Source organism: Bradyrhizobium sp. LHD-71 (assembly GCF_031157255.1).
Classification (GTDB): Bacteria; Pseudomonadota; Alphaproteobacteria; order Rhizobiales; family Xanthobacteraceae; genus P52-10.
On sequence record NZ_JAVIFX010000001.1, the window covers coordinates 1 to 226956 of the forward strand.

The following is a 226956-nucleotide window of genomic DNA, read 5'->3' on the forward strand; positions in this document are numbered from 1 at the left end:
CCGCACTCATAGGCCGACAGCTTTTCCGGATCGGGGTTGCTGTAGGCGAGCATGAACGGCGCGATCAGCAGCGCGAGGCCGATCACGCTGGCAATGCCGACGAACACCACAAGCGGCAGATAACTCTGCAATAAACTGCCCATCAAACGTCCCTGTTGTTTCGGCAGCGTGTGCGCAGATTCGCGACACATTTGGAATGATTTTAAGGCTTTAGCGCAGTGCAAAACGAGGCGCAAGACAACCAAACTTGACGTGTCCCCTGCATATTTGCCGGGGCATTCGTGAAGCCTTGCGCAGTCGTTGGACGAGCGCCGTGGACAAGCGAAAGAATGGGTGTCGACGGAGCCGCCGATGACGATTCGCGATAAGCGGAACGATACTTAAAATTGGCGCGAGAGACGGGGCTCGAACCCGCGACCTCCGGCGTGACAGGCCGGCGCTCTAACCAACTGAGCTACTCCCGCGCAGGCCGCTTTGCTTCAAAACTGCCGCGTGTTGGCTGGGGACTTAAAGGTGCGCCCCATCTTAGTCAAGGTTGTTGCGAATCCCCCTTTCGCAATAGGCGTTTTTTCGGCGCTGATGCAAAAAATGCCCTGTTTACAGGCCAAACAGCATAGGCAAGGCGCTGGCGAATCAAATAAGCCCTGATTCTACGTGTGTTATGGCACGAACAATTTTTTGGGCGACGTGGATTTCCGGCCCGCGCTCGCGCCAACTCCAGACCCCGGTGTTCGTCAGGCCGGTCAAAAAGCTCCGCATTGAAGACGCTAGGAACCGACATTTCCAGAGGAGGACCCATATGGCGAAGAAGGCATCATCCACACCGAATACCGTTACCTTGAAGCATCTCGCGGCCGCCCTGTCCGAGGATCACGAGATGTCCAAGAAGCAGACCGAAGCTCTGCTCGGCGATCTCGTCACCAAGGTGACGAAGCACCTGAAGAAGGGCGACCGCATCCGTTTGGTCGGTCTTGGCATCCTGCAGGTCCGCAAGCGCGCCGCGCGCATGGGCCGCAACCCGGCGACCGGTGAGCAGATCCACATCAAGGCGTCCAAGAAGGTGGCCTTCCGCGCCGCAAAAGAGCTCAAGGAAGCCGTTTAAGCTCGCAACGCACAAGGCGCTGATCGCGCCCGGGTCCGCGATGATTCGGATCGGCTGTCGGGTCTGCATACCCGATACGCGATCGAGATCTGTGACCTGTTGTTTTCCTGTGCCTTTTGATCATCCCGGCCCCCAAGCATTTGGGGTTCCAGGATGATTTGCTTTTTGCGAGGATGTCGCGCGGCAATCGCCCGCCGTCGCAAATGAGGTCGTCTTCCGTGACATCCCTCCCCATCAAGCACACTGTCCTCGAGCGTTTCCTGCGCTATGTCGTGATCGATACCCAGTCCGACCCGGCATCGCCGTCCTGTCCGTCCACTGCAAAGCAGAAGGACCTCGGGCGACTGCTGGCGAAGGAACTGAAGGAGATGGGTCTTGACGACGCCCATCTCGACGAAAGCGGCTATGTCTACGCGACGATCCCCTCGACCACCGCAAAGCAGGTGCCGGTAATCTGCTTCTGCGCCCACATGGACACATCGCCGGATTGCACCGGCAAGGATGTAAAACCTCAGATCGTGAAGGCTTATCAAGGCGGCGACATCGTTCTGCCGTCGGATAAAAGTCAGGTCATCCGCGTCAGCGAGCACCCGGCGCTCCGCGATCAGATCGGCAACGATATCGTCACCACAGACGGCACCACCCTGCTCGGCGCCGATAACAAAGCCGGCGTCGCCGAGATCATGGATGCCGCCAAGTTCCTGGTCGACAACCCGCAAGTGAAGCACGGCACCATCAAGATCCTGTTCACGCCCGACGAGGAGATCGGCCGCGGCGTCGATAGGGCGGACCTGCGGAAACTCGGCGCCGATTTCGGCTACACGATCGACGGCGAGACCGCCGGCCACCTCGAGGACGAAACTTTTTCGGCCGACGGCGCCACGATCGAGATCGAAGGCGTCAGCACGCATCCGGGCTTCGCCAAGGGCAAGATGGAGCATGCCATCAAGATCGCCGCGCGCATCGTCGACGCCCTGCCGAAAGAGACCTGCTCGCCCGAGACCACCGAGGGCCGCGAGGGCTTTCTGCATCCGACCGGCATCTCCGGAACGCTGGAAAGCGCGACGCTCAACCTGATCGTGCGTGATTTCACCGAGCAGGGCCTGAAACAGAAGGCGGCCCTGCTTCAGGACATCATCGGCACGGTGATGAAGGACTTTCCGCGCTCGCGCTGCAAGCTCACCATCAAGGAACAGTACCGCAACATGAAGGGGGTGGTGGATCGGCATCCCGAGATCGTCGAGAACGCGCTCGAGGCGATCCGCCGCGCGGGACTGACGCCCGTGCGCTCGTCGATCCGCGGCGGGACTGACGGCTCGCGGCTCTCGTTTATGGGCCTGCCCTGCCCCAATATCTTCGCCGGCGAGCATGCGTTCCACTCGCGGCTCGAATGGGTCAGCGTGCAGGACATGCAGGCTGCCGTCCGCACGATCGTGCACCTGGCGATGATCTTCGAGGAACAGGCTTGAGGCGGGATCGGCAATCTGCGCCCGCAGGAAAGACCCATCTTCACCCTTCGGGCTAGGCCGGAGATGCTTCGCAATGACGGCTTGCCGAGCCATAGCTCGCGGCCGCGAAAGCCGCCTTCGCCCTCCGGGCTTCGGCGCGGCAGCCTTCTCTCGCTTCGCGAGCAAAGGCTGGTGGGCGGTGACGGGATCGAACCGCCGACATCTTCGGTGTAAACGAAGCGCTCTGCCAGCTGAGCTAACCGCCCGATGCGGCTTGTTTAGCGCCGGCCTGCGTGTGGATGCAAGCTGTCACCTCTCCGCAAAGAAACGGCGCCCGAAGGCGCCGTTTCGTGTCTGGTCGAGCTGACGGACGTCAGTGCGCCGTCAACCCGGCATCGTCGCCGGTTTCCGCTTTCGGCGGGATGGCCTTGTCCTCTTCCCACTCGATCGGCACCGGCTTGCGCACCAATGCGCGGGCGATCACCTCGTCCATCCGCGAGACCGGCACGATCTCGAGACCGCCCTTGATCGCGTCGGAGATCTCGGTGAGGTCCTTGGCGTTATCTTCCGGGATCAGCACCGTCTTAATGCCACCGCGCGCGGCGGCGAGCAGTTTCTCCTTCAGACCGCCGATCGGCAGCACTCGTCCGCGCAGCGTGATCTCGCCCGTCATGGCGATGTCATGCCGGACCGGAATGCCGGTCAGCACCGAGACGATGGCAGTCGCCATCGCCACGCCGGCCGACGGACCGTCCTTCGGCGTCGCGCCTTCCGGCACGTGCACGTGGATGTCACGCCGATCGAACAGCGGCGGCTCAAGGCCGAAGGTGACGGCGCGGCTGCGGACGTAGGACGCCGCGGCCGAGATCGACTCCTTCATGACGTCGCGCAGGTTGCCAGTGACCGTCATGCGGCCCTTGCCTGGCATCATCACGCCTTCAATCGTCAGCAGCTCACCGCCGACGTCGGTCCACGCAAGACCCGTCACCACGCCGACCTGATCGTCGTTCTCGATCTCGCCGAAGCGGTACTTCGGAACGCCGAGGAACTCTTCGAGGTTCTTCTCGGTGATCTTGACCGACTTCTTCTTCGAGATCATCAGATCCTTGACCGCCTTACGGGCCAACGTAGAGAGCTCGCGTTCGAGGTTACGAACGCCCGCTTCGCGGGTGTAGCGGCGGATCATCAGAAGCAGCGCGTCGTCGTCGATCGACCACTCCTTGGAGTCGAGGCCGTGCTTCGACAGCGCGTTCGGGATCAGGTGCTTGCGCGCGATCTCGACCTTCTCGTTCTCCGTGTAGCCGGCGATGCGGATGATCTCCATGCGATCCATCAACGGCCCGGGAATATTCAGCGTATTCGCGGTTGTGATGAACATGACATTGGAGAGATCGTAGTCGACCTCGAGGTAGTGATCGTTGAACGTCGAGTTCTGCTCGGGATCGAGCACCTCAAGCAGGGCCGACGACGGGTCACCGCGGAAATCGGCGCCCATCTTGTCGATTTCGTCCAGCAGGAACAGCGGGTTGGCGGTCTTCGCCTTGCGCATCGACTGGATGATCTTACCGGGCATCGAACCGATATAGGTCCGGCGGTGGCCGCGGATCTCCGCCTCGTCGCGAACGCCGCCGAGCGAGACGCGCACGAACTCGCGGCCGGTCGCCTTCGCGATCGACTTGCCGAGCGACGTCTTGCCGACGCCGGGAGGTCCGACGAGGCACAGGATCGGTCCGGTCAGCTTGTTGGCGCGGGACTGCACGGCGAGATACTCGACGATGCGGTCCTTGACCTTCTCAAGCCCGTAGTGATCGTTGTCGAGCACTTCCTGCGCGGCATTGAGGTCCTTCTTGACCTTGGACTTCTTGCCCCACGGGATCGACAGCAGCCAGTCGAGGTAGTTGCGCACGACCGTTGCTTCCGCCGACATCGGCGACATCTGGCGCAGCTTCTTCAGCTCATGCTGCGCTTTTTCGCGCGCTTCCTTCGACAGCTTGGTCTTCGCGATCTTCTCTTCCAGGTCGGAAAGCTCGTCGCGACCTTCGTCGTCGCCGAGTTCCTTCTGGATCGCCTTCATCTGCTCATTCAGGTAGTACTCGCGCTGGGTCTTCTCCATCTGGCGCTTGACCCGCGAGCGGATGCGCTTCTCGACCTGCAGGACCGAGATTTCGCTTTCCATCAGTCCCAGCACCTTCTCCATGCGCTGGGTGACTGAGAGCGTTTCAAGAATGCCCTGACGGTCCGGAATCTTGACCGCAAGATGCGAGGCGACGGTGTCGGCGAGCTTCGGAAAATCCTTGATTTGCTGAACGACGCCGACGACTTCCGCCGAAATCTTCTTGTTCAGTTTTACATAGTTTTCGAACTCGGAGACGACCGAGCGGGCGAGCGCCTCCGCCTCGATGCTGTCGGTGTCGGTGTCCGCAAGGGGCGTCGCGGTCGCTTCATAGAACTCGCTGCGGTCCGCATATTTGCCGACCTTGGCGCGCGACAGGCCCTCGACCAGCACCTTCACGGTGTTGTCGGGAAGCTTCAGCAGCTGCAGTACGCTCGCAAGCGTGCCGAGCTCGTAGATGGAATCAGGGCTCGGATCATCGTCAGACGCATTCTTCTGCGTCGCGAGCATGATCAGCCCGTCGTTCTTCATCACCTCCTCGAGAGCCTTGATGGACTTCTCTCGGCCGACGAAGAGCGGCACGATCATGTGCGGGAAAACGACGATGTCGCGGAGCGGAAGAACCGGGTAGGTGTTGCTTTCGCCGTAAACGATGGATGGCCGGGTCTTGGAGGCTGTCATGGCCTTCAACTTCCTTTTTCTGCGCCCCCTTGCTTCGCAGCCCGCCCGAACGGCGCAACCGCCACAAGGTGCAATTTGACCGGCGACTTGCCGTCTTCGGCAGCGCAACCAAGCAGCGATCGCGCGCATCAACCGGGTCTTAAATCAGCGAATCCAAAGCACTTTTTGGATCACCGAGCGTATTAGGTGGCTATCGACGGACCCTGAGTCAAGTGAAGGAGCGCTGTGCACCTTCGCATAGACCGTTGATCTGATGACAGCTGTACGCAACCGGCAAACGGCAGACTCCGCGCGGCAGGTTCCGCCGCGCGGGACGTTTGAATCAGGCGCTGGCGCTGGTCTCGATCGCGCGATCGGAGCGATCGGCGTAAATATAGAGCGGACGCGCAGTTCCTTCGACGACTTCGCGAGAAATCACGACCTCTTCGACGCCCTCAAGGCTTGGAAGATCGAACATCGTCTCGAGCAGGATCGCCTCAAGGATCGAACGCAGGCCGCGTGCGCCGGTCTTGCGCTCGATCGCCTTGCGCGCCACCGCGCCCAACGCCTCGTCGGCAAAGGTGAGCTCGATGTTCTCCATCTCGAACAGCCGCTGATACTGCTTCACCAGAGCGTTCTTCGGCTCGGTGAGGATCTTCTTCAGCGAAGCCTCGTCGAGGTCTTCCAGGGTCGCGACCACCGGCAGGCGGCCGACGAATTCCGGGATGAGGCCGTACTTCAAGAGATCTTCCGGTTCCACCTCGCGGAAAATTTCACCGGTACGGCGGTCTTCGGGTGCCATCACCGAGGCTGCGAAGCCGATCGAGGTGGAACGGCCGCGCGCAGAGATGATCTTCTCCAGGCCCGCGAACGCGCCACCGCAGATGAACAGGATGTTGGTGGTATCGACTTGCAGGAATTCCTGCTGCGGATGCTTCCGGCCACCCTGCGGCGGAACGGAGGCGACCGTGCCTTCCATGATCTTCAAGAGCGCCTGCTGCACGCCCTCACCCGACACGTCGCGAGTGATCGACGGGTTGTCGGACTTGCGCGAAATCTTGTCGATCTCGTCGATGTAGACGATACCGCGCTGCGCACGCTCGACATTGTAGTCGGCGGACTGCAGGAGCTTCAGGATGATGTTCTCGACGTCCTCGCCGACGTAGCCGGCCTCCGTCAGCGTTGTCGCGTCAGCCATCGTGAACGGCACGTCGAGGATGCGCGCCAACGTCTGCGCCAGCAGCGTCTTACCCGAGCCGGTCGGACCGATCAGCAGGATGTTCGACTTCGCGAGCTCGACATCGTTGTGCTTGGTCTGGTGGTTCAGTCGCTTGTAGTGGTTGTGCACCGCGACCGAGAGCACCTTCTTGGCGTGGTTCTGCCCGATGACGTAGTCGTCGAGCACCTTGCAGATTTCCTTCGGCGTCGGGATGCCGTCGCGCGACTTGACCAGCGAGGATTTGTTCTCCTCGCGGATGATGTCCATGCAGAGTTCGACGCACTCGTCGCAGATGAAAACCGTCGGGCCCGCGATCAGCTTGCGGACCTCGTGCTGGCTCTTGCCGCAGAACGAGCAATAGAGCGTGTTCTTTGAATCGCTCGAACCAACTTTGCTCATTCTCTTCTCCGTCCGCCGCTCAACTACACAACTCGATCAATCTCAGCCCGCCGCCTGGCGCCCCTATGTAGGGGCAAATCTCGTACCAAAAAGGCCTGCCGATTCAGAGGCTCCTACGAATCGTCGATATTACATCAGCCTCACCAAACGCCGTCTATCCTAGCCAACCATGCTAGGGCCGCGATAATCAAGATTTAGCTAATGACTCGGCCCGCCTCAGAAAGGTTCATGCCGCTTTTACCGGCTTTTCAGGCTTGGCCAAGACCGAATTTGGGCGACCCGTGACGACAAAACCACGCTTCGGAACCGGTTCCCAAAAACGAGAGCAATTTCAGCAACCTTGGCCGTTTGAACGCCCAGCCCCGCTTCCGGAAATCGGGTCGCCGCTTCGACGACGCAGCGTGCAAAACTTCCGGCCATCGGAGAAAAACGACGTCACCGCCGAGGCTCTCGACGGTGACCGATCGCTTACGCGGCGTCAACAGTCTGCGGTTTCAGGCCGCTTTTGCAGTCGTTGGCTCGTCCGGACGCCTGTCGATCACCTTGTCGACCAGACCGAACTCCTTGGCCATTTCCGCCGTCAGGAATTTGTCGCGCTCGAGCGCGTCCTCGATCGCCTTGTAAGGCTGGCCGGTGTGCTTCACGTAGATTTCATTCAGCCGCTTCTTCAGGTTCAGGATTTCCTGGGCGTGCAGCATGATGTCGGTCGCCTGCCCCTGAAAGCCGCCGGACGGCTGATGCACCATGATGCGAGCGTTCGGCAGCGAAAAGCGCATATCCTTCTCGCCGGCGGCAAGCAGCAGCGAGCCCATGGACGCGGCCTGGCCGGTACACAGCGTCGACACCGGCGGGCGGATGAACTGCATGGTGTCGTAGATCGCAAGCCCCGATGTCACCACGCCGCCTGGCGAGTTGATGTACATCGAGATTTCCTTCTTCGGATTTTCCGCCTCGAGGAACAGAAGCTGCGCGACGACGAGCGTTGCCATGCCGTCTTCCACCGGACCGGTGATGAAGATGATGCGCTCCTTCAAGAGGCGGGAGAAAATGTCGTAGGCGCGTTCACCCCGGTTGGTCTGCTCGACGACCATGGGAACAAGGTTCATGTAGGTTTCGACCGGATCGCGCATGGCTCACCCTAGTGTTGCGAAGAGCGGAGCCGAACGGCGAAAGCGGCCGGACGCGCTTCGTGATGCAGGAGGCTTCAAGATATGGGCCGGGCGGCCCAAGGCAAGATTATTCAAAGAAGGGAATCTGATTCGGGCGGCCGCGGCAAAGCGTCCGTACCGTCCGAATCGAGCATACGAGTCACAGGGTTAACGGGCTCTGTTCAACCCGCTTCAGGAACTTCAGGCGGCCGGCGCCTGATCGTCCTTGAACAGCTCCTCGCGCGTCACCTTTTTCTCGTCCACCTTGGCGAGCTCGAGCACGAAATCCACTACCTTGTCCTCGAAGATCGGCGCGCGAAGCTGCGCCAACATCTGCGGATTGTTACGGTAGTAGTCCCAGACCTGCTTTTCCTGACCGGGGAACTGACGCGCCCGCTCGACCAGCGCACGGCTCACCTCGTCGTCCGTCACCGTAATGTTGTTCTTCTCGCCGATCTCCGACAGCACGAGGCCGAGCCGCACGCGCCTGTCGGCGATCTTGCGATAGTCCTCCTGAGCCTTTTCTTCGGTCGTGTCCTCGTCCGCGAAGGTACGGTTGACGGATTCCATCTCCTTCTTGATGGATTCCCACATCATGCCGAACTCCTGCTCGACCAGCGTCTGCGGCGGATCGAACTTGTGGGCCTCGTCGAGCTTGTCGAGTAGCTGCCGTTTGACGCGCTGACGGGTCGCACCGTCGAACTCCTGCTTGATCCGTTCGCGCGCGGCCTCTTTCAGCTTGTCGAGTGATTCAAGGCCAAGTTTCTTGGCGAATTCGTCGTCAGGCGTAATCTGTTGCGGGGTCTCGATCAGACTTGCAGTGGTGACGAACTCCGCATCCTTGCCCGCAAGTTTGTCGTTGCCGTAGTTCGTGGGGAACGTGACCTTCAGCGTACGCTCTTCGCCCTTGGCAATGCCGATGAGCTGCTCCTCGAATCCCGGAATGAACGTGTTCGAGCCGATCTGCACCGGGATGTTCTCGCTGGTGCCACCGTCGAACGGTTCACCGTCGATGGTGCCTTTGAACGAGATGGTGACACGGTCACCGGCCTCGGCCTTGGCGCCCTCGCCCTTGTCGGCAAAAGGACGGTTCTGTTCGGCGATCCTGCCGACCGCTTCATCAACGTCGACGTCCGAGACGTCGACCACTGGCTTGTCGATGGTGAACGACTTGAAGTCGGCGAGCGGGATCGGCGGGATGACCTCAATGGCGACAGTATAGTTCAGGTCCGACTTGCCTTCGAGCAGATTGTTGATCTCGTCCTGGTCGGTCGGCAGCGTCACCTTCGGCTCGGTCGCGAGCTTGAAGCCGCGCTCAGTGAAGATCTTGGCGTTGGTATCCCGCACGAGCTGGTCGATGGTCTCGGCCATGACCGATTTGCCGTAGATCTTCTTCAGATGTCCGGCCGGCACCTTGCCGGGGCGGAATCCGTTCATCCGCACCTTGTCCTTCATTTCGGCGAGCCGCTCGTCGACCTTCGCATCGAGGTCGGTGACCGGGACGCTGACCTGAAACTCGTGTTTAAGGCCTTCGGAGAGCGTTTCGTTGACTTGCATCGCCTCAATCTTCTTCTCAAGACGGCCCAGCCAAGGGCCTGATAATTCTTCGTAAACCACCGACCGCCGTTCCGGAGACCTGATCCTTCTTAATCGTTCCAGGGCGCAAGGACTGGTGCGGGCGGAGGGACTCGAACCCCCACAGCTTTCGCCACTGGAACCTAAACCCAGCGCGTCTACCAATTCCGCCACGCCCGCGAAGAGGAAAGAGGTGTTCGGGTCCGGCGGCTCAGCCGCGGGCGGCGGCTTATAACATGTCAAACTTGGCCCGCAGCAAAAAAATAACCCTCGATCGGCGGTCCGCAAGCCGCTCGCTGGACAACAGCACGCGAACGTGGTCCGCATATCTATGACTGTACGAGAACGGCCCTTTCGGCCTTCGCGGCGCGCAGTGCTCGCAGGGCTCGGCGCTGTGGTTTTGTCGCCGAACATGCCTGTGAAGGCGCAGACCACGCGGGCGCGGCGCTCGCTGCGGCTGCAGGAGGCGACGCTGCGCCTTCGCCCGGGTCAGCCGGAAACGATGGTCTGGCGTTTCACGCCCGAGATGGATGCGAACAACTGGGTCTTCCGGCGCGGCGAGACGTTGGAACTGGACCTGACCAACGCCACCGGCTCCCTGATCAACCTGAACTGGTACGGCCAGGATAATTCAGCTGGCGCGGTTCCCCTGCTCGCGCAGGCTGGAATCGCCGCCGGACAGACCGCGACCCGGGCGGTAGCGCTGCAGAAGGCAGGCACCCGGTTCTTCGAGGCACGGATCGGCAGCGAGGGTGCGACACGCCCGTTGCCATGCGGTGCCTTCGTCGTGAGGGAGACGACACCACCGGAGGTCGACCGCGATGAGCTCCTGCTGATCGAAGACTGGCGGCTCACCCCGGACGGAACGGCGATTGCTCCAGGCGAAAGCGGAACCGATACCTCGACGGTCTACACGATCAACGGCCAGCTTGACTGGATCATCGCCGCACGCACCAACCAGCGACTGCGGCTACGCTTCGTCAATGGCTGCCAGCGCGCAGTGATCGCCTTCAGGATTGCCGACCATGATGTGCGGGTGATGGCGATCGACGGTGTGCCGACGGAGCCGTTCCCCGCGCGGGACGGTCGGCTGATCCTGGCACCCGGCACGCGCGTCGATGTCATGTTCGATGCGACGCGGCCGCCGGCATCGCGCTCGCAGATCCTGCTGCATGACGGCACTGCGCCGCGACCGATCGCAACCCTGAGCTATTCGGCCGATGCACCCGTGCGCGACACCCCGCTGCCGCCTGCACCGGCCCTTCCCGACTCCGGCTTGCCGGCACGGATTCCGCTTCAGGGCGCCCAGCGCGTCGAGCTCGCGATCGGCGTTCCCGCACCGGAGGCGGACTGGGTAGCCGCCGACCGGATATCGACCCATCTCGCGCCGGCCTTCCGCGTCAAGCGCGGCCGTTCCGTCGTGCTGGCCATCAGCAACCGCGCGGCGACGCCAGTGACATTCCACATCCACGGCCATCACTTCCGTCTGCTCGACCGCCTCGACGACGGCTGGAAGCCGTTCTGGCTCGACACCTTGTTGTTCGACGCCGGGCAAACCCAGCGCATCGCCTTTCTTGCGGAGCACCCCGGCAGCTGGCTGATGGAAGCAATGGGAATCGAGTGGACCGCGCCGCGACTGCTGCGCTGGTTCGCAGTGGAGTGACACCTCAGGACCCGCTGAGCTTTTCCATCAACTTCATGGGAAGTGGAAAGACGATCGTCGAGGCGCGCTCGCCGGCGATGTTCTGCAACGCAGTGAAGTAGCGCAGCTGCATGGCTTCCGGTTGGGCGGCGAGAATTTGGCCGGCCTGAGCGAGTTTCTCGGCGGCTTGAAACTCGCCTTCCGCGTCGATCACGCGGGCGCGGCGGTTGCGCTCGGCTTCCGCTTGGCGAGCGATCGCCCTGACCATGTTTTCGTTCAGATCCACATGCTTGAGTTCGACGATCGATACCTTGATGCCCCAAGCGTCGGTCTGCTCATCGAGAATCTGGCGGATGTCCGAATTGAGTTTCTCGCGCTCGGCAAGCATCTGATCGAGATCATGCTGGCCGAGCACCGAGCGCAGCGTCGTTTGCGCGAGCTGGCTGGTCGCTTCGTTGAAATGTTCGACCTGGATGACCGCCTTCTCGGGGTCAAGGACGCGATAATACACGACAGCGTTGACTCGCACCGAAACGTTGTCGCGCGAGATGACATCCTGCGGCGGCACGTCGAAGACGCGCGTACGCAAATCGATCCGCACCATCTGCTGGATGATAGGCACGATGATGACGAGGCCAGGCCCCTTCACCCTCCACAACCGCCCGAGCAGGAACACGACGCCGCGCTCGTACTCGCGCAGAATGCGGATCGAATAGGCGAGCAGCGCGAGGAGGAGCAGGAGCGGAACGATCAATCCGGTCCAGTTTAGAATGTCGAACGCCATGGCAACCCTCCTGCTTTCAATTCTCGACGATCAGCGTGAGACCGTCCCGTCCGGTGACGCGGACCCGACCCGTCGGCTTCATGGCGCGGGAAGAGCGCGCCGACCACACCTCTCCGAAGAGGCGAACGTGGCCGCAGGTTCCGTCCCAATCGACGACAGTGGCGTCGGCGCCGACGAGCTGCTCGGCGCCGGTGGCGGCCGGCCGTCGACGCGCTTTCAGAGCGGCAGCGGCAATGCCGAAGATCAACAATACTGAAACGACCGCCGTGCCGATAATCAGCGGCAGCGACACGGCAATGTCGACGTCGCTTCCGGCATTTTCGAACAGAAAGTACGCGCCTGCGATGAACGCGGCGAGGCCACCGATGCCGAGCACACCGACGCCCGGTGTGAAGGCTTCGCCGACCATAAGGGCGAGGCCGAGCACGAGCAGCCCGAGCGCGCCGTAATTCACCGGCAGCGCCGTGAGCCCGACCAATGCCAGGATCAGGCTGATACCGCCGATCACCCCTGGGACCCACGTTCCCGGATGCCAGAACTCCAGGATCAGTCCGTAGAAGCCGATCATCAGCAGGATGAATGCAATGTTCGGATCGGAGATCACCGACAGGAGCCGTGTCCGAACGTCTGGCGCGATGAGTTCAGCGTGAGAGTTCCTGGTCGCAAGTACGATCTCGGCACCGGCGACGCTCACACGGCGCCCGTCGAGTTGAGCCAGCAGATCGTCAACCGTGGTGGCAACGATTTCGATCACGCCTTCTTTCTGCGCTTCAGTGGCCGTCAATGTCTCTGCGTCGCGCGTGGCCCTGTCCGCCCACTCGGCGTTCCGTCCGCGCAACTGCGCCAGGCTCCGCAACAACGCGACGGAATCGTTCAGCGCCTTCTGCTCGGCTGTCGTCCGCGGCTTTGTCGGCGATGCATTCCGCTCCTCCTTGGCGGGATCGGTCTGCCGCGGCTCCGGCAGAGCGGGCACGCCGCCGATCTGCACCGGAGTCGCCGCGCCGATGTTCGTCCCTGGGGCCATCGCGGCAATGTGCGAGGCATAGACCAGGAACGTGCCGGCAGACGCCGCGCGGGCGCCGCTCGGCGCGACATAGACCACCACCGGCACCGGCGATGCGACGATGCGCTGGATCAGATCGCGCGTGGACGTGACGAGCCCACCCGGCGTGTCCAACCGCACAATCAGCACGGCGGCCTTTTGATCCTGTGCCTGGTCGATCGCGCGAGACAGCTGCCGCGTGGTCGCAACGCCGATGACACCGGATATTTCGGTCAGCAGCACGCGATTGGGCGCCTGCGCCGGCGCCGCCGACGGAAGGGCGAACGCAACGACCACGGCGAGCACCAGCGCGGCGCTTGCAAAGCAACGCGCGAGAGCCGTCCTTCGGCGAACCCACGGATAGATCATTGATCCTCACGCAGCTTCAGGAAACGCCGAGACGCGGGATGTCAGCGGACATCCCGGGCATCATGCTCGAATATAGTTGCGCGAAGCCTCAGGCGCCACGGAAGCTGAACCGTGGAGTTACGGCGCGTCAGTAACTTACGCCAAACTCGTCATAGAGCCTGCGGAAGACGGCCGGCAGCACCTCCGGCAGATCCTCCGCGATCAGACCCGGCCCGGCCTCGGCACCGGCTTCACCATGCATCCACACGCCGACGCAGGCGGCTTCGAACGCGGTCACGCCTTGGGCGAGCATCGCGCAGATCATGCCGGCGAGGACATCGCCGGAGCCGGCCGTGGCCAGCCACGGCGGCGCGTTGGCGGAGATCGCAGCCCTTCCATCAGGCGATGCGACGACGGTGTCGGCGCCTTTCAGCACGACCGTCGTGCCGGAGGTGCCAGCTGCCGCTCGCGCGCGCTCGAGCTTCGAAGTCGCAGGATCGAGGCTGCCGAACAGTCGGCGGAATTCGCCGTCGTGCGGCGTCAGCACGACGCGCGCCTTGCTCGCGGCGATCGCGTCAAACAGGCGGGACGGCTCGTCGGCGAAGCTCGTGATTGCATCCGCATCCAGGACGACGCCCCGTCCGGCGCCGACCGCGGTGAGCGCCAGATCGCGCGTGCGGCTCCCGACGCCGCAGCCAGGGCCAATCACCAGCGCGTTGAAGCGCTCGTCCTGCAGCAGCTCGCCGAACTCCATCACGCTGTCGACGGGCCGCACCATGACCGCGGTCATCGCCTGCGCATTGATCGCGAGTGCCTCGCGCGGCGTGGCCAACGTCACAAGACCTGCACCGGCCCTGAGCGCGCCGCGCGCCGACAGCCGCGCTGCGCCCGTCGTCACCGCGCCACCGGAGACGATCAGCGCGTGACCGCGCGAATATTTGTGGCCATCGAGTTGCGGCAGCGGAAACGTGACCTGCCAAAGCGTCGGCATGTTCTCGAAGGTTGCGCAGCCGATTTTTTCCAGCACCGCGTCCGCTATGCCGATGTCGACCACGCGCACGCGGCCGCAATGCAGCCGGCCGGGCAGCAGCAGGTGTCCCGGCTTCTTCCGGAAGAAGGTCACGGTCTCGGTGGCATTGACCGCGATGCCCATCGCCTGCCCCGTCGAACCATTGATGCCACTCGGCAGATCGACGCTGAGCAGTGGCGCGCCGCTTCGGTTCATCGCCTCGATCATGTCGCGCGGCTCACCCTTCACCGGACGATCGAGGCCTGCACCGAACAGCGCATCGACGATCAACGCCGCGTTGCCGAGCGCTCCTGGATCCCAGGGCAGCACCCCGCCCTGCCAATCCTTCGCCGCAAACGCCGCATCTCCCTTCAGCGTCTCGCGCCGGCAGAGCAGCATCACCGACACGTCGTGGCCCATCTTGGCGAGCTCCGATGCCGCAACGAACCCGTCACCGCCGTTGTTGCCGCGACCGGCGACGACCAGAATAGGGCCGTCGCCCGCTAGATCTGCCGCCGCCTCCGCGACAGCAAGGCCGGCGCGCTGCATCAGCGCGTAACCGCTCGTGCCCGCCGCGATGGACAATTGGTCGGCGCGCATCATTTCAGCATTGGTGAGCAGTTCAGTGGCCACATGCTGCTCCAGGTCTGCACGCTCGCAACGCAGTGCGCCTCCAGATAAGGCACCGCGCGCGAGCTGGGCGGGCATTCATGGCTGAATATGCGCAGAAAATGTGCATAATGCCTATTCTTGCAGCAGAATGTCGGCCACGACCGTCTTTCCGAGCCGTCCGGAACGCTGGTAATGACCTGATAACACGCCGCTTTCGCCCTGCGAAGCCAACTGGCACGGAGCCTGCTTTAAGCTGGGCGCAATTGGCTTCGAACCAATGGAAGTGCCGGGAGACGTTCAGTGAAAAAGATCGAGGCCATCATCAAGCCATTCAAGCTCGACGAGGTGAAGGAAGCGCTTCAGGAAGTCGGGCTGCAGGGCATCACGGTCACCGAGGCGAAAGGCTTCGGGCGGCAGAAGGGCCATGCGGAACTCTATCGTGGCGCCGAGTACATCGTCGATTTCCTGCCGAAGGTTAAAATCGAGATTGTGATCGCCGATGATCTGGTCGAAAAGGCCATCGAAGCGATCCGGCGCGCGGCCCAGACCGGGCGGATCGGCGACGGCAAGATTTTCGTATCCAACATCGAAGAAGCCATTCGCATCCGAACGGGCGAATCCGGGCTGGATGCAATTTGACTTTTCAATCAAGAAGTCCTGAAGACACCACCATCGGCCGCGCGACGCTGCCAAAACGCGAAGACCTGTCAAACTAAGGGGTATCCATGACGACCGCTAAAGACGTCCTGAAGAAGATCAAGGACAACGACGTGAAGTACGTCGACTTCCGCTTCACCGACCCGCGCGGCAAGTGGCAGCACGTGACGTTCGACGTGTCGATGATCGAAGAGGACACCTTCGCCGAAGGCATCATGTTCGACGGCTCGTCCATCGCCGGCTGGAAGGCGATCAACGAATCCGACATGTGCCTGATGCCCGACCCGGTGACTGCCACGATCGACCCGTTCTTTGCCGAGACGACGCTCGTGCTGACCTGCGACGTGCTCGAGCCGACCACCGGCGAGCCCTACAACCGCGATCCGCGCGGTATCGCCAAGAAGGCCGAGGCGATGGTGAAGTCGATGGGCGTGGGCGACAGCGTGTTCGTCGGTCCCGAGGCCGAATTCTTCGTGTTCGACGACGTGCGCTACTCGGCAACGCCGTACAACACCGGCTTCAAGCTCGACCAGGTCGAGTTGCCGATCAACTCCGATACCGACTATGAGGGTGGCAACCTCGGCCACCGCATCCGCACCAAGGCCGGCTACTTCCCGGTCCCGCCGCAGGACTCGGTGCAGGACATGCGCTCGGAGATGCTCGGCGCGATGGCCAAGATGGGCGTCAAGGTCGAGAAGCATCACCACGAAGTGGCGTCCGCCCAGCACGAGCTCGGCATGAAGTTCGACACGCTGACGCTGATGGCCGACCAGATGCAGATCTACAAGTACTGCATTCACCAGGTCGCACACATCTACGGCAAGACGGCCACCTTCATGCCGAAGCCGGTCTACGGCGACAATGGCTCGGGCATGCACGTGCACCAGTCGATCTGGAAGGAAGGCAAGCCGGTGTTCGCCGGCAACAAGTACGCCGACCTGTCGGAGATGTGCCTGAACTACATCGGCGGCATCATCAAGCACGCCAAGGCCATTAACGCCTTCACCAACCCATCGACCAACTCCTACAAGCGCCTGGTCCCGGGTTATGAAGCGCCGGTGCTACTCGCCTACTCGGCGCGCAACCGCTCCGCCTCGTGCCGCATTCCCTACACCACCTCGCCGAAGGCCAAGCGCGTGGAAGTCCGCTTCCCCGACCCGATGGCCAATCCGTATCTCGGCTTCGCGGCGATGCTGATGGCCGGCCTCGACGGCATCAAGAACAAGATCGATCCGGGTCCGGCCATGGACAAGGATCTGTACGATCTGCCGAAGGAAGAGCTGAAGTCTATCCCGACGGTTTGCGGCAGCCTGCGTGAGGCGCTGGAAAACCTCGACAAGGATCGCGCCTTCCTGAAGAATGGCGGCGTATTCGACGACGACTTCATCGACAGCTACATCGAGCTGAAGATGACCGAAGTCGAGCGATTCGAAATGACGCCGCATCCGGTCGAGTTCGAGATGTACTACTCGCAGTAATCACTGCTTTGGGGGCGACCCGCGCGTTGGCCGCGCTGGGTCGGCAAGCAAAAGGCGCTCCGCAAGGGGCGCCTTTTGTCTTTGGTGGCTGCCTTTCGCCCTGCAGGCTGCGGCGAGACAAGCCAATCTGTTCTCCGTCGTAGCCGGGCTGGAGTTCATGGCCGTTCCACGAACGGCGCCGCGTGATTCACCTATGGCGCGGCATCATAACGGCCACCGTATCCCGATAGCCGAGCATGAAGAGCTGCACCGCAATTTCTGAAAAATTGAACTCCTATGAAGATCCTACGGGTGACGCCGCGGAGGCTTGAACCACCGCCATTGCGAGCGTAGCGAAGCAATCCAGCGCCGAACCTGCCATAACTGCCGCGCTGGATTGCTTCGGGCTGCGCCCTCGCAATGACGAATGGTCGGCCAGGGTATCGTTTCGCTCCTCCCGGGCTACAGGTCTTCGCTCCTCACTACTCACCCCTTGATCCACATCGCACATTCGGCAACAACTGACCTCTCATATTCGAGGACAATGCGTGACCAACTCGCTTGAAACGCAGGTAAATCCCGATCGCTCGCTTGCCGCATCGATCGCGCTCGGCGGCTGCGCGATCGCCGGCTTCGTGGCGCTGCTTGCGATTGCGTGGCACGCGGCCGGGACCATCCTCCTGCTGTTCTCCGGCGTGCTGTTCGGCATCTTTCTTGTCGCGCTCACGAACCTGCTCGACCGCCTCATCGGCGGCTCGCATGTGCTGCGGCTGGTGATCGTCTGTTTGTTTCTGACCGGCCTGTTCACTACTGTGATCGCGCTCGGCGGCGCGACCATCGCCCAGCAGGCGACCGCGCTGTCGGCCACCATCCGCTCCCAGGTCGGCAACGTCAGGACGTTTCTGGAAGAGCGTGGGGTCAATACGAACTTCTTGACGCTCGACACACCAACTGCATCTGCTCCCGCGGAGGGACAGCAACGACCGGCACCGCCGAGCCGACCGGACTTTCCGAGCGCGAGCACCATCGCATCCGGCACGAGCGCCATCGTCGCCCAGACCTGGAAGGTACTCTCCGGCCTGATCGAGACGGTCGGCAACATCTTCATCATCATTCTCTTGGGCCTGCTGATCGCCGCCCAACCGAGCCTTTATCGCAACGGCGCGCTGCGCTTCGTGCCCCAACGCTACAAGCAGGACGCCGCGGCACTTGCGGACGACATCGGCGAAACGCTGCGGCGCTGGCTGATGGGCCAGCTCATGACGATGACGTCGATCTTCATCATCACCTGGATCGGCCTGGCCCTGATCGGAATTCCGGGCTCGCTGGTGCTCGGCTTCATCGCCGGCTTCCTGTCGTTCATTCCGAACGTCGGCGCCGTGCTGGCCGGCGTCCTCATCGTGCTTGCGAGCCTGGGTTCGGGCCTCGCGGCCGTGGTCTTCTCCTTTGGCCTTTATCTCCTGGTGCAATTTCTCGAAGGCAACATCCTGACACCGCTGATCCAGCGCCACGCGATCAATATTCCTCCAGCCACGCTGTTCGCCGCGCAGATTTTCTTAGGCTTCCTGTTCGGCCTGTGGGGGCTGGCACTGGCGCTGCCCATGATCGCCATCACTAACGTTGTGCTGAAGCATCGTTTCCCCGACGACAGCGCTGGTGCGGTTCCAGGGTAGTGCTTCGCACGCGTGGGCGTCACACGCGCTTCAAACGCGTGTGATGGGTTAGAACCATTCAAGACTTCCTAGCCCAACGCGTGGTAGCAGCGGCACATGTCAAACGATCGAGACGTCACGAACTCAGAAAACCACACCCGCTCGCAGCTTGCCGAAAGCTCGCAGGATGTCGGCGTCAATCGAAGCGCCAACGCGACCATCGGCGACATCATCGCGGCCCGCTTTTCACGGCGAGATTTCGCCAAGGGAGCGCTGGGCGTCGCAGCGATTGCCGCCACCACCGGTTCGCTGGCGTTCGACACCGCCAACGCGCAGGCAGGCGCGCCTGCGGCCGCCTCACGGTTTGGCTTCAACGAGGTTGAAGCCAAGGTCGAGCCGAACCACGCAGTCGCAGACGGCCACGACGCCGACATTCTGATCCGCTGGGGCGATCCGGTGCTGCCCGGCGCGCCCGCATTCGATCCGCACGCGCAGACGTCAGAGTCGCAATCCAAGCAGTTCGGCTACAATAACGACTTTCTCGGCTACTTTCCGATGCCTGGTGCCGCGAACCCTTCGGCGCATGGCCTGCTCGTGGCGAACCATGAGTACACCAACGAGGAGCTGATGTTTCCCGGCGTCGGCCGCCAGGACGTACGTAGCGTCGCCTTCGCCAAGATGACGCCCGAGTTGGCGGCGGTCGAGATGGCCGCGCATGGCGGCAGCGTGATCGAGATCCGCCGCGAGGGCGGCAAGTGGTCGGTCGTGCCGAACTCGAAATATGCGCGCCGCATCGATGCCACGACTCCGATGGAGATCACCGGACCTGCCGCCGGCCATCCCCGCCTCAAGACGAAGGACGATCCAACCGGCAAGCGCGTGCTCGGCATGGTGAACAACTGCGCGGGCGGCGTGACACCATGGGGCACATGGCTCACCTGCGAAGAGAACACGAATTTCTACTTCTTCGGCGCGCTGGACGAACAGCATGCGGAGGCCAAGAACCACAAGCGCTACGGCATCCCCGGCAACGTTCAGGCCTGGGGCAAATACCACGATCGCTTCGCGCTCGCCAAGGAGCCGACTGAGCCCAATCGTTTCGGCTGGATTGTCGAAATCGATCCGTTCGACCCATCCTCAACGCCGAAGAAACGCACCGCGCTCGGCCGCCTGAAGCACGAGGGCGCGGCGGGCACCATCAACAAGGATGGACGCTATATCGTCTATACTGGTGACGACGAGCGCTTCGACTACGTCTACCGCTTCGTCACCAACGCGCGCGTCGACCGCGACAATCCGAAGGCCAATGCCGACATTCTCGACAACGGCACGCTGTCGGTCGCACGCTACAATGCCGACGGCACGCTGACCTGGTTGCCGATCGTCTTCGGCGAAGGCCCCCTCTCCCCGGACAACGGCTTTCACAATCAGGCGGACGTTCTGATCGAGACGCGACGCGCGGCCGATCTGCTTGGCGCCACGAAGATGGACCGGCCGGAGGATATCGAAACCAGTCCCGTGACGAACAAAGTCTATGTCGCACTGACCAACAACAACCGCCGGAAGGCGGAGCAGATCGACGCGGCCAATCCGCGCACCGACAATCGCTTCGGCCACATCATCGAGATGGTTCCTCCGGACGGCGATCATGCCGCCCAGACGTATCGTTGGGAAATTCTGGTTCGCTGCGGTGATCCGGCCATCGCCGATGTCGGCGCGACGTTCTCGTCGGAAACCACGCGCAACGGCTGGTTCGGCATGCCCGACAATCTGGCCATCGACCATCAAGGGCGGCTTTGGGTCGCGACCGACGGCAACTCCGGCGCAAGCACGGGCCGCGCGGACGGCGTCTGGGGCGTGGAGACTGAAGGCGCCGCACGCGGGACCTCGCGTCACTTCTATCGCGCGCCGGCCGGCGCTGAACTCTGCGGCCCATGCTTCACGCCGGACGGCGAGACGCTGTTCGTATCCATTCAGCACCCGGGCGAAGCCGACGACGACAACGGGCCTGCGGCAACGTTCGAAAACCCGTCAACCCGCTGGCCGGATTTCAAGCCGGACATGCCCCCACGCCCCTCGATCGTGGCGATCACCCGCAAGAGCGGCGGCAAGATCGGCGTGTGATACCGCGCACAGCGGCAATCTACCGTCATTGCGATCCGGCTTCGCCCTTCGGGCTACGCCGGGGCAAGGCAAAGCGACTTGTCCGTCGTAATTGGAACACGTCCGAGGTTGCGGCAACTGCTGGGTTGGATTGCTTCGTCGCCCTAGGCGACGACGGCGACGCCGTTCTTCGAGCGGCTATGCCTCGCAATGACGATGGGGTTGGCGGTTCACCAACTGGAGACCCGATCTAGACCGTTGCCAGCAGAACAACGCAGGCGATTGCCAGAACGCAGCCCCAGAACGTGATGACCGGCCAATCGTTCGGCTTGCGATAGCGGCCCTCTGCGCGCCGCTCGTCGATCAGCGCCGCCTCGTATTCGGCGGAAGTCGAAAACATGCAGGCAAAGCCGTTGCGCGCGGAAGCGGCGATCTCCTCGAGCGAGCTCGAAGGCACTTGCTGGCTGTTGCTGCGAGTGGGCGACATCGATGATGCTATAGAAGTGCAGTGGTAAATGGAGCGTTTAGTGGCGGCGCTGCGGCCGTCGAATCCAGAACATCGCTGCTGTTGCCGGTCGAGTCCGGCTTAACTGGTCAGACGCCGAGGCTCTCGAAGTGGTGCACCACCGTCGGCTGCTTCGCCGGCTGTTGCACGGCGCGCAGTCGTTGCTGATCGAGCGAGAGCGGCTCCTCGGTTGCGATCTCGACGCGGTTCCGTCCGCCGCGCTTGGCACGATAGAGCGCGGTGTCGGCTGCCGCCAGGAGCGCGCTGAATCCGGTGCCGGGCGGTCCGCCCGCAACACCAATGCTGACGCTGGTGGCAAGCGGCGTCTCATCAACCTGCACGCCGGCGTTCGCGAACACCGCGCGCACCCGCTCCGCCGCGGTCGCCGCGTCCTCGACCGAGCATGGCAGCATCGCGGCGAACTCCTCGCCACCGACACGTCCGACGATGTCGGTGATGCGAAGCGTGTGCACGAGCACATTCGCAAACAGTTTCAGGATTTCATCGCCCGCCGGATGGCCAAACCGATCGTTGACCGCCTTGAAATGGTCGATGTCGAAGATCAGCACCGTCACCGGGCGGCCTGCCGCCTCCTCGCGCTCGATCATCCGGCTTGTCAGCTCGGCAAAACCACGACGATTGAAGAGGCCGGTCAGCGGGTCGATGGACGCTGCGGTCTTATGCGCCTTCACTGCGCGCTCGGACACCAGCATGAAGATGATAAAGACCGTGCCGACGGCATAGAGCACAATCTCGATCGCGAACGCCGCAACCCAGCCGCTGCGCACGTCAAGCACGCCACCGCTGCGCAGGACGTCGCCGAGCAGGATCGGCAGCATCAGAACGCCGCCGTGCATCGCCGGGATCGCCACCGCCGGCCAGCGCGACTTGAGGGTCTTTCGCCGTTCCGACCACAGCTCGTTGGCCGTGATCGCCGCGTAACCTGCGACAATCGCCGTGCCGATGATCACACGCAAGCTCGACGGGCCCGGCAGGCCAAAGCCGACGCCGGCCCAGACCGCCGCGCCGGCGAGAATTCCGGGCCATGAGGTGGCGCGGCCGTGAAAAACCCGCGCCGCATTCCAGACGAGGCCACAAGCAACAAAGCCCACCATCGTCAACACAACTTCCGCTGCCGGAGGAATCAGGGTGCCGGCGAGCGCCGTGACCGCGACGGTGACGCCGCCGAGAATATAGGCTGCACTCCACCAGCCGAGCGCGGGGATCCGCTCCTGCCGCCAGAAGAACAGGAGCAAGCCGCCGAGCATCACTGCGACCAGCGAGGCCACAAGATATAGAGTCGAAATATCAAGCGACATGAAACCCCGTGACTGTGCCCTAAAGCGATCAGCTAACGCCGGATCGTTTCTCCTCCTCAGCCGGCGCTCAGGCTAGGGCGACTGTCTTGGCAAAGGGTTGGGACTGTCACAAAACTTTTCCGGAAAAATTCGCAGCAATTTGTGCAGGAGACAAAGAGAAAGGGCGCCGCAAGGCGCCCTTTCGAGAGATTGCAACGCGGTGAACCGCGGGCCGTTAGCGCTTCGAGAACTGGAACGAGCGGCGGGCCTTTGCGCGGCCGTACTTCTTGCGCTCGACCACACGCGAGTCACGCGTGAGGAAGCCGCCCTTCTTCAGGATGCCGCGCAGCTCCGGCTCGAAATTGGTCAGCGCCTTTGACAGGCCGTGACGCACGGCGCCCGCCTGACCGGAGAGGCCGCCGCCGGAAACCGTGCAGATCACGTCGTACTGGCCCTGACGGTTCGATGACACCAGCGGCTGCTGGATCATCATGCGCAGCACCGGACGCGCGAAGTAGACCTCGAAGGCGCGGGTGTTGACCGTGATCTTGCCTGACCCCGGCTTGACCCAGACGCGGGCGACCGCGTCCTTGCGCTTGCCGGTGGCGTATGCACGACCATGCTTGTCGATCTTCTTGACATAGCGCGGCGCCTCAGCAGCGGCCGGCTTGAGCTGCGACAGTTGATCGAGCGATTGGATGCTTTCGGCCATCAGGCGGCCCTCATGTTCTTGCGGTTCATGGACGCGACATCGACGACCTGGGGCTGCTGCGCCTCATGCGGATGTTCGGCACCGGGATAGACGCGGAGGTTGCCAAGCTGACGGCGGCCGAGCGGCCCACGCGGCAGCATGCGCTCCACGGCCTTCTCGACCACGCGCTCCGGAAAACGGCCTTCGAGGATCGACTTGGCCGTCCGTTCCTTGATGCCGCCAATGAAGCCGGTATGATTGTAGTACACTTTGCGCTCGCGCTTGCGCCCGGTGAGCACAACCTTCGCCGCGTTGATGATGATGACATTGTCGCCGCAGTCGACGTGAGGCGTGTAGGTCGGCAGATGCTTGCCGCGAAGGCGCATCGCCACCAGCGTCGCGAGCCGGCCGACAACCAATCCCTTGGCGTCGATCAGCACCCACTTTTTTTCGACCTCGGCTGGCTTTGCCGAAAACGTCTGCATGATGGGGTTCCGTGGATAAAGAAAAAGGGCGCAGGTCGCGCCCGATGCCGCCGGTACTTAAAGAACGGGGAGTCCGCGGTCAATCCCTTCGTGAATAAAATAATCCAATATAATCAGCGACTTGCAATTATGGTGTAATAATACCTTAGCTAATCTCGTTTTGGTGGAATGGAATAGGTGGACGTGACATGCGCTACCGGTTCGGACCCCGCCGCCGAGTACAGCGTGACCTCGCCTACCGCCAGCCGCTTGCCGAGCTTCATGAGGCGGGCTTCTGCGATCAAATCGTGACCAGCGGGAGCCTTGCTGAGGAAATTGATGTTGAGATTGGTGGTGACGGCCAGGCCGACCGGCCCGATCGCCGACAGCAGCACGACATACATGGCGAAATCCGCGAGTGCCATCAGTGTCGGCCCGGAGACGGTGCCGCCCGGCCGCAACATGCTCTCATCGTAAGTTTCGCGGAGCCGACACGTCCTGCCGTCGGCCCGCTCGATGGCGATCGACGTGTCGCGAAACATCTGCGGCATCTCGCTGTGCAGGAACGTCTCAAGCTCCTTCACCGTCATTAGCGCCATATCGACCTTCCTGACCCCTGCCCGACCGCCGACTGATGCTCGGCGGGGCCATGGAAATCAGACCGGATCGCTTGGCGCAACGTGCTGAACGGCGACGCAAGGCCTAGTGCGGTGCTTCTGACGTTCCGATCAGCCTTGTTGCGATCTCAATCATCGGAACGTCAGAAACAAAAACCGCACTACAGGACACCAGCCCGCCGCCGTCAGCGGATCTTCGCGAAATCGCCGTGCCGCCCGAGTCCGTCCCTGAAGCGGCTGGCACCGGCAACGCCGTCAGCGATCAGCGCCTCGCGGCCGTTGTACCATTCCTGAATAAGCGCCTCGCGAACAGTCAGACCGTGACTCTTGATGGCCGAACGTCGGTCAGCACGGACACACACTTGCGGAAAGCGTGCGATCTCATGCGCCAGCTCTTCAGCCTTGGCACGTGCGCCGCCCTTCGGTGTCACGTACTCGCACAAGCCGATCGCAAGACACTCCTCGGCCGGGACCTTGCGTCCCGTGAGAATGATCTCCAATGCGCGGCCCTGTCCGACGATACGCGGCAACCGCACGGTACCGCCGTCAATCAATGGCACGCCCCATCGGCGACAATAGACGCCGAAATAAGACTCCGCCGCCATCACCCTGAAATCGCACCACAAGCCAAGCTCCATGCCGCCCGCAACTGCAGGTCCTTCAATGGCGCCGATGACAGGCTTGTCCAGTTCAAGTCGGGACGGTCCCAAAGGCCCGCGAGGAATCTCTCCGCCATTGCCGCGCGGACGCGCCGTGGAGATGTCGAGCTCGCCGAGCGGATAAGCGGCGTCGAGCGAACTGACGTATTTGAGATCCCACCCCGAACAGAATGCGCCGCCTGCGCCATAGAACACCGCAACGGCGGCATCTTTGTCGGCATCAAATTCGAGAAAAGCGGCGGTCAACTCGTCGGCGCTCTTCGGATCCATGGCGTTTCGCGCTTCAGGCCGATCGTGAATGATCGTCCAGACCGTTCCATCCCGTTCGATCCTGACTGTCATGGGGATCTCCTTATAACGATCGTTAATTCTAACATCGTTAGAATTCTAACGGTGTTAGGTCCTGCGTCAAGCGTGTGATATCCGATCCCGATGTCGAACGAACGAAAGGCCGGCCGGCGGAGAGCCGTCAGCGAGCTGAAACGCGAACTGATCGTGGATGCGGCACGGAAGGTCTTCGAGGCCGAAGGCCTGGACGGCGCATCCCTGCGCTCGATCGCAGCCGCTGCCGGCTATACGCCAGCCGCGCTCTACTTTCACTTCGACTCCAAGGAAGCCATCTATGCGGAGCTGCTGCTCACCTCGCTTGCAAGTCTTGGCCAGACCGTCAGCCGGGCCATCCTGCGGACGAAGCAGCCAGCCGACCGGCTTCGCGCCGCGGCGATGGCGTTTTTTCGCTTCTATGCGGAGAATCCGAGAGATCTCGACCTCGGCTTCTATCTTTTTCGCGGCGGAATGAAACCGCACGGCCTCGGCAAGAAGCGCGATGATGTGCTGAACGCGGCGCTGATTGCGGCGTTGTCTCCGATCGCCGAAGCTGCGCAGGTGCTGGGGGCGACGCGGGAACAGGCAAGGCTCCTGATGGCAGATGTCTTCGCCCATGCGGCCGGGCTATTGTTGCTGGCGCACACCGGCCGCATTCGCCTGTTTGGGGCGTCGGCGCAGAATTTGATGGAACGCTTCGTCGAGCATGCGATCGCAACATTGACTGCGAAGAAACCAGCATGACGGTGCCGAGGCGATGTTTTGCGGTTCGCATGGGCGACCACAATCGCATACACTGGGGCAACCAGAGACGGTCAGTGAGATGAACGTTCAACAGCAAAGTACCTCCAACGCCCTGGCTGCGCCGTTGCTGCGCGAGGCGCGCGACGCCGTCGAAATCCTGACGCTCAATCGCCCGGCGGCGCGCAACGCGCTGTCGGAGGAGATGATTGCGGCGCTGCATGCGGCGATCGACGCAGTCAGCCGTGAGGATGCCGTTCGCGGGATCGTCATCGCAGCGAACGGTCCGGCGTTCTGCGCCGGGCATGATCTGAAGGAGCTGACAGCGCGGCGCGGCGATGCCGACGGCGGCCGCGGCTATTTCGCCCACATCATGGGTTCGTGCAGCGCGATGATGCAGGCGATCGTGCACTGTCCCAAACCGGTCATCGCTGCGGTGAATGGCATGGCGACCGCCGCCGGGTGTCAGCTCGTGGCGACCTGCGATCTTGCGGTGGCCTCCGACACGGCAAGGTTCGCCACGCCCGGCGTCGACATCGGTCTGTTTTGTTCGACGCCAATGGTGGCGTTGACGCGCAATGTACCGCGCAAGCAGGCGATGGAGATCCTGTTGACCGGCGAACCGATCCCTGCCGAACGGGCACGCGAGATCGGCCTGGTCAATCGCGTCGTTGCCGAGGGCACCGAGCGGGCGAAAGCAATCGCGCTCGCCGAGCTGATTGCGAGCAAGTCGATGCATACGGTCAAGATCGGCAAGACCGCATTCTACAGACAGGCCGAGATGAGCCTTGCCGACGCATACCGCTTTGCCAGCGAAGTGATGACGGAAAACATGATGGCGCGTGACGCGGCCGAAGGCATTGCGGCGGCAATCGAGAAGCGCAAGCCGCGCTGGGAAGACAAGTAGCGGACGCGATGAACCACGACGCATACGAAGACGGCTACATCCGCACGATCCTGCGCAGCGTGCGCAGCATCGCCATCGTCGGCGCCTCCCCGAACACGGTACGGCCGAGCTATTTCGTGTTCAAGTACATGCTCGAGCGCGGCTACGACGTGATCCCGGTCAACCCGGGACAGGCCGGCAAGCAGATGCTTGGCAAGACGTTCGCAGCCTCACTGCGCGAAATCGGCCGGCCCATCGACATGGTCGATATCTTTCGGGCCTCGGAGCATGTCATGCCGGTGGTCGACGAGGCGCTGTCGCTCGCGCCCCTGCCCCGCGTGATCTGGATGCAGCTCGGCGTCCGCAACGACGCAGCCGCAGCAAAAATCGAGGCCGCCGGCATCAAGGTGGTGATGAATCGCTGCCCGAAGATCGAATACGGGCGCCTGTCTTCGGAGATTTCCTGGATGGGCGTGAATTCGCGCACGCTGAGCTCCAAGCGGGCTCCCATGCCGACCAATGGCGTGCAGCGGCTGTCGCTCGATCGCGAATCGTTCGGCACGGATGCGGCAAATCGCGGGATGCGCGAGCCGCCAAAAAGCTAAACGTATCCGCCGGAGGCCTTTGACATGCCGATCAAAGACCTTGCAATCGCCGCAGCAACTTGCGTCCTGATACTCGGCATTGCGTTGGTCTCGAATGCCCTGCTCGACCGGTACCAAACCGGCGAGGCAACGGTCGCAACGGCGCCTGAAGGCAGCGCCTGCGTCGATGCCAAGGGACACTGGGTCAACTGGCCCTGGGCGAACGTTCCCATGCTGTCGCCGCGTTGTCCTGACACTCCGGCCGGCCCGCCCGACAAGAAATAGCGCGCGAGACAGCGCAAAGCGCTGACATTCGGGAAAAATCGTCCTTGCATTGCGCTCCCGCGCAGAAGGTCATTGCGATCTGCATAATCCGGCGTTCGCCGCCTTGACGCAGACACCTCGCCGAGCATGATCGGTTCAGACAGAACACCAGGCACCTTCTCAAGGACCGAGCATGATCGACCGCATTCCCGGCTTCTCCACTCTCGCCATCCACGCAGGGGCCCAGCCCGATCCGACCACGGGCGCGCGGGCGACGCCGATCTATCAGACGACGTCCTTCGTCTTCAACGACGCCGAGCACGCCGCCTCGCTGTTCGGCCTGCAGGCATTCGGCAACATCTATAGCCGCATCGGCAATCCGACCAACGCGGTTCTGGAAGAGCGCGTCGCGGCTCTTGAGGGCGGTACCGCCGCGCTCGCCGTCGCCTCGGGCCATGCGGCACAGGTGGTCGTGTTCCAGGCGCTGCTGCAGCCGGGCGACGAGTTCATCGCCGCGCGCAAGCTCTACGGCGGCTCGATCAACCAGTTCAACCACGCGTTCAAGAGTTTCGGCTGGAACGTCGTCTGGGCCGACGGCGACGACATCGGCAGCTTCGAACGCGCCGTCTCGCCAAGAACCAAGGCCATCTTCATCGAGTCGATTGCCAACCCCGGCGGCACCGTGACCGACATCGAAGCCGTCGCCACTGTTGCGCGCAAGGCTGGGGTGCCGCTGATCGTCGACAACACGCTGGCCTCACCCTATCTCTGCAAGCCGATCGATCACGGCGCGGACATCGTCGTGCATTCCTTGACGAAATTTCTCGGCGGCCACGGCAATTCGATCGGCGGCATTATCGTCGATGCGGGCACCTTCGACTGGTCGCGCGACAACAAGTACCCGATGCTGAGCGAGCCGCGGCCGGAATATCACGGCATCAGGCTGCAGGAGACATTCGGCAATTTCGCCTTCGCGATCGCTTGCCGCGTGCTCGGCCTGCGCGACCTCGGCCCGGCGCTGTCGCCGTTCAACGCCTTCCTGATCCTCACCGGCATCGAGACGCTGGCACTTCGCGTGCAGAAGCACAGCGACAATGCCAAGGCCGTCGCCGAATGGCTGTCCAAGCATCCCTCGGTTGCCTGGGTCAGCTACGCCGGTCTGCAAGGCGACAAGTATCACAATCTTGCCCGCAAATATTGTCCGAAGGGCGCGGGCGCAGTGTTCACCTTCGGCCTGAAGGGTGGCTTCGAGGCCGGCAAGAAACTCGTCTCAGGCGTTCAGCTGTTCTCGCATCTTGCCAATGTCGGCGATACACGCTCACTCATCATTCATCCCGCATCGACCACCCACAGCCAGCTCGATGATGCGCAGAAGGTGGCGGCCGGCGCAGCGCCGGACGTGGTGCGCATATCGGTCGGCATCGAGGACAAGGAAGACATCATCGCCGATCTCGATCAGGCGCTGAAAGCTTAAGGAGACCTCAGCCCTTCTTGAACGTCTTGGCGACGTAATCGCGAATGTGCCGGATCGTATCCGGCGAGGTCCAGATCTCTTCGACGCGCTTGTCGACACGCACGGCATGCTGAGCCATCCGGTCAGCCACGGGCTGGCGAAGCTGCTCCTTGGTCGTGGCGAAAGCCGCCGGCGACAGATTTGCCAGCCCCTTGGCGGCCGCGAGGGAACGATTCATGAGCTCGGCGGGTTCGACGACCTCATCGACGAGCCCGCGCTGGCGGGCGTCGTCGCTCAGCCAGGTCGCGCCGGTCAACATGATGTCCGGCAGGTATTGTCGGTTCGCCGCAAAGCGCATCACCTCGAAGGCCAGTGCCGGAAACGGCACGCCGACGAGCAGTTCGGTCACGCCGATGCGGCCCTGACCGCGCGCTGCGATCCGGACATCGGCGCAACAGGCCAGCACGCACCCTCCGGCGATGGCGTGGCCGTTGACGGCGGCGATCAGCGGTTTTGGAAGGTTGAAGGCGGCATCGAACATCCGGTGCAGCGCCGGCAGGAACCGCCGCACATACGCTTCGCCGTCCGCCGAGACTCGCAAGAGATCGACGCCCGCTGAAAAGATATTGCCGGTCCCGACGATGATCGCGGCGCGAGCTTCGCTGTTGCGCAACTCGCCGAAGGCGCCGGCGAGCGCGTCACAGAATTCAACGTCGAGGGTGTTGGCCTTCCCATGCGCCATCCGCAGGATGGCAATGTCGTCCTGGCGGCTGAGATCGATCATCGCGATCCTCCAGAAACCATCGCCAGTGGGGCTGCAGCAGCCGCGTCGGAATAGCGGCGCCGGTTGACGCGTTCCGCCTGCAGCAGCACGAGCGTCAAGACGAGCACCGCGCCGGCCTGATGGGTGAGCGCAAGATCAATCGGCACGCTGTTCAGCAGCGTCAGCACGCCGAGCACAGCCTGCAAACCTGTCGCGAGCACGATCAGCAGTGCACCGCGGACGACGACGGCGTCCGCACGAACATAGAGCGCGTGCCCAAGGTGCAGCAGCGTCTGCGCCAGCAGCAGGTATGCGAGCATCCGGTGCGTGAACTGCACCGTGAGCATGTTGTCGAAGAAATTGCGCCACCACGGCTGCTCGAAGAAAAGCCGCCCGGCGGACGGGATGAAGACGCCGTCGATGTCCGGCCAGGTGTTGAAGATGCGCCCCGCGCGCAAGCCGGCAACCAGCGCGCCGAAGTAGAGCTGAAGAAACACGACGCCAGCCATCACGTTGACCGTCCATCGCAAGGTTGCGGAAGCCGGCGCGCGCTCCTCGCGCTCCGGTGTCATGCGCATCAGTGTCCAGACGATCAGCGCGTAGATCGACAGCGCCAGCATCAAGTGCACGGCGAGACGATATTGCGAAACTTCCGTGCGCCCCGACAGCCCGGACGCAACCATCCACCAGCCGACCGCGCCCTGCAGCGCGCCGAGCCCAAAGATCAGCCACAACCGCCGCTTCAGCCTGTCCGGCAAACCGCCGCGCCACAGAAAAACGAGAAACGGCAGCAGAAACACGACGCCGATCGCGCGGCCAAGAAAGCGGTGGCTCCATTCCCACCAGAAGATGGTCTTGAACTCGTCAAGGCTCATCCCGCGGTTGACCTGCTGGTACTGCGGGATCCTCTTATAAGCCTCGAACGCGTCGGTCCAAGCTTCTGCAGACAAGGGCGGAATCGTGCCGGTCACCGGCTTCCACTCGACGATCGAAAGGCCCGACTCGGTCAAGCGAGTCGCGCCGCCAACGAGGATCATCAGCACGATCATCGCTGCGACGACGACAAGCCAGGCGCGCACGCCAGTAAGGTGTGCTGCGCCGGATTGAGAAGTATTTCCAGGGGCCTGCGGCATTTTCTTGGAACGCAAGATGACTTGAACGAACGCTCGTCGCCCTTATAGTGCGCGCGCCGACCGGCGCAAGTTGCAATCCCGCGACCTTACTCGAATTCAGCCCATGACCATCCGCCAGCGAAAATTGATCGGCGCCGTCCTGCTGCTCCTGCTGGTGATCGTCTGGTCGCTCGCCGGTGTCGCGGTTGCACAGGCTCCCGTTCTCAAGGAAAACCGCCTCTGGCAGTTCGCGTTCTACATCGTCGCCGGACTTGGTTGGGTGCTGCCTGCCATGCCGCTGATCAAGTGGATGTCGAAGGGTCAGGAGTGACGACGGGCGGAAAAAGCGCCGCCTGCTTACCTAGTCCCTGTTCCCTGCCGGCTGTCCTCTTCCCGCCACCGTAATTCCGCTCAGGATCACACGCATCGTCCGCAGCGAGCGTCGACGCCCGTCCCAGGTCATGCGCGGCATCGACATGACGCCGGTCTGCCCGTTTGCAACAATTACCCCGGGTTCGGCAGTGACCGCACTGGCGAAATCAAGCTGTGTCGCGATCAGCACGTGACGGCGGCCGAACGCACGACTGTCGCCGAACGGATAGGCAACGTGCGGCGCGCTCCGACCGATCGCCGCCTCCACCACGGCGCGTCCCAACTTAAGCTCGCGTTCGGCTGCATCATTCAACGTACGCGAGAGCAGCGGATAATTCAGCGTCGCGCTGCCGATGGTCACGCGTGGATCCGATGACAACGCACTGAGTTCGGGCCACGTCATGACCGCGTCCCGCGAGACCGCCTTCAGATCGACACCGTATCGCGCGCACAGGTCACGGATGGCGATCGAACGCTCGGCCGCCGGCAGCGAGCGCAGCCAGTTATGCAGAACGCCGTAAACCTCGCGCTTCTCACGCCGCCTGCTGCAATCGAAACGCCGCTCGACACCATCGATCACGAGACCGATGCGATCGTGCTGCGCGATCACCTGCTCGAGCGCGAGCCACCAGAGTTCGCCAAGGCCGTCCGGAAAGCTTGCCGGGACATAGAGCGTGAACGGGACCTGATGTCGCGCCAGCACCGGATAAGCGTGGTCGAGGAAATCGCGGTAGCCGCCGTCGAACGTCAGGCACACGAAGCGGCGGCGATGGGTCGCAGGATGCCGCAGCCGTTCGATCACGTCGTCGATCGAAACGACGTCGAACTTCCAACGCTTCAGCGCGAGCAGCGTGCGATCCAGAAATTCGGGCGTGACCTCGTGCGCCCGTAGCGGCTGGAACCCGCCCGACACGCGCGGCCTGACGCGCTCGAAACGCAGAACCACCCCGAGCCCGCCGGTGCGTCGCGCGAGAATTCTTGCAATGCCCGTGAAATAGCCGAGCTCAAGCCCGAGTCGCGCCAGCGCGCGTTTTAAAGTCGACACGTGTCCTTGTTCCAGTAGCCGCTCGGGAAGAGCCCAAAAGCGCTGATCATTCCTTACCCTTTATTGACACTTGTTTGCCATCGTCGGTCCACTGGGCGTTGCGAATTTTCGTAATAATTCAAAAGTATAGCAGTTACGATGACGATGGCCGCTGTGATCGCAAACGACGCCACGCGAACCGTTGCGAGATCGGCCAGGACGTCGGTCGCAAGCATCCAGATCTTCAGTTCCTTCTCTGCCGTCGAGCAGGTGTGGCGTGCGCTCGAGGCGCCGGGGGAAATCGCAACGCCGTACCAACACTTCGATCTCCTCTGCGCCTGGCAAGGCAACGTTGGCGCGCGGCTTCGCGCAGCGCCGGCGCCGGTCATCGCCTACGACAGCGAGAAGCGGCCTGTGATGGTGCTGCCGATGATCATCGGATCACAGGGGCCGTTCCGGATCGCCCGCGCGCCCGGCGGTAAACACACCAACTTCAACATGGCGCTCTGGCGCCGTGACTTCGCCACGTCGGCGACGCTGGAAGACGCCCGGAAGATCGTTTCGCTGATCGGCGAAGCCGATCCCACGCTGGACGTGCTCGCATTGAGCCAACAGCCGCTGGAATGGAACGGCACGCAAAACCCGTTGGCGTTGTTGCCGCATCAACCATCCGTCAACGAGTGTCCGCTCCTGACCATCGATCCGAAGGCCCCGGCCGGCTCGTATATGGGCGGCTCGTTCCGCCGCAAACTCAACGGCAAGGAGCGCAAGCTGCAGGCCCTGCCCGGCTACCGCTACATCATCGCCCGCAACGCGACGGACGCGACGCGACTGCTCGACGCCTTCTTCGCCATCAAGCCGTTGCACATGGCCGCGCAGAAGATTCCCAACGTCTTTGCCGAGCCTAGCACCGAGCAGTTCATCCGTCAGGCCTGCATCGACGGCCTCGAAGAGGGCAAACCGGCGATCGAACTGCACGGGCTTGAATGCGATGCGGAAGTCATCGCAATCTTCGCCGGCGTCGGCGACGGCCAGCGCTTTTCGACGATGTTCAACACCTACACCATGTCAGAAGCCGCGCGGAACAGCCCAGGGCTGGTGCTGATCCGCAATATGATCGATCATTACACGCGGGACGGCTACACGTCGTTCGACTTCGGCGTCGGCACCGACGAATACAAGCTGCAATATTGCAAGGACGAGCGCCAGCCGCTGATCGACAGCTTTGTTGCCCTCAGCGCGAAAGGCCGTATCGCCGCACCTCTGCTCTCGCTGAAGAGCAGCATCAAGCGCGCCGTCAAGCACTCGCCCCGGGCGATGAAGCTGTTCTATCCGATCCGCCACCGGTTCGGTTGAGCCGTCAGCATTTGGCGTTTTGCCGTCGAGACGATGCCGTTCGTCCGAACGGAGTTACGCCGCGGCCCGACCACCCGGCTGGCCGAGCATCGACGGATCGACCGGTCCATCCAGCATGGTCACACCGCGGAAGCCTGCGCCCAGAAGTTCGTTGCGGACCACCTCGCGCATCCGCGTGTCTAACTCGGTCGCGATCAGCACGGCGTGGGCGTTGGGAGCTACGAGCTGTTCGGGAATGTCGTCGAGCGACCCCGCATCGAGAATGACATGGTCGTAGACACGCATCAGCGCGTCGACCGTCATCGCCAGCCGCGGCGACTGCAGCATTCCCGTGTCCACGCGGCCGGTGCCCGCTCCAACGATCTGCACACGTGACATCCGATCCTTGCCGATCAGTTCTCCGAACGACGCCGTCCCTTGCACAAGGTCGCTCAGTCCGGGAACTGACGGATCGGCCATGACCGCCTTGATCGTCGCGGACACCATCGACAGGTCGACCAGCACGACGCTCGCGTCGCGAACCAGAAGGCGCGCCAGGGCCAGCGCCGTGAGCGACGTCCCGGCCGAGGGCTCGACGCCAATCACCGTGATCTTGCGCGCGCCGGCGCCGAGCGCGCGCAGCTCGGCCGCCACCCGCTCCAGTTCGCTGATCGGCGCTGAGAACTCCGGAGGCTCCTCGCGCCCCGGCGGAGGCGCCGTCGCGGCCGCGGCCGCGGCCGGGAGCCGTGCGCCAGCATCAGAGCGAGGCGCCGTCATCTTCAACAGCTCTGCGGTGACGATGGAGCCCGCTGACAACATCAGCGTCGCCAGCGTTGCGATCAGCACGATCGGCAATTTCTTCGGGAAGGCAGGAACGTTGGAGACGATCGCATGCGAGATGATGCGCGCTCCCGACGGTGTGGTATCGAGATTTTCGCGGGTGGTGGCCTCACGGAATCGTGCGAGGTAGGATTCCAACAGCTCGCGCTGCGCCCTCGCCTCACGCTCCAGCGCGCGCAGTTGCACATCCTGGGCGTTGGTGGACGTGGCCTGCTTCTTGAGCTGATCGAGGCTCGCGCTCATGCTCTCGGCGCGCGCGCCGGCGATCCGTGCGTCGTTCTCGAGGCTGCGGGAAACCCTGGCGGCTTCGTCGCGAAGCTGCCGGTCGAGTTCGGAGATCTGCGCACGCAGCTCCCTGATGCGCGGATGGTTACCGAGCAACGTGGCAGACTGCTCCGCGAGCAGCCCCTGCAAGGTGGCGCGCTGCTCACTCAGGCGCCGCACCATCTCGGAATTCAGCACCTCCGATGCCTCGATGGGCCTGCCAGACTGCAGCATGCCGCGGATCAGCCGCGCCTTCGATTCGGCGTCCGCCTTTTGCGCCCTGGCGTTGCTGAGCTGGGTGTTGAGTTCGGCCATCTGCTGGTTGGACAGCGTCGTGTTGTTGTTGCCGACGAACAGGTTCGCCCTGCTGCGGAAGTTCTCGACCCGCGCTTCGGCGTCGGTAACCTTCTTCCGCAGATCCTCGATTTCACCCTCAAGCCATTGTCCGGCCGAGCGCGCCTGATTCTGCCGCGCAGCCTGTTGCATCGCCAGATACCCCTCGGCGATGGAGTTGGCGACCCGCGCCGCGAGCTCAGGGTCGCTCGACTGGAATTCGATGGCGATCACCCGCGACTTCTCGACGGCGTACGCGGTCAACCGGTCGTAATAGGCCTCCAGCACCCGTTCTTCGGGGCTGAGCTTGAGCGGATCCCGGACAATGCCAAGCTGCGCCAGCATCGCGCGAAGCGGCGACACGCGGCCCTGCTTGACAGAATCGAACTCGGGACGGTCGCCGAGCTTATTCTTGCGGATGATCTGGAGCGCCAGGTCGCGCGACAGGATGATCTGCACCTGGCTGGTGATCGCTTCGGCATCGAGCTCGCCCCGCTCCTCGGCACGCTCTGCATTCGGCCGCAGGAACACGTTCTCGCCGCCATCGATGAGGATGCGCGCTTCCGATTTGTAGCGCGGCGTCATGGTGTTGACGGCGGCGAACGACAAGGCAGCGACGATCGCCGTAGGCACGATGATCCATGCCTTCTTGCGCATGAGCGCGTTCCAGACCTGCCGAAGGTCGAGATCGCCCATCGCGCCTGCAGGCACAGCTATGGATGCTGGCGCCTGTTTCGTGGGGAGTGCAGCGGCAGCTGGAGCAGGAGGCTCTCTCGCTTCCTCGGCCCGCCAGAACTTCCAACGCATCGCACGCTCCTACAGGACGCAACGGTGACTTGATCTGATGCCGCCGGGTTTGAAGTCCTTTGGGGTGCGGGGCACTCGGAGGGATTACAAACGATTATGGTTGCCGCCACGTTAATTTCCGGCAAGGTGCCGGGGCTGGAAATCAAAAACCGCAATACGCCATCGTCGTTTGTTAACCACGCAAGCCGTTAAGCCCGTATGAATTTTTCGATTGCATCTTGCCCTGCGCGTCGGCCGCAGGGGTGCCGGCGATACAGGTGGTCTCGAGGATGGCATTGATACCTCCCGATCCGTTGCGGATCCTGCACGCCGTGCGCGCGCCCGTCGGCGGTATCTTTCGCCACATCCTCGACCTCGCTCAGGGACAGATCGAGCGTGGCCATCAGGTCGGTATTCTGGCGGACAGCCTCACTGGCGGCGAGCGCGCCAAAGCCGCGCTTGCGGACATGGAGCCACGCCTCGCGCTGGGTGTGCACCGCATCGCCATTCGACGCGAGCCGCATCCGGCCGACCTGATGCTCGTTTCGCAGTTCAACTCGCTGATCCGCCGCGCAAAGCCGCATGTCCTGCACGGCCACGGCGCAAAGGCAGGCGCTTTCATCCGCACCAAAGGCCGCGCGGAGAACCTGATCAGGGTGTACACTCCGCATGGCGGCTCGCTGCACTACGGGACAGATACGCTCAAGGGCAGGATTTACGCCGGCCTCGAACTCGCGCTGATGAACCGCACCGACCTGTTCCTGTTCGAGAGCCAATTCGCCCGCAACACCTATGAGCGCCTCGTCGGCACGCCAAAGGGCCTGGTGCGCTGCGTCTTCAACGGCGTGACCGCGAAGGAATTCGACCCGCTCGTCGTTGCAGACGACGCGACCGATGTCGCCTATGTCGGCGAGTTCCGTCACATCAAGGGCGCCGACATCCTGATCGAGGCCGTGGCGAGGCTGCGCGCCGCGGGACGACCCGTGACACTGACGCTCGGCGGCGATGGCGAAGAAACCGCGAGCCTGCGCGCGCTCTGCGCGAAGCTCAATCTCGACGCCGCCGCGCGCTTTATCGGCCATGTGCCGGCGCGGTTTGGCTTCAGCAAGGGGCGGCTGCTGGTCGTGCCATCGCGCGGCGACTCCATGCCCTATGTCGTGATCGAAGCGGCCGCAGCCGGCGTGCCGATGATCGCGTCGAATGTCGGCGGCATTCCGGAAATCTTTGGCCCGTTCACTGACGGCCTTGTCAGGCCGGGTGATCCGGATGCGCTGGCCGCGGCCATCGCTTCCTCGCTCGACAACCCTGATAAGGCGCACGATCGCGCGAAGCTGCTGCGGGAACGCGTCTTTTCGCACTTTTCGCAACGAGCCATGGTCGATGGTGTGCTGGCAAGCTACCGCGAGGCGTTCGCCGACCATTAATCTTTCTTTACCCTGCTAACCAAATCTTCCGAATTGTCCGCTAACGCCCTACAGGGCACATCCGGCCACAGCTGGTTTCGGCCGGCCGGACCGAGGTCGGACACGCCGTCATGGAAACTATCGATACTCGCACCATGCTTGATTCCGCGGCGAGCGCGGCGTCCACTCATTCGTCATCCGGCCCGCGCCTCGAGCGCCGACGACGCCTCACGCCGATGGCGCTCGCCGTCGTCAACGAGAAGGTCGGCGCCGCCTATTCGCCGATCGTCATCACCGGCCTGGTGCGCCTCGCCGACTTTCTGCTGATCAGCCTGACCGGCATCGCGCTTTATTTGAGTTATGTTGTTCCGATAGACGGCTTCGGCTGGTCCTACATCGCCGCGATCGTCGCCATCGCGCTGACCGCCGTCGCCTGCTTCCAAGCCGCCGACATCTACGACGTGCAAGCCTTCCGTGGCCAGCTGCGCCAGATGAGGCGAATGATCTCGTCCTGGGCGGTGGTGTTCCTCCTGTTCATCGGTGTTTCGTTCTTCGCCAAGTTCGGCAGCGCCGTGTCGCGACTCTGGCTCTCCGGGTTTTTCTTCATCGGCCTCGGGCTGCTGATCGGCAGCCGCCTGATCCTGCGCGCCCTGGTGCGCCGCTGGGCGCGCGAAGGCCGTCTTGACCGCCGCACCGTGATTGTCGGCGCCGACGACAACGGCGAGAAGCTGATTGAAGCGCTGAACGCCGAGGTGGAGGACTCCGACATTCGCATTCTCGGTGTGTTCGACGACCGCAACGACGATCGCGCGATGGACACCTGCGCAGGCAGCCCGAAGCTTGGCAAGGTCGATGACGTCGTCGAGTTCGCGCGCCGGACCCGCGTCGATCTCGTCCTGTTCGCGCTGCCGATCTCGGCCGAGGCTCGTATCCTGGAGATGTTGAAGAAACTCTGGGTGCTGCCGGTCGATATCCGCTTGTCCGCACATACCAACAAGCTGCGCTTCCGTCCCCGCTCCTACTCCTACCTCGGCAAGGTGCCGACGCTGGATGTCTTCGAGCAGCCGATCAACGACTGGGACCTGGTGATGAAGGCGCTGTTCGACCGGATCGTCGGCGGCATCGCCCTACTGGCGTTGTCGCCGCTGCTGGCATTGGTCGCGCTCGCCATCAAGCTCGACAGCAGCGGACCTGTCTTCTTCAAGCAGAAGCGCTTCGGCTTCAACAACGAGCGGATCGACGTGTTCAAGTTCCGCTCATTGTATCACAACATGGCGGACCCGACCGCTTCGAAGGTTGTGACCAAGAACGATCCCCGCGTCACCCGCATCGGCCGCTTCATCCGCAAGACCTCGATCGATGAGCTGCCGCAGCTGTTCAACGTCGTGTTCAAGGGCAACCTGTCTCTTGTCGGCCCGCGCCCGCATGCGATCCAGCAGAAGCTCGAGAACAAGCTTCTCGAGGAGGCGGTTGACGGTTACTTCGCCCGTCACCGCGTCAAGCCCGGCATCACCGGCTGGGCGCAGATCAACGGCTGGCGCGGCGAGGTCGACAGCACCGAGAAGATCCAGCGGCGTGTCGAGTTCGACCTCTACTACATCGAAAACTGGTCGGTGCTGTTCGATGCCTACATTCTTCTGAAGACACCGTTTGCGCTTCTGAAGGCCGAGAACGCGTATTAGAGCCGGCACGTTCGCAATGAATGCTGCCGTGATTGCCCTTGCCGTCAACGCGCTACCGGCGCAGCATTTGCCACGACGGCCGACGGAATTGCTTCGCCCATTTTGGCTAGCGAAACGATGCCATTCTCCGAACGGGGAGTGGCCGAACAAGCGGCGCCGTCTTTCAGACAGCAATCGTTCGCAAATAACAGGTCGCCGTGCCGTCGTTGAACTGTGATCTAACATTTCCGCAAGGTTTGATTTTGTTCGCTTGAGCCGAAGCCAATGCGCCTTACGTTCTTGTTACAGAATGAAAGGAAGCCCCCATGCTGATCGGCGTTCCAAAGGAGATCAAGAACAACGAATATCGCGTCGGGCTCACGCCTTCCTCCGTCGCAGAACTGATCCACAATGGCCACGCCGTGCTGGTACAGACATCCGCTGGCCTCGGCTCCGGTCTTGCTGATGAGGAGTATGTTGCCGCTGGTGCAACGATCGCCGGTACTGCGAGCGAAATCTTCGAGCGCGCCGAAATGATCGTGAAGGTGAAGGAACCGCTCGCGCCCGAGCGCAAGATGTTGCGGCCCGGACAGATCCTCTTCACCTATCTTCATCTCGCGCCAGATCTCGCGCAAACCAAAGACCTCATTGCCTCGCATGCGACCTGCATTGCCTACGAGACTGTAACCTCACCGTACGGTGGCTTGCCGCTGCTGACGCCAATGTCGGAGGTCGCAGGACGGCTTGCGCCTCAAGCCGGTGCGCATTGCCTGGAAAAGGGCGCCGGCGGCCGCGGTGTGCTGCTCGGCGGCGTACCAGGCGTGCCCGCCGGTGAAGTCATCATCCTTGGCGGTGGCGTGTCGGGCACCCAAGCCGCGATCATCGCGCTCGGCATGGGCGCGAATGTCACCGTCGTCGATCGCAATCCGGAAGCACTGCGGCGCCTTGCCTTGCAGTTCGGTACCGGCGTGCGCACGATCTTCTCCACCCGCTCTGCAGTCGCCGAGATCGTTAAACGCGCGGACCTGCTGATCGGCGCGGTGCTGGTGCCAGGCGCCGCTGCACCGAAGCTCGTGACCCGCGCGATGGTGGCGACGATGAAGCCGGGCGCGGTGATCGTGGATATCGCGATCGACCAGGGCGGCTGCTGCGAGACCTCGCGGCCGACCACGCACTCCGATCCGACCTACGTGGTCGACGGCATCGTGCACTATTGCGTCACGAACATGCCAGGTGCGGTTGCACGCACATCCACGTTCGCGCTGAACAATGCGACGCTGCCATTCGTCCTCGCGCTCGCCGACAAGGGCCTGCGCGCTGCAGTGGCAGCGGACAGTCACCTGCGCGCCGGGCTCAATGTCTATGCCGGCCACGTGACCTGCAAGCCGGTCGCCGAAGCGCATGGCCTGGAGTGGGTGTCGGCCGAGACGGCGCTGAACATGCCGCCGGCGGTGAACTGAGGTCAATCGGGCCAACGCCGCGACGTTAGACAGAGTAGAGCACCTTCCGTTTGGACAGTCATATCGGCGACGCCTACGCAGGGGTGACAGCGCGTTTCGCGCTCAATAGATTGCGTGCGCAACAACAAGGAGAAACAGGCGCATGAATCGCCGAGAACTGTTCATTGCGCTGTCCGGCGCGATGCTGACCCCGCAAGTCGCTTTCGCCGACGCGTACCCCACCCGACCCATCAAGATCATCGTGCCGTTCGGCCCTGGCGGCTCCGGCGACATCTCCGCGCGACTGATCGGCAGGCAAATCGAGGAGAAGACCGGACAGGCGGTTGTCGTCGATAATCGTGCCGGCGCCAACGGCATCGTCGGCACCATGGGCGCAAAGACCTCGCCGGCCGACGGCTACACGGTGCTGTTGATCACCACGTCGACGCACGCGGCAAACACAAGCCTGGTCAAGAACCTGCCTTACGATCCCGCCAAGGACTTCGAGGTGGTCGGCTTCTTCCGCTCCAGCGGCACCTACCTGCTCGTGCGGCCCGATGCGCCCTGGAAGAACCTGCAGGCGTTCATCGACGCCGCGAAGAAAGAACCCGGCAAGCTGACCTTCGGCTATTTCAACGCGTCCTCACGCACGCCGCCGGAATACCTAAGCCGCCTTGCCAAAATCGAGTTGCAGGCAATTCCCTACCGCGCCATCGCCAACGCAGTCGCCGATCTGATGAGCGGTCAGATCCATTGCCTGTTCATCGATACTACCGCATCGGCGCAGTATATTCAGAACAGCCAGCTTCGCCCGATCGCGATCACGCGGCCGACGCGGTCGAAGCAGGCGCCGGATGTGCCGACCGTGGCCGAGACCTTTCCGGGATTTTCGCTGACCGGCTTCCTCGGAATGGCCGTGCCGAACGGTACACCGCGCGACGTCGCAGAAAAACTCAACGCCCTCATCAATCACGCGCTGAGCATTCCGGAAGTCCAGCATCGCATGGATGAGTTCGGGCTATCGTACGATCAGATGACGATTGCACAGGCCACCGAAGAGGTGCGGGCCGAGCGCGAGCGCTGGGTCGAATACACCCGCGTTGCGGGCATTCAGGCCGAATAGCATACCAAGGCGCTTAAGACATTGCGGCCGGCGACGTGCGCGTGCCGGCCGCACCGAACTACCGCGCCGGACTTTCTGCATAGAACGCGCGGCACACTGGCGTCACGGTTTAGGCAACCCGCAAGATTTCTCATTAATTCGACACCACTGATTCAGCTTTCCTTGATGCACCATCAGTGCCAAGCGGATGATGTGGGGCCGATTCGTAGACCTCATCTCGCGACTAAGCTAACGTCGCGCCGCCAACAGGCTGAGTTCTGGGGAAGACATGTCGACTTGGCGACGGACCGTCGGGCTTACGATTGTTCTGTTGTGTATCCTCGCCGCGCCGCCTGGCGCGGTCTCCTTCCTTGAGAGTGCCGTCGTCGACGAGGCGAGACTCGCCGGACGCACCGCGGCCTCGTTTCCCATGGCCGACGAGAACTACTTCAAGGACATGGATTCCGGCATCGAGCTGACGCTCGACGAGATCAAGGGCCGCAACATGTGGCTGGTCTGGAGCGGCGGCAACGACCGCTTCTGGGACAGCTTTACTGTGCCGACGCTCGGCGCCTTCGACTTGCTGAAGATCGTATCGTCGCATCCGCGACAGGATTTCGGCCGCGACAATCGCTGGGCGAAGCTCGGCCTCGTCAACGAGCCCTGCTTCGAAAAGGCCGCCGCGCCCGATCCAAAACGGTTTGGCCTCTGGCTCGACATACGCGATCCGTCCTGTCAGCCCGATCCGTTCGACAACCCGACGAAGTATCCGGGCGTGGCCGTCGGCGCCCGCGGCAAGAATCTTCCGGTCGGCTCGTTCTACGGCGAGCCGACCGGCATTGTCGGGCTCCGCCTGTTTCCCAATCCCGCCTTCGACGAAGCGGCCGCACGACAATGGGATCCGGAGCGCTACTACAACGACCGCACGTACTACGAGAACAAGAACCTGGTCCGGCCCTATCGCGTCGGCATGGCCTGTGGTTTCTGCCATGTGGGACCAGGTCCAACCCGGCCGCCGCGCAACGCGGAGCATCCGGCGTGGTCAGATCTCAGCTCCACGGTCGGCGCCCAGTTCATGCGCGTGAGCCGCCTGTTTCTGCCCAACCTCGATTCGAAGAGCTTCCTGGTTCAGTTGCTGCAGAGCTACCGCCCCGGCGCACTGGACACCTCACTGATCTCGAGCGACAGCATCAACAATCCGCGGACCATGAATGCGCTCTATCATTTTGGTGCGCGCATGGCGGTGGCGCCACGGCTCGGCAGGGAAACGCTTGACGGCGACCAGCGCGACAACAAGCAGTTCAACGACTTCGTAGCGAGCGGTCCTTTGACTGAATTCTTCAAGGCGCCCGACACCGTGTTCACACCGCACATCCTCAAGGATGGCGCCGACTCGGTCGGCCCGCTTGGCGCGCTCAATCGTGTCTATCTGAATATCGGTCTCTTCAGTGAGGAATGGCTGCGGCACTTTAATCCATTGATCGGCGGCACGCCGATCACGCCGATCCGGATCGCGACGGCGAGGCAGAATTCGAGCTACTGGGAGGCGACCGAAACAAACACGCCGTACTTCGCGCACTTCCTGCTCAAGGCCGGCCAACCCGATCTATTGAAAGACGCGCCCGGCGGCGCGCAAATCGTCGCGGCCGAAGCCGCAGCCGCCCAGCGCGGCCGGACCGTCTTCGCGACCGCCTGCGCGCGCTGCCACTCCAGCAAGGGACCATCGCCGCCACCAGGTTTCAACGCCGGCCTCACCTGCAACGGCAAAGATCATCGCGCGTGTTTCAAGAATTACTGGGCCTGGACCAAGACCGACGACTACAAGCGGCAGATGGCCGAGATCGTGCAGCGTGCCGATTTTACCGACGGCAATTATCTGTCGTCGGATGCCCGCATTCCGGTGACGTTGCTCCGGACGAACGCCTGCAGCCCGCTCGCCGCTAACGCCCTAGCGGGCAACATCTGGGACAACTTCTCATCGCAATCCTACAAGAGCCTGCCGTCGGTCGGTGCCATCACTGTCCGCGATCCGTTCACCGGCGAGCGCAAGCGGTTTGACATGCCGGCCGGAGGGCGCGGCTACACGCGGGCGCCATCGCTCGTCAGCCTGTGGTCGACCGCGCCATTCCTACTCAACAATGCGCTCGGACCACTGAACGGCGATCCGTCCGTGGAAGCGCGGCTGAAGGCTTATGACGCGGCGATGGAGCAATTACTCTGGCCGGAAAAGCGGGACAAGGACGCACTGCTTGGCAACAAGGGCGTCGGCCTGATCGACCGCACGAGCGAACCCACGCTGATCACAATCCCGTCGAGCCATATTCCGGGACCATTCGCCGGCTGGCACGAATGGGCGTATCAGTGGGCGCATCGATGGCTCCCCTGGCTGGTTTCGAGCGGCGGCGACATTACGATCGGCCCGATTCCGAAGAACCTGCCGGTCAATCTCCTCGCCAACATCCGTCTGTTGCCGGAGAACATCGTCGGATTGCCGGATCACATCGCGCGCGTGATAGCGCTTCGCCCGGACCTCGAGCGCGGCATCGATCTTCGGCGGGAAAATGCAACCGACGAAGAGCTGTTCCAGCACTATACCCAGCTCGCGCCGCGGCTGCTCGCGCTCAGCGCCTGCCAGGACTTCGAGGTCAATCGCGGTCACTACTTCGGGACGGCTCAATTCAACGAGACCGAAGGTCTCACCGATGACGAGAAAGCCTTCGGCCCGGAGGCGCCATTGAGCGACGATGACAAGCGCGCGTTGATCGCCTTTCTGAAGACCCTGTGAGACAGCCCTTGCCGCTAGGGCATTTTCCGGAAAAGTGGACACCGGTTTTCCGCAGAAAATGCGACCAATCAAACGAATCTAGAGCGCTTTCCGATTCAAACTAATCGGAAAGCGCTCTAGGCGTTGGCACCGTGGATCGCATCGATCACCGCGGCTGTGACCTCTGCCGTGCGTGCCTTGCCGCCAAGATCGGGCGTGTGGAATCGGGCATCGCTCGTCACCCGCTCGATTGCGTTCATGAGGCGCCCAGCAGCGCTCACCTCCCCGAGGTGCTCGAGCATCATCACCGCCGACCAGAACGTTCCGATTGGATTGGCGATGCCCTTGCCCATGATGTCGAATGCGGAGCCGTGGATCGGCTCGAACATCGACGGGTAAACCTTTTCCGGATTGAGGTTGGCGGTCGGAGCGATACCGAGCGATCCTGCAAGCGCGGCCGCGAGGTCGGAAAGAATGTCTGCGTGCAGGTTCGTGGCGACGACCGTGTCGATCGTCTCAGGGCGCATGACCATCCGCATTGTCATGGCATCGACCAGCATCTTGTCCCAGTTGACGTCCTTGAACTCTGCGGAGATTTCAGTCGCGATCTCGTCCCACATGACCATCGCGTGGCGCTGTGCATTGGATTTCGTCACCACGGTCAGCAGCTTGCGGGGCCTTGACTGTGCGAGGTGGAAGGCAAAACGCATGATCCGCTCGACGCCGGCGCGGGTGAAGACCGATACATCCGTCGCCGCCTCGAGCGGGGATCCTTGATGCACGCGCCCGCCGACGCCGGCATACTCTCCTTCCGAGTTCTCACGAACGATGACCCAATCGAGCTCCTTTGCCTCGACTTTCCGCAACGGACTGGTGATGCCCGGCAGGACTCGGGTCGGACGCACGTTGGCGTATTGGTCAAACGGCTGGCAGATCGCCAGCCGCAATCCCCACAGGGTGATGTGATCGGGCACGTCAGGCGCGCCGGCCGAACCGAACAGAATAGCGTCGTGATGGCGGATCTGATCGCGGCCGTCGGCCGGCATCATGCGACCATGTTTCTTGTAGTACGCCGAACCCCAGTCGAAGTGATCGACCTTGAACGCAAATGCGCCTTCTCTCTTCGCCAGGGCCTGCAGGGCTTCGACGCCCGCCGCAATCACCTCGGTGCCGATCCCATCCCCTGGAATGGCCGCGATCTTGTAAGTCTTCATGCTCTGACAATGTCCTGAACAGTCATCATTCGCCCTTTGCACCCGCCGCCTTGATGACCGCGCCCCATCGCGGCACTTCCGCTGCAAGATGCTCCTTGAGCGCGGCCGGAGTGGCCAATTGCGCCGGAACGGGCTCCGTTCCAAGGCTCGCAAAACGCTCGACGACTTTGGGATCCTTGAGAGCAACTTGTAACGCGTTGACCAGCTTGTCGGTCACGTCCTTCGGCAAACCTTTCGGAGCCCACAAGGCATGCCAGGCCGAGACTTCGAACCCCTTCATCGGCCCGGAATCGAGCGGCGGAAGATCTGGCAATGACGAAACTTTGGCCTTCGTCGTAACGGCATAGCCTCTGATCTTGCCTTCCTTGATCTGATTGGTCGTGTTGGTGGTCTGGTCGCACATGATGTCGAACTGATTGCCCAGCAGGTCGTTCATCGCCGGCCCGGTGCCACGGTAGCCGACGCCGCGCGGTTGCACGTCGAGCTCCTTCGACAACATGAGCATGCAAAGGAAGGAGGCCGAGCCCACTCCGGCGTGGCCATAGGTAACCTTGTCGTTCTCCCGACGCATCCAGGTCAGCAACTCGCTCACATTCTGCGCAGGAACGCCGGTTCTTGAAACGAGCGCCATCGGCACGTCGGTGATACGGCCGAGATGATCGAAGTCGTTGATCACGTCATACTTCAGTGCGGGATAGAGCGACGGCGCGGTGGCATGCGCAATGTGCCAGACCGCGATCGTGTATCCGTCGGGTGCGGCGGCAGCAACGCGTGCCATGCCGATCGTTCCGCCTGCCCCACCCGCATTTTCGACGACGACCGTCTGACCGAGCGTCCGGCTCATGGATTCGGCCACCAGCCGAGCGACCGTGTCGGTCGGGCCACCGGCTGCGGCCGGCACCATCAACGCAATCGAACGTGTCGGGTAGTTGCTCTGGGCTGCCGCGAACTGCGGAAACAGGGTCATGGCGGCTAAGCCGCCGAAAACAAGCACGCGACGGTCGAGCCGCATAGCGCTCCTCCATACAGGTCGTTGGCGCGTCGTCGCGCGCAGACGAGGATAGGCCGGTTTGCAGGCGCTGCAATGGAGTGAAGTCACGGGCTGAAAAGCACCCGGCTTCGCATCTGATGCCCTCCTTTACCGTATTGAGCACGTCACTACCGATCCCGGCCCGTTCGTGCGGCTGACCCAACCCATCGTTCTTGATTTGTTCATAAGTCACTGAGACAAAGGATGGTTCTGAGGAGTGATTCGTGCTTGCGACAGTGGCCGCAGACTATCTTGACGCGCTCAATCCGGCGCAGCGCCGAGCCGTGGAGCATGGCGTCACCGCGGGTGGCCATATCGGACCACCTCTCCTCGTCATCGCCGGGGCAGGCTCCGGCAAGACCAACACCCTCGCCCACCGTGTCGCGCACCTGATCGTCTGCAACGCCGATCCACGCCGCATCCTCTTGATGACCTTTTCGCGCCGCGCAGCCGCGGAGATGGCCAAGCGCGTGGAACGGATCGCTCGCAAAATCCTGGGCGACAAGGCCGGCGTAATGGCCGACGCGCTCACCTGGGCCGGAACATTCCACGGCATCGGGGCGCGGCTGTTGCGCGACTATGCCGACCAGATCGGCGTCGACCCCGCCTTCACGATCCATGACCGCGAAGACTCCGCCGACCTGATGAATCTCGTCCGCCACGAGCTCGGCTTCTCCAAGACCGAGAGCCGCTTCCCAACCAAAGGCGCCTGCCTTGCGATCTACTCGCGCTGCGTTAACGCGGAGAGCGATATCGCGCAGGTCATCGGCCAGTTCTTTCCCTGGTGCTCGGGATGGGCAGGCGAGTTGAAGCAGCTGTTCGCCGCCTATGTCGAAGCGAAGCAGAAACAGAACGTCCTCGACTACGATGACCTCCTGCTTTACTGGGCTCAGATGATGTCGGATGCGGATCTTGCCGCCGACGTCAGCGGACGGTTCGATCATGTGCTGGTGGATGAGTACCAAGACACCAACCGGCTACAGTCCTCGATCCTGCTGGCGCTAAAGCCTGGCGGACGCGGGCTCACAGTCGTCGGCGACGACGCGCAGTCGATCTATTCGTTTCGGGCGGCAACCGTGCGCAACATTTTGGATTTTCCGGATCAGTTCACGCCGCGCGCGGAAATCATCACGCTCGACCGCAACTATCGCTCGACCGAACCAATTCTGTCCGCCGCCAATGGTGTGATCGGCCTCGCCAAAGAGCGCTTCACCAAGAACCTGTGGACGGAGCGGTCATCATCGGCAAAGCCGCGGCTGGTGGCGGTCCGCGATGAAGCCGACCAGGCGCGCTACATTGTGGAGCACGTGCTCGAAAATCGCGAAGAAGGTTCGCTGCTGAAGCAGCAGGCCGTGCTGTTTCGCACCTCGTCGCACAGCGGACCGCTGGAGGTCGAGCTGACACGGCGCAACATCCCGTTCGTGAAGTTCGGCGGGTTGAAGTTCCTCGACGCCGCGCACATCAAGGATGTGCTGGCGCTGTTGCGCTTCGTCGAGAACCCGCGCGACCGGGTCGCGGGATTCCGCATTCTTCACCTGTTGCCCGGGATCGGTCCTGCGTCCGCGCAACGCATTCTCGAGCGCATGGCAGAAGCGGCCGACCCGATCGCGGCGCTCGTCGCCCTGCCCTCGCCGCCACGCACCGGCGAGGACTGGAAGGCCTTCGTGCAGGCCGTCGGCAACCTGCGATATTCCGAATGGCCGGCCGACATGGAACGGGCGCGGCTTTGGTACGAACCGCACCTCGATCGTATTCACGTGGACGCAGAGACACGGCGCGCCGACATCATTCAACTCGAGCAGATCGCAAGCGGCTATGCCTCGCGCGAGCGCTTTCTGACCGAGCTCACGCTTGATCCGCCCGATGCGACCAGCGACCAGGCCGGCGTGCCGCTCCTCGACGAGGACTATCTGATCCTCTCGACGATTCATTCGGCGAAGGGCCAGGAATGGAAGTCCGTCTATCTGTTGAATGTCGTTGACGGCTGCATGCCGTCCGATCTCGGCGCCGGCACAACCGCCGAGCTCGAAGAGGAGCGTCGCTTGCTCTATGTGGCGATGACGCGCGCAAAGGACGATTTGCACCTTGTGGTGCCGCAGCGTTTTTTCACGCACGGCCAGCAAGCGCAGGGCGATCGCCATGTCTACGCGTCGCGGACACGTTTTATTCCAGAGCGCTTGCTTGCGCTTTTCGAGAGAGCCCACTGGCCGACATTTGCGCCAGCCTCGGCACGCCCCAGCTCGCAAGGTCCGCGCATCGACATCGGCGCGCGAATGCGCGGCATGTGGCGATGAGATTGGCGCTGGCCGTCCGCACTTAATCGCCTTCAGGCTAACGATGCGGCCGCGGCTGCTCGATTCCAGCGATGCGGCCGATCCGCTCCGTGAGGAAGTCGATCAGCAGGCGGACGCGAGCGATATCCGCGCGCTCGGGGACGAGCAGCATGCTCAATGGCACGGGAGTCAACGTGTAGTCCGGCAGGATCTCCTCCAGCCTGCCCGCAACCAACAGGTCATCGACGAGCCATTGATGAGCGGGGGCGATCCCACGCCCAGCGACAAGAGCTTCGCGCGCGGCAAGACCGTGGTCGACGCGAAAACGCCCTCCGAAGGGCACCGCGTAGTTTTCACCGCCTGGCCCGTGCAATGCGAGCGTGTCGCTTCCCGCCACGTTCGACATCCGAATACCCTCGTGAGCTGACAGATCCTGCGGCACAATGGGCCTGCCGTGCGCGGCCAGATAGCCCGGCGCGGCCACGAGCAGCCGCCGGGACTGACCAAGGCCCCGCAGCCTCATGGAGCTGTCAGCGAGCGGGCCCAGCCGAAGCGCTATGTCGACGCCCTCTCGCACCAGATCAACGCGCTCATCGGTGAGGCTGAGGTCGACCGCGATATCTGGATGGCGGTCCTGAAAGGCGAAGATGAGCCGGCTGACATGCAACACGCCGAATGCCGCCGTGCAGGATATCCGGACCGTGCCTGCCTGCGCGCCGCGCGTGCCTCGCGCCTCATCTCCGGCCTGGTCAACGAGGCGCAGAACCTGGACGCTCCTTGCGTAATAGCGGCTGCCTTCATCAGTGAGCGTGACACGCCGGGTAGTCCGGCTCAGCAGCGGCACACCGACGGCCTCTTCGAGCTCGCGCAGATGTCGGGTGATCGTCGACTGTCCGACACCAAGTTCCCGTGCAACGGCCGACAGGCTGCCGCGCTCGGCGACGCGCACGAACGACCGCATGCGCTCGAGCGTGATGTTCGATCTATCCATTATTCGGCACAATATTATGCATATCGACATATAGTGGATTCTTGGGGGATGGCCTACCTGCAGGGTCGATTATCCCCCACTGGATGACCCGCCCTATGAAAGTCCTGCTTGTTTTTGCTCATCCCGAACCGCGCTCGCTCAATGCCGCGCTGCGTGACGTCGCCATCAAGGAGCTCGAGGCCCAGGGCCACGACGTGCGTCTGACGGATCTTTACGCCGAGGGCTGGAAATCCGAGGTCGATCGTGCCGACTTTCCATCATTGGACCGGGGCGCTCGATTGAGGCCGGCGGCCGCCTCCAGCGAGGCTTTCACTGCCAACGCACTAACTGAAGACATCAAAGCCGAGCACAGGAAACTGTTATGGGCCGATGTCCTGATCCTGCAGTTTCCCCTCTGGTGGTACACGATGCCCGCGATCTCAAGGGCTGGGTCGATCGGGTCTATGCCTACGGCTTTGCTTATGGCGTGGGCGAGCACAGTGACGCGCACTGGGGTGACCGGTTTGGCGAAGGGACCCTCGCGGGCAAGCGCGCGATGCTGCTCGTGACCACCGGAGGTTGGGAGCAGCACTATTCCGCGCGCGGGATCAACGGACCGATCGACGACCTGCTGTTCCCGATCAATCACGGGATCCTCTATTATCCAGGTTACGATGTGCTTCCGCCGTTCGTGGCCTACCGCGTCGATCGTCTTGATCAAGCCGGCTTCGAGATCGTGGCCGAGCGCCTGCGCGGGAGAATGCGAACGCTCGCGACCACGGCGCCCATTCCCTATCGGCCCCAGAATGGCGGGGACTATCAGATTCCGAGCCTTCAGCTTCGTCCAGAGCTGGGTGAGGCGGGTGCGTCCGGTTTCGCACTTCATCTGAACTCTGCAGGTCTGGCCGACTAGTGCACGAGGCCCCACGCGTCGGAGCGAAGGACAACCTGGACTTTTCCTTTCGGCGATCATTTTGGGAAGCGGCCAGCAGGCTCAGAGCCACCGCCATGTTTACGCCGCGCGCAGGCGGTTTATTCGGGTGCCTTTGCTGTCGCTTTTCGAGCGAGCCAACTGGCCGACATTCGCGCCAGCCGCCGCGACCAGGTCCCGGGCCTGTGCATTGATCTCGGCGCGAATGCGCGGCATTGGCGGTGAGATGTGGCGCCTCAGCAAAGGGAGCCCTGGTGCGGTGCTGACCTTGAAAGGCGCGATCTGGACATGAGCTATCCGCTGAAATCCGAGACCCCTTTGGCCGCCACGTTCACGTTGACGATCGACGGCAAGCCGATTGTCATTAACACGGTCGGCTCGGCGCTTCGCTTCCTGACGGAAAATCGATGTGTCGACTGGATGGAGTATGACGGCCCCTACAACACCGCGCGAGATGCGCTTGAGCGCGCTTCGCACAACGCGATGATGACGCGTGCAGCCACCGATGCGCTTCGCATCCTGCTGCAGCAGTCGAAGCTGCTCTAGTGTCGTGGATCAGAAATTCGCGCCATCGTTGCCGCGAGTCCATCGAGTTTCCGATCCATAAACGCCACTAGAATCATAAACTTGCTAGTGTCCTGATCGAATCCGAAGTTCGCTCTCAGCTCGCTGCAAAGTACAGCGAACTTCGGATTCGGGACACTAGCTGCGAAGGCGGCGATTTGTGCTGCGCATCACAGAGCGCACCGACTGGCTACCTAGGCTTGCTCTCGAAGCCTCGGGAGATTAGCCATGCCGAATACTGGAACGGGATTCTGGGTCGTTGTGGCGCTGATTGCGGCCTTGACCATCGCAACCATCATCGAGCTCGTCCTCAGGATGATTTTGTCTGCTCCGCGGCCAAGGGTTGCAAAGTGAACCTTAAGCGGACTTCGACAGTTCTGCGTCGCTCACAACCAACGCATCGTCCGCAACTCTTCTGCTCCGGCAATAGCAACGCGCCTGGCATCCTCCCCTTGTCGTTGGTTGTCGTTGAATGGCTCCGCAACGTGGCACCCTGATTTGCGGCTTTGACGGCGATCAGGCCCCATTCGAATCGTCTTGACCTCGAACCCCTGATGGATCGATCCTGACAAAAAGAAGATCGTTTCCGACGAGACAAAAAGGGGGACGTGCCGGGATGGATCATCAGGGATGAGCAATCCGCTCTGCCCGGGCACGGCAGAGAAAGTCTGTGTGCTCCGGCCACTCACTCTCACCGATTTCGCCCTCTCGCCCGAGGAGCCCAGCGCAGCCCGGCGTCTCGAAGAGCGCGGAGCACGGCGCTCTCCCTTGCGCCCCTGACCATCAATCCTGGACCGGCGGAAACCAAAGATGCGCATCTGGCACCAGAGCTTCACCGTTCTCGACAACGTCCCGGCCTACAAGGCCCTCGTGCGAGCGCACATTGATCGCATCAAGCGCCCCGACACCGAAGTCGACATGCACGGCCTGCTGCCGCAGACCTTTCCGTCGAACTATCCCGGCACCGATCTCGGCTACGCCTTTCTCCTCCACATGCACAGCACACAATGGGCGGCCGCCGCGCTCACCGCCGCCGACCGCGGCTACGATGCGTTCGCCATGTGTACCATGCTCGATCCGCTGCACCGCCACCTGAAGACGATCGTCGACATCCCGGTGGTGGCCGCCGCCGAAACCGCCTTCCATGTGGCGTGCATGCACGGCCAGCGCTTCGGCATGCTGCTGTTCATGGAGCGCGTGGTCGCGCGCTATCATGACCAGATTCGCGAATGCGGCCTTTCCGACCGCTGCGCCGGCATTCGTGAGACCGGGCTGAAGTTCGACGACATCGTCGATGGCTTCAGCGCCCCGGGCAAGGTGCTCGACCGCTTCAGCGAGGCCGCACGCGGCCTGATCGCGGCAGGCGCGGACGTTCTCATTCCCGGCGAGGTGCCGCTGAACGTTCTCCTCGCGACCCACGGCGTCGATCAGATCGACGGCGTGCCGGTCATCGATTCCCTCGCCCTCACCATCAAGATGACCGAAACCATGGTCGATCTGCGCCGTCTCACGGGTCTGCGCCACAGCCGGCACGGATTCCACAATGCCGCGCCTGCGGCCGACCGCACGCGCGCCGTGATGCAGTTCTACTGTCCGGACCTCGTCTTCGCAGACGTGGACCGGCAGGACGCCTGACACCATCATCGGTCGCCGGCGATCGGCAACGAATAGAAGCGGGAGGATTGACATGGACGAACACACGCCATCGCGCAGGAGCCTTCTGCGCGCTCTCGGATGGCTGGCTATGGCGGGCGCTCTTCCGGCCAGCCTCGCATCGACTGCATCGCCCGCGGTCGCTCAGGGCTATCCCAATAAGCCCGTCCTGCTTGTCGTCCCCTTCGCGACCGGCGGCGGCTCCGACATCGTTGCGCGTCTGATCGCCGAGCCGCTGACGAAGGCACTCGGCCAGCCCGTCGTCATCGAGAACAAGCCGGGCGCAGGTGCGACGGTGGGCGCGACCGCCGTCGCCAAGGCGCCGCCCGACGGCTACACGCTCCTCTACACCACGCCGGGGGTACAGATCACCAATCCCTACCTGATGCCCTCGCTTCCCTACGATGCCGACAAGGACCTGGTGCCGGTCGCGCTGATCGCCCTGGCCATCAACGTGCTGGTTGTGAATCCGGCCCTGCCGGTGAAGACGATCAGCGAACTGATCGCCTGGGCCAAGGCCAACCCTGGCAAGCTCAACTTCTCAAGCTCCGGCATCGGCGCGAGCTCACATCTCTCCGGCGAGCTGTTCAAGCAGCGCGCCGGCATCGAGATCGAGCACGTCCCCTATCGCGGCACCGGCCCGTCGATCCAGGACCTGCTCACCGGACGGATCCAGATGACCATCGACACCGTCTCGACCCTGCTGCCGCACATCCGCTCCGGCGGCCTTCGCGCGATAGCGGTGGCCAGCGAGACGCGCAATCCGGCCTTGCCCGACGTCCCGACGATCGCCGACACCCTTCCGGGATTCGAAGGCAGCTCGATCAACTACATCAGCGTCCCGGCGGGCACGCCGCAACCGATCATCGACCGCCTCAACCGCGAGATCAACGCAATCGTCGGCCGCGAAGACATCGCCAAGAGGATGGTGGAGCTAGGTATCGCCGCCGCCACCGAATCCCCGTCAGACCTCGCCCGCCGAATCCAGTCCGAGCAGGTCAAGTGGAAGGCTGTGATCGAGAAGATTTCGACGCAGTAAGGGAAAGATGTGGAGGCGGAGAGTTGCTGGTGTGACAAAGCGAGCCGGAGAAGGCCCCGATGCATTGGGCCGAGACTAGTCAGACCAACTTGCGCTTCTTGCTGCAGTAAGATTTCGTACAAGCTGAAAGCAGACCAACGTCGCTGCGTCGACCTGGAAGGTGGCTCTCCGCACTTCTTGGCATTGTCTGTATCACGGGCTCATTCTACTGGCGGCGCAGCGCAGGTGTAAAACTCCACAAAATCCGCGAGCGAAACGGCCAGCTCCCGGTGCTCACGATCGGCTCTGCGCTGGATCTCGGCTGCAAACTCTTGCGAGACATCGCGCGACCAGCCTTCGTCTGTGTTGAACGCCACGACGCGAACTGGATCATTGTACTGCCCGCCATACAGATCGCTAAGCGTCGTTTCCCGATCAGAATGGTCGGAGTCCGTCTCCGCGAATACGCGCCCGAGATTGCCGAGATCATCCTCAACCATATAGACGGTGCGGTTAGATGAGGGGACGATCGAGGGGGCCGACACACGCAACTCCGAAACTGATCTGACTCAATGCGCCCGCAGCTTCTTCGTTCCGCCTCCGGGTCGAATGATGTTCCGCCTCAATCGGCTTCGACTCTACTCACTTCGACTCTACTCAAATGAGTCGAGACATCTCCCAAGCGAGCAGTTGGCCGCGGCCAGTCCACGGCATAGCCTCGACGCTGAAGATCGCCGCGCTCTCCGCATCCAGCGCGGCCATCTCGGCGATGATGTCCTTCGGGTCGCGCAAGCCAATATCGTCGAGTTGTAGACAACCTCGCCAATGCGGTCGCTACTCGCGCAGACCGGACATTCTGCCCGGCCTACAAGTCTAAGAAGGGCCATGAGCCCGCATCGTTAGCGGTTGTAGGGAAAGCAGCGGTCGCGATCGAGTGTGAGCCCGAAATGCGCTCCCAGCGCAGCGATGGCAGCGTCCTGCTGAGGATAAGGATCGGCATTGGATGCGGCAACGATGATGATCCGGAATTCGCCGCGATCCTTGCCACCCGGCGGCAGCATCGCTGTAGTCAGTGCATTGCCCTCCCCGTCGCGCAATGTGAGGAAAAGCGGCATCTCTCGCTGTACATGGGCCTCGAGGCCGATGTCACGCTCGATCGCGTTGGGCCTCTTCGCACGCCAGGACTGGACTGCCTTCTCCCGCTCGCGGCGAAAATATTTCTCGACCGTGTGGCTCATCAGGTGCGACTCACGCAGCGCTTCACCTTCCGTCTCGATACGGAACCAAGCCTTACCGTTCGGCGCATCGCAAATATATTGCATTTCGCTCGTCCTGCGATCCCGCAGTTCTAGAACTTCGAGCCTGCAAAACCAATATGAGATTCGTTTCCGTGTATAACGCTGCACGACCGCATAATCGCAAATTGGCTGCAACACCGCGTGACTATTGCCTGAGAGGCAATGGTGGAGTTCCAATCTAATGAAGCTTCACAAAGCGGTCTGATACGCCCAGCCGAGGCAGCGTACTTATAAAATTGCCTGCCGCTGTACGCGGGAAAGCGGACATCCAACCACTTTGGCTGAGGGCCACTTCCGGACTCGTGTGCTTGCGGCAACGGGAATCGGGTGGCAAATCCGTTCGCGACGAGGTCCCCTGCATGACGCAGTTTCCTTGCAGGCGGGATAACCATGAGATCATCAAACCACAAGACCGATTGCGCACGCCCAACCGCGGATACGGGGTACGCTTGGTGCGTCGTTGCAGCCGCGTTCGTCGCCGGATTCGTTGTGTTTGGGATCGTTTACAGTTTCGGAGTGTTGCTGCCGCCGGTCATGACCGAATTCCACGCGAGTCGCGCGGCCGCCTCCGCTTACTACGCGATCGCAAGTCTCATCTTCTACATGCTGGGTCCGCTGAGCGGACATATCGCCGACCGCTTCGGGCCACACATCGTGACGGCGGTCGGCGCCATCGCGATGGCGAGCGGCCTGATAGCGACGGCGTTCATCGGACATCTTTGGACCGGTTATGCGACGTACGGCTTCGGTGTGGGACTGGGGGCCGGGTGCGCCTATGTGCCGACGCTCGCCATTCTCGGAAGGTGGTTCACGCGCCGCCGCAATTTAGCCCTTGGGATCGCAGCAGCGGGCACCGGTTGCGGCATGCTGGTCACACCCCCGCTCGCTTCGATTCTGATCGACAGCATCGGTTGGCGCCAGACATGTGTCATTCTCGGCGGGGCAAGCGGGTTGCTGCTCGCAGCCTGCGCGATAGCCGTGGCGCGGTTGCCGCCCGCGCAGGAGCAACCTGTCAGCAGCACTTCCCTTGGCGCCGTCCTTCGTTCGTTCGAATACCGGATCATGTACCTGTCATGGGTCCTGGCAACGATGGCTCTGTTCGTGCCGTTCGTTTTCCTGCCGGCGTTCTCACTCGAACGTGGCGCCAGTCCTCTCGCCGCATCGGCTCTGCTGTCAATTCTCGGTGTCGCAAGCGTCTTCGGCCGCCTGGGCATCGGCGTCCTCGGCGGGTGGCTTGGCACGTTGAAACTGTTCAAGCTCTCGGTCCTAGTCATGGCGGCCTCCTACGCCATCTGGCTCCTGCTTCCGGCCTATCACTGGCTCGTGGTCTTCGCGGCCGTCCTCGGTCTGGCCTATGGAGTTCGGATCGCGTTGGTGACGAGCGTGCTGATCGAGCTGTTCGGAGTGAAGGATCTCGGCGCGCTGCTCGGTGTGTTCTTCACCGGCACCGGTATTGCCGCCCTGCTCGCGCCAACGTTCGCGGGCGCCCTGGTCGACTACTCCGGTCATTACGATTGGGGCATCGCTTTCGCACTGCTGATCGGCGCGGTCGGCTTCATCGTCATTCTCCCGCTTGGCGACCGCCAAACCACGACGAAGCAGACGGCTTCCTGAAGACCAGTGTGTGCGCCTCTGTCTTGAACGCCGGAGCCGCGTCACACGAGCATCAGGTACGATCCGCGCCTGGGTCGCATGCTTCTGCCTGCCTGGTCGTGGGGTGGGGCACGATGATCGAGCGCCGCGCCAATATGCGCGATCTTTGTTGGTTCGCGGCCGGCAGTGTTGGCGCTCGCAGTGCCAGCCGGCTGAGGTTTCACATATCGCGGGCCGCGCATGTTGTGCATCACCGCAGAGTTGCCCACGATTGGCAGCTTTGGAGCAAAATCCAACTTCCATTCTAAGTCCGCGTGTGGGCCGGACCGGACGTTCACGGGGCGAGCGGTGATCGTAGGCAAGTAGGCTGTGCCGGACTCCGAATTGTATTGATCCGGCTCGTTTTGACCTCGAACGCGCAGAGGTGGTTGCTTCAGTTCATCCAGCTCATCGAACGAGCTCGCCCACGTTGCCCGGTTTGTGGTCTCATCCGACAATTGCCGCAACAAGCGCGGCGACATGGTGGCGACACGAGCGACTCGCCGTCCATAGACGCGCAAGCGCAGAACAAGATTTTGCAATAAAATAAATGACTTAAATGGTCGGAGCGGCGGGATTCGAACCCACGACCCCTAGTCCCCCAGACTAGTGCGCTAACCGGGCTGCGCCACGCTCCGACGCCGATGACGGCGCTGATTGATTAGGAAATCCCGGCAGCCGGCGCAAGCCGCACGTGAGCGCTCTCGCCACATGATCGACCCGACATCAGGTTAATCTCCGCTAAAGACCTTCCGCTATGATGGCCGAATCACAGGAGAATTCGGCCATGCCGCGCGCGATCGCGTTGTCAGCTCTAGCTCTCGCGATTGCCGGAACCGGGGCGGGTGCCGCTGATCTGCCCGCACACACGCGGTTGGGGGCAGTTTTCGCCGAGCCTTACGTCCCGCGCGTTTATGCCGAGCGAGACACGAACTATCCGACTTTCGTCTTTGCACCACAGGTCGATATCCGCCCGATCGTCGGCGGCTATTACGGCAAACCCTTCTCCTACTATTACAAGCCGTACTACGGCGACGAGGCGACCGCTCTCACGGATGCCTACACCCGCCTGCCCTATGCCTGCGGGTTCTACGGGTATTGCTGACGGGAAGATTCAGCTCGCCTTCATCGCCGCATCGAGCAGGCGCCGGCACTCGAGCAACTCATCGAGGGCAGCGCGCAGCTTGGCGACATTGCGTTCGTCGACCCGAACGGGCTCGGTAAGACTCTCGGAGAGGGTCGGCTGCGGTGGCGCCGGCGCGCGGTGCAGCCGCGCCGCGTCGATGAAGGAGGCGATCGCCGACGGCAGCTCATGCGAGGGCGCCTCGCCGACATCCTCGCCCTCGCCGGCTTCGAAGTCGTCGGTCATTTCCTCGTTGACCGCGTCGCGCAGCATTTCCTCGTGATCGATTTCGTCCTCTGCGGCGGCCGCGGCCACCGGCGCAATCGCGCCGTTCTGCCAGTTCTGGACGGCCTTAATGCCCTGTTCACGCAGGATGCGTTGGACGCCGCGGATGGTATAGCCCTGCCCGTAAAGCAGATGGCGGATGCCCCGCAGCAAGTTGACGTCTTCGGGACGGTAGTAGCGCCGGCCGCCCGACCGCTTCATCGGTTTGATTTGTGCGAAGCGGGTCTCCCAGAACCTCAGGACGTGCTGCGGCACGTCGAGCTCATCGGCCACTTCACTGATCGTTCGGAATGCGTCGGGTGCCTTGTCCAAGGCCGGTCCCCCCAGCTGCTTGTTTAAGCTTATCTCTGTATTTCGCGCCCCTGGTCCGGCTGTGCCGGATTTATTCCCATCCACCTCTTAGAAGACATCGCTCGAACCGCCACCCTCGTCCCGAGACGCCGCCTGCTTCTATTCTACTCGTCCGCCTTGGCAGTGATTTCCTGCCCGTTGATTCGCTGTTTGAGAATCGCCGACGGCTTGAACACCATAACCCGGCGCGGAGAGATTGGCACCTCCGTGCCAGTCTTCGGATTGCGACCGATACGCTGTCCCTTCTTGCGCACGATGAAGGAACCAAACGACGACAATTTCACCGTCTCGCCTTTTTCAAGGCAATCGGTGATTTCCTTCAATACGAGTTCCACGAACGCGGACGACTCCGTTCGCGACAAGCCGACCTTTTGGTACACGGCCTCGCACAGATCGACCCTCGTGACTGTCTTTCCGGTTCCGGACATCGCCTGCCCCACTCACGGCGAAAACTTGCCTAACGCTAAGAGCTTAACGCGCTATCGTCAACATCGGTGACGCTTCAAACGCAGCTTGCAGTACAAGTCAACATTGTGGCAGTCGCAAATTGCGTCACTACCACCTGAGCAGCACTGACCCCCACGTGAAGCCGCCGCCCATTGCTTCAAAGAGAATCAAATTGCCTTTTTTTATTCGTCCGTCGGCGACCGCATCACAAAGCGCGAGCGGGATCGAGGCGGCCGACGTGTTGCCGTGCTTGTCGACCGTCAGCACGACCTTCTGCGGCGCAATACGCAGCTTCTGCGCCGATGCATCGATAATGCGCTTGTTCGCCTGGTGCGGAACCAGCCAGTCAATGTCGTCTGCAGTGATTCCCGTTGCTTTGAAGGCATCGTAGATCACATCGGTGATCATGCCGACGGCGTGCTTGAAGACCTCTTTGCCCTCCATGCGCAGATGGCCGACGGTCTGCGTCGAGGACACGCCGCCGTCGACATAGAGTTTGGCCTTGTGCCGGCCATCCGAGCGCAGGTGTGAGGTCAATATGCCCCGGTCCGAGGTTGCGCCCGGCTGCTGTTGCGCCTCAAGCACGACCGCCCCTGCGCCGTCGCCAAACAGCACGCATGTGGTGCGGTCTTCCCAGTCGAGGATGCGGGAAAAGGTCTCCGCGCCGATCACCAGCGCGCGCTTGTGCGAGCCTGAGCGCAGAAAATTGTCGGCGGTCGCCATCGCAAACACGAAACCCGAACAGACCGCCTGAAGATCGAACGCTACGCCATGGTTGATGCCGAGCCCACGCTGGATGTCGACCGACGTGGCTGGAAAGGTGTTGTCCGGGGTCGAGGTCGCAAGGATGATCAGGTCGATCGATTGCGCGTCGACGCCGGCATTGGCAAGCGCCGCCTGCGCAGCCTTCAGGCCGAGGTGCGAGGTATTCTCCCCCTCCGCCGCAATATGGCGCTGGCGAATACCGGTCCGCTGCACGATCCACTCGTCCGACGTGTCGATCCTGCTCGCCAGCTCGGCATTGGTCACGATCCGCTCGGGCAGGTATGAGCCGCAGCCGAGCACGATCGAACGGGTAACAGTCACGAGATAGCCTCCTGAACGCGTGGCGCGAGCTGAAGCGCGCCGCCGTCGCGATTAAGCGTCTGATTGATCTTTGTCAGGAGATCGTATCGGACCATGTCATAGCCGGCGTCCACCGCCGAGGCGAAACCCTCTGCGTCGGTGCCGCCGTGGCTCTTGATGACGACGCCGTTCAGACCGAGGAACACGCCGCCGTTGACCTTGCTGGGATCCAGCTTGTCGCGCAGTGCCTGGAACGCGTTGCGGGCGAAGAGATAGCCCAGCCGCGAGCGCCACGTCCGGCTCATGGCGCTGCGCAGATACTCGGCAATCTGCCGCGCCGTGCCTTCGGCGGCCTTCAGCGCGATATTGCCGGTGAAGCCCTCAGTGACGATGACATCGGCAGCTCCCTGCCCGATGCCGTCACCCTCGACGAAGCCGATGAAGTCCATGTTCGGTGGGTTGAGCCTGCGCAGCAGCTCCGCCGCTGCGCGCACTTCCTCCACCCCCTTGACCTCTTCGACGCCGATGTTGAGCAGCCCGACCGTCGGCCGCTCGAGATCGAACAGCACGCGCGCCATGGCGCTGCCCATGATCGCAAGCACCGCGAGATGCTGCGCATCGCCGCCGATCGATGCGCCGACGTCCAGCACGACGGATTCGCCGCGGAGCGTCGGCCAGACCGCGGCGATCGCCGGGCGGTCGACCCCGGGCAGCGTCCGCAAGTGGAAGCGGGCCATCGCCATCAGGGCACCGGTGTTGCCCGCCGAGACCGCGGTGTCGGCTTCACCGCGCTTCACCGCATCGATGGCCAGCCACATCGAGGAGGTCTTGCGGCCCCGCCGCAGAGCCTGGCTTGGCTTGTCGTCCATCCGCACGGCGACATCGGTGTGGACGACGCGCGAGGCAGCCTTCAGCGCGGGATACTTCTCCAGCTCAGGTGTAATCAGCTTGCTATCGCCAAACAGCAGGAATTCGGTCTCCGGGTGGCGCTGCAGCGCGATTGCCGCACCCGGAACGGCCACCGGGACACCGACGTCGCCGCCCATGGCATCCAGTGCAATACGAACCTTGCTCGGCATGAATAATCCGGGAACCTTGTCAGCTTGAGGCGCGGGACGAGAATCCGGCCTGCCTATTGATCGGGCGGCGGCGACAATACCGTGTCCACGCGCCGAAACAACAGCGGCGGACGTACAGCGCGCCTCATTTGCTCTTGTTTTTCCTTGGCTTGCCTTGCGAATCGCTTTCCTTCAAGGAGGCCAACCCCGCGAACGGATGGTCGGCCGGATCGGGCGGCGCGATCACCGGCTCGAAGACTGCGCCAGGCTTACGCGGATATGGATCGATTGCGAGAATGAGAAATTCGGCCGCAAGTGCACCCAGATCGATCATCCCGCCGACGATCGGCTCCGGCGGGTCTTCGACCGGCGCGTCGTCGTCCTCGCCGTCGCCTTGCGGCCGAGACGTAGCGACCGGCGGCGCGGGCTCGTCCGAAAACACCACGTCGACGTCCTCGTCGATCTCATTCGTCAGCGGATCGAGCGTGACGACGCAAGTCTGTCCCACGGCCGCCTGAATGCGCCCGGTCACGTGGACTCGGCCGCCGGCCGCATGGGCGAGATCGAAGGACGCAGCGAGGCGCGGCAACTCGCGCAGACCCGCGACCGCCGCGATTGCCCGTCGGTCCGCCTCACCAGCCTCAATCTCGTGATGCAGACCGGTTTCCGGAATGTCCGCGACGGCAACCGTCGCGTGCCAGGGAAGCGCCTTCACAGTCATGATACCGCCTCGTGCGTTTGTGCCATTGTGGCGGGGTCGGCGAACGTCCACTCACCCGCGAGCAGCCGCCGCTCGTCCACGGCCTCGAGGTGCCGGATGGTCTTTCGCACATAGGCTGCGAGCGGCTCGGCGCGTGCTGCATCGCTGTCGAGCAGGATGTTGCGCCCGAGCGCCTGCGGAAGATCGGGACCTCCGGCCTGCAGCGCGGCGTCATAGGCATTGGCGCGACCGTAGAACGCCTCGGCGAATTTCAATATCCGCTTCGGCACTGTGAGATCGCCGACGCCCATTTCACGCAGGTTGGCGTCCATGTCACTGCAGAAGTGGTCGAGCAGCGCCTGCGAGGCCTTCGCTCCGCCGGCGCATGTCTTCAGCCGGCGCAGGACCATCCACAGATGCAGCAACACCATGTCGAAACGGCCGTTTACCGTGTCCGGCACATGGATGCGTTCGTAAAAGGCCGGTAGTCGCGCCTGCGCCACGATCATGCCATAGATCGCTTCAATGGTGGGTCCAGGGGAACGGTTGAACGGCCAAAGCATCAAATATTTCCGGAACTTGGCCCGCGTTTCTGGAAAGAAGGCCGCGAGACCGGTTACGCACTTGTCCACGCCGGGTACGCCAACGCCCGTGTTGTGGCAAGATAGGTACGTCGCCGCTTCGTCGCGGCAAGGGGAAAGGTTCAGTTTCCGAGATGACCAGCCACAGCTTCCTCGCCGAAGTTGCGATCTCGCTTGTGCGCGGACTAGCGCTCCGTTTCCGAAATTCGCATCATTTGCGGCACACTCCCATGCGAGCTTCGGAAACATGAGAAGCCCTAGCAATTTTATGTTTCTAGCGCGGTTTTTGATTTTGCAATTCCTGCGCCCGTGCCGCGACGCCGGCAGGAACTTCAAATTCACCGCACTTGCGCCCGCCATCGGCCAACTACGCTTTGCCCTGGCGCTGATACTGACATGCGCCGCGCTGGCCGGCTGCGCGGAACAGTTCCAGAAAGGTTACATTTTGCCCGAAGGGGCGCTGGACCAGGTCCCGATCGGCGCGAGCCAGGACCAGGTGCTGATCGTGCTCGGTACGCCCTCCACCGTCGCGACGCTGAACGGCGAGGTCTTCTACTACATCTCGCAACGGACCCAGCGCCGGGTCGCATTCTTGGACCAGTCCGTGACAGATCAGCGGGTGCTCGCCGTCTACTTCGACAAGAATCGGCAGGTGCAGCGGGTCGCCAACTACGGCCTGCAGGACGGCAAGGTCTTCGACTTCATCAGCCGGACCACTCCCACCAGCGGCCAGGAGATCAGTTACCTGACGCCGCTGTTCCGCCTGGTCGGCGGCTCGAAGCAATAGTTGTATGTCCGCAAGCGGAATGGCGCGTCGAGCGAACGAGATTGAGCTGCAAGTTCGTCAGGACGCGCCAACGCTGCGATTATTCCAGAACGGGTCGCGCAGCTTTCGCTTGAAAATCTTGCCGCTTGCTTCGCGCGGCAGCACGTCAAGGAAACGAACCTCCTTCGGCACCTTGAAACTCGCAAGGCGCGCGCGGAGATAATCCTGAATCTCCGCCGCGCCGAGTTTCGCACCCGGCTCCGGCTCGACATACGCGCACAAGCGTTCGCCAAATTCGTCGTCGGGAATGCCGAACACGGCGCAATCCCGCACGCCGTCCATTCCGATCAACACGTTTTCGATCTCGGCCGGATAGATGTTGACGCCGCCGGAGATCACCATGTCGCGCTTGCGGTCGCAGAGGAACAGGTAGCCATCCTCGTCGAGGTAGCCGACGTCGCCAACGCTGACCAGGTCTTCGCGTCCGGCCTCGGCCCGGGCCTCGGCCTTGCCGTGATAATCGAAGTCGGGAATGGTCGCCTGCCGCATGAAGATTTCACCGGGCTGGTTGGGCTCGCAAAGTTCGCCGTCGGCGCCGAAAATCTTGACGATGCCGCCCTCAATCACCCGGCCAACAGTGCCGGGCTTCGCGAGCGCTTCTTTCGCCGAGTGCCAGACCGGAATGCCGGTCTCGGTCGAGCCGAAGTACTCGTTGATGACCAGCCCCCACCAGTCGATCATCGCGCGCTTGACCTGCGGCGGGCATGGCGCTGCGCCGTGAACGATGAACTGCACAGATGACAGGTCATAGCGACCTTTGACGTCGTCTGGCAGCCGAAGCAGCCGAACAAACATCGTCGGCACCATGTGCATGTGGGTGACGCCATGGTGCTCGATCAGGCGCAGCAGGTCCTCGGGATCGAAGCGCGGCTGCAGAACGATGGTGCAGCCGTGCCGGAACGCGAGCATCCCGTAGGAGTTCGGCGCCGAATGATACATGGGCCCGTTCATCAGCACGACCTGTCCCTCCCCCGGCCTGACGCCGTAGGCGATCGCACTGACGCGTTCGGCGGCGGCCGCCTGTTCGGGTGCCATCGCGTGACGGCGGACGCCCTTCGGCGTGCCCGTTGTGCCCGAGGTGTAGAACATCGGCGAGGCACGGCCGATGGGCCCGTCATAGGGCGGCTGCCATTCCCGCCAGATATTCCAATCCACCATCGAGCTCGGCACTGCGGATGCAGCGTCCGTGACGCCGTAGGCAGCGGCGATCTCCGGCGGCGTCGGCACCACCAGCACGTGGAGGTCGTCGGAAAGCCCGTCGGCGATCTGCGGCAGCAGATCGGCATGGCAGACCAGGACCAGCGCACCGCTGTCATTCAGAATGTGCGCCACCTCTTCCGCTTTGAGATGCCAATTGATCGGCACCACCGGTGAACCAAGCGCGGCCGCAGCACCCGACACCTCGAAAAAAGCGAAGTCATTGCGCAACATCATCGCGACCGGGGCGCCGTCGCGCACGCCCAGCGATTTCAACCCCGTCGCAGCGCGCGCTATGCGCAAATGAATCTCGCTATAATCGATCAGGCGCTCGCCGCTGATGATCATGACCACTGCTCCGACGGCTCCGGGGGCTCGGCCCTGGCCTCGCTACTCATCGTTGATCAGGCCGCCCGCACCGACCCAGCTCTTCCCGTCGAAGCGTCGCATGCGCATCGATTGGAAGGGGCGGTAGTCGTCGCGCCCGGTGGTGACGGTGACACCGGGCAGCAGCAGCGGAAGCTTGATGTCGCGCAACGACGTCGCTTGTCGCAGTACGTTTTCCCGACTGAGATCGTCGCCGCACGCGCGCAGGACTTGAACCAAGAGCGCTGCGTACATGTAACCGGCCGAGTAGTTGGTGTTGCGCACATCTGCGTCAGGCAGATGCTTCTTCATGAAGGCGAAGAACTCCTTGACGTCGACCTCGTCCGCCCATTGAGGATCATTCGGATCCTTCTGGTTGCTGAGCGACATCAGGCCGATAGCGTTGTCGAGCCCCGCCGGTTCGAGGATGGCAAGGGACGATGCCGATGTCGGAACGAACGTCATGTCCGGTTTCCAGCCGATCTCGGCCATGCCGCGGATCATCTGTGCCGTGAACTTTCCAAGCGTCACGCCGTAGAGAACGTTGGCGCCGGAGGCCTTGAGGGCCACGAGTTGCGAGGAAATGTTGGGCGCGCTCGGCTCGTAGCTCGCTTCGGCAATGATCATCGCCGAGGCTTTTGCGCCCAGCGCGCGCCTGAATCCTGCGACGTAGTCGCGGCCGAAATCGTCGTTCTGCGAAAGGATCGCGATCTTCGCGTCCGGCTTCTCCCTCAGAACCTGCTTTGCGTAAATCACGCCTTCTGTTTCGTAGGTGACCATTCCCGGCATGGTCCACGGGTAGTTCTTCGGGTCGGCCCACCGGGTCGCGCCACTGAGCACGAAAAGTTGCGGCACCTTCTTGCTGTTCAGATAGCGATGCACGGCGCCGTTGGTGGCAGTGCCGAGCGAGCCGAACATCAACGTCACTTCATCGCTTTCGACCAGCTTGCGCGTCTGCTCGAGGGTCTTGGGCGGCGAATAGGAGTCGTCCAGGCTGAGAAAACGGACCTTGCGTCCGTTGATCCCGCCCTCGGCGTTGATCTTATCGAAATAGGCCTGTTGGACGCGGCCGATGGTACCGAAGGCCGACAGCGGTCCGCTATACGGCAGCGTCTGGCCGATGCGAATCTCGTCCTTGATCTCGCTCCCGGCAGCGGCAACGGAGGCGCTGCAGATACCGATCGCCAGCGCGATCGGCAAGCCGAAGAATAAGCTCCCCATGACATCTCCCGGATGTTTGCTGCTTCCTTTCATGGCGCGTCGTCAGGCACACGCGCGCTTCAGGAAATCGCTGCGTGCGTCGGCGAACTCCGCCTTGAGCCTCTCTACCAGCACGGCCACCGGCGGCGCGTCGACGATCTGGCCCAGCCCCTGACCGGAGCCCCAGATATCGCGCCAGGCCTTGGACTTCATGTTGCCGCCAGAGCCGAAGTTCATCTTCGACTTATCGGCGGTGGGAAGGTTGTCGACATCGAGCCCTGCAGCCGCGATCGAAGGGCCGAGATAGTTTCCGTGCACACCGGTGAACAAGTTCGAATAGACGATGTCGCCGGCGGCATGATCGATCAGCGCCTGCTTGTACGCAGGGTCTGCATTGGCTTCCGCCGTGGCAATGAAGCGGGTGCCGATATAGGCAAGGTCAGCCCCAAGCGCGAGCGCCGAGGCAATGCTCCACCCGTCGGAGATCGCACCCGACAGCAGCACGGAGCCTTTGAACCACTGCTTGACCTCGCGCAGCAGCGCGAACGGCGAAAGCGTGCCTGCATGTCCGCCGGCGCCCGCGCAAACGAGGATCAGTCCGTCGACGCCGTTCTCGGCCGCCTTGCGGGCGTGCCTTACATTGATCACGTCGTGAAAAACCACCCCGCCATACGAATGTGCGGCTTCGACGATTTCAGTCGGCGGCCGCAGCGACGTGATGATGATCGGCACCTTGTGCTTCACGCAGGTTTCCATGTCCTGCATCAGCCGGTCGTTGGAGGCGTGGCAGATTTGATTCACGGCGTATGGCGCAACCTTCGCGCCGGGATTCTCTGCCTTGTACGCAGCGAGCTCATCCTCGATGCGCGTCAGCCATTCGTCGAGCCTTGCGGCGGGACGCGCATTCAGTGCCGGAAAAGAGCCGATGATGCCTGCCTTGCACTGGGCAATCACCAGTTCCGGCCCGGAAACAATGAACAGCGGTGACCCGAGGACAGGCAGTGCGAGGGAATCGTCGATCCAGGCGGGCAGTGTCATCCCTGAAAGTCTCCTTGTTACTTTGCGCGTCACTATAGGGCTGGACCGGACGGCAATGGGCGTTCAATATTGAACGGCAGCGGCATCAGAAATGATCGCGCTACGGAGCAACGCCTGGCTATGGACTGGGACTTCTGCAGATACTTCATCGCGGTTGCCGAAGCCGGTGATTACACCGGGGCAGCGCGGCGGCTACGCTCCAGCCACCCGACGGTAAGTCGCAAGATCGCGGCGCTGGAAGCTCAACTTGGCACAAGGCTGTTCGCGCGGACCACGGAAGGCCTGGCACTGACGGCGCAGGGGCGCAGGTTTCGCGAGCAAGCAGAGGCGATGGCGGCGGCGGCCTCTCGTGCGGAGGCTGCGGTCACGGCGCGCGGCGCCGCGGCGCGCGGCATCGTCAAGCTGTCGATCGGGCCGACGCTGGCAGCACACTGGTTGATGCCGCGGATGTCTGCGTTCCTCGACAGCCGTCGTCATATCGAGCTTGAGCTGATAACCCATCCCTTCCCCGTCAGCGTGCGCCGGCGCGAAGCCGATCTGGTGCTGCGCGTGTTCGAGGCTGGCGATGAAAATCTGACCGGTCGCAAGATCGGACGGCTGGGTGTCGGATTCTATGCCTCGCGTGACTACGCGGCGCGGCGCGGGCTGCCTGAGCACCGGCATGACTGGCGGCATCACAGCGTCATCGGCTTTGCGGACAAGGCGACCAACACCGAGCTTGGCCGCTGGAGCGACCACGTGGCACGGCACGCCAACGTGGTCATGCGCTGCTCGTCCCAGAGCGATATGCTGGCGGCGGCCCGGGCCGGCATCGGCATTTCCGTCATGTCCTGTTTCGTCGGCGACTCATTTGCGGACCTTGTCCGGGTGGCACCTCAGAAGCTCGCTGGGCTTTCGGATATCTGGCTGCTGGCGCATCCCGACCTCGTCGGCCTTCCGGCCATGCGCGAAGTGATCGGCTTCGTCACGACCAGCGCTCGCGCAGACCGGGAGATGCTTCGTGGCGGATGACACCGCAACGCCAACACCCACGACAAAGAAAAACCCCGCGGCTCGCACCGCGGGGTTGCCTCGAGCGTCGCGCCGGATCAGTGCGCGAGGATCGCCAGCAACAGCAACGCGACGATATTCGTGATCTTGATCATCGGGTTGACGGCCGGGCCTGCCGTATCCTTGTACGGATCGCCGACCGTGTCGCCGGTGACCGCGGCTTTGTGAGCGTCGGAGCCCTTGCCGCCGTAGTGGCCGTCCTCGATGTACTTCTTGGCGTTGTCCCAGGCACCACCGCCCGAGGTCATCGAAATCGCGACGAACAGGCCCGTGACGATCACGCCGAGCAGCATCGCACCGACAGCCGAGAATGCCGCCGATTTTCCGGCCGCGCCGCCGCCCGCGATGAAATAGATCGCGAAATAGACGACGATCGGCGACAGCACCGGCAACAGCGACGGAATGATCATTTCCTTGATCGCCGCCTTGGTCAGGAGATCGACGGCCTTGCCGTAATCCGGCTTGTCCTTGCCTTGCATGATGCCGGGCTTCTCGCGGAACTGACGACGAACCTCCTCGACAATCGCGCCTGCGGCGCGGCCGACTGCGGTCATGCCCATCGCGCCGAACAGGTACGGCAGCAGGCCGCCGAACAGCAGGCCGACCACGACGTAAGGATTGTTCAGCGAGAAATCCGGAGCAACGCCTGCGAAGTAGGTGTTCTGCGCCGAGTTGGCGATGAAGAATTTCAGATCCTCATTGTAGGCGGCAAACAGCACCAGCGCGCCGAGACCGGCCGAACCGATCGCGTAGCCCTTGGTGACGGCCTTGGTGGTGTTGCCGACGGCGTCGAGCGCGTCGGTCGACTTGCGCACCTCCTTCGGCAGCCCTGCCATTTCCGCGATGCCGCCGGCGTTGTCGGTCACCGGACCGAACGCGTCGAGCGCGACGATCATGCCGGCGAGCGCCAGCATCGTCGTGGTCGCAATGGCGATGCCGAACAGACCGGCGAGGCTGTAGGTGATCAGGATGCCGGCGATGATGACGATCGCCGGAAGCGCCGTAGCCTCCATGGAGATCGCCAGGCCCTGGATCACATTGGTGCCGTGGCCGGTCACCGACGATGCTGCGATCGACTTCACCGGCCGATAATCGGTGCCGGTGTAGTACTCGGTGATCCAGATGATCAATCCCGTCACAGCGAGGCCAACCACGCCGCACAGGAACAGGTCGAGACCGGTGTAGCTCACGCCGGCGAGCGGGCCAAAGCCGACCAGATAGTAGATCACTGCGGCGACACCCGCGAGCGACAGGATGCCGGTGGCGATCAGGCCCTTGTACAGCGCGCCCATGATCGACTGGCTTGGTCCGAGCTTCACGAAGAACGTACCGATGATCGAGGTAATGATGCAGATGCCGCCGATTGCGAGCGGCAGCGTCATCATCGGCAGCAGCAAGGCGGACTTGGCGAAGAAGATCGCCGCCAGCACCATGGTTGCAACTGCGGTCACCGCGTAAGTCTCGAACAGGTCAGCGGCCATGCCGGCGCAGTCGCCCACGTTGTCGCCGACGTTGTCGGCGATCGTCGCCGGGTTGCGCGGATCGTCCTCGGGGATGCCGGCCTCGACCTTGCCGACGAGATCGCCGCCGACGTCGGCGCCCTTGGTGAAGATACCGCCGCCAAGACGGGCGAAGATCGAGATCAGCGACGCGCCAAAGCCGAGCGCGACCAGCGCATCGATCACGACGCGGTCAGCAGGCTGAAGCCCCCGGCCCTGCGTCAAGTAGATGAAGTAGAGGGTCACGCCGAGCAGCGCGAGGCCAGCCACCAGGAGGCCGGTGATCGCGCCGGCCTTGAACGCCAGTTCGAGACCGCCGGCAAGCGACTTGGTCGCCGCCTGCGCGGTGCGAACGTTCGCGCGTACCGAGACATTCATGCCGATGAAGCCTGCCGCCCCCGACAGCACGGCGCCCACCAGAAAGCCGATGGCGACCAGCACGCCGAGTAGGTAGGCGAGCAGCAGGAAGATGACGATGCCGACGATGGCGATCGTCATGTACTGACGACGGAGATAGGCCTGTGCGCCCTCGGAGACCGCGGCTGCGATCTCCTTCATGCGATCGGAGCCCGCATCGGCGCTTAGCACCGATGACGTCGCCCAGATCGCGTACAAAATCGAAAGCGCCCCACAGAGCACGATCACCCACAAAGCTGTCATGGAAGTTGCCTCAAACCCTTGGACGTGTCCCTACCCCGCCGCCATGGACAGCGACGGGCACAAGCAGAAGGCAATGCCCTGAAAAACCCCAGTGGATGCCCCCAAATAGGCGCGGACCATGCCAAAATCGTAACGTCTAAGCAACGTTTGGTCCGGGATATGAGCTCTGTATTCAGCTCCCTGCAGCGAGAAAAGCACGGATAGAGCCGGCCAAACCGCTGGAATGCTCCTAAAAATGGCTGAAGGAGCCTCGCTTGAGCCGGAGCTCGCGTCCATCCGATGCGACGAAGCGCGGCGGCTCCAGCCCGTCGCGAATCACGCCGATCACCGTGGCGGCAACATTCCTCGCCCCGGCGGCAGACACGAACGCAGCAAGATGGTTCTCCGGAATCGCACAAAGGATCTCGTAGTCGTCGCCACCTGAGATCAGCGCATCGATCGTCGTCGCCTTGGCGGTGATGAGCGACCGCGCTTGCGGCGACAACGGAATTTGCTCAAGCTTGATCTCAGCCGACAGGCCTGAGGCCTTGCAAAGTTTCGCCAAATCGCCCGCAAGTCCGTCAGAGACGTCCATCGCCGCATGCGCATAATCACGGACCGCCGGTGCAACGGCGACGCGCGGCTGCGGCACCCGGTAACGTTCGACCAGCATTCTGCGTGCACTCGCGTTCGCCGTGGGCGATGAGGCGAACGAGCCCGGCTTCGAAAGCGCAAGCCCCAGCGCGGCATCGCCAATGGTTCCTGTCACGACCACCGCATCGCCGGCTTGCGCACCGCTTCGCCGCACCATGCGGCCGGCTGCGACGCGGCCGAAGGCCGTGATCGAGATCATCGGCGGTCCCGGCGTCGAGACCGTATCGCCGCCGAGCAACGGGCATGCGAACGATGCCGCGTCCTCGCCGAGGCCTTTCGCAAACCCGCTCAGCCAGCCGTGATTCACGTCACGCAGGGCGAGCGTAAGCACGAAGCCCGTGGGCTCTGCGCCCTTCGCCGCAAGATCGGAGAGATTCACCCGCAGCGCTTTTCGCGCAATCGTTTCGGGCGGATCTTCGGGAAGAAAGTGTACGCCTTCAACGATGGCGTCGGTGGTCACCACCAGGTCGTCGGTCGAGCTCTTCAGGATTGCCGCGTCGTCGATCAGGCCAAACGCAGCCGGATCGGTCGCCAGCGGCTGAAAGTAGCGCGCGATCAGATCGTCTTCAGGCGAAGACATATGATGAGGCTCCGTTGAGCTCGCAACGAAGAGAGCATCCGTTACTCGCCTGCGCGCTCGAATTCATCTGCGCGAAAGCGCCGCGCGAGCTGATCGAGCACTGCGTTGACCATGCCGGTCTCCTCGCGGTCGACGAAGGCGTTGGCGACATCGACATATTCGGTGACGACCACGCGCGCGGGGACATCCTTGCGATGTTCCAGCTCGTAGGCACCCGCGCGCATCACTGCGCGAATGATCGCATCGACCCGCTTCAACGGCCAACTCTTCGCCAGCGCATCGTCGACCAGGGGGTCGAGCTTCGACTGGTCGCGTACTACGCCGGAAACGACGTCGCGGAAGAAGGCGGCTTCGGCCGGCAGATACGTCTCGCCCTCCACTTCGCTGCCCAGCCAGTGACTTTCGAACTCGGCGAAGATGTCGTTCAGACCCGCACCGGCGATGTCCATCTGGTAAAGCGCCTGCACGGCGGCAAGCCGCGCCGCGCCGCGCCGGTTCGCCTTTCTGGAATCGCTACCGGCTTTTGACATCGCGATGCCGGTCTTTGATCATCTGGTCGAGGCGCGGCTGCAGGCGGCGCTTGATCCGCATCATGACGACGGCAGCGCGCGCCGCGTCGCCGCCCTTGTTCAAGCTGTCAGCACGCGCCCGCTCCCAGGCCTGGGCCTCGGTGTTCACCGTAATGATGCCGTTGCCGATCGGCAGCTTCTTGGCGATCGACAAGTCCATCAGCCCGCGCGAGGACTCCATCGAGACGATCTCGAAATGGATCGTCTCGCCACGAATGACGCAGCCAAGCGCGACCACCGCATCGAAGGGGCGCCCGGCGCGCTCGCCGGCTTCGATGGCGATGGCGGTGGCAGCCGGAATTTCCAGTGCCCCCGGCACGGTGATGACCTCGTGCGTGACGCCCGCCCCGTCCAGTTCGGCGATCGCAGCCGCAAGCAGCGCGTCCTGGATGTCATCATAGAAGCGCGCCTCGACGATCAGGGCGTGCGAGCCTGAAATGTCGGTCTGGTCCTTCAACGGAGCACGGCGTGGATCGGCCATATTGTCGCCATTCGTGTCTATTCGCCAATTGCTGGCCTTGTAGTCCGGCGATGGCACGAAGCCAAGCGCCATGCAGCAGCAGGGCCTGACGCGGCCTACTTCATTTCGGTCAAGCGCGCGGCATACCGCGCCATCAGGTCCACCTCAATGTTGACCTCGGTTCCCTCCCGCCAGCCGTGCAGCGTCGTCACGGATAACGTGTGGGGAATGATCAGCACTGTGAAACGGTCGTCGTCGACGGCATTCACGGTCAATGACACGCCGTCCAGCGTGATTGAGCCCTTCGGCGCAATGAATTTCGCAAGTTCACGCGGGCTGCGCAACTCGAACCGGGCCATATCGGGCAGGTCGTGCCGTGATAGAATGGTTGCAGTGCCGTCCGCGTGGCCCGCGACGATATGGCCGCCAAGCTCGTCGCCGATCTTCAGCGCGCGCTCGAGGTTGAGCTGCATGCCCTGATGCCAGTGCCGCGCCGTGGTCATCCCGAGCGTCTCCGCGGCGGCATCAACCTCGAACCAGGTCCTGCCGCCGGCAACCCCGGAGCCGACCACCGTCAGACAGACGCCGTTGCAGGCGATCGATGCGCCATCGGCGATCGTGGCCTGATCATAGCCACACAGGATACGCAGCCGGTGCAACTGCCCCTGCGCCACCGGCCGCAGGACCTCGATTTCGCCAACGTCGGTGACAATGCCGGTAAACATCAGATGTGCTCGTAAATCGTCAGGGTGTCCTGGCCGAGAGTTTCGGTAGCACGAACGCGGTAGTGCGGCGACTGCGTTACCGCCGTCAGCGGCAGCCGATCCAGTGCGGCAACCCCGTCGGCGCCGATTGTCACCGGTCCGCGATAGAGCCAGACCTCGTCGACCAGCCCCGCCTCGACGAACGACGCCGCCACCCGCGCGCCGCCCTCGACCATGAGCCGCGTCACGCCGCGTCGTCCCAGTTCCTGCAGCATCGCCTGCAAATCGATACCGCGTTCGCCGACAGGCGCGTGAATGATCTCGACGCCTTCCGCCGCAAGCAGCGTCGCGCTTGACGGCTCGCCGCCGCCTCCCGAGAAGACCCAGACCGGATGCTTGCGCGCGGTCTTTGCGAGATAGCTGCTGGCTGGCAGACGCAAATGCCGGTCGAGGATCACCCGCACCGGTGAGCGCTGCTCCAATCCGGGCAGCCGGCAGGTCAGTTGCGGATTGTCGGCGCGCGCCGTGCCGACGCCGACCAGGATCGCATCGCTTTGTGCGCGAAACATGTGCACGCGCGTGCGCACTTGTTCGCCGGTGATCTGGAAAGGTCGGCGCCCCGAGGCGCCGATCTTGCCGTCGGCCGACAAGGCGAGCTTGAGCGTCACGTACGGACGGCCTTCGGTGATGCGGCAGATGTGGCCGGCGTGGTCGCGCCGGGCCTCCTCGGCGCAGATACCGACGTCGAGCTCGATGCCAGCCTCTCTGATCCGCGCGTGCCCCTGCCCCGCCACGTCCGGATTTGGATCGTCCAGCGCACTGACCACGCGCGTGATGCCTGCGGCAATGATCGCGTCGGCGCAAGGTGGCGTCTTGCCGTGGTGCGAACACGGCTCGAGCGTGACGTAAAGCGTCGCGCCGCGCGCCGCCTCACCCGCTTGCGCCAGCGCCTGGGTCTCTGCATGCGGCCGTCCACCTTCGTGGGTCCAGGCGCGCGCTAGCACCACCCCGTCCTTGACCACCACCGAGCCGACCGCTGGGTTGGGCCAGGTGCGCCCCAGCCCTCGCCGACCAAGGGACAGGGCGAGCTGCATGAAACGAAGGTCGACAGGATTGGTCACGAATGAGGCCGTGTCAGAGATAGGTTACGGCGATGTATTTAGCCTCTCAGAACCCGCGCCGCCCCGTTTGAAAACGGGGACGAGCCATTCCGCAAGCGCCAGTCACGCCCGATCGAAGCTACTTGCGAAGCAGCAGTCGCGGATCGTCGTCGCCCGAAAGTTCGCCCAGCACCGCCTCGAAGTCCTTCGCCTCACGGAAGTTGCGGTAAACGGAGGCAAAACGCACATAGGCCACATCGTCGAGCTGACGCAGGTGCTCCATTACGATCTCCCCGATCGCCTCCGAGGAGATCTCCGCCTCGCCGCCGCTCTCCAGCTCGCGCACGATCGCCGACACCATCTTCTCGACCCGTTCGGGGTCGACCGGACGCTTGCGCAACGAGATCTGCACCGAGCGCATCAGCTTGTCACGGTCGAACGGCACACGCCGACCGTTGCGCTTGATGACGGTGAGATCGCGCAGCTGCACGCGCTCGAATGTCGTGAAGCGAAAGTTGCAGGTCACGCAGACGCGCCGACGGCGAATGACGGCAGAATCCTCTGCAGGCCGGGAATCCTTGACCTGCGTATCGAGACTCGAGCAATTCGGGCAGCGCATCAGGCCATGATCCCGATAATGCTAGTTGTAGATCGGGAAGCGGTCAGTCAATTCCTTCACCCGCGCTTTGATCGCAGCCTCCACCAGAGGTGCCTTGCCATCCTGCGCCTGCGCGACCGCGCTCAAGACCTCGGCCATCATTTCGCCAACCTGCTTGAACTCCGCGACGCCGAAGCCGCGCGTGGTCGAGGCCGGCGTGCCAAGACGAATGCCCGATGTCACCATCGGCTTCTCCGGGTCGAACGGGATGCCGTTCTTGTTGACAGTGAGCGCTGCACGGCCAAGCGCCTTTTCGGAGACGTTGCCCTTCAGCCCCTTGGGACGCAGATCGACCAGCATCAGGTGATTGTCGGTGCCGCCGGTGACGATGTCGAAACCGTTGGCGCGCAGCGTTTCGGCGAGCGCCTTGGCGTTGTCGACCACGTTCTTCGCGTAGACCTTGAAGTCCGGTCGCAGCGCTTCGGCAAAGCAAACCGCCTTCGCCGCAATCACGTGCATCAGCGGACCGCCCTGCAGCCCCGGAAACACCGCCGAATTGATCTTCTTGGCGATCGCCTCGTCATTGCTGAGGATCAGGCCGCCGCGTGGCCCGCGAAGCGACTTGTGGGTGGTGGTCGTGGTCACATGGGCATAGGGAATTGGCGATGGATGCACCCCGCCGGCGACGAGACCGGCGAAGTGCGCCATATCCACCATGAAATACGCGCCGACGCTGTCGGCAATCTCGCGGAAGCGCTTGAAGTCCCAGAAGCGCGAATAGGCTGAGCCGCCGCCGATGATCAGCTTCGGCTTGACCTCTTCCACACGCCGCGCGACCTCGTCCATATCGATCTGCTGGTCGTCCTTGCGCACCGTGTAGTGCTGGGCCTTGAACCATTTACCCGAGATGTTGACCGGCGCACCGTGCGTCAGATGTCCGCCCGCGGCGAGGTCCAGGCCCATGAAGGTGTCACCCGGCTGCAGCAGCGCCAGGAACACCGCCTGATTCATCTGGCTGCCGGAGTTCGGCTGAACGTTCGCGAAGTTGCAGCCGAACAGTTTCTTGGCGCGCTCGATGGCCAGCGTCTCGGCAACGTCCACGAACTCGCAGCCGCCATAGTAGCGGGCGCCCGGATAGCCTTCCGCATACTTGTTCGTCATGATCGAGCCCTGCGCTTCGAGCACGGCACGGCTGACGATGTTTTCCGACGCGATCAGCTCGATCTCGTGCTGCTGGCGGCCGAGTTCATTCCTGATGGCAGCGGCGATCTCGGGATCAGCCTCGGCGAGCGTGGCCGAAAAGAAGGTCCCTGGCGCGGAGGCATTGGCGGATTTGGCGTATGACGACATCGGCGGAAATATCTCCACCGCCGCGGGCCAACTACGGGACCGGCGGACGGTTCGGTTAATGGTCGAGAGCGGCACGCACGCATTAGCATATTGGGCCGAAACGGCCAAATCCTAGGGCCCATCAGCCCAACTTATCCAATATCTTGATGATTGGGCGGCAAAAATGCCTGCCCAAGCTCAGGTCGGCGATTGCAGGTGGCGTCGCACCGCAGCGACCGAATTGCCGACCGCGGCGATGGCGGCCAGAAGGTCGGCGCGAGGCACGTTCAGCCGCTGCGCCCACCGATCGGTCGCGGCCGCGTCTTCGGTATCGATGACCGGCGCCGGCCTGATCTGGGCCAGCACGGATGCCACGGTGACAAGCTGGATCATGGGGCCAGCCTAGCATGCAGGGCCCGGCTCCGGTTCCATGCCCTTCCAGAAGCCTTAACAAGCCGTTTCGGAATCAGGCGAACCGGTACGGTCCGCCCTTCTCGATCGCTCGCTCGTAGGCCGGGCGCGCCTGAAAGCGGGCGACCCAGGACGTCAGGTTTGGATACGGCTCGATCCGTTTTGCGGCCTTGGCCATCTCGCCAACGAAGCTCATCTGAATGTCCGCGCCGGTCAATGCACTGCCGACCAGCCACTCGCGGCCTTTCAATGCCGCGTCGACATAACCAAGATGGTTGGCGAGTTCGCTGTCGATGCGCGGATGCAGCGGCCTTCCTGCATTACCAAGCCGGCCGGCATAAAGGTTCAGCATCAGCGGCAGCATTGCGGAGCCTTCCGCATAGTGGAGCCACTCCGCGTACCTTTCAAAGTCCATGCTGCCAGCAGGAGGCTGCAAGGCACCCTTCCCGTATTTGCGCAGCACGTAATCGACGATGGCGCCTGACTCCGCAATCGTGTGGCCGGCGTCGGTGACGACCGGCGATTTGCCGAGCGGGTGAACGGCCTTCAGTTCAGGTGGCGCAAGCCGCGTCTGCGCATCGCGCTGATACCGCTTGATCTCGTAAGGCAGGCCCAGTTCCTCGAGCAGCCAGAGAATACGCTGCGAACGCGAGTCGTTCAGATGATGGACGATGAGCATGTTTCCCCCATGTTCCACCACGTTGGCGAAGACAGTGCTTTACGTCCTCGCGCGCAAAAAACCCAGTGCTCAGTTTTGCCGTGCAGACGCGCCTCCACGCCATGACTGGCCGGGATCGCCGCAAATGCCGATTCTAGGACGTCTATTCGGTTCGGGCGTCGCGCTCCGCCTGCGCCTTTTCGTACTTCGACAGCCGCGCAGCATTTTTCTCGAGCAAAGTCGCGACATAGTCCGACAGCTTCTCGCGAAGCACCTCGCCCTGCCGCTCGGAAATGCGGGGAATCAGCGATTGGACCTTCATCATGGTCTTTCAACCATAAATGCCGCCTGTTTGTTCCATGTTTGATTCAGTTTCGTTCGCAAAGAACGAATCGAGCCAGCCCAAATCAGCGCAGCCGAGAGGTTAAGACTTCCCTACGCTCGCGCCGGCAGCACACATCAAGGCGCTGGAGCGCTTGCGAAACGGGCGACTACGCTTTGCGAATTCCTCGCCTCATGACGCTCATTTGCGCGGAATCGTGCTCATCGTCAGGCGTTCCGGCTCGCAGCAATCGCGCCGCGCGCAGCTCAATTCAGAAAGCAAAGCGCCGACCTCGTGAAAGGCCGGCGCGAAGGCGGATGGAAGTGTCATTGCCTTGGGCAGCCGGACTTCCGCCAGGCTGGCCCGAAGTTGCGCAGTCTGAAAATGCGCATGCGATGCCGTCGGCCCTCGCCGTCCGGAATCGCCCGCAAACCTCAGAGCCGATACAGGATCTGATCGGTCCAGAAGCGCTCCAGACGATGCAGCGATTTGTTCAGCGTTGCGAACTCCTCATTGGAGATGCCGCCGACCTGCTCCACCGTCTTGACGTGCTTGTCATACAGCGCCTCGACGATGTGGCGCACTTCCTGGCCCTTCGGCGTCAGGCGAATACGAACCGAGCGACGATCGACGCGCGAGCGCTGGTGATCGAGGAAGCCCATCTCGACGAGCTTCTTCAGGTTGTAGGAAACATTGGAGCCGAGATAGTAGCCGCGCGTGCGCAGCTCTCCTGCCGTCAGTTCCTTGTCGCCGATGTTGTAGAGCAACAGCGCTTGCACCGAGTTGATGTCCGAGCGGCCTCGCCGGTCGAACTCATCCTTGATGACGTCGAGCAGGCGGCGGTGCAGCCGCTCGACCAGAGTCAGAGCTTCGAGATAGAGAGGCTGCACCTGCGCCTTGCGCTGATCGCGCTCGACGGTATCCGTGGCCGTGGCAACGGCTTTCATCATGACACTTCCCCTGTTGTCGTTTTGTCGACTTATTCGACGAAACTTGTGTTTCGTCCGATGGGGAAAACCTAGGTGTTGCGTTTGAACATCAGCTTAAACAACAACATAAAGAGAAAATGAATTCGAGACAGTGAATCCAAGATTACCCGCACAAACTAAGGGGTTTTTGTAATCCTCCGTTGAGGAAAACCGGCCGATGTTCATGCTTCGTCTGGAGCGCTGTCGCATTCCTGTACAGCGACCTGAAAATTTGAAAGTTTCGGGTAAGACTTGTGCGGGATGCCGTTCATAGGTGGCTAACCACGGTCCGCTCGATTTTCAGAAAATGATTGTTGAATTGGACGAGTGCGCTCACGGCGGGCGTTCCAGTGCCGCCATCCACGCGAGCACCAGATATATTGCAAGCAACGCCACCTCGAAAATGACGACTACGAAGTTGCCGCCATAGATCAAAGGAAACATCAGCTCGATCACCGCCATCGACACGATCGAGGTGAGCCACACGACCGCGCCCCATGGTGTCGCCAGCCAGAGTCCCACTGCGGCGACGAGTTCGATCACCGCAAAGTAGATTGTCGCACTCTGCCACGCGACTGGCTGGTTGATGAATGCGTCCGCTTCGTCGCCGATGAAGCCTGTCACTTGCCCCCAATGATAGAGGCCTTTCAACATGGCCACGCCCGCCATGACGCGCAAATACATGACAAGCCGGCGCGTCCAGACGCCGTCATCGCCGGCAACCGCGCCCGAGTTGATCGGCGCGACCGACGCCGCCTGCAGTTCGCGTGGCTGGTCCTGGGCCGATTGGTCGGTCATTGCTCCTCGGAAACCCTTGAATCTCGCGCCCTTGTGCCGTCGCGAGGCTGTTTGCGCCTGTAAGGTCAAATCGTGATGCCGGCAAGGCCGAATTTGGTTCGCGGCGGTGGCGCAGGGATGATAAATCAGGCGACCTTGAGCTAAGGAGAACTCCGATGGCGATCAAATTCGGCCGCCCGATCGAACTGCGTGACGAGCCGCCTCGCCCTGCGGCCGCCGCAACCGCGCCGGGGCTCGACCTGACGATCCGCATGCGACGCAACCGCAAGTCGGAATGGTCGCGGCGGATGGTGCGTGAACATGTACTGACCACCGACGACCTGATCTGGCCGCTTTTCATCACCGCCGGCGACAACCAGCGCGTTCCGGTACCGTCGATGCCCGGCGTCTTCCGCCTGTCGGTCGACCAGATCGTGCGCGAAGCCGAACGCGCGATGAAGCTGACGATCCCCTGTATCGCGCTGTTTCCCTACACCGATCCGTCGCTGCGCGACGAAACAGGCAGCGAAGCGCTGAACCGCGACAATCTCGTCTGCCGCGCGATCGGCGCCGTGAAGAAGGAGTTTCCCGATATTGGCGTGCTATGCGACGCGGCGCTCGATCCCTACACCAGTCATGGCCATGACGGTCTGCTGCGCGACGGAATCATCCTCAACGACGAGACCGTTGCGCTTCTGGTCGAGCAATCGGTGATACAGGCAGAGGCAGGCTGCGACATCATCGCCCCTTCCGACATGATGGATGGCCGCGTCGGTGCGATCCGCGCTGCGCTCGACGACAGAGGGCATACCGATGTGCAGATCATGGCCTACGCAGCGAAGTACGCCTCGGCCTTCTATGGACCGTTCCGCGACGCGATCGGCTCATCAAAAACATTGAGCGGCGACAAACGGACCTACCAGATGGATCCGGCAAATGTGGACGAGTCGATTCGCGAGGTCGGGATCGACGTGGCTGAAGGCGCCGACATGGTGATGGTGAAGCCGGGCCTGCCGTATCTCGACGTGTTGCGTCGGGTGAAGGACACGTTCGGCATGCCGACCTTCGCTTATCAGGTCTCGGGCGAATACGCGATGATCATGGCCGCCGCGGCAAACGGCTGGATCGACGGCGATCGCACGATGGTCGAGAGTCTGACCGCCTTCAAGCGCGCCGGCGCCGATGGCGTCCTGACTTACTTCGCCGCCGACATGGCGGAGAAGCTGAAGGCCGGTGGCTGACCGCAACTCCTCTGCGAGCGAGGACCAGCCACCAAGCGTGGCTCAAGCATTACGCGACGGTAATGCAACCTTGCGCCCGCCTGGCGGCATCGCCATCTCCAGGCGCTGAGGAGGACTTCGATGTCTCAGGATATCTGGCGCAATGACGGCGGTTTCCGGCACGCGTTCGATCCGGCCGCCAACCCGGAACTGTTTCGCGGCGTGCTGACGCGACGCTTCTTCGCCTTCCTGGTCGATCTCGTCATCCTGGGCGTCCCGATCGTGCTCGGCGTTATCTTCATCGCCCTGTTCGGCGTGCTGACGCTCGGCCTTGGCTGGCTGCTTTTCTGGCTGGTCTCACCGCTTTCGATCGTATGGGCGATCGTCTATTACGGCCTGACGCTCGGCGGCCCGCACTCGGCCACGGTCGGCATGCGGCTGATGGACCTCGAGCTGCGCACTTTCTCCGGCGAGCCCGGCTATTTCATCCTCGGCGCCGCGCATGCGGTGCTGTACTGGATTTCAGTGTCGGTCCTGACGCCTTTCATTGTCCTCGTTGGGCTCTTCAACCGTCGCAGGCAACTTCTGCACGACCTCATTCTTGGAACCGTCATCATCAACACCTCTGCCCGGCCGGCATATCCGGAACCCGCCCGGCCCGTTTGACTCGGCCGATCCCGGGGCGGGCACCGGTTTCGAGCTGTCATGCTTATGAAGTAATTGACGCTTCGCCCGGCCAAGGCGATGCTGGACGCGGACACTATTCAAAAGTCCCATTGAGGCCCGGTGACACACCATTCCCGCGACACGCCGCAGTTCTACCTGACCGCGCCCTCGCCCTGCCCCTACCTGCCGGGCCGGAACGAACGCAAGGTGTTCACGCACCTCGTCGGAGAAAAGGCGTCGGACCTCAACGACCTCCTCACCCACGGCGGTTTTCGTCGCAGCCAGTCGATCGCCTATCGCCCGGCATGCGACCAGTGCCGGGCCTGCGTCTCGGTGCGGGTGATCGCTAACGAATTTCGCCCCTCGCGCAACTTCCGCAAGGTCCTTGCACGCAACGCCGATATTGTCAGCGAGCTTCGTACAGCGGCGCCGACGTCGGAGCAGTATTCGGTCTTCCGCGCCTATCTCGATGCGCGACACCGGAACGGCGGTATGGCCGACATGACCGTGCTCGACTACGCGATGATGGTCGAGGACAGCCACGTCGAGACGCGAATCATCGAGTATCGCCGGCGTAACGCCGACTCAGGCGTGACCGGGCGCGGCGGCGACCTGCTTGCGGTGGCGCTGACCGACGTCCTGAGCGACGGCCTTTCGATGGTCTACTCGTTCTTCGAACCCGGCGAGGAGCAGCGCTCGCTCGGCACGTTCCTGATCCTCGACCACATCTCCCGCGCCAGGCGAATGGGACTGCCTTACGTCTATCTTGGCTACTGGATCGATGGCTCGCGCAAGATGGATTACAAGGCCCGCTTTCTGCCGCAGCAGCGGCTCGCGCCGAGCGGATGGCTGCGCATCGACAAGGACGGCGAAAGCCGCGAGCCGCAGGATTGACCGATCAGGACGCTGCCGCCCGCCGCGTTGCACGCGCGGCCGCGACGAGCCCTCGCTTCGGAGCGAACAAAAACGCCAGCACGAACACGCAAGCCTGAACCAGCACGATGCAAGCGCCGGTCGCAGCATCAATGTGGAAGCTCAGCAACGTGCCGAATGCCGAAGCACCCACCGCAACCACGGTGGCGATCACCAGCATGCGCTCGAACCGGTCGGTGAGCAGATAGGCGATCGCTCCCGGGGCCACCAGCATGGCGATGACCAGGATGATGCCCACCGCCTTCAGCGAGGCGACAATCGTCAGCGCAAGCAGGATCAATAATCCATAATGCAGCAACGACACCGGCAAGCCGATGGCGCGGGCATGGTTGGGATCGAAGCAATACAGGAGCAGGTCGCGTCGCTTGAGGAGGACGACTGCGAGCGTGCCACCGGCGATCACCGCGGTCTCGATCAGATCCTGTACCGTGACGCCGAGCATGTTGCCGAACAGAATGTGCAGCAGGTGCTGGTCGGTTTCGACCTTGGTGAAGATGACGAGCCCAAAGCCGAACATGCCGGAGAACACGACACCCATCACAGTGTCTTCCTTCACCCGGCTGGATTCCTTCAGATAGCCGGTGAGCAGCGCGCACGACAGCCCCGCAACGAATGCACCGACAGCGAGCGGCAGGCCGATCACATAGGCGACGACGATACCCGGCAGTACGGCATGCGAGACCGCATCGCCCATCAGCGACCAGCCCTTCAGCACGAGGTAACACGACAGCACCGCGCACACCGCACCCACCAGGATCGAGACGACCAGCGCCCGCTGCATGAACGGATAGCTGAGCGGCACGATAAGCCAGTCGAAGATCACGCTCATGGCGCGGCTCCCGCGATCGTCATGCGACGGCGCCGGGCCGCCAGCAGGCCGTGTTTCGGCGCAAGGAGGAACGCAGCAAGGAACAGCAATGTCTGCAGTGTGACGATCACACCGCCGGTCGCGCCGTCCAAGAAGTAGCTGATATAGGCGCCGGCGAAGCTCGTCCCTGCCCCGAGCGCGACGCTGATCACGATCAGGCGGCCGAAACGGTCGGTCAGCAGGTAGGCAGTGGCGCCGGGCGTCACCACCATGGCAATGACAAGGCAAGCACCGACTGTCTGCAATGCCGCGACCGTACAGGCCGAAAGCAAGGTGAAGAACAACGCTTTCAGCAAGAACGTGTTGAGACCGATGCTGCGAGCATAGGCCTCGTCGAAGAAGACGATCATCAGATCCTTCCACCTCAGCAGCAGAAGGGCGAGCGACACGGCGGAGATGATGGCGACCTGCACCACGTCCTCGTCGGAGATGGCCAGGATGTTGCCGAGCACGATGGTCTGCACACTGACCGACGTCGGCCAGATCGAGGCCAACAGCAGCCCCAGAGCGAACAGCGAGGTGAACACAAGTCCGATCACCGCGTCTTCGCGCAAACGCGAATGCTGGCGGACGAATGCCATGCCGACGGATGCGAGAATGCCGGTGAAGAACGCCCCGACCGCGAACGGAAGGCCAAGGATGTAGGCGCCGGCGACGCCCGGCACGACCGAATGTGCCAGCGCGTCGCCCATCAGCGACCAGCCCTTCAGCACAAGATAAGCCGAGAGAAAAGCGCAAACGCCGCCGACCAGTGCGCTCACCCACATTGCCTTCAGCATGTACTCATAGGAAAATGGGACGAGCAGTTCGGACATCATCGCTTCTTGGGCTCGTCCGGTTGCGTGGGCGGTGACGGCATCTTTTTCCGGTCATTGCCGTAAATCACCAGTGGCCGCTCGTCGTCAGTCAGCACTGTCAGGTGGCGCGGGTCCGCATCGTCATGCAGCTGGGCACCGCCGAGATTGTAGTGCCGCAGGACACCGCCGAAGGCGCGCTCGAGGTTCGCTTGCGTGAAGACCTCCGCCGTCGGCCCTGCCGCAAGAACCGTCCGATTGAGCAACACAACCTGGTCGCAGAAGTCCGGCACGCTGCCGAGATTGTGCGTGGAGATCAACATCAGGTGTCCCGCGGCACGCAGTTCGCCGAGCAGCGAGATGATCGCCGTCTCGGTCTTCACGTCGACGCCGGTGAATGGCTCGTCGAGCAGGATGATGCGTCCCTCCTGCGCCAATGCACGCGCCAGGAACACGCGTTTCTTCTGGCCGCCTGAAAGCTCGCCGATCTGCCGATTGCGGAAATCGCTCATGCCGACGCGCTCCAGTGCGGCATCGACCTTGTAGCGGTCGACACGCGAGGGCATGCGCAGGAAATTCATATGGCCGTAGCGGCCCATCATCACGACGTCGCCGACAAGCACCGGAAAATTCCAGTCGATCTCCTCGCTTTGCGGCACGTAGGCGACGATGTTGCGGCTGATCGCCTCGGCCACCGGTCGGCCGCACAACCTGATCTCGCCCGCGGCAGGCTTAACGAATCCCATGATGGCCTTGAAAATCGTCGACTTACCGCTGCCGTTAACGCCGACCAGTGCGCAAATGCTGCCTGGGTCGAGTTCGAAGGACGCGTCATGCACCGCGGTCAGACCGCTCGCATAGGTGACGGCCAGCCCGCGAACAGAAATGCTGGCGCCGAGACCATTGAGGTCGGCTGCAGCAGGGCCCACGGATTTCGCCATCACGTTCATTTGCCGAGATCGTTCATTTGCCAAAACCCTGGGCGATGGTCTCGACCGTCACCTTCAGCAGGTCGAGATAGGTCGGCACCGGACCATTGGCGGCGCTCAAAGAATCGACATAGAGCACGCCGCCATAACGGGCGCCGCTCTCGCGTGCGACCTGCTTGGCTGCGCGATCGGAGATTGTGCTCTCGCTGAACACGACCGGAATCTTGTTCTTGCGGACGAGATCGATCACGCGGCGCACCTGCTTCGGCGTGCCCTGCTCATCGGCGTTGATCGGCCAGAGATAGGCTTCCTTCATCGCATAATCGCGCGCAAGGTAACTGAAAGCGCCCTCGCTCGACACCAGCCAGCGCTGGTCGGCAGGGATCGCATCGAGCCGCTTGCGCAAAGGCTCGTCGATCGCGCGGATCTGCGCACTATAGGCGGCAGCATTCTTGTTGTAGGCCTCGGCGTTTGCAGGGTCGTGCTTCACGAGCGCCTTGCGGATGTTCTCCACATAAATCAGCGCATTCTTCGGCGACATCCACGCATGGGGGTTCGGCCTGCCGGTGTAAGGCCCCTCAGTAATGCCGATCGGTTCGATGCCGTCGGACACGACGGCGGTCGGCACTTCGCTCACATTCTCGAAAAACTTTTCGAACCAGCGCTCCAGATTGAAGCCGTTCCAAAGAACCAGGTCGGCAGCCTGCGCACGCACGACATCCAGCGGCGTCGGCTGGTAGTCATGGATCTCTGCGCCCGGCTTGGTGATCGATTCGACGACGGCCGCTGAGCCGGCCACATTCTGCGCGATGTCCTGAATGACGGTGAATGTCGTCACCACCCGAAATGGCTTAGTCGCCTGCGCCCAGGCTGCGCCGTGCGACAACACCGCCGCCGCCAGGAGGCCGCCAACCACGGCCGCCCGCCGCGTCCATCGGAAAGACATCTGCAAATCTCCGCGCGTTCTCAGTCCGTATATAACCGGAAAAGACGTTAGTTGCAACTAATTCGCAAAAGCATCTAACCGTGTCGAACGGCCGCTTGTGCTGGCGGTCCCGTCGGAAAATTGGTGGCAGCGGCAGCGATTGGATGCCTTGCACAGCCAAATGGCCGCGACCCGTGACGCCCAGCGGGCCGATCACACCCTCGCGACCCAATCGACCAAACAGCGGATGGGGCGTTTAGGTAGCGAGGCGACGGCGCGGGGTCGACCGCCCGCCTCTTCGGGTTAAAGCCAGCAAAGGAAGGCGTTCATGGCCACGCATGATCATTCCGTCCACGCTAACCATCCGCATCAGCACGGCCCCGGGTGCGGCCACAAGGCTGTTCGGCACGACGGGCACATCGATTACCTGCACGATGGTCACCTTCACCATCCGCACAAAGGTCACGTGGATGAGCATGTGATTGCGGTGAGTTCAAAGAATCCCGATCGCTGCACCCCGGATCATCGTTGTGGAGGGCACGATCCCAATCACAAGCACGGACCCGGTTGCGGTCATGAAGCGGTGCCGCACGGCGACCACATCGACTATCTCGTCGATGGACACCTGCACCACCCTCACGGCGACCATTGCGATGATCACGGGCCGCTCGAGGTCGTCTCGGGCTGACATCGTCTCAGCACCGCGGCCCGGATGGAGCGAAAGCGAAATCCGGGTGCCATGCCGCCGCGTCAGCCCCGGATTGCTTCATTCCATCCCGGGCTACGCGGTCAGTTCAAGTCTCGTGTCGTGTCATCGAAAAGCTCATCGACGCTGAAGCGTCGCGGGATCAGTCCCTGCTGTACAGAGTATTCGATGATCGTCTCCAATGCCTTGCGATTGGCTTCGACGCCGAACGGCACCAGGTCGGGAGCGCTCCGTAGACCGGCAGTCGCCTTGCTTTCGGTGAGCAGCCGATAGACTTCCCTAACGATGTCCGGCCGTGATTTCGCCAACGCTTCCGTGACGACGACAAGATGGTTCACCGGAACGATGCCGTGCCGTTGAGACCACCGCTGCGCCTCCGCTACGGGATCCGCGAACAGCGGCTTGAGCCGCGGATCGGTTGAGGTCTCACCGAGCGCGGCGTCGATTTCGCCGTCGAGCAGCATCTGGATGATCGTCTTGCCCGCGGGCGCCCTCTCCGTCGAATCTCTGTACTCCGCAACGTGCGGATCCTCGAACGTGATCCAGCGAATGCTGTTAAGATCGACGCCGTGATCGTTGGCAAGGATCCCTCGCACCCAGGCGCCGGTTGTCGTGGTGAAGGAGCGAATCCCGACCCGCTTGCCCGCAAGGTCTGACGGCGTGAGCTGGCCACGCTCGCCGTTGTAGAGCGCAGAGGCATGCTGGAACCGGCCGAGCATCACGGCCGGCAGCAAGACCAGCGGCTTGCCATGAGCTTTCGCCATCAGATAGGTGACGATGGCCATCTCGCAGACGTCGAACTTTTGCTCGCGCACCATCGGCTTGAATGCCTTGTTGGTGGGCGCATAGTCGATGAATTCGAAATCGACGAGATCGGACCCGAGCCGGCCGTCCTTTAACGGTTTGACGTGCGCGTAGTCGCCGAGCACGGTTCGAAGATGGGCCTTGGTCATGGCTTCAACTTCACTTCAGAATCTCCTCGACCGTCGGAAACAGCCGCTGATACGCCTCACCATAGGTCATCGGCACGCCGGTATTCCGACTGCCCTGAATACCGCGGTTCAACGCGACCCGCTCGTAATAGCCCCAAAGGTGCTTTTGCGCGGCGAGTATCTTGAACGCCTCATACTTCTGCTCCCACACCTCATCGATCTTCAGGATCAGGTTCGGCCGGAAGTTGCACATCTCGGGCTGGTGCGGCTCGAACAGGAACACGGGGGGCGCGGCGTACTGATATTTGGCGTCAGGCTTATGACCCATCGCCTGCGCGACCACCCGCGTCTGCTGCGCAAAATGCGCCGCATCAGGATGGTCGAAATTGTACGGATCCTCAAGCGCATGCGTCAGCACGAAGCTCGGATTGAGTTCGCGATAAATATCGACCATGCGATCGAAATGGGCCTCGTTGAGCTTGAGCGGATAGTCGCCGCAATCGAAGAACTCAATTTCGGCACCGAGCAGCTTCGCCGCCCGTTCAGCCTCGTCCCGGCGTCCGGCCTTCACACTTGATAGCGACGCTCCGGCCTCCTTCCATGCGAACTGGCTTTCGCCGCGCTCGCCGAAGGAAAGGCAGACGATCCTGACGCGGTAGCCCTTCTTCGCATGCAGCGCGATCGCCCCGCCGGCGCGCCAGACGAAATCGCCGGGATGCGCGGTCACTACCAGTCCCGTCTTTGTCAGCTCGGCCATTGTAGTCCCTCTCCTTCTCCGCGTGACGTCCCCCTCGGGGTCGCGCCTGTCATTTCAGAAATCGTAGAGCTGTGCCGGATTATCGACGAGCAGCAGATGTTGCGTCCTGGCATCCGGCGCGATCAAAGGAACGAGATCGACCAGATCGCCATCGTTCGGCATCACCTTGACGTTCGGATGCGGCCAGTCAGTACCCCACACGACCCGCTCGGGCGCAGTCTCGACGATCTGGCGGGCGAACGGTACGGCGTCGTGGAACGGCGGCCCGCTCGTCGACACGCGCTCGCATCCGCAGACCTTCACCCAGCATTTTTCGTCCCGTTGCATCAGTGCGATCAAGGTCTTGAAAGATAGCTGGTCGAACCCGTCGGAGGCCCTCACCCGCCCCATATGATCGATCGTGTATCGCACCGGAAGATGACTCAGCATATCCGCATAGTCCGGAAGGTCGACGGCGTCGAAGTGCAGGTCGACGTGCCAGCCGAGCGGCGCGATCATCGCGATCACGCGGTCGAATACCTCTTTGTCAGGTACGCCGCCGAGATGCCGAACGAAATTGAAGCGACAGCCCCTGAAACCGCCGTCATGAAGTTCGCCTAACTGCCGTTCGGTAATCGTGTCGTCGATATTGGCGACGGCACGATAGCGGCCGCCGCTGACAGCGATCGCATCGAGCGCGACACGGTTGTCGGTGCCGTGCACGCTGGCGTTGACGATCACCGCCCGGCCGACACCGAGCTTTTCATGCAGCGCGATGAAGCTCTCCAGCGGGGCGTCGGGCGGCGTGTACGGCCGGTTTGGTGCGTACGGATATTTAGCGCCGGGACCGAAGATGTGGCAGTGCGCGTCACAGGCGAGCGGCGGCAGCCGGAAGCTGGGGGTCCTGGTATGCGGATCGGGCCCCGGGATCGTCGGTGTGAACATCGTGCTGCTGCTTCCCACACTGTCGGCATCGTCTCCCGCGAAAGCGGGACCGGTGTCCCAGAGCGTCAACTTTCATCACAGACGCTGAAGAATACTGGATGCCTGCTTTCGCGGGCATGACGACACGCCACTCATTCACGCTTTCGCTGTTTGTTTTCTCAGAGGCTCCGGCCGATCGACGGGAGGCGCCTGAAGTGCCGCGACGGTCGCCCGCACAAGTTGCTCGATCGCTTCCGGAGCATCCGTGCCGTCCGCGCGCCCTCGCGACAGGCGCGAGACGCGTTCGGGCGTCACGAGCGCGTAGTAGAGTGCGCCGAGCAGAAAATGACTGCGCCAGACGATCTCCGTCCGCGGCAGATGCGGCAGGCTGTCGTGAATCGCGTCGATGAAGGCGTGGCTGGTGTCGTCGAAGGTCTGAGCGATGATGCGATCGACAACTTCGTTGCCCTCGGCCGATAGGATCGCGCGCAGCCGCGTGAACCGTGCGCCTCCGCCTGCAAGATCACTGCCGGATGAAAACGCAGGCAGGACATAGGCACGGACAATCGCCTCGAGCCGATCCTGCAGGTCGCGCACGCGCCTTGCCGCGGCGAGCAACTCGGAGCGCCTGCGGTTGATCGGCCCGCAGTGGCGCCGGTAGATCTCGAGCAGCAGGCCATCCTTGCTCTTGAAATGATAGGTCAGGCTGCCCGGATTGGCGCCGGCCTCGTCGGCGATGTCGCGGATCGAGACAGCGTTGAAGCCGTGCGTGGAAAACAGGCTTTCAGCGGCGGTGAGAATGGCCTCTCTCATGTTTGGATTTCGCGCCAACGCAGCCTCCAACTTGCTTTTGTACATTTGGACAAATAGCATGGTCATGTCAACAATGAGCGGTTTGGACTCGTGTAATCGATCCGGGCATGAGTGATGTCCGATCGCAAAGCGAATGAGGAAACGGCATGCGATTTCAGCGTCGACAGTTTTTGCGTCTGACAGCGGGAGCCGCGTCTCTGCCTGCTCTTGCGCGCGCAGCATGGGCGCAAAGCTATCCGACCCGGACGATCACGCTGGTCGTGCCGTTCCCCGCCGGCGGCGGCGTCGATACGATGGCCCGGGTCGTGGCGGAGCGGCTGTCGATCGCGCTCAAGCACAGCGTCGTCGTCGACAATCGCGCCGGCGCCGGTGGGACGCTTGGAACGCGCGCCGTCGCCAAGGCCGAGCCGGATGGCTACACGTTGCTGCTCGGACACACCGGCACCATGTCGATCAATCCGTCGCTCTATGCGAACGCAGGCTATGATCCGCGCAAGGACTTTGCACCGATCGGCCTGATTGCGTCGATGCCGGTGGTTCTCATCGCCAATCCGACATTTCCGGCAAAGACGGTTGCCGACGTGATCGCCCTCGCCAAAAAGGATCCCACCAAGGTCAACCTCGGGACAGCGCCAGTTGGCACCGGCGGTTATCTCACCGCGGAGTATTTCAAGTCAGCGGCGGGATTGGACGTGCAGATCGTTCCCTATCGAGGCACCGCTCCCTTGATCAACGACCTCGTCGGTGGGCACGTGCCGGTCTCGTTCGGAGTGCTTCCGCCGGCTATGGGCAACATCCAGGCCGGCACGCTGCGCGCAATCGCGGTGACCGGGACGAAACGCTTCAGTCTCCTGCCCGACGTACCGACCGCCGATGAGTCCGGCCTGCCAGGCTTCGATTCAGTTCTGCATTACGGACTGCTGGCGCCGGCCCGCACGCCGCCCGCCATCATCACCCTCCTCAATGAAGAGCTCCGGAAGCTCGTCGCACAGGACAGCGTCAAGCAACGCATCCAGAACGAGGGTGGCGATCCTTTGACCTCGTCGCCCGAGGAGTACGCCAAGGATATCGATCAGGAAGAACGCAAGTGGTCGGCCCTGATCAAGAAGCTGAACTTGAAGGTTGAATGAAGCGCCGATTGTCAATGGCGGCGTGATAGCAGCGCTTACGAAACGATCTCCGTCATCACGACCTTCGACCCCTCGAGGAAGCCCCGGACGGCATCGCGCACGATGTCGTCGAGATCACTCGGCGTCGGCGTATCGTAGACGAAGCGGCGGATCGCCAAATAGAAAATGCGGCCGTGCAGGCCCCAGAACATTTCAGTTTCCCGCTCAGACAGCGGCACCTCGTCGCTGGAGGGCAGCTTCAGTTCGTGGCGCAGTTCGCAGCATGCCGGCTCGACGATCTCCTTGCGGATGATGTCGAGATAGCGCTTGTTGATGTCGAATGACTTCAGGCCTGAGAATACGAAGATCCGGACCCAGTCGTATTCGAATACGCGCTCGACATATTCCAGATAAAACTGCGACAGGCGCGTTTGCAGCGGCAGCGACCTGTCGCGAATCAGCGAACCCCACGAAGGCGCCCAACGGCTGAGATAGACCTCCTGGTACACGCGCTCGATCAGCGCCTCCTTGCTCGGGAAATGCCGATAGATCACCGAGTGGGTGATCCCCATGCGCTTCGCAAGCTCGCGCGTTTGTCCGCCAAACCCCTGTTCAGCAAAGAATCGGACCGCTTCGTCTAAAATAAAGCGCTCGCGCTCGGACGCGCGCATGTTGCGCCGCCGTGGCTTTGCGACTGTCTTTGCTGCCTTTTTCGCCAATCTGCGCCTCGAATCCGGATCTGCCTCGTGCCGACGGTTCATACCTCAATCCAAAAAAGTGACCAAATGGTCGTTTTTTATTGACGGCTGTTTTGCAGCGGTCTAGCTTTTCGACCAGATGGTCACAAATCTGGACCGGCGAATCGTGGGGAGGTTTCTGTCTTGAAGGCGCGAGCATTCAGCTACGCCCGCCCCTCAACTGTCGAGGAGGCGCTCGAAACCTTCGCCAGCGCCGGCGACGAAGCGAGCTACATCGCCGGCGGACAAAGCCTCGTTCCCGCCCTCGCCTTGCGCCTGCAGGCGCCGCAGCTGCTGATCGATATCGCCCATATTCCCGCACTTCGCGGCATTGCACGGCGCGAGAACTGGCTGCGGATCGGCGCACTGACGCGGCATTGCGAAGTGCTCACAGATCCGAACATCGCCCGCTACGCGCCGCTGCTGCGCGAGGCGGCGCCACATGTGGCGCATCCGGCGATCCGCAACCGCGGCACGCTGGGCGGCAGCGTGGCGCTCGCCGATCCTGCATCCGAGTTTCCGGCGATGATGCTCGCAATGGGAGCCGAGCTTGAAATCGCAGGACCTCAAGGAACGCGTCGTGTCGCCGCCGACGACTACTTCATCGACCTGTTTCAGACCGCGATCGAGCCCGGCGAGTTGCTGATCGCAATCCACGTGCCGGCAGTTGGGCCTCACCACCGGTGGGCGTTTGACGAACTGGCGCGCCGGCGAGGCGACTACGCGATCATTGGATGCGGAATGCTCGGCCGGTTCGCCGGCGATCGGATCGACGAAATCCGGGTCGCTTTCTTCTCGGTCGGAAATACGCCGGTACGTGCCCGGCACGTGGAAACGGCCCTCACCGGAGGTCGCCTCGGTCCGGACAGCGTCGCCGAAGCGCAGGCCTCGCTCGCGGCCGACCTTTCGCCTCCCGACGACGAACATACGCCTGCTGCCATGCGGCTCCACCTGGCGCGTGTCCTGATGGGACGCCTGCTCGGACGAATGATGGTGACCGGATGAACGAAGCCGTAAACATCCGCGTCACGGTCAACGGCGAAGTGCGGTCGCACAGTGTCGCGCCGCGCGAGACGCTCGCCGACTTCTTGCGCAATGCTCTCGAACTCACCGGCACCCATACCGGCTGCGAGATGGGCGCGTGTGGCGCCTGTCTCGTGCTCCTCGACGGCCAGATCGTGCATTCATGCCTGATATTCGCAGTGCAAGCTGACGGTGCGGTGGTCGAAACCATCGAGGGCCTGGCGCAACGCAAGGCCATCGCCGAACTTCAGGAGGCGTTCCATCAACGCAACGCCCTGCAATGCGGCTTCTGCACCCCAGGCGTCCTGATGACGGCGTATGGCGTGCTCGCGCGGCCCGGCGTCCCTTCACGCAACGAAATCCGTGATGCGCTGTCGGGAAACTACTGCCGCTGCACCGGCTATGAGGCGATCGTCGATGCCATCGAGACCGCTGCGCGCCGCCGTGCGGAGGCTGCCGCCGAACCGGAGCCGGAGACCGCGCCATGAACGCGCCCCTCTCCTTCCTCGACCGGCCGAACTCCTATATCGGCCGCTCGGTGCCGCGCCCCAATGCAAAGCGGCTTCTCAACGGCCAGGGACGATACGTCACCGATATCGTGCTGCCGCGCATGCTGCATGCCGCATTCACGCGCAGTCCGCATGCCCATGCACGCATTGTATCGATCGATGTCAGTGCTGCCCGACAAATGCCTGGTGTGCGGCTGGTCGCCACTGGCGAGGACTTCGCACGGATCTGCAAACCCTGGGTCGGCACTCTCGATCACTTCAAGGGGATGAAATCGCCGCCACAATGGCCACTGCCGATCGACAAGGTCGTATGGTCAGGACAGGCGATGGTCGCAATCGTCGCTGATACGCGGGCGATGGCCGAGGATGCAACCGAGGCCGTCCAGGTCGAGTACGAAGAGCTTCCCGCCGTTGTCGATATCGACGCTGCCCGCAGCACCGGCTCGCCCGTCATTACGCCCGAGTTCGGCGACAACGTCTGCTTCCGCGGCGTCCTCGATACCGGCGGTGTTGATGACGCCTTTGCAAGCGCCTGCCACATCATCGAAGAGGAATTCCGTTTCGCGCGGCACACCGCCGTGACGCTCGAACCTCGCGCGATCGTCGCCGACTACGATCCGAACGAGCCGCGTCTGACGGTGCATCATGCGACTCAGACGCCGTATCAGTTCCAGGATCTCTATTCGCGTCACTACGGCATTGCCGAAGCCTCCGTGCGGGTGGTCGCCCCGGACATCGGCGGTTCGTTCGGCATGAAACTCCACGTCTACCACGAAGACATGGCGGTGGTCGGCCTCAGCATGATGCTGGGCCGTCCGGTCAAGTATGTCGCCGACCGCATCGAATCGTTCGTCTCCGACATTCACGCGCGCGATCACCGCGTCCGCGCCCGCATGGCAATCGACGCTATGGGAACCATACTCGCGATCGACGTCGACGACGTCACCGGCATCGGCGCATTTTCGGCCTATCCGCGCACCAGCGCGATCGAAGGCAATCAGGTAATCCGCCTGATCGGTGCCCCCTATCGGCTGAAGAACTACCGCGCAGGCCTGCAGGTCGTGTTTCAGAACAAGGTGCAGATGAGCCAGTACCGCGCGGTCGGCCATCCGATTGCGTGCACGGTCACCGAGCGCCTGGTCGATCTTGCGGCGAACAAGGCCGGCCTCGACGCCTTCGAGGTTCGTGCGCGCAACCTGATACGTGACGATGCGTATCCATGCGAGTCGCCGACCGGCTACAGGTTCGAAGCGTTGTCGCACGAGGTCTGCCTCGCGAAGCTGCGGACCATGATGGACTACGATTCCCTCCGCTCCGAACAGCGCGAGCTTCGCAACCGCGGCATCCACCGGGGAATCGGCATTGCGACGTTTGTCGAGATCAGCAATCCAAGCCCGGCCTTCTACGGCGTCGGCGGTGCGCGGATCTCGTCACAGGACGGCGCGATCGTAAGCATTACGCCCTCCGGCGACGTCCGTTGCCTGATCTCGGTGACCGAACAGGGCCAGGGAACCGAGACGGTGATCGGTCAGATCGTTGCCGAGCACCTGGGCGTCGACCGTGATCGCGTGAAGGTCATCACCGGTGACACCGAGGTCACGCCACACGGCGGCGCCACCTGGGCGTGTCGCGGCGCCGGCATCGGGGGTGAGACCGCGCTGCAGGCGGCGAACAAGCTGAAGGCCAATGTGCTGTCTGTGGCGAGCGCCATCCTGCAGGACCACGCCGGCAAGCTGGATATTCGCAACGGCTGGATCGTCGATGCCAGCACCGAGCAGCAACGCATCGAACTCGCCGAGATCGCGCGGCTTGCATACTTCCGTTCCGATACCCTGCCCCCCGGAACGCAGGCGCAACTCTCGGTCGCGCATCATTATGCGCCGCAAGGCTACCCATTCGCCTTCACCAACGGCATTCAGGGATGCCATGTCGAGCTCGATGCCGAAACCGGCTTCGTCAGGATCCTGAAGCACTGGGTCGTGGAGGATTGCGGGCGCATCATCAATCCGCTGCTGGTCGACGAGCAGGTGCGCGGCGGCGTGGTACAGGGCCTCGGCGCGGCGTTCTTCGAAGAGTGCGTTTACAGCGAGACCGGCCAGCTGACCAACGGATCGCTCGCAGACTATCTCGTGCCGATGGCATTCGAGATGCCGGACATCGAAATCGGCCACGTCGAAACGCCGACATTGGACACCCAACTGGGGGCAAAAGGCTGCGGCGAAGCCGGCACCGCCGCGGCTTCGGCGGCGGCGCTCAATGCGGTGAACGATGCAATGGCTCCGTTCGGCGCGACGATCTCGCAATTGCCGATGACGCCGGCGCGAGTTCTGAAGGCGTTGGGACACATCTAGCAAACCGACAAACAAGCCAACTCATGGAGGAAACGATGACAGAGGGTTCGCGAAACATTACCCGACAAAAACTTTCCCGTCGCAGCGTGCTGGCGGGGTTCGGCGCCGGTGCGAGCTACCTGGCAATGCCGTGGGTTGCTCGCGCCCAGGACGAAATCATCCGCATTGGCTTCCCGACACCATTGACTGGCCCGTTTGCCGCTGAAGCAAGAGACCAAGTCAAGTGTGCCGCGCTCGCGGTCAAACAGTTCAACGACAAGGGTGGCATCAACGGCCGCAAAGTCGAGCTGCTGGTGCGGGACGACAAGCTCAACGGCGGCGAAGCCGCAACGCGCACGCTGGAGCTGATCGAAAAGGACAAGGTGCACGCGATCGTTGGTGCGCTGTCCAGCGCGGTGCAGCTCGCCGTCAACGAGGTGACCCGCGCGCGCGGCATCATCTACGTCTCGATCAGCCAGTCCGATACCATCAACGAGGTCAAGGACTTCAGCAAGTACACGTTCCACGAGGCGCTCAATCCGCATATGACCACCGCAGCCGTGGCCCGCCACAGCTTCAAGAAGGGCAACAAGGTCGCCCATCTCGTCGCCGACTATGCCTACGGTCACGAGATGCTCCGTGGCTTCAAGCGCGCACAGGCCCAGATCGGCGCCGAAACCGTCGGTGAAATCCTGCATCCATTCGGCGCCGCCGACTATTCGACCTTCATGCCGCGGCTGCGCTCGATGCGCCCTGGCATTCTCTGCATCAGCAACTTCGGCCGCGATCAAGCCAATTCGATCAAGCAGGCGGTCGATTTCGGCATGAAGCAGCAGATGAAGATCGTCGTCCCCGTGCTCTTGCATAACCAGCGCCTGGCGGTCGGACCGGATGTCTACGAAGGCGTGGTCGGCGGCGCCAACTATTACTGGGGACTGGAGAGCGGAAATCCGTCGGCCAAGGCCTTCAACGATGCCTACCGCGACGGCAATCGCAACGCGATTCCGACTGACTACGGCGCCTACGGCTACACCGGGGTTTCCTCGCTCCTTCTGGCGATGCAGGCCGCCGGCGGAACCGACACCGAGAAGGTGATCACGGCCCTCGAAGACCTGAAGTACGACGTGGCCAAAGGCCCGCAGCAGTACCGCAAATGCGATCACCAGTCGGTTCAGTCGGTGCTCGTCCTTGAATCAAAGAAGGCCGCCAGCATGAAGAGCGAGGTCGATCTGTTCGACATCGTCGCCAACGAGCCGGCATCCACCGACTTGCTGCGAAGCTGCTCCGAACTAGGCTTCCCGGCATAACCCCATCGAGCCCGTCATGGATACAGAACTGATCCTGATGCAACTCTTCTCAGGAGTTGCTCTCGGAGCGATCCTCGTCATCACCGCGCTCGGCTTGTCGATCATCTTCGGCATGCTCGGCGTGGTGAACTTCGCGCACGGCGCCCTGTTCATGGTGGGGGCCTATGCCGGATTATGGGTCGCATCCCTGACGGGCAGCTTTTGGTGGGGGCTGCTCGTGGCGCCGATCATGATCGGCGCGTTCGGAATGATCATTGAGTTCGTACTGGTGCGTCCATTGTACGGGCGATCGATCGACGATCCGCTTCTGCTCACTTTCGGCCTGGGCTACGTGCTGGTCGAAGCGGTGCGGATTATCTTCGGCAGCGACGGCATTCCCTTCCCCACGCCGCCCCAGCTGATCGGGGTCGTCGACCTGGGCGTCGGCTTCTTTCCGATCTACCGGTTGTTCGTGATCGGCCTTGTCATCCTCGTTCTGCTCTTGCTCTGGCTCGGCCTGGAGAAGACCCGGTTTGGTCTGATCGTTCGCGCAGGAGCGCGCGATCCCACCATCATGCGTGTGCTGGGAGTGGATATCGGCAAAGTCTGGCTGGTCGTGTTCGGCCTCGGCGTCGGCCTTGCCGCATTGGGCGGTGTTCTTGCGGGACCCATGCGCAGCGTAAATCCGGAAATGGGCTCGCTGGTGCTGGCGGAAGCCTTCGTCGTAACGGTGATCGGCGGCCTCGGCTCGCTGCTGGGCTCGATCGTCGCCGGGCTCCTGGTCGGCATAGCTATCAGCATGACCGCGCTATTCGCACCCGAGATGGCGACGATCGTCATGTTCGCGCTGATGGCCGTCGTTCTTCTGATCAGGCCTCAGGGCCTGTTCGGCAAACTCGCATGACGGAGTGAAAGCATGTCATCTCCGGCCCTTGCCGCACCGGCAACCGCAAGCGAACGCAAGCCATCCAGTGTTACGGCAGCGCTCGCAGCCTATCGCGTGCCGCTTTCAATTCTCGCGCTATGCCTGTTGCCCTGGCTGCTGCCGTCAAAGGCGCTGGCAGTCAATGTTTTGGTCTACGGCGTCGTGGCCGTCGGCTACAATCTCCTGTTTGGATATACCGGGCTCCTGTCGTTCGGTCATGCCGCGTTCTTCGGCGCCGGCGCCTACATCACCGGCATCGCGATCGGCCAATTCGGCGTGCCGTGGCTCGTCGCAGTCTTCCTTGGCATCCTTGGCGGAGGCGCTCTCGCCTTCATCATCGGCGGACTGACCACGCGAACCCGCGGCATTTACTTTTCGATGGTGACGCTGGCGTTAGCGCAGCTCGTCTACTACGTGGCGCTGCAAGCATCGTCCTGGACAGGCGGCGAGAACGGCCTGCGCGGCTTCACCGTCGACAAGATCAACCTGTTTGGCACGACCATCAATTTCCTCGATCCGATCAACAAGTACTACGTGCTGATGATGTTCGCAGCGCTGGCGCTCTGGGCAGTCTCGCGCATCCTGAATTCACCGTTTGGGGCGGCCATCGAGGCCATTCGCGAGAACGAGCGGCGCGCCCGTACCTGCGGGTATGATGTCGAGAAGACGAAGCTCTTGGCCTTCACGCTGTCAGGTCTCATCTGCGCGCTCGCCGGCACGATGTCCGCATTGCATCTGGCCTTCGTGCCGCTCGACGTCCTGCACTACCACACCTCCGGCATGATCGTGATGATGACGCTGCTGGGCGGCGCCCGCAGCTTCTTCGGCCCATTCGTCGGCGCCCTGGCCTTCCTCCTGATGGAGGACGTGTTCTCGCTGTGGACCTCGCATTGGCAGATCATCGTCGGCTCCATCTTCATCCTGTTCGTGCTCTTCCTGCCGAGAGGCCTTTGGGGCACCTTTCTGGAAAAGGCCGTCCGATGACCGCGCCGCTGCTTGCAGTCGAGAATGTCGGACGCAGGTTCGGCGGCTTCGTCGCCCTGGAGGGCGTCACGGCAGCGTTTCAGCCCGGAAAGGTGACGTCGATTATCGGGCCGAACGGTGCAGGCAAGAGTACGTTCTTCAACGTTCTCTCAGGCGTGCTCACCCCGTCGAGCGGATCGGTCCGTTTCAAGGGCAAGGACCTGGCGGGCGTGCGCCAGCACGAGTTTGTGCATCTCGGCATCGCCCGCTCCTACCAGATCACCAACATCTTCCCGGAGCTCAGCGCACATGAAAACGTGCGGGTCGCTGCCCAGGCCGGCCGGGCGCGCTACAACATCTGGACCAACCGGAAGCGGTTCTCCGAGCTGGACGACAAAGCGGATGCTGCGCTTGTGGCGGTCGGTCTCGCGGCCAAGCGCACTGAGACTGCCAAGTTTCTGGCGCACGGCCAGCAGCGCGCGCTCGAGATCGCGATTGCGCTGACCTCCGATCCGCAAGTGCTGCTGCTCGACGAGCCGACGGCAGGCATGGGCCCGGAAGAAACGCGGGACATGGTTGCGTTGCTGGAGAAACTGGCGAGCGAACGCACAATCCTGCTCGTCGAGCACAAGATGAAGATGATCCTCGGCCTCAGCGACCGGATTCTCGTGTTGCACCACGGGCGGCTGATCGCCGACGGCTCGCCGCGCGACATTCAGACGGATTCCGAGGTTCGTCGCGTCTACCTGGGACAGAACGATGGCTATGCTTGAAACCAAGGATCTGCACGCCTGGTATGGCCCGAGCCATATTCTCCATGGCGTATCGATTTCGGTCGGCGAAGGCGAGGCCGTGGCCCTTGTCGGTCGGAATGGCGCGGGAAAGACCACCACGATCCGGTCGATCATGGGGCTGATGCCGAAGACGACGGGCACTCTGTGCTTCGCCGGCACCGACCTCATGTCCATGCGTGCGCATGACCGATACCGTCTTGGTCTGGCCTATGTGCCGGAAGAGCGACGGATCGTGCCCGGCCTCACCGTACGGGAAAACCTGCAGCTTGGTCTTGTTGCGGGGCGCGGCGACATCAGCGAAAGCGCCGCGATCGACGAAATTGCCGAGAGCTTTCCCCGTCTCAAGGAGCGGCTGGGCCAGGAAGCTGTGACGATGTCAGGCGGCGAGCAGCAGATGCTCGCCATCGCTCGCGCCATGATCGGCAGGCCGAAAATGATCCTGCTCGACGAACCTTCCGAAGGCATCATGCCGGTGCTTGTCGAGGAGATGGGCGCGCTGTTTCGCCGCTTGCGCACGCAAGGCGTCACGCTGCTGCTGGTGGAACAGAACGTCGAATGGGCGCTGCGCCTCGCCGACCGCGCCGTCATCATCGACCAGGGCGAGGTCGTCTACGAAAGCAGCTCGGCAGCGCTGCTGGCCGACAAGGCCATCCAGGAGCGCTACTGCGCGGTTTGAGCATCTCAAGAGATTTCGGTGATCCCATGCAAATGAACGACAGCCAGCGCGTGCCAGCATCGCGAGAGCAGGTCTGGGCCGCTCTGAATAATCCGGACGTGCTGCGCCAATGCATTCCCGGTTGTCAAAGCCTCGAGATGTTGTCGCCGACCGACATGACCGCAACGGTGGTCATCAAGGTCGGCCCTGTGAAGGCCACCTTCGGCGGCAAGGTGACCTTAAGCGATATCGATCCTCCAAACGGCTACCGGATCGTCGGAGAAGGATCAGGCGGAGTCGCAGGCTTTGCCAAGGGTGGAGCGACTGTCCGTCTCGAAGCCGTCGGAGAGCAGGAAACAATCCTTCATTATGAAGTCAACTCGCAGATCGGCGGCAAGCTGGCGCAGCTCGGTGCGCGATTGATCGACTCCACGGCAAAGAAACTGGCGGGTGAATTCTTCACCCGCTTCGGTGCAGTGATCTCCAGCGAGACCGGCTCCGTATGAATCCAACGAACTCCAGAAGGAGCATCCGATGACCTCAGCGATCAGACACTACATCAACGGGAAGCTTGTCGCCGGCAACGGTGAGCGCACATCAGCCGTGTTCAATCCCGCGACCGGCGAGCAGAGCAGCACGGTCACGCTCGCGTCACTGGCTGATGTGAACCAGGCGGTTGCCGCGGCACGCACGGCCAGTGGACGCTGGGGCGAAACACCCGCCCTGCTCCGCGCGCGTATTCTCAACCGCTTCTTGCGCATTGCCGAAGACCGGATCGAGGAGCTTGCCGCTCTGATCACCTCCGAGCACGGCAAGACGCTGTCCGACGCCAAGGGCGAAATTCAGCGCGGCCTGGAAGTCGTCGAGTTCGCGACCGGCGCGCCTCAGCTTCTGAAGGGCGAAGTCAGCGAGAACGTCGGAACGCGCGTCGACAGCTTCGCGGTTCGTCAACCGCTGGGCGTCGTCGCCGGCATCACTCCGTTCAACTTTCCAGCGATGGTGCCGATGTGGATGTTCCCGGTGGCGCTGGCGTGCGGCAACACGTTCATCCTGAAGCCCTCCGAGCGCGACCCGTCCGCATCCCTCCTGATCGCCCAGTGGCTCACCGAGGCCGGACTGCCCGAGGGGGTCTTCAATGTCGTCCAGGGCGACAAGGAAGCAGTCGATGCGCTGCTTTCGCATCCCGACGTCGAGGCGATCAGCTTCGTCGGGTCGACGCCGATTGCCCGCTATATCTATGCGACGGCGACCAGCAGCGGCAAACGCTGCCAGGCGCTGGGCGGCGCCAAGAACCACATGGTCGTCATGCCGGATGCCGACCTCGATCAGGCGGTCGATGCGCTGATGGGTGCAGCCTATGGATCGGCCGGCGAGCGTTGCATGGCGATCTCGGTCGCGGTGCCCGTCGGCGAGAAGACGGCCGACGCCCTGATCTCGAAGCTCGAGCCGAAAATTCGCGCCCTCAAGATCGGTTCGGGCCTCAATGTGGACTCGGAGATGGGGCCGCTGATCACCAAACAGCATCTGGACAAGGTGCGCGCCTACATCGATTCCGGCGTCGCAGAAGGGGCAAAGCTCGTCATTGACGGTCGGGATTTCCGGTCGAATGGAGGCGGATATTTCATCGGCGGATCGTTGTTCGACCACGTCACCACCGACATGAAGATTTACAAGGAAGAGATCTTCGGCCCGGTGCTGGCGATCGTCCGCTCGCCCGACTACGCGACCGCGGCGCGTATGATCAACGATCATGAGTTCGGTAACGGCACGGCCATCTTCACCCGCAATGGCGATGTGGCCCGCGAATTCGCCCATCGCATCCGCGTCGGCATGGTCGGCGTCAACGTCCCAATTCCCGTGCCGATGGCCTTCAACTCCTTCGGCGGCTGGAAGGCGTCGTTGTTCGGCGACCACCACATGCACGGACCTGAAGGCGTCCGCTTTTACACACGGCTGAAGACCGTCACCAGCCGCTGGCCAACCAGCATCGCGCAGGGCGCCGAGTTCGTCATGCCGACCATGAGGTGATGCCGGCCGGGAAATCCGGTCCCTCGTTCTGGAGCAACAGGTGGCGGAATGCCGGCCGGCCGGTTCCGCCGACGGCTTGCCGACATCTGTTATATTTTTTGCTCTGCGGCACGATTTTGCCTTAACCTGACAACGTCGCCGGCAACGTCCGGCACGACACCCGTGCGAACGCTTCATCGCAGCACGGGCGTTAAAAAAAACAGGGAGGCAACAGCGATGAGAAGCAGATTTGCGCAATTGGCGATCGTCTCGGCGATCACGCTCGCCGTGTCGGCCACAGCCGCGCTTGCGCAGAAGAAATACGATAGCGGCGCCTCCGACACCGAGATCAAGATCGGCCAGACCGCGCCGTTCTCCGGCCCGGCGTCCGCCTACGCGACGATTGCCAAGGCACAAGCCGCCTATGTAAAGATGATCAACGATCAGGGCGGCGTGAACGGCCGCAAGATCAACCTCATCCAATATGACGACGCCTATTCGCCACCGAAAACCGTCGAACAGATCCGCAGGCTCGTTGAAGGGGACGAAGTATTGCTGACGTTCCAGGTGCTCGGCACGCCCTCGAACGCCGCGGTTCAGAAGTATCTCAACCAGAAGAAGGTGCCGCAGCTGCTCGCCAGTACCGGCGCCGATCGCTTCAGCGATCACGTCAACTATCCCTGGACCATAGGCTACAACCCTTCGTACCAGACCGAAGGGCGCATCTACGCGCAATACATTCTGGCGAACCATCCGGATGCCAAGATCGCGATCCTGTTCCAGAACGACGACCTCGGCCGCGACTACATCACCGGGTTGAAGGCGGGCCTCGGCGACAAGGCCAAGACGATGATCGTCGCCGAGGCCTCCTACGAGCTGACCGACCCGACCATCGACTCGCAGATGGTCAAACTCAAGAACTCCGGCGCCAACCTGCTCTACAACATGTCGACCCCGAAATTCGCGGCCCAGGCCATCAAGAAGCTTGCAGAAATGGCCTGGAAGCCGGTCCACATCCTCGACATCAACGCCAGCGGCGTGGCCGAGGTGATGAGGCCGGCCGGGCTCGAGAACTCGAAGGACATCATCAGCGTCAACTACGGCAAGGACATGTACGACCCACAGTGGCAGAACGATGAGGGCATGAAGCGGTTCTGGGCCTTCATGGACAAGTACTATGAAGGCGGCGACCGCATGTCGAGCTTCAACGGCTACGGCTATTCAACGTCGCAGCTGCTGATTGAGATCCTCAAGCGCTGCGGCGACAACCTCACGCGTGAGAACGTGATGAAACAGGCCACCAGCTTGAAGGACGTGGTGCTCGATCTGGCGCTGCCCGGCATCAAGATCAGCAGCTCCCCCACCGACTATCGCCTCAACAAGCAGCTGCAGATGATGAAGTTCGACGGCGAACGCTGGGTTCTCTTCGGCCCGATCATCGACGCCGGCAAGAACGGCACCTGAAGCGCTTCACCCTCCCCCCGCTCGCGAAGCGTGCGGTGGGGAGGGTGAGACCTCGCAGAGATCATATGCAATAGCATCCGCTCGCGAAGGGGCGAGCAGAGCGCGCTAGTCGATGACGCGCCCGAACCTGTTCGACTTTGGAAAGCCCTTCGGCGGCAGCCGCCCGGCATCGGCGCGATTGCCGCGCCATTCGGCCAGCTCCTTGATCGTCGCCGAGAACTCGCGCCCTGCCGAGTCACGCCAGGTCAGGCCGTCGCTTGCGGCAAACGTGGCAATGTCCGACAGCCCGCCGTCCTTATACTTCTGCAGCCGCACGCCCCTGCCCCGCGCCATCTCCGGCACCTGGTCGAGCGGGAACAGGATCATCTTCCGGTTCTCACCGATCGCAGCGACGGTATCGCCCGAAACCAGCGTGACCGCGCGCGCTTCGTTCGGCGGCGTGACGTTCAGCACCTGCTTGCCCTTGCGGGTATTGCCGACGCAATCGTCCTCGTTGACGATAAAGCCCTGCCCGTCGCGGCTGGCGACCAGGAACTTACGGCCGCCCTTGTTGACGAACAGCGACACGATGTCGGCGTCCTGCTCCATGTCGATGAACAGGCGGATCGGCTCGCCATGGCCGCGCCCACCCGGCAGCTTCGAGGCGTCGAGCGTGTAGAACTTGCCGTTGGTGGAGAAGAGAAGCAGCTTCGACGTCGTCTCTGCGAAGAAGGCAAAGCCGAGCTTGTCATCGGTCTTGAAGGCGAGACCTGACAGGTCCGCCACCTGCCCCTTCAGCGTCCGCACCCAGCCCTTCTCGGAAACCACAACCGTGATCGGCTCGCGCTCGACCAGTGCCTCCTCGATCGCCGCCAGATCGTGCTCCGGCGCATCGGCGAATTGCGTGCGGCGCTTGCCGAGCGGCGTCTTCGGGCCGAAGGTGTCACGCACCTTCTTGATCTCCTCAGCGACGCGCTTCCACTGTTCGGTCTCTGAAGCCAGCAGCGCCTTGATGCCCTTCAGCTCGGTCCGCAAATCCTTGTCCTCGGTGCGGATCTCCATTTCCTCGAGCTTGCGCAGGCTGCGCAGGCGCATGTTGAGGATGGCGTCGGCCTGAACCTCCGTCAGTTTGAAGGTCTTGATCAGCATCGGCTTGGGCTCATCCTCGGTGCGGATGATCTTGATGACCTTGTCGAGGTTCAGATAGGCGATCAGGTAGCCGCCGAGCACCTCGAGCCGGCTTTCGATCTGCCCCTCGCGAAAGCGCGAGCGGCGAATCAGCACCTCGCGACGATGGTCGACCCATTCGCGCAGGACTTCGGCGAGGCCGACTACCTTCGGAACGCGCCCCTTGATCAGCACGTTCATGTTTAAGGAGATGCGGCTTTCGAGCTCCGTCAGCTTGAACAGCGACTCCATCATCAGTTCGGGGTCGACGTTGCGCGATTTCGGCTCGATGACGATGCGCACATCTTCCGCGGACTCGTCGCGGATGTCGGCCACCATATGCAGCTTCTTGTCGTTGAGAAGATCCGCGATGCGCTCGATCAGCCGCGACTTCTGCACCAGCCAGGGAATCTCGGTGACGACGACGACCCAGGTGCCGCGGGCGCCCTCTTCCTGTTTCCACTTGGCGCGCACGCGGAATGCGCCACGCCCGGTCGTATAGGCTTCCGCAATGGATTCATGCGAATCGACGACGATGCCGCCGGTCGGAAAGTCCGGCCCCTTCACGTATTTCAGAAGGCTGCGCGACTTCGCCTGGGGCTTGTCGATCAGATGCAGCGCCGCGTCGCAAAGCTCGGCGGCGTTGTGCGGCGGGATTGCGGTCGCCATGCCGACAGCAATGCCCTGCGCGCCGTTCGCCAGCAGGTTAGGAAATGCGCCGGGAAGAACCGCGGGCTCTTTCGTGGTCCCGTCGTAGTTCGGGCGGAAATCGACCGCGTCCTCGTCGATGCCGTCGAGCAGGAGCCGCGCGACCTCGGTGAGCCGCGCCTCGGTGTAGCGATAGGCGGCCGGATTGTCGCCGTCGATGTTGCCGAAGTTGCCCTGGCCGTCCACCAGCGGATAGCGCGAGGCGAAATCCTGCGCGAGACGCACCAGTGCGTCATAGATGGACTGGTCGCCGTGCGGATGGAATCCGCCCATCACGTCGCCGACGATCTTCGCCGATTTCTTGAACGTTGCGCCGGGATCGAGTCGCAGCAGGCGCATGCCATAGAGGATGCGCCGGTGTACCGGCTTCAGACCGTCGCGCGCGTCGGGGAGCGCACGGTGCATGATGGTCGACAGCGCATAGGCGAGATAACGCTCTTCCAGCGCCTCGCGCAGCGGGACCTCGTGAACTTCCGGCGGCTCCGGGGGAATCAATGTCTTGCCCATGGCGCCGAATTAACCCTAAGGCGCGCCATGAACAAGGAATGAATGAGTCCGCCATCACTTGCGCGCATTTTTGCGAGCAATTGCAAGGGCCCCGCCGCAACCTGAGCGGCGGCCGTTGAATGTGGAGGACCGTACGAATGCGTCGTTTGATGTTTGCAGCCGCCGTGGCATTGGCGGGAACACTAGCCGGCGGCAGCGCCCAGGCCCTGCCCGGCGCACCGGTTCCCGGCGCCGTTGCGCAGGAAGGTCTCGCGCAAAACGTGAGGCTGGTCTGCCGTCCGGTCTGGAACGGCTGGCGCTGGGTCCAGCAATGCTACCACACGGGCCCGCGCTTTCATCACCACCATCGCCACCACTGGCGGCACCACCACCATCGGCGCCACCATCACCATCATCACCACCACCGGCGTCATCACTGGCACTAGCAAGTGCTTGCATGGGCGGGTCGCGATCGCGGCCCGCCCATGCCGCTGCCGCGCTCTCCCCGCGCCGAGCCTAATGACGGGGTATCTCGGCCTCCCAGCCGTCGTATTCGCCGCCAACATCGGCGGCCAGCGTCTCCATCAATCGCCGAAGGGAGACGATCAACTCCTCGGACAGGACGACCACGTGGCCTGCAAGAACGAGCCACTTCACGCTGCCCGCACTCAGGCCCTGTTCGACCTCAAACCCGCGGCGCGCGAGTTCGTCCGCAATCGCGGCGGCAATTTCCTTCGTCGGCGCGTAGAGATAGTGCTGCACGGCATGAGGCGTGGTCAGATCTGCCAGCGCCGCCGCCTCTTCGATCGCACGCCCGTCGATGGTGCTCGTCATAGTGGCGTCTCAGCTGGGGGCCAATTGTAACAGTGACGTCATGGACCGACAGCGAGGTTGCCGCAGCGATTGCGATGTGGTCAAGCGACCACCCTCCGCCGCCGCAGGACCGAAGCAATAAATCCATCACGCGCGTCCGAGTGCCTTTGTCCACGCGGTTCCAGCACGTGACGCAACAGGAACATGCCGGTCAGCATGAAGGCGTCGCGCAGGTCATCGTCGCTTGGTGGACCACCCGTCCCCACCTCTTCGCGCAGGAATGCCGGCAGCCGCAACAGCTTGTCGCGCCAGGGCTCGCCCGCGCTGCGCGAGACCGCGTTGCCGGACTTCGGCGACACATAGACGAGATCCTCGGTCGCGCCGGTTGCCGCGCAGGTCGAAAGATCAAGGCCGAAGCCAAGCTCGGTCAGCATCGCAAGCTCAAACTGCGCAACGTGGACGGCTGCGTGCCGCACGTCGTCAAAGTCGCCTAGAGCGCCCTCGAGCATCTCGTAGATGTTCTCATGCGGATCGCGCTCCGGCAGAAGACGGGCGAGCGACGCCAGATGCGTCACGCCATAGACAGCATGCGACGAGGTCAACACGCCGGCGGCGCGCAGCGTCAGCCCCTCCAGGGCGTAGGTGCCGAGCTGCTCGTCGAGCCGCGCGCGCCACACCGCCCGCACCGTGTTGCCGGGCTGCAGCACCGGCCGCATCCGCGCACTGGTCCCGCCGCGCACCAGACCGAGATGCCGGCCATGCTCGCGCGTCAGTAACTCGGCGATGACGCTGCCCTCGCCATGCCGCCGCACGCCCAGAATAATGCCGTCGTCAGTCCATTCCATCGGGGGCCGGTATTGCGCCAATTGGTCAAGGGGTGAGATTAAACCGAAACGGCGAGACCGTCATGGCCGGAGACAGTGATCGAATTGCCGTCACCCCGGGCTCCGCAAAGCGTCATTCGATGCGCCAATTGACGTATCCATCTGCCATACTAGGTTATGCTGGCGGTTCACGAAGGGGCTGGGCGTGCTTTCTAAACTCAAGGATCTGGCCGCAGGCGCGATGAAAAGCGTCAGCGGACAGTTCGCGACCGCCGCCGGCGCAATCGCCGATCTCGCCGCTAGTCTTGCCAATCGCGCGGCGGCGGCCGCTGATCTAGGCCGCATTCTCGATATCATTGACATGGTTCCGGGCGTGAATTTCGACAAACCGGAGCTCGATGCCGACTATCTCAATACGTTGCTGATTGCGGTGCAGATGGGCGAGCTTACGCTGGCCATACATTACCGGCAGCAAACCGAAGCCAGCGTGGTGCGCCTGCATTCCATCGCAACGGACGAGGCCAATGCGCTAACCGCCTCGGACAACAAATTTTCCTCGAAGACCCTGATCACCGGTGACGGCGACAAACCCGCCATCCAGATGCTGATGAACGCCGAGCATTTGGCGAAAAATTACCGGCACGTTTCCGCCGATACGCTGATCAACGCATTGGCCTTCCCGATCGAGAATGTCAAAGGCGGCTTCCTCATCGCCAAACCGTTTCGTGCGATCGCGCGACCAATCGCCGGCTGGCTGCTCAACATTATTTTCGACCAGGGCGAAAACCTGCACCGGCGCTTCCTTGGCAATCGCGGCGAACATCAACCCCAGCTACCTTCGCCGCCTGCGGACACGGAACGGGCCGATGCGGCGCGCACCTCAAGAATGTTGGAAGACGACCAAGTTGATAAGCCGCGTGTGGACATGCAGTAAATGCGCGTAGCCTATCGGCACTGATGGCGCGAACGGCGAATGACGGATGGAGTTTCATTCTCCATTGCGCTACTCGCCATTCGCCACAGTAACGCCGCCTCACTCCTTCGGAAATTCCAGTCCCATCTCGCGGTAGCGGTCGGGGTCGTCGCCCCAGTTTTCGCGGACCTTCACGAACAGGAACAGGTGCACCGGGTGGCCGACGATTTCGGCGAGTTCGGCTCGCGCGTCGGCGCCGATCGCCTTGATCGTTGCGCCGGCCTTGCCGAGCACGATCTTCCGCTGGCTCTCGCGCTCCACATAGATCGTCTGCTCGATCCGCACCGAGCCATCCTTGCGCTCGGTGTAGGCTTCCGTCTCCACCGTCGACTGATACGGCAGCTCCTGATGCAGCTTGCGGTAGATCTTCTCGCGGGTGATCTCGGCTGCAAGATGCCGCATCGGTGCGTCCGACATCTGGTCTTCCGGGTAGAGAAACGGTCCCTCCGGCACAGCTTGGGCCAGCGCCGACCGCAGGTCCGCGACGCCGTCGCCGGAAATCGCCGCGATCATGAACGTCGCCTGGAAGGCGAGCCGCTCATTGGCGCGCTGCGCCAGGGCGAGCAGCGTGTCGCGCGCCACCGTGTCGATCTTGTTGATCACCAGGAATTTCGGTTGCTTCACCTGGGCCAGCCTGTCGAAGACCGCTTCCGCTTCCTCGTCGATACCCTTTCGCGCATCGAGCAGGAGGCAGACGAGATCGGCGTCATGCGCGCCGCTCCAGGCCGTCGTCACCATGGCGCGGTCGAGGCGCCGCTTCGGCGCAAAGATGCCGGGCGTATCGACCAGGATGAGCTGCGACCTGTCCTCGATGACGATGCCGCGGATCAGCGCGCGCGTGGTCTGCACCTTCTTCGAGACAATCGTCACCTTCGAGCCGACCAGCGCATTGACCAGCGTCGATTTGCCGACATTCGGCGCGCCGATCAGCGCCACGAAGCCGCAGCGTGTGCCGCCTCCGGCCTCAACCATCGGTGTTGATGCCCGGCACGCCCTCGCGCCTCAGAAACGCCAGCGCAGCGGCCTTTTCTGCGGCGCGCTTGCTGCTGCCGAGGCCTTCGGCGGCATCCATGCCCGGCAATTCCACGGCCACGCGGAATTTCGGATCATGATGCGGTCCCGTCCGCTCCACCTCGCGGTAGGTCGGCGTCGGCAAGCCCTTGCCCTGCGCCCACTCCTGCAGGACGGTTTTCGCATCGCGCAGCGCCCGCATCGGCTTGCGCAGCCGGTCACCCCATGCGCGCTCGATCATCTTGGCCGCGGCCGGATAGCCGCCGTCGAGGAAGACCGCGCCGATCACTGCCTCGCAGATATCGCCAAGCACCGAACGGCGCAGCCGCTCGCTCGCATCGCCTGCGCCGACTGCTCCGAGCTTGACCGCCTCGAGCAGGCCCATGCCTTCGGCGACCTGCGCGCATGTTTCACGGCGCACGAGATCGGACAGGCGCTTCGACAGCTCGCCCTCGTCGGCGTTCGGATAGGCGCGAAACAGCATGTCCGAGACGACAAGGCCCAGCACATGGTCCCCTAGGAATTCGAGGCGCTGGTAGCTGCCCGACCGCTCGGCGGGATTCCGCAAGGCCGACACATGCGTCAGCGCCGTCGTCAGCAGCGCCGGATTGGCGAAGACGTGACCGATCTGCTCCTCGACCGCCTTCGCCTTCCGGCGCAGGTTCTTCTTCCGGTTCTTCGACTTGGCGGTCTTCTTGCTGGGGGCCTTGACGGGCTTCGCCGGCGCTGCCTCGTGCCCGCCCTCCGTCTCAACCGACTTCTTGGCCACACGGGGCGTGCGTGCTCGCGTCGGGCTCTTTTCGCCCGCAGCGATATCGCCCGGCAGTTCGTCGTTCATCGCACGATGGTGAACAGCCGATTCCAGCGCACGGCAAACGGCCAGCGCCAGACTTGCCACGCCTGTTCACCCTCGGCGATGGAGAAGAAGATCAGCTGCGCCCGACCAATCAGGTTCTCGGACGGCACATAGCCGACCGCCGACAGCACGCGGCTGTCGGTGGAGTTGTCGCGATTATCGCCCATCATGAAGAAATGGCCGGCGGGAACGACATATTCGATGGTGTTGTCGTAGAAGCCGTTGTCGACGCAATCGAGCGCCTCATAGCTCACGCCGTTCGGCAGCGTCTCCTTCCAGCGCTTCACGCGGGAGATCGCATCCGAGCCGCACGGATCCTCGCCGATGAAGTCTGGCATCCGCTCGCGCGGCACCGCGCGGCCGTTGATGTGCAGTACGCCGTCGCGCATCTGCACGCGGTCGCCCGGCAGGCCGATCACCCGCTTGATGTAATCGGTCGAGTCGTCCTTCGGCAGGCGGAACACGACGATGTCGCCGCGATTGGGGTCAGAGCCGAAGATCCGGCCCGAGAACAGCGGTGGCGAGAACGGGATCGAATAATGGCTGTAGCCGTAGGAGTATTTCGAGACGAACAGGTAATCGCCGACCAGGAGCGTCGCCTTCATCGAGCCGGACGGAATGTTGAACGGCTGGAACAGGAAGGTTCGGATCACCAGCGCAATAATCAGCGCATGAACAACGACGCGAATCGTTTCACCGATGCCGCTTTCGGATTTGGCCCCAGACGTCACGCTCATCTCTATTCCATTGCCGGTCGGAAGCGGCTCGAAGCACCCCGCGCACTCATAGACGGTTGCGCCGGGCGGCGCAATCAAAGGGCGGCGGAAAACACTCCAATCGCTTGAAAATACTGAAAGATTCGATCGCTCGCGCGGTGGATGACGGTCGTCCCGGCGATGCGGCGACTCAGGGGAACGAACGCTTAAGTGTCAGCCTTGCCTGCGACCGTCGCCGAAATTATGACGAAAGCTTGGGCAAGCGGCCAATCATCGGTGATCGAGAGGTCAATTTGCGCAATATGGCCCGGCGGCGTCAGCTTTTTTAGCCGTTCCAGCGCCCCGCCGGTCAGGGCCATGGAGGGCTTGCCGCCCCTTAAGTTGACCACCCCCATGTCGCGCCACCAGACGCCCTGGCGTATGCCGGTGCCCAGCGCCTTCGAACAGGCCTCCTTGGCGGCGAAACGTTTGGCATAGGTTGCGACATAGTTCCGGGCATTGGCCGAGCGGCGCTCGGCCTTCGCCCGTTCCTGATCGGTGAAGATGCGACCGAGGAAGCGCTCGCCGTGCCGCGCGATCACTTTTTCGACACGACGGATATCGATCAGGTCGGAGCCGATGCCGATAATCATGGGGTTCGCTCAAGAGCGGCGCGGCCGCGGTCCATCGCCGCGCGCATGTCGCGAACGGTCTGCGCAAGGCCGACGAACACCGCTTCGCCCATCATGAAGTGACCGATGTTCAATTCGACGATCTCCGGCAGCGACGCGATCTTTTCCGCGGTCTCATAGTCGAGCCCGTGCCCGGCATGGACTTCCAACCCTGCGGATTTCGCGAGCGTCGCGCCGGCGACGATCCGCCGCCACTCGGCTTCGGCCCGCGCCTCTTCGCCCGCAGCGACCGCCTCGCACCAGGCGCCGACGTGGATTTCGATCACTGGCGCGCCGGCCCGTGCCGCCGCCTCGATCTGTGCGGGATCGGCGCTGATGAACAGCGACACCCGGACGCCGGCGTCCTTGAACCTCGCGATCACCGGCACCAGCGCATTGTGCTGACCGAGAACGTCGAGACCGCCCTCCGTCGTGATCTCCTGTCGGCGCTCCGGCACGAGGCACACCGCGTGCGGCTTCGTCTTCAGCGCGATGGCGACCATCTCATCGGTCACCGCCATCTCGAAGTTCAAAGGCTTGGAGATGGCGGCCTTGAGCCGCGCCATGTCGTCGTCGCGGATATGCCGGCGATCCTCTCGCAGATGCGCGGTGATGCCGTCGGCGCCCGCCTCGATTGCGAGCAGCGCCGCGCGCACGGGATCGGGCTTGTCGATGGCGCGCGCGTTGCGCAACGTTGCGACATGATCGACGTTGACTCCGAGGCGGAGCGGCAGAACTGGCGGCATCGAAATTTCCACTCGTTAGCTTTCCGCGCACCTGTCGCAGACCGTCATCACGTTTGCGGAAGACGCGTGGACGGCAGAAGGATCAGCCATTGACGCGCTCGACCCGCGCGACCACGGCCTTGGCGCGCAGCTGCGCAATGATGGCATTGAGATGCTTGAGGTCATAGACCTCAAGATCGATGGTGAGCTCGGTGAAATCCGGCGAGCGCCGGCTCATGTGAATGTGATCGATATTGCCGTCATGCTCGGCGATCACGGTGGCGACCTGCGCAAGACTGCCCGGCTCGTTCACTTGCTGCACGAACAGCCGCGCCGGAAACCGCTGCGGCGTCGATTCGTCGACGTCCCAGCGCACGTCCAGCCAGCGCGAGGGCATCTCCTCGAAATCCTTCAGCGCCGGCGACTGGATCGGGTAGATGGTGATCCCCTCGCCCGGCGTGACGATGCCGACAATCCGGTCGCCGGGCACCGCGCCGCCGTTCGGCGCAAATCGCACCGGCAGGTCGGTGTTGATGCCGCGGACCGGGATCGCGTTCTGCGGGTGTGTCGCGGCCTTGGCCGCTGTTGCGGTAACCTTCGACTTCTTCGCTCCACCAGGCACGAAGCGCGCGACCCGCTCTTCCTTGTAATCCGGATACATCGCCCGCGCCACGTCGGCGGCTTTCATCTCGCCGCGGCCGACCGCTGCCATGACGTCGTCGATCGAGGCGCGCGCCAGCCGCGGCAGTGCGCCTTTCAGCTTGTCGTCGGCGTAGTCCATCTTGGCACGCTGAAACAGCCGCTCGACAATCCGCCGGCCGAGGCCTGCGTACTGATCGCGGATCGCGGCGCGGGTCGCCCGGCGGATTGCGGCTTTCGCCTTGCCAGTGACGGCGAGCTGCTCCCAGGCGGCCGGCGGCGCCGATTGTGCCGGCGAGGTCATGATCTCGACCTCGTCGCCGTTCTGAAGCTCCGACGCGAGCGGCGCGAACTTGCCGTTGATCTTGCAGCCGACCGCGCTGGTGCCAACGTCGGTGTGCACCGCGTAGGCGAAGTCGATGGCGTTGGCCTTGCGCGGCAGCGCGATCAGCTTGCCCTTCGGAGTGAAGCAGAACACCTGATCATGAAACAGCTCGAGCTTCGTATGCTCGAGAAACTCCTCCGGGTTGAGGCCTTCGGCCAGAACCTCGATCGTATGCCGCAACCAGGCATAGGCGTTGGATTCGCGCTTGAGCAGCTCGGTCGGCGAGCCGATCCCGTCCTTGTACAGCGCGTGCGCCGCGATACCGAGTTCGGCGATCTCGTCCATCTCGCGCGTGCGGATCTGCAGCTCGACGCGTTGATTGCCAGGGCCGATCACCGTGGTGTGAATCGAACGATAGTCGTTCTGCTTGGGCGTCGAGATGTAATCCTTGAAACGCCCGGGAACGACCGGCCAGGCCGTGTGGACGATGCCGAGCGCGCGGTAGCAGTCCTCGACGCTGTCGACGATCACGCGAAAGCCGAAGATGTCCGACAGTTGTTCGAAGCCGACCGACTTCCGCTCCATCTTGGTCCAGATCGAAAAGGCGCGCTTGCGCCGTCCCTTGATCTGGGCCGTCATGTGGTGGTTCGCGAGGTTTGACAGCAACTGGCTTTCGATTTCGCCGATCAGATTGCGGTTGCGCTCAGCGAGGGAATTCAGCCGTTCGGTGACCACTGCATACGCGCCGGGATCGAGCACGCGGAAAGCCAGGTCCTCGAGCTCCTCGCGCATTTCCTGCATGCCCATGCGGCCGGCGAGCGGCGCATAGATGTCGAGCGTCTCTTCGGCAATGCGCTGGCGCGAGGCCTGCGGCACGAACTCCAGGGTACGCATGTTGTGCAGCCGGTCGGCGAGCTTGACCAGCAGCACACGCACGTCGTCGGCGATCGCGAGCAACAGCTTGCGCAGATTTTCGGCTTGCTTGGCCTCGCGCGTGACGAGGTCGAGCTTTTTCAGCTTGGTGAGGCCTTCGACCAGATGGCCGATCTCGGGACCGAAAAGCTGGTCGATCTCGCCCCGGGTAGCCTCGGTATCCTCGATCGTGTCGTGCAGAAGCGCTGCAGCGATCGTCGCATCGTCGAGCTTCAGATTGGTCAGGATGGCTGCGACTTCGAGCGGGTGCGAAAAGTAAGGATCACCAGAGGCACGCGTCTGCTCGCCATGCGCGCGCATGGCGTACACATACGCACGATTGAGCAGGTCCTCGTCGGTGTCGGGGTTGTAGGCGCGGACACGATCGACAAGATCGTACTGTCGCATCATGGGACCGCGCGCCGCGCCAGCCCTCCTGTTTGCGGCAGGCGGCGCCTCCGCGACCGTGCCGGCCGCGGCTTCCATCTGTTTCGATCTGTGGCGTCCGACCGCCATGAAGCTCGCCTCGTGGTCCCCTGGAATGGCCGCCAGCGGCCATTCGGAAAAAGGGAGACGGCCCTCAGCCTCGCGCGGGCTCAAGGAGGCAGCATGCGGCAAAGCGGGGGTCCGAATACCTCAATATCGCGCCAGTTCCCCTGAACCGCAAGTAAACAGCCCAAAATATCAATAAAAGCAAAGGCTCCGGACCACGCAGGCTGGCCAAACACCCAGCGAAAAAGGCCGGACCAGGCCAGATCTTTCCAAACCCAGATCTTTCCAAAACAAAGGCCCGGAGGTCGTCCGGGCCTTGTCCGATTGCCAAGCTGGGTGCCGGCTTATTCGTCCTCTTCCGGCTGCTCTTCCGGAGGGGTGAGACCTTCGAGACCCTTGAGGAGCTCTTCCTCGGTCATGCGCTCGACCGCAATTTCGGTGTCGTCGGCATCGACGCTCGCGCCCGAGGAGCCGATCAGCGGCACCGTATCGGGTTCCGGCTCGTCGACCTCAACGAAGCGCTGCAGCGAGTGAACGAGTTCCTCGCGCAAGTCCTCCGGCGAGATCGTCGTCTCGGCGATCTCGCGCAAGGACACCACCGGGTTCTTGTCGTTATCGCGATCAATCGTCAGTTGCGAACCAGACGAGATCATGCGCGCACGATGCGCGGCAAGCAAAACCAGGTCGAATCGGTTGTCGACCTTATCAATGCAATCTTCCACAGTGACGCGCGCCATCGCTGATGCTCCGAAATCAATGGGAAATGGATGTCGTTTCGGCGCTAGTTATAGCTCCATGAGCGGGATCGCAAGGACAAATTGCAATAGCGCCTTAAACTTGGCTTGATTTGCGAGCACAAACCAAGGGTTGCTGCGGAATCGCGCGGTGAGGTGCAGTTAATTCGACTTAAGTTTGCAACACCGGTTTCCGCTTTTCGGATTTTGGGTATCCGACAGCCGCTCTGCGTTTGCCGCGTTGCAATCTTTCTGGCGATCTGCTTGACCGGCCAAGAAACGAGCGGTGTGAGCCGCGACAACAATGCTCACGACAAACTCCAGGTGCGAGACCTTAATGCCTACCACAACCCACAAGATTGCGCTGTTTATTGATGGAGCCAATCTTTACGCCACTGCAAAGACACTTGGATTTGATATCGACTACAAGAAACTGCTCAAGGAATTTCAAGGTCGCGGCACGCTGCTTCGCGCGTTTTACTACACAGCCATCATCGAAGATCAGGAGTATTCGTCGATCCGTCCGCTGATCGACTGGCTCGACTACAATGGCTACACCGTCGTCACCAAAGCGACGAAGGAATTCATCGACCAGACTGGCCGCCGCAAGATCAAGGGCAATATGGACATCGAACTCGCGGTCGATGCGATGGAACTCGCCGAGCACGTGGACGAGATCGTGCTGTTTTCCGGCGACGGCGATTTCCGCTCGCTGGTCGAGGCCGTGCAGCGCCGCGGCGTTCGTGTCACCGTCATCTCCACCATTTCGACGCAGCCGCCGATGATCGCCGACGAGCTGCGCCGGCAGGCGGACGTGTTCGCCGATCTTGTCACGCTGCAGTCCAGGATCGGCCGCGATCCCTCCGAGCGGCCGGAGCGTGCACCGCGCGAACCCCGCCACACGCCCCAGTTCCTGCAGCGAAGCACGGTCACGCCACGCGGCACGAGCCCGGACGAGGACGACTTCGACGACCGCTAGTCGCGAGGGAGTCTAAGCCTCGGAGCAGCGTGGCGCTGCGTGCTGCCTTCGAACGTCAAGTTCAAGAGGGGCCTTGGCGTCCCTCTTCGTTCTGACCTTTGCAGAGGAAGTTGCCGCAAAATAACGCGAAGACGCCGTGAGCGCTCGACGGTCGGCCGCTTCACGGTTTTCGCCTGAGCGGCCGAAGTTCGTGTAAGACCTTCGCATGGACCACGACCTTCCGAATCGGAGCGGCCGAGCGCGGGGCTCCCGCGCTGCGCAAGTCATTGCGCCGGCTGCAGGCTTCCCAGACCGCGATTGTCCGTTCTGCCCTCGCCTCGAAGGTTTTCGCCGGGAGAACCGCCTGCGTGAACCGGAGTGGTTCAATGCTCCGGTTCCAGCATTCGGCCCGTCCGATGCCTCGCTGCTCATCGTCGGCCTCGCTCCAGGGCTGCAGGGTGCCAACCGCACCGGGCGGCCGTTCACCGGCGACTATGCGGGCGACCTCCTCTATCCAACGTTGATCGAATACGGCTTCGCCCACGGCGACTATCGTGCGCGGGTCGATGACGGACTGGAGCTCGTCGACTGCCGCATCGGCAACGCGGTGCATTGCGTGCCGCCGCAGAACAAGCCGACGCCTTCGGAGATCAATACCTGCCGGCAGTTTCTGATCGCGCTGATCGAGAACATGCCGCGTCTGCGCGCGATCGTCGCGCTCGGCCGCATTGCCCATGATTCAACCGTAAAGGCACTGGGCTTGCGCGCGGCACAAGCTCCGTTCGCTCATGGCGCAGTCCACGAGGCCGGACCTCGCCGCCTCTACGACAGCTATCACTGCTCGCGTTACAACACGAACACCGGCGTGCTGACGCCAAAGATGTTTCACGCCGTGTTTGCGCGTGTCAGGAATGATCTTGGTGAGTAGTCAGTAGTGAATGAACTGCTCGCGGCTTGCTAGTCGCTACTCACTCACCCTCTTGCCCGCAGCAGCCGGCTTTTCTCCCGGTTCCAGTCGCGCTTCTTCTCAGTCTCGCGCTTGTCGTGCAGCTTTTTGCCCTTGGCGAGCGCCAGCTCGATCTTCGCGCGGCCCTGCTCGTTGAAATACAGCTTGAGCGGGATCAGCGTCATGCCTTCGCGTTCGACCGCTCCGATCAGCTTGTTGATCTGGCGGCGGTGCAGCAACAGCTTGCGCGGACGCTTCGGTGCATGATTGAAGCGGTTCGCCTGCAGATACTCCGGAATGTTGGCGTTGATGAGCCAGATCTCGCCGTCGCGCGAATCGGCGTAGGATTCACCGATCGTCGCCTTGCCGGTGCGGATCGACTTCACCTCAGTGCCCGTCAGTGCGACGCCCGCCTCGAACGTATCCTGAATTGCGTAGTTGAAGCGCGCCTTGCGGTTATCGGCGACGACCTTTATGGCGCGGGTTGGTTTTTCGGCCATGTGCCGTCAGAAGCTACCTTGAAAATCTAAACTATTGCGCTGGATTTGACGTTGGCATCTGCATTGCCGCTAAGCCCGGCTGCGACGATGCTGACACGTATCAACAGTTAAGCGCGATCTTCACTTCTTCAATGCGTCGCGGATTTCGGTCAGCAACTGCTGATCGATCGTCAGTTTGGGCGTCGACGGAGGCGCTTCTTGCTCCTTCAGCTTGTTCATGGCGCGAATGACCAGAAACAACGCCGCAGCGACAATCAGGAAGTTGAGGCTCAGTGTGAGGAAACTGCCCCACGCCAGCACGGCACCTTGCTTCTTGGCATCGGCGAGGTTTGTCGCCGTGACGTCCTTCGACAGCGCGATAAAGTAGTTCGAGAAGTCCAGCCCGCCGGTAATTGCGCCGATGATCGGCATGACAATGTCACCGACCAGCGAATTGACGATCGCGCCGAACGCGGCACCGATAATGACGCCGACCGCGAGGTCGACGACATTGCCCCGCATGGCAAAAGCCTTGAAGTCATTCAGCATGAAGGCGCCCCCATCCTCAACCGGCTAGACCGATGCCCGCAATATCAGTTCAGCAAACCCGCGTAAACCATTGCATCGCGGATCACTTTTCCGGTCGGCGGCGTCACGGGCATCATCGGCAGACGGATCTCCTCGTCGATGCGGCCAAGCAGCTTGAGGCCGTGCTTGGCGCCCGCAAGGCCCGGCTCTTTGAAGACAGCGTCGTGCAATGGCACCAGCCGGTCCTGAAGCTTCAGGCCCGCCGCATAATCTCCCTTCAGCACCGCCGTCATCAGGTCGGCGCAGAGCTTCGGCGCGACGTTCGCGACAACCGAGATGCAGCCGTGTCCGCCCGCCGCCATGTAGGCGAGCGCGGTCATATCCTCACCCGAGAGCTGGATGAAATCCGGCCCCATGGCGTGGCGCTGTTGCGAAACGCGGGCCAGATTGGCGGTCGCATCCTTCACGCCGGCGATGTTCTTCAACTCGAACAGGCGCGCCATCGTCTCGACCGACATATCGACAACCGAGCGTGGCGGAATGTTGTAGATGATGATCGGAATGCCGATCGCATCGTTCACCGCCTTGAAGTGCTGGTACATGCCCTCCTGCGTCGGCTTGTTGTAGTAGGGCGTGACGACGAGCACCGCATCGGCGCCCGCCTTCTCGGCATGCTTTGCGAGCCCAATCGCCTCACGGCTGGAGTTGGAGCCGGCCCCGGCAATTACCGGAACCCGCCCCCGGGCCTCCTCCACACACCACTCGACGACCTTGTTATGCTCGTCATGGCTCAGCGTCGGGCTCTCTCCGGTTGTACCGACCGGTACCAGCCCGTGCGCACCTTCCTGGATCTGCCAGTTCACCAGCGCGCGGAAGCCCGCCTCGTCCAGCGAACCGTTTTTGAACGGCGTTACCAAGGCGGTATAGGAACCCCTGAAATTTGTCTTGGCTGCCATCGTTCGTCTCCAGATTCGCTTAACGATACCGCGGGACGCGTCTCGCCCGCCGGCCAACGATCTCGACTAGATACCGGTTCCGCGCGCCTGAGAAAAGGGCTGCAGTGGACAGAGAACGCGCAAGGTCCCTGCAGCATCTGCCGCAAGATCGGTCAGTCTCCTTAGGCGACGGCCGCCATGAGGATCCGATGCTGCTGCAGTGCCGCGTCAGTGTGCGACCATCGCCTAAGCCGCTGTCTTTCTGCTCTGCACCATGCAGTCAGGCCCAAGCCGCCAGCTTCGACGAAAGGAGGTGAGCCAATTGCGCGCGCCAAACCGACTTTCGTTGACCGTCTGCATTTAAGGTGTTTTGCTTGCGTCGATTGCCTTAGCCCCCGGCTGCGGCACTGCAGACCGAGCGGGCCGCCGGCAGCAACTAGCGCGGGGGATCCCTTATGGACGAAAAGGCGCTGCGTGGTCTCATCGTAAACGTAAAGGACGGCAAACTTTCGCGACGATCGTTTGTCGAGCAAATGATCGCGCTCGGACTGACGGCGCCGATGGCATCCCAGATGCTGGCGTTCTCGGGCGTGCCGGCAAAGGCAGCCGAGGACAGATTTCAGTACAAGCCCACCAAGCGCGGCGGCGGCGGCGCGCTGAAGCTTCTCTGGTGGCAGGGACCCACGCTTCTGAACCCGCATTTCGCAGTCGGCACGAAGGATCAGGATGCAACGCGCATCTTCTACGAGCCGCTCGCCGGTTGGGATCCGGACGGCGAACTGTTCCCGGTGCTGGCCGCCGAAATACCGAGCCGAGAAAACGGTGGGCTCGCCGCCGACGGCAAGTCCGTCACCTGGAAGCTGAAGCGCGACGTGCAGTGGCACGATGGCAAGCCGTTCACAGCCGACGACGTCGTCTTCACCTGGCAGTACACATCGGATCCTGCGAGCGCCTGCTACACGCTTGGCACCTACAAGGATGTCAAGGTCGAGAAAGTCGACGACTTCACGGTCAAGGTGCTGTTCGAAAAGCCGACGCCCTTCTGGGCCGACGCCCTGGTTGGCGCGCGCGGCATGATCATTCCGAAGCACCTGTTCGCGGAGTACGCAGGCGGCAAGTCACGCGACGCACCGACCAACCTGAAGCCAGTCGGCACCGGTCCCTACAAATTCGTCGACTTCAAACCCGGCGACATGCTTCGCGGCGAGATCAACTCGAGCTATCACATCGCCAACCGTCCGCATTTCGACACCGTCGAGATGAAAGGCGGCGGCGATGCGGTGTCGGCTGCGCGCGCGATTATCCAATCCGGGGAGTTCGATTTCGCCTGGAACATGCAGGTTGAGGACGAGATTCTGCAACGCCTGGAGAAAGGCGGCAAAGGCAGGGCCATGATCACGGCCTCAGGCAATATCGAGCACATCCAGCTCAACAGCACCGATCCCTGGACGGAGGTGGACGGCGAACGCGCCAACGCGAAGACGAAGCACCCGCTTCTGACCGATAAGGCTGTGCGGCAGGCGCTCGGCATGCTGGTCGACCGCGCCTCGGTGCAGGAGCACATTTACGGCCGCACCGGCCTCGCCACCGGAAACTTCCTCAATAATCCGGAACGTTTCCGTTCCAAGAACACCACCTGGGAGTTCAACATCGACAAGGCGAACCAGGTTCTCGAGGCCGCCGGCTGGAAGAAGGGCTCTGACGGGATTCGCGCCAAGGACGGCAAGAAGCTGAAATTCGTCTTTCAGTCGTCGATCAATACGCCGCGCCAGAAAACTCAGGCCATCGTCAAGCAGGCCTGCCAGAAGGCCGGCATCGATCTGGAGCTCAAGTCCGTAACCGCGTCGGTCTTCTTCTCCTCCGACGTCGCCAACCCGGACACTTACACGAAGTTCTACTGCGACATTCAGATGTACACGACGACGATGACGCAGCCCGACGCCGGTACGTTCATGAACCAGTTCACAACGGCTGAGTTCGCCACCAAGGAGAACAAGTGGCAAGGCCGCAATATCACGCGCTGGTCCAATGAAGAGTACGACCAGCTCTACAAGGCCTCGGAAGGCGAGCTCGATCCGGTCAAGCGCGCCACCATGTTCATCCGTATGAACGACCTCGCCTGCGGCGATCACGCAGTGATTCCCGTGGTGTATCGCCCGCGCACCGCCGCGATCTCCAACAAGATGAAGGCCGACATCTCAGGCTGGGACACCGATTTGGGTAATCTGAAGGAATGGTATCGCGAAGGCTGATCCGACGTGCGGTACACGTCAGATCAAACGGGGTGACGGTCGATGGGGCAATACCTCCTGAAGCGCCTCCTGATCGCCATCCCGAGCATTCTCGGCATCAGTGTCATCCTGTTCACGGTGCTGGCGCTGGCGCCCGGTGACCCGTTCGAGGAGCTGGCGACCAACCCCAACGTGCCGGCCGAAGTGCGCGAAATGCTTCGGCAGAAGTTCGGGCTCGATGATCCGGTCGCCATCCGCTATTTCCGCTGGCTTGCGGCCATGGCGCAAGGCGACTTCGGCTTCTCGTTCGCAAGCCGCATCGACGTCGGCGACCTCATCATGCAGCGATTGCCGACGACGCTCATCATCATCGGCCTCGCGCAACTCATCGCGCTTGCCATTGCACTGCCGGTCGGCGTGTACGCGGCGACCCGCCCTTATTCGATCTTCGACCAGATCGCCAGCACCTTCGCCTTCGTCGGCTTCTCGCTACCGCCTTTCTTCACGGGACTGCTGCTCATTCTGGTCTTCAGTATCCAGTTCGACTGGCTTCCCTTCGTCTATCGCGCCGATATCGAGGCCACCGGCTGGCGCTGGTTCTGGGAGCATGTGCGGCAGGCGATCATGCCTGTCTCCGTGCTGGCGCTGTTTCTCGCCGCATCGCTGACGCGCTATGTTCGCTCCTCGGTGCTCGACGTGATCCGCCTCGATTACGTCACGACCGCGCGCGCCAAGGGCCTCGGCGAGCGCGTTGTCATCACCAAGCACGTCGTGCGCAACGCGCTCATTCCGGTGGTGACCCTCGTCTTCCTGCAGCTTCCGGCGCTGTTCGGCGGCGCCATCGTCACGGAACAGATTTTCCGCATTCCTGGTATCGGTTCGCTGCTGATCAGCTCCATCCTCGCCAACGACACGCCCGTGGTGATGGCGGTGACGTTCGTCTCGGCCATTCTTGTCGTCCTCTTCAACCTCATCGCAGATATTCTCTATGGTTGGCTCGATCCCCGCATCAGCTACGGCTGAACTCAGCGCTGCACCGCGGAGCAAGGCAAAGCAATTTTCGCCTTGGCTGGACGCGTGGCGCCGCTTCCGCCGTCATCGGCTGGCGCTGGTCAGCACTGTCGTTTTGAGTGCAATCGTCCTCTCCGTGCTGTTCATGCCGTTCGTCTGGAGTGTGCCGATCAATGAGATCGACTTCACCGCGCGACTGAAAGGTCCCTCGCCGGCGCATCCATTTGGCACCGATGATCTCGGACAGGACCTTCTCTCGCGCATGCTTTACGGTGGCCGAATCTCGCTTGCCGTCGCCTTCGCGGCAATGGTGGTGGCGATCGTCGTCGGCACCATCATCGGCGCGATCGCCGGCATGTCGCGGGGTTGGGTCGGTCCGGCGCTGATGTGGCTGACCGACCTGTTCCTGTCGCTGCCGCCGCTGCCGCTGCTGCTGCTCGTCATCTATCTCTTCCGTGACTCGCTCAAATCCGTGTTTGGACCCGAAGGCGGCGTGTTCATTCTGATCGTGCTTGTCGTGGGCGGCCTGCGCTGGATGCCGGCCGCGCGGTTGGTGCGCGCGCAATTCCTGTCGCTGCGCGAAAAGGAGTTCGTCGAGGCCGCACGCGCGCTCGGCGCCAGCAGGCTGCGCCAGGTGATCCGTCACATCCTGCCGAATGCGCTCGGCCCGGTGATCGTGGCTGCGACGGTGGATGTCGCCGCCGCGATCATCGCCGAGTCCACCTTGTCGTTTCTGGGTCTCGGCTTCCCGCCGGACATTCCGTCGTGGGGCCGCATCCTGTTCGATGCGAAGGACTACCTTGATATCGCTCCGCACTGGGCGATGTTTCCGGGTGTTGCGATCTTCCTGACCGTCCTTTCCATCAGCTTCATCGGCGACGGCCTGCGCGACGCACTCGACCCGCGCAAGGTGATGTGAGGTGCCAGTGCAGCAACGAGATCATGATGGCTTTGCGTTGAACTTCAGCGAGCTCGGCGCGCTTCCCACCCGAACCCGGGTTCAACCGAGTTCGGCGCTATCAAAGAGTCCAAGTCGGAAACATCCGACTTGGATTGGGAAGAGGGAACCCTGCCCAGCGCCTGGTTGCTCTTTTGCTCGATCGCAATGGCCCGGCTGCTAGCCTGGCGACACGAACACGGATGACAGAATGAGCGAGCCGCTGCTCGAGATACGCGATCTGAAAACGCACTTCGCCACCGACAATGGCATCGTGCGAGCCGTCGATGGCGTGGATATCACCATCCGTCGCGGCGAGACCGTCGGCGTCGTCGGCGAGTCCGGTTGCGGCAAGACCGTCACCGCGATGTCGGTCCTGAAACTGATCGCGATGCCGCCCGGACGTATCGTCGATGGTCAGATCCTTTGGCAGGGGCGCGACCTGATCCCGCTCGAGGCCGATGAGCTTGACGATATCCGCGCCAAGGACATCGCCATGGTGTTCCAGGAGCCGATGACATCGCTCAATCCGGTTTACACGATCGGCGAGCAGATCGCCGAAGGCCTGCGCCGACACGAGAAGCTTTCGCGTCGGGCGGCGCTCGAACGCACGGTCGAGATGCTGCGCCTAGTGCAGATTGCCAACGCGGAAAAGCGCGTGCACGATTATCCCCACCAGTTCTCCGGCGGCATGCGCCAACGCGTGATGATTGCCATGGCGCTGTCGTGCAGCCCGAAGCTGCTGATCGCCGACGAACCGACCACCGCGCTCGACGTAACCATTCAGGCGCAGATTCTCGAGCTGCTGGCCGACATGAAAGCGCGGTTCGGCATGGCGGTGATGCTGATCACCCACGCGATGGGCGTGGTGGCGGAGACCGCACAGCGCGTCGTGGTCATGTATGCTGGACGGGTGATCGAGGAAGCGCCGGTCGACGAGCTGTTCGCCAATCCTCGTCACCCTTACACGCAGGGGCTGATCCGCTCCATTCCGCACATCGACCGCGCAGCTACGACAAAGAAGCGCCTCGAGGCCATTCCGGGCGTGGTGCCCAGGCTGATCGACCCGGCGCCGGGCTGCCGTTTCGCGCCACGCTGCCGCTTCGCGATGCCCGCCTGCCGCCTGGCCACCCCGGCGCTGCGCGACGTCGGCGGCGGACACAAAGTCGCTTGCATTCTCGAAACCGGGGGGCTGCCGCAATGAGCACCCCGCTCCTGTCCGTCAGGAACCTGACCAAGCAGTTCGATATCGGCTCCGGCTTCCTGCTGCGCAACGACGCCGTCGTTCACGCTGTCGACGGTGTCAGTTTCTCCATTCCGCCCGGCGAGACGCTTGGCCTGGTGGGTGAGTCCGGCTCCGGCAAATCGACCACAGGCCGCTGTATCTTGCGTCTCGTGGAGCCAACCGCGGGCGAAATCTGGTTCCAGGGCCGCAACGTCAGCGCGCTCGATGCGCGCGCGTTTCGCGCGCTCTGCCGCGACATGCAGATCATCTTCCAGGACCCGTTCGCGTCACTAAATCCACGCATGACGGTCGGCACGATCATCGGCGAGGCTTTGACCATCCACAAGCTTGCACCGTCGAAGGAAGCGTTCACCGATCGCGTGGTCGAGCTGCTCGAAACCGTCGGCTTGCAAGCTGATCACATGCACCGCTACCCGCATGAATTTTCAGGCGGCCAGCGCCAGCGGATCGGCATTGCGCGCGCACTCGCCGTCGAGCCAAAACTAATCATCTGCGACGAGCCGGTCTCCGCGCTCGACGTCTCGATCCAGGCGCAGGTCATCAACCTGCTTGAGGATCTGCAGGGCAAGCTCGGCCTCACCTATCTGTTCATCGCCCATGACCTCTCGGTCGTCGAACACATCAGCCATCGAGTCGCCGTCATGTATCTCGGCCGGATCGTCGAACTCGCGTCGGCGCGCGACCTGTACGTGACGCCGCTGCATCCTTATACGGAAGCGCTGCTATCGGCCGTGCCGGTGACCGACCCGAAGGCACGACGCAAGCGCATCGTCCTGCAGGGCGAGGTGCCGAGTCCGATCCACCCGCCGAGCGGCTGCCACTTCCACACCCGCTGTCCGATCCGACAGTTGCCGCTCTGTGCCCGGGAAGCGCCGCCGTTGAAGGAGACTGCGAGCGGCCACTTCGTGGCCTGCCATCTGCGGAGTTGAAGTGAAATTGGTGCCGCAGATTTGGCAGGGGAACTTCGCGCCGACAGCTAAATGATATGTGTATCAATATCTTACAAGGACTAATTCACGCAATATTTCGCCCTGATTTTGACTCGATTGCCCTGTCACCTCCTTATTCGTGTTTTTAGTTCGTGTTTTATCAACTTCCGCCGTGCATGACTCCAGGCTTAGGATCGGCCGCCGAAGGATCACACGTTGACTCATTCAGATAGCCAACGCGCAGATAGCCAACGCGCGTCTCGCCTCCATCTGCTGCGCTATCTATCCACGTCGAGTGTGGTCGCTCTTTGGCTCGCCACGCCGCTGATCGGTCTGCCTGCGGCCGCGCAATCGGCCAAGGCTGAAGTCGTCGCACAGACCGCTGCAAAACCTTCGCCTGCCAAATCGACTTCGGCCAAGCCCTCTGTCAAACCAACGCCGACATCGACGAAGCCGGCTTCCACCAAGTCAACATCCGCGAGTCAGCCTTCTGCGAAGCAGACCCCGGCGAAACCTGTTTCAGCTAAGCAGGCTCCCGCAAAGCCGGCATCCACGAAGAACGCCGAGGCGAAGAAGCCAGCGGCCAAGCCTGAGGCCGTCTCGACGCCCCGGCAGTCTGCGGCAAGACCGGACGGCATCCCTCTGCCCAAGCCTCGTCCCACCTTCGCCACCACGCGCGCTGTTGTCGCGAGTGCGGAGCCGCAAGCGGCCGTATCGTTGGCGGCGCTGCCGCCGGTCCGCCATGCACCGACCCCTTCCCGTCGCAATCATGTTCCGGCGGCCATCGCCTCGTCGTTGTCCACGTCGCAGGCCGATCTCGATGCGCTCGAGCGCGCGATCGAGCTCGCGCGCCGGGGCAAGGGAGCTGACGCGACGGAGATGAAGAGCGCGATCTCCGATCCCGTCGCGCAGAAGCTCGCCGAATGGATGATCCTGCGCAGCGACGGCAACGGCGCGTCGGCTGAGCGCTACCGCGCCTTCATCGTCGCCAATCCCGGCTGGCCGAGCGTGAACTATTTGCGCAGGCGCGGTGAAGCCTCGCTGTGGGACAACAATCGCGACGACGCCACCGTGGCCGCCTGGTTCGCCGGCAACGAGCCGCTCACGGCCAAGGGCCGGTTCATGCTGGCACGCGCGCTGCTCAGGCGCGGCGATGGCGGCGCAGCGGCGCGTCACGTGCGTGAGGCCTGGCGCGGCGACTGGATGTCCAAGGATGTGGAAGCAACCGCGCTTGAGATGTTCGGCCCGGTGCTGACGGCGGCCGACCACAAGGCGCGGATGGATTATCTGCTCTTCACTGACGACAGGGCAGGCGCGCTGCGCGCCGCCCAGCGCGTTGGCTCCGCCCAGGTCGCGATCGTCAAGGCGCGTGGCGCCGTTGACGCCAAGGCCGGCAACGCGAAGGCGCTGCTCGACGCAGTTCCGCATGAGGCGCATGGCGATGCCAGCTATCTTTTTGGCCGCATCCAGCACCTGCGCCGCGCCGACAAGATCACCGAGGCCGCGCAGCTGATGCTGAGGGCGCCGCGCGATCCGGCACGGCTGGGCGACCCCGACGAGTGGTGGATCGAGCGCCGTCTGGTCGCGCGCAAGCTGCTCGACATCGGCGACTACCGCACTGCGTATGCCATCGCACGCGATGCCGGCTTGCCGGAGCGCGACGTGTACAAGACCGAACAGGAATTCACTGCGGGCTGGATCGCGCTGCGTTTCCTCAACGATCCGTCGACCGCGCTCCAGCACTTCTCGCGCATCGCCGTCGGGTCGAGCAACCCGACGCATCTCTCACGCGCGGGCTACTGGCAGGGCCGCGCCTATGAGGCGATGGGCCGTTCACAGGATGCGCGGGCGGCCTATCAGGCCGGCGCCGCCCATTCCACGAGCTACTACGGTCAGCTTGCGCGCGCCCGGCTTGGCCTGCCGCAGATCGGCCTGCGCGACGCTCCGCGCTCGGCACGCGGCGCCGGCACGTTTGAGGTCGTACGCGCGCTCGAACTGCTCTATGCGCTTGATGAGCGCGATCTCGCCGTCACGGCGCTGTCCGATCTCGGCGACCGCGTCGAGGATATCGACGCGCTGGCGGCGCTCGGCGAGATAACAGTGCGCTACAAGGACGCCCGAGGCAGCCTTGTCCTCGGCAAAGGTGCGCTCAACCGCGGCTATCCGTTCGACCACTATGCCTATCCCGTATCCGGCATCCCGAACTATCAGACCATCGGTCCGGACGTGGAGCGCGGTCTCGTCTTCGCCATTGCGCGACAGGAGAGCTCGTTCAATCCGAAAGCCATCTCGCCGGCAAAGGCGATGGGGCTGATGCAGGTGACGCCGCCGGCGGCGAAGACGATCACCCGCAGGTACGGCGGGACCTTTGATGCCAAACGCCTGCTCTCGGACCCCGCCTACAACGCGATGCTCGGCGCGGCCGAGCTCGGGGCGCTGGTGAACGACTATCGCGGCTCCTATATCCTGACCTTCGTCGGTTACAACGCCGGCCGCGGCCGGGTCCGCGACTGGATCGAGAAGTACGGCGATCCGCGCGATCCGAAAGTCGACCCCGTCGACTGGGTCGAACGGATCCCCTTCTCCGAGACGCGCAACTACGTGCAGCGGATCATGGAGAACGTTCAGGTCTACCGCGCCCGTTTCGGCGGCGGCGGGCGTCTCTTGATCGAAGCCGACCTGAAGCGTGGCGCCGGCGCCGATTAGACAATGACGCGTGCCTCTGCGCGGCAATGCCCATTCTCGTCATTGCGAGGCATAGCCGTTCGAAGAACGGCGTCGCTTCGCTCGCCATAGCCGTCGAAGAACGGCATCGCTTCGCTCGCCTATGGCCGTTCGAAGAACGGCGTCGCTTCGCTCGCCTATAGCCGTCGAAGAACGGCGTCGCTTCGCTCGCCTATGGCGACAAAGCAATCCAGCGCGGCGGTTGCGGCAACCTCAGCACTGGATTGCTTGGCTTCGCTCGCAATGACGATGCATGTCGCTACGCCCGTGCCGACGAATCCCGGAGGGGCGAAGCCGGATCGCAATGACAGCGATCACCGGTGCAGCATCGCCGGCACGATCTCCCGGATCTCGGAGACCGCCGCTGCGATTCGCCCGAGCCGCTCGTTGTCGACTTCGGGACGCTCTGAAAGATCCTGCAGCAGTTCTCTGATCTCGCCGAGATAACGGGAGATATCCTCCATCGAGGAGGCGATACGCGTCTCCGGTGTCACGTCCGACATTGCAGTTCCAATTTCCCATCATCCGCATCCACAGCTTCAACCAATGCACCAGCTGATGATTGTGTGCGCTTCAAAGCTGCGTGAAGGACTTTGCACGCGGGTGAGGAAACAATCCTGGACATGGCTCAAGTGCCGTTGTCGCTTTCGACTCCGGACCAACATGACGGGCTCAAAAAAATCCCCGGCAGGTTGCCCTGCCGGGGATGGTAGCTTGGTAGTCTCAAGCGATGCCGATCAAAAGAAACGGCGAACCGAGAAGATGCCCGAGAACACGTTCTGATCCTTGATCTCGTAAGCCGCGTTCGGCTTGAAGCCCGAGATCACCGGCTGGTTGTAGACGACGTTGTCGCCGTGGCTCACGTGGTGGTTGGTCCACATGAATTCGACACCGATCGTCAGGTCGCGAACCGGAGTCCAGAACGTCCGGGTGCCGGCACCATAAATGCGGTAGTCCCAGTTACAGGCACCGGTGTTGGCAACGTTGACACCGACTGCATTCGTCAACGTGCCGGACGCGCTGCCAACGCCGAACCGCGAGCACAGGATCGCGTTAGCCGTGTCGCTGTAGTCGAGAACCTGTGCGCCAGCGTACACCGAGGTCCGCCACTCCGGATTCCAGCCGTGTTCGAAGGCGATCGACCCGCCATAGGCCGTCGTCAGCTCCTGGCCGCCCGACGTAACCGTGATGCCTGCGCCCGAACGCGGCGCCGAGGTATACACCGAGTCGAGCACGTAGCCGCCGACGATGCTGTCATAGAACGTGTCCGAACCGCCATAGATGCCGAACGACGAGCCCTGGCCGATGTTGGCGAACACGTTGGTGGTCGCGCCCTTCGACCAGGTGCCGCCGATGTACAGTGCGTCGTTGACGCCGGTCGGCACGTTGAACTTGAAGGCCGCGTTCACGCCACCGCCGATCTTGTCCGATACCGCGCCGGAAAGCTCGGAGCAGCCGCCGAGCTGAACCGTGGTCGTACCCGATGCACCGCCGCAGTCATAGGCGACGTGGTTGTTGACGATCATGCCCGAGAGATGGAAGCCGCCCCAGGCCTGGTCGATGCGGAGCTGACCGACAATCTCCGGCCAGGTGTTGCCGCCGCGCGTGTCCACGCCCGGCGCGACGCCGAGGATCGTCAGCGGGTTGGCGCCGTTGTAGATGCCGCGCTTGCGCTCCTTGCCGTCTTCCAGCGACAGGGTACCGGAAATGCCGTTGCCGAACTGATGAGTATAGGCCACGACAAAACGACCGCCTGCAGTATCCGGGTTGCCGAGCCAGCCGTTGGTGCCCCATTCGAAGGCATAGTGCCACGGGTTGTCGAAGTACGACGTGCCGGCGCGGCCGATGGTGAAGCCACCCCACTGGATGATACCGGAGTCGATCGCGATAACGCCGGCGCTCGAGCCCACGCCGGAGGAAAGCAGACCGGTCGGCGTATTGACCTCCGCGCGAACCACCGAGAACGTGCGCAATGTGCCGAACGCGGTCTGTGTGCGCGTGTCGACGTTGGTGAACACGCGACTACGGGCGAAGAAATAATCCCGATCACGGGTTTGGGTGTTGTTCCCGTTTCCAGTGTTCCACGACTGCAGATGCGTCATACGCGAATTGAAGTTGAGTTCGGCGCGGATGTGACCGCCGATTCGGATACAGGTGTCGGTACCGGGGATGTAATAAAATCCAGCACCGTACAGGGAACAGATCTTTACGTATTCAACCGGCTTAGCCTTCACCGGAAGATCGGCCGCCTGCGCCCCCGTCAGCGCGGCCATTCCTGCCGCCGAGCCGAGGAGTAGGCTCCTCATCATCGTCATCTCAAACCTCCAAAATGTGCGTTTCCCCCGTCCTCGCTTCGCGCTTGCTTCTCGAACCCCCATTTCGGCGCGAGCGACTTTTTGAGCGAAACTTTTAGACGGGACGACTCGGGATGCCCCCCTCTGTCGTGATTTTGAGAATTGCCCGGAACCTGGAGGACAGCAACGGAAACTGTACGGTCACGTACAGTTTACCAAATTATGTTGCAAAAATGGCACGTGGCGTCGCCACGCCGACAACCAACCGATTGAAATCTATGGAGCAATTTTCACGGGGATGTCGCTCATCGCCCGCATGTCAGCGGCGGAAAACTCTAGGCCGCGCTCAAAAAGCCGTACTCTTGTACCTGAAGGAGAGATCGGTGGCGGGCGAGCAGCCCGCCACCGATTGATTCGCGTAGGTCGATCAGAAGAACCGACGGACCGAGAAGATGCCCGAGAACACGTTCTGATCCTTGACCTCGTAGGCTGCGTTCGGCTTGAAGCCCGAGATCACCGGCTGGTTGTAGACGACGTTGTCGCCGTGGCTCGAGCTGATGTTGGCCCACTGGAATTCGACGCCGATCGTCAGATCGCGCACCGGGGTCCAATAAGTCCGGGTACCAGCACCTACGATGCGGAGGTCGAAGTTACAGGCTCCGGTGTTGGAGACGTTGACACCATTCACCGTGAGCGTGCCCGACGCACTGCCGACGCCAAACCGCGAGCACAGGATCGCGTTCGCCGTCTCGTTGTAGTCCACAACTTCCGCGCCACCGAACACCGAGGTCCGCCACTCGGCGTTCCAGCCGTGCTCGAAAGCGATCGTTCCGCCGTAAGCCGTCGTCAGCTGCTGACCGGTGGGGCCAACCGCGATGCCAGCACCGTTGCGGATGCCGCCCGAGTTGTACACCGAGTCAAAGATGTAACCGCCGGCGATGCTGCCATAATTGAAGTCCGAGCCGCTATATACGGCCAACCCGGAGCCCAACTGACTGCTGTTGTTGCGGATCACGTCGGCGGTCGCACCCTTCGACCACGAACCGCCGATGTAGAGAGCGTCGTTCACGCCGGTCGGCAGCTTGAAGCTGAGCATCGCGTTGACGCCGCCACCGATCTTGTCGGACGGTGCGCCGGAGAGCTCCGAGCAGCCGCCGAGCTGAACAGTGGTCGTGCCCGACGCGCCGCCGCAGTTGTAGGCCACGTGGTTGTTCATCAGGTTGGCTGCGATGTGCAGGCCACCCCACGCCTGATCGACGCGAAGCTGACCGACGATTTCCGGCCAGGTGTTGCCGCCACGGGTCTCCGTACCGGCCGCGATGCCCCAGATCGTCAGAGGGTTGGCGCCGTTGTAGTTGCCGCGCTTCTGATGCTTGTTGTCTTCGAGCGACAGCGTGCCGGAAATGCCGTTGCCGAACTGGTGGGTATAAGCCACGACGAAGCGGCCGGACGTCGCGTCAGCCCAACCATACGAGCCGTTGCTGCCCCACTTGAAGGCATAATCCCACGGCCCGTCGAAGTACGACGTGCCTGCGCGGCCGATGGTGAAGCCGCCCCACTGGATGATGCCAGTGTCGATGTTGATCGCGCCTGCCGCGCTTGAAAGTCCATTCGGCGTCGTCAGCTCGGCGCGAACGACCGAGAACGTTCGCAAGGTGCCGAACGCGGTTTGCGTGCGGGTATCGACGTTGGTGTAGACACGATTGCGGGTCCAGAAGTAATCGCGATCGCGCGTCTTTGTGTTGATGCCGCCGATCGCACCGGTGACGAACGAGGTGTCACCACCGCCGCCGCCGAAGAACGACACTTCAGCGCGGATGTGACCACCGATCCTGATGCAGGTGTCAGTACCCGGGATGTAGTAGAATCCTGCGCCATACAGGGAGCAGATCTTCACGTATTCGACGGGCTTCGCCTTTACGGGAAGATCAGCTGCCTGCGCCCCCGCCATCGCGGCCAGTCCTGCCGCTGAGCCGAGGAGTAGGCTCCTCACCATTTTCATTTCGAACCTCCAAGATTGCGCACGTCGCCCGCGTTCATCGCATCCTCACCGCCGCCCCCGATTGGCGCGAAGTTTCAGCGAAGCCCCAATGGACGACTCGGGACTGCCCCTTCGTCGCGACCTTAGAATTGTCCTGAACACTATTGCGCCGCAATACTTCCCTTCCTCCGCCGCACCGCTTTTGCCCTGAGTGTTGTAGAAATGGCACGCCCAGTTTATGACGGGTTTATGAATTAAATCTTGGCGATCTGAAATTATTTCCCGATCCCACTTGGCGTCTTGCGCTGAGGCCTATTTATTTGGGTCCTCGGACTAAGCAGTCCGTCGACCGCCAGGTAGGCGGCGCCCTCCAATCTTGTTGCTTCTGTTACTCTTGCGTTTCCTACTACGGTGTGTGGCCGGTCTGCGACAACGCCGACGGCCCGCAACACTTTTTGTGTTTTTTTGGTCCGGGAGCAACGATTGCCGGCGACCGACAAAATGCTATTCGATCTCGATCGGCCGTCGGTCGGCATCGGCGAACGACGAGCATTCACGAACGCACTTGCTTTAGCTCTCAGTATCATTCTCTGGCTCACCTATTTTGCGATCTACCTTCCGTTTCTGCCAACTCCGCAGAACACGATCGGCCATGACTACGGTATCCACCTTCCGGACTTTCTGACCGGACACTGCCGATATCTGCAGAATGGCCCCTGGCGGACGCCGTGGTTTTCTCCGAGCCAGTGCGGCGGATTTCCGTTCCTCGCTGATCCGGACGTCATCTGCTATTCGGCGACACCATTGTTCGTCATCGCCACCTCGCCGATCCACGCGGTGCTCCTGACATTTCTTGTATTCTCGTTCATCGGCGCCGCAGGCACGTTCTATACGGTGCGACGCGCGTGGCATGCTTGCTTCCTGCTCACTTTTCTTATGCACCCGCGGCTTAAGCGTCGCGTCGCATCGCGGAAGAGCTGAGGTGTCGGAATGGGAATTGGCGTCGAACTCGATCAGGCCGAAGCGCTGATGAATGCGGGGCGGATTTCTGAAGCTGCCGCCATCCTGACAGCGTTTGTCGCAAGGAAACCGCGCGAGAGCCGCGCCTTGCATATGCTCGGCGTAACGCACGCCATGCTCGGCCAGCAGCGTGACGCCGAGGGATTTCTGCAACGCGCGCGGGCGCTGAAACCGCAAGCGGTCAGGATCCTTACCGACCTCGCGATCGTCCTGATCATGCTGCGGCGTGATCGCGATGCGTTGGCCCTGCTCGACAAGGTGCGCAAGCGCGAGCCCGAGCTACGCCTCGCATCGTTCTACACTGGAGTGGCGCTGGCAAACCTCGAGCGGCACAGCGAGGCGCTTGAGATCTTTGGCCGGCTGTCGCAACTCGAACCCGACAACGATTTATGTCTGCTGAACTATGCGACCGTGCTTGGGGCACTGAACCGTTTCGAAGAGGCCGAGGCGGTTGCCGACCGGCTGTTGATGAAGAAGACGACCACGGAAGCGTTGCTCGTGAAAGGCTTCGCGGCAATCAGCCGCGAGTCCCTTGACGAGGCGATCGAGTTCTTCGACCGGGTTCTCGCGCGCGACCCGGATCACGCCGAAGCGGCCTACAATCGGGCCGGCCTGCGCTTGCTGAAAGGCGACCTCGCCGCCGGTTGGCCCGACTATGAGGCGCGCCTCCGGCGCGACTTATCGCGCGTGAAGCCGGCCTTGGATGACGTCCCGCACTGGGCGGGCGAGCCGCTCGGCGGCAAGTCGCTGCTTGTGTATGCCGAGCAAGGTCTCGGCGATATCTTGCTGATTTGTCGTTACCTTCCGCCGCTCGCAGAGCTTGGATGCAACGTCTTTTTCCTGGTTCCGGCGGCGATGACGCGAATCCTTCGCGGCGCGTCGGATGGCGCGCATATCATCGACAAGGTGCCAGAAGGCCGGAGCTTCGACTTTCAGATTCCGATGATGAGCCTGCCGCACCGGTTTGCGACCAGCATCGCGACCATTCCCGGCAAGGTGCCGTACCTGTTCGCCGAGCCGCAGGCAGTTGAGCACTGGCGCAAGATCATCGGGGTCGAGGGTTTCAAGATCGGGATCGCCTGGCAGGGCAATCCCGCCGGCCGCGCCGATATCGGCCGCTCGATCCCTCTTGCCGACTTCCGTCCCCTCTCCCAGATCCCCGGCGTGCGGCTGATCAGCCTGCAGAAGAACCACGGCCTGGAGCAGGTCGACCACCTGCCAGCCGGCATGACGATCGAACAGCTCGACAGTTCGGGCAGCGACGGCTTTATCGACACGGCGGCGATCATGATGAACATGGATCTGATCGTCACGTCGGACACATCCATCGCCAATCTCGCCGGCGCGCTGGGGCTGCCGGCGTGGATCGTGCTCAAACGAATTCCCGACTGGCGCTGGCTGCTCGAAGGCGAGCAGACGCCCTGGTTCCCGACGTTGAAGCTCTTTCGCCGAGAGCGACAGATGCAGGACTGGCGTCAACTCCTGCAACAGATCGCGGACCGGATCGAGGGGCAACTGGTGTGTGCTCCTCCCTCCCCTTAAAGGGGGGAAGAGCCCTCCCCACCACTCGCCTCGCTTGCGGGACGAGAGTGAAGCACACCAATCAGAAAAACCGACGCACCGAGAAGAGGCCCGAGAAGACGTTCTGGTCGCGCACTTCGTAAGCTGCGTTCGGCTTGAAGCCGACGATGGTTGGCTGATTGTAGACCGTACCGTCGGCATGGCTCACATGGTGATTTGTCCACTGGAATTCCACGCCGATCGTCAGGTCGCGAACAGGCGTCCAGTAGGTCCTCGTACCGGCACCGACGACGCGGTAGTCGAAATTGCATCCCGTCGTCGTCAGCGTTCCGGTCGCCGCTGACGCAGCCGCACCACCGCCGCCGGCGGCTGCGCCGACGCCGAACTTGCCGCACAGGATCGCGTTGGCAGTGTCATTGTAATCGAGCACCTGCGCGCCGCCGAACACTGAGGTCCGCCATTCCGCGTTCCAGCCGTGCTCAAATCCGATGGTACCGCCGTAAGCGGTCGTCAGCTGCTGGCCGGTGCCGGTCGCCGAATTGTAGACGGTGTCCCAGACGTAGGTACCCGTCATGCTGCCGTAAAGAAGCGGGCCGTCCGGGTCACCGTAGATGCCGAATGCCGAGCCTGCGCCGTTGTTGCGGAACGTATCCGACGTTGCTCCCTTCGAATAAGTCCCGCCGATATAAAGCGCATCATTCACACCCGTCGGGGTGTTGATCTTGATCGTCGCCTGAACGCCGTAGCCGACCTTGTCGGATGGTGCGCCGGAAAGCTCGGAGCAGCCGCCGATCGCAACGGTCGTCGTGCCAGACGTGCCGCCGCAGTTGTAGGCGACGTGGTTGTTCATCACATTGGCCGCGAGATGCAGACCGCCCCAGGCTTGATCGACACGAAGCGCCGCGACAATCTCGGGCCAGGTGTTGCCCCCACGCGTGTCGACAGTCGGCGTGTTGATGCCCAGCAGCGACAGCGAATTGGCGCCATTATAGTTGCCGCGCTTTTGATGCTTGTTGTCTTCCAACGACAGCGTGCCGGAGACGCCGTTGCCGAACTGGTGCGTATACGCTGCAACGAAGCGACCGCTGCTTGAGTCCGGCCATCCATAGGAGCCGATCTGGCCCCATTTGAAGGCCCGGTCCCACGGATTGTCGAAGTACGAAATGTCGGTACGGCCGATCGTGAACCCACCCCATTGAATGAAGCCGGCGTCGATGTTGATCGCACCGGACGCGCCGGAGAGGCCCGTCGGCGTCGCCAATTCCGCGCGCACCACTGAGTAGGTGCGTAACGTGCCGAACGCCGTCTGCGTGCGCGTGTCGACGTTGGTATAGACGCGGTTGCGGGTGAAGAACACGTCGCGGTCGCGCGTCCCTGTCGCAAGGCCGTCGCCGACGAACCACGTCTGATCGCCCTGACCGCGTCCGAAGAACGACACCTCGGCACGGATCTGTCCGCCGATGCGGATGCAGGTGTCGGTGCCGGGAATGTAATAAAATCCCGAACCGTACAGGCTGCAGATTTTCACATACTCGACCGGCTTCGCCTTGACCGGAAGATCGGCCGCCTGCACCGCCGTTGCTGCTGCAAGCCCTGCCGCAGAGCCGAGGAGCAGTCGTTTCATTGCATTCATTCTGGATCTCCAACCCTGCCTGTGCAGGCGCACCTGCCTGCACCGTGCCGCGCGTCGCGCCATCTGGTGGTCATGTCGCGCGGTTTAGAACCCGCCCATGAACGATGTGTGTCGGCGTTTTCCGCAGCGCCATCGTGCGCTCGATCATTGTCGAAGGATGTTGCCCAAATCGCACAGTTGGGCTGTACGCGTGACGTAGCAATGAGTTGCACGCCAGCCTCGCACGCGGTCGCAAAAAAGAAGGCCGCATCGCTGCGGCCTTCTTTAGCTCGTCGCTTCTGCGGTAACCTGGTTGTTACCAGCGCGGTCCGAAGCCAAACCCGATGCTGAATGAGGGGCCACCAAAGGCGAAAGAGTTGTAAGGCCGCCACGGATTGCCCCAGCGTGGCCCGAAGCCGAAGCTCACGACCGGACGCGGTGCATAGTACGCCGGCCGGTAATAGCTGTAGCTCGGATAGTACGGCCGGTAGTAGCTGTAATTGTACGGCCGATAATAACTGTACGGCCGGTATCCACCCCAATAAGCGGATCGCCAATAGGGCCGACCCCATCCGCCGCCGCCCCAATGGGCCCGTCTCCATCCGCCGCCCCATCCACCGCCCCAGTAGTGGCGACGCCAGTAGCGACGTTGCGAGCTTATTTCGATCGACTGATCGGCGGCGGCACCGGCGGCGTTAGCCTTCACGGCACCGTCGGTTGCCGGGTTGTCAGCAGCACCGGCAGCCGTGCTGCCCAGAACCGACGCTGCGCCAAGAGCAATGACGAGAGCAACTTTTCTCATGCTGGTACTCCCATTAACGTGTGAACCAGCAACGGCATCGACGGTTCGTCCGTTCCTCGCACGGCGGATTAAATCAGTGAGAGCAGCTGATTGTCTGTTCAGGAACGGGACAGAAGCCGGTGGCGATTAGCGCGCAATTAAAGCGAATGGTGAATACGAAGAGCCACAGCCGGCGAAATCGCGAGCAGCGAATAGCCAGCAATATCGCGACCACGCAAACAATGCTGTCGCTGCGAGCGATAGCCCTTCAAAGAAACCGCGTCGCTTTTCGCTCGCCTATGGCGAAACAACCCGGTGCCTGCCGCTACCGCCGAGCGTGATTGCTTCGTCGCCTCACTCACTGCCAAGTCGGCGACGATGCACGTCTAAAGCCCGGATGAGCGAAAGCAAAATCCGGGAATTGCCCCCGCGACAAATATCACGCTTCGCGCATCCGCGCTGCTGCAAATCGCTTCGCCTACGACCCGCGCAACGAGTCGCCGGCTTGCGTGCAGGCGTTGAGGACCTCTTCCGACAACCCTTCCATTCGCTCAAGCGTGAGGCGCTCGGCTGGTCCGCACACGGCGATTGCCGCGGCGGCAAAGCCGTCACGACCGATAATCGCGCCGGCAATGCTGTTGATGCCGGTGCTCCAGCCGCTTTCGGTAAAGGTCACGCCCTGCTGGCGGATGGTCGCAAACTCCTTCAGCGTCGCCGCGACCTTGATCTCCTTGCCGCGCGGGTGGCTGGTGCGAAATACGTTGATGATCTCTTCCACATTCGGCTGAAACGCCAGTTGCACTCTGCCCGAGGCGGGAAAGATCGCCGGCACACGATGCCCGGGCACCGGCGTGCTGCGCACCGGCACCGGCGCGCGGATCTGATCGAGATAGATGCAATCGGCGCCGTCCAGGATCGTCAGATGAATGGTCTCCTGCGTCTGCTGATGCAGCATCTGCATGAACGGCCGTGCCGCACGCACCATCGGATGGCGCGTGACCACCTTCATACCGAGTTCCCACACCTTCAGCGTCGGACCATAACGACCGGTCGCACCATCCTTCTGCACGTAGCCGAGTGTCATCAGCGTCGTCAGCGTACGATGCACGTTGCTCTTTTCGAGCCCCATCTCCTTCGCCATCGCGGTAACGCCAACCGGCGCATCCGCGTGCGCGATGCGATTGAGCAGCCGCAACCCTTTTGCAATTGTCGTATCCATGCGGTGTATTCTACAACATCGTTCTAAATCATGGAACATATTTCTGCATATCATCCCGCCGTCGCACGAAGGGCTCGTTGCCTTGACAAGAAGGCAGTGCTCCATGACCATAGTACGGAACATAGTTCCAAATAATAGAACAAGTTCGACCCTCGCGACAACGCCGCGCCAAACCAGGAACATTCCTTCATGAACAAGATCGCGTCAGACGCGCAGGCCGCCGCGTCGAAGCACGCAGCATCGAACCTTCCGCTCGCCGGAATCCGCGTCATCGACCTGACCCGCATCTACAGCGGCCCCTACTGCACCTTCCTGATGGCGATGGCCGGCGCCGAGGTGATCAAGATCGAGCCGCCGGAGGGCGAGACACTGCGCAAGCGCAACGGCCGTAGCGGCGCATCGCTGCCGTTCGCGATGCTGAACGCCAACAAGCGCCTGCTGACGCTGAACCTGAAATCCAAGAAGGGCGCGGAGATCCTCGCGCAGTTGCTCAAGACCGCCGACGTGCTGGTGGAAAACTTCCGCCCCGGTGTCATGGACCGTCTCGGCTTCTCGATGGCGAAGCTCAAGGAGATCAATCCGCGGTTGATCGTCGCCCAGACGTCGGGCTACGGCAACAACGGCCCCTACCGCGACTATCCGGCGATGGACCTGACCGTGCAGGCCGTATCCGGCATCATGGACTCGACCGGCTATCCGGACGGGCCGCCGGTGAAGGCAGGACCGGCGCTGGTCGACTTTGCAGCCGGCACGCATCTCTATTCATCGATCGTCACCGCGCTGTTCGCGCGCGAGCGTACCGGTCAGGTGCTGACGACGGAAGTCGCCATGATCGAGGCGATCTATCCGACCCTCGCATCCAACCTCGCGCTCGCGGTGGCGACGCCGGACGACTACATCGCCCGCACCGGCAACCGCCATGGCGGCATGTCACTCACGCCCTATAACGTCTACAAGGCTGCAGATGGCTTCGTCGCAATCATCTGCAACAACGAGCGTCACTGGGTCGCGTTGGGCAAGGCATTGAAGCGCGAGGATTGGGCGACCGATCCGAAATACAACCCCCTCGTCGAACGCGTGAACCGCATGGATCAGCTCGACGACGAGATCAACGCCGAGACAGTGAAGTACACCCGCATGGAGCTGTTCGAGCTGCTCAACAAGACGGGCGCAGCCTGCGCGCCGGTGCGCACGCTGCATGAGGTGCTCGCCGATCCACACCTGCGCGAGCGCGGCATGTTGCATGACATCGATCATCCCGAGTACGGCAAGCTGGTGGTGATGAACAGCCCGATCCACTATGGCGGCGTCAAACAGCCGGAGTACAGGCCGAGCGGCGAAATGGGCGCTGATATCGATGCAATCTTTGGCGACGAACTGAAACTGACGAAGGCCGAAATAGAAGACCTTCGCAAGGCGGGAGACATCTGAACATGCTGGACAAGAACGACGCGCAAAAGTTCTCCGCGCTCGGCGCATGGGAATTGCCGGAAGAGCTTCAGCAGCTGCGCGATACCGTGCGGCGCTTCATGGTCAACGAGGTCAAGCCGATCGAGGACAAGCTCGAGCACGATGCGGTCCGCTGCGCGCCGGAAGACCTGAAGGTGCTGCAGGCGAAGGCGAAGAAGCTCGGCCTGTGGATGATGCGCACGCCGGCTGAATACGGCGGCGCCGGCATCAACCTGCTCGGGCAGGCGATCGTCGCCGAGGAAGCGGCCAAGTGCCGGATGGGCGCCTACATCCCTGCCCTCAACGCCTTCGGCTCCGATCCGCCGAATGTGATCTGGCTTGGCAGCAAGTATCAGATCGAAAAGTACGGTGTCGCCAGCATCGCGGAAGGCAAGAAGGCTTTCTTCGCGATCAGCGAGGCCTCCGGCGGCGCCGACCCGGGCCGCGCGATCAAGTGTCAGGCGGTGCTGAAGGGTGACCGCTACGTGCTGAACGGCACGAAGATGTGGATCACGGGCGCGAAGGGCGCGGACTGGGGCATCGTCTTCGCGCGCACCGGTCACGGCGGCCGTGGCGGCATCACGTCGTTCATCGTCGACGGCAACGCGAAGGGCATTTCCTACAAGGTGATCCCGGTCATCCGCGCCTACGCGCCGTACGAAGTGCATTTCGATAACGTCGAGGTGCCGGTCGAAAACCGTCTTGGCGAGGAAGGCGGCGGCTTCAAGCTGGCCGAAAAATGGCTGGTCGAAGGCCGGGTGCCTTACGCTGCGGGCACAATCGGCATCGCCCAGGCCGCGCTTGAACTCGCCGTCGAGTGGGCGAAGCAGCGCGAGACCTTCGGTTCGCGCCTGTCGGAGAAGCAGGCGATCCAGTGGATGCTGGCCGACAGCGAGATGGAACTGCGCGCTGCGCGCCTCCTCACCTGGGCGGCGGCGTGGAAGGCCGATCTCGGCCAGGACCTGAAGCTCGACGCCTCGATCGCCAAGGTCACGGCGACCGAGACGGCGGGCCGCGTGGTCGACCGCTGCATTCAGATCTTCGGCGGACTCGGCGTCTCCAAGGAATTGCCGCTGGAGCGCTGGTACCGCGAACTGCGCATCAAGCGCATCGGCGAGGGACCGTCGGAAGTTCAGCGCATGGTGGTCGCCCGCAACCTGTTGAGCAATCGGGGGTAGAGCATGATCCCGAAAAGTGGGAACCGGTTTTCGGACAAGATCATGCTCAAACAAAAACAGCAGCGAGTCTGGCGCCGAGGCGCAGTCTCCGCCGGAGTATAGAGGGAGGGAGCCATGTCGATCGATCTCGAAGTCGACAAGGACGGCATCGCGACCGTCACCATCAATCGCGCCGAAGTGCATAACGCGCTCGACGCCGAGCACTACACTGCCATCTCCAATGCCTGGAAGACCGTGCGTGACGACCCGCAGATCCGCTGCGCGATCATCACCGGCGCGGGCGACAAGGCTTTCAGCGCCGGCGCCGACATCAAAAACTTCCTGACCATGAAGCAGAACTGGTCCGACGTGTGGCTCACGCAGAAGGATCAGCTGCTCAACCGTGGCCTCGAGGTGTGGAAACCCATCATCGCGGCGGTGAACGGCTTCTGCGTGGGGGGCGGCATGACGATGCTGTTTGCAACCGACATCCGCGTCGCATCGGAGCATGCGACGTTCGGTCTTTCGGAGGTCAAGCGCGGCATCATCGCCGGTAACGGCGGCACGCAGCGCACCTTGCAGCAATTGCCGTGGTGCATCGGCATGGAAATGCTGCTGACCGGTGATCCGATCGACGCGAAGACCGCCGAGCGCTGGGGCCTGATCAACAAGGTGGTGGCGCACAAGGATCTGATGACTTCGGCGCGCGAATATGCCGCCCGCATCGCCGCCAATGCACCGCTCGCCGTGCAGGCGGCGAAGGAGCTCGCCGTGCGCTCACGCGATACCGACATCAACACGGGCTTGCGCATCGAGCAGCTGATCGGGCGCATGTTGCGCGAGACCGAAGACGCCAAGGAAGGCCCGAAGGCCTTCCGCGAGAAGCGCAAACCTAATTTCAAGGGGAACTGAGATGACGACCAATCTCAGCGGCAAATCCGTCATCGCCGGCATCGGCGCGACGAAATTCGGCGCCCTGCCCGGCCGCAGCACGATCTCGATGAACGTCGAGGCGATCCGCAAGGCGTTGCAGGACGCCGGCGTCGAGAAGGACGCCGTGGACGCGCTGTGGGTGAAGTGCCCCACGTCGAAATTCGAACTGATGTACGGCCAGAAGATCGCCGAAGCGACCGGCCTGCAGCCGCGGATCGGCGGCGTGTGGGATCAGGGCGGCGCCTCCAACATCATGATGATCTCGTATGCGGCGATGGCGATCGAGGCCGGCCAATGCGAGATCGCGGTGATCTGCTTTGCCGACAATCCAAAGACCGGATCGGCGGCGAGCTACAGTCGCCCGCGCGGCGACGATGCGCTCTACGGCTGGTTCGCGACCCTTTCCTCCTACGCGATGATCGCGCGCAGGCACATGGGTGAACTCGGCACCAGGCGGGAGGACCTCGGCGCGGTCGCGGTAGCCTCACGCCGGCATGGTGCGCAGAACCCGAATGCGCAACTGCGCAAAGCCCTCACGCTCGACGAATACATGGCGCTGCCGCCGATGGTGGCGCCGTTCTGTCGCGACGATTGCGCGCTGGTCTCGGACGGCGCCGGCGCAGTCGTGGTCATGAGCGCTGAGCGTGCGAAGAAGATGGGCGTGAAAAAGCCGGTGCCGATCCTCGGCTTCGGCCACGGCCAGACCTCGTGGGAGGTGGCGCAGCGACCGGATATGACCTCGACGCAGGCGAAGATCGCCGCCGAAACGGCCTTCAAGATGGCCGGACTCAGCCGAAAGGACATCGACGTGGCGCAGATCTATGACTGCTTCACCATCACCGTCCTCATGACGCTCGAGGACTACGGGTTTGCCAAGAGGGGCCAGATCGGCGACTTCGTGAAGGGCGGCAATATCGAGATCGGCGGCGAACTGCCGGTGAATACGTCCGGCGGACTGTTGTCGGAGACCGGCATGCCCGGCATGCAGCTCATCCACGAGGGCGTGCGGCAGATGCGCGGAGAAGCCACATTGCAAGTCAAGAACGCCAAGCATTGCATCATCAGCAATCAGGGAGGAGTGATGCACACCCATGCATCGCTGATTTTGGGCCAATGAACGCAACCGTACAGACCGCAACCAAGCCGAAAGCCACGCTTCCCGATCCGGATATCAACGAGGTCTCGAAGCAGTATTGGGATGCGCTCGCCAAGGGCAAGCTGACCTTCCAGCACTGCCGCAAATGCAACAACAACTGGCTGCCGGCGCGCGGCGAGTGCCCGAGGTGCCTCGAGGCAGACTGGGCATGGCATGAGGCCTCCGGCAAAGCCAAGCTGATCAGCTGGGTAGTCTTCCACCGGGCGTTTCACCCGGCATTCGAGGAGCGCCTGCCCTACAACGTGGCGGTTGTAGAACTTGCCGAAGGCCCGCGCATGATCACCAACATCGTCATCGACGACGCCGAAAAACTTGTTATCGACCAGCCGCTCACCTTTGTACCCGCCGAGGAACAAGGGCACGGCATTGCACGCTTCAAGCCGGCCTGACGGCCTGCGATTTAAGGACCTGAGGACAACATCATGAAGATCTTTTCGCTGGTTAGACGGTCGCTGCCCGCGGTCGCTCTGGCCCTTGCGGCGTTTGGCGCGCAGGCACAGGACAATTATCCCAACCGGGCAATCCGGCTGATCGTGCCCTACACGCCGGGCGCATCGACCGACGCGATCTCGCGCGCGTTCGCCGACGAAGCGAGCAAAGTGATCGGCCAGCCGATCGTCGTCGAGAACCGTGGCGGCGCGGGTACAGCGATAGGAACGCAGACCGCGCGGAATGCGCCGGCCGATGGCTACACCCTGCTGTTCGGCTCGGGCACCATGATCTCAACGATGCTGGCACTCAAGGAGCCAGGCTACACGATGAAGGACTTCACGCCGGTGACGATGCTCGGCGACCAGTACTACGTCCTGTTGATTCCGAAAGCACTGCCGGTCACAAACGCCAAGGAGTTCGTCGAATACGCCAAGAAAAACCCGTCGAAGATGAACTACGGCATGCTCGGCCAGGGTTCGCCTTCGCACGTGCTGGCCGACCGGTTCGCGCGCTCTGCCAACTTCCAATGGCAGGACATCGCCTTCCGCGGCGGTACGCCGACGCTGACGGCGCTCATGAGCAATGACGTGCAGGGCTATTTCGCGACGCAGACCTTCGCGACGACCTACCTCAACTCGGACAAGGTCCGGCTGCTGGCAATCGGCGCCGAAGAGCGTGGCGAATTTCTTCCCGACGTCCCGACGTTCAAGGAGCTCGGCTATAATGGCGTCGTCGAGCAGGGCTGGTACGCGTTGTTCGTCCGCTCGGAGACGCCGAAGGAAATCGTCGAGAAGCTCCGAAAGGTGTCGGCCGAGGTGATGGCGTCCGCGGCAATGAAAGGACACCTGAAAACGATCGGTTTGTCGCCCTACAAAGGCACGATGGATTCGTTCCTGAAGAATCTCGACGTCGAGATCAAGCAGAAGGCCGAGGAGACCAAGCGGCTCGGCATCGTGCCGCAGTAGCGCCCGATGCCCCTCGCGTCGCATTCGGAACGGGTGTCCGAACCAGTGCGACACGGTTTGCCTTTGAGGCCCGCGCCAAGCGCGGGCCTTTTTTTGTATTGCGCCGCGAAATTGATGTTACGCCGCCGCGCGCCCGCTTGCCGAACGCCGTAAGCACGTTAGTCTCATAAAAAAATGCAAAATCATTCAAGGGAGGATCGAGATGAGACTGACGACGTCGTGCGCCGTGTTCGTTGCCGCCGTGCTCGCCACCGGCGCCTTCGCCCAGGACTATCCCTCGCGTCCCCTCACCTATGTGGTGCCGTTTACGCCAGGCGGCGTGACGGACAACGGCGCGCGCATGATCGCCAAGGTGCTCTCCGAGAAGATCGCTCAACCGGTGATCGTCGAGAACAAGCCCGGCGCGGGCGGCATCGTCGGCGCAGAATACGTCGCACAGGCAAAGCCCGACGGCTACACGTTCATGTACACATCGAGCGGCCCGGTCGGCGCCTTTGCTTATCGCTACAAGAAGCTGTCATTCGATCCCTTCACCGCGTTCACGCCAGTGCACGGCATGGCCTTCTCGCCGATGATCGCGGTCGTGAACGCCAATGCCCCCTACAAGACCTTCCGGGAGCTGATCGCCTACGCCAAGCAGAAGCCCGAAAGCATCAACTACTATTCGACCGGACCGGGCTCCTCAAACCATCTCGTCTCCGAGCTGCTGATGAGGACCGGCGGCTTCAAGATGACGCAAGTCCCTTACAAAGGCTCGTCGCCGGCAATGACCGATCTCCTCGCCGGCGTCATCCAAGTCGTGTGGGAATATCCGGTGGTGCTGAAGCCATTGCTGGATGCCGGCAAGATCCGCGCAATCGGCATCACCAGCGACCAGCGGATGCCGCTGCTGCCGGAGATTCCGACCTTCGTCGAACAGGGATTCTCCGATGCAGTCTTCACCGGTTGGGCGATCATCTCCGTTCCGGCCGGCACGCCGCAGCCGATCGTCGACAAGCTTGCGAAAGCCTATAGCTCAACGCTCGATGACCCCACGATCCGGAAATACTTCCACGATCAGGGCGCTGGCATCCTGCAGGGGTATGCCGGCGAGAAGCTGCGCAGTTTCATCGACGCGGAGAACGTCAAATACAAAGACCTGATCACGCGCGCAGGTGTCGAACCTGAGTGAGCACGGCAACCAAGCCGACCGAAAAGACCGCAGGGAGAACTTTCAATGAAGATCGCTCAGGTTCTGCTCACCGCATTGGCGGCGTTCGGCTTGGCAACGACCGCCTCGGCCCAGCAGGATTATCCGAACAGGCCGATCACCTGGGTGGTGCCGTTCACGCCGGCGGGCCAGGCCGACACTGCAGCGCGCGTGCTGGCAAAGGTCTTCGGCGACAAGATCGGGCAGCAGATCGTCATCGATAATCGGCCCGGAGCCGGCGGCATCATCGGCGCGGAAATGGTCATGAACGCCAAACCGGACGGCTACACGATTTTCTACGGCTCGTCCGGGCCGATGGGTATCTTGCCGAAGCTGCACAAGAACCTCTCCTACGATCCGGTGAAAAACTTCGTGCCGATCGCCGCGGTCGCGGTCTCCCCGCTGGTGCTCCTCATTCCTCCCGGCAAGCCGTACAAAACCTTCAAGGAATTCGTCGATTACGCGCGCAAGAATCCTGAGAAGCTCACCTTCTCGTCGGTTGGCATTGGCAGCACGCAGCATCTGGGCGGCGAAATGCTGTCGATCGCCATCGGCAGCAAGATGGTGCACGTCCCCTACAAGGGTTCGGCGCCGGCGGTGCTCGACCTGATGGCCGGCCGCATCGACGTTGCGTTCGACAACTATGCTCCGAACAAGGGACATATCGACGCCGGCAAGATGATTCCGATCGGCGTCGCCGCAGAAAAGCGCCTGACCTCGCTGCCCGACGTTCCGACACTGGGCGAACTCGAATTTCCCGAAGTCGTGATGGCATCATGGTCGAGCCTCGCCGCGCCTGCCGGCACGCCGGCGCCGGTGGTCGACAAGATCGCAAACGTCATGGTGGAGACGATGGCCGATCCGGGCGTGCAGAAATTCTACAACGATGCCGGCTCGACGATCCTTGACAAGCGCGTCAAGGACAAGGCCCGGGAGTTCTACATCAGTGAAGGCAACAAATTTAAGCTGCTGATCGAGAAGTCAGGCGCAACGGCGGAGTAAAGCCGCCAGCAATGCCCTGAGGCGACATCTCGACGCGCAGATTTCGGCCGCGCGGACGATTGCCGCGGCCCCGCCCCACATCGTAAAACCCGACCGGCGGCGCATTTCGTAGCGCCGCTGGAAACGTTACCAAAATGAAAGAAACAGGACTTTTGCAATGAATTTCAAGAAGACGCTGGCCGGCGCCTTGCTCTCCACGCTCGTCATATCCGCAGCGTCCGCCGAGGACTTTCCGAGCCGCGCGGTCACCTGGGTTATTCCCTTCACGCCGGGCGGTGTGACCGACACCGGCGCCCGCGTCGTTGCCAAGGCCTTCTCCGAAACGCTTGGCCAGCCGGTGATCGTCGAGAACAGGGGTGGCGCCGGCGGCATCGTTGGTACCGAATACGTGGCACAGTCGAAGCCTGACGGCTACACGGTGCTGTACGGCTCCTCCGGACCGATGGCGACCAACCCTTACCTCTACAAGAAGATCTCGTACGATCCGGTGAAGTCGTTCTCGCTCATCCACACCATGTCCGAGTCACCGCTCATCATGGTCGTTAACGCCAACACCCCGTACAAGACCGTGGCTGAATTCGTGGCGTTCGCAAAGAAGAACCCCGGCAAGATCAACTTCGGCTCCGCCGGCGCCGGCACCGCCACCCACCTGGTCGGCGAACTGTTGCAGAAGGAAGCCGATATCAAACTGGCACACATCCCTTACAAGGGTTCATCGCCGGAGATAGTCGACCTCCTGGCGGGTGTGCTTGATGTCGCCTTCGACTATGCGGTCGTGGTCAAGCCGCACATCGAATCCGGCAAGCTGCGCACCCTGGCGGTCACCAGCGATCAGCGGATGAAGGTGCTGCCGAACGTGCCGACGTTGAAAGAGTCCGGCTATCCTGGCGCGGTGCTGGCGGGATGGTCGACGCTCGTCGCAGCAGCCGGCACGCCGCAGCCTGTCGTCGACAAGCTCGCGAAGGCCTTCGGCGAAGCGTTGAAGAAGCCGGACGTCGTCGCCTACTTCGAAGGCAACGGTTCGGCGGTCATGCCGCCGCTGACGGGCGAAAAGTTGACGAAATTCATTGTCGACGAGAACGCCAAGTTCAAAATGCTGGTCGAAAAATCCGGAGCGACCGCGGAATAACAGAACAAAATTCAACAAATTTCAGTGACGGCCGCAAGCAAAGCGGCTGGGAGGAACCTCAGAATGAGAACGATGATCAAGCTCGGCGCTGCGCTGCTCGCCGTGGCATTCACGGCCGTGGGCGCGCAGGCTCAGCAGCAGGACTATCCGAACCGGCCGATCACCTGGGTGGTGCCGTTCGGCGCCGGCGGGGTGACCGACAACTCGGCCCGCTTCGTCGCAAAGGTCCTGTCTGAGAAGATCGGTCAGGCCGTGATCGTCGAAAACAAGCCTGGCGCCGGCGGCATCGTCGGCGCCGAATACGTCGCCCAGTCGAAGCCCGACGGCTACACGATGCTGTACGCCTCATCCGGCCCGATGGCGACATTCGTCTCGCTCTACAAGAAGCTGTCGTTCACGCCGCTGAAATCGTTCGTGCCGGTGAACGGCATGGGCGACTCGTCGCTGCTGCTGGTCGTCAACGCATCGCGTCCCTACAAGACAGTCGAGGAGTTCATCGACTATCTGAAGAAAAACCCTGGCAAGGTGAATTACGGCTCGGCCGGCGCCGGCACGGCACCTCACCTGATCGGTGAAATGTTCCAGATAGCGACCGGCACCAGCATGGTGCACGTGCCTTACAAGGCATCCGCCAACCTCTATGCCGACCTCCTGTCGGGCACAATCGATGCGATCTTCGACTACACCGTGGTGATGCGGCCGCACATCGAGACGGGCAAGATCATCCCGCTCGGCATTTCGCGCGAGGATCGGTTGAAGAGCTTCCCGAACGTGCCGACATTCAAGGAACGCGGCCTCGATGTCGTGCTTACGGCATGGTCGTCGATCGCAATGCCGATCGGCACGCCGCCGGAGATCGTCAACAAGATGTCGGCCGCTTTCGCCGAAACGAGCCGCGATCCGGCCGTGATCAAGTACAATGAGGAAAACGACTTCGGCAATCTTGGCCACATGGGACCTGACAAGCTCAAGGCCTTCTACATCAGCGAAACCGAGAAATTCAGAAAGCTGGTGGAAAAGGCCGGCGTAAGTCTCGATTAACATGTTGCATGGCGGCCCGCCGAACGCGCCACACACGGCCGGCTGCCACAGCAACTCTCCGTCAACTTGAGGCAGAGCGATTGACCTTCCACCTCATCGATGAAATGGAAACGATTCCAACCGTCGATCCGCGCAGGACTGGCCCTGTCTTGCTCCCCTGCGTGTTCCAATATTCGGACCAAAACTATTCGCATATCGAAACGCGATTGAGGCCTTGCCCATCCCCTCAATGGCCTTTAGCGTGCGGCGAATTTCGCCCCGCGAAAAGGGCTCTTACTGCGACGGGCGACATAGGCCGCGATCAACGCGGCAACCGGAGGACGTTGATGAAGTTTTGCTCGACCCTGGCGGCGTTTGCCGCGGCGACCTGCCTTGCCCTTGCAGGAACCAGCGCCGTTGCGGATACCTATCCCAGCAGGCCGATCACCTGGATTGTGCCGTTCACGCCTGGCGGGATCACCGATAGCGGCGCGCGCATCATTGCGAAAGCGCTGAGCGAAAGGATCCGTCAGCCGGTGCTGGTCGAAAACCGCCCAGGCGCCGGCGGCGTTGTTGGCACCGAATTTGTCGCGAAGTCGAAACCGGACGGTTACACCATGGTGTACGGAACGGCAGGTACGATCGCGACCAACCCCGTCCTCTACAAGAATCTGTCGTTCGACACCCGCAAGGATCTGGTCGCGGTGCACGGCATGGCGGTGTCACCACCTGTGCTCGTCGCCAATCCGGAGAAGCCTTACAAGACCGTCGCCGAGTTCATCGCTTACGCGAAGAAGAACCCGGAAAAGGTCAACTTCGCATCGGCCGGTGCCGGGACGACCACGCATCTTGCGGGCGAATTGTTCCAGCAAGTCACCGGCACCAAGCTGACGCATGTGCCCTACAAGGGCTCGGCACCAGCTCTTACTGACGTGATCGCGGGCGTCGCAGACGTCATCTTCGATTATCCCGTCACCATCATCCCGCTGGCAGCCGCCGATAAGCTCCGGCCGCTGGCCACGCTGACGCCTCAACGTCTCGACGTTTTGCCCAATGTGCCGACGATTGCCGAATCCGGTTATCCGGACGGAGAAATCAGTTCCTGGTCGGGCATCTTCGTCGCCAAGGACACGCCGCCGGATGTCGTCGCCAAGCTCGGGGCAGAATTCGGCAAGGCACTTGAAGATCCGGCCGTCGCCAAGTACTTCGCAGACAACGGTCAGGTTCGTCTCGTCGGCTGGACGAAGGACAAGTTCGATCCCTTCATCGACAAGGAAATGGTGAAGTGGAAGAAGCTGATCGAGGCGTCGGGCGCAAAAGCGTTCTGACGTGAAAAAGAAATCGCCCCGGCGTGCGCGGGCACGTAAGCCGGGGATGGTCTAGGGTATCGTTGCGCTCCGTCCAAGCGGAGTCCGGCGGTGAGTTCGAGGGGTGGTCACAAATGCTGATCCGCAACCAGCGCGCCTTTGCAGCGGGCGTGCTTTTTCTGATCGTTTCCATCTTCTACTTCGTGATGTCATTCAATTATGTGACAGGCACGCCCGCGCGCATGGGACCCGGCTTCTTCCCGCGAATGGTCAGTATCGGACTTGCGCTCATCGCGGTCGGGATCCTGCTCAGCGCGGTCGCGCCGAAGGCGAAGATCGAGAAGCTGGAAAAGTGGGATGTCAAAGGCCTGCTCTGGATCGCCGGTTCGGTGGCGCTGTTTGCAGTGCTGCTACCGACGTTCGGCCTCGTGTTCGCGCTCGCCGCGCTGGTCATCGTCGCGAGCCTCGCGAGCCCCGAGTTCACCTGGCCCGGCGCCCTCGTCAACACGGTGGTGCTGGTGATCTTCTGCGTCGCTGTCTTCATCTACGGGATCAATCTGCAGTTTCCCGTTTGGCCAGTCTGGTTCCGGTAGACGGGAGCGATCGCTATGGACCTTTTCACCAATCTCGCCACCGGCTTCGGCACGGCTCTGAAACTCACCAACCTCGCCTACGCGTTCGTTGGCTGTCTGCTTGGGACACTGATCGGCGTGCTGCCGGGTCTCGGCCCGCTGACGACGATCGCCATGCTGCTGCCGATCACCTACGCGCTGTCGCCTGACGCAGCGTTGATCATGCTGGCCGGCATCTACTACGGCGCGCAGTATGGCGGATCGACAACCGCCATCGTCGTCAACCTGCCAGGCGAATCATCCTCCGTCGTCACCACCATCGACGGATATCAGATGGCCCGGAAAGGCCGGGCCGGCGTCGCGCTCTCGACTGCAGCAATCGGTTCGTTCTTCGCCGGATGCGTGGCTACGCTTGCGATCGCGGCACTTGCCGCACCGCTCGCATCGGTCGCGCTGCAGTTCGGCCCGAAAGAGTACTTTTCGCTGATGATCCTCGGCCTGTTGCTCGCGACGGTGCTGTCGAACGGCCCGTTCATCGAGGGTGTCGCCATGATCTTGTTCGGCACGCTGCTGAGCTTGACGGGCACCGACGTCAACACCGGGACCCAGCGCTTCGCCTTCGATATTCCGCAGTTGTTCGACGGCCTCGATTTCGTGCCGCTGGCGATGGGCATCTTCGGCTTCGCCGAGATCGTCAAGAACCTCGAGCCGCACGAGGAACGAACGGTGATGACGCAGAAGATCACCAACATGTTCCCCACGCGCGAGGATTTCAAACGCATGATCCCCGCGATCATGCGCGGCACGACCCTCGGCACCTGCCTCGGCGTGCTTCCCGGCGGCGGCTCGGTGCTGTCGGCGTTCGCAGCCTATACGGTGGAAAAGAAGCTCTCGAAGCACCCTGAGGAATTCGGCAAGGGCGCGATCGAAGGCGTTGCGGGACCCGAGTCCGCAAACAATGCCGGCGCGCAGACGTCGTTCATCCCGCTGCTGACGCTTGGTCTGCCCTCGAACGTGGTGATGGCGCTGATGGTCGGCGCGATGACGATCCACAACATCCAGCCAGGCCCGCAGGTGATGACCAAGAACCCGGAATTGTTCTGGGGTCTGATCGCCTCGATGTGGGTCGGCAACCTGATGCTGGTCATCCTGAACCTGCCGCTGGTCGGGCTCTGGGTGAAGCTCCTGACCATCCCCTACCGCTACCTCTATCCCGCGATCATGGTGTTCTGTTGCATTGGCGTCTATTCGCTGAAGAACGACACCTTCGAAGTATACGAAGCGGCACTGTTCTGCATCTTCGGCTATCTCTTGATCAAGCTGCAGCTCCCGCCTGCGCCGATGTTGCTCGGCCTGGTGCTCGGTCCGCAGATCGAGGAGAACTTCCGCCGGGCGATGCTACTTTCGCGCGGCGACGTCTCCGTGTTCGTCACCTCGCCGCTTTCGGCGACGCTGCTGGGCATCGCCGTCATCGCGGTGATCCTGATCACCTTGCCGCAGATACGATCGACCCGCCAGGAAGCCCTGAAGGAGTAGCGGTCGGTCAAGCGGCAAAGCTTTGTCGAGCCTGGACGGCAAACCGGCGCAAATCGCCGGTTTGCCGCTCGCGTTTGAGCCCCGTATCCGCTATTTTCGAGTAGCTGACGTGACTCGGAATACCCATCGGGATGCACATCTCGTCGCTCAAGCCCTCATCGGCCTTGAAGAGGTTCGGCTACACCGATCTTGACGAGTTTCGTCAGGCCTTTCGCCTCGTCGATGTGCAATTCACCCCGATGTGCCGGACGGGCTCTGCCGAACAGGCGATCCTGTTGCTGCCCGGCTGCGAGCTCTATCTGCTCCGCACGTTCCCGCGCCTGCTCGACGCTTCGCTGGCGGATGGATGCACGTATGTCGGCGTCACGATGGCGGATAACGTCCCGCTCCGCTTCAATGGCCTGGAGAAAGATCGCCCTGCGATGTCGCTCGGCTACGGCGGCGCCGGTTACAAATTTCTCGAAAGCCAGGGTAGCTTCACCGCAGCGGCGATCTTCAATCCTGAAATCCGCGGCCGCGGCTGGCCATCAAGGGACAAGGTCTTCCTCGCCTGCGCGATCAGCGCAGAGGCCGAACAGCGCATTCGCGACATCATCTGCGCCGCCTTCAAGTTTGCCTCGGACGCACCTGCGGACGCCGCAGCGGCCGGCGCGCTGGAGGGTGTGAAGGAGACCATACTGGCTGCAATCGACAGCGCACTCGCCGATCCCTTGCCGTTCGAGCAATACAAGATCGGAACGTCGCGGCGCTACTTCGACATCGTGCAGAAGATCGAGAATGCGCTCGTCGATCGATTCGGCGGGCCGATCTACAGCGCGGCCCTTGCGAGCGAGATCGGCGTGTCCGTTCGCACCATGCACAACGCCATGCGCCAATTTCGCGGCATGAGTCTGCATCGCTATCTGCGGATGAAGCGGCTGTGGTCGGTGCGGCGGCAGCTTCTGGCTGGCGCGCACAAGGTCAGCGCCTGCGCGCTCGCCAACGGCTTCTGGCACCTTGGCGAATTCGCGCAGTTCTACACTGCCCAGTTCGGTGAAACTCCGTCGCAGACGCTCGCCCGCGCGCGGTAACCCCTCCCTGCCCTCGACCTGCAGTAACGCAGCAACATTAACATTTCATGGCATCTAACTGATATTGCTAAATATTTTCGTTCAACCAATTTAGCATCGGAAGCGCCCGATGAGGCACCCGCACTGTCACGCGCGCGAATTGTTTCTTCGCCTCGCTCCTCACGAAACAATTCTCCTCTCCGACGAAACCGTTTTCCGCCCTCACGCAAAACTCCTGCAGCCGTGAGGCCCTAGAACACCATCCAACGACGCGGCGGACAGTCGCAAGCAAAGCAACGTGGATGGAGATCGAAAATGCGCGCTCTGAGCCTCAGCCTGGTCCTCGCCTTCACCCTGGTTCTCTCTGGCGTCTCGATGGCCGGATCGTCATCCACCTGCGTGCCGAACACCGGCATGTTCGCCTTCAACAACGCCAAGATCGCCCAGCCGAACTGATTGGCCGGATCTCTCAAGAGGCCGCAGGAGGCTCCGATGAACCACTCGATGTACAGCGCCGACCGCAGCACGCACCTCAAGATCGTGATCGTCGCGGCGGTCGCAGCCATTTCGGTCGCAGCTCTCGGCATCACCGCCCGCGCCTCTGGCGACTACACCCAAACCGTGCGCGTCATTAAGGCTGATAAGCCGGTGATGGTCACGCATTCGGGCACTTCTGTCGTCCGCTGAGCGTTCGATACATGCGCCGTTAAAAGGCCGCCCGCGGGCGGCCTTTTTGTTTGCCGAACCAACTTGCCCTTCACTCTGCCGTGGCTCCGGTTCGTTCGATCAGATCCTTGAATTTCGCGGTTTCGCTGACAATGAACGGCTTGAGCTTGGGCGCATCGACGTCCGGCATCAGGGCGACGCCCTGCTCCTCGTGATACTTGACGATCGCAGGATCCTTCAGCGTCGCGTTGAAGGCTGTCGCCAGCTTGTCTACGACCGGCTGCGGCATGCCCGCCGGACCGACGAGCGTCGCCCACGCGGCGAACTGCACATCGGGATATCCGAGCTCACCGAATGTCGGAACATCGGCGTGGCTGACCATCCGCTTCGCTCCGGTCTGCGCAAGCGCGCGCAGCTTTCCGCCATCGATCTGCGGCTTCACCACGATCGAATAGTCGAACATCAGGTCGACGCGGCCGGCGAGCAGATCGGTCATGCCCGGTGCCGATCCCCGATACGGCACGTGAACCATGTTGATGCCGGCGTGCTTTGACATCAGTTCGGCCGTGAGGTGCGCCGCGGTGCCGTTGCCGACGGACGCATAGGTCAGCTTACCCGCGTTCTTCTTGGCGAACGCGACCAACTCCTCCAGCGACTTGAATGGTGAACTTGCAGGTACCACCAGCACCAGCGGCGACGACCCCATCCCATGGATCAAGGTGAAGGACGTCAAAGGATCGTAGGAGAGTTTCTTATACAGCGACACATTGGCGGCCATGACACCGTTCGCGGCGTAGAGCAGCGTATATCCATCTGGCTTTGCCGCCGCGACATACTCCGCGGCAACGATCCCGCCGGCGCCCGGCTTGTTCTCGACAATCACCGGTTGGCCCAGCTTTTCGCCAAGCGTCTTGGCAACCATACGCGCGCCCTGGTCACTGATACCCCCGGGTGCAAACCCCACCACCCATGTGACCGGGCGGGTCGGAAAATCCTGCGCGGTTGCCGTCGCCGTTGCGATTCCGAGCAGCACCGCCACGGCAGCAATTGTTCGCTTGAACGTCATTCTCCACTCCGGTTTCCACCATTCTGAAAGGTGTGTGTTCTTCATTATCGCCTCAGGCTTCCCGCTCCGCAGCAGAGATGCGCGGCGCGCATACGCCGCGCCGGGACAAGAAACTTGACGCCGGCGTCAACTTACGCATTATCGATGCAGGAGTCATGGCCGATGAACGCAGGCGCCTCTCACATCGTGGTCATGGGTGGCGGTCACGCCGGCGGCGCCGCCGTGGCCTTCCTGCGGCAATTCGGCTGGAAAGATCCGATCACACTGGTGTGCGCGGAATCCGCGCTGCCTTATCAGCGCCCGCCCCTGTCCAAGGCCTGGCTCAACGGTGAGATCTCGGAGAAAGACCTGCTGCTCCGACCAGCCAAGTTCTATTCAGATCACGCCATCGCCATTCGCCCAAACGTGGCCGCCGTGGCGGTCGATCCCGGCCAACAGACGGTCAGACTTGGTTGCGGCGCGAGCCTTCAATATTCGCACCTGATTGCCGCCACCGGGGCGCATCCCCTGGCGATGCCTGGGACTGAGGGTCTCACCGGGGTGTTGTTGCTGCGAACGATCGCGGACGCCGAGAAGATCCGGCTCGCCATGCGCGCCGGTAGCAACCTCGTGGTGATCGGCGGTGGCTTCGTTGGCCTTGAAGTTGCCGCGACTGCGCGGTCGCTCGGGATGAGCGTCACGATCGTGGAGCGTGAACCACATCTGTTGTCCCGTGTCGCAAGCAGGACGCTGGCCGCGTTCGTCGAGGGTTTTTTCCGCCGCAACCAGGTCCGCCTCGAGCTGGGCTGCACCGTCGACTCCTTCGCCAGCGATGAAGGGCGCGTGACCGGCGTTCGTCTGTCGAACGGAGCGCAGCTCAACGCCGATGCCGTGGTGGTGGGGATCGGCGCACGCCCGAATGACGCAATCCTGCGCGAAGCCGGCATCCGTTGCGAAAGTGGCGTCATCGTCGATGACTGCGCCCGGACGAGCCACGATGCTATCTTTGCCATAGGCGACTGCACCAATCGCCCCCTGCCCCAACTCGGCATTCGCGCGCGGCTGGAGAGCGTGCCGAGCGCGCTTGAGCAGGCGCGCCAGGCGGCATCGACCATCTGCGGACGCCCGGCGCCGAAGCCGGAAGTTCCATGGTTCTGGTCCGACCAGTTCGATTTGAGAATTCAGATCGCCGGCCTCCGCCATGGGACGACCGAAACGATCGTGCGCGGCGAGGTGGAAAGCGCCCGCTTCGCCGTTTTCCACCTTGGCGAGGGCGACGTCGTGCGCGCTGTCGAAGCCGTCAATGCCGCCCCGGAATTCATGATGGGAAAGACGCTGATCGCGCAGCAACGGCCCGTTTCGCGCGAGAAGCTCAGCAATATGGCGGTCGCAATTCGCGATGTCGCCATTTAGGGATCACAGGACGCATGCCAAAGATCAAACTGATCGAACACGATGGAACGGAACACGAGATCGATGGCGAGGTCGGCAAGTCGCTGATGCGCAACGCGGTCGACAACAATGTGCCGGGCATCGATGCCGATTGCGGCGGAGAGTGTGCCTGCGCGACCTGCCACGTGTTTGTCGATGATGAGTGGCTTCCCCGCACCGGCGCCCCGAGCGAGGAGGAAACGCGGCTTCTGGGTTTCGCCGCAACGCTGCAGCCGAACTCACGCCTGTCCTGCCAAATTCTCCTCGACGAGACGTTGAACGGTCTCGTCGTGAGGCTTCCGGAAGCCCAGCACTAAAAGCCAGCCCGAGAACAAGGAGCCACGTCATGAACGTTGCCGCCAACATTGACCACGAAACGCTCGCCCGGACGCTACCGCTTGACCAGTTCGATCCAGGCAACCCGAAGCTGTTCCAGGACGATGTGTGGATGCCGTATTTCGCGCGGCTGCGCCAGGAGGATCCGGTTCACTACTGTAAGGAGAGCCGGTTCGGACCTTACTGGTCAGTGACGAAGTACAAGGACATCATGACGGTGGAGACGAGCCATACGACATACTCGTCGGAGTCGGCGCTTGGAGGAATTTCCATCGTCGACCGGCCGGTGGAATTTCGGCGGCCGAGCTTCATCTCCATGGACCCCCCGAAACACGACGAACATCGCAAGGTCGTCCAGCCGATCGTTGCTCCTGGAAACCTCGCGAAGCTTGAGCAGATCATCCGCGAGCGGACCTGCAGCGTGCTCGATAGCCTACCCCGCAACGAGACATTCAACTGGGTAGACCTCGTCTCGATCGAGTTGACCACGCGAATGCTCGCGACGCTTTTCGATTTTCCGTTCGAGGACCGGCGCAAGCTCACCTACTGGTCGGATGTCGCCACAGCGGACGTGAATGCCGGCGGGCCGATCAATTCGGAGGAAAAGCGCACGGAAGTCCTGCAGGAGTGCCTGCAATATTTTACGCGCCTCTGGGAAGAACGCGCCAACGCGGCGCCGGGGTCCGACCTTGTTTCGATGTTGGCCCACGGGCCGGCGACGCGGAACCTGTCGCCGAAGGAATTTCTCGGCACGCTGACCCTGTTGATCGTCGGCGGCAACGACACGACGCGCAATTCGATGAGCGCGGGACTTTGGTTCCTGCACCAGAACCCGGCCGAGTTCGCGAAGCTTCGCGAGAACCCTGCCCTGGTCGACACCATGGTGCCTGAAATCATCCGCTACCACACGCCTCTGTCGCACATGCGGCGCACCGCCGTGCAGGATGCCGAGCTGAACGGCAAGACCATCCGCAAGGGCGACAAGGTGGTGATGTGGTACATCTCCGGCAACCGCGACGCTGATGCGATCGAAAACCCAGACACCTTCATCATCGACCGCAAGCGGCCGCGGCAGCACCTGTCGTTCGGCTTCGGACTGCACCGCTGTGTCGGTAATCGTCTCGCCGAGCTGCAACTGCGGATTCTCTGGGAGGAGATCCTGAAGCGCTTTGAGCGGATCGAGGTCATGGGACCGCCGCAGCGCATCTACTCCGCGTTCGTCCACGGCATTTCCGAGCTTCCTGTCCGGATTCCGGGCTAGGAATCGTCGTCCTGACGCGAGGAAGCGTTGCTGCCAGGGTGGCGGGCCACGAGCCCCGCCAGCCCGCGTAGAATCAGACCGACGGCAAACCGTGCAGCGTGGTCGGGATCCTGCGGTTTGCGGTAAAGCATCTGCAAGCCGACGTTTCGGGCGATGCCCGTGACCGACGCAGTGATGTACTCGACGTCGGCATCGCTTGCGAGCTCGGCCCCGAGCTTCTGTGTGACGGCGAGCTGAATTTCCTCGAACACGGCCCGCTGCGCAGGCGTCGCGACCTGGGTGGTCGGAGGACGCATGAAGCGGCGACGTCCCGTTCCCTTGAAGGCATATTCGTCGATCAGAAACCTGAAATACGCATTCATGATGCCGTCAAGATAGCTTTCGAGATCGCGGTATTTCTCGCGCTGCTCCTGCAGGATCGGCCGCAAGCGCATGGCCGCGTCGGTGGCGATCGCTGCGGCGATTTCTTCCTTCGAGTTGAAATAGTTGTAGAAGGTGCCGGAGGCGAGGTCCGTCGACCGTATGATGTCGCGGACCGTCGCCGCTTCATATCCTTTCTCGGCAAAGACGGCCTTGGCGGCAGCAAGGATCGCGGCGCGATTGCGCGCTTTCGTCTGCTCGCGCCGGCCCTCGGGCGGCTTGGCCAAAAATCGTTCTTCGAGCTGCGACATGACCCACGGCTGTTCGTCGGAAACGCTGATGTTCATCTAAAGAACGCCACCGGAAGACGCAAACACGTCGCAACCTTCCCTGGCACCGCGCCTACCCGCGCCTGACCCGGTCGCACCTGAGACGCTGGTCGTGACATAGCCGGATTCACCCAAGGGTTGCAGCACAATTCGTTGTGCCCAGCCAGGAGCGATGGATTGCCATGGGCTCGTGTGCGAAATTTGCGCTCTCCAAATCACCAGAGGAATGGTTGTGACGCTGACAATCTGGGGCCGCCGCAATTCTCTCAATGTCCAGAAAGTCATGTGGCTTGTCGGCGAATTGAACCTCGCTCATGAGCACATTCCTGCCGGTGGCAGCTTCGGCCAGCTCAATGATCCGCAATTTCTGGCCATGAATCCGCATGGGCGCGTTCCTGTGATCGATGATGCAGGAACGATAGTCTGGGAATCTCACGCCATCCTTCGCTATCTCGCGGCGCGATTTGGCGGAGAGCAATTCTGGCCGAACGATCCCGGCGAGCGCTCGCAGGCGGATCGATGGATGGATTGGTCGCAAACCTCCTTGCAGCCAGCCTTTCTGACTGAGGTCTTCTGGGGCTTCTACCGGACGCCCGAAGATCGGCGCGATTGGCCGACGATCAACCAGGGCATTGCCCGCTGTGCTCAATACTTCCAGCTTCTGGACCGCTGGCTAGAAGGGCGCACCTTCGTATGCGGCGATCAATTGACCCTTGCGGATATTCCGACCGGTACCTCCCTCTATCGATACTTCGAGCTGGAAATTGACCGCCCAACGGTGCCGAATGTGGAAGCTTGGTATCGGCGGCTTCAGGATCGAGAGGCCTATCGCGAGCACGTCATGATCCCATTCAGCGATCTCTACGGCCGCCTCGATTTTTAGAGCTGTCCGCGTTGGTCAGATCGGTATCAGCGGCAGTTTCCCGCCGGGCGGCCGTCGGCGTTGCGGTGCCAGCTGGACCCCCGCCGGAACTTGCAAATCATGGGCTTGCTAGCCGTCTCTGCGTCGGGCATACCCGACACTCGACGGAGACGTGGCCGAGTGGCTGAAGGCGGCGGTTTGCTAAACCGTTATAGGGTTGTAAAGCCCTATCGAGGGTTCGAATCCCTCCGTCTCCGCCACAAACTGCCCGATTTCTCTCCATAGTCCGATATTGCCGCCGATTACCGCTTAGCGCCAAGCCGCGTAGCAAATCGCCGATTCTGCAGTTGGGGCCACAGACCTTGTTCAGTGCGACGAGGGCGGACGTTGGAGCCGTCAGCGCGTGCTGTGTCGCGTGGCACCGGCCATCCATTCAATGCCAGCGGAAGCGGCAATAGAGGTTCGATGTCAGAAGCACCGTCAGAAACCAACGTGGTTCGGGTTCCTGCCTCTTCAACGCTTGGCAGGGAGGCCCTGGCGCTTAGGCATGAAGTCTTCGTCCTGGAGCAGGGCGTACCCGTAGAGGAGGAGATCGACGAGGACGATGCGACCGCAACGCACTTCGTGGCCATTTACGAAGGAGAAATTGTGGGGACGTTACGGGTGGTCTTCAGGCCAGAGCACGCCAAGATCGGCCGCGTCGTAGTTCGCCGTGAACGTCGTGAATTGGGCATCGCGCGGCGTATGATGATCTTCGCGATGGAGTATTGCAAAGCACTCGGCGTTAATCGCTTCTACCTTACGGCTCAGGTCGATAAACTCGGGCTCTATGAGAAGCTGGGGTTCGTCACCTTTGGCCCGCAATTCTTGGATGCAGGTATCCCTCATCTGGCCATGAAAACCTACTGATCTACATACGCCCCTACCCTGCATTGACGTTCGGCCCGTAGCTCTATTCGGGAGGGCCATTAGCCTAGGCGTAGTTCTCCGCTTCGACGTTCTCAGCCCCGCCAGTCCCTTTGTCCGGATAGGCCCACAGGCCTGATCTGACGGACACCATCAGCCGTCGTCCACATCCTGGCCCATCGTCACTTCCGTCAGGCTGCCGGCACGAACGCCGATGCCGACGTCAAACTCGTCATTCGGCGTGCGCCCGCAACTGGCGTAGCGGGTGCCGTCGGAGGAGGTCCGATCCTGCACCTTTACCTGCAGGCCAAGCGACCGACACCGCTCCGCAATGCGCGTCAGCAAGGCATTCGCCTCGACCCGTGACGTATAGTGTGCGTGGACAAATCCTGGCGCGGTGCCGTCGCGTCCCTGCCCCTCGTACACCAGAGTGCCGGGTTCGGCATCGATGGCGCCGATGCGTTCGACCAGACTGCCGCGCACGAACACGAGATAGCGCAGATCATTCGGACCGAACTCGTGCCGCTCCCATGCGAGCCAGGCCAGAACTGCGAACGTGGCAAATCCGATCGCGGACAGACAAACAAAGAAAGACATGATGACGCCGAACGCCTGCAGGTCCGTCAGCGGCTTGCGGGCCTTCGGCTTGCGCTCGCCGAACAGTCTTACGAGATCCTGCTGCGTCGTTCTCTGGCGGACGAAGATGCGCCGCATCCGGAAATCCGTTTCTGCCCACCCTTCATGCAGATGGTGTGATGCCAGCAAACCATGGCTTGATCGGGGCGCAGAGCATCCGACCTCCGCGCTTGCAGTCACACATCGCGTCGCCTGCGATCATCGCCGCAATGATGGCCGGCACCACACGCCATGATCATGACGCACCCTGCGTTGCGGTACCACGATGTGGATAAAGCGCCGTCGACGTTAGCGCGACTCTGCAGCAAGTGCTTTATGCGCCGCAAAGCCGTTTGAGGAAGAAAAGGCTAGGAGTTGCGTGGCGTTGAGTTGGCAGCTTGCGGTGTTGAAGATCCTGGCAGTGTCAGAGGATGGTCAGGCTTCGGTGGCATCAGTCACCCGCTCTCTCTCCATTCTCGTCACCGGCGCAGATGAATGGGAGGCCAGGCTGCGTCGGTCCATCCCCACCCACCATCCGTGCGACATTTTCAGTGGCGGCCTGGTCGACCGTCCGGCAAGAGGGGTCTGGCGGATCTTGCCTGCGGGTCGCGACTATCTTCGTTCGCTCGAGCCTTCATTCGAGTTCAAAAAAGCCGCCGAATAGACGCGCGGAAGGTCGATCGCTAAAGATTCTTCTTGTTCCCTTTTTGTTCTCATGCTTTATTCGCCCCGCCGCGCGAGACGCCGGCTTTTTTTTGGAAATGAGGGAGAGGCAATTATGGCGAAGAACGTTCTCGGATTTCTGGTTTCGGGTTTGCTGGCGACGGCAGTGATCGGGCTACCCCACGTAGCGATCGCGCAGGACGCGCCGAAAGCCGACGCGCGCGTCGCGGCAAAGCCGGAAAGCGCGAATGATACGAAACCGGAAGCCAAGGCCAAGCGTCCCCTCACCGCGCAGCAGCTCAAGATGAAGGAATGCGGCGCGAAGTGGAAGGAAGAGAAAGAGACCAAGGGCGTGAAGGGCCTCGAGGCCTGGAACAAGTTTCGCAGCGAGTGCATGAAGAGCTGACCCGCTTCGGCATCTGCACAGCAAATCGCCACCGTTCCGTGGCGGCATTCTCGCCACGGCATCGGGTTTGAATAGATACTTTTCAGAAGTAAGCAGATCGAGTGCGATGGCATGGCGCCCTCTAGCACTCGAGGGCGTCGGCGAACACGTCAGGGTCCAGGTCTCACTCAGCCGGAGTTCGGTGGTGAAGTCGCGGAAGAGTTTCCGCAAACGGAAAGAAACCTTTTCCTGCCGGGTCGGCTCTCGCCGAGTGAACTCTTCGAAAAGTGCGATCCGGCCGCCTGACCTGATGTCTCGCCGACACCCTCTTTCGTCAACCTGATCCTTACGACCTGTTCGCGGACGCGAAACCGACGAAGGATCCAGTGACGGTGCCGGCGGCAAGCCGCCGGCAATTCCTAGAAGTACGGCGTTACTTCTTCTTCGACTTCTTCTTCTTAGCTACCTTCTTCGCCGTCTTCTTCGCCTTCTTTGCCTTCTTAGCCATGTTGCCCTCCTAAAAGTGTGAGATGGCTCGTCAGTGTTCGTGCACCCCGCGATTCGAGATGCACTACAATTCGAATACACTAACGAAATAAAAAAACCACTGTGCCTCTTAAGGAAGTGTTGATGGCGGAGGCTCAGAACTTACGCAACGCGATCAATGCGATGCGCGCGTGCAGGTGAGTCTCTGCGGCGACGAGCGCGCGAGAAACTCAAGTGCTGACGTGTCAAGCATGCAAGAAACGCCTGCGGCACAGGCACTTCTTGATTGCAACAAAACATGCGCGCGTGATTTCGATTTATCGAATCGAACAAGCGTTGGCATCGCAAATCGCGTTTTGCGAATGCCGAGTCGCAAGAAACCGGCAACGAAAAAATTTTCGAGGAAAACTGTGAAGCGGCGCCAAAGCGCCCGCTGAAGCGCCCGTCGACGGCGAATCGAGGCGTCTTCGATTCGCATGTGAGTCGCAACTACGACGATGGAAACGATGCTTCGCGCCGGTGTGCGCCTACACGCACGGCGCAGATTAACCATCCCCGACCGCGCGAACGTGCGTTCAAATCCAAAGGCTAAGCTTGATTCAAAGGCCGAGCTTGATCTTCAGAAGGTCGTTGACGGCCTGCGGGTTCACCTTGCCGCCGGAGGCTTTCATCACCTGACCGACGAACCAGCCGATCATCGCCGGCTTTGCCTTCGCTTGCGCCACCTTGTCCGGATTTGCGGCGACGATCTCGTCGACCACCTTCTCGATTGCACCGAGATCCGTCACCTGCTTCATCCCGCGCGCTTCGACCAGCGCCTCCGGGTCTCCGCCTTCAGTCCAGACAATCTCGAACAAATCCTTGGCGATTTTTCCCGAGATCGTCGCCTGACCGATCAGGTTGATGATCACAGCGAGCTGCTTTGCGGAAACCGGCGAGGCGGAGATGCTTTTGGCTTCCTTGTTGAGGCGCCCGAACAACTCGTTGATGACCCAGTTCGCCGCCAGCTTGCCGTCGCGCGCACGATCTTTCAGCGCATCGAGCACAGCCTCGAAGAACTCCGCGCTCTCGCGCTCGGCAACCAGAACGCCGGCGTCATACGGCGAAAGCGCAAAGTCATTGATGAATCGAGCTTTCCTTTCGTCAGGCAACTCCGGCAAGTGCGCTTTCAGGTCGTCGACAAAGGCTTGCGAGAACTGAAGCGGCAACAGGTCCGGATCGGGGAAGTAGCGGTAGTCGTGCGCCTCTTCCTTCGAACGCATCGACCGCGTCTCACCCCTGTTCGGGTCAAAAAGCCTCGTCTCCTGTTCGATCGCGCCGCCATCCTCGATGACGTCGATCTGCCGCCGCGCCTCATAGTCGATCGCCTGGCCAATGAAGCGGATCGAATTGACGTTCTTGATCTCACAGCGGGTGCCGAGCGGCTCGCCGGGCTTGCGCACCGACACGTTCACGTCGGCTCGCAGGTTGCCCTTCTCCATGTCACCGTCGCAGGTACCCAGATAGCGCAGGATTGAGCGCAGCTTGGCTACGAAGGCTTTTGCCTGTTCCGAGGAGCGGATGTCCGGCTTGGACACGATCTCCATCAGCGCGATGCCTGAACGATTGAGGTCGACCAACGACATCGACGGGTGCTGATCATGCAGCAACTTGCCCGCATCCTGTTCCAGATGCAGCCGCTCAATGCCGACGACGATGCTCTCGCCCTCCTCCAGATCGACCGTCACCTCACCCTCGCCCACGATCGGCGACTTGTACTGACTGATCTGGTAGCCCTGCGGCAGATCCGGATAGAAGTAGTTCTTGCGGTCGAACACCGATTTCAAGTTGATCTTCGCGTTCAGCCCGAGCCCGGTGCGCACTGCCTGCCGCACGCACTCGACATTGATCACCGGCAGCATGCCGGGCATCGCCGCATCCACCAGCGACACCTGACTGTTGGGCTCGCCGCCGAAGGCGGTGGCGGCGCCCGAGAACAGCTTGGCGTTCGAGGTGACCTGCGCATGGATTTCCATGCCGATCACGACCTCCCAGTCCCCTGTGGCGCCGCGGAGCAGTTTCGATGGCTTTTTGGCGGATGCGTTCATGATGGCGCTTCTACCCGCTCGCTCTGTCCGAGAAAACCCCCGGCCAGTGCGGTGAATTTGAAATCCCTGCCAACCTCACGGTCAATCTCATCGCAGCGAATTCACTTCCAAAATCGCACTAGAATCATAAAGTTGCTGGTGCTTTTTATGTTTCCGAAGATGGCATGAGAGCCTGCTGCAAAGTGATGCGAACTTCGGAAACGGAGCCCGCGTCCGGAGATCGATCCCCTAGAGACCGGCGATGAAGCCGCGCAGCACCGGGCTCGCACGCAGCGCGTCGCGACCGGCGGCAATCGCCGCGTCCACCTGCTCCGGCGGCAGTCGGAAGCGCGTCGGGATGGCTTCGAGCTGAGCGGCCCGCGCCGGATCGAGCTGGTCGAAACCAAGACGGCCGATGAAGAATTTCAGATCGCGGCAGTTCCAGCCGGGCGGCGCGCCGTAGCGCGCGCGATCGGCAGCCGACAGGCCGCACCGCCACTGCACCATCGCCGCCTGCCACTCACTCATCGTACGGTCGAAGGCGGTGTAGCTTGCGCCGAGACTCGCATCCATGGTGGTGTCGATCGCCGCCTTGATCAGCTCGACGCCGCTCGGTCCTTCGACGGTGTTGACCCAGTTGCCCGCAAGCCCCGCCTTGGCGTCGACGATCAGAAACATCGCCCGCCTGAGCTTCACGGCCTGCGACGGCGTCAGCGGGCCATAAGGCGTCTCCGCCGATTCCCGCGCGATCGTAAAGCCGGCAAGCCCGTAATTGTCGACCAGACCTCCGTCCAGCAGCTTGATATACGGCACGGCGCCTTCGCGGTAACCGCTGATCGCCTTCGCGAACGACGTCAGCATCGGCGATTTGTTGCGGGCGTCACGCGAACGCAGGATCCATGCCGGCAATGGATCGGTGCAGGTGCCGGGATAGGCTTTCACCACCACCGGCGCGAAGGCGATGGGCACGGCGGCGGAGGCAGCGACTGCACTCGACAACGGATAGGCCGAGAGATCGCTGCAGATCGCACTGAAGGCCGTGGAGCCGAAGACGAATGGCGTCCGGTTGTAGATGTCGGAGGCGTTGATCCAGATGCGCGGGCGGCGGACATTGCGGAAATGACCAAACGTCGCGCCTTCGAACAGATTGGCGTCGAGCCATCGTGTGAACCCGGTCTGGTCGTTGACACCGCCGCCGAGGGCGCGTCCGAGCGTGCCAAGCGACAACGTCGTCTCAAGGTCTTCCTCAGCGTTGCGCAGCAGAAACCGTTCGCGAAAGTCGGCGAGCGCCTGGCGTTTCTTGAGGCCGTAATAGGCAGCCGTCACCGCGCCGCCCGACACACCTGAGATGAAGTCGATCCGCTCGATCAATGCGCTGGAGGCGCCGCGCAGCGGAATGCGGTTCATCTCCTCCAGCACGCCGAACGAGAACGCCGCCGCGCGCGTTCCTCCGCCGGAGAATGTCAGCCCGACCAGCACATCGTCGAGATAGGCGGGATCCTCGATCCCGACGCGGAGGTTTTCGGAGGCACTGCCGGTGAGCGGCAGGTTGACCGGCGCGTTGTGGACCGTCGCGCAGCCCAGCAACGCGGCGCCCAGCGCCATCACCCCCACAACGCGACGCATACAAAACATCTTCGACCCGCGCACCCGAGGCCAACAGCTAACCGCCCTAGCGCAGGCGCATCCCAAGCATGATTAATGTCGCGGTTACCACCACTTTGCGGCGACAAAGCGTCCCGCGGCCTGCTCGACCACTTCACCGAGCGAGAAGAGCGTTTCCTCATCGAACGGACGGCCGATCAGTTGCAGACCGAGGGGCAGCCCTTGGGCATCCTTGCCGGCAGGCACGGCAATGCCGGGAAGACCCGCCATGTTCACCGTCACGGTGAAAATGTCGTTCAGATACATTTCGACCGGATCGGCCTTGCCCTTCTCGCCGATGCCGAAGGCCGCCGACGGGGTCGCAGGCGTCAGGATCGCGTGCACGCCTTTGGCGAAGCAATCCTCGAAATCCTTCTTGATCAGCGTGCGGACCTTCTGCGCGCGCAGATAATAGGCGTCGTAGTAGCCGGCCGACAGCACGTAGGTGCCGATCATAACCCGGCGGCGGACTTCTGCGCCAAAGCCTTCGGCGCGCGTATTCTCATACATCTCCGCGATATTGCGCCCCGGCGCGCGCAGGCCGTAGCGCACGCCATCGTAGCGCGCGAGGTTGGACGAGGCTTCCGCCGGCGCAACGATGTAATAGGCCGGTAGCGCGTATTTCGTATGCGGCAGCGAAATATCGACGAGCTCCGCGCCCGCCGCCTTCAGCCAGTCGGCGCCTTGCGCCCACAGCTTCTCGATTTCGTCGGGCATGCCGTCCATCCGGTATTCCTTCGGAATACCGATCTTCATGCCCTTCACGGACTTTCCGACCGACGCTTCGAAATCCGGCACCGGCAGGTTCGCCGAAGTCGTGTCCTTCGGATCGTGGCCGGACATCGAGCGCATCAGGATGGCAGCGTCGCGCACTGTCTTCGCAACCGGCCCCGCCTGATCGAGCGAAGACGCGAATGCGACGATGCCCCAGCGCGAGCAACGGCCGTAAGTCGGCTTGATGCCGACGATGCCGGCGAACGATGCAGGCTGGCGGATCGACCCGCCCGTATCGGTCGCGGTCGCGCCGAGGCAAAGGTTGGCTGCAACCGCAGCGGCCGAGCCGCCGGACGAACCGCCGGGCACCAGCGGCGTACCTTCGATCGCGCCGTTCGAGCCCGCGCGGCGCCAGGGATTGACCACCGGGCCGAAGCATGACGTCTCGTTCGAGGACCCCATGGCGAATTCGTCGTTGTTGAGTTTGCCGAGCATGACCGCGTCGTCGCGCCAGAGTTGCGAGGTCACGGTGGACTCATATGGCGGCACAAACGCGTCGAGGACGTTCGAGCAGGCGGTGGTCCGCACGCCTTCGGTCGCAAACAGATCCTTGATGCCGAGCGGAATGCCCGCGAGTGGTCCCCCCTCGCCCTTGCCGATCTTTGCATCCGCCGCGCGCGCCATTGACCGCGCTCGCTCTGGCGTCTCGAGCACAAAGGCGTTGAGGGTGCGCGCGTCTTCGACCGCCTTCAGATGGGCATCGGTCAATTCCAGGGAGCTAAAGGATTTACTGGCGAGACCCTCGCGGGCCTCCGCCAGCGTCAACAATGTCAGATCAGTCATTTATCGTCGGCCGGGGCGCAGATGAACGGCGTGTGAGTGGAGAGCGTCTTGTCGTCATCCCAGGGATTGCGATTCCATGCCGCGGCCGCTTCCTTCTCAAGCTGCTTCAAGATCTCGTCCATCGCCTTGTCGGGATCGGCCATTTCGCCGGCCCTCTCCTTGGCGTCGAGATAGGCCATGTAGGCCTGGTAGGCCCGCTCATCCTGGCACATCATGCACATCGCGGTTCTCCGAACCCTAGTGACCCGGTTCTAACGTTCGCACCACTTTGCGGCAACCTCGCCTGCGAATGTTAGATCCAAGAGGGCACTAGCAACTTCATATAGCTAGTGCGCTTTTTGGATTGACGTTCGTACGCAGGACTCGCAGCAATGATGTACGAACGTCAAATCCAGCGCACTATGTGAACGCTATTCCACAACCTTCGGCACAACGAAGAAGTGGTTCTCCGAGGCCGGCGCGTTGGCGACGATGGCGTCGGCGATGCCGCCGTCCGTCACCACGTCCTCGCGCTTTTTCATTTCCATCGGCGTCACCGAGGTCATCGGCTCGACGCCATCAACATTAACCTCCTGAAGCTGCTCGACGAATGCCAGCACGGCATTGATCTCGCCCTGCAGGTGAGCAAGTTCCTCGTCCTTGACCGCGATCCGCGCCAGATGCGCGATCCGCCGGGTCGCGGCTGCGTCGACTGCCATATATAATGTCTCCGGCCCCGGTTGGGGATGTCCGGCTATAACAGACTTGGCTTTTGCGCTGCAACCGTCCCCGGCAGGCGGGAAATCAACCCTTCATCTGCTCGAGCCGCTGCAGCGCCGCCTGGGCCAACGACCGTGTCAGGTCGGCGGCCGGCATCTCTCGTCCCAGCGGGATGGCCTGTCCCGCCCAGAGATTGGTGAAATCGACTTTTTCCTGCTTCTCCGCTGCGGTCTTCAACGGGAACAGCGCCGTCGCGGCGTGTGGAAATGGCGGAGCTTCCGGTGCGACCGGGCCCACCTCGCGCATGACGCGGTTGACCACGCCGCGTGCCGGACGCCCTGTCATCACGTTGGTGATGACCGTCGAGTCATCGCTTGCTTCGGCGAGCGCCTTGCGAACGAGCGGCGCAACCAGCGACTCCGGGCATCGCAGATAGGCACTGCCGATCTGCACGCCCGCTGCGCCGAGCGCAAACGCGGCGGCGATGCCCCGTCCATCGGCAATGCCGCCCGCCGCAATCACGGGCACGCGCACCGCATCCACCACCTGCGGCACCAACGCGAATGTGCCCGGCTGATTGGCGATGTCGTCGGTCAGGAACATGCCGCGATGGCCGCCAGCTTCGGCACCTTGCGCGATGATTGCATCGACGCCGTTCGCTTCCAGCCAGACCGCCTCGCGCACGATCGTCGCTGACGCTATGACGAGGCAGCCGGCGTCCTTCACGCGGCGGAGCAGCGCCTTGTCCGGCAGGCCGAAGTGAAAGCTGACGACCTCCGGTTTCAACTCCTCGACCAGTTCGCACATCGCAGCATCGAATGGCGCCCGATTGGCGGCCGCGATCGGCGCGTAAGGATCGATATCGAGCTCGCGAAAATAGGGCGCGAGCCGCGTTCGCCAGCGCGCCTCCGCTTCGGCCTCCACCTCTGCTGCCTTGTGACAGAAGAAGTTCATGTTGAGCGGCGCAGAGACGCGCTGCCGGACGATGTTGACCTGCTCACGCGCCTTTTCCACCGGAAGCATTGCGCATCCGAGGGACGCCAGCGCGCCGGACTGTGCCGCGCCGATCATGATCTCGGCACCCTGCGCACCGGCCATCGGCGCCTGCACGATCGGCACTTCGATCTTGAAAAGATCGAGCAATCTGCGATCCGGCCACATGGCGAACCCTCCTGAGAAAGGCGCACATTGCTCCCAATGACGGCCGCAGTTCAAGCCTGCTCAAGCAGCTCGGAATTGCATGGTGCTGGAGAGACGATGATTTCACGCCCCCTCGTTGGCGAGCCGGTGTGCGAGATCCCGCGGGAGGACAAGGACACCTTTGACCTTCCTCGCCGCCCGATGTTACGCAAAGCCATGCCCGCCCCTGTCCTGCCGTTAACCGAAGCTGCCGCCCACCTGCCTGCGCAAGGCGCGCTGATCGGCCTTGATCTCGGTACGAAGACCATTGGCGTTGCGGTGTCCGATCCCGCCCGTCGCGTCGCCACCGGCGTCGAGACCATCGCCCGCAAGGCCTTCACCGCCGACGCCGCGCGTGTACTGGCACTCGCCGCCGAACGAAGGGCAACAGGCATCGTCCTCGGCCTGCCCATCAACATGGACGGCAGTGAAGGTACGCGCGCGCAGTCGACCCGCGCCTTCGCGCGCAATCTCGCCAAGCTGACCGAACTGCCGATCGCGCTGTGGGACGAGCGGCTGTCCACGACCGCCGTCGAGCGCGAGCTGATTGCCGCCGACGTCAGTCGCGCCAAGCGCGCAAAGGTGATCGACGAGCACGCGGCGATCTTCATCCTGCAAGGCGCGCTCGACCGTCTCGCAACTCTCGCGCGCGCAAGCGGCAGATAAGCATGGCCGCTGTTCTTGCCGCGTTGCTTCCTGTCTTCCTGCTTATCGTGCTGGGTTTTGCGCTGCGCCGCTACATGCTCAAAGAAGATGCTCACTGGCTCGGCCTCGAGCGGCTGGTTTACTTCGTGCTGTTTCCCGCCCTGCTGATCGACACACTGGCGCGCGCCAATCTCTCGTCCGTACCGATCGCCGACGTGGGCGGCGCGCTGCTGCTGGCAGTGCTGACGATGGCGGCCCTTTGCCTCGCGCTGCGGCGGCCGCTTGCGGCAACGCTCGGCGTCGACGGCCCGGCGTTCACGTCGATCTTCCAGGCGGCCACGCGCTGGCAAACCTTCGTCGCGCTCGCCGTCGCCAACAATCTCTACGGCGATGTTGGCGTGGCGCTCGCCTCGGTGGCGATGGTGGCGATGATTCCGGTTCTCAACGTCATGAGCGTGGCGGTGCTGGCGCGTTATGCCCGGCCGCAGCGGCTGGCCTGGCCGCAAATGCTGCTGGCAATCGCGCAGAACCCCTTGATCTGGGCCTGCGTGATCGGCCTGGCGCTGAACCTGTCGCGGCTGCCGATGCCACAGGTGGTGCACGACTTCGCCGATGCGCTCGGGCGTTCGTCACTGGCCATCGGGCTTCTGGTCGTCGGCGCGGGCCTGCGCATCGGCGAGCTGATCCGCCCCGGTATCGCGGCTTCGTTCACCGTGTTTCTCAAACTGATCGCAATGCCGGCGATCGCAATCGGCTACGCCCTGCTCTTCGGGCTGTCGGGCGTGAACCTTGCGGTTGTCGCCTGTTGTGCATCGGTACCGGCGGCATCGAACGCCTACGTGCTCGCAAAGCAACTTGGTGGCGATGCGCCCCTGCTCGCACAGATCCTGACGCTTCAGACGATACTCGCCGTGCTGACGATGCCGATCGTCATTTCACTGGCCAGATAGGCGGAAGGAGACCGCGACGCAGCCTCCCTCCTGCCGTCGATGGTTTCAGCAATCACTGGTTAGGATTGAAGTTGGTGCCAGGGACCCGTCGGCCGTCGCTGAACGTTCCGGAGCCGAAATATCCGGTCGACGGGCTGGAGCTGGAATTATAGGAATCGCCGAACGATGGTTGATAGGCGTATGGGCCACCATTGGGTCGATAGACGTACGGACCTGCGCCATCAGGTTGGTAGGCATACGGACCGCCGCCGTAAACAGGGGCCTGGTCTGCGCCATACGCGTTCATCGGATGACGTCCGCTCCGCGCGTCAGCCGACGCGATGGAAAGGATGACAGCACCTGCGACGCCAAGGGCCGTCGCTAGTTTCCATCTGCTGATGATCATTTTCTCTTCCTCCTGACGATACGTGCCGCGGAAGCCTGAATAGAAGATTCAGCCGGGCCACGGCACGCGCGGGAGGTGATCTCGCCAGTCGTGGGATACAAGAGACGCTGCGTTGAACTTTTTGTAACCTGCGTGCTCTCAATAATCGGTGAGCGCGGATCTTAGAGCCCATCCCAACTTCGCTCGCATTAACGACGCAAATCGCCGCCGCCGCGGATGGTCAGGGAAAGCCGCGTTGCGGCCTCCCCTGAATACGCCATGATGTGCTTACTGGTTCGGATTGTAGTTGGCGCCGTTGCGGCCATCGTTGAAATTGATGCCTCCGCCTGCCGGCCCCGGCACAAAGCCATAGGTCGCCCGGAACGACGGCTGGCGAACGACGGGGGCGCTGGACGCAGCATTATGGGCTTTCGCTGAGGTGCGCTTGGTGCGCGCTTCCGCCGACGGCGCTGACAGCGCGATTGCCCCTGCCACACCCAGGATCACCGCGAGTTTTGAGTTGATGCTGATCATTTTTGGCTCCTTGAAGGGAAGCGCGCGGAATCGAACATGTCGTCGCGCGCTGCGGCTTCGAGGTGGCTGTGTCATCGGCGTTGCACAAGATGCAGCGCATTGAACTTTTTGTAATTGATTAACTTGTAAACAATCGGTGAGCGCTGCGCTTGAAAGTTCATGCTCCGTCGGACGCGATCGGCGACAGAAAAATCGCGCACAGAGCGGCAAACAAAAAAAGAGGCTGCGCCGCAGCCTCTTTTTCGATCTTGTTCAACGCGAGCTTTACACGAATTCTAATTGCAGCTGGCGCAGGCCGTCCTTCATGGATGGCGTGTCGATGTCACTGGTTCGGATTCCAGTTGGTGCCCGGAATCTGGCCACGCCGGTTGCCGTAATAGCTGCCATATCCACCGTAGTAGGTGTTGTAGGCGTACGGATCATAATATCCGCCATACGATCCACCATACGCATAGGGTCCGCCATAGTAGGCATAAGGCCCGCCATAGTAGCCACCATAGCCATAGTCATCGTAATAGCGAGGCTGCGACGCGGCGGCCGCGATAGCGCCGAGCGTCAATACACCGGCCGCAATACCGAAACCAATTGCGGCGTTACGTCCGTTGCGCGCTTCGGCTGACGGCACCGAAAGCGCGATCGCTCCCGCCACGCCCAATGCCGTTGCCAGTTTCCACTTCGTCGTGGTCATGCTCATCTCCTGATGACAAGCCGCGGAGGCCTGAACGGATATCCAGCCGGCACGGCCTTGCTTGCGAACCGCAACGCTCGGCTTCGTAAATGGTTTCAGTGCCTTGCGAGGAATAAGGTACCGCACGATGAAATCTTCGTCATCGCGCGGTGACCTTGCGAGGGCCAGAACGACGCGAACCTGATCAGCTCAGGATTCTAGTTGATGAGCCACAACGCCTGCAGCCCGGCCATCAGATTGTAGAAGGCGTGGGTGATGACGGTGAGCCAGGTCGAACCGAAGCGATAGCGCAGATATCCGAACAATGCGCCGATCAGGAAAATGCCCGCGATATAGAACCAGTCATATTGCTGGTGAATGACAGCGAACAGAGCCGAGGACAGACCGATCGCGCCGACCGGACCGAGGAATGTCGCCGACCAGCCCCGAAACACGAAGCCGCGGAAGATGAACTCTTCCGCGATCGGCGCGCCGACGCAGAAGCCGAGCATCACCAGCCAGACTGTGCCGCTGTCGCGCGCCGACCGGACGCTGTCGAGTGCGAAGTCCGGTGACAGCGGATAGCCGGCGAACCAGGCGATCACATCGAGAGCCACGAGCAGCACGGCCGACGCGGCGAGCCCGAACACGATCTCCTTTGCAAGCGGCCGTCGCAACGCCAGGTAGGACGCGAACGAGCGGCGCGCCAGGCGCGTGGCAAGCCACAGAACCGTGAGCGCCGCGGGCAGACCGAGCAGCACCGAACCCGCAACCACGGCTCCGTGCCCGGCAACGGCCTTTATGCTTTGCTCATTGATGCCACCGGCGCCATTGAGGTTGACCGCAATCAGGATCGCGATCAGTTGACCTGCCGACATCGCAAGAAATGCGAGAGCACCCCAAAGGGCGGTGCCAAAAAACTTCCAGGTGCGCGGCATCTTCGCTCGAGATGATGTGGGGACGACGGCAAGTTCGGCGGACGACATGCATGACCTCTTCGGCACTTGGTCGCATTCCGAGCTCGCCTGGTTCAGAACCGCCGCCGCGGCGCGCCTTGCCCGCCTACGCTGGCCGTTTCACGCGGGCAATGCCCGCTCGAGCAGAGATCGACTGTCTGCCGCTGAAAGATCCGCCGCACCATAAATGCCGCCATGGGCAGCCTTCAACCGCGTCTGCGCGAACAGCCCGGCGTGTGAGGAATGGACGGCGCCGAGCGCTGCCACTGCCGCCAACAGGGCCAGTGTCTCAACCGCATGGCGGGCCATCCGCTCGGCATCAGCCTTTTGAAACGCCGACATCACAAGGCTTGCAGCTTCGTCGGTGCCGGCGAACTCCCCGGCCTCGGCGCGCAGCGCCTCCAGCACGGCGGCCGCCGCATCCGGCTCCCGCGCGAGCGCCCGCAGAACATCGAGGCACATGACGTTGCCCGAACCCTCCCAGATCGCATTCACGGGCGCTTCGCGATAATGCCGCGCGAGAACGCCCTCTTCGACATAGCCGTTGCCGCCGAGACATTCCATCGCCTCGAACAGGAATCCGGGCGCGCTCTTGCAGATCCAGTATTTCACCACCGGCGTCATCAGGCGCGCGAACGCCGCCTCGCCCGGATTGCGGTCGGCGAGGTCGAACGCGCGACATAGACGCATCACGAGCGCAACGGACGCTTCCACATGCAGGGCTAGATCGGCGAGCACGCTTTGCATCAGCGGCTGGTCGGCGAGATGCCTCTGGAACACGCTGCGATGGCGGGCGTGATGCAGCGCATGCGCCAGCCCGCTTCGCATCAGCCCTGCGGAAGCTATCGCGCAGTCCTGGCGCGTCAGCTGCACCATCTGGATGATCGTGCGGATGCCCTTGCCCTCCTCGCCGACGCGCTCTGCATAGGCGTCCGTGAATTCCACCTCGGATGAGGCGTTGGAGCGGTTGCCGAGCTTGTCCTTCAGCCGCTGCAAATGAATCGCGTTGATCGAACCGTCGCCGCGAAATCGCGGCATGAAGAAGCAACCGAGCCCGGCGTCTTCCTGCGCCAGCACCAGGAAGGCGTCGCACATCGGTGCCGACATGAACCACTTGTGGCCGATGATGCGGAAAGCGTCTCCGTCGCGTTCTGCGCGGGTGGCATTGCCGCGCACGTCGGTGCCGCCCTGCTTCTCGGTCATGCCCATTCCGAGCGTCATGCCGCGCTTGTTCCACCACGGCGCAAACGAGGGATCGTAGCTGCGGCTGGCGATGATCGGCATCGTCCGGCCAAGCAACGCAGGTGACGCTCCGAGCACGGCCACCGACGCGCGCGTCATCGTGATCGGGCACAGATGCCCGGTCTCGACCTGAGCGGCCATATAGAATTTCGCGGCGCGAACCACCTCGGACGGCGCCCCCGCCGGCTGGCCTTGGGCAGTCCACGTCGAATTGTGAAGGCCGGCGCGGATGCTGTGGGCCATCAGGTCATGATAGGCCGGATGAAACTCTACCTCGTCGCGCCGAAATCCTCTGGAGTCGAACGGCCGGAGCCTTGGCGCATTCTCGTTTGCCGCGCGGGCCATTGCAGCCATTGCGGCCGATCCCCACTCCTTGCCGAATGCCGACAGTTCGGACCGGGCGGCGCCACCGCCATTCGCCGCCACCGCCTCCGCAAGCGGCCGGTCCAGCAAGAACAGGTCGACGTCTTCGAACGGCGGCGACTGATTGAAGACGTCATGGGTCTCGAAACGAGCGATTGCCATGGCAAATCCTGGTCTCGTACGCGTTGCCGGGAGGCAAAATCATAGGCCGCAAAGGAACGTTTTCCAATCCGGAGGGAACGGTCAAAGAAGATGCGAATTTTGCCTATTCGACCCATAACCGTTCGAAGAACGGCGTCGGCTCGCTCGCCCGTGCCATTCGAAGAACGGCGTCGCTTCGCTCGCCCGTAGCCGTTCGAAGAACGGCGTCGCTTCGCTCGCCCGTAGCCGTTCGAAGAACGGCGTCGCTTCGCTCGCCTATGGGGGGCGTCAGCCTGGGGACAGGCGCAGATCCAGCGAAATCGGCCTTGCCCCGCGATACGTCTGCTCCTATAGCACTTGCTTTAATGACCGCCGCTCCGAAATCGTCCTTCGTCCTTGGCCACCGGCATCTTCTGGGGATTGAAGGCCTTTCCGTCGCCGATATCACCGGCCTCCTGGACCTTTCGGAAGAGTTCGTCGAGCTCAACAGGCAGATCGAAAAGAAGACGACCTACCTGCGCGGCCGCACGCAGATCAACCTGTTCTTCGAGGCCTCCACCCGCACGCAATCCTCGTTCGAGATCGCGGGCAAACGGCTGGGCGCCGACGTGATGAACATGTCGGTTTCCTCCTCCTCCATGCGCAAGGGCGAGACGCTGATCGATACGGCGGCCACCTTGAACGCCATGCACCCGGATATTCTCGTCGTGCGCCACCACGCCTCCGGCGCGGTGGAACTCCTGGCCCGCAAGGTCGACGGCTCGGTGATCAACGCCGGCGACGGCGCCCACGAGCATCCGACCCAGGCCCTGCTCGACGCCCTGACGATCCGCCGCAACAAGGGGCGCATCGAAGGGCTGACGGTCGCGATCTGCGGCGACGTGATGCATTCGCGCGTTGCCCGCTCCAATATCCTGCTGCTGACCGCTATGGGCGCGCGGGTGCGGGTGGTCGCCCCCTCCACGCTGCTGCCGCCCGGCATTGAACGGATGGGCGTCGAGGTTGCGCGCGACATGCGCGAGGGACTGAACGGCGCCGACATCGTCATGATGCTGCGGCTGCAGCGCGAACGGATGAACGGCTCCTTCGTGCCGTCGAGCCAGGAGTACTTCCAGTATTTCGGCCTCGATCAGAAGAAGCTGAACTATGCGAAGCCCGACGCGCTAGTCATGCATCCGGGGCCGATGAATCGCGGCGTCGAGATCGACTCGCTGGTCGCCGACGGGGCTCAATCCCTAATCCGCGAACAGGTGGAGATGGGCGTCGCCGTCCGCATGGCGGTGCTCGAGGCGCTCGCGCGCAACCTTCCAAATGCATAGGGCGGGCAAGCAAGCCATGCTGACGGACCGCCGCCCCATCCTGCTCGCCAACGCCCGGCTCGTCGACCCATCGCGTGGTGTGGACGAGCCAGGGGACGTGCTGATCGCCGATGGCATCATTCGCGACGCGCGGCGTGGCATCGGCGCGGCCGGCGTGCCGGAAGGCACCGACATCATCAATTGTGGCGGCAAGGTCGTTGCACCCGGCCTGATCGACATGTGCGCATTCGCGGGCGAACCGGGCGCAAACCACAGAGAGACCTTCGAGTCGGCGAGCGCGGCAGCAGCGGCGAGCGGCATCACCACCATCGTCTGCCGTCCCGACACCTCGCCGGCGATCGACAATTCAGCCACCGTCGACTTCGTGCTGCGCCGCGCGCGCGACACCGCGGTCGTGAACGTCCAACCGATGGCGGCGCTGACCAAGGGGTTGCGCGGCGAGGAGATGACTGAGATCGGCCTGCTCAAGGCAGCCGGCGCCGTCGCCTTCACCGACGCCGGCAAGAGCGTCACCAACGCCATGGTGATGCGTCGCGCCCTCACCTACGCCAAGGATTTCGATGCGCTGATCGTGCATCACACCGAGGACCCGAACCTTGTCGGCGAAGGCGTGATGAATGAAGGCGAGTTCGCAGCGCGCCTCGGCCTGGTCGGCACCCCCACCGCCGCCGAGGCGATCATGCTGGAGCGCGACATGCGCCTCGTGGCGCTCACCGGTGGCAGGTATCACGCCGCTTCGCTCACCTGCATCGAGTCGCTGGAGATCTTGAAGCGCGCCAAGGACGCCGGGCTGAGGGTCAGTGCATCCGTCTCGATCAACCACGTCAACCTGAACGAGAACGACATCGGTCCCTACCGCACCTACCTGAAGCTGTCGCCGCCGCTGCGCACCGAGGCCGACCGCGCCGCGCTCGCCGCTGCCGTCGCATCAGGGCTGATCGACACGGTGATGTCCGACCACAATCCGCAGGACGTCGAGACCAAGCGCCTGCCGTTCGAAGAAGCCGAGGCCGGCGCCATCGGGCTCGAGACAATGCTGCCGGCCGGGCTGCGGCTGGTGCACAATGGCGAGCTCGACCTGAAGGCGCTGATCCGCGCCATGTCGACGCGCCCGGCCGAGCTGCTTGGCCTGCCTGGCGGAACGCTCAAGCCCGGCGCGCCGGCGGACCTGGTGGTGATCGATCTCGACACGCCGTGGGTGGTCGATCCCGCGAAGCTGCGCTCATCATGCAAGAATACGCCGTTCGATGAGGCAAAGTTCATGGGCGGAGCGGTGCGCACGATCGCGGGCGGCCGTACCGTCTTTCAAAGAGCGATGCCGTAGGAGTTGGACAAACAAGCGGTATTGCCGCGCAGGCGGCGATCCGGCACTTGAGGAGCTTCGGAGACTTCCTCGATGAGGCGGCGGCGTCCGGGATGCCCGCTTTAGCGACAAGACGGAGGAATGCCGCGCCATGCTGACCGTGAAGCTCGCGACCGCGCTTGTGCTCGGCTACCTGTTCGGCTCGATCCCGTTCGGCATCCTGCTCACACGCCTCGCCGGCACCGACGATTTGCGCTCGATCGGCTCCGGCAACATCGGCGCGACCAACGTGCTGCGCACCGGCCGCAAGGGCCTCGCCGCCGCGACGCTGATTTGTGACACATTGAAGGGCACGGTCGCAGTGCTCGTCGGCGGCCAAATTGCGGGACCTGACGGTGCTCTCGTCGCCGCGCTTGGCGCGTTCCTCGGCCATTTGTTTCCGGTCTGGCTGGGCTTCAAGGGCGGCAAAGGCGTTGCGACCTATATTGGTCTGCTGATCGGCCTCTTGTGGCCTGCGGCGATCGCATTCTGCGCGCTGTGGATCGTCGTCGCGCTGCTGACGCGCTACTCCTCGGCGGCAGCACTGATCGCGAGCCTCGTGACGCCGTTCGGGCTCTGGTATTTCGGCCACCCGGCGCTGGCGCTGCTGTTCGCGTTCCTGACGCTGCTGCTCTGGTTCATGCATCGGAGCAACATTGCGAAACTCATGTCGGGGAGCGAATCGAAGATCGGCGCAAAGGCGTGATCGAGACGCTCGATTGCAATCCGTAGCGGCGTGATAGGATCGACACGATATTTCAGCACCCGTGTATTTCGCCCGAAAGATGACTCCGCCCCTCACCGACGAACAGCGTATCGACTGGTTGCGACTGATCCGTTCCGACAATGTCGGGCCACGCACGTTTCGCAGCCTTCTCAGGCATACCGGTAGCGCAGGCGCCGCCTTGAAGGCGCTGCTGGAGCTTGCGCGACGCGGCGGCGCCTCGGCAGGCGGACGCATCTGTTCGCGCGAAGACGCAATGCGAGAGATCGACAACGCCCACAGGATGGGGATCCGGTTCGTCGCCGACGGCGAGGACGGCTACCCGCCCCGGCTTGCGACTATTGACGACGCGCCGCCGCTGCTGGCCATCCGCGGCGACAGCCATGCGTTGATGCGGCCGATGATCGCGATCGTCGGCTCCCGCAATGCGTCGGCTGCCGGCATGAAATTCGCGCAAGCACTGACGCATGAACTCGGTCAGGCCGGCTTCATGATTATTTCCGGACTGGCGCGCGGCATCGATCAGGCCGCGCACCGCGCGAGCCTTGCGAGCGGCACCGTGGCGGTTCTCGCCGGTGGTCACAACGAGATCTATCCGCCGGAGCACCGGGACCTTCTGCTTTCGATCGTCGGCGGCGCCGGCGCGGCGATCACCGAGATGCCGCTCGATCACGCGCCGCGCGCCCGCGATTTTCCGCGCCGCAATCGCCTGATCTCAGGTGCCGCGGTCGGCGTCGTGATCGTCGAGGCGGCCCATCGCTCGGGCTCACTGATCACGGCCCGGATGGCGGCCGAACAGGGGCGCGAGGTGTTCGCGGTCCCCGGCTCACCCCTCGATCCGCGTTCAGCCGGCGCTAACGATCTGATCAAGCAAGGAGCCACCCTCGTCACCTCGGCGGCAGACATTATTACCGTGGTTAATCCAATCCTCTCCCGGCCGATCGAGACGGGATTGAGGGAGCCTGATGTCGAGGGCTTTCGTTCCGCGCCGGACACCTCGGAGCGCACGCGGATTGTCGCCCTGCTCGGTCCAACGGCGGTCGGCATTGACGATTTGATCCGCATGTCGGGCACGTCCGCCGCCATCGTGCGGGTCGTCCTGCTCGAACTTGAATTGGCCGGGCGGCTGGAGCGGCACGGCGGCGGACTGGTCGCCCTGAAGGAGCTGCCGCACCCGACCTGAAGCGCACAGGAAAGCCCGTCCGGATGGCCGGCACTGGGCCATATTTTTCGCTACTCAGAATTACATTCTTCGGGTGAATACAACCAAGAGTAATCGCATGTTACCTGCACGTCATTTGACAGCGGGGGTGTCTACCACCATGTTCCGCGGCAACGGGCCCTGGCGAGTCTTGCGCTGCCGCCGCCCATTCCACTCCCAAGCTATTGGAATTGCATGAATATCGTCATCGTTGAGTCGCCCGCCAAGGCCAAGACGATCAACAAATATCTAGGCCCCTCCTACGAGGTTCTGGCCTCGTTTGGCCATATTCGGGACCTTCCGGCGAAGAATGGATCGGTCGATCCAGAAGAAAATTTTCGGATGATTTGGGAGGTCGATCCGAAGGCCTCCGGCCGGCTCAATGACATCGCCAAGGCGGTAAAGGGAGCGGACAAGCTGATCCTCGCCACCGACCCTGATCGCGAAGGTGAGGCGATCTCGTGGCACGTGCTGGAAGTGCTGAAAGAGAAGCGCGCGCTGAAGGATCAGGAAATCGAACGCGTCGTCTTCAACGCCATCACCAAGCAGGCGGTGACGGACGCGATGAAGAATCCGCGCAAGATCGACGGCGCCCTGGTCGATGCCTATATGGCGCGCCGCGCGCTCGACTATCTCGTCGGCTTCACGCTTTCCCCGGTGCTGTGGCGCAAGCTGCCCGGCGCCCGTTCGGCTGGCCGCGTGCAGTCGGTCGCTTTGCGGCTCGTCTGTGACCGCGAGCTCGAGATCGAAAAGTTCGTCCCTCGGGAATACTGGTCGCTGGTGGCGACGCTCGCGACGCCCAGGAGCGAGACCTTCGAGGCCCGCCTTGTCGGCGCCGACGGCAAGAAGATCCAGCGGCTCGACATCGGCTCCGGTGCCGAGGCTGAGGATTTCAGGAAGGCGATCGAAGCGGCCAACTTCACGGTCACGACCGTCGAGGCCAAGCCCGCGCGCCGCAACCCGTACGCGCCCTTCACGACCTCAACCCTGCAGCAGGAGGCCAGTCGCAAGCTCGGCTTCGCGCCGGCGCATACGATGCGTATCGCCCAGCGCCTGTACGAAGGTGTCAACATCGGCGGCGAGACCACCGGCCTCATCACCTATATGCGAACCGACGGCGTGCAGATGGCTACCGAGGCGATCACGCAGGCCCGCAAGGTGATCGGCGACGACTACGGCAAGGACTACGTGCCGAACGCTCCGCGCGTGTATCAGACAAAGGCCAAGAACGCGCAGGAAGCGCATGAGGCGATCCGCCCGACCGACCTGTCGCGGCGCCCCCGCGACTTGGCAAAGAAGCTCGATACGGAGCAGGCGAAGCTCTACGAGCTGATTTGGAAGCGCGCGATCGCAAGCCAGATGGAATCCGCCGAGCTCGAGCGCACCACTGTGGACATCGCCGCTAAAGCGGGGGCGCGCACCCTCGAGCTGCGCGCCACCGGCCAGGTCATCAAGTTCGACGGCTTTCTCACGCTGTACCAGGAAGACACCGACGACGCCTCGGATGACGACGATAGCCGCCGCCTGCCCGCGATGAGCGGGGGCGAGCCGCTGGAGCGCAGGGACCTCGCCGTCACGCAACATTTCACCGAGCCGCCGCCGCGCTTCTCTGAGGCGTCGCTGGTGAAGCGCATGGAAGAACTCGGCATCGGCCGACCTTCGACCTATGCTTCGATCCTGCAGGTGCTGAAGGATCGCGGCTACGTCAAGCTCGACAAGAAGCGCCTGTATGCCGAGGACAAGGGACGCGTCGTCGTCGCCTTCCTGGAGAACTTCTTTGCCCGCTACGTCGAATACGACTTCACGGCGTCGCTGGAAGATCAGCTAGACAAGATCTCCAACAACGAGGTCGCCTGGCGCGACGTGCTGAAGGATTTCTGGCGCGGCTTCATCGGTGCGGTCGACGAGATCAAGGACCTGCGCATCACGCAGGTGCTCGACGTGCTCGACGACATGCTGGGCCCGCACATCTATCCGCCTCGCGAGGACGGCGGCGATCCGCGGCAATGCCCGAACTGCGGCGTCGGCAGGCTGAACCTGAAGGCCGGCAAGTTCGGTGCCTTCGTCGGCTGCACGAATTATCCCGAGTGCCGCTACACGCGTCCCCTCGCGGCCAGCGATGACGGCGGCGACCGCGTGCTCGGCCAGGACCCGGAGACCGGCCTCGACGTCGCAGTGAAGTCTGGCCGTTTCGGCCCCTACATCCAGCTCGGCGAGCAGAAGGATGTCGGCGAGGGCGAAAAGCCGAAGCGCGCCGGCATTCCGAAGGGCACCTCGCCCGGCGACGTCGATCTTGAACTGGCCCTAAAGCTGCTTTCGCTGCCGCGCGAGATCGGCCGTCATCCGGAAACCGGCGAGCCGATCACGGCTGGTATCGGCCGCTTCGGACCGTTCGTGAAGCACGAGAGGACCTATGCCAGCCTCGAAGCTGGCGACGACGTCTACACGATCGGTCTCAATCGGGCGGTGACGCTGATCGCCGAGAAGGTGGCGAAGGGTCCGGGACGCGGGCGCTTCCAGAAGGATCCGGGCAAACCCGTCGGCGATCATCCGAACGGCGGTGTCATCACCGTGAAGAACGGCCGTTACGGACCCTACGTCTCGCACGACGGCACCAATGCGACGCTGCCGGCTGAAATCACGCCCGAGACCATCACGCTCGCGCAGGCGATCGAGCTGATCGATGCGCGCGCAGGCAAGGGCAAGCCGAAAGCCAAAAAGGCCGCGCCGAAAAAGGCGAACGGCGGAGCGACGGTCGAGGCTGCGGCCAAGCCGGCCGGGAAGCCAAAGAAGGCCGCGCCCAAGGCGAAGAAGGCCGCGAAGCCGGCGGCATCCGGTGCGGCCAAGAAGTCCGCCGCGAAAGCGCGCGGCGGCGTGACGAACAAGGCTGCTCCGGTTGTCGCGAAGGCTTCGCCGGCAAAGAAGGCCGCAGGCAAGGCTGCGCATTAGAGAAGGCCGCCGGACGATTGTGAAACGCAAACGCGACGCCGAAGCCAACTTTCCCTCACGGGACGAGATCGTCGCGTTTATTCGTTCGCAACCGGGCGAGACCGGCACCCGTGAAATCGCCCGTGCTTTCGGGCTGAAGAATGCCGACCGCATCGAATTGAAACGGTTGCTGCGCGAGCTCTCCAACGACGGCGTCGTCTCGCGCCGCGGCCGCAAGACCGTGCACCTCACCGGCGAGCTGCCACCGGTGCTTGCCGCCGATATCGTCGGCCGCGACAAGGACGGCGAGTTGATTGCTGTCCCCACCGAGTGGGACGAAGAGCGTGGCAGCCCGCCGAAAATTCACGTCCATGTCTCCCGCCGCGCCCATGCAGGCGTCACCGGCGGCATCGGCGACCGCGTGCTGCTCAGGATCGAGCACGCACACGATCAGGACGAAGTCACCCATCCGCGCGGACGTATCATCAAGCTGCTCGATCACCTGAAGCATCGGGTGCTTGGAATCTTCCGCAGCCTGCCCGACGGCAATGGCAGGCTGGTGCCGATCGACAAGAAGAACATCGGCCGTGAACTTGCGATAGCCACCCGCGACAGCATGGAAGCAAAGGACGGCGATCTGATCTCCGTCGAACTGGTGCGCGGACGCGGCTATGGCCTGCCGTCGGGCCGGGTAAAAGAGCGGCTCGGCTCCTTGAAGACCGAACGCGCTGTGAGCCTGATCGCCATCCACGCGCACGAGATTCCAAACGTGTTTCCGCCGGCCGCGCTGGCGGAAGCCGATGCCGCAAAGCCCGCAACCCTCGAAGGCCGCGAGGATTGGCGCGATCTGCCGCTCGTCACCATCGATCCGCCCGACGCGAAGGACCACGATGACGCTGTTCATGCGGTGCCGGATACCGATCCGGACAATCGCGGCGGCTTCGTCGTTACCGTTGCGATCGCCGACGTGTCGTTTTATGTGCGGCCGGGCTCGGCCCTTGATCACGAAGCAGTCAAGCGCGGCAACTCCGTCTATTTCCCGGATCGCGTCGTGCCGATGCTACCCGAGCGCATCTCCAATGACCTCTGCTCGCTTGTCCCTGGCGCTGCGCGCGGCGCGCTGGCGGTGCGCATGGTGGTCGCCAAGGACGGACGCAAGCGCTCACATACGTTCCATCGCATCCTGATGCGTTCCGCGGCGAAGCTGCATTACGCGCAGGCGCAGGCGGCCATCGACGGCCGCCCCGATGACAGCACCGGCCCCCTGCTCGCGCCGATCCTGCGGCCCCTGTACGACGCCTACGCAGCGCTGAAGCAAGCGCGCGACAGCCGCGAGCCGCTGGATCTCGACCTGCCCGAGCGGAAGATCCTGCTGAAGGCCGACGGTACCGTCGATCGCATCATCACCCCGGAACGGCTCGACGCGCACAAGCTGATCGAGGAGTTCATGATCCTCGCCAATGTCGCCGCCGCGGAGACGCTGGAGAAGAAGGCGACGCCGCTGATCTATCGCGTGCACGACGAGCCGGGCCGCGAGAAGGTCGTGGCCCTGCGTGAGTTCCTGCAAACATTGGACATCTCGTTTCCGAAGACCGGCGCCATGCGCCCGGAAATGTTCAACCGCACGCTGCGGCAGGCCAAAGGCCACGATTCCGAGCCGCTGGTGAACGAGATCGTGCTGCGCTCCCAGGCGCAAGCCGAATATGCGGCAGAGAACTACGGCCACTTCGGACTGAACCTGCGCCGTTACGCGCATTTCACCTCGCCGATCCGGCGCTATGCCGACCTGGTCGTGCACCGTGCGCTGGTGCGCGCGCTCTCCCTCGGCGCCGGCGCCCTGCCGGAGACCGAGAACCTCGAAACGCTGGCCGAGACCGCTGCGAATATCTCGGCGACCGAGCGGCGTGCGATGAAAGCGGAGCGTGAAACGACGGATCGGCTGATTGCGCACTTCCTTGCCGACCGTGTTGGTGCGACGTTCGCCGGCCGCATTTCCGGCGTCACCCGCGCCGGCCTGTTCGTCAAACTCGACGACACCGGTGCCGACGGGCTGATCCCGGTGCGCACGCTGGGGGAAGACTATTACCAGTACGACGAGGCGCGCCATGCGCTCATCGGCAAGCACAGCGGAGCCATGCACCGACTGGGCGACACGGTAGAGGTTCGTCTGGTAGAAGCGGCGCCAGTCGCCGGCGCCTTGCGGTTCGAGCTCCTGTCTGAAGCGCCCATGGCACCGCGGCGCGGCTGGAAGGAACGACGCCGCGGAGACGACGAGGTGCGAAGCCAACGCGATCGCCAGGAGCGGTCGTTCGTCGCCGGAAAACGCCGCGAAAAGGGTGGCGGCTCGAAGACCCACACGTCGAAACCGAAGGCGAAGCGGAAAGGCAAGCGAGACCGGCGATGACAGAAGCCAAGCAAGTCTGGACCAACCAAGCCGGCGCCCCGCCGAAGCGCGATCTTTTTGCGGCGATGCTGCGCGGCTTTCATTGCCGCTGCCCGAACTGCGGCGAAGGCAAGCTGTTCCGCGCCTATCTGAAGACGCGCGACAGCTGCAGCGTGTGCGGGCAGGATTTTCATCATCACCGCGCCGATGACCTGCCCGCCTATCTCGTCATCGTCATCGTCGGCCATATCATCGTGCCGCTGGTGCTGGCCGTTGAGCAGAATTTCCAGCCGTCCTATCTGGTGCACCTTGCGGTATGGCTCCCCCTCACCTTGGGCATGTCGCTGGCATTGCTCCAGCCGATCAAAGGCGCCATTGTCGGTCTGCAATGGGCCTTTCGCATGCACGGATTCGACGAAAACGGTCCCGCCGACCCGCTTGAAGCGGGTTTGAGAGATAAGAAGACTTGAGGGGCGAATGACCGAGACGGCCGAGCAGCGTTCCAACCTGCCCAATCCGGGAAATTACCGGGAAGACACGACGAAGCATCCCTACTTCCGTCCGAAGGATGCGGCCACCTTGATCCTGATCGATCGATCGGAGGCCAAACCGAAGGTGCTCGTCGGCAAGCGGCACGACAAGGTGGTGTTCATGCCGGGAGCGTTCGTGTTTCCCGGCGGACGTGTCGATCCGAAGGACAACAAGATCCAGGTTGCAGCGCCCATCCCTTCGGCACTCGAAGCACGGCTCCTGCAGGGCAGTCCGAAGATTTCTGGTGCCCGGGCCCGTGCGCTCGCCAATACGGCGATCCGCGAAGCCTGCGAGGAAACCGGGCTCTGCCTTGGCAAGCCCGCAAACGGCGAAACGGCAAAATTCGAGGGCAGCTGGAAGCCATTCGGCGAGGCAGGGCTGCTGCCTGACCCCTCCTCGCTCTACCTGATCGCGCGGGCGATCACGCCACCCGGGCGGGTCAAACGCTTCGATACGCGCTTCTTCACGGCGGATGCGTCCGCCATCACCCATCGGGTGCCGGGCATTGTTCACGCCGATGCGGAACTGGTCGAACTGGTGTGGGTCGAAATCGGCTCGAAACCGCTCGCCAACATGCATCCAATGACGGTGAAGGTGCTGGAACAGCTCGAAATCCGGCTGGCGACGGGGCCGTTGCGCCATGACGCGCCGATTCCGTTCTTCCACTTCTACGGCGGCAAGATGCAGATGGATATGCTGCCCGGAAACGTCGAATAGCCCGGGATCCCTGCAAAAGCGGGCCATTTTCGGCCCCCTAAATCCTTGACTTTAGGCCATTCCCGGCTAGGTTGCCGGCCAATTGGGCGGGGTTTCCCGCCCTCATTGTTTTTGCCGCATTCGAGGTTCGCATCATGGCCAAGGCCGTCACCATCAAGGTCAAGCTCGTCTCGAGCGCCGACACCGGCTTCTATTACGTTGCCAAGAAGAACTCGCGCACGATGACCGACAAGCTGAAGAAGAAGAAGTACGATCCGGTCGCCAAGAAGCACGTCGAGTTCGTCGAGGCGAAGATCAAGTAGCATTCGCAGGCGCTCGCACAGTCCGGGCGTTATGGGGTGAAGTGCAAAAACGGAGCCGAAAGGCTCCGTTTTTGTTTGTCCGCGTGACGACCCCTTTCGAATCGATCGCGTCCGAAAACGGCCAGACGGCAGCCTTCCGGCCCAATATCTCCGCGGGATGCCACAACGGAGAGAGCCATGGCTACCATCATCAAGGACGTTTCGATCGACGCCGGTCCGGCCGAGGTCTGGGACGCGCTCGAAGATTTCGGCGCATTGCATCAGCGCCTTGTTCCCGGCTTCGTCACGGCCTGCGAATTCGACGGTGAGGCGCGCACGGTCACCTTTTCGAACGGTTCCGTCGCGCGTGAATTTCTGGTGACGAGCGACCGCGAACGACGGCGTCTCGTCTACGCAGTGGTCAGCGATCACATCAAACAGCACAGCGCGTCCGCACAGGTGTTCGACGACGGCAAGGGTGGCACGCGACTGACGTGGATTACCGACGTGCTGCCGAATGATCTTGCACCCTATATCAGCGGTCAGATGGACCTTGGCGCAGCCGCCATGCAGAAGGCACTGGCGCGGAAGACGCCGTAGCCGTCATTGCGAGGCATAGCCGTTCGAAGAACGGCGTCGGCTTCGCTCGCCTATAGCCGTTCGAAGAACGGCGTCGCTTCGCTCGCCTATGGCGACGAAGCAATCCAGCGCGGCATTCGCGGCAGAATCAGACTGGATTGCTTCGCTTCGCTCGCAATGACGTGCTTATTCGCCCGACTGCTAAGCCGCGTCGAGCACGACGCGGTTGCGGCCGTCGCGCTTGGCGCGATAGAGCGCCTGATCGGCGCGCTTGAGAACGGCCGCAATCGGCTCACCCTTGCGGTCGAGCGTCGCGATGCCGATCGAGATGGTCACGTCGATGCGCTTTGCACCCTTCTCGATCGTGAACGGTTCTCCCGCGATCGACTTGCGCAAGCGCTCGGCAACCACGCCCGCAACATGCATGTCGGTTTCGGGCATCACAATGACGAACTCCTCGCCACCGAAACGGCAGGCGAGATCGATACCGCGGATCGACTTGCGGATGCGCACCGCGAACTCACGCAGAACGTCGTCGCCCGCATCGTGGCCGTAGCTGTCGTTGATCGACTTGAAGTAGTCGATGTCGAGCACCATCAGCGCCAGCGGCTTGCCGCGCACGCCGGCCTGTTCGGCAAGCGTCACCAGATGGCTTTCCATGTAGCGGCGGTTGTGCAGCCCGGTGAGCGCGTCGGTGATCGCGGCTTCGATCGAGTTCTGCACATTGTCGCGCAGGTGGTCGGTATAGCGGCGCTTGCGGACCTGCGTGCGGACTCGCGCCAGCAGTTCGTTCTTGTCCACCGGTCGCAGCAGGTAGTCGTTGACGCCGATCTCCAGCCCGCGCAGCAGGCGCGAGCTGTTGTCAGCGTCGGCGATCGCAAGAATCGGCACGTGCCGCGTCCGTTCCAGCGAGCGCGCCTGGCTGCACAGCCTGAGGCCGTCATAATTCTCCAGGCCGAGCGAGACGATCAAAAGGTCATAGTTGCCGTCGGCGGCATGAAACAACGCCTCGGCCGGATTAGGCTCGACGTCGACGCTGTGTTCTTCCGTCAGCATGGCCGCAAGCCGCTCGTAGGAGGCCGGCCGGTCGTCGACCAGAAGGATCCGCCCGCCCTTGCCTTGATCGGTGACCGCCTCGCGCTCCGGGCTCTGGATGCCGATCTCGTGCGAAGTGATCGCGCGCATCCTGAGTTCGTCGGTCATCATCTTCAGCCGCGTAAGCGACCGCACGCGCGCGATCAGCACGACATCGGAGACGGGTTTGGTGAGGAAATCGTCGGCGCCTGCTTCCAGCCCACGCACGCGATCGGCGGGCGAGTCCAGCGCAGTGACCATCACCACTGGTATGAAATGGGTCGCAGGGTCTGATTTCAGCCGGCGGCAGACCTCGAAGCCGTCCATGTCCGGCATCATCACGTCGAGCAGAACGATATCGCATTCGGCGCGCAGGGCGATCTCCAGCGCCTGCTTGCCGTTCGAGGCTGTCACGACGTCGAAATACTCGGCTGAGAGCCGCGCTTCCAACAACTTTACGTTGGCAGGAATGTCATCGACAACCAGTATGCGCGCGGACATTTGCGTCCCCCTACCCTATAAAATGTCGAACTGTTTCAATGAACTTGCCGACCGAGATCGGCTTAGACAGATATGCTTCACAGCCGCCTTCGCGGATGCGTTCTTCGTCGCCCTTCATTGCAAACGCCGTGACGGCGACGACCGGAATGGAGCGAAGGTTGGGATCGTTCTTGATCCAGCGCGTCACATCGAGTCCGGAGACCTCCGGCAGCTGGATATCCATCAGGATCAAATCCGGACGGTGACGGCGCACCAGATCGAGCGCCTCGATACCCTTGTTGGTGCCAACCGTCTGGTAACCATGCGCCTCGAGGAGGTCGCGAAAGAGCTTCATGTTGAGCTCGTTGTCTTCGACGATAAGGACGGTTTTTGCCATCCCGTCCTCCTCATTCTCGATGGATTGCCCGCTGTCGGCCTGATTGATTGCCGGCTGTCGGCGCAAAACGGTTCGCCACGCCAAAGCCAGCGTGGCAAGATAATTCAAAATAGAAAGGATAGGTTACGGAAAGGCAAATTCAACCGATGACAAAGCGGGACTTCACCCCGGGCCAAGTCGCTGAAACACTGGCGATTCGGGCCCTTTCCTTCCTTGCCCAGGAACCGGCGCGTCTCGGTCGGTTCTTGGCTGAGACCGGCCTCGGTCCGGAGACGATTCGCACCGCTGCGAAGGACAAGGCGTTTCTCGTCGGCGTGCTGGATTTCATTCTTAGCGACGAGGGCCTGATCGACGATTTCGGTGCAGCGAACGGCATCAAGCCACGCCAGCTGATCGCCGCACGCGAGGCGCTCGGCGGACCAACCTGGGAGCGCGACGTGCCGTGACCGTGACGCCGCCCGCCACCGGCTTCTGCCGCGACTGCCTGACGACGGTCGACACGCGGACGGCACGGTGCAGGCAGTGCGGCTCGCCGCGCCTGTTGCGCCATCACGCACTTGCCTCGCTGGCGATCGCCCACATCGACTGCGACGCCTTTTACGCCACCGTCGAGAAGCGCGACAATCCGGAGCTTGCCGACAAGCCGGTCGTGGTCGGCGGTGGCAAGCGTGGAGTGGTGTCGGCGGCCTGCTACATCGCGCGCACATTCGGCGTCCGCTCGGCGATGCCGATGTTCAAGGCACGCGCGTTGTGTCCCGAACTGGTCGTGGTGAAGCCCGACATGGCAAAATATGTCCGTGTCGGACGCGAGGTGCGTCGCGCGATGCAGGCGCTGACGCCGCTGGTCGAGCCGCTGTCGATCGACGAAGCATTCCTTGACCTGTCCGGCACCGAACGCATCCACGGCGCGATCCCGGCGCTGACGCTGGCGCGCTTCGCCCTCAACGTGCAGCGCGAAATCGGCATCACGGTTTCGGTCGGCCTCTCCTGCAACAAATTCCTCGCCAAGATCGCGTCCGACCTCGACAAGCCGCGCGGCTTTGCAGTGCTCGATCAGACGGACGGGCAGACGTTACTGGCGGGAAAACCGGTGAGCTTCATCTATGGCGTCGGACCCGCCACCCAGCAGCGGCTGCAAGCCCATGGCTTTCGCCTGATCTCGGATTTTCAGCGCGCGGATGAAATCGAGCTGATGAAGCAGTTCGGCCCCGAAGGGCGACGGTTGTGGCGGCTCGCGCGAGGCATCGACGATCGCAAGGTGGAGCCGGACCGCGACACCAAGGTGGTCTCGGCGGAAACGACGTTCGAGAACGATCTGCGCGACCTCGCAAGCCTCGAACGCATCCTCTGGCAATTGACCGAGAAAGTGTCGTCGCGGCTGAAATCGGTCGAGCTGGCCGGCTCCACGATCACGCTGAAGTTGAAGACCGCTGACTTTCGCCAGCGCACACGTGCGCAATCAATTGGCGGGCCGACACAACTGGCCAACCGGATCTTTTCGACTGCCCGCGAACTTCTGGCCAAGGAGATCGACGGAACGGCGTTCCGCCTGATTGGAGCTGGCGTCAGCGCCTTGCGGCCGGCGTCCGAAGCGGAAGATTCCGATCTGCTCGATCGCCGCAGCGCGCACGCTGAGCGGGCGATGGACGAGTTGCGCCAACGTTTCGGCCAAGGGTCGGTAATCCGCGGGATCGCCTATGAGGGGCCTGCGAAAAACGGCCAGGGATGATGCGTCGCGTGGCTCGCCTTGACCCTCACGACCCGGCCTGACGCAAGAACAATGCAGGCCGGGTCGCGATTTCGTTCACTTGTCGTCGACGACGACCATGACGGTCGGCTTGCCGCCGGACGAGATTGAGGCGGCGTGAGCCAACGCTTCCTTGCCCTCGTCCGACATGGCGCAGGCCTTCAAGCTGTCAACTGATGGAAAGGTGACGTCTGAAATCAGGTGGTATGGCGGCATCGCGTAAGCCGGGCCGACCACACGCTTGGTCGCGACGCTGGCCGCGCCTTTGAGCCGCGGCCCGGCGTAGGGCAGATGCTGCTCGCGATAGGCGCGGTCGAACTCCTGCGGGTCTTTCGGAGTGGGATAGACAATAAGCAGATGAGCGGTCACAGGTTCTCTCCTCTTCAGGTGTGACAACCTGCGGGGTTATGCGCCCGCCGCGGGCCGCTGTGGGGTACGAATTCCGGACTTGTCCGAGGGCGCGCGCGTCAGCGATGGCGCTTGTCCGCATGAGCGACCCGGCGACGCTGCAGTTCGCGTGTTTGCAGAGTCGGCGCGACGCGTGCGAACTGGTAGCGCGCAAACCAGCCCGGAAACGCGCGCGCAAGCGTCCGCGGGCCCTCGATCGCCAATCCGCCGCGTTGCGCTTCGGCAAAGCTCGTATCGCCGCGCCACCACGCAACCAGCGCGGCCAGCGGACCACGGATCCGCAGAGGTTCGGGAAAACCCGGGTTTTGCGTACAGACGGACGCTTCCGCTGCCTTCAGCAACATGAAGCGCGGCTGGCTGCGCTGAAGTTCGAAGCGCACCACCATCGGATCTTTCGGCAGCGCATCGAAGCAAACACGTCGCTGCATATCGACGAGCAGCGGTTCGAGATCGACGTCCTCACTTGCAGCATGCCGCGGTAACCAACGCTGCCCCCAGGTACCAAGCGCGCTCACGACGCTTGCCAACTCCTCGCCAGCCTGTGTGAGCGCATATTCAGGACCATGCTCGCCGTCGCTGCGAGCCACCGCTCCGACGAACGTCAATGTCTGCAAGCGTTCCGAAAGCATGGTGCGAGAGATCCGCGGAATGCCGCGCCGGATATCGTTGAAACGCCGGCTTCCACAGAGGAGTTCGCGCACGACCAGAAGTGTCCAGCGTCCGCCCAACACCTCGTGCGCGCGTGCCATGGCGCAGAACTGACCGTAGCTTGCCATGACGAAAGCTTAGCACGGAGGGGGCGCCACGCCAGGTCCGGATTCCGGACCGCCTGGCGTCTCGGTTCTAACGTTCGGCTTCGGGAGCCGGCCCGTCACTTGCAGGGCTTGGTCGTCTTGACGTCGAACTTGCTCATGGCGCCGGTGATGACGAAGTCGTTGTAGTCGAGCGTCAGCGCGCGCGACACGCCATTCTCGTAAAGCTCGAACGACATGGCATAGACCGGCGTCTGCTCGCCAGTACCCGACTTCGCTGCGCGGTCGTAATAGCTCACCGTCACCGGCCAACGCGCCAAGCTCTTGAGCGCCTCATTACCAGAGCCGACATCCGGGTGCGATGGCGCACGCTCACCCGGGATCGGCTGCCCGATCACCGTCAGCGTGTTGTAGATCTTCTCGCCGTTGTCGGAACCGTCATAGACGGAGAGCTCAAGGATCGATTTGCCGGCGCGCGCCGCGTCCAGGATGCGATGCACCTGCTCGGTCGGAAATACGGTCGCCTTGTCGATGGTGAAGGTTTTGGTCTGCGGCTGCTTCAGCTTGATGACGATGCCGTTCGCCGTGCGTTCGGCAGCACCGTCCACGGAGCTGGAGTTTTCGTTGTTCATCCGCGTTTCGATCCTGAACCGAAAACTCGAGCCCTTGCCCTCTTCCCAGCTCGACGAGCGCAGGTCGCTTACCACCGTCCGGCCCTCCCCGGTGTTCAGCCGTGAGACCTGGCGGAAGTCGGTCGTATAGCCCTCGCATTCGCTGCCAGAGAAATTGTAGACGATGCGCCCCTCGGCGGCCTCGATCGACGGGCTGCGGCGCGAGGTCTTCAATGACAGGTCGTAGGCCGCCTGATGGGCGAGGAATGGCGCCGGACCGGCAGCGGTCGCAACTCTTATGTCCACGAGCAACGGGACCGCCAAAACGGCGAGACAAAGGCCGGATCCTAGCCCGGACTTCGCAAAGATGCCGGGAACGCGCGCGGACAAAGGCATGAAGTCTCCGTTGATCATCGAATCGCGAGAATAGTGAGGCCACAATCGGCCCGCAACAACCGCGCCGGGGTGCAAACTTGCTGTGAGGTGTCCAAAAATGGGCGGTTTTCGTGGAGGGCACATCGTTCGCACCTTGCTTGCGACCATATGATGGGCAAAAAGAGGCATCAGTCTCAAACGAGCGTGAACGAAAGGGGTGGCCCGTGGCAGGTGCAGTCGAACAGAAGCTCGCAACGCAGGGTATCGTGTTGCATCAGCCCGTATCGCCGGTTGCCAACTATGTCGGCTTCGTCCGCACGGGCAACCTCTTGATCTGCTCCGGCCAGATCTGCCTCGGTGCGGACGGCAAGCTGATCGCCAAGGGCAAGCTCGGCAAGGACGTCACCGTGGAGCAAGGCGCTGCGGCGGCGCGCGGTTGTGCGATCAACCTCCTGGCGCAGGTCAAGGCGGCGGTGGGCGACCTCGACAAAGTCGCTCGCGTTGTGCGTCTCGGTGGCTTCGTCAATTCGATGCCGGATTTCCTCGACGGACCCAAGGTGCTGAACGGCGCGTCAGATCTGATGGTGGCGGCGTTTGGAGACAAGGGTCGACACGCGCGCACCACGGTCGGCGTCGCGTCCCTTCCTGCTGACGCTGCTGTCGAGGTCGAGGCTATCTTCGAACTCGCCTGAGAAGAGAATGCGCGCGCCGGACTGGCTGACCGCCCGGCCCGTGGCCCATCGCGGCCTGCACGACCGCGCGCGAGGTATCATCGAGAACATGCCGTCGGCGATCGAGGCTGCGATCGCCGGCAACTTCTCGATCGAAGTCGACGTTCAGCTTACCGCCGACGGCGAAGCGGTCGTGCATCATGACGATGTCCTGGGACGACTGAATGAGGGCCGAGCAGCACTGGTCACGCTGACGGCGGCGCAGCTGAAGCAGGTGCCGTTCAAGGATACGACCGAGCGCATGCTCACGCTTGGCGAGCTCGGCGATATGGTCGCAGGACGCGTGGCGCTGGTTATCGAGGTGAAGAGCCGTTTCGACGGCGACCGCAAGCTGGTGACACGTGTGGCCCAGGTGTTGGCGTCCTACCGCGCCCCTGCCGTTGCGATGTCGTTCGATCCGGATCAGGTGATCGCGCTGAGGGAGCTCGCGCCCACCCTCGTGCGCGGAGTTGTCGCCCAGCGCCGCTATCACGAGGACGAATGGACCAGGGCCTCGGTCGCGCAACGACACCAGATGACGGCGCTCCGGCACGCTTTTCGCACGCAGCCGCACTTCGTCGCCTATCGTGTCGATGAGCTGCCTGCGCCCGCCCCTTGGATCGCTCGCAAGTTGTTCGGCTGCCCGCTCCTCACCTGGACGGTGCGCACCCAGGACCAGCGTGCGCGCGCCGCTCAATACGCCGATCAGATGATTTTCGAAGGGTTTGTGCCGGAGAGTTGAAGCGAGGGATCATCGGCCATGCTGGTGCGGTGTTTCTGACATTCCGATCACTCTTGCCGCAAGCCCGTTCGTCGGAACTCCAGAAGCAAAAACCACACTAGAATCATAAAGTTGCGAGCGTTCTTTGTTGCTCGTTCGCGCGAACGACTCGCGGCGAAGTGAGCGAGCGATCGGAAACAGGACACTGCCGCCACGTGGCATTCGCGCCCCCTTATCTGCTAATCTTAGGGCATCCGCGGACAATCTCCGGTCCCTATGCCCCCTTCCCAAATCGAATTTCAGGCGGTTCCCTCGATCGACGACATCCCGGCGGAGGCCTGGGATGCCTGCGCCAATCCGGCGGTCGGCACCGATGCGAATATTTCGGCCGGCGGTTCACCCTGCACCGCCAGAGAACGGTACAATCCTTTTGTCCGGCACGCGTTCTATCATGCGCTGGAGGCCTCCCGCTCGGCCTGTCCGCGCACCGGTTGGGGGCCCCAGCACCTGATCGCCAGACGCGGCAGCGACATCGTCGGCGTGGTGCCGTGCTACCTGAAATCGCATTCGCGCGGTGAGTATGTGTTCGATCACGGCTGGGCCGACGCGTATGAGCGCGCCGGCGGGCGCTACTATCCGAAGCTGCAGGTCTCCGTGCCGTTCACGCCGGCGAGTGGCCCTCGCCTGCTCGTCCGCGAGGGTGCTGCCGACACGACCGCGGTCCGCGATCTGCTCGCAAAAGGCCTGATGGCCCTGTGCCGGACCGTGAAGGCCTCGTCCGTCCACGTCACGTTCACACGAAAGGACGAGTGGGAACTGTTGGCGAAGAACGGCTTCCTGCAACGAACCGACAAGCAATTCCATTGGGAGAACCAAGGCTATTGCAGCTTTGAGGATTTCCTTGGTGCCCTCAACTCGCGCCATCGTAAGCAGGTCAAGCGCGAGCGGCGCGAAGCCGTCGCGAACGGCATCACCATCGAGCATCTGACCGGCAAGGATCTGAACGAAGCCGCCTTCGACGCCTTCTTCAGGTTCTACATGGAGACCGGCTCACGCAAATGGGGCTCGCCATATCTCACCCGTGAGTTCTATTCGCGCGTCGCCGAGTCGATGCCTGACGACATTCTGCTGGTGATGGCGAGGCGCAATGGTCGCTGGATTGCAGGTGCAATCAACTTCATCGGCTCGGAGACGCTGTTCGGTCGCCATTGGGGCGCGATCGAGCACCACCCGTTCCTGCATTTCGAAGTCTGCTACTATCAGGCCATCGAGTTTGCGATCCGACGCGGCCTGAAACGCGTCGAGGCCGGTGCCCAGGGCGAGCACAAGCTGGCGCGAGGTTATCTGCCGACGGAGACGTTCTCGGCACATTACATCCCCGACCCGGGGTTCCGGCATGCCGTCGCCGGCTATCTCAAGCGCGAGCGGCAATATGTGTCGCATGCGGTGGACGAGCTGACAGAGTATGCGCCGTTCCGGAAGGCCACCGACAGCAGCGACGAGGCATGACAATCTGCACTGTCACATCCGGCCTGGTAATTGAAAACCTGGCACTCACGGCCACTTCGAGGACACGATGACCGCTTACGATAACGACAACATCTTCGCCAAGATCCTGCGCGGCGAACTGCCTGCCTTCAAGATTTACGAGGACGACAAGACCTTCGTATTTCTCGACATCATGCCGCGCTGCCCAGGCCATGCACTGGTGATTCCGAAGGCGCCGGCGCGAAACATCTTCGACATCACTCCGGATGATTTTGCCGCCGTCTCCCGCACAGCGCACAAGATCGCAGCGGCCGGCAAGAAGGCGTTTGCCGCCGATGGCGTCACGGTCCAGCAGTTCAACGAACGCGCCGGCGGCCAGGTGGTCTTCCATCTGCATATGCATGTGATGCCGCGTCACGACGGCGTGGCTCTTTTGCCAGCGGCAAGCCGCAAGGAAGATATGAAGGTGCTGGAGGATCATGCCACGCGGATGATCGCGGCGCTGAAAAGTTGATGAAAGGCTCTCGGCCCGTCGCCGGTGAGCCTCCTGCCGCCGCATCGACGACCTCGCGCATGAATGCGCGGAGTGCGACAGCCTCTCGCACCGAGTTGCATCTCAGCCCTTGACTCCAAGTGTTCCAGGACGATGACGGTCTTGCATCATATCGTCATCAAAAACTCACATCTGAACCGCTTAACGAGGCTACACCGCGCCAGAGCACGTCTGCCGCTCTGGCGTTTCCGCAAGGTTTTCACGACGGACCCGAACATGCGAAATGAATTGAACAGGAAGCGACTGGTTACGATATCCGTTGTTCAATTCTTCGCCAGCGTCTGCATCATGGTGCGGCACTATTCTTATTTTCTGGAGCCTTACTTCCCCGACGTCGCGACGGTGTTGGGACGGGTGACATTCAGCGACTATTTTTTCTGCTGCTCGGGCTTCCTGCTGCATTATGTCAACTTGAACAAGGACAGCGTCGCTGCCGGCCCGTTGGTCAAGAAGAGATTCTGGAAGCTCTATCCGCTCCATTTTGCCACCTGCCTGTTCTACATCGCCATCATCGTGATGACGGAGCGCATGGGCGGTCTCGGTGGTACGCGTTCCACATGGGAATGCGTCATCCCGACGGTGACGTTGACCCATGCACTGGGTACGCTCGACCAGCGCTGCATGAATTACCCATCGTGGTTCCTGAGCGCGCTGTTCGTCATGTATATCGCCTATGCGCCGCTCCATTTTCTCGTGCGAAAGGCAGGTGCATGGACGCTCGCCGTCATCATCATTGCTGCCGTGCTCATCTATGAAGTGGCTTACCGACTGGCCGGCCTTCCGCACTGGACCACGCTCACCTACGATTTGGGTGTCCTGCGCGGCATCCCGACATTTCTCGCCGGCATGCTGATCGCCGAATGCCTGCCGGCGATCAGGGACCGCGTCACGAGTTTCCTTCCCGCTTATGTGGTGTTCGTTGCGTCGCTTGCCGGAATGATGATCGGCATGGATCCTTTGATACCCTATGCCGTGCTCCAGGTCGGTCTGGTTGCCCTGCTCGCAGGCGCGGAACTGAACAACGCCAACAGCTTCCTGCGCAATCCTACACTCACGCCGGTGGGCGCCTGGTCGTTCCCTCTCTACCTGCTGCACGTACCGGTGGCGGCCGTGGTGATGAACTTCCTGTTCGTCCGCATCCTCCACGTCCAGGGCGGCATGGTCGTTGTCGCGATGCTGGTAACGGGGTTGGTTGCAGTCACCGCCTCTTATGTCGTCCATAAGCTGCAGGACGACTGGGGACCGAAATGGTGGACGACGCGGCGCTTCGGCTCGGCCTCGTCGTCACCCTGACGCGGTCTACGTGTTACTCCAGAGCCGCGTCGTGTAGCTCGCGGCAACTCTGTCGTCGATCTGCTTTTCAGCTGTCTGGTCGCCATCCATCCTCGGTGCAATCACCTTGCCGAACGAGATGCGTCTGGCCTCTCCCCACGAGTCTGGTTCCCAGAGCCGCGCCCGCAAGAACGCGCGTGCGCAGTGAAAGAAGCATCTTTCGATGTGGATGCGGATCGCCAGCAGCGCCGGCCGCTTCTCCGACCCGAGCCGCTGCAGCAGCTCGGTATCATCGAAGACCTCCGCCCGCCCCGAGACGCGCAAGGTTTCTCCGGTGCGCGGGCGCACGAAAATCAGGCCGACGCTTCCCATGGCAAGGATGTTTTGCAGGCCGAAGGCGAGATTGTTGCCCGCGCGCTCCGGCATCAGCAGCGTCTTGGCGTTCTCGATCTTGACGAAGCCCGGCTCATCGCCCTTGGGCGACACTTCGACCGCTCCAGCCTTGTCAGCCGTTGCCAGAAACACGAACGGACTGGTTTCAACGAACTCTCTTGCCTGCTCGTCGAGCTCCGGCAGAATCTTGAGCCTGGTCGTCGCGCGTGGCTCGGGGAGCACTTGCCTCAACTGCTCGACAGTCGTGATGCGCGCCATGTGGGCCTCCGCGGGCTGGACGGGGTTCCAGCGTAGCCGATATCGGCTGTCCCGTCAGCCGTCGTCATCCGGAATGAGGGCAGCGATCCGGCTTGATGTCGATCAAGGGGGTGCCATCCAGGCAATCGAGCCCGCGGACCGAGACGATATTGCCTTCGATGCCGACCAGTTTGACCTGCGACAGTCCCAGCGGATTGGGGCGTACTGGCGAGCGTAGCGCGAAGGTGCCTAGCGTCGTTCCATTGCTTCTCGGGCTTTGAGTCACGAGGTCGCGGCGCGACTGATGCAACCAGTAGATCACAAAAATTGTCTCAAATGCGTCGAGCCCCTTCAGGGCCGGCGCCCATTTGTCGAACACTTCGATGCGGCAAATGGGGCCGTCATCGCGTCCCTGCCGCGGCGTCTCGGCGCGGCTGGTCCAGGGCGTGTGCATCCGGCCGATAAACTCCAGGCCGGCGTCACCGGCGGCCGGCGGCGATACCGCGATCTCGCCGGCGCGGATTTCATTGATGTCGGCCATCGTGCAACTCCTTGCGTCAGCTAGGTCAACCACCATTTGCCGCCGAGCAATACCAGTTCCGCACCGATGACGCCGGCGAGCACCGAGCGACGAACCAGAAGATAGATCACAAAACCGGCGATGAAAGCCGAAAAACGCACCGGTGTCGGCACACTCGCAAGCGCGCCCGGCGGCACGATCAGCACCTGCATGATGACGCAGCCGATGATCGCAGTCGCAACTGCGCGCACCCAGACCAGGATTTCGGCGCCTTCGTCGATCTTGCGACCGGCAAGGAAACCGAACACCCGCCAGATCTCGTTCGGCAAAACGCCGACGATCAACAGCATCCACAACGCATGCCAGTCGCCGATGAAGCTGCTCACCGGCTTGCTCGCAGGCGGTGCACCGCGTAGGCGATCGTGCCGGCCGCCACGCCGGCGATCAGCATATCGACACCGGTGTTAAGCAGGGTCGCCAGCGGCAGGAAGACAATGCCAAGCGCAAGGGCAAGCCGGTCCATCAGCATCCTGCTGTTGCTCGCCGTCGTCAGAAGGAAGCTGATCGGCGTCAGGAACAGCACCGCGGCGCCGAACAGCGGCGGTAGTATCGCCGCAAGATTGTAACCGACCAATGTCGAGACAGTCGTCGCGCCGAGCACGCCGATGCCGAGCCCATTGACGAAGGCGATCCGACGTTCGCGCGGCACCGACGGCACCAGCCGCATGCTCTCCACCCAGACCGTCACCGCGACGAAGTGCGTAGGCAGGATCAGGTGCCAGGACTTCGTGTTCGGACCGCGCAGCATCGGCAGCAGCGCCACCACCATCGGCAGCAGCCGGATCGCGCTGAGGGAGACTGCGACAGCGGCCTGCACCGCGGTGCCGCCGCTGCCGAGGGCGGTCAAAAGGATCATCTGTGCAGGCGCCGCCCACACCAGCGCGGTGGCCAGAATGGCCCAGAGCGGGCTGAAATTCAGGTCATGCGCCAGCGCGCCGACGCCGAGATAGGTCGCAAACAGCGTGTAGGTCAGTATCGTTTTGAACGCCGCCAGCACGCCTTTGCCGAAGGCGTGCTGCGAACTCGACCACGGCGATTCGGCTTTATCCATATGCGTCACATCGGCATGACGCAGGCGGAACCGCCCGCCGTCAAGATCGAGCCGATGCAGATTGCGACATGCAGCTCTTCTCGGACTGCAATAGGCCGCCACCTACAGAAACGTTATCGCGGTTCGCATGCCGCGGCGCTTTAACGGCGGCCGCGTTCATGCTTCGATGGAGGCCGACGGCAAGGGTAATGGAGCCTGGCGGTGTTGCATGCTGGTCCGCGCAGCTGGGATCTCTGCAGTCTGCCGGCTCTTGCAGCCTTGGCGCTGTGGCTCGGGACCAATGCTGCGCCGGCCCAGCTTCGCGGCCACGGCGGCCCGGTCCGGGCGCTGACAATTTCCAAGGATGGGACGACGCTGCTGTCCGGCAGCTTCGACGGCAGCGCGATCCGCTGGTCGCTCACGCGCGAGGCCGCCGAGCAGGTGCTCCGCTTTCACGACGATGCGGTGAATGCCACCGCCCTGTTCAAGGACGGACGCGCCGCAACCGCCGGCGCGGACGGTCGGATCGCCATCTGGAGCCCCGGCAGGGCGCAGCCTGACAAGGTGCTGGAAGGCCACACCGCGCCGGTCGCCGCGATCGCGCTCTCGCCCGACGGCGCGACACTGGCCTCTGCGTCATGGGATCATACCGTGCGGCTGTGGCCGGTCGCCGGCGGCGCGCCGCGCGTGCTTGAAGGGCATACGCAGAACGTCAACGGCATAGCCTTCACCGCCGAAGGTGGCGCACTGGTCACGGCAAGCTACGATCTGACGGTCCGCATCTGGCCGCTTGACGGACGCGCGCCGTCCATCGTCACGCTGCCGGCGCCGCTCAACGCCGTGACCGTTGCCGATGACGGCGAGATTGCAGCCGCAGGCGCCGACGGAAAGGTCCATTTCCTGACGCGCGCGGGCGAAGTGAATGGCGAGGTTGCACTTGGGCCGGCCCCCGTGGTGACGATCGCATTGTCGCATGATGGCGCGATGATCGCTGCCGCCGATATTCGTGGATCCGTGGCAATCGTCGAGCGCAAGTCGCGCACCCTGGCGCGCAGGCTGGTCGGCGCGGATCGTCCGCTCTGGTCGCTTGCATTCCTGCCCGACAACGTGACGCTGCTCACCGGAGGCACCGACGCATTGATCCGCCGCTGGAATGCGCTCACCGGTGAACCGCTTGGCGCAACCGTTCAGCAAGGTTCGGCCGATCCGCTCGCGGCGCATGCGGGCGATCGGGGCGCAGAAATCTTCCGCGCCTGCATCGCCTGTCACACGCTGGCACCCGACCAGGGCAACAGGGCCGGTCCGACGCTTGCCGGCGTTTTCGGACGGCGGATCGCGACCTTACCTGGCTACAACTTCTCTGAGCCGCTCAAGAAGCTCGACATCATCTGGACGCCGGAAACGGTGTCGAAGCTGTTCGAGGTGGGGCCTTCGACCTACACGCCCGGAACCAAGATGCCTGAGCAGGTGATCTCCTCTGCGGAGGACCGCAGAGCGTTGGTTGAATTTCTTCAACGCGTGACGAAGCGCTGAGTTCACACGATGGCGCGGCTACATCGCGCACAGCCGCGCAGGAAAAATCGAGGTGTCGGACTCGACGCGTGATTGACGGTTACGTCGCCCTCAAGATGCGATCCAAGGCGGGATGCCGCGCCTGAGCGGCTGTGCGGGATGCGCAGCGATCGCGTCAGCCTCTCGCTGCTCGTCGTCACTCAGCTGCTGATGCCGAGCAACAGCATCGCGCCAGGTATCCCAGTCTGATACCTCGGCCCCGTTCAGGGCATAGTGATCGCGTATGACATTGACGCGAACGAACCACAGGCCGCCGATTGTCCCGTGGCCGAACATGTTCGGGTCGTCCTGCCCCAAACGGCACCGGCGCCACGCTTCGCCGGCGCTGATGAACATGTCTTCCGCAATATCCGTCACGTCGAAATCGATCTGCAGATGCTTGGTCAATACATCGTCCAGTTGCGCGTCGATCCTTCGCCAGCGGCGCTCCCTCGGCATCCAAGCTTGGCAGATCCAGTGGTCCTCCCAGCGCCTCTCGTAGAAATAGGCGGCAAATCCGCAGCGCACGCGGGCCAGAATGCCTTTGTGCCGGAGCAGACCGCAGAGCATCACCGCAAAGTCACGGCAGGTGCCCGGCAAGCGTGCCTTCGGCGATCGCTGGCGCCCGAGCGGTTCCGAGGCGGTGGCTGCGAGCCGACGCAGACGGTCTGAAAGCGGCAGCGTTTGTCGAGATGCGCTGGCAAGGTCGCTCTGCGTCAAATCGTAAGCCGATATCCATGACGTATGGATAAGGGCACCCTGGACGACCCTGCAAAGCCCGGCGATGTCATCCGGCAGCCCGTCAAGCGAAGAGGCTCCGCTGCCTGGATCGGTCATCGCCGTCTGGCGCAGCCATCGTTCTCGGTCCGGCAACGATCCGTCAGGCGTCACTGAAACTTCCACCGTTCGATTACTCCGCCGCCTGGTGCAGAACCGGAGGCTTGGTTTCGCCCGGCAACGGCGATTTATAAGCGAATGTTTTCGTCCGCTGGATGAAATCGGCTTTCGCCTCCGACAGCAGCGCCGGATCGCGCAGGCAGTCCAGCGCGGTCGCGGCCATCGCCTTCGCGGCATGCGCCATGCCTTTGTGCGCGGCCGCAGCCTTGCCCTGCGCGGCCATCTGCCACGAATGCGGCGGCGTGCCGATGGCATAGGTCGAGCCGTAGGCCTGCACGGTCGGCACCACCCAGCTCACGTCGCCAACGTCGGTGGAACCGCGAAGCTGTGCGCGCGGGGAATCTGCCGGCACCACCTGCTCGCCGAGCACCGCGTCGGACGGCTGCACCCCGAAGCGTCTGTGGGCGGTGGCGATATCCTCGTCCTGGAACGTCGCCCGCATCTGTTTGGCGAATGCGCGGTCCTTGTCGTCGAACGACACCGGCCCGAGATGCTGCAGGTTCGCCTGCATCGCCTTCTCCAGCGGCGAATTGCCGAGCAGGTTGCTCATCGCGCTGACAACCTCAGACGTCACCGTCGTCTCGGTCATCAGCGCGGCGCCCTCGGCAACCTTCTTCACCCGCTCAAAAATGTTCCACATGGTCGGCAGCTCGATCGCCCGCATCATGTGACGGACTTTGGCGCGCGCCTGTACGACATTCGGCGCGATGCCGCCGGAATCCATGATGGCATAGTGAATGCGCGCGTCGCTCGGCACATGCTCGCGCATGTAGTTGACACCGATATTCATCAGTTCCACGGCATCGAGCGCGCTGCGGCCGAGATGCGGTGCCGCCGCCGCATGCGACGAACGGCCGACGAAGGTGAAATCGGCCTGGATCATCGACAGGGAGTTCGCGACATTCAGCGCCATGAACGGCGCCGGGTGCCAGGAAATCGCGATATCGACGTCGTCGAACGCACCCTCGCGCACCATGAACGCCTTGCCGGAGCCGCCCTCTTCTGCCGGACAGCCATAGTACCGCACGCGGCCCTTGAGGCCGTTCTTGGCGAGGTAGTCCTTGATGGCAGTCGCGGCCAGCATTGCACCGGCACCGAGCAGGTTGTGCCCACAGCCGTGGCCCGCGCCACCCGACTCGATCTCCCGCCGCTCGGCGACGCCGGCTTCCTGGCTGAGCCCGGGCAACGCGTCGAATTCGCCAAGAATGGCGATCACCGGGCCGCCTTCCCCCGCTTCGCCCATCACCGCTGTCGGCAGACCGCCGCAATTCTGAGTGACGCGAAAGCCCTCGCGCTCCAGCGCCTGCTTGTGCAGGGCCACCGACTTGAACTCGCCAAAGCATGTCTCGGGCACCGCCCAGACATCGTCGGCGAGCTTCTCGAAAGCCGTCTTCTTCGTGTCGACGAACGACCAGATCTCTTCAGTATTGCGCATGGCGTTTCCTGACTTCCCAAGTGCAAGTGCAGCTTGTTCTTTCGGCACATCACGCAAACAAAACGGCAGGCCGTCAAGCCGACAGGCGGCCATACCCGTCATGCTGGCTTTGAAGCCGGGCGGCTGTGCTTGCGGCATCGCCTGGCATCCACGTCATTTCACGAGCCGCGCAAGCCTTCGAAGGTTCGGGTGGCATGGGCCTTGCTTGAGATTTTCTCAGCGCAGCATCGCTCGTGCGATCGCTTCTGGTTGGCGTGCCGTTCAGCCGTTGGGGGATTGCGATGATCCCGATCATCAGCGGCACCGGCGTGGCTGCGTCGGTGCGAAGATCAAGTTCGTGTGGCGCTCGCTTTGCGGGACCTCGGCGTCTTGTGCGCACGATTTCGGCTGAGTGCTTTTCATTATCGCAGTCGCGTCCAGCCGCAAGCCGCCAGCCACTACCGGTGATGCGCGCTGCGGACGCCCTCACCCCATGGCCACCCCGTCGCAACCAGGGAGACAACCGACATGTGTGATCGTCACGGATGCATGCATCTGCCAAATTTTAAGGCGCTGGATTTCACGAAGCGCCGTTTCCTGAGGGCGGCCGGCGCAGCCGCGCTCACCGTCGCCGTCGGCCCGGCATTGCTGGGGTCGCCCGCCATGGCGGCGAGCGGCTTGAAGTCGACGCATGGCACTGGCTTCTGCAACATGAACATTTTCTTGGCGCACGCGATGCAGTTCTCGAAGGAGGACGGCGTCGAGTTGCAGTTCATCAATACGCCGACCTTCGCCGAGCAGGTCACCTTTCTCGGCATCGGCCAGGTCGATGTCGGCTTGATGCCCTATACGAGCTTCATGGCGCTCTTCAATGCCGGCGCGCCGGTGAAGATCGTGGCCGGCGGCGGCATCGAAGGTTGCGTCATCGTTTCCCAGCCGGGCCTGGATTCCCCTGAGAAGCTGAAGGGCAAGACGCTGGCGACCTTCCAGCTCGATACCCTGGAAGTGATGCCCTACGACTGGTTGAAAAAGCACGGCGTCGCTTTCAAGGATGTCACGGTGCGCTATATGGGCTCGACGCCAGAGGCGGTGGAGGCGTTCAAGGCCGGCGCGGTCGACTGGATCTGCACCATCGAACCCTACGGCACCGCATTGCTGAACGACGTCAAGGGCTCCCACAAGCTCTCCGACGGTCGCGACATCTACGGCGCGGGCTACACCGACTGCGTCCTCGCCTGCCGTTCGAACCTGATTCAGGACAACCCCGCCGGTCTCAAGGCGCTCATCAAGGGCATGATGAAGGCCCAGCTCATGGGCGAGACCCAGCAGGAAGAGACGCTGAAGAAGGTTGTTGGCACCTACTACAAGACTTCGATGGAAAACGCGGCCCTCGCCATGGGCAAGCAGCCGGCCGTGGTCGATGCCCGCAGCCAGACCGACTTCATCCTCGAACGCACCGAGAGCCTGGTCGAGATGGGCTACATCACCAAGAAGCCGACGCGGGACGCCATCGATTGGAGCCTGCTCGAACAGGTCATTGCCGAGAACAAGGAGCTTCACGGCAAGCTCAAGCGCAAGGCGGCGTGAGATGACGATCGTCGTCTCTTCGTCGGACACGCGAAGCCTTGCGAAAGGCACGGCCAGCGGTCTGCGGCCGCCGGCGCCACGCCGCTCCGCGCGCATGCGGGCTCTCGCGCCAATCCTGTCACGCATTGGCTGGGCGATGGCTTCGATCGGTCTCTTCGCCGGGCTGTGGGAGCTGCTCTGGCTGGTCGGTTTGGCCGATCCGAAACTCCTGCCGCCACCCCATGTCTTCCTCGGCAACTTCGCCGACCAGGCCAAGTTCTTCAACACGGCGACGCGCTGGCAGATCGGCGTCGCTGCGAATGCCGGACCTTCGCCCTTCCAGGCGGTGATGATCACGGTCGGCGCCACCGGGGGCCGCGTCATCGCGGGGCTGATCATCGCCTCGGTGCTCGCAATCACGCTCGGCGTGCTGGTGCGCTATTTCGCGCTGGTGGAAAAGCTCGTCCTGCCCACAGTGACGCTGCTGTCACCGGTCTCTCCGATCGCCTGGCTGCCGGTGGCGATCTTCGTCTTCGGCATCGGTAATGCGCCGGCGATCTTCATGGTGGTCGTCGCACTCTTCTTCCACATGGTGCTCTCGACCATCACCCAGATCGACGGCGTCAACCGCAACCTTATCAACGTGGCGCGCACCATGGGCGCCACCAAATGGCAGATCTACAAGCGCGTGATCGTGCCGGCCATTCTGCCTGGCCTGCTGATGGTGCTGAGGCTCAACATGTTCGGCGCCTGGATGGTCGTTCTGATCGCGGAATCCACCGGCGTCGGTTTTGGGCTCGGCCAGGTCATCACCATGGCGCGCAACACCTTCAACCCCTCGCTCGTCTTCTTCACGATCGCCCTGATCGGCCTGCTCGGCTTCCTGTCCGACTGGCTGCTGCGGCTGGTGCAGAAACGGCTTCTCTACTGGGTGCCGCAAGCGACTGGAGGATTGCGTGGTCTCTGATATCAAACCTCATTCTTCCGCGGATTTTCATTCCTCCAACCACGCCGTCGCCTGCCGTGGCGTGTCCAAGGTCTGGAACGAAGACACGCCACGTGCCCATGAGGCGTTGCGCGACATCGATCTCGACATCAGGCCGGGCGAATTCGTTGCCTTCCTCGGCCCTTCCGGTTGCGGCAAGAGCACCCTGCTCTACCTGATCGCCGGACTGGAGGACACGACCGGCGGCGAAATCCGCTCGTTCGACGAGCGGGTTTCGACACCTTCGCCTGACCGCAGCCTCATCTTCCAGGAAACCTCGCTGTTTCCCTGGCTGACGGTCTGGCAGAACGTCAGCTTCGGCCTTTCCATCCGCGGCATGGGCGCGGACGAGCGCAAGGATATCGCCCGCAAGGCCTTGCAGCGCGTTGGCCTCGCCGAGGCCATGGACAAGCGTCCCGACGAGCTGTCCGGCGGCATGCGCCAGCGCGTCGCCGTCGCCCGCGCGCTGACCATGCGGCCGAAAGTGCTGCTGATGGATGAGCCCTTTGCAGCGCTCGACGTGCAGACACGCCAGAAGATGCAGGATTTCCTGCTCGACGTCTGGCAGGACAGCGGCGCCTCGGTTCTGTTCGTCACGCATCATATCGACGAAGCGGTCGCCCTGGCCGACCGGGTGGTCGTCTTCACGGCGCGGCCCGGGCGGATCAAGACCATCGTCCAGAATGACCTGCCGCGGCCACGCGACCTGTTCTCGCGCGAGGCGGAAGGTTTGCGCAGGCAGCTCACCGAGCTTCTGCGCGACGAGGTTGACCGCGCCTTCGCCGAGCAGGAGGCTCTGCGAGAGACGGCCTGAGCTTCAGATCGATAGCAACCACTTCGGTCGGATTCCCGATCCGACCATAACCCTTCACGAGGAACGCCAGCGCATGTCCACGACACTCGTCCGCAGCAAGACCATGATCACCGGAGTCGACGGCCGCACCGCCTGGGACCAGATCGACGACGGCGCGCTCCTGCAGGAAGACGGCATCATCGTCGCCATCGGCACCTATGATGACCTGAAGCGCAAATATCCGACCGCGCCGGTCGTCGGCACCGGCAACGAAATCGTCGTTCCGGGTTTCGTCAACGGCCATCATCATATCGGGCTGACGCCGGTCCAGCTCGGCTCACCCGACATGCCGCTCGAGCTCTGGTTCATCACCCGGCTCGTGATCCGCAGCCTCGACCTCTATCTCGATACGCTCTATTCCGCCTTCGAGATGATCGGCTCGGGCATCACCACGGTCCAGCATATCCATGGCTGGATGCCCGGCACGCTGGCCGACATCGAAGCCAAATCCAACGAGGTGATCCGCGCCTACGAGGATATCGGCATGCGCGTCTCCTACTGCTACGCGGTGCGAGACCAGAACCGCCTCGTCTACCAGGCCGACGAGGATTTCGTCGCCAGTCTGCCCAAGGAGCTGCAGGAGCCGATGAAGCGCTATTTCGGGCGCTTCAAGACCAATCTCGAAGAGAGCATGGCCCTCTTCACCTCCCTCCATGGTCGCCACCAGAACAAGTCGCGGGTCAAGATCCAGCTCGCTCCCGCCAATCTGCACTGGTGTTCGGACAAGGCGCTCGCCGCGCTGTCCGAGACCTCGAAGAAATACAACGTGCCGCTGCACATGCATCTGCTCGAGACGGCCTACCAGAAGGAATATGCGAAGCGGCGCGGCGGCGGCACCGCAGTCGACTATATCGAGCGCTTCGATCTGCTGAGCCCACGCCTGACGCTCGGCCACGGCGTCTGGCTCAACGAGAACGACATCGACAAGATGGCTGCGGCCGGCGCCTGCGTCTGTCACAATTGCTCGTCGAACTTCCGCCTGCGTTCGGGCGTGGCCGCGCTCAACCGCTTCGAGGCCAAGGGCATCAACACCGCCATCGGGCTCGACGAAGCCGGCCTCAACGACGATCGCGACATGCTGCAGGAGATGCGGCTCGTGCTGCGCGCCCACCGCGTGCCGGGCATGGACGATCTCGACGTTCCGACCATGGCCCAGGTGCTCCGCATGGCGACAGTTGGCGGCGCCAGAACGACCCCCTACGGCGGTTCGATCGGCACGCTCGAAGTCGGCAAGGCCGCCGATCTCTCGCTGCACGACTGGAAGCAGATCTCATACCCCTATCTCGACGAGGAGACGCCGCTGCTCGACGCCGTCATTCAGCGCGCCAAGAGCTCCGGCGTCACCGCCGTGATGTGCGATGGGGAGGTCATCTATGCCGACGGCAAGTTCACCAAAATCGACCGCGACAGCGCACTCAAGGCGCTGCACGACGACCTTTCCAAGGCCTTGGCCGATGACGAGGTCGAGCGGCGCAACCTCTCCAAGGCGCTGCTGCCGCATGTGCGCAAATTCTACGCCGACTATATCGACCCCCGCACACACGAGCCCTTCTACCGGCCGAGCTCGATGGTCTGAGCGGATCGGGCCCGTCGCCCAGCCAATCGCTGATCGCTATCGATAGGATCGTGAGCGCGACCTTCCCCGCGCTCGATACGTGCAGCCACGTTCCCGAGCCTTTGAACCTTGCCGAAAGGACATTCGCTGGTTATATTACTGGATATATCAGGAGGCAGCCATCAGCAAAGCTCAGCGACGCGCTATCGAGAACTACCGATCTCGTCTCGGCAAGCGCGGGCTGGCGCGCTTTGAGGTTTTAGGCCGCAACGCTGATCGCGATCTGATCCGATCCCTGGCAAGGCGACTGGCGGAAGACACGCCTGAGGCATCGGAGCTACGTGCCACTGTCAGGAAGTCGATTGCCCGCGAGCCTCCCCGCAAAGGTGGCATTCTCGCCGCGCTTCGACGTTCTCCGCTTGTCGGCGCCGATCTCGACCTGAAACGCCCACATGAAGAAGGGCGCAAGGTCGACATCTGATGCGCCTCCTGCTCGATACGAACATCATCAGCAACGTCACCAAGCCGACACCCTCCGCGGCGCTTCTGGCGTGGATGGCTGAGCAGACGGACCAGGACCTTTACATTTCCTCACTGACCGTGGCGGAGATTTGCCGCGGCGTGCTTGAAAAGCCGGCCGGCAAGCGCCGGCGCGAGCTCGAAGCATGGTTTTCCGGCCCCGAAGGTCCGCAAGCGCTGTTTGCGGGCCGTGTGCTTCCCTTCGATGAGAAAGCCGGCCTCGCATGGGCCAAGCTGATGGCCGACGGTACAGCGCGTGGACGTCCCCGCAGCGCCCTCGATACCATCATCGCCGCAATCGCCGAGGCAAATGACTGCGTTGTCGTTACCGCCAACGAAAAGGATTTCGAGGGCATCGAAGTCATCAATCCGCTCAGGGCGACCAGCTAGCCACGGCAGCCCAATCTCTGCTGCCGCACCCGGTCGCACGAGCCCTGCCGGCCGAGCCCGATAGTCTGAGCCGCAAACGAAACGGCCGGCAGTCGCGCAGACTGCCGGCCGTTACGGTATAAGCAATACTAGAGAGCGTCAGGCCTTCACCAGCGGTCCCTTCGTGCCTCCCGATGGGCCATCGCCCTTCGGCTTCTTCGGTGCGGCGCGCTTTCTTGCGCCGGGCAGCTTCTCGGGCTTCGGCGTCACCGGGCCCTCGACGAACTCGAAGCCGAGCTTGTCCTCGTTCTTCTCTTCGTCCTTGACCACGACGACGCGCACGTGTCCGCCGCCCTTCAGCTTGCCGAACAGCACCTCGTCGGCGAGCGGCTTCTTGACGTATTCCTGGATCACCCGGGCCATCGGCCGCGCGCCCATCTGCTGGTCGTAACCGCGGTCGATCAGCCAGGCCTTGGCCGGTTCCGACAGCTCGATGGTCACGTCGCGGTCGGCGAGCTGCGCCTCGAGTTGCAGCACGAACTTCTCCACCACCATGCCGATCACGTCGGTGTTGAGGTGGGCGAACGAGACAATCGCGTCGAGCCGGTTACGGAACTCCGGCGCGAACTGCCGGCTGATCGCCTCCGCGTCGTCGCCTTCCCGCTTGTTGCGAGTGAAGCCAAACGCCTGCCGCGCCAGGTCGGCGGCGCCCGCATTGGTCGTCATGATCAGGATGACGTTTCGGAAGTTCACCTGCTTGCCGTTGTGGTCGGTGAGCTTGCCGTGATCCATGATCTGCAGCAGCACGTTGTACAGGTCAGGGTGCGCCTTCTCGATCTCGTCGAGCAGCACCACGCAGTGCGGATGCTGGTCCACGCCATCGGTCAGAAGGCCGCCCTGATCGAAGCCGACATAGCCCGGAGGTGCGCCGATCAGCCGCGATACCGTGTGCCGCTCCATGTATTCCGACATGTCGAAACGCAGGAGCTCGACACCGAGCGAGCTCGCCAGTTGCTTGGCGACTTCGGTCTTGCCGACGCCGGTCGGTCCGGAGAACAGATAGCAGCCGATCGGCTTCTCCGGCTCACGAAGGCCCGCGCGGGCCAACTTGATCGACGCGGACAGCGCCTCGATCGCCTTGTCCTGGCCGAACACCGCGCGCTTCAAGGTCTGCTCCAGGTGCTTCAGCACCTCGGCGTCATTCTTCGAAACGCTCTTCGGCGGAATTCGCGCCATCGTCGCGATGGTGGTCTCGATCTCCTTGATGCCGATGGTCTTCTTGCGCTTGTTCTCCGGCAACAGCATCTGCGCCGCGCCGGACTCGTCGATCACGTCGATCGCCTTGTCGGGCAGCTTGCGGTCATGGATGTAGCGCGAGGAGAGCTGCACCGCCGCCTCCACCGCCTCGTTGGTGTATTTCAGCTTGTGGTAATCCTCGAAGTAGGGCTTCAGCCCCTTCAGGATGGCGATCGCATCCTCGACCGTCGGCTCATTGACGTCGATCTTCTGGAACCGGCGCACCAGTGCGCGGTCCTTCTCGAAGTGCTGGCGATACTCCTTATAGGTCGTCGAGCCCATGCAGCGGATCGAGCCTGAGGCGAGCGCGGGCTTGAGCAGGTTCGAGGCGTCCATCGCCCCGCCCGAGGTCGCACCTGCGCCGATCACCGTGTGGATCTCGTCGATGAACAGGATCGCATTCGGATGCGCTTCCAGTTCCTTGATCACCTGCTTCAGCCGCTCCTCGAAGTCGCCGCGATAGCGGGTGCCCGCCAGCAGCGTGCCCATGTCGAGCGAGAACACCGTGGCTGCGGAGAGCACATCCGGCACTTCCGAATCGACGATGCGCTTGGCGATGCCTTCGGCGATCGCGGTCTTGCCGACGCCGGCGTCGCCGACGAACAGCGGATTGTTCTTCTGCCGGCGGCAGAGGATCTGGATCGCGCGGTTGATCTCGGCGTTGCGGCCGATCACCGGGTCGATCTTGCCCTCGCGCGCCTTCTTGTTGAGGTTGATGCAATAAGCTTCGAGCGCGTCGCCCTTCTTCTTGGCGTCCTCGCCCGGCTTGCTTTCGTTCTCTTCCTCGGTGCCGCGCACGGGGCGTGCTTCAGACGCGCCCGGCCGCTTGGCAATGCCGTGGCTGATATAGTTGACCGCGTCGTAACGGGTCATGTCCTGCTCCTGCAGGAAGTAGGCCGCATGGCTCTCGCGCTCGGCGAAGATCGCCACCAGCACGTTGGCGCCGGTCACCTCCTCGCGGCCGGAGGATTGCACGTGGATTACTGCGCGCTGGATCACGCGCTGAAAGCCGGCGGTCGGCTTCGAGTCCTCGCCACCGTCGACGACCAGGTTTTCGAATTCGGTCTCAAGATAGTTGACCAGGCTCCCGCGCAGCTTGTCGAGATCGACATTGCAGGCGCGCATCACGGCCGCAGCGTCACTGTCGTCGAGCAACGACAGCAGGAGGTGTTCCAGCGTGGCATACTGGTGATGACGTTCGTTGGCGATCGCCAGCGCACGGTGCAGGGATTGTTCTAGGCTCTGGGAGAAAGTCGGCATTCGAGTCCCTTTTGGCCCCCGCCAATTTCAAGTGTGACATGGCCCCAGAGGTTCCATGCGCTGATTGAAACAAAACGCTTTTCGGCGTCGTGCTTCAGGCTACTTCTTTTCCATAACGCATTGCAAAGGATGTTGATGCTTGCGCGCAAAATCCATGACCTGCGTCACTTTGGTCTCGGCGACCTCGTATGTAAAAATACCGCACTCGCCGATCCCGTGCTGATGGACGTGGAGCATAATCTTGGTCGCCGTCTCCACATCCTTGTGGAAGAACCGCTCGATGACATGAACGACGAACTCCATCGGCGTGTAGTCGTCGTTCAGGATAAGGACGCGGTACAGGCTCGGCCGTTTCGTCTTCGGCTTGACCTTGGTGATGACGGACGTTCCCGGACCGCCCGGCGTGCCGGGCCGGCCCTCGTCGTTGCTCATCTGGGGCATTTCCGCCGATGAGATCTTGGGTTTTGCAGAACGGAGCGAGGCGAACGTCTGGACCATGGCAGAAAAGCGAAGCATCCCCTTGACGAGCAGTTGCGACGAACCCAATGAGGCCCATCCCCTGGCCATCATAAAGTCCGTACACCCCGGATTCCAGAGCGAGAGTGGCCTTTGGCAGTGTAAGGAGGGGCCCCCTCGCGGTTGAAATCCTCTAATTTTCCATATGGGTTCGCGGCGGGCCGGCCGCAACGGGCCATCTCTGCCGGCCGATCGCCCTGTTTTTGCGCTCGGGCAATCGCAATCCTCAGTTAATGGAAACGGGACGCCGGGCCACAAAAGGGTCGGCCCCCGTTCAGGATCCGTTGGCGATATTCATTGAAGATTGCATTCGAGCCAAAAAACACGTCGCCATTTACTCAATTCGGCTATCGGATTTACCACCCCTTCACGCCTGAAACCTACCGATCGGTTCCATTGCCGACGACTAGGTGCAGCTATGACGCTCCAGCGGATTGTGAATGGTTTGGGGGGCGTTTGCGCCCGTTTTGTCCGCAGTGAGCGGGGCAATGTGGCGATGATGTTCGCTGTCACGCTGCCGGTTCTGCTGACCGCCGTCGGCGCGGCGATCGATTACAGCCGGGCGGTCAATGCTCGCTCGGCGATGCAGGCGGCGGTCGACGCCACGGCGCTGATGATCTCCAAGGAGGCGTCGAGCCTCAACCCGGAGGAGATCACCACCAAGGCGCATGCCTACTTCAACGCACTCTATACGCATTCCGAAGTCGCTGACGTCAGCTTCAACGCCACCTACACCCCCAACGCAGGCAACGGCGCCAGCGTCGAGGTGATCGCGTCGGGCTCGGTGCAGACCGACTTCATGAAGTTTGCCAGTATAACCGACATGCCGATCAATGTCGCCTCCACCACCAAGTGGGGTAACATCCGCTATCGCATCGCTCTGGCGCTCGACAACACCGGCTCGATGTCCAGCGCCAGCAAGATGGAGGAACTGAAGAAGGCCGCCAACAAGCTGATCGGCGACTTCTACGACATGGCGACCACAAACGAGGACGTCTACATCTCGATCGTGCCGTTCGCTAGAGATGTGAACATCGGCACTGACAAGAAGGATGCGAACTGGATCCGCTGGACCGAATGGGACAACGACAACAAGAAGAAAGTCTGCACCAAGTCGCAATACACGACGAAGCGGAAGTGTGAGGACAACGGGGGAACTTGGAATACGGTCACTGCTCCTCACACCGATTGGAATGGTTGCGTGATGGATCGCGACCAGGATTTCGACACCACCAACACGCCGCCGGATCCTGCAGTCACAGCCACCATGATCCCCGCTTGGCAGTCCGAGGCCTGTCCGACTGCCATGATCGGCATGACTTCGGTGAAAGCCTCGAAACAGACGCTGCTCGACAAGATCAGCGCCATGCGGCCGAACGGCAGCACCAATCAGGGGATCGGCATGTTCTGGGCGTGGCTCACCCACGCAAACGCGGGCCCATTCCCGACACCTTCCAAGGATTCGACCTACGTGTATCAGGACGTGATCATCCTGCTTACCGACGGTCTGAACACCGAGAACCGCTACGATGGCGACGGACGAAATCATTCGACACGGGTCGACGCTCGGCAAGCGCTTCTTTGCACCAACGCGCGCGCGCAAGGCATCAAGATCTTTGCGATCCAGGTCGCAACCGATCGCGATCCCGTATCGACAGTGACGAAGAACTGTGCCAGCGAGCCAGACAATCCGAACTACTTCAGCCACATCACCCAGGCGTCGCAGATGACAGTGAAGTTCCAGAACATCTTCAAGGAGCTTGCGAAGCTACGCGTCGCAAAGTGACGACGTGAAGCAATCAAGCGATACCGGCTCCTCCGTGGAGCCGAGACCTGGCATTCCCGGGCTTCTCTTGCCGCCCGAAATGCGAGCGCCGCACGGTCCACGCACACCCGCACAACCCACCGCAAATATACGACCGTATACCGTCCTTATGCTGCAGCAGCTTTGACCGCCCCGCTGCGAATGTGAACAGTGAGCGCGGCTCGTCGCCGTAGTAGCTAGCCTGAAGCTGTTCAGATGACGGCCCCGGCTCTGACGCACTGGCGGCAGGCCGGGGGCAGCGGAATGTAATCGGTCTGGGGATGGCGCCGCTCGCCGTGCGACAGGCTCGCAACAGGTTTGTTATGATCATCGGATATCGGCGCCGATAGACCGCGCTTGGGGATGTGGCATCGGATGAAGAACGCAGTGTCCGAAATCGGGATCAAATGCTTGATCCTGAGCGCCTTGGGAACAGGCCCCGCGCTTGCCGCCGACGCCATGAGAGCCCCCTCGCCCAGCTTTGGATGGCAGGGCCTTTATCTTGGCGGGCACGTCGGCTACGGCGCGGGCACCTTCGGTCGCGACACACAGCCGCTGCCCAGCCAGGGCGTCTTTTTTCCGCACAGCCTCACCGGCATGATCGGCGGCTATCAGGCCGGCTACAACTGGCAGCTCTCGAGCAATGTCATCTTTGGGCTCGAGGCCGATATCTCGTTCACGAGCCCGCTCGACCGTCCTCCGCTGCAGCCGGCGCCATTCAATACGACATTCGATTATTTCGGCACGGCGCGCGGCCGGATCGGCTACGCGTTCGGGACGCTGCTTCCTTACATCACCGGCGGGCTTGCGTTCGCCGGGACACATGTCGACCTCAACGATGCCACGGGCGAACCGCTCGTGAGGCGCAGCCGCACACATCTCGGTTGGGCCGTCGGCACCGGCGTCGAGGTCGCGCTGCGAGATGGCTGGTCGGCCAAGCTCGAATACACCTATTTGAATTTCGGGGTGCAGACCTATGGGCTGGCCGACCTCGCTCTGCCGGACGTGCGCGTCGCACCTGACATCCACACCGTTCGCCTCGGGCTGAACTACAAGATCTGGGATGCGCGCGCCGCGGACGGTCAGACGATACGCCCGCTGACATTGCCCGAGGGAGGTGACTGGAACGTCCACGGCCAGACGACGCTGATCGCTCAAGGGTACCCGTCGTTCCGCTCCCCCTATCAGGGGCCCAACAGCCTGCCCGGCGGAGGACGCGGCCGCGAGACCTGGACCGTCGGCGCATTCCTCGGATGGCGCCTGTGGGAAGGTGGCGAACTCTATTTCGGACCCGAGCTTGCGCAAGGGTTCGGCATCGGCAACTCGCTGGGCCTCGCCGGCTTCTCCAACGGCGAAGCGCAGAAGGGCGGCGCGGAGTATCCGAAGTTCAGACCTCAGCGCTATTTCTTTCGGCAGACGTTCGGCCTTGGCGGCGAGCAGGAAACGGTCGCAGATGCCATCAATCAGCTGCCGGGAAAGCGCGACGTCGATCGCATCACCATCAACATCGGGCGCTTTGCCGTGGGCGATTTCTTCGACGGCAATTCTTACGCCAAAGACCCACGCGTCGATTTTCTCAACTGGTCGATGTGGGCTGCGGCGGGATGGGATTTTCCGGCCGACCTGCCGGGCATGACGAGAGGCGCCGTCATCGAGCTCAATCGCAAGGACTGGGCCATTCGGGCTGGCGCGTTCCAGGTGCCATCAGCGCCGAACAGCGACGTGCTCACCTTCGACACGGGAGGCGTCGTCGTCGAGTTTGAGGAACGCCACACGATCTTCGGCCAACCGGGCAAGCTGCGCGTCGGCGTATTCGCAAACCGCGGCAATACGGCGAATTACCGCGAAACGGTGGCGCTTGCCGCCATCGAACCCGAACTCGACATCGACGACATCAAAGTCGCCAACCGGCGCGACCGCTCCAAGTACGGCGTCTACGCCAACCTCGAACAGCAGATCATAACTGACGTCGGTTTGTTCGCCCGTGCGAGCTGGAACGACGGCCGCAACGAGATCCTGTCGTTCACCGACATCGACCGCAGCATTTCAGGCGGCCTGTCGATCAAGGGAAGCCATTGGGGCCGTCCGATGGATACGTGGGGTATCGGCGGCGCCGTGAACGGGCTTTCGCAAGCCCACCGCGAGTTCCTGGCGGCGGGCGCCACAGGCCTCCTGATCGGCGACGGCCGGCTGAACTACGCTCATGAGCGCATCTTCGAGACCTTTTACTCGATCGGGCTGTGGACCGGGGCCGCGTTGACCGCCGACTACCAGTTCATCACAAACCCGGCCTACAACGCCGATCGTGGCCCAGTTTCCATTTTTACGGGACGCTTCCACGCGGAGTTTTGACTTAACGCATCATCCACTCCGACCGGGATCATGGCTCGAAACGGGATGCCTTGCCTGGATCCACACTGCGCGCCAGCGCTTCGCTGGTTGTTGAAACGACAGCAGCGCTAACGACAGTGCTAAAGAGCGACTTCAAGCGCGGCATCGATACGGCTGATCAGATCCTCCTCGCTGAACGGCTTCGTCAGATAGGCAATCAATCCAGACTTCAGTGCCTGCGCTTTGACTCCCTCGTCCGGATAAGCGGTGATCAGGATCATTGGAATGGCGTGGCCGGATGCAATCAGGCGCGCGTAGAGTTCGAGGCCACCGATGCCAGGCATTTGAACGTCGGCAATCAAGCATCTTGTGCTCCGGAGCGCGTCGGATTTAAGAAATGTCTCTCCGTCTGGAAATGCTTCGACGCCGAAACCGAGCGAATTCATGAGATCGACGGTCGCTTCGCGTACCGATTGATCGTCGTCGACGATAGAGATGACCGCTTGCGTTGGCATCTTGCCCTGCCATGATCAATGTCGACCCACTCGCCGCGCCTTGCTGGCAACCAATACTCCTGGACGCGCTGAAGGTCAGGAGCGCAAGGGGATAGCGACGCTATACGGCCGTATATCACTAGCCGCGCTTACCGACTCCGTTCGAAGTCGCCTGCATCCCGGCCGCGACGAGCTCTCGACCATCCGCATCCCGACAGGTGCTGGCTAACCAGTCCTGACGACGCTCTTGAGCCTATCGGCCAGTCGGACAAGTTCAGCCAAGGATTTCGCCCGCATCTTCCGCATAATGCGACCGCGTCTGACCTTCACCGTAATCTCGCTCAAGCCAAGTTCCGCCGCGATCTGCTTGTTGAGAAGACCAGTGACGACAAGCGCCATGACCTTTCGTTCACCCTCCGTCAGCTCAGCAGATCGCAGCCGAAGATCGGCCATGGCCGCCGCTTCCTGGCGTCTGACGCGGTCATGTTCGATTCCAAGCTGGATCGCATCGAGCAACTCTTGATCGCGAAACGGCTTGGTCAGGAACTCGATCGCGCCACCCTTCATCGCTCGCACGGTCATCGGAATATCGCCATGGGCGGTAATGAAGACGATCGGTATATCGATGTTCAGTCTGGCCAACTCGCGTTGAAGGTCGAGGCCGCTCATACCCGGCATCCGGATATCGAGGACAAGGCACGCCGGGACGTCGGGACGCTCGCCCTGCAAGAAGTCGTCAGTCGAAGCAAAGGATCGTCCCTCCAGTCCAACCGACGCGAGGAGGTCTTCCAGGGCGTCGCGTACGGAGGGATCGTCATCAATGACGAACACCAGCGGCCGCTCACCCTGGGCAATGGCAGCTCCCTGGTTCATGCCACTGTCTTTCCTTCAATCGGAAGCGTGAACTGAAAGACGGCACCGCGCGGGGTCCCTGTTTCCGCCCACAATCGTCCGCCATGCATTTCGACAATCGAACGGCTGATCGTTAATCCAAGACCCATGCCCTCTCGCTTGGTCGTGTAAAAGGCATCGAAAAGTCGTGCAATTTTTCCTGCTTCCAGCCCGCCACCGGAGTCGTGAATCGCTACGATGGCACTGCCGGTCCCGTCCCTCACGGTTCTGATCAACAATTGTCGCGGCCCGTCGGCACTCATGGCTTCGATGGCATTGATGGTCAAATTCAGGATCACTTGCTGCAGTTGAATGCGATCTGCCAACGCCAACGGTATATCCTCTGCAAGCTGCATTTGCAGCGAAATGCCGCTCTTTTCGATTTCGCTGCGCGTCAGGGCGAGCGTCTCCAGTATCACGTCATTTATACTGAGCCATTTTCGCTCCTCCGGTGGCGCTCTCTTCGCGAGACCGCGAATCCGGCCGATAATGTCGCTCGCTCGATTTGCGTCCCTGAGCATTCGTTCGACGGCCTGCTTGGCCTTTTCGAGATTGGGAGGCTGAGCCGACAGCCAGCGCAAACAGGCGTTGCCGCTGGTGACGACACCGGTGATCGGTTGATTGACCTCATGGCCTATGGATGCCGTCAGTTCGCCCAGAGTCGTCACGCGAGCGACGTGCGCTAGCTGCGCGCGAGCTTCGTGCACCGCGGCCTTCGCTGATTCGATTTTCAGAGCCAGATAGGTCGTGGCCCCGATAGCTGAAATGCTGATGATGCAGTTGATCAACCCGGACTGTAGCGAACCGGTGCGCGTCAGAGCGAAGCTCAGGACCGTTAGCGCCACGCATCCCGCAAAGACCAGCCAAACACCGCGTGTGCGACAGAAATTCAAGGATAGCAGCACGACAGCGACATAGAAGACAGCAACGGCGATCTCCAGATCGGTCGCAGTATCCGCAACGAAGATCGCCGCAGCCAGTAAGGCCGTGGTGATCGGCGGGATCATCGACGGAGACGTCGCCCAGAAATGCCGGCTGGATCGCACGTGATCTCACCTCCCCTTAGGTCGCATCAAGCCGGGTTCTCAAGCGTGAATACGTCGGCCTCTTCGTCATAGGCGAAGTACTCGGCATAGCGTGCCCAGCTGGTGACGGCCTTCACGGTCTCGGCTGCGTAGTCTTCCGACATATGGTCCTCGAGTTCATCCCGAAAACGCCGCGCCGGGGCCTGATGACTCGACCGCTCGTCGAGAACACGGCGGATGTGCGCGGCAAGCGGAACATAGGTTGCCAGTTGCTGGGCAAACAGGCGCTTGCGTTCGTCGACATCGCTCGTTGCAAAGCGCATACCGGCGGCCGTCAGGCGGATATCGCCCTCCTCCAGCTCTGCAAATCGCAGGAGCTGCAAAGTCTCTGCGATCGGAAAGAGGTCGTCGACCTCGAGCTGCAGACCTGCTGCGAGCGGCGGCAGATCGGCGTGTCCGCGGTAGGGTTCAGCCGCCACGGTTTCGATCAGCCCGGCAAGCCGGTTGGACGACACGCGCGGCAGAACCATGGCGATGCCCGTGCCGGGAAAGAAACCATCGCGCGCCGGCGTACCCGATTTCATCGTCATCCGCGCATAGACGTCGTCCACAAGTTTTCGAAACGCAGGGTCGAGGCGATTGCGCGGCTGCGGCAGCTCGATCCGGATTTCGGCGACGACACGCCCAGGGTTGGATCCAAAGATGAGAATGCGATCGCACATCAACACCGCCTCTTCGATGTTGTGGGTGACCATCAGGATCGACTGCATCGGCATGCGTCCTTCCGCCCACAGGTCGAGCAGATCGGTGCGCAAGGTCTCGGCCGTCAGGACGTCCAGGGCCGAGAACGGCTCGTCCATCAGCAGGACCTTGGGATGCACGACCAGCGCCCGCGCCAGCCCGACCCGCTGACGCATGCCGCCGGAGAGCTCCTTGGGATAGGCACTCTCGTAACCATCGAGGCCGATCAGGTCGATCGCAGCCAACGCCGGCCGGCGGCGTTCGGCGGGTGCGAGCCCGCGAGCTTCTAGCCCCAGCTCGACGTTCTGCAGAACGGTCAGCCAGGGGAAGAGCGCAAAGCTTTGGAACACCAGCGCCATGCCGGCGGGCGGGCCCGTCACCGGCGCGCCCTCGAACGCAATCCTGCCATCGCTCGGCCGAATGAGACCCGCGATCGCGCGCAGGAGCGTCGACTTGCCGCTTCCCGAGCGGCCAAGCAAACCGACGATTTCGCCCGGCCGAAGAGTCAGGTCGACGTTATCGAGAACGACGAGCCGACCCGAAGCTCCCTTGTCGTAGGTTTGACATACGCCTTGCACCGAGATGAGAGGCACATCGTTGACAGAGCGGGCGGCGTCCATGGCATTCCTCCGCATGGTTGGTCAGTTCAGACGCAGGCGGCGCTCGGCGAACACATAGAGCGGACGCCAGAGCATGCGGTTGAACAGCGTGACGAACAGCGACATGACGCCAATGCCCAGCACGACGCGCGGAAAGTCTCCGGCTGCGGTCGCCTTGGCGATGTAGGCGCCGAGGCCATAGGCTTGGAGCCTGGTGTCACCCCAGCTTGCGACCTCCGCCACGATGCTGGCGTTCCAGGAGCCGCCGGAGGCAGTCAGCGCGCCCGTGACATAGTAGGGAAAGATGCCCGGCAGAATGACTTTGCGCCACCAGGTCCAGGACCGCAGGTGATAGATCGCCGCCGCCTCCCGAAGGTCGCTCGGAAACGCACTCGCGCCCGCGATGACGTTGAAGAGGATGTACCACTGCGTCCCGAGCACCATGAGCGGCGAGAGCCAGATGTTGGGATCGACGCCCGTTGCGACGATCCCCATCACCGCGAAGGGAAACAGCACATTGGCCGGGAAAGCAGCGAGGAACTGCGCCAGCGGCTGAACACGCTCGGCGACAACCGGCCTCAGTCCGATCCACACTCCGATGGGAACCCAGATCAGGCTCGCGACCGCGATCAGAATCACGACGCGTGAAAGCGTGGCCAAGCCGCCTCCGAAGGCCTCGAACGCGTCACGCCATGACAACGTCTGGCGCACATAGTCGATGACAAGCCAGGCCCCACACGCCGTTACAGCGACGACGACTGCGAGCCAGAGATAATCAACGGACGATGACGTGCGCCTGCTCCGCGCCGTTGCCAACCTGGGCATGCGTGCGCCAAGCCGCAACATCAGGAGGCGTTGCCAGATCCAGCCGAACGGCGCCAGCAGGTGCTTCACTAGCGAGGTCCGCCGGATGAGACCGTACATCCAGGACCGCGGCTTTTGCTGACTGGCGGTCTGCTCGGCGCGAAACTTGTCCGCCCACGCCACGACCGGCCGGAACAGGAGCTGATCGTAGAGAAGGATGACAAACGCCATCGCCAGGACAGCCCACCCCACGGCGGCGAAATCCTGCTGGTCGATGGCAAGGGCGAGATAGGAGCCGATCCCGGGAAGCTGGACTGTCGTGCTGCCGACCGTGATGGCCTCGGAAGCGACAACGAAGAACCAGCCGCCCGACATCGACATCATCGTGTTCCAGATGAGTCCCGGTGCAGCAAACGGTGCCTCCAACCGCCAGAACCGTTGCCAAGCCGAAAGCCCGAAGCTGCGGCTCGCCTCATCGAGATCGCGCGGCACAGTTTTCAGCGACTGGTAGAACGAGAAGGCCATGTTCCATGCCTGACTCGTGAAGATTGCGAAGATCGACGCGCATTCAGCGCCGAGTTCACTTCCTGGAAAAAGTCCCATGAAGAAGGTGACGGTAAAGGTGAGGAAGCCGAGCACCGGCACCGACTGCAGGATGTCAAGCGCAGGGATGATGATCAGTTCGGCACGACGGCTCTTGGCTGCGAGCGCCGCCACGACGAAAGTGAACAACAGTGAGGCGAAGATCGCCGCGAACATGCGCAATGTCGTGCGCAGCGCATATTCGGGAAGCCCGGCAACGTCCAGCGAGACAGGTTCGCGCGACAACGCGTCGAGCGAGTCACCCATGCCGGCCGCCCCGTGCGCGGCAAGGATGACCAGGGCCGCAATGAGGGAGAACGCGGCCAGGTCATAGACATTCGGTCGCATGCGAGCGCGCACGAGCGCGGCGACGGCGCCGAGCGCCGGACGATCGTCAGGAAGAAAGACCATGGCAAGCCTCGCGGCAATCGAGACCGATACTCGCCCTGCCCGGCGACATGAGCCGTGCGCGCTTGCGCCCTGCGGATACCTGCAAGCGCAACATCGGTTGAGCTGGGTTACGCGGCGCGGCGCAAACTGTCGCCATCGTCGGTTGCCGCGGCTTCGGTCCAACGGCACTCGAGCCGTCCGCTTGTCGGGTTCGTGTGCCAGCCGGCAACGAGCGCGCGGCGTACCGGCGCTCGCGGTCGCCCCTCCATGGGGAGAACGGCGGTAGTTCTTGTTTTGAAGGTGTTCGCCCGCTCGGAACGTGACGCGGGCGCCGCGACATTCTCGCGAAGAAAGACGATGTTCTTGTTCATGGCTTACCTCCCGGAAATGTCCCCTGCAGGACCCGGGAGGCGAAGCGGACAGACCTTTATCTGGCCCAGCCGGCACTCGCCCGGCGGGTGATGCCGGGAGCAATCCTGGTTGACGGGTTGAGTGTCCGACAGAAGTTTCGCGTCTCTGCCGGACAGCGACTAGGGTAGCTGTCCATTACCTGCTTCGTTTGATCGAGAAATGGCTCCGGAACCGGAAGGCCGCGCGGGGAATGCGCCCCAAAATCGAACGTGTCAAGCGACCAATGCGCCTCTACGGGCGGACATTCCGAAAATTATACTCATGTATATGCAATCAGAATTGTGATCGTCGGGTCGGCCGGGGATCGCTATGCTTTTCCTCGAAACCGGCAGCGGAGTTCGCAAGTTGGTTCGAGCTGTTCGATCTGCATTGATCGCACTTGTTCTTGCGATGGCGGTCCACCTGTCGTCGGCGAAAGCCGGCGAGCCGGTCGATATGCTGCTGGTGCTGGCAGCGGATGTTTCGCGCAGCGTCGACCAGCAGAAGTTCCAGCTTCAGCGCGAGGGCTACGCTGCCGCGATCTCGAATCCGAACGTGTTAAATGCCATCGTTTCCGGCACTCACCAGCGGATTGCATTGGCCTTTGTCGAATGGTCCGGTGCGGATTCACAGAAGGTCGTGATCGACTGGACGCTTATCAGCGACAAGGCGTCTGCACGCCGCTTCGGCGACCAGCTCCTGGAAGCGCCCCGCTCCTTCGCGGACCGCACGTCCATCAGCGGCGCAATCGATTTCGCAGCAACCCGCTTCGATAATGCCCCTTTTGAATCCAATCGGCGAACGATCGACGTATCTGGCGATGGCAACAACAATTCCGGCCGCGACGTGACCGTCGCCCGCGATGCGGCACTGGCCAAGGGTATCACGATCAACGGGCTCGTCATCCTGACAGAGAACCCACAGCTATGGGATTCCGACCACACCAATCCCCCTGGCGGGCTGGAAGCCTACTATCGCGACAACGTCATCGGCGGGCCCGGTGCCTTCGTGATCGCTGCGAAGAACTTCGAGTCGTTTGGTGAGGCCATCACCAAAAAGCTGGTCGCAGAAATCGCCCAAGGACCCGATCTGCAAGACGCGCCGGAGCGCAGTGCTCAGCCGCGCCCTTCATCGATCGTAAGAGCCGCGATGCCATTGCAAATCCTCGGGCGCGAGCCAAGCGAAGGAGTAGTTCGAAGTGAAGATCGCTGCGATGACCCTGATCGCATTGTTGTTCACAATGCCGCTGTTCGCCATGCATCTTTATGCGAGGGCTTACGTGCAGCCTGTTATCGAGCAGCCGAACGATTGCAAGGATCCCAGTTCGCGACCCGGATCGAGAGCGGACGTGTCAGTCCCACCGCGCTTCTTTGGGACGCTCGCCTGAGCCCTGACCGCGCAAGGCGCTGACTTCAATAGCGCATGGTTGAGCGTATCCCGACGATCACGGCGTTCCTGACAGGCTCGGTGGGTGACGCGTCGCCGGCAACGTGCCCGCCGGGATGGAACACGAACTGCAGGTTTGGCTGCACGGTCCAGCCCGGCGCGATGCTCGCGGAATAGGACAGATCGAACGACAGCTCGTAGTCGCGCAGTGGCGTCGGCAAGCCGGTGAAAAGTCGCGCGTCGTGATCGAACGCGCGCGCATGCTTTGAAACATGCGCGTAGAGAAACGATGCGCCGAACGCGTCGGCGGGACGCTGCGGGATCAGGCCTGCGAAGATGATGCCGCCATCGAGATAGAAATCGACGAGGTTGCGATCCGGCGGGCTCCAGGCGGCGCGCGCGAACAGCAAGACGCCTGAATTGGCGTCGCCGCCCGGCGGCCGGTAGAGCTGCTGATCGAGCACTGCATAAATCCCGTCATTGCCGTGCACGCGACGCGCAATGCCGACGCTGAGCGGGCTTGCGAGCGAAAACCCGTTGATGTCGAAGCGCAGGTGATCGAACCGGTCGAAGTGGTGCCAGCCGCCGAAGCGGATGCCGCCGGCGAGGCCTTTCGCCGTCGGCTCCTGGTTATAGCGATACTGCAGTTCGCCGATCACGAACGGCGGATCGTTGACGCGAAAGTTCAGGCCGTGGCGGTTGCATTGCTCGGGTTCGAACCCGCACGCGCCGGCTGGATCGCCGTTGAATACGGCGAGCAGCGCGGTGGTCTGCGGCGTCGGGTCTAGCTTCAGCCGCACGCCCGGCGTCGATAGCGGGTATGCCGGCCCAGCACTCGGAATGCCGGCTTTCGGGTTGGTTGGCCAATCGCTTGAGATGAAGAAGCCGAAATACTGGCTGAACAGGAATTCGGTGTCGACCACCAGCTGGCCGGCGCGCAGGCTCGCCATGCCGCCGAACAGCTGCTGTTCGAGCCAGAGCTCCGAGAGCCGCGTCGCCGGCAGCGCCTCGATGTTGCTGACCGTGTTCAAGCCGCCGATCAGGTTGCGATTTGGGCCCTTGCTGCCGTGAAGCTGAAAGGCGTTGGCGTAGAAGCTCAAGCCGTCGAGCCCTGCGAGCCGGCCGAGATCAACGCCGATCATGGCTTCGAGCTTCCCATCGAAGATGGTGCGGCGCCGGACCCCGCCTGCGACGTTCGACAAGACCTCGGTGGTGTGGATTAGGCCGAAGGTGATGCCGCGCTCTGCAAGCCAGC

215 protein-coding genes, 5 tRNA genes and 2 pseudogenes (1 of these 222 only partly in view) are annotated in these 226956 nt (G+C 62.6%); 109 read left to right on the forward strand and 113 right to left on the reverse strand.

Annotated elements, in window-relative coordinates:
* Window positions 1–143 (reverse strand): annotated as a pseudogene (locus RCO31_RS00005) (NADH-quinone oxidoreductase subunit A); the annotation flags it as partial.
* Between the two features lie 244 nt (window positions 144–387).
* A tRNA-Asp gene (locus tag RCO31_RS00010) sits at window positions 388–464 on the reverse strand.
* 335 nt (window positions 465–799) lie between these two features.
* Between RCO31_RS00010 and RCO31_RS00015 the strand changes: the two genes are divergently transcribed.
* Window positions 800–1102 (forward strand): HU family DNA-binding protein, encoded by a 303-nt coding sequence (locus tag RCO31_RS00015; RefSeq protein WP_308966118.1) that lies wholly within the window; start codon window positions 800–802, stop codon window positions 1100–1102.
* Window positions 1103–1305: 203 nt separating this feature from the next.
* Complete coding sequence (gene pepT, locus RCO31_RS00020) at window positions 1306–2571, forward strand: peptidase T (RefSeq protein WP_374991396.1); 1266 nt, start codon at window positions 1306–1308, stop codon at window positions 2569–2571.
* 169 nt (window positions 2572–2740) lie between these two features.
* On the opposite strand, the gene RCO31_RS00025 is transcribed toward pepT, so the two are convergent.
* From RCO31_RS00025 to RCO31_RS00050, 6 genes are all read right to left on the reverse strand, one after another.
* Window positions 2741–2816 (reverse strand) — tRNA-Val (locus RCO31_RS00025).
* A 107-nt stretch (window positions 2817–2923) separates the two neighbouring features.
* Window positions 2924–5344 carry an endopeptidase La gene (lon, locus tag RCO31_RS00030; RefSeq protein ID WP_308966120.1) on the reverse strand — a complete coding sequence of 807 codons (2421 nt, stop codon included), beginning with the start codon at window positions 5342–5344 and terminating at the stop codon, window positions 2924–2926.
* Between the two features lie 322 nt (window positions 5345–5666).
* Window positions 5667–6941 carry an ATP-dependent Clp protease ATP-binding subunit ClpX gene (gene clpX / locus RCO31_RS00035; protein ID WP_308966121.1) on the reverse strand — a complete coding sequence of 425 codons (1275 nt, stop codon included), beginning with the start codon at window positions 6939–6941 and terminating at the stop codon, window positions 5667–5669.
* Between the two features lie 494 nt (window positions 6942–7435).
* Window positions 7436–8071, reverse strand: a complete 636-nt coding sequence (locus RCO31_RS00040) for an ATP-dependent Clp protease proteolytic subunit (RefSeq protein WP_308966122.1) — start codon at window positions 8069–8071, stop codon at window positions 7436–7438.
* 219 nt (window positions 8072–8290) lie between these two features.
* Complete coding sequence (gene tig, locus RCO31_RS00045) at window positions 8291–9646, reverse strand: trigger factor (protein ID WP_308966123.1); 1356 nt, start codon at window positions 9644–9646, stop codon at window positions 8291–8293.
* Between the two features lie 113 nt (window positions 9647–9759).
* Window positions 9760–9844 (reverse strand) — tRNA-Leu (locus RCO31_RS00050).
* A 232-nt stretch (window positions 9845–10076) separates the two neighbouring features.
* On the opposite strand from RCO31_RS00050, the gene RCO31_RS00055 reads away from it, so the two are divergent.
* Complete coding sequence (locus RCO31_RS00055) at window positions 10077–11327, forward strand: multicopper oxidase domain-containing protein (RefSeq protein ID WP_308966124.1); 1251 nt, start codon at window positions 10077–10079, stop codon at window positions 11325–11327.
* Between the two features lie 4 nt (window positions 11328–11331).
* Here the strand turns inward: RCO31_RS00055 and RCO31_RS00060 are convergent, their stop codons facing one another.
* From RCO31_RS00060 to RCO31_RS00070, 3 genes are all read right to left on the reverse strand, one after another.
* Complete coding sequence (locus RCO31_RS00060; protein WP_308966125.1) at window positions 11332–12090, reverse strand: slipin family protein; 759 nt, start codon at window positions 12088–12090, stop codon at window positions 11332–11334.
* 16 nt (window positions 12091–12106) lie between these two features.
* Entirely contained in the window at window positions 12107–13501 is a 1395-nt protein-coding gene (locus RCO31_RS00065) for a nodulation protein NfeD (RefSeq protein ID WP_308966126.1), read from the reverse strand.
* 127 nt (window positions 13502–13628) lie between these two features.
* Entirely contained in the window at window positions 13629–15092 is a 1464-nt protein-coding gene (locus RCO31_RS00070) for an NAD(P)H-hydrate dehydratase (protein ID WP_308966372.1), read from the reverse strand.
* Window positions 15093–15401: 309 nt separating this feature from the next.
* Between RCO31_RS00070 and RCO31_RS00075 the strand changes: the two genes are divergently transcribed.
* The 4 genes from RCO31_RS00075 to RCO31_RS00090 all read left to right on the forward strand — a co-directional run bounded on the left by RCO31_RS00075 (window position 15402) and on the right by RCO31_RS00090 (window position 20991).
* Entirely contained in the window at window positions 15402–15740 is a 339-nt protein-coding gene (locus RCO31_RS00075; protein ID WP_308966127.1) for a P-II family nitrogen regulator, read from the forward strand.
* Window positions 15741–15826: 86 nt separating this feature from the next.
* Window positions 15827–17236: a type I glutamate--ammonia ligase gene (glnA, locus tag RCO31_RS00080; protein ID WP_308966128.1), complete on the forward strand. Its 1410-nt coding sequence runs from the start codon at window positions 15827–15829 to the stop codon at window positions 17234–17236.
* Between the two features lie 527 nt (window positions 17237–17763).
* Window positions 17764–18888, forward strand: a complete 1125-nt coding sequence (locus tag RCO31_RS00085) for an AI-2E family transporter (protein ID WP_308966129.1) — start codon at window positions 17764–17766, stop codon at window positions 18886–18888.
* A 96-nt stretch (window positions 18889–18984) separates the two neighbouring features.
* On the forward strand, window positions 18985–20991 hold the full coding sequence (locus tag RCO31_RS00090; protein ID WP_308966130.1) for a PhoX family phosphatase: 2007 nt from the start codon (window positions 18985–18987) through the stop codon (window positions 20989–20991).
* A gap of 229 nt (window positions 20992–21220) precedes the next feature.
* Here RCO31_RS00090 and RCO31_RS00095 read toward each other — a convergent pair whose 3' ends face one another.
* The 6 genes from RCO31_RS00095 to RCO31_RS00120 form a co-directional block, all read right to left on the reverse strand.
* Window positions 21221–21457, reverse strand: a complete 237-nt coding sequence (locus RCO31_RS00095) for a hypothetical protein (RefSeq protein ID WP_308966131.1) — start codon at window positions 21455–21457, stop codon at window positions 21221–21223.
* 107 nt (window positions 21458–21564) lie between these two features.
* Complete coding sequence (locus tag RCO31_RS00100; protein ID WP_308966132.1) at window positions 21565–22794, reverse strand: GGDEF domain-containing protein; 1230 nt, start codon at window positions 22792–22794, stop codon at window positions 21565–21567.
* A 214-nt stretch (window positions 22795–23008) separates the two neighbouring features.
* Entirely contained in the window at window positions 23009–23485 is a 477-nt protein-coding gene (gene rpsI / locus RCO31_RS00105; protein WP_308966133.1) for a 30S ribosomal protein S9, read from the reverse strand.
* Window positions 23485–23949 carry a 50S ribosomal protein L13 gene (gene rplM, locus RCO31_RS00110; protein WP_308966134.1) on the reverse strand — a complete coding sequence of 155 codons (465 nt, stop codon included), beginning with the start codon at window positions 23947–23949 and terminating at the stop codon, window positions 23485–23487. The genes rpsI and rplM overlap by 1 nt, the downstream gene beginning before the upstream one ends.
* 149 nt (window positions 23950–24098) lie before the next feature.
* Window positions 24099–24527, reverse strand: a complete 429-nt coding sequence (locus RCO31_RS00115) for a PaaI family thioesterase (RefSeq protein WP_308966135.1) — start codon at window positions 24525–24527, stop codon at window positions 24099–24101.
* 203 nt (window positions 24528–24730) lie between these two features.
* Window positions 24731–25546: a crotonase/enoyl-CoA hydratase family protein gene (locus RCO31_RS00120; RefSeq protein WP_308966136.1), complete on the reverse strand. Its 816-nt coding sequence runs from the start codon at window positions 25544–25546 to the stop codon at window positions 24731–24733.
* 90 nt (window positions 25547–25636) lie between these two features.
* Here RCO31_RS00120 and RCO31_RS00125 point away from each other — a divergent pair, with 90 nt between their 5' ends.
* From RCO31_RS00125 to RCO31_RS00145, 5 genes are all read left to right on the forward strand, one after another.
* The gene (locus tag RCO31_RS00125) at window positions 25637–26272 is read left to right on the forward strand and encodes a helix-turn-helix domain-containing protein (RefSeq protein WP_308966137.1); all 636 of its coding nucleotides are present in this window, start codon (window positions 25637–25639) and stop codon (window positions 26270–26272) included.
* 79 nt (window positions 26273–26351) lie between these two features.
* Window positions 26352–27176 carry an enoyl-CoA hydratase gene (locus RCO31_RS00130; RefSeq protein WP_308966138.1) on the forward strand — a complete coding sequence of 275 codons (825 nt, stop codon included), beginning with the start codon at window positions 26352–26354 and terminating at the stop codon, window positions 27174–27176.
* Window positions 27177–27184: 8 nt separating this feature from the next.
* Window positions 27185–27760, forward strand: coding sequence for a CoA-binding protein (locus RCO31_RS00135; protein WP_308966139.1), 576 nt, complete (start codon window positions 27185–27187; stop codon window positions 27758–27760).
* A gap of 24 nt (window positions 27761–27784) precedes the next feature.
* The gene (locus RCO31_RS00140) at window positions 27785–28024 is read left to right on the forward strand and encodes a hypothetical protein (RefSeq protein ID WP_308966140.1); all 240 of its coding nucleotides are present in this window, start codon (window positions 27785–27787) and stop codon (window positions 28022–28024) included.
* A 172-nt stretch (window positions 28025–28196) separates the two neighbouring features.
* Window positions 28197–29477, forward strand: coding sequence for an O-acetylhomoserine aminocarboxypropyltransferase (locus RCO31_RS00145; RefSeq protein WP_308966141.1), 1281 nt, complete (start codon window positions 28197–28199; stop codon window positions 29475–29477).
* A 7-nt stretch (window positions 29478–29484) separates the two neighbouring features.
* Here the strand turns inward: RCO31_RS00145 and RCO31_RS00150 are convergent, their stop codons facing one another.
* Both RCO31_RS00150 and RCO31_RS00155 read right to left on the reverse strand, forming a co-directional pair.
* Complete coding sequence (locus RCO31_RS00150; RefSeq protein ID WP_308966142.1) at window positions 29485–30240, reverse strand: enoyl-CoA hydratase/isomerase family protein; 756 nt, start codon at window positions 30238–30240, stop codon at window positions 29485–29487.
* Window positions 30237–31352, reverse strand: a complete 1116-nt coding sequence (locus tag RCO31_RS00155) for a COX15/CtaA family protein (RefSeq protein WP_308966143.1) — start codon at window positions 31350–31352, stop codon at window positions 30237–30239. Before RCO31_RS00155 ends, RCO31_RS00150 begins: the two co-directional genes overlap by 4 nt.
* A 103-nt stretch (window positions 31353–31455) precedes the next feature.
* Between RCO31_RS00155 and RCO31_RS00160 the strand changes: the two genes are divergently transcribed.
* Window positions 31456–31662: a DUF2842 domain-containing protein gene (locus RCO31_RS00160; protein WP_308966144.1), complete on the forward strand. Its 207-nt coding sequence runs from the start codon at window positions 31456–31458 to the stop codon at window positions 31660–31662.
* Window positions 31663–31692: 30 nt separating this feature from the next.
* On the opposite strand, the gene RCO31_RS00165 is transcribed toward RCO31_RS00160, so the two are convergent.
* Complete coding sequence (locus RCO31_RS00165) at window positions 31693–32748, reverse strand: polysaccharide deacetylase family protein (RefSeq protein WP_308966145.1); 1056 nt, start codon at window positions 32746–32748, stop codon at window positions 31693–31695.
* 138 nt (window positions 32749–32886) lie between these two features.
* Here RCO31_RS00165 and RCO31_RS00170 point away from each other — a divergent pair, with 138 nt between their 5' ends.
* Entirely contained in the window at window positions 32887–34083 is a 1197-nt protein-coding gene (locus tag RCO31_RS00170; RefSeq protein ID WP_308966146.1) for a GNAT family N-acetyltransferase, read from the forward strand.
* A gap of 54 nt (window positions 34084–34137) precedes the next feature.
* On the opposite strand, the gene RCO31_RS00175 is transcribed toward RCO31_RS00170, so the two are convergent.
* On the reverse strand, window positions 34138–36306 hold the full coding sequence (locus tag RCO31_RS00175; RefSeq protein ID WP_374991397.1) for a GumC family protein: 2169 nt from the start codon (window positions 36304–36306) through the stop codon (window positions 34138–34140).
* Window positions 36307–36575: 269 nt separating this feature from the next.
* On the opposite strand from RCO31_RS00175, the gene RCO31_RS00180 reads away from it, so the two are divergent.
* From RCO31_RS00180 to RCO31_RS00200, 5 genes are all read left to right on the forward strand, one after another.
* Window positions 36576–37709, forward strand: a complete 1134-nt coding sequence (locus RCO31_RS00180; protein ID WP_308966148.1) for a glycosyltransferase family 4 protein — start codon at window positions 36576–36578, stop codon at window positions 37707–37709.
* Window positions 37710–37819: 110 nt separating this feature from the next.
* The gene (locus RCO31_RS00185; RefSeq protein ID WP_308966149.1) at window positions 37820–39370 is read left to right on the forward strand and encodes an undecaprenyl-phosphate glucose phosphotransferase; all 1551 of its coding nucleotides are present in this window, start codon (window positions 37820–37822) and stop codon (window positions 39368–39370) included.
* A gap of 305 nt (window positions 39371–39675) precedes the next feature.
* Window positions 39676–40809 carry an alanine dehydrogenase gene (gene ald / locus RCO31_RS00190; protein WP_308966150.1) on the forward strand — a complete coding sequence of 378 codons (1134 nt, stop codon included), beginning with the start codon at window positions 39676–39678 and terminating at the stop codon, window positions 40807–40809.
* Window positions 40810–40951: 142 nt separating this feature from the next.
* Window positions 40952–41911: a tripartite tricarboxylate transporter substrate binding protein gene (locus tag RCO31_RS00195; RefSeq protein WP_308966151.1), complete on the forward strand. Its 960-nt coding sequence runs from the start codon at window positions 40952–40954 to the stop codon at window positions 41909–41911.
* A 268-nt stretch (window positions 41912–42179) separates the two neighbouring features.
* Window positions 42180–44675, forward strand: coding sequence for a hypothetical protein (locus RCO31_RS00200; RefSeq protein ID WP_308966152.1), 2496 nt, complete (start codon window positions 42180–42182; stop codon window positions 44673–44675).
* A gap of 116 nt (window positions 44676–44791) precedes the next feature.
* Here the strand turns inward: RCO31_RS00200 and RCO31_RS00205 are convergent, their stop codons facing one another.
* A complete protein-coding gene (locus tag RCO31_RS00205; protein WP_308966153.1) occupies window positions 44792–45868 on the reverse strand; it encodes a tartrate dehydrogenase in 1077 nt (358 codons plus the stop codon).
* A gap of 25 nt (window positions 45869–45893) precedes the next feature.
* The gene (locus RCO31_RS00210) at window positions 45894–46880 is read right to left on the reverse strand and encodes a tripartite tricarboxylate transporter substrate-binding protein (protein WP_308966154.1); all 987 of its coding nucleotides are present in this window, start codon (window positions 46878–46880) and stop codon (window positions 45894–45896) included.
* A gap of 254 nt (window positions 46881–47134) precedes the next feature.
* Between RCO31_RS00210 and RCO31_RS00215 the strand changes: the two genes are divergently transcribed.
* On the forward strand, window positions 47135–49192 hold the full coding sequence (locus RCO31_RS00215; RefSeq protein ID WP_374991402.1) for an ATP-dependent helicase: 2058 nt from the start codon (window positions 47135–47137) through the stop codon (window positions 49190–49192).
* 37 nt (window positions 49193–49229) lie between these two features.
* On the opposite strand, the gene RCO31_RS00220 is transcribed toward RCO31_RS00215, so the two are convergent.
* Window positions 49230–50162 carry a LysR family transcriptional regulator gene (locus RCO31_RS00220; protein WP_308966156.1) on the reverse strand — a complete coding sequence of 311 codons (933 nt, stop codon included), beginning with the start codon at window positions 50160–50162 and terminating at the stop codon, window positions 49230–49232.
* A gap of 95 nt (window positions 50163–50257) precedes the next feature.
* Here RCO31_RS00220 and RCO31_RS00225 point away from each other — a divergent pair.
* The 5 genes and pseudogenes from RCO31_RS00225 (at window position 50258) to RCO31_RS00245 (ending at window position 54328) form a co-directional block, all read left to right on the forward strand.
* A pseudogene (locus RCO31_RS00225) lies at window positions 50258–51054 on the forward strand (NAD(P)H-dependent oxidoreductase).
* Window positions 51055–51360: 306 nt separating this feature from the next.
* Entirely contained in the window at window positions 51361–51618 is a 258-nt protein-coding gene (locus tag RCO31_RS00230) for a hypothetical protein (RefSeq protein ID WP_308966157.1), read from the forward strand.
* 246 nt (window positions 51619–51864) lie between these two features.
* The gene (locus RCO31_RS00235) at window positions 51865–51990 is read left to right on the forward strand and encodes a hypothetical protein (protein ID WP_308966158.1); all 126 of its coding nucleotides are present in this window, start codon (window positions 51865–51867) and stop codon (window positions 51988–51990) included.
* A gap of 456 nt (window positions 51991–52446) precedes the next feature.
* Window positions 52447–53271 carry an aspartate/glutamate racemase family protein gene (locus RCO31_RS00240; RefSeq protein WP_308966159.1) on the forward strand — a complete coding sequence of 275 codons (825 nt, stop codon included), beginning with the start codon at window positions 52447–52449 and terminating at the stop codon, window positions 53269–53271.
* Window positions 53272–53323: 52 nt separating this feature from the next.
* Window positions 53324–54328, forward strand: a complete 1005-nt coding sequence (locus RCO31_RS00245) for a tripartite tricarboxylate transporter substrate binding protein (protein WP_308966160.1) — start codon at window positions 53324–53326, stop codon at window positions 54326–54328.
* Between the two features lie 200 nt (window positions 54329–54528).
* On the opposite strand, the gene RCO31_RS00250 is transcribed toward RCO31_RS00245, so the two are convergent.
* The 3 genes from RCO31_RS00250 to RCO31_RS00260 all read right to left on the reverse strand — a co-directional run bounded on the left by RCO31_RS00250 (window position 54529) and on the right by RCO31_RS00260 (window position 55629).
* Window positions 54529–54852 carry a hypothetical protein gene (locus tag RCO31_RS00250; protein ID WP_308966161.1) on the reverse strand — a complete coding sequence of 108 codons (324 nt, stop codon included), beginning with the start codon at window positions 54850–54852 and terminating at the stop codon, window positions 54529–54531.
* A 112-nt stretch (window positions 54853–54964) separates the two neighbouring features.
* Window positions 54965–55099 carry a hypothetical protein gene (locus tag RCO31_RS00255; protein WP_308966162.1) on the reverse strand — a complete coding sequence of 45 codons (135 nt, stop codon included), beginning with the start codon at window positions 55097–55099 and terminating at the stop codon, window positions 54965–54967.
* Between the two features lie 107 nt (window positions 55100–55206).
* Window positions 55207–55629, reverse strand: a complete 423-nt coding sequence (locus RCO31_RS00260; RefSeq protein ID WP_308966163.1) for a hypothetical protein — start codon at window positions 55627–55629, stop codon at window positions 55207–55209.
* A gap of 366 nt (window positions 55630–55995) precedes the next feature.
* Here RCO31_RS00260 and RCO31_RS00265 point away from each other — a divergent pair, with 366 nt between their 5' ends.
* Window positions 55996–57219 carry an MFS transporter gene (locus tag RCO31_RS00265; RefSeq protein WP_308966164.1) on the forward strand — a complete coding sequence of 408 codons (1224 nt, stop codon included), beginning with the start codon at window positions 55996–55998 and terminating at the stop codon, window positions 57217–57219.
* A 578-nt stretch (window positions 57220–57797) separates the two neighbouring features.
* Here the strand turns inward: RCO31_RS00265 and RCO31_RS00270 are convergent.
* A tRNA-Pro gene (locus RCO31_RS00270) sits at window positions 57798–57875 on the reverse strand.
* A 149-nt stretch (window positions 57876–58024) separates the two neighbouring features.
* Between RCO31_RS00270 and RCO31_RS00275 the strand changes: the two genes are divergently transcribed.
* Window positions 58025–58342, forward strand: coding sequence for a hypothetical protein (locus RCO31_RS00275; RefSeq protein ID WP_308966165.1), 318 nt, complete (start codon window positions 58025–58027; stop codon window positions 58340–58342).
* Window positions 58343–58351: 9 nt separating this feature from the next.
* Here RCO31_RS00275 and RCO31_RS00280 read toward each other — a convergent pair whose 3' ends face one another.
* The 6 genes from RCO31_RS00280 to RCO31_RS00305 form a co-directional block, all read right to left on the reverse strand.
* A complete protein-coding gene (locus RCO31_RS00280) occupies window positions 58352–58957 on the reverse strand; it encodes a MerR family transcriptional regulator (RefSeq protein WP_308966166.1) in 606 nt (201 codons plus the stop codon).
* 143 nt (window positions 58958–59100) lie between these two features.
* Window positions 59101–59424: an integration host factor subunit alpha gene (locus RCO31_RS00285; protein ID WP_308966374.1), complete on the reverse strand. Its 324-nt coding sequence runs from the start codon at window positions 59422–59424 to the stop codon at window positions 59101–59103.
* A gap of 127 nt (window positions 59425–59551) precedes the next feature.
* Window positions 59552–60529 (reverse strand): beta-ketoacyl-ACP synthase III, encoded by a 978-nt coding sequence (locus tag RCO31_RS00290; protein WP_308966167.1) that lies wholly within the window; start codon window positions 60527–60529, stop codon window positions 59552–59554.
* A complete protein-coding gene (gene plsX / locus RCO31_RS00295; protein WP_308966168.1) occupies window positions 60526–61587 on the reverse strand; it encodes a phosphate acyltransferase PlsX in 1062 nt (353 codons plus the stop codon). The genes RCO31_RS00290 and plsX overlap by 4 nt, the downstream gene beginning before the upstream one ends.
* 124 nt (window positions 61588–61711) lie before the next feature.
* Window positions 61712–62287, reverse strand: coding sequence for a DUF177 domain-containing protein (locus RCO31_RS00300; protein ID WP_308966169.1), 576 nt, complete (start codon window positions 62285–62287; stop codon window positions 61712–61714).
* Window positions 62284–62829 carry a ubiquinol-cytochrome C chaperone family protein gene (locus tag RCO31_RS00305; protein ID WP_308966170.1) on the reverse strand — a complete coding sequence of 182 codons (546 nt, stop codon included), beginning with the start codon at window positions 62827–62829 and terminating at the stop codon, window positions 62284–62286. Before RCO31_RS00305 ends, RCO31_RS00300 begins: the two co-directional genes overlap by 4 nt.
* 286 nt (window positions 62830–63115) lie before the next feature.
* Between RCO31_RS00305 and RCO31_RS00310 the strand changes: the two genes are divergently transcribed.
* On the forward strand, window positions 63116–63634 hold the full coding sequence (locus tag RCO31_RS00310; protein ID WP_308966171.1) for an outer membrane protein assembly factor BamE: 519 nt from the start codon (window positions 63116–63118) through the stop codon (window positions 63632–63634).
* 57 nt (window positions 63635–63691) lie between these two features.
* Here RCO31_RS00310 and RCO31_RS00315 read toward each other — a convergent pair whose 3' ends face one another.
* Genes RCO31_RS00315 through RCO31_RS00325 form a run of 3 tightly spaced genes read right to left on the reverse strand, consistent with a single transcriptional unit; the run spans window position 63692 to window position 67474 of the window.
* Window positions 63692–65218: an acyl-CoA synthetase gene (locus tag RCO31_RS00315; RefSeq protein ID WP_308966172.1), complete on the reverse strand. Its 1527-nt coding sequence runs from the start codon at window positions 65216–65218 to the stop codon at window positions 63692–63694.
* A gap of 42 nt (window positions 65219–65260) precedes the next feature.
* A complete protein-coding gene (locus tag RCO31_RS00320) occupies window positions 65261–66457 on the reverse strand; it encodes an ABC transporter substrate-binding protein (protein ID WP_374991398.1) in 1197 nt (398 codons plus the stop codon).
* A 42-nt stretch (window positions 66458–66499) separates the two neighbouring features.
* Window positions 66500–67474: a nitronate monooxygenase family protein gene (locus RCO31_RS00325; RefSeq protein ID WP_308966173.1), complete on the reverse strand. Its 975-nt coding sequence runs from the start codon at window positions 67472–67474 to the stop codon at window positions 66500–66502.
* Window positions 67475–67594: 120 nt separating this feature from the next.
* Here RCO31_RS00325 and RCO31_RS00330 point away from each other — a divergent pair, with 120 nt between their 5' ends.
* Window positions 67595–68485, forward strand: a complete 891-nt coding sequence (locus RCO31_RS00330) for a LysR family transcriptional regulator (protein WP_308966174.1) — start codon at window positions 67595–67597, stop codon at window positions 68483–68485.
* A 77-nt stretch (window positions 68486–68562) separates the two neighbouring features.
* On the opposite strand, the gene RCO31_RS00335 is transcribed toward RCO31_RS00330, so the two are convergent.
* From RCO31_RS00335 to RCO31_RS00395, 13 genes are all read right to left on the reverse strand, one after another.
* Window positions 68563–70683 (reverse strand): sodium-translocating pyrophosphatase, encoded by a 2121-nt coding sequence (locus RCO31_RS00335; protein ID WP_308966175.1) that lies wholly within the window; start codon window positions 70681–70683, stop codon window positions 68563–68565.
* 229 nt (window positions 70684–70912) lie between these two features.
* Window positions 70913–71896, reverse strand: coding sequence for a thiamine-phosphate kinase (gene thiL / locus RCO31_RS00340; protein ID WP_308966176.1), 984 nt, complete (start codon window positions 71894–71896; stop codon window positions 70913–70915).
* A 41-nt stretch (window positions 71897–71937) separates the two neighbouring features.
* Entirely contained in the window at window positions 71938–72426 is a 489-nt protein-coding gene (gene nusB / locus RCO31_RS00345; protein ID WP_308966177.1) for a transcription antitermination factor NusB, read from the reverse strand.
* Window positions 72410–72946, reverse strand: coding sequence for a 6,7-dimethyl-8-ribityllumazine synthase (ribH, locus tag RCO31_RS00350; RefSeq protein ID WP_308966376.1), 537 nt, complete (start codon window positions 72944–72946; stop codon window positions 72410–72412). Before ribH ends, nusB begins: the two co-directional genes overlap by 17 nt.
* A gap of 95 nt (window positions 72947–73041) precedes the next feature.
* Window positions 73042–73650: a riboflavin synthase gene (locus RCO31_RS00355; protein WP_308966178.1), complete on the reverse strand. Its 609-nt coding sequence runs from the start codon at window positions 73648–73650 to the stop codon at window positions 73042–73044.
* Window positions 73650–74723: a bifunctional diaminohydroxyphosphoribosylaminopyrimidine deaminase/5-amino-6-(5-phosphoribosylamino)uracil reductase RibD gene (ribD, locus tag RCO31_RS00360; protein WP_308966377.1), complete on the reverse strand. Its 1074-nt coding sequence runs from the start codon at window positions 74721–74723 to the stop codon at window positions 73650–73652. The genes RCO31_RS00355 and ribD overlap by 1 nt, the downstream gene beginning before the upstream one ends.
* A gap of 145 nt (window positions 74724–74868) precedes the next feature.
* Window positions 74869–75348 carry a transcriptional regulator NrdR gene (gene nrdR, locus RCO31_RS00365; RefSeq protein WP_308966179.1) on the reverse strand — a complete coding sequence of 160 codons (480 nt, stop codon included), beginning with the start codon at window positions 75346–75348 and terminating at the stop codon, window positions 74869–74871.
* Window positions 75349–75369: 21 nt separating this feature from the next.
* Window positions 75370–76677, reverse strand: a complete 1308-nt coding sequence (gene glyA / locus RCO31_RS00370) for a serine hydroxymethyltransferase (RefSeq protein ID WP_308966180.1) — start codon at window positions 76675–76677, stop codon at window positions 75370–75372.
* 177 nt (window positions 76678–76854) lie between these two features.
* Window positions 76855–77049, reverse strand: a complete 195-nt coding sequence (locus tag RCO31_RS00375) for a DUF3606 domain-containing protein (protein WP_308966181.1) — start codon at window positions 77047–77049, stop codon at window positions 76855–76857.
* A 73-nt stretch (window positions 77050–77122) separates the two neighbouring features.
* Window positions 77123–77746 carry a glutathione S-transferase gene (locus tag RCO31_RS00380; protein WP_308966182.1) on the reverse strand — a complete coding sequence of 208 codons (624 nt, stop codon included), beginning with the start codon at window positions 77744–77746 and terminating at the stop codon, window positions 77123–77125.
* A gap of 142 nt (window positions 77747–77888) precedes the next feature.
* Window positions 77889–78050 carry a hypothetical protein gene (locus tag RCO31_RS00385; RefSeq protein ID WP_308966183.1) on the reverse strand — a complete coding sequence of 54 codons (162 nt, stop codon included), beginning with the start codon at window positions 78048–78050 and terminating at the stop codon, window positions 77889–77891.
* Between the two features lie 431 nt (window positions 78051–78481).
* Entirely contained in the window at window positions 78482–78997 is a 516-nt protein-coding gene (ldtR, locus tag RCO31_RS00390; protein ID WP_308966184.1) for a transcriptional regulator LdtR, read from the reverse strand.
* A 351-nt stretch (window positions 78998–79348) separates the two neighbouring features.
* Window positions 79349–79813, reverse strand: a complete 465-nt coding sequence (locus RCO31_RS00395) for a DUF6163 family protein (protein ID WP_308966185.1) — start codon at window positions 79811–79813, stop codon at window positions 79349–79351.
* 155 nt (window positions 79814–79968) lie between these two features.
* On the opposite strand from RCO31_RS00395, the gene hemB reads away from it, so the two are divergent.
* From hemB to RCO31_RS00410, 3 genes are all read left to right on the forward strand, one after another.
* On the forward strand, window positions 79969–81033 hold the full coding sequence (gene hemB / locus RCO31_RS00400) for a porphobilinogen synthase (protein WP_308966186.1): 1065 nt from the start codon (window positions 79969–79971) through the stop codon (window positions 81031–81033).
* A gap of 120 nt (window positions 81034–81153) precedes the next feature.
* Entirely contained in the window at window positions 81154–81678 is a 525-nt protein-coding gene (locus tag RCO31_RS00405; RefSeq protein WP_308966187.1) for an RDD family protein, read from the forward strand.
* 120 nt (window positions 81679–81798) lie between these two features.
* Window positions 81799–82572, forward strand: coding sequence for an arginyltransferase (locus tag RCO31_RS00410; protein ID WP_308966188.1), 774 nt, complete (start codon window positions 81799–81801; stop codon window positions 82570–82572).
* 4 nt (window positions 82573–82576) lie between these two features.
* On the opposite strand, the gene RCO31_RS00415 is transcribed toward RCO31_RS00410, so the two are convergent.
* Genes RCO31_RS00415 through RCO31_RS00430 form a run of 4 tightly spaced genes read right to left on the reverse strand, consistent with a single transcriptional unit; the run spans window position 82577 to window position 86148 of the window.
* A complete protein-coding gene (locus tag RCO31_RS00415) occupies window positions 82577–83440 on the reverse strand; it encodes a metal ABC transporter permease (protein WP_308966189.1) in 864 nt (287 codons plus the stop codon).
* The gene (locus tag RCO31_RS00420) at window positions 83437–84294 is read right to left on the reverse strand and encodes a metal ABC transporter permease (RefSeq protein WP_308966190.1); all 858 of its coding nucleotides are present in this window, start codon (window positions 84292–84294) and stop codon (window positions 83437–83439) included. Before RCO31_RS00420 ends, RCO31_RS00415 begins: the two co-directional genes overlap by 4 nt.
* Window positions 84294–85223 carry a manganese/iron ABC transporter ATP-binding protein gene (locus RCO31_RS00425; RefSeq protein WP_308966191.1) on the reverse strand — a complete coding sequence of 310 codons (930 nt, stop codon included), beginning with the start codon at window positions 85221–85223 and terminating at the stop codon, window positions 84294–84296. The genes RCO31_RS00420 and RCO31_RS00425 overlap by 1 nt, the downstream gene beginning before the upstream one ends.
* Window positions 85224–85236: 13 nt before the next feature.
* Window positions 85237–86148 (reverse strand): metal ABC transporter substrate-binding protein, encoded by a 912-nt coding sequence (locus RCO31_RS00430; protein ID WP_308966192.1) that lies wholly within the window; start codon window positions 86146–86148, stop codon window positions 85237–85239.
* A 307-nt stretch (window positions 86149–86455) separates the two neighbouring features.
* Here RCO31_RS00430 and RCO31_RS00435 point away from each other — a divergent pair, with 307 nt between their 5' ends.
* Window positions 86456–86815 carry a hypothetical protein gene (locus RCO31_RS00435; protein ID WP_308966193.1) on the forward strand — a complete coding sequence of 120 codons (360 nt, stop codon included), beginning with the start codon at window positions 86456–86458 and terminating at the stop codon, window positions 86813–86815.
* 101 nt (window positions 86816–86916) lie between these two features.
* Here RCO31_RS00435 and RCO31_RS00440 read toward each other — a convergent pair whose 3' ends face one another.
* From RCO31_RS00440 to RCO31_RS00455, 4 genes are all read right to left on the reverse strand, one after another.
* Complete coding sequence (locus RCO31_RS00440; protein ID WP_308966194.1) at window positions 86917–87786, reverse strand: hypothetical protein; 870 nt, start codon at window positions 87784–87786, stop codon at window positions 86917–86919.
* A gap of 10 nt (window positions 87787–87796) precedes the next feature.
* Complete coding sequence (locus RCO31_RS00445) at window positions 87797–88522, reverse strand: PIG-L deacetylase family protein (RefSeq protein ID WP_308966195.1); 726 nt, start codon at window positions 88520–88522, stop codon at window positions 87797–87799.
* Between the two features lie 54 nt (window positions 88523–88576).
* Window positions 88577–89446, reverse strand: coding sequence for an amidohydrolase family protein (locus tag RCO31_RS00450; RefSeq protein WP_308966196.1), 870 nt, complete (start codon window positions 89444–89446; stop codon window positions 88577–88579).
* A gap of 135 nt (window positions 89447–89581) precedes the next feature.
* A complete protein-coding gene (locus RCO31_RS00455; RefSeq protein WP_374991399.1) occupies window positions 89582–90238 on the reverse strand; it encodes a TetR/AcrR family transcriptional regulator in 657 nt (218 codons plus the stop codon).
* Between the two features lie 146 nt (window positions 90239–90384).
* On the opposite strand from RCO31_RS00455, the gene RCO31_RS00460 reads away from it, so the two are divergent.
* Window positions 90385–91368, forward strand: a complete 984-nt coding sequence (locus RCO31_RS00460) for a tripartite tricarboxylate transporter substrate binding protein (RefSeq protein WP_308966197.1) — start codon at window positions 90385–90387, stop codon at window positions 91366–91368.
* A gap of 35 nt (window positions 91369–91403) precedes the next feature.
* Here the strand turns inward: RCO31_RS00460 and RCO31_RS00465 are convergent, their stop codons facing one another.
* Window positions 91404–92018, reverse strand: coding sequence for a TetR/AcrR family transcriptional regulator (locus RCO31_RS00465; protein WP_308966198.1), 615 nt, complete (start codon window positions 92016–92018; stop codon window positions 91404–91406).
* A gap of 210 nt (window positions 92019–92228) precedes the next feature.
* Between RCO31_RS00465 and RCO31_RS00470 the strand changes: the two genes are divergently transcribed.
* The 11 genes from RCO31_RS00470 (at window position 92229) to RCO31_RS00520 (ending at window position 104040) form a co-directional block, all read left to right on the forward strand.
* A complete protein-coding gene (locus RCO31_RS00470) occupies window positions 92229–93089 on the forward strand; it encodes a xanthine dehydrogenase family protein subunit M (RefSeq protein ID WP_308966199.1) in 861 nt (286 codons plus the stop codon).
* The gene (locus RCO31_RS00475) at window positions 93086–93595 is read left to right on the forward strand and encodes a 2Fe-2S iron-sulfur cluster-binding protein (protein WP_308966200.1); all 510 of its coding nucleotides are present in this window, start codon (window positions 93086–93088) and stop codon (window positions 93593–93595) included. Before RCO31_RS00470 ends, RCO31_RS00475 begins: the two co-directional genes overlap by 4 nt.
* Complete coding sequence (locus tag RCO31_RS00480; protein WP_308966201.1) at window positions 93592–95967, forward strand: xanthine dehydrogenase family protein molybdopterin-binding subunit; 2376 nt, start codon at window positions 93592–93594, stop codon at window positions 95965–95967. Before RCO31_RS00475 ends, RCO31_RS00480 begins: the two co-directional genes overlap by 4 nt.
* 35 nt (window positions 95968–96002) lie before the next feature.
* Entirely contained in the window at window positions 96003–97253 is a 1251-nt protein-coding gene (locus RCO31_RS00485) for an ABC transporter substrate-binding protein (RefSeq protein WP_308966202.1), read from the forward strand.
* A 16-nt stretch (window positions 97254–97269) separates the two neighbouring features.
* Window positions 97270–98136: a branched-chain amino acid ABC transporter permease gene (locus RCO31_RS00490; RefSeq protein WP_308966203.1), complete on the forward strand. Its 867-nt coding sequence runs from the start codon at window positions 97270–97272 to the stop codon at window positions 98134–98136.
* A gap of 12 nt (window positions 98137–98148) precedes the next feature.
* On the forward strand, window positions 98149–99141 hold the full coding sequence (locus RCO31_RS00495; RefSeq protein WP_308966204.1) for a branched-chain amino acid ABC transporter permease: 993 nt from the start codon (window positions 98149–98151) through the stop codon (window positions 99139–99141).
* Entirely contained in the window at window positions 99138–99893 is a 756-nt protein-coding gene (locus RCO31_RS00500) for an ABC transporter ATP-binding protein (RefSeq protein WP_308966205.1), read from the forward strand. The genes RCO31_RS00495 and RCO31_RS00500 overlap by 4 nt, the downstream gene beginning before the upstream one ends.
* Complete coding sequence (locus RCO31_RS00505; RefSeq protein ID WP_308966379.1) at window positions 99886–100590, forward strand: ABC transporter ATP-binding protein; 705 nt, start codon at window positions 99886–99888, stop codon at window positions 100588–100590. The genes RCO31_RS00500 and RCO31_RS00505 overlap by 8 nt, the downstream gene beginning before the upstream one ends.
* A gap of 32 nt (window positions 100591–100622) precedes the next feature.
* The gene (locus RCO31_RS00510) at window positions 100623–101075 is read left to right on the forward strand and encodes a carbon monoxide dehydrogenase subunit G (protein ID WP_308966206.1); all 453 of its coding nucleotides are present in this window, start codon (window positions 100623–100625) and stop codon (window positions 101073–101075) included.
* Between the two features lie 28 nt (window positions 101076–101103).
* A complete protein-coding gene (locus tag RCO31_RS00515) occupies window positions 101104–102597 on the forward strand; it encodes a CoA-acylating methylmalonate-semialdehyde dehydrogenase (RefSeq protein WP_308966207.1) in 1494 nt (497 codons plus the stop codon).
* Between the two features lie 216 nt (window positions 102598–102813).
* The gene (locus RCO31_RS00520) at window positions 102814–104040 is read left to right on the forward strand and encodes an ABC transporter substrate-binding protein (RefSeq protein ID WP_308966208.1); all 1227 of its coding nucleotides are present in this window, start codon (window positions 102814–102816) and stop codon (window positions 104038–104040) included.
* A gap of 105 nt (window positions 104041–104145) precedes the next feature.
* On the opposite strand, the gene parC is transcribed toward RCO31_RS00520, so the two are convergent.
* The 4 genes from parC to recO all read right to left on the reverse strand — a co-directional run bounded on the left by parC (window position 104146) and on the right by recO (window position 108038).
* Window positions 104146–106401 (reverse strand): DNA topoisomerase IV subunit A, encoded by a 2256-nt coding sequence (gene parC / locus RCO31_RS00525; RefSeq protein WP_308966209.1) that lies wholly within the window; start codon window positions 106399–106401, stop codon window positions 104146–104148.
* A 182-nt stretch (window positions 106402–106583) separates the two neighbouring features.
* The gene (locus tag RCO31_RS00530; RefSeq protein WP_308966210.1) at window positions 106584–106829 is read right to left on the reverse strand and encodes a hypothetical protein; all 246 of its coding nucleotides are present in this window, start codon (window positions 106827–106829) and stop codon (window positions 106584–106586) included.
* Between the two features lie 67 nt (window positions 106830–106896).
* Window positions 106897–107214, reverse strand: a complete 318-nt coding sequence (locus RCO31_RS00535) for a ribonuclease E inhibitor RraB (RefSeq protein WP_308966211.1) — start codon at window positions 107212–107214, stop codon at window positions 106897–106899.
* Window positions 107215–107294: 80 nt separating this feature from the next.
* Entirely contained in the window at window positions 107295–108038 is a 744-nt protein-coding gene (gene recO, locus RCO31_RS00540) for a DNA repair protein RecO (RefSeq protein ID WP_308966212.1), read from the reverse strand.
* Between the two features lie 184 nt (window positions 108039–108222).
* On the opposite strand from recO, the gene RCO31_RS00545 reads away from it, so the two are divergent.
* Window positions 108223–108951 carry a hypothetical protein gene (locus tag RCO31_RS00545; protein WP_308966213.1) on the forward strand — a complete coding sequence of 243 codons (729 nt, stop codon included), beginning with the start codon at window positions 108223–108225 and terminating at the stop codon, window positions 108949–108951.
* Window positions 108952–109050: 99 nt separating this feature from the next.
* On the opposite strand, the gene era is transcribed toward RCO31_RS00545, so the two are convergent.
* The 7 genes from era to rpoZ form a co-directional block, all read right to left on the reverse strand.
* Window positions 109051–109962 carry a GTPase Era gene (era, locus tag RCO31_RS00550; protein WP_308966214.1) on the reverse strand — a complete coding sequence of 304 codons (912 nt, stop codon included), beginning with the start codon at window positions 109960–109962 and terminating at the stop codon, window positions 109051–109053.
* The gene (gene rnc, locus RCO31_RS00555) at window positions 109955–110839 is read right to left on the reverse strand and encodes a ribonuclease III (RefSeq protein WP_308966215.1); all 885 of its coding nucleotides are present in this window, start codon (window positions 110837–110839) and stop codon (window positions 109955–109957) included. The genes era and rnc overlap by 8 nt, the downstream gene beginning before the upstream one ends.
* Window positions 110836–111594: a signal peptidase I gene (gene lepB / locus RCO31_RS00560; protein WP_308966216.1), complete on the reverse strand. Its 759-nt coding sequence runs from the start codon at window positions 111592–111594 to the stop codon at window positions 110836–110838. Before lepB ends, rnc begins: the two co-directional genes overlap by 4 nt.
* Before the next feature lie 185 nt (window positions 111595–111779).
* On the reverse strand, window positions 111780–112205 hold the full coding sequence (gene acpS / locus RCO31_RS00565) for a holo-ACP synthase (protein WP_308966217.1): 426 nt from the start codon (window positions 112203–112205) through the stop codon (window positions 111780–111782).
* Window positions 112202–112969 carry a pyridoxine 5'-phosphate synthase gene (locus RCO31_RS00570; protein WP_308966218.1) on the reverse strand — a complete coding sequence of 256 codons (768 nt, stop codon included), beginning with the start codon at window positions 112967–112969 and terminating at the stop codon, window positions 112202–112204. The genes acpS and RCO31_RS00570 overlap by 4 nt, the downstream gene beginning before the upstream one ends.
* Window positions 112970–113051: 82 nt before the next feature.
* Window positions 113052–115340 carry a bifunctional (p)ppGpp synthetase/guanosine-3',5'-bis(diphosphate) 3'-pyrophosphohydrolase gene (locus RCO31_RS00575; RefSeq protein WP_308966219.1) on the reverse strand — a complete coding sequence of 763 codons (2289 nt, stop codon included), beginning with the start codon at window positions 115338–115340 and terminating at the stop codon, window positions 113052–113054.
* A gap of 320 nt (window positions 115341–115660) precedes the next feature.
* Window positions 115661–116053 carry a DNA-directed RNA polymerase subunit omega gene (gene rpoZ, locus RCO31_RS00580; RefSeq protein WP_308966220.1) on the reverse strand — a complete coding sequence of 131 codons (393 nt, stop codon included), beginning with the start codon at window positions 116051–116053 and terminating at the stop codon, window positions 115661–115663.
* Between the two features lie 334 nt (window positions 116054–116387).
* On the opposite strand from rpoZ, the gene RCO31_RS00585 reads away from it, so the two are divergent.
* Together RCO31_RS00585 and RCO31_RS00590 are read left to right on the forward strand one after the other, a co-directional pair.
* Complete coding sequence (locus RCO31_RS00585; protein ID WP_308966221.1) at window positions 116388–117029, forward strand: NYN domain-containing protein; 642 nt, start codon at window positions 116388–116390, stop codon at window positions 117027–117029.
* 205 nt (window positions 117030–117234) lie between these two features.
* The gene (locus RCO31_RS00590; protein ID WP_308966222.1) at window positions 117235–117936 is read left to right on the forward strand and encodes a uracil-DNA glycosylase; all 702 of its coding nucleotides are present in this window, start codon (window positions 117235–117237) and stop codon (window positions 117934–117936) included.
* A gap of 44 nt (window positions 117937–117980) precedes the next feature.
* Here RCO31_RS00590 and smpB read toward each other — a convergent pair whose 3' ends face one another.
* From smpB to dapA, 3 genes are all read right to left on the reverse strand, one after another.
* Window positions 117981–118454: an SsrA-binding protein SmpB gene (smpB, locus tag RCO31_RS00595; protein ID WP_308966223.1), complete on the reverse strand. Its 474-nt coding sequence runs from the start codon at window positions 118452–118454 to the stop codon at window positions 117981–117983.
* A 120-nt stretch (window positions 118455–118574) separates the two neighbouring features.
* Window positions 118575–118982, reverse strand: a complete 408-nt coding sequence (gene mscL, locus RCO31_RS00600) for a large conductance mechanosensitive channel protein MscL (protein ID WP_308966224.1) — start codon at window positions 118980–118982, stop codon at window positions 118575–118577.
* 44 nt (window positions 118983–119026) lie between these two features.
* The gene (dapA, locus tag RCO31_RS00605) at window positions 119027–119917 is read right to left on the reverse strand and encodes a 4-hydroxy-tetrahydrodipicolinate synthase (RefSeq protein ID WP_308966225.1); all 891 of its coding nucleotides are present in this window, start codon (window positions 119915–119917) and stop codon (window positions 119027–119029) included.
* 434 nt (window positions 119918–120351) lie between these two features.
* On the opposite strand from dapA, the gene RCO31_RS00610 reads away from it, so the two are divergent.
* From RCO31_RS00610 to RCO31_RS00635, 6 genes are all read left to right on the forward strand, one after another.
* The gene (locus RCO31_RS00610; RefSeq protein WP_308966226.1) at window positions 120352–122148 is read left to right on the forward strand and encodes a peptide ABC transporter substrate-binding protein; all 1797 of its coding nucleotides are present in this window, start codon (window positions 120352–120354) and stop codon (window positions 122146–122148) included.
* A 42-nt stretch (window positions 122149–122190) separates the two neighbouring features.
* Entirely contained in the window at window positions 122191–123150 is a 960-nt protein-coding gene (locus tag RCO31_RS00615; RefSeq protein WP_308966227.1) for an ABC transporter permease, read from the forward strand.
* On the forward strand, window positions 123116–124057 hold the full coding sequence (locus RCO31_RS00620; protein WP_308966228.1) for an ABC transporter permease: 942 nt from the start codon (window positions 123116–123118) through the stop codon (window positions 124055–124057). The genes RCO31_RS00615 and RCO31_RS00620 overlap by 35 nt, the downstream gene beginning before the upstream one ends.
* A gap of 229 nt (window positions 124058–124286) precedes the next feature.
* Window positions 124287–125279, forward strand: a complete 993-nt coding sequence (locus RCO31_RS00625) for an ABC transporter ATP-binding protein (protein WP_308966229.1) — start codon at window positions 124287–124289, stop codon at window positions 125277–125279.
* Entirely contained in the window at window positions 125276–126250 is a 975-nt protein-coding gene (locus RCO31_RS00630) for an ABC transporter ATP-binding protein (RefSeq protein WP_308966230.1), read from the forward strand. The genes RCO31_RS00625 and RCO31_RS00630 overlap by 4 nt, the downstream gene beginning before the upstream one ends.
* A 297-nt stretch (window positions 126251–126547) precedes the next feature.
* On the forward strand, window positions 126548–128956 hold the full coding sequence (locus RCO31_RS00635) for a transglycosylase SLT domain-containing protein (RefSeq protein ID WP_374991403.1): 2409 nt from the start codon (window positions 126548–126550) through the stop codon (window positions 128954–128956).
* Between the two features lie 332 nt (window positions 128957–129288).
* Here the strand turns inward: RCO31_RS00635 and RCO31_RS00640 are convergent, their stop codons facing one another.
* The 3 genes from RCO31_RS00640 to RCO31_RS00650 all read right to left on the reverse strand — a co-directional run bounded on the left by RCO31_RS00640 (window position 129289) and on the right by RCO31_RS00650 (window position 133270).
* Entirely contained in the window at window positions 129289–129477 is a 189-nt protein-coding gene (locus tag RCO31_RS00640) for a hypothetical protein (RefSeq protein WP_308966231.1), read from the reverse strand.
* A gap of 234 nt (window positions 129478–129711) precedes the next feature.
* Window positions 129712–131289, reverse strand: coding sequence for a porin (locus RCO31_RS00645; protein ID WP_308966232.1), 1578 nt, complete (start codon window positions 131287–131289; stop codon window positions 129712–129714).
* A gap of 406 nt (window positions 131290–131695) precedes the next feature.
* A complete protein-coding gene (locus RCO31_RS00650) occupies window positions 131696–133270 on the reverse strand; it encodes a porin (RefSeq protein ID WP_308966233.1) in 1575 nt (524 codons plus the stop codon).
* A gap of 462 nt (window positions 133271–133732) precedes the next feature.
* Between RCO31_RS00650 and RCO31_RS00655 the strand changes: the two genes are divergently transcribed.
* Together RCO31_RS00655 and RCO31_RS00660 are read left to right on the forward strand one after the other, a co-directional pair.
* Entirely contained in the window at window positions 133733–134230 is a 498-nt protein-coding gene (locus tag RCO31_RS00655) for a hypothetical protein (protein ID WP_308966234.1), read from the forward strand.
* A gap of 9 nt (window positions 134231–134239) precedes the next feature.
* Window positions 134240–135811 (forward strand): tetratricopeptide repeat protein, encoded by a 1572-nt coding sequence (locus tag RCO31_RS00660; RefSeq protein ID WP_308966235.1) that lies wholly within the window; start codon window positions 134240–134242, stop codon window positions 135809–135811.
* Between the two features lie 61 nt (window positions 135812–135872).
* Here the strand turns inward: RCO31_RS00660 and RCO31_RS00665 are convergent, their stop codons facing one another.
* The 3 genes from RCO31_RS00665 to RCO31_RS00675 form a co-directional block, all read right to left on the reverse strand.
* Window positions 135873–137414, reverse strand: coding sequence for a porin (locus tag RCO31_RS00665; protein WP_308966236.1), 1542 nt, complete (start codon window positions 137412–137414; stop codon window positions 135873–135875).
* 304 nt (window positions 137415–137718) lie between these two features.
* Window positions 137719–138204, reverse strand: coding sequence for a hypothetical protein (locus tag RCO31_RS00670; protein ID WP_308966237.1), 486 nt, complete (start codon window positions 138202–138204; stop codon window positions 137719–137721).
* Between the two features lie 457 nt (window positions 138205–138661).
* Window positions 138662–139402: an IclR family transcriptional regulator gene (locus tag RCO31_RS00675; protein WP_308966238.1), complete on the reverse strand. Its 741-nt coding sequence runs from the start codon at window positions 139400–139402 to the stop codon at window positions 138662–138664.
* A gap of 189 nt (window positions 139403–139591) precedes the next feature.
* Here RCO31_RS00675 and RCO31_RS00680 point away from each other — a divergent pair, with 189 nt between their 5' ends.
* The 16 genes from RCO31_RS00680 (at window position 139592) to RCO31_RS00755 (ending at window position 154985) form a co-directional block, all read left to right on the forward strand.
* Complete coding sequence (locus RCO31_RS00680) at window positions 139592–140833, forward strand: CoA transferase (protein WP_308966239.1); 1242 nt, start codon at window positions 139592–139594, stop codon at window positions 140831–140833.
* 2 nt (window positions 140834–140835) lie between these two features.
* Complete coding sequence (locus tag RCO31_RS00685) at window positions 140836–142029, forward strand: acyl-CoA dehydrogenase family protein (RefSeq protein WP_308966240.1); 1194 nt, start codon at window positions 140836–140838, stop codon at window positions 142027–142029.
* A 114-nt stretch (window positions 142030–142143) separates the two neighbouring features.
* Entirely contained in the window at window positions 142144–142920 is a 777-nt protein-coding gene (locus RCO31_RS00690; protein WP_308966241.1) for an enoyl-CoA hydratase/isomerase family protein, read from the forward strand.
* Window position 142921: 1 nt separating this feature from the next.
* Window positions 142922–144058 (forward strand): thiolase family protein, encoded by a 1137-nt coding sequence (locus RCO31_RS00695; protein WP_308966242.1) that lies wholly within the window; start codon window positions 142922–142924, stop codon window positions 144056–144058.
* Window positions 144055–144486, forward strand: a complete 432-nt coding sequence (locus tag RCO31_RS00700; RefSeq protein WP_308966243.1) for an OB-fold domain-containing protein — start codon at window positions 144055–144057, stop codon at window positions 144484–144486. The genes RCO31_RS00695 and RCO31_RS00700 overlap by 4 nt, the downstream gene beginning before the upstream one ends.
* 33 nt (window positions 144487–144519) lie before the next feature.
* Entirely contained in the window at window positions 144520–145494 is a 975-nt protein-coding gene (locus RCO31_RS00705; protein ID WP_308966244.1) for a tripartite tricarboxylate transporter substrate binding protein, read from the forward strand.
* 202 nt (window positions 145495–145696) lie between these two features.
* A complete protein-coding gene (locus RCO31_RS00710) occupies window positions 145697–146665 on the forward strand; it encodes a tripartite tricarboxylate transporter substrate binding protein (RefSeq protein WP_308966245.1) in 969 nt (322 codons plus the stop codon).
* 45 nt (window positions 146666–146710) lie between these two features.
* A complete protein-coding gene (locus RCO31_RS00715) occupies window positions 146711–147685 on the forward strand; it encodes a tripartite tricarboxylate transporter substrate binding protein (RefSeq protein WP_308966246.1) in 975 nt (324 codons plus the stop codon).
* Window positions 147686–147842: 157 nt separating this feature from the next.
* Window positions 147843–148814 (forward strand): tripartite tricarboxylate transporter substrate binding protein, encoded by a 972-nt coding sequence (locus RCO31_RS00720; protein ID WP_308966247.1) that lies wholly within the window; start codon window positions 147843–147845, stop codon window positions 148812–148814.
* 63 nt (window positions 148815–148877) lie between these two features.
* The gene (locus tag RCO31_RS00725) at window positions 148878–149855 is read left to right on the forward strand and encodes a tripartite tricarboxylate transporter substrate binding protein (protein ID WP_308966248.1); all 978 of its coding nucleotides are present in this window, start codon (window positions 148878–148880) and stop codon (window positions 149853–149855) included.
* Window positions 149856–150181: 326 nt separating this feature from the next.
* Window positions 150182–151162, forward strand: coding sequence for a tripartite tricarboxylate transporter substrate binding protein (locus RCO31_RS00730; RefSeq protein ID WP_308966249.1), 981 nt, complete (start codon window positions 150182–150184; stop codon window positions 151160–151162).
* A 113-nt stretch (window positions 151163–151275) separates the two neighbouring features.
* Window positions 151276–151734: a tripartite tricarboxylate transporter TctB family protein gene (locus RCO31_RS00735; protein WP_308966250.1), complete on the forward strand. Its 459-nt coding sequence runs from the start codon at window positions 151276–151278 to the stop codon at window positions 151732–151734.
* A 15-nt stretch (window positions 151735–151749) separates the two neighbouring features.
* Window positions 151750–153249, forward strand: a complete 1500-nt coding sequence (locus RCO31_RS00740) for a tripartite tricarboxylate transporter permease (protein WP_308966251.1) — start codon at window positions 151750–151752, stop codon at window positions 153247–153249.
* A 131-nt stretch (window positions 153250–153380) separates the two neighbouring features.
* Window positions 153381–154319 (forward strand): helix-turn-helix domain-containing protein, encoded by a 939-nt coding sequence (locus RCO31_RS00745; RefSeq protein WP_308966252.1) that lies wholly within the window; start codon window positions 153381–153383, stop codon window positions 154317–154319.
* Window positions 154320–154613: 294 nt separating this feature from the next.
* Window positions 154614–154754 carry a hypothetical protein gene (locus RCO31_RS00750; protein WP_308966253.1) on the forward strand — a complete coding sequence of 47 codons (141 nt, stop codon included), beginning with the start codon at window positions 154614–154616 and terminating at the stop codon, window positions 154752–154754.
* 36 nt (window positions 154755–154790) lie between these two features.
* Complete coding sequence (locus RCO31_RS00755) at window positions 154791–154985, forward strand: hypothetical protein (RefSeq protein WP_308966254.1); 195 nt, start codon at window positions 154791–154793, stop codon at window positions 154983–154985.
* A 70-nt stretch (window positions 154986–155055) separates the two neighbouring features.
* Here RCO31_RS00755 and RCO31_RS00760 read toward each other — a convergent pair whose 3' ends face one another.
* Complete coding sequence (locus RCO31_RS00760) at window positions 155056–156030, reverse strand: tripartite tricarboxylate transporter substrate binding protein (RefSeq protein WP_308966255.1); 975 nt, start codon at window positions 156028–156030, stop codon at window positions 155056–155058.
* A gap of 162 nt (window positions 156031–156192) precedes the next feature.
* On the opposite strand from RCO31_RS00760, the gene RCO31_RS00765 reads away from it, so the two are divergent.
* The 3 genes from RCO31_RS00765 to RCO31_RS00775 are packed head-to-tail and all read left to right on the forward strand — an operon-like array spanning window position 156193 to window position 159037.
* The gene (locus tag RCO31_RS00765; RefSeq protein ID WP_308966256.1) at window positions 156193–157422 is read left to right on the forward strand and encodes an FAD-dependent oxidoreductase; all 1230 of its coding nucleotides are present in this window, start codon (window positions 156193–156195) and stop codon (window positions 157420–157422) included.
* A gap of 14 nt (window positions 157423–157436) precedes the next feature.
* Window positions 157437–157757, forward strand: a complete 321-nt coding sequence (locus RCO31_RS00770; RefSeq protein WP_308966257.1) for a 2Fe-2S iron-sulfur cluster-binding protein — start codon at window positions 157437–157439, stop codon at window positions 157755–157757.
* A 29-nt stretch (window positions 157758–157786) separates the two neighbouring features.
* A complete protein-coding gene (locus RCO31_RS00775; RefSeq protein WP_308966258.1) occupies window positions 157787–159037 on the forward strand; it encodes a cytochrome P450 in 1251 nt (416 codons plus the stop codon).
* Here RCO31_RS00775 and RCO31_RS00780 read toward each other — a convergent pair.
* Window positions 159034–159744 carry a TetR/AcrR family transcriptional regulator gene (locus RCO31_RS00780; RefSeq protein ID WP_308966259.1) on the reverse strand — a complete coding sequence of 237 codons (711 nt, stop codon included), beginning with the start codon at window positions 159742–159744 and terminating at the stop codon, window positions 159034–159036. The two genes, RCO31_RS00775 and RCO31_RS00780, sit on opposite strands and share 4 nt — an antisense overlap.
* Before the next feature lie 208 nt (window positions 159745–159952).
* Here RCO31_RS00780 and RCO31_RS00785 point away from each other — a divergent pair, with 208 nt between their 5' ends.
* The 3 genes from RCO31_RS00785 (at window position 159953) to RCO31_RS00795 (ending at window position 161497) form a co-directional block, all read left to right on the forward strand.
* Window positions 159953–160609: a glutathione S-transferase gene (locus RCO31_RS00785; protein ID WP_308966260.1), complete on the forward strand. Its 657-nt coding sequence runs from the start codon at window positions 159953–159955 to the stop codon at window positions 160607–160609.
* Between the two features lie 145 nt (window positions 160610–160754).
* Window positions 160755–160848 (forward strand) — tRNA-Ser (locus RCO31_RS00790).
* A 205-nt stretch (window positions 160849–161053) separates the two neighbouring features.
* Complete coding sequence (locus RCO31_RS00795) at window positions 161054–161497, forward strand: GNAT family N-acetyltransferase (protein ID WP_308966261.1); 444 nt, start codon at window positions 161054–161056, stop codon at window positions 161495–161497.
* A 150-nt stretch (window positions 161498–161647) separates the two neighbouring features.
* On the opposite strand, the gene RCO31_RS00800 is transcribed toward RCO31_RS00795, so the two are convergent.
* The gene (locus tag RCO31_RS00800) at window positions 161648–162208 is read right to left on the reverse strand and encodes a hypothetical protein (RefSeq protein ID WP_308966262.1); all 561 of its coding nucleotides are present in this window, start codon (window positions 162206–162208) and stop codon (window positions 161648–161650) included.
* Window positions 162209–162494: 286 nt separating this feature from the next.
* Here RCO31_RS00800 and RCO31_RS00805 point away from each other — a divergent pair, with 286 nt between their 5' ends.
* Window positions 162495–162773 carry a hypothetical protein gene (locus tag RCO31_RS00805; RefSeq protein WP_308966263.1) on the forward strand — a complete coding sequence of 93 codons (279 nt, stop codon included), beginning with the start codon at window positions 162495–162497 and terminating at the stop codon, window positions 162771–162773.
* Between the two features lie 114 nt (window positions 162774–162887).
* Window positions 162888–163178 carry a hypothetical protein gene (locus RCO31_RS00810; RefSeq protein ID WP_308966264.1) on the forward strand — a complete coding sequence of 97 codons (291 nt, stop codon included), beginning with the start codon at window positions 162888–162890 and terminating at the stop codon, window positions 163176–163178.
* A 1064-nt stretch (window positions 163179–164242) separates the two neighbouring features.
* Here RCO31_RS00810 and gatB read toward each other — a convergent pair.
* The 6 genes from gatB to RCO31_RS00840 form a co-directional block, all read right to left on the reverse strand.
* Entirely contained in the window at window positions 164243–165730 is a 1488-nt protein-coding gene (gene gatB, locus RCO31_RS00815; protein ID WP_308966265.1) for an Asp-tRNA(Asn)/Glu-tRNA(Gln) amidotransferase subunit GatB, read from the reverse strand.
* A 228-nt stretch (window positions 165731–165958) separates the two neighbouring features.
* Window positions 165959–167335: a patatin-like phospholipase family protein gene (locus RCO31_RS00820; RefSeq protein ID WP_308966266.1), complete on the reverse strand. Its 1377-nt coding sequence runs from the start codon at window positions 167333–167335 to the stop codon at window positions 165959–165961.
* Between the two features lie 84 nt (window positions 167336–167419).
* Window positions 167420–168910 carry an Asp-tRNA(Asn)/Glu-tRNA(Gln) amidotransferase subunit GatA gene (gatA, locus tag RCO31_RS00825; protein ID WP_308966267.1) on the reverse strand — a complete coding sequence of 497 codons (1491 nt, stop codon included), beginning with the start codon at window positions 168908–168910 and terminating at the stop codon, window positions 167420–167422.
* Window positions 168907–169131: a hypothetical protein gene (locus RCO31_RS00830; RefSeq protein WP_308966268.1), complete on the reverse strand. Its 225-nt coding sequence runs from the start codon at window positions 169129–169131 to the stop codon at window positions 168907–168909. The genes gatA and RCO31_RS00830 overlap by 4 nt, the downstream gene beginning before the upstream one ends.
* Before the next feature lie 189 nt (window positions 169132–169320).
* Entirely contained in the window at window positions 169321–169608 is a 288-nt protein-coding gene (gene gatC / locus RCO31_RS00835; protein WP_308966269.1) for an Asp-tRNA(Asn)/Glu-tRNA(Gln) amidotransferase subunit GatC, read from the reverse strand.
* 85 nt (window positions 169609–169693) lie between these two features.
* Window positions 169694–170770, reverse strand: coding sequence for a nitronate monooxygenase family protein (locus tag RCO31_RS00840; RefSeq protein ID WP_308966270.1), 1077 nt, complete (start codon window positions 170768–170770; stop codon window positions 169694–169696).
* 195 nt (window positions 170771–170965) lie between these two features.
* Between RCO31_RS00840 and ruvX the strand changes: the two genes are divergently transcribed.
* Together ruvX and RCO31_RS00850 are read left to right on the forward strand one after the other, a co-directional pair.
* Window positions 170966–171454 (forward strand): Holliday junction resolvase RuvX, encoded by a 489-nt coding sequence (ruvX, locus tag RCO31_RS00845; RefSeq protein WP_308966381.1) that lies wholly within the window; start codon window positions 170966–170968, stop codon window positions 171452–171454.
* 2 nt (window positions 171455–171456) lie between these two features.
* On the forward strand, window positions 171457–172383 hold the full coding sequence (locus RCO31_RS00850; protein ID WP_308966271.1) for an AEC family transporter: 927 nt from the start codon (window positions 171457–171459) through the stop codon (window positions 172381–172383).
* Between the two features lie 52 nt (window positions 172384–172435).
* On the opposite strand, the gene RCO31_RS00855 is transcribed toward RCO31_RS00850, so the two are convergent.
* From RCO31_RS00855 to RCO31_RS00875, 5 genes are all read right to left on the reverse strand, one after another.
* Window positions 172436–172768 carry a hypothetical protein gene (locus tag RCO31_RS00855; RefSeq protein WP_308966272.1) on the reverse strand — a complete coding sequence of 111 codons (333 nt, stop codon included), beginning with the start codon at window positions 172766–172768 and terminating at the stop codon, window positions 172436–172438.
* A gap of 267 nt (window positions 172769–173035) precedes the next feature.
* On the reverse strand, window positions 173036–173281 hold the full coding sequence (locus RCO31_RS00860) for a hypothetical protein (RefSeq protein ID WP_308966273.1): 246 nt from the start codon (window positions 173279–173281) through the stop codon (window positions 173036–173038).
* Between the two features lie 322 nt (window positions 173282–173603).
* Entirely contained in the window at window positions 173604–173969 is a 366-nt protein-coding gene (locus RCO31_RS00865; RefSeq protein ID WP_308966274.1) for a hypothetical protein, read from the reverse strand.
* A 197-nt stretch (window positions 173970–174166) separates the two neighbouring features.
* Window positions 174167–174934 (reverse strand): CPBP family intramembrane glutamic endopeptidase, encoded by a 768-nt coding sequence (locus RCO31_RS00870; RefSeq protein ID WP_308966275.1) that lies wholly within the window; start codon window positions 174932–174934, stop codon window positions 174167–174169.
* A gap of 90 nt (window positions 174935–175024) precedes the next feature.
* On the reverse strand, window positions 175025–176671 hold the full coding sequence (locus RCO31_RS00875) for an acyl-CoA dehydrogenase family protein (RefSeq protein ID WP_308966276.1): 1647 nt from the start codon (window positions 176669–176671) through the stop codon (window positions 175025–175027).
* Window positions 176672–177015: 344 nt separating this feature from the next.
* Between RCO31_RS00875 and RCO31_RS00880 the strand changes: the two genes are divergently transcribed.
* The 10 genes from RCO31_RS00880 to RCO31_RS00925 all read left to right on the forward strand — a co-directional run bounded on the left by RCO31_RS00880 (window position 177016) and on the right by RCO31_RS00925 (window position 188676).
* Window positions 177016–177969, forward strand: a complete 954-nt coding sequence (locus RCO31_RS00880) for an aspartate carbamoyltransferase catalytic subunit (protein ID WP_308966277.1) — start codon at window positions 177016–177018, stop codon at window positions 177967–177969.
* A 16-nt stretch (window positions 177970–177985) separates the two neighbouring features.
* Window positions 177986–179293, forward strand: a complete 1308-nt coding sequence (locus RCO31_RS00885; protein ID WP_308966278.1) for a dihydroorotase — start codon at window positions 177986–177988, stop codon at window positions 179291–179293.
* A gap of 130 nt (window positions 179294–179423) precedes the next feature.
* Window positions 179424–180017, forward strand: a complete 594-nt coding sequence (gene plsY / locus RCO31_RS00890; protein WP_308966279.1) for a glycerol-3-phosphate 1-O-acyltransferase PlsY — start codon at window positions 179424–179426, stop codon at window positions 180015–180017.
* A 79-nt stretch (window positions 180018–180096) separates the two neighbouring features.
* Complete coding sequence (gene dprA, locus RCO31_RS00895; RefSeq protein WP_308966280.1) at window positions 180097–181218, forward strand: DNA-processing protein DprA; 1122 nt, start codon at window positions 180097–180099, stop codon at window positions 181216–181218.
* Window positions 181219–181431: 213 nt separating this feature from the next.
* Window positions 181432–184185: a type I DNA topoisomerase gene (gene topA, locus RCO31_RS00900; protein WP_308966281.1), complete on the forward strand. Its 2754-nt coding sequence runs from the start codon at window positions 181432–181434 to the stop codon at window positions 184183–184185.
* Window positions 184186–184204: 19 nt separating this feature from the next.
* The gene (gene rnr, locus RCO31_RS00905) at window positions 184205–186568 is read left to right on the forward strand and encodes a ribonuclease R (RefSeq protein ID WP_308966282.1); all 2364 of its coding nucleotides are present in this window, start codon (window positions 184205–184207) and stop codon (window positions 186566–186568) included.
* Window positions 186565–187017, forward strand: a complete 453-nt coding sequence (locus tag RCO31_RS00910; protein WP_308966284.1) for a DUF983 domain-containing protein — start codon at window positions 186565–186567, stop codon at window positions 187015–187017. Before rnr ends, RCO31_RS00910 begins: the two co-directional genes overlap by 4 nt.
* Window positions 187018–187024: 7 nt before the next feature.
* Window positions 187025–187795: an NUDIX hydrolase gene (locus tag RCO31_RS00915; RefSeq protein ID WP_308966286.1), complete on the forward strand. Its 771-nt coding sequence runs from the start codon at window positions 187025–187027 to the stop codon at window positions 187793–187795.
* 134 nt (window positions 187796–187929) lie between these two features.
* Entirely contained in the window at window positions 187930–188097 is a 168-nt protein-coding gene (gene rpmG / locus RCO31_RS00920; RefSeq protein WP_308966288.1) for a 50S ribosomal protein L33, read from the forward strand.
* A gap of 177 nt (window positions 188098–188274) precedes the next feature.
* Window positions 188275–188676, forward strand: coding sequence for an SRPBCC family protein (locus RCO31_RS00925; RefSeq protein ID WP_308966289.1), 402 nt, complete (start codon window positions 188275–188277; stop codon window positions 188674–188676).
* Window positions 188677–188856: 180 nt separating this feature from the next.
* Here RCO31_RS00925 and RCO31_RS00930 read toward each other — a convergent pair whose 3' ends face one another.
* Entirely contained in the window at window positions 188857–190230 is a 1374-nt protein-coding gene (locus tag RCO31_RS00930) for a PleD family two-component system response regulator (RefSeq protein ID WP_308966290.1), read from the reverse strand.
* A gap of 10 nt (window positions 190231–190240) precedes the next feature.
* Window positions 190241–190606: a response regulator gene (locus RCO31_RS00935; protein ID WP_308966291.1), complete on the reverse strand. Its 366-nt coding sequence runs from the start codon at window positions 190604–190606 to the stop codon at window positions 190241–190243.
* A 146-nt stretch (window positions 190607–190752) separates the two neighbouring features.
* On the opposite strand from RCO31_RS00935, the gene RCO31_RS00940 reads away from it, so the two are divergent.
* Window positions 190753–191052, forward strand: coding sequence for a DUF3572 domain-containing protein (locus RCO31_RS00940; protein WP_308966292.1), 300 nt, complete (start codon window positions 190753–190755; stop codon window positions 191050–191052).
* Entirely contained in the window at window positions 191049–192335 is a 1287-nt protein-coding gene (locus RCO31_RS00945) for a DNA polymerase IV (RefSeq protein ID WP_308966293.1), read from the forward strand. Before RCO31_RS00940 ends, RCO31_RS00945 begins: the two co-directional genes overlap by 4 nt.
* Window positions 192336–192410: 75 nt before the next feature.
* Here the strand turns inward: RCO31_RS00945 and RCO31_RS00950 are convergent, their stop codons facing one another.
* The 3 genes from RCO31_RS00950 to RCO31_RS00960 form a co-directional block, all read right to left on the reverse strand.
* Window positions 192411–192722 carry an EthD family reductase gene (locus RCO31_RS00950; RefSeq protein ID WP_308966294.1) on the reverse strand — a complete coding sequence of 104 codons (312 nt, stop codon included), beginning with the start codon at window positions 192720–192722 and terminating at the stop codon, window positions 192411–192413.
* Between the two features lie 98 nt (window positions 192723–192820).
* Window positions 192821–193537 (reverse strand): helix-turn-helix domain-containing protein, encoded by a 717-nt coding sequence (locus RCO31_RS00955; RefSeq protein ID WP_308966295.1) that lies wholly within the window; start codon window positions 193535–193537, stop codon window positions 192821–192823.
* A 95-nt stretch (window positions 193538–193632) separates the two neighbouring features.
* Window positions 193633–194520: a cell envelope integrity EipB family protein gene (locus RCO31_RS00960; RefSeq protein ID WP_308966296.1), complete on the reverse strand. Its 888-nt coding sequence runs from the start codon at window positions 194518–194520 to the stop codon at window positions 193633–193635.
* Between the two features lie 203 nt (window positions 194521–194723).
* Here RCO31_RS00960 and RCO31_RS00965 point away from each other — a divergent pair, with 203 nt between their 5' ends.
* The 5 genes from RCO31_RS00965 to RCO31_RS00985 all read left to right on the forward strand — a co-directional run bounded on the left by RCO31_RS00965 (window position 194724) and on the right by RCO31_RS00985 (window position 199264).
* Window positions 194724–195191 carry a RidA family protein gene (locus tag RCO31_RS00965; protein WP_308966297.1) on the forward strand — a complete coding sequence of 156 codons (468 nt, stop codon included), beginning with the start codon at window positions 194724–194726 and terminating at the stop codon, window positions 195189–195191.
* 7 nt (window positions 195192–195198) lie between these two features.
* Window positions 195199–195951 carry a glycerophosphodiester phosphodiesterase gene (locus tag RCO31_RS00970; protein WP_308966298.1) on the forward strand — a complete coding sequence of 251 codons (753 nt, stop codon included), beginning with the start codon at window positions 195199–195201 and terminating at the stop codon, window positions 195949–195951.
* A 255-nt stretch (window positions 195952–196206) separates the two neighbouring features.
* The gene (locus RCO31_RS00975) at window positions 196207–197439 is read left to right on the forward strand and encodes a GNAT family N-acetyltransferase (RefSeq protein ID WP_308966299.1); all 1233 of its coding nucleotides are present in this window, start codon (window positions 196207–196209) and stop codon (window positions 197437–197439) included.
* 67 nt (window positions 197440–197506) lie between these two features.
* On the forward strand, window positions 197507–197932 hold the full coding sequence (locus RCO31_RS00980) for an HIT domain-containing protein (RefSeq protein WP_308966300.1): 426 nt from the start codon (window positions 197507–197509) through the stop codon (window positions 197930–197932).
* Window positions 197933–198187: 255 nt separating this feature from the next.
* Window positions 198188–199264: an acyltransferase gene (locus RCO31_RS00985; protein ID WP_308966301.1), complete on the forward strand. Its 1077-nt coding sequence runs from the start codon at window positions 198188–198190 to the stop codon at window positions 199262–199264.
* 6 nt (window positions 199265–199270) lie between these two features.
* On the opposite strand, the gene RCO31_RS00990 is transcribed toward RCO31_RS00985, so the two are convergent.
* The 4 genes from RCO31_RS00990 to RCO31_RS01005 all read right to left on the reverse strand — a co-directional run bounded on the left by RCO31_RS00990 (window position 199271) and on the right by RCO31_RS01005 (window position 201504).
* Window positions 199271–199894 carry an MSMEG_1061 family FMN-dependent PPOX-type flavoprotein gene (locus RCO31_RS00990; RefSeq protein ID WP_308966302.1) on the reverse strand — a complete coding sequence of 208 codons (624 nt, stop codon included), beginning with the start codon at window positions 199892–199894 and terminating at the stop codon, window positions 199271–199273.
* A gap of 64 nt (window positions 199895–199958) precedes the next feature.
* Window positions 199959–200414, reverse strand: a complete 456-nt coding sequence (gene tsaA / locus RCO31_RS00995) for a tRNA (N6-threonylcarbamoyladenosine(37)-N6)-methyltransferase TrmO (protein WP_308966303.1) — start codon at window positions 200412–200414, stop codon at window positions 199959–199961.
* A 20-nt stretch (window positions 200415–200434) separates the two neighbouring features.
* The gene (locus RCO31_RS01000) at window positions 200435–200779 is read right to left on the reverse strand and encodes an AzlD domain-containing protein (protein WP_308966305.1); all 345 of its coding nucleotides are present in this window, start codon (window positions 200777–200779) and stop codon (window positions 200435–200437) included.
* The gene (locus RCO31_RS01005) at window positions 200776–201504 is read right to left on the reverse strand and encodes an AzlC family ABC transporter permease (protein ID WP_308966306.1); all 729 of its coding nucleotides are present in this window, start codon (window positions 201502–201504) and stop codon (window positions 200776–200778) included. The genes RCO31_RS01000 and RCO31_RS01005 overlap by 4 nt, the downstream gene beginning before the upstream one ends.
* 240 nt (window positions 201505–201744) lie before the next feature.
* Here RCO31_RS01005 and RCO31_RS01010 point away from each other — a divergent pair, with 240 nt between their 5' ends.
* Window positions 201745–203016 (forward strand): c-type cytochrome, encoded by a 1272-nt coding sequence (locus RCO31_RS01010; RefSeq protein ID WP_308966382.1) that lies wholly within the window; start codon window positions 201745–201747, stop codon window positions 203014–203016.
* A 90-nt stretch (window positions 203017–203106) separates the two neighbouring features.
* Here the strand turns inward: RCO31_RS01010 and RCO31_RS01015 are convergent, their stop codons facing one another.
* Both RCO31_RS01015 and RCO31_RS01020 read right to left on the reverse strand, forming a co-directional pair.
* Entirely contained in the window at window positions 203107–203925 is an 819-nt protein-coding gene (locus RCO31_RS01015; protein ID WP_308966307.1) for a transglutaminase domain-containing protein, read from the reverse strand.
* Window positions 203926–203944: 19 nt separating this feature from the next.
* Window positions 203945–205366: a M20 family metallopeptidase gene (locus tag RCO31_RS01020; protein WP_308966308.1), complete on the reverse strand. Its 1422-nt coding sequence runs from the start codon at window positions 205364–205366 to the stop codon at window positions 203945–203947.
* Between the two features lie 507 nt (window positions 205367–205873).
* On the opposite strand from RCO31_RS01020, the gene RCO31_RS01025 reads away from it, so the two are divergent.
* From RCO31_RS01025 to RCO31_RS01050, 6 genes are all read left to right on the forward strand, one after another.
* Complete coding sequence (locus RCO31_RS01025; RefSeq protein ID WP_308966309.1) at window positions 205874–206932, forward strand: ABC transporter substrate-binding protein; 1059 nt, start codon at window positions 205874–205876, stop codon at window positions 206930–206932.
* 1 nt (window position 206933) lies between these two features.
* The gene (locus tag RCO31_RS01030; protein WP_308966310.1) at window positions 206934–207878 is read left to right on the forward strand and encodes an ABC transporter permease; all 945 of its coding nucleotides are present in this window, start codon (window positions 206934–206936) and stop codon (window positions 207876–207878) included.
* On the forward strand, window positions 207868–208710 hold the full coding sequence (locus RCO31_RS01035) for an ABC transporter ATP-binding protein (protein WP_308966312.1): 843 nt from the start codon (window positions 207868–207870) through the stop codon (window positions 208708–208710). The genes RCO31_RS01030 and RCO31_RS01035 overlap by 11 nt, the downstream gene beginning before the upstream one ends.
* 73 nt (window positions 208711–208783) lie before the next feature.
* Entirely contained in the window at window positions 208784–210325 is a 1542-nt protein-coding gene (locus RCO31_RS01040) for an amidohydrolase family protein (protein WP_308966313.1), read from the forward strand.
* A 160-nt stretch (window positions 210326–210485) separates the two neighbouring features.
* Complete coding sequence (locus RCO31_RS01045; RefSeq protein WP_308966383.1) at window positions 210486–210785, forward strand: hypothetical protein; 300 nt, start codon at window positions 210486–210488, stop codon at window positions 210783–210785.
* Complete coding sequence (locus tag RCO31_RS01050) at window positions 210785–211213, forward strand: PIN domain-containing protein (RefSeq protein WP_308966314.1); 429 nt, start codon at window positions 210785–210787, stop codon at window positions 211211–211213. Before RCO31_RS01045 ends, RCO31_RS01050 begins: the two co-directional genes overlap by 1 nt.
* Window positions 211214–211351: 138 nt before the next feature.
* Here the strand turns inward: RCO31_RS01050 and clpA are convergent, their stop codons facing one another.
* Together clpA and clpS are read right to left on the reverse strand one after the other, a co-directional pair.
* A complete protein-coding gene (clpA, locus tag RCO31_RS01055) occupies window positions 211352–213748 on the reverse strand; it encodes an ATP-dependent Clp protease ATP-binding subunit ClpA (protein WP_308966315.1) in 2397 nt (798 codons plus the stop codon).
* A gap of 99 nt (window positions 213749–213847) precedes the next feature.
* On the reverse strand, window positions 213848–214180 hold the full coding sequence (gene clpS, locus RCO31_RS01060; protein WP_308966316.1) for an ATP-dependent Clp protease adapter ClpS: 333 nt from the start codon (window positions 214178–214180) through the stop codon (window positions 213848–213850).
* A gap of 580 nt (window positions 214181–214760) precedes the next feature.
* Here clpS and RCO31_RS01065 point away from each other — a divergent pair.
* Both RCO31_RS01065 and RCO31_RS01070 read left to right on the forward strand, forming a co-directional pair.
* Window positions 214761–216050, forward strand: a complete 1290-nt coding sequence (locus tag RCO31_RS01065) for a pilus assembly protein (protein ID WP_308966317.1) — start codon at window positions 214761–214763, stop codon at window positions 216048–216050.
* A gap of 393 nt (window positions 216051–216443) precedes the next feature.
* Complete coding sequence (locus tag RCO31_RS01070) at window positions 216444–218420, forward strand: carbohydrate porin (protein WP_374991401.1); 1977 nt, start codon at window positions 216444–216446, stop codon at window positions 218418–218420.
* 119 nt (window positions 218421–218539) lie between these two features.
* On the opposite strand, the gene RCO31_RS01075 is transcribed toward RCO31_RS01070, so the two are convergent.
* The 6 genes from RCO31_RS01075 to RCO31_RS01100 all read right to left on the reverse strand — a co-directional run bounded on the left by RCO31_RS01075 (window position 218540) and on the right by RCO31_RS01100 (window position 224296).
* Window positions 218540–218914 carry a response regulator gene (locus RCO31_RS01075; protein ID WP_308966318.1) on the reverse strand — a complete coding sequence of 125 codons (375 nt, stop codon included), beginning with the start codon at window positions 218912–218914 and terminating at the stop codon, window positions 218540–218542.
* A 204-nt stretch (window positions 218915–219118) separates the two neighbouring features.
* Window positions 219119–219766 carry a response regulator transcription factor gene (locus RCO31_RS01080; protein WP_308966319.1) on the reverse strand — a complete coding sequence of 216 codons (648 nt, stop codon included), beginning with the start codon at window positions 219764–219766 and terminating at the stop codon, window positions 219119–219121.
* The gene (locus RCO31_RS01085) at window positions 219763–220791 is read right to left on the reverse strand and encodes an ATP-binding protein (RefSeq protein WP_308966320.1); all 1029 of its coding nucleotides are present in this window, start codon (window positions 220789–220791) and stop codon (window positions 219763–219765) included. The genes RCO31_RS01080 and RCO31_RS01085 overlap by 4 nt, the downstream gene beginning before the upstream one ends.
* 65 nt (window positions 220792–220856) lie before the next feature.
* The gene (locus RCO31_RS01090) at window positions 220857–222170 is read right to left on the reverse strand and encodes a nitrate/sulfonate/bicarbonate ABC transporter ATP-binding protein (RefSeq protein WP_308966321.1); all 1314 of its coding nucleotides are present in this window, start codon (window positions 222168–222170) and stop codon (window positions 220857–220859) included.
* A gap of 21 nt (window positions 222171–222191) precedes the next feature.
* Complete coding sequence (locus tag RCO31_RS01095) at window positions 222192–223946, reverse strand: ABC transporter permease subunit (RefSeq protein WP_308966322.1); 1755 nt, start codon at window positions 223944–223946, stop codon at window positions 222192–222194.
* A gap of 107 nt (window positions 223947–224053) precedes the next feature.
* Window positions 224054–224296: a hypothetical protein gene (locus RCO31_RS01100; protein ID WP_308966323.1), complete on the reverse strand. Its 243-nt coding sequence runs from the start codon at window positions 224294–224296 to the stop codon at window positions 224054–224056.
* Between the two features lie 349 nt (window positions 224297–224645).
* Between RCO31_RS01100 and RCO31_RS01105 the strand changes: the two genes are divergently transcribed.
* Window positions 224646–225725, forward strand: a complete 1080-nt coding sequence (locus tag RCO31_RS01105; RefSeq protein ID WP_308966324.1) for a DUF1194 domain-containing protein — start codon at window positions 224646–224648, stop codon at window positions 225723–225725.
* Window positions 225726–225727: 2 nt separating this feature from the next.
* On the opposite strand, the gene RCO31_RS01110 is transcribed toward RCO31_RS01105, so the two are convergent.
* On the reverse strand, window positions 225728–226956 hold the 3' portion of the coding sequence (locus RCO31_RS01110) for a carbohydrate porin (protein ID WP_308966325.1). It continues 199 nt past the right edge of the window; 1229 of the gene's 1428 nt are visible here — the last part of the coding sequence; its start codon lies off the right edge, out of view — the gene reads right to left on this strand; its stop codon occupies window positions 225728–225730.

Bases quoted from the DNA above. Each gene is read 5' to 3' on its own strand.
- RCO31_RS00970 (WP_308966298.1), top strand. From the start codon at position 195,199: ATGCGCGCGCCGGACTGGCTGACCGCCCGGCCCGTGGCCCATCGCGGC.
- tig (WP_308966123.1), bottom strand. From the start codon at position 9,646: ATGCAAGTCAACGAAACGCTCTCCGAAGGCCTTAAACACGAGTTTCAG.
- RCO31_RS00740 (WP_308966251.1), top strand. From the start codon at position 151,750: ATGGACCTTTTCACCAATCTCGCCACCGGCTTCGGCACGGCTCTGAAA.
- RCO31_RS00935 (WP_308966291.1), bottom strand. From the start codon at position 190,606: ATGGCAAAAACCGTCCTTATCGTCGAAGACAACGAGCTCAACATGAAG.
- RCO31_RS01080 (WP_308966319.1), bottom strand. From the start codon at position 219,766: ATGAACCAGGGAGCTGCCATTGCCCAGGGTGAGCGGCCGCTGGTGTTC.
- RCO31_RS00185 (WP_308966149.1), top strand. From the start codon at position 37,820: ATGGAAACTATCGATACTCGCACCATGCTTGATTCCGCGGCGAGCGCG.
- ribD (WP_308966377.1), bottom strand. From the start codon at position 74,723: ATGCAGCTCGCCCTGTCCCTTGGTCGGCGAGGGCTGGGGCGCACCTGG.
- RCO31_RS01025 (WP_308966309.1), top strand. From the start codon at position 205,874: ATGTGTGATCGTCACGGATGCATGCATCTGCCAAATTTTAAGGCGCTG.
- RCO31_RS00695 (WP_308966242.1), top strand. From the start codon at position 142,922: ATGACGACCAATCTCAGCGGCAAATCCGTCATCGCCGGCATCGGCGCG.
- RCO31_RS00475 (WP_308966200.1), top strand. From the start codon at position 93,086: ATGAACGAAGCCGTAAACATCCGCGTCACGGTCAACGGCGAAGTGCGG.
- RCO31_RS00380 (WP_308966182.1), bottom strand. From the start codon at position 77,746: ATGCTCATCGTCCATCATCTGAACGACTCGCGTTCGCAGCGTATTCTC.
- topA (WP_308966281.1), top strand. From the start codon at position 181,432: ATGAATATCGTCATCGTTGAGTCGCCCGCCAAGGCCAAGACGATCAAC.
- ldtR (WP_308966184.1), bottom strand. From the start codon at position 78,997: ATGATGAAAGCCGTTGCCACGGCCACGGATACCGTCGAGCGCGATCAG.
- RCO31_RS00180 (WP_308966148.1), top strand. From the start codon at position 36,576: ATGGCATTGATACCTCCCGATCCGTTGCGGATCCTGCACGCCGTGCGC.
- RCO31_RS00230 (WP_308966157.1), top strand. From the start codon at position 51,361: ATGAGCTATCCGCTGAAATCCGAGACCCCTTTGGCCGCCACGTTCACG.
- RCO31_RS01005 (WP_308966306.1), bottom strand. From the start codon at position 201,504: ATGGATAAAGCCGAATCGCCGTGGTCGAGTTCGCAGCACGCCTTCGGC.
- RCO31_RS00195 (WP_308966151.1), top strand. From the start codon at position 40,952: ATGAATCGCCGAGAACTGTTCATTGCGCTGTCCGGCGCGATGCTGACC.
- RCO31_RS01065 (WP_308966317.1), top strand. From the start codon at position 214,761: ATGATGTTCGCTGTCACGCTGCCGGTTCTGCTGACCGCCGTCGGCGCG.
- RCO31_RS00320 (WP_374991398.1), bottom strand. From the start codon at position 66,457: ATGGGGAGCTTATTCTTCGGCTTGCCGATCGCGCTGGCGATCGGTATC.
- dapA (WP_308966225.1), bottom strand. From the start codon at position 119,917: ATGGCAGCCAAGACAAATTTCAGGGGTTCCTATACCGCCTTGGTAACG.
- pepT (WP_374991396.1), top strand. From the start codon at position 1,306: ATGAGGTCGTCTTCCGTGACATCCCTCCCCATCAAGCACACTGTCCTC.
- lon (WP_308966120.1), bottom strand. From the start codon at position 5,344: ATGACAGCCTCCAAGACCCGGCCATCCATCGTTTACGGCGAAAGCAAC.
- RCO31_RS00860 (WP_308966273.1), bottom strand. From the start codon at position 173,281: ATGATCAGCATCAACTCAAAACTCGCGGTGATCCTGGGTGTGGCAGGG.
- RCO31_RS00375 (WP_308966181.1), bottom strand. From the start codon at position 77,049: ATGATCCAGCTTGTCACCGTGGCATCCGTGCTGGCCCAGATCAGGCCG.
- RCO31_RS00430 (WP_308966192.1), bottom strand. From the start codon at position 86,148: ATGTCTTTCCGATGGACGCGGCGGGCGGCCGTGGTTGGCGGCCTCCTG.
- acpS (WP_308966217.1), bottom strand. From the start codon at position 112,205: ATGATTATCGGCATCGGCTCCGACCTGATCGATATCCGTCGTGTCGAA.
- RCO31_RS00620 (WP_308966228.1), top strand. From the start codon at position 123,116: ATGGTTGGCTCGATCCCCGCATCAGCTACGGCTGAACTCAGCGCTGCA.
- RCO31_RS00150 (WP_308966142.1), bottom strand. From the start codon at position 30,240: ATGATCGATCTCAGCCGCCAGGACGACATTGCCATCCTGCGGATGGCG.
- RCO31_RS00125 (WP_308966137.1), top strand. From the start codon at position 25,637: ATGTCGAACGAACGAAAGGCCGGCCGGCGGAGAGCCGTCAGCGAGCTG.
- RCO31_RS00810 (WP_308966264.1), top strand. From the start codon at position 162,888: ATGGCGAAGAACGTTCTCGGATTTCTGGTTTCGGGTTTGCTGGCGACG.
- RCO31_RS01050 (WP_308966314.1), top strand. From the start codon at position 210,785: ATGCGCCTCCTGCTCGATACGAACATCATCAGCAACGTCACCAAGCCG.
- RCO31_RS00735 (WP_308966250.1), top strand. From the start codon at position 151,276: ATGCTGATCCGCAACCAGCGCGCCTTTGCAGCGGGCGTGCTTTTTCTG.
- RCO31_RS00755 (WP_308966254.1), top strand. From the start codon at position 154,791: ATGAACCACTCGATGTACAGCGCCGACCGCAGCACGCACCTCAAGATC.
- RCO31_RS00700 (WP_308966243.1), top strand. From the start codon at position 144,055: ATGAACGCAACCGTACAGACCGCAACCAAGCCGAAAGCCACGCTTCCC.
- thiL (WP_308966176.1), bottom strand. From the start codon at position 71,896: ATGTCTTCGCCTGAAGACGATCTGATCGCGCGCTACTTTCAGCCGCTG.
- RCO31_RS00610 (WP_308966226.1), top strand. From the start codon at position 120,352: ATGGACGAAAAGGCGCTGCGTGGTCTCATCGTAAACGTAAAGGACGGC.
- RCO31_RS00505 (WP_308966379.1), top strand. From the start codon at position 99,886: ATGCTTGAAACCAAGGATCTGCACGCCTGGTATGGCCCGAGCCATATT.
- RCO31_RS00870 (WP_308966275.1), bottom strand. From the start codon at position 174,934: ATGTCGTCCGCCGAACTTGCCGTCGTCCCCACATCATCTCGAGCGAAG.
- RCO31_RS00775 (WP_308966258.1), top strand. From the start codon at position 157,787: ATGAACGTTGCCGCCAACATTGACCACGAAACGCTCGCCCGGACGCTA.
- RCO31_RS00395 (WP_308966185.1), bottom strand. From the start codon at position 79,813: ATGACCGACCAATCGGCCCAGGACCAGCCACGCGAACTGCAGGCGGCG.
- RCO31_RS00440 (WP_308966194.1), bottom strand. From the start codon at position 87,786: ATGACCAAGGCCCATCTTCGAACCGTGCTCGGCGACTACGCGCACGTC.
- RCO31_RS00630 (WP_308966230.1), top strand. From the start codon at position 125,276: ATGAGCACCCCGCTCCTGTCCGTCAGGAACCTGACCAAGCAGTTCGAT.
- gatC (WP_308966269.1), bottom strand. From the start codon at position 169,608: ATGGCAGTCGACGCAGCCGCGACCCGGCGGATCGCGCATCTGGCGCGG.
- RCO31_RS00335 (WP_308966175.1), bottom strand. From the start codon at position 70,683: ATGACAGCTTTGTGGGTGATCGTGCTCTGTGGGGCGCTTTCGATTTTG.
- RCO31_RS00570 (WP_308966218.1), bottom strand. From the start codon at position 112,969: ATGCCGCCAGTTCTGCCGCTCCGCCTCGGAGTCAACGTCGATCATGTC.
- rpsI (WP_308966133.1), bottom strand. From the start codon at position 23,485: ATGGCCGAAAGCATCCAATCGCTCGATCAACTGTCGCAGCTCAAGCCG.
- RCO31_RS00660 (WP_308966235.1), top strand. From the start codon at position 134,240: ATGGGAATTGGCGTCGAACTCGATCAGGCCGAAGCGCTGATGAATGCG.
- ald (WP_308966150.1), top strand. From the start codon at position 39,676: ATGCTGATCGGCGTTCCAAAGGAGATCAAGAACAACGAATATCGCGTC.
- RCO31_RS00625 (WP_308966229.1), top strand. From the start codon at position 124,287: ATGAGCGAGCCGCTGCTCGAGATACGCGATCTGAAAACGCACTTCGCC.
- RCO31_RS00455 (WP_374991399.1), bottom strand. From the start codon at position 90,238: ATGAGAGAGGCCATTCTCACCGCCGCTGAAAGCCTGTTTTCCACGCAC.
- clpX (WP_308966121.1), bottom strand. From the start codon at position 6,941: ATGAGCAAAGTTGGTTCGAGCGATTCAAAGAACACGCTCTATTGCTCG.
- RCO31_RS01105 (WP_308966324.1), top strand. From the start codon at position 224,646: ATGCTTTTCCTCGAAACCGGCAGCGGAGTTCGCAAGTTGGTTCGAGCT.
- lepB (WP_308966216.1), bottom strand. From the start codon at position 111,594: ATGAGCGTGACGTCTGGGGCCAAATCCGAAAGCGGCATCGGTGAAACG.
- RCO31_RS00585 (WP_308966221.1), top strand. From the start codon at position 116,388: ATGCCTACCACAACCCACAAGATTGCGCTGTTTATTGATGGAGCCAAT.
- RCO31_RS00640 (WP_308966231.1), bottom strand. From the start codon at position 129,477: ATGTCGGACGTGACACCGGAGACGCGTATCGCCTCCTCGATGGAGGAT.
- RCO31_RS00070 (WP_308966372.1), bottom strand. From the start codon at position 15,092: ATGATGCGCGCCGACCAATTGTCCATCGCGGCGGGCACGAGCGGTTAC.
- nusB (WP_308966177.1), bottom strand. From the start codon at position 72,426: ATGTCAAAAGCCGGTAGCGATTCCAGAAAGGCGAACCGGCGCGGCGCG.
- mscL (WP_308966224.1), bottom strand. From the start codon at position 118,982: ATGCTGAATGACTTCAAGGCTTTTGCCATGCGGGGCAATGTCGTCGAC.
- RCO31_RS00260 (WP_308966163.1), bottom strand. From the start codon at position 55,629: ATGCAATATATTTGCGATGCGCCGAACGGTAAGGCTTGGTTCCGTATC.
- RCO31_RS00460 (WP_308966197.1), top strand. From the start codon at position 90,385: ATGCGATTTCAGCGTCGACAGTTTTTGCGTCTGACAGCGGGAGCCGCG.
- RCO31_RS00940 (WP_308966292.1), top strand. From the start codon at position 190,753: ATGACAAAGCGGGACTTCACCCCGGGCCAAGTCGCTGAAACACTGGCG.
- RCO31_RS00715 (WP_308966246.1), top strand. From the start codon at position 146,711: ATGAAGATCGCTCAGGTTCTGCTCACCGCATTGGCGGCGTTCGGCTTG.
- RCO31_RS00155 (WP_308966143.1), bottom strand. From the start codon at position 31,352: ATGCCGCAGGCCCCTGGAAATACTTCTCAATCCGGCGCAGCACACCTT.
- RCO31_RS00425 (WP_308966191.1), bottom strand. From the start codon at position 85,223: ATGAACGTGATGGCGAAATCCGTGGGCCCTGCTGCAGCCGACCTCAAT.
- RCO31_RS00235 (WP_308966158.1), top strand. From the start codon at position 51,865: ATGCCGAATACTGGAACGGGATTCTGGGTCGTTGTGGCGCTGATTGCG.
- RCO31_RS00135 (WP_308966139.1), top strand. From the start codon at position 27,185: ATGAACCACGACGCATACGAAGACGGCTACATCCGCACGATCCTGCGC.
- glyA (WP_308966180.1), bottom strand. From the start codon at position 76,677: ATGTCGTCATACGCCAAATCCGCCAATGCCTCCGCGCCAGGGACCTTC.
- RCO31_RS00615 (WP_308966227.1), top strand. From the start codon at position 122,191: ATGGGGCAATACCTCCTGAAGCGCCTCCTGATCGCCATCCCGAGCATT.
- RCO31_RS00310 (WP_308966171.1), top strand. From the start codon at position 63,116: ATGTTTCTAGCGCGGTTTTTGATTTTGCAATTCCTGCGCCCGTGCCGC.
- plsX (WP_308966168.1), bottom strand. From the start codon at position 61,587: ATGCCGAGCAAGGTTCGTATTGCACTGGATGCCATGGGCGGCGACGTC.
- RCO31_RS00840 (WP_308966270.1), bottom strand. From the start codon at position 170,770: ATGTGGCCGGATCGCAGATTGCTCGATCTTTTCAAGATCGAAGTGCCG.
- RCO31_RS00140 (WP_308966140.1), top strand. From the start codon at position 27,785: ATGCCGATCAAAGACCTTGCAATCGCCGCAGCAACTTGCGTCCTGATA.
- RCO31_RS00015 (WP_308966118.1), top strand. From the start codon at position 800: ATGGCGAAGAAGGCATCATCCACACCGAATACCGTTACCTTGAAGCAT.
- RCO31_RS00725 (WP_308966248.1), top strand. From the start codon at position 148,878: ATGAGAACGATGATCAAGCTCGGCGCTGCGCTGCTCGCCGTGGCATTC.
- RCO31_RS00065 (WP_308966126.1), bottom strand. From the start codon at position 13,501: ATGATCTATCCGTGGGTTCGCCGAAGGACGGCTCTCGCGCGTTGCTTT.
- RCO31_RS00520 (WP_308966208.1), top strand. From the start codon at position 102,814: ATGAGAAGCAGATTTGCGCAATTGGCGATCGTCTCGGCGATCACGCTC.
- RCO31_RS00205 (WP_308966153.1), bottom strand. From the start codon at position 45,868: ATGAAGACTTACAAGATCGCGGCCATTCCAGGGGATGGGATCGGCACC.
- RCO31_RS00120 (WP_308966136.1), bottom strand. From the start codon at position 25,546: ATGACAGTCAGGATCGAACGGGATGGAACGGTCTGGACGATCATTCAC.
- parC (WP_308966209.1), bottom strand. From the start codon at position 106,401: ATGGGCAAGACATTGATTCCCCCGGAGCCGCCGGAAGTTCACGAGGTC.
- RCO31_RS00090 (WP_308966130.1), top strand. From the start codon at position 18,985: ATGTCAAACGATCGAGACGTCACGAACTCAGAAAACCACACCCGCTCG.
- RCO31_RS00780 (WP_308966259.1), bottom strand. From the start codon at position 159,744: ATGAACATCAGCGTTTCCGACGAACAGCCGTGGGTCATGTCGCAGCTC.
- RCO31_RS00910 (WP_308966284.1), top strand. From the start codon at position 186,565: ATGACAGAAGCCAAGCAAGTCTGGACCAACCAAGCCGGCGCCCCGCCG.
- rpmG (WP_308966288.1), top strand. From the start codon at position 187,930: ATGGCCAAGGCCGTCACCATCAAGGTCAAGCTCGTCTCGAGCGCCGAC.
- RCO31_RS00055 (WP_308966124.1), top strand. From the start codon at position 10,077: ATGCCTGTGAAGGCGCAGACCACGCGGGCGCGGCGCTCGCTGCGGCTG.
- RCO31_RS01040 (WP_308966313.1), top strand. From the start codon at position 208,784: ATGTCCACGACACTCGTCCGCAGCAAGACCATGATCACCGGAGTCGAC.
- RCO31_RS00485 (WP_308966202.1), top strand. From the start codon at position 96,003: ATGACAGAGGGTTCGCGAAACATTACCCGACAAAAACTTTCCCGTCGC.
- RCO31_RS00240 (WP_308966159.1), top strand. From the start codon at position 52,447: ATGCGCATCTGGCACCAGAGCTTCACCGTTCTCGACAACGTCCCGGCC.
- RCO31_RS00325 (WP_308966173.1), bottom strand. From the start codon at position 67,474: ATGACACTGCCCGCCTGGATCGACGATTCCCTCGCACTGCCTGTCCTC.
- plsY (WP_308966279.1), top strand. From the start codon at position 179,424: ATGCTGACCGTGAAGCTCGCGACCGCGCTTGTGCTCGGCTACCTGTTC.
- RCO31_RS00865 (WP_308966274.1), bottom strand. From the start codon at position 173,969: ATGACCACGACGAAGTGGAAACTGGCAACGGCATTGGGCGTGGCGGGA.
- RCO31_RS00820 (WP_308966266.1), bottom strand. From the start codon at position 167,335: ATGCGTCGCGTTGTGGGGGTGATGGCGCTGGGCGCCGCGTTGCTGGGC.
- RCO31_RS00915 (WP_308966286.1), top strand. From the start codon at position 187,025: ATGACCGAGACGGCCGAGCAGCGTTCCAACCTGCCCAATCCGGGAAAT.
- RCO31_RS00265 (WP_308966164.1), top strand. From the start codon at position 55,996: ATGAGATCATCAAACCACAAGACCGATTGCGCACGCCCAACCGCGGAT.
- RCO31_RS01095 (WP_308966322.1), bottom strand. From the start codon at position 223,946: ATGGTCTTTCTTCCTGACGATCGTCCGGCGCTCGGCGCCGTCGCCGCG.
- RCO31_RS00795 (WP_308966261.1), top strand. From the start codon at position 161,054: ATGTCAGAAGCACCGTCAGAAACCAACGTGGTTCGGGTTCCTGCCTCT.
- RCO31_RS00420 (WP_308966190.1), bottom strand. From the start codon at position 84,294: ATGTCCGAACTGCTCGTCCCATTTTCCTATGAGTACATGCTGAAGGCA.
- RCO31_RS00170 (WP_308966146.1), top strand. From the start codon at position 32,887: ATGACGATGGCCGCTGTGATCGCAAACGACGCCACGCGAACCGTTGCG.
- RCO31_RS00385 (WP_308966183.1), bottom strand. From the start codon at position 78,050: ATGATGAAGGTCCAATCGCTGATTCCCCGCATTTCCGAGCGGCAGGGC.
- RCO31_RS00315 (WP_308966172.1), bottom strand. From the start codon at position 65,218: ATGATCATCAGCGGCGAGCGCCTGATCGATTATAGCGAGATTCATTTG.
- RCO31_RS00220 (WP_308966156.1), bottom strand. From the start codon at position 50,162: ATGGATAGATCGAACATCACGCTCGAGCGCATGCGGTCGTTCGTGCGC.
- RCO31_RS00060 (WP_308966125.1), bottom strand. From the start codon at position 12,090: ATGGCGTTCGACATTCTAAACTGGACCGGATTGATCGTTCCGCTCCTG.
- RCO31_RS00515 (WP_308966207.1), top strand. From the start codon at position 101,104: ATGACCTCAGCGATCAGACACTACATCAACGGGAAGCTTGTCGCCGGC.
- RCO31_RS00115 (WP_308966135.1), bottom strand. From the start codon at position 24,527: ATGGCGCTAATGACGGTGAAGGAGCTTGAGACGTTCCTGCACAGCGAG.
- RCO31_RS00750 (WP_308966253.1), top strand. From the start codon at position 154,614: ATGCGCGCTCTGAGCCTCAGCCTGGTCCTCGCCTTCACCCTGGTTCTC.
- RCO31_RS00040 (WP_308966122.1), bottom strand. From the start codon at position 8,071: ATGCGCGATCCGGTCGAAACCTACATGAACCTTGTTCCCATGGTCGTC.
- ribH (WP_308966376.1), bottom strand. From the start codon at position 72,946: ATGGCCGATCCACGCCGTGCTCCGTTGAAGGACCAGACCGACATTTCA.
- ruvX (WP_308966381.1), top strand. From the start codon at position 170,966: ATGCCCGCCCCTGTCCTGCCGTTAACCGAAGCTGCCGCCCACCTGCCT.
- RCO31_RS00305 (WP_308966170.1), bottom strand. From the start codon at position 62,829: ATGCTTTGGCCGTTCAACCGTTCCCCTGGACCCACCATTGAAGCGATC.
- RCO31_RS00745 (WP_308966252.1), top strand. From the start codon at position 153,381: ATGCACATCTCGTCGCTCAAGCCCTCATCGGCCTTGAAGAGGTTCGGC.
- RCO31_RS00680 (WP_308966239.1), top strand. From the start codon at position 139,592: ATGAACAAGATCGCGTCAGACGCGCAGGCCGCCGCGTCGAAGCACGCA.
- RCO31_RS01090 (WP_308966321.1), bottom strand. From the start codon at position 222,170: ATGGACGCCGCCCGCTCTGTCAACGATGTGCCTCTCATCTCGGTGCAA.
- RCO31_RS00130 (WP_308966138.1), top strand. From the start codon at position 26,352: ATGAACGTTCAACAGCAAAGTACCTCCAACGCCCTGGCTGCGCCGTTG.
- RCO31_RS00645 (WP_308966232.1), bottom strand. From the start codon at position 131,289: ATGACGATGATGAGGAGCCTACTCCTCGGCTCGGCGGCAGGAATGGCC.
- RCO31_RS00415 (WP_308966189.1), bottom strand. From the start codon at position 83,440: ATGAGCGTGATCTTCGACTGGCTTATCGTGCCGCTCAGCTATCCGTTC.
- era (WP_308966214.1), bottom strand. From the start codon at position 109,962: ATGGTTGAGGCCGGAGGCGGCACACGCTGCGGCTTCGTGGCGCTGATC.
- RCO31_RS00450 (WP_308966196.1), bottom strand. From the start codon at position 89,446: ATGTTCACACCGACGATCCCGGGGCCCGATCCGCATACCAGGACCCCC.
- RCO31_RS00980 (WP_308966300.1), top strand. From the start codon at position 197,507: ATGACCGCTTACGATAACGACAACATCTTCGCCAAGATCCTGCGCGGC.
- clpS (WP_308966316.1), bottom strand. From the start codon at position 214,180: ATGAGCAACGACGAGGGCCGGCCCGGCACGCCGGGCGGTCCGGGAACG.
- RCO31_RS00510 (WP_308966206.1), top strand. From the start codon at position 100,623: ATGAACGACAGCCAGCGCGTGCCAGCATCGCGAGAGCAGGTCTGGGCC.
- RCO31_RS00760 (WP_308966255.1), bottom strand. From the start codon at position 156,030: ATGACGTTCAAGCGAACAATTGCTGCCGTGGCGGTGCTGCTCGGAATC.
- RCO31_RS00875 (WP_308966276.1), bottom strand. From the start codon at position 176,671: ATGGCAATCGCTCGTTTCGAGACCCATGACGTCTTCAATCAGTCGCCG.
- RCO31_RS00955 (WP_308966295.1), bottom strand. From the start codon at position 193,537: ATGGCAAGCTACGGTCAGTTCTGCGCCATGGCACGCGCGCACGAGGTG.
- RCO31_RS00480 (WP_308966201.1), top strand. From the start codon at position 93,592: ATGAACGCGCCCCTCTCCTTCCTCGACCGGCCGAACTCCTATATCGGC.
- RCO31_RS00300 (WP_308966169.1), bottom strand. From the start codon at position 62,287: ATGACTGTGAAGGCGCTTCCCTGGCACGCGACGGTTGCCGTCGCGGAC.
- RCO31_RS00855 (WP_308966272.1), bottom strand. From the start codon at position 172,768: ATGATCATCAGCAGATGGAAACTAGCGACGGCCCTTGGCGTCGCAGGT.
- RCO31_RS00465 (WP_308966198.1), bottom strand. From the start codon at position 92,018: ATGCGCGCGTCCGAGCGCGAGCGCTTTATTTTAGACGAAGCGGTCCGA.
- clpA (WP_308966315.1), bottom strand. From the start codon at position 213,748: ATGCCGACTTTCTCCCAGAGCCTAGAACAATCCCTGCACCGTGCGCTG.
- gatB (WP_308966265.1), bottom strand. From the start codon at position 165,730: ATGAACGCATCCGCCAAAAAGCCATCGAAACTGCTCCGCGGCGCCACA.
- RCO31_RS00850 (WP_308966271.1), top strand. From the start codon at position 171,457: ATGGCCGCTGTTCTTGCCGCGTTGCTTCCTGTCTTCCTGCTTATCGTG.
- RCO31_RS00245 (WP_308966160.1), top strand. From the start codon at position 53,324: ATGGACGAACACACGCCATCGCGCAGGAGCCTTCTGCGCGCTCTCGGA.
- RCO31_RS00670 (WP_308966237.1), bottom strand. From the start codon at position 138,204: ATGAGAAAAGTTGCTCTCGTCATTGCTCTTGGCGCAGCGTCGGTTCTG.
- RCO31_RS00275 (WP_308966165.1), top strand. From the start codon at position 58,025: ATGCCGCGCGCGATCGCGTTGTCAGCTCTAGCTCTCGCGATTGCCGGA.
- rplM (WP_308966134.1), bottom strand. From the start codon at position 23,949: ATGCAGACGTTTTCGGCAAAGCCAGCCGAGGTCGAAAAAAAGTGGGTG.
- RCO31_RS00720 (WP_308966247.1), top strand. From the start codon at position 147,843: ATGAATTTCAAGAAGACGCTGGCCGGCGCCTTGCTCTCCACGCTCGTC.
- RCO31_RS00355 (WP_308966178.1), bottom strand. From the start codon at position 73,650: ATGTTTACCGGCATTGTCACCGACGTTGGCGAAATCGAGGTCCTGCGG.
- gatA (WP_308966267.1), bottom strand. From the start codon at position 168,910: ATGACTGATCTGACATTGTTGACGCTGGCGGAGGCCCGCGAGGGTCTC.
- RCO31_RS00710 (WP_308966245.1), top strand. From the start codon at position 145,697: ATGAGACTGACGACGTCGTGCGCCGTGTTCGTTGCCGCCGTGCTCGCC.
- RCO31_RS00100 (WP_308966132.1), bottom strand. From the start codon at position 22,794: ATGTCGCTTGATATTTCGACTCTATATCTTGTGGCCTCGCTGGTCGCA.
- hemB (WP_308966186.1), top strand. From the start codon at position 79,969: ATGGCGATCAAATTCGGCCGCCCGATCGAACTGCGTGACGAGCCGCCT.
- RCO31_RS00160 (WP_308966144.1), top strand. From the start codon at position 31,456: ATGACCATCCGCCAGCGAAAATTGATCGGCGCCGTCCTGCTGCTCCTG.
- RCO31_RS01030 (WP_308966310.1), top strand. From the start codon at position 206,934: ATGACGATCGTCGTCTCTTCGTCGGACACGCGAAGCCTTGCGAAAGGC.
- RCO31_RS00575 (WP_308966219.1), bottom strand. From the start codon at position 115,340: ATGGCGGTCGGACGCCACAGATCGAAACAGATGGAAGCCGCGGCCGGC.
- RCO31_RS01070 (WP_374991401.1), top strand. From the start codon at position 216,444: ATGAAGAACGCAGTGTCCGAAATCGGGATCAAATGCTTGATCCTGAGC.
- RCO31_RS00095 (WP_308966131.1), bottom strand. From the start codon at position 21,457: ATGTCGCCCACTCGCAGCAACAGCCAGCAAGTGCCTTCGAGCTCGCTC.
- RCO31_RS00925 (WP_308966289.1), top strand. From the start codon at position 188,275: ATGGCTACCATCATCAAGGACGTTTCGATCGACGCCGGTCCGGCCGAG.
- RCO31_RS00590 (WP_308966222.1), top strand. From the start codon at position 117,235: ATGGACCACGACCTTCCGAATCGGAGCGGCCGAGCGCGGGGCTCCCGC.
- glnA (WP_308966128.1), top strand. From the start codon at position 15,827: ATGACGACCGCTAAAGACGTCCTGAAGAAGATCAAGGACAACGACGTG.
- RCO31_RS00990 (WP_308966302.1), bottom strand. From the start codon at position 199,894: ATGGCGCGCATCACGACTGTCGAGCAGTTGAGGCAAGTGCTCCCCGAG.
- RCO31_RS00500 (WP_308966205.1), top strand. From the start codon at position 99,138: ATGACCGCGCCGCTGCTTGCAGTCGAGAATGTCGGACGCAGGTTCGGC.
- RCO31_RS01085 (WP_308966320.1), bottom strand. From the start codon at position 220,791: ATGATCCCGCCGATCACCACGGCCTTACTGGCTGCGGCGATCTTCGTT.
- RCO31_RS00685 (WP_308966240.1), top strand. From the start codon at position 140,836: ATGCTGGACAAGAACGACGCGCAAAAGTTCTCCGCGCTCGGCGCATGG.
- smpB (WP_308966223.1), bottom strand. From the start codon at position 118,454: ATGGCCGAAAAACCAACCCGCGCCATAAAGGTCGTCGCCGATAACCGC.
- rnc (WP_308966215.1), bottom strand. From the start codon at position 110,839: ATGAACGACGAACTGCCGGGCGATATCGCTGCGGGCGAAAAGAGCCCG.
- RCO31_RS00145 (WP_308966141.1), top strand. From the start codon at position 28,197: ATGATCGACCGCATTCCCGGCTTCTCCACTCTCGCCATCCACGCAGGG.
- recO (WP_308966212.1), bottom strand. From the start codon at position 108,038: ATGGAATGGACTGACGACGGCATTATTCTGGGCGTGCGGCGGCATGGC.
- RCO31_RS00765 (WP_308966256.1), top strand. From the start codon at position 156,193: ATGAACGCAGGCGCCTCTCACATCGTGGTCATGGGTGGCGGTCACGCC.
- RCO31_RS01100 (WP_308966323.1), bottom strand. From the start codon at position 224,296: ATGAACAAGAACATCGTCTTTCTTCGCGAGAATGTCGCGGCGCCCGCG.
- RCO31_RS00830 (WP_308966268.1), bottom strand. From the start codon at position 169,131: ATGTGCATGATGTGCCAGGATGAGCGGGCCTACCAGGCCTACATGGCC.
- RCO31_RS00785 (WP_308966260.1), top strand. From the start codon at position 159,953: ATGGTTGTGACGCTGACAATCTGGGGCCGCCGCAATTCTCTCAATGTC.
- RCO31_RS00930 (WP_308966290.1), bottom strand. From the start codon at position 190,230: ATGTCCGCGCGCATACTGGTTGTCGATGACATTCCTGCCAACGTAAAG.
- RCO31_RS00985 (WP_308966301.1), top strand. From the start codon at position 198,188: ATGCGAAATGAATTGAACAGGAAGCGACTGGTTACGATATCCGTTGTT.
- RCO31_RS00330 (WP_308966174.1), top strand. From the start codon at position 67,595: ATGGACTGGGACTTCTGCAGATACTTCATCGCGGTTGCCGAAGCCGGT.
- RCO31_RS00800 (WP_308966262.1), bottom strand. From the start codon at position 162,208: ATGCGGCGCATCTTCGTCCGCCAGAGAACGACGCAGCAGGATCTCGTA.
- RCO31_RS00705 (WP_308966244.1), top strand. From the start codon at position 144,520: ATGAAGATCTTTTCGCTGGTTAGACGGTCGCTGCCCGCGGTCGCTCTG.
- RCO31_RS00675 (WP_308966238.1), bottom strand. From the start codon at position 139,402: ATGGATACGACAATTGCAAAAGGGTTGCGGCTGCTCAATCGCATCGCG.
- RCO31_RS00490 (WP_308966203.1), top strand. From the start codon at position 97,270: ATGGATACAGAACTGATCCTGATGCAACTCTTCTCAGGAGTTGCTCTC.
- tsaA (WP_308966303.1), bottom strand. From the start codon at position 200,414: ATGGCCGACATCAATGAAATCCGCGCCGGCGAGATCGCGGTATCGCCG.
- RCO31_RS00975 (WP_308966299.1), top strand. From the start codon at position 196,207: ATGCCCCCTTCCCAAATCGAATTTCAGGCGGTTCCCTCGATCGACGAC.
- RCO31_RS00495 (WP_308966204.1), top strand. From the start codon at position 98,149: ATGTCATCTCCGGCCCTTGCCGCACCGGCAACCGCAAGCGAACGCAAG.
- RCO31_RS01075 (WP_308966318.1), bottom strand. From the start codon at position 218,914: ATGCCAACGCAAGCGGTCATCTCTATCGTCGACGACGATCAATCGGTA.
- RCO31_RS00665 (WP_308966236.1), bottom strand. From the start codon at position 137,414: ATGAAACGACTGCTCCTCGGCTCTGCGGCAGGGCTTGCAGCAGCAACG.
- RCO31_RS00885 (WP_308966278.1), top strand. From the start codon at position 177,986: ATGCTGACGGACCGCCGCCCCATCCTGCTCGCCAACGCCCGGCTCGTC.
- RCO31_RS00200 (WP_308966152.1), top strand. From the start codon at position 42,180: ATGTCGACTTGGCGACGGACCGTCGGGCTTACGATTGTTCTGTTGTGT.
- RCO31_RS00210 (WP_308966154.1), bottom strand. From the start codon at position 46,880: ATGCGGCTCGACCGTCGCGTGCTTGTTTTCGGCGGCTTAGCCGCCATG.
- RCO31_RS00535 (WP_308966211.1), bottom strand. From the start codon at position 107,214: ATGACGAGCACCATCGACGGGCGTGCGATCGAAGAGGCGGCGGCGCTG.
- rpoZ (WP_308966220.1), bottom strand. From the start codon at position 116,053: ATGGCGCGCGTCACTGTGGAAGATTGCATTGATAAGGTCGACAACCGA.
- RCO31_RS00435 (WP_308966193.1), top strand. From the start codon at position 86,456: ATGGCCACGCATGATCATTCCGTCCACGCTAACCATCCGCATCAGCAC.
- RCO31_RS00730 (WP_308966249.1), top strand. From the start codon at position 150,182: ATGAAGTTTTGCTCGACCCTGGCGGCGTTTGCCGCGGCGACCTGCCTT.
- dprA (WP_308966280.1), top strand. From the start codon at position 180,097: ATGACTCCGCCCCTCACCGACGAACAGCGTATCGACTGGTTGCGACTG.
- RCO31_RS00175 (WP_374991397.1), bottom strand. From the start codon at position 36,306: ATGCGTTGGAAGTTCTGGCGGGCCGAGGAAGCGAGAGAGCCTCCTGCT.
- RCO31_RS00650 (WP_308966233.1), bottom strand. From the start codon at position 133,270: ATGAAAATGGTGAGGAGCCTACTCCTCGGCTCAGCGGCAGGACTGGCC.
- RCO31_RS00445 (WP_308966195.1), bottom strand. From the start codon at position 88,522: ATGGCCGAGCTGACAAAGACGGGACTGGTAGTGACCGCGCATCCCGGC.
- nrdR (WP_308966179.1), bottom strand. From the start codon at position 75,348: ATGCGCTGCCCGAATTGCTCGAGTCTCGATACGCAGGTCAAGGATTCC.
- RCO31_RS00770 (WP_308966257.1), top strand. From the start codon at position 157,437: ATGCCAAAGATCAAACTGATCGAACACGATGGAACGGAACACGAGATC.
- RCO31_RS01020 (WP_308966308.1), bottom strand. From the start codon at position 205,366: ATGCGCAATACTGAAGAGATCTGGTCGTTCGTCGACACGAAGAAGACG.
- RCO31_RS00285 (WP_308966374.1), bottom strand. From the start codon at position 59,424: ATGTCCGGAACCGGAAAGACAGTCACGAGGGTCGATCTGTGCGAGGCC.
- RCO31_RS00405 (WP_308966187.1), top strand. From the start codon at position 81,154: ATGTCTCAGGATATCTGGCGCAATGACGGCGGTTTCCGGCACGCGTTC.
- RCO31_RS00960 (WP_308966296.1), bottom strand. From the start codon at position 194,520: ATGCCTTTGTCCGCGCGCGTTCCCGGCATCTTTGCGAAGTCCGGGCTA.
- RCO31_RS00690 (WP_308966241.1), top strand. From the start codon at position 142,144: ATGTCGATCGATCTCGAAGTCGACAAGGACGGCATCGCGACCGTCACC.
- RCO31_RS00880 (WP_308966277.1), top strand. From the start codon at position 177,016: ATGACCGCCGCTCCGAAATCGTCCTTCGTCCTTGGCCACCGGCATCTT.